Below are 230686 nucleotides of genomic sequence, written 5' to 3' on the forward strand. Positions count from 1 at the left end.
ATGGCACAATTTTTAAAACAGCCTCTTGGTTTCAGCTCATCACTCGAAGATGTTTCTGATATTTTATCGTTATGTATTACTCAAGATAACCATCACTCAGACTATTTACGTCAACAACTCAATGTTGGTGATGAAATTTTGTCTGATTCAGAGCTCTATCTCTATCGTAAACAGCTCTTTGGCCCAGATCAGGAAACCATTCATACCGTTTGTGATTTATTAAGCGATGACATTACGATCTTGCGTAAAGATATCGAATTTAATTACACGACTTTTACTGAAGAACGTACCTCAGAAATCAAGCAGCAATTGGTCAATGTCTGCCATACACTGACTGTTTTGAACCAATCTGATATTAGCCAGCAACTTGCTGATCAGCTCAAACTGCTCAAGACCGCTCAAGATTTCCAAAATGAGCAGTTTACTCAGGCACTCATGAATAGTTTATTGACAGCATTAAATGACTTAGGTTTACTGATTCGTCAATACCGTTCAAATCTGCTGCAATATCCAGTCAACAATGCCAATATTGCACTTGATCGCCTCGATAATGCCTACAAAGTCTTGGTACATGAACTTAAAGCTTTGGTTGATCTTTCAAGTCAAAGCATGATTGCTTATGCGCAGTCCCATGAAAATACATTGCTTGAAAATCTTGCGAGCCAATTTAGAGAAATTGCAGGCGCAGTTTTATTCTTATTGCAGTATGATCCTCTTTATCAGGCATTTATCAATTGTGCTGAGTTTATTGAAGAACAGGTTGAAGCAAATAAAGCGCTCGAAACCACAGAGATTCAACGTATTTTGGATGTCTGTGCCAGTGCGGATATGTTGATTGAAACATTACATCAACACCATCCAATCATGTATCGTATGTTTGATGTTGCCTTTCATAGTAGCCAAAAATTAAAAAGTGTAGCCTAATGTCAAAATTATCACTTGCATATATCTTTCAAAACCAACAGTTGTTAGTCGACCAAAATCTACAGCTTCCAAAAGTTGAGAAATTGGCAAGTGATTTAATATTTCGCTCGGGTGATCAAGTGATTGCCCGAGATTTAAAAGAAGATGAGACGATTCCTGAAGGTTTACAACTTATTCCAATTCGTCAGTTGATTACCCAGTGGTCAACACATGAATTTGAACAGGCAAGCCGTGCCATGCAACTGCTTGAATGGCGCAGAAACCATCGTTTCTGTAGCCACTGTGGCGAAAAAACCCATGCGCATGTGACTGAATACTGTATGGTCTGCCCTGCTTGTGGTTATCATCAATACCCACGTATTCAACCTTGTGTCATCACTATTATTACCAAAGGCACTGACCAGCTTCTACTCGCGAAATCAGTTCGCCAAAAGACCATGTACGGTTTAATTGCAGGTTTTGTTGAGGTCGGTGAGACCTTAGAGCAAGCTGTTGCCCGCGAGACTTTGGAAGAAGTGGGCGTAACTGTCAAAAATGTCCGTTACTTATCGAGTCAGCCTTGGCCATTTCCAAGTAACCTCATGTTGGCCTTTCATGCCGAATATGACAGTGGCGAAATTCAACTCCAAGAAGAAGAAATTCAGGATGCTCAATTTTTCCATTTTGAGCAGCTTCCTGAAATTCCACATGAAGGCAGTATTGCTCACCGTATGATTATGCATATTACCCAAGGGCAAGCACTTTAATTAGTTTGGTGGGAAGAGTTGGTCAAGTTGCTTTAAGATCACCGCTTTGGTTTGAAAATAGCGACTAAACCAACTCGATACCGTTGCAACAATACTAATATGTCCTGTTTTAGGAATCACAAATACTTCACTATGATTGCCGACTTCATTTAAACGGCGATGCATATCATAAGTATTATAATCACCTACCAAATTATCTGCGGCAGCAAGTAATAAAATGTGTCGAACCTGATTGGCTTCAACAAAATAGTATGGCATTACCTCTTGATAAGGGACTTGGATATTAAAGGCAGGTTCTGCATACTGATCACCTTTATAATCAAAATGATATGGCCCTGCTATTCCAACAACAGCACGAATCCCTGATCGACAAGCCAAATCATAAGGTTGTGGTGAATACAACGCAGACATCACATTAAAGCTACCTGCCGAATGCCCCATCAACACGATATTTTGAGTGGAAATGCGTAAACCAACTTGATGCTGATGCAGATAATTGAGTGCCAAGATCAAATCATCAATATAACTTGGAAAAATGTATTCAGGCGCGAGATGATAATTTAAGATCACCACATCAAAGCCTTCTTTAGTAAAGCTTTCTGCCAAAAAAACATAATCTTCTTTACTGCCATGCGCCCAAGAACCACCATGCACAAAAACCACGAGGGGGCGACTTGATCGCGGAGATTTACTCCGATAAACATCCAAGCGCTGGCGCGCTTTTAACCCATACGCCACATGGGAATTCAATTCAAAACTTTTACGTGATGTGCAACGATTCAGCGTTTGACTGGCAATATCATAAAAACGAAAATCAGCCAGTTTTTGCTTACTCTGGCTGATTATTCGTTGCAATATTTCATGGGGTTGAGTATTACGAAACATAAATCAACTATTGGTCTGTATAAGGTGTTGCTGTCGCTGTGGAAGGAGAAACTGTGTTTGAATCTACTGCAACAGGTGTCTGCACCGTTGGTGTTGGATTGGATGGGTCAATATTATCAATTAATGTCACAATTTTGGTCACATCTCCTACACGAGATAATACGCCATTTAAATCAGCAATTTCGCCATTATTTAAACGCCCCATGACATAAAGTACGCCACCTTCAGTATGAACCAAGACCTTACTATCTGAAATAACAGGAGATTTAGCAATTAACCCACGTGTGTTTGCTGTCACAGTTGCATCTTGCATAATTGTGGCATAGCTAATTTGATCACCTACAGTAATATAATTATGCACGGATTTGACATCGCTCATAGCTCTGACATTGTCCTCAGCAAGCTGTCTTAAATGTGCATCGGGCACCTCACCCGTCAGCAAAACACTGCTATGGAAACTCTTAATATTGACACGTGACTGTCGAAAACGAGAGTCTAATTTATAAAGATTAATCAGTGCGGTACGCTCAATTGATTTATCAATTACAATTTGACCTAAAGAACGTGCACCACTTTCGGTTCCCACAGGCGTTGTACCTGTTCCCCCTGAAATAAAACTTGCACAACCTGATAAACTTGCAGCACACAACAATGCCAATACAATACGCTTAGACACTCAGAAAAACTCCTTCGTTGCTATTTTCTTCTATATTTCAATAATCTGCTTCACAATCTCGATACAGCTTAAAGAACTCTCAATCCAAAGTAAATGCACCTTCAATCCAGTCCAAATCATAAGTGAGCTGAGAAAAATCTTGCTGTAGCATTTTTGCAATTTGTTGATGTACTTGGATACAAATCACATCAAAACGACAGGAAAATTGCTGATAAAACTCATGCTGTTGTAAGAAATACATCGCTGTACGAATTAATTTACGCTGTTTGGCTTCAATCACACTTTCAGCAGCACAACCAAAACGATCTGAAGCACGTGCCTTAACTTCAACAAAAATCACTGTATCCTGCTTGACCGCAATCAAATCCAATTCACCATAGCGGCAGCAGTAATTACTTGCCAAGATTTGAAAGCCAGCCATGATGAGATGTGTAGCCGCTTGTTGCTCTGCCCAAATCCCCAAAGCATTACTATTTTTCATACGACATGCTCGACTCGACCTAGCACAGTGACTCAGATTGCATGAAAATCAGGTACACTAGACGCTTTAATTGATTGCCTGTTGGAGAATGAAATGAGTGCTCAGTTATTTGTTGTTGCTACCCCAATTGGACACTTAGATGACATGACCTTTCGTGCAATTCAAGTTCTAAAATCAGTCAGCCTGATTGCTGCTGAAGATACTCGCCAATCGGCACAATTGCTCAAACACTTTAATATTGAGACACCGCTTACTGCCTGTCATGATCATAACGAAGCCAATAAAATTCATCAACTCATTGAAAAACTAAAAAATGGTGAAAACCTTGCGCTGATTAGCGATGCAGGAACGCCACTGATTAGCGATCCAGGGTTTAAATTGGTTCGTGCTGCACAAGAACACGGTATTCGTGTAACGCCTGTGCCTGGAGCTTGCGCAGCAATTGCAGCGCTTAGTGCAGTGGGTTTACCGAGTGACCGTTTTAGCTTTGAAGGTTTTTTACCCTCTAAGTCTTCACAGCGTTTGATTCAGCTTGAAAAACTCAAAGATGAAACACAGACCCTTATTTTTTATGAAGCACCACATCGTATTTTAGAATGCGTTAAAGACATGAGAGATGTATTTGGTGCAGAACGTGCGGTTGGGTTTGCTCGCGAAATTACTAAGACTTTTGAAACTATTAAGAAAATGACGCTGGGTGAATTGGTTGAATTTATTGAACGCGATCATAACCAGCAAAAAGGTGAAATTGTACTGGTGATTGGTGGAGCCGCGACTGAAAAAGATCTAAGCCAAGCCAAACTTGATGAATGGCTGAATCGCTTGCTACAAGACGTTTCGGTCAAAGCCGCTGCACAAATTGTGGCTGATCTGACAGGAATGAAAAAGAAAATTGCCTATCAGCGTGCTTTAGAATTAACTCAAGCACAGGAAAACTAAGCTAGAATAAAGTGCTCACTCCAACCAGTGAGCACTCAACCAGAGTAAAGCAATCAAGACCATCATATGCACAAGTTGAATCGGTACAAATGCCAAAGCATATGCCCGTCCTCCAGCAATCACTGCATTGATACTTTTTGCGATGGCATGTACTGCCAACCCCAACATAAATGCCCACAATAAAATAGTGCCTTGTGCTGAACTGGGTTCAGCTTGCAAAACCACAGCCGCCATCGCAGCATGTATCTCAAATAAAGATGCCAGTAATGTTCCTGCCAATAATCCCGCATGACCAAGCAACAATCCCAAACCATAGACCAGCATTTGAATAAGCGTCAAAACTACAGCAATGAGACTGGCTTGCTTTAAACTAAACATGGGCGAATCATAGGTTTGCTCTTCCTCAAGAGTCTGCTGCTGATCGTGCTTACTGCGATGTAATAACAGCATACTGGCAAACACCAAAACCGCTGTTGCAATCACACAAGGCAATGCAATCCACTTAAACCATGCCCAACTACTATTGGCAACAATTAACATCAGTTGAATGAGAGTCGAAACACAAGACATTAGAGCCGCAGCAGCATGACGACTTGGATGAGCCTGCCCCGCCCGAACCTGCATTCCTAAACTGGCAATTGTGGCAGTACTCGAAACAAATCCAGAAGCCAATGCCGAGAAGATCAAAGCTTGCTGATTGGAAAATAAACGCTTTGCTAAATGTGCCAAGGCTTGAACAGCAAGAATCAATACCAATAGTTTTACAATCAGATACGGGTTCAATACAGGTCCCCATAATGGCTGATTGGGCATGAGTGGCAAGGCAATCAGTGCCAATGCCAATAACAGTAAGCCATCACGCAATTCAGCCTCAGTAACCCACTGACTGGCAAGATCGTGCAGATCTTCTTTCGCCCACAAAATAATGGTTACCGTCACAGAAATACTCGCTGCAATCGCAATATTCCACCAACAAAGTGCGCCAATAAAATAGCTCATACAAAAAGCAAGCGCTGTGGTCACACCACGATCTTCAGTTTGTACCCATAGTGCATAGCCCGCTAAACTGCCAATCAGAACTGCACCCACAACTGCAATTTCTAAACCAAACGCAAAACACAAGACACCCAGTAAGGTACTTAAACAAAATGAACGCAGCCCAACAAATGCCTGCTTTTGCTCTTTAGATTGATGTCGCTCACGCTCTAACCCCATCAGTAAGCCACAACCGAGCGCTGCCGCCAAAACGGCAATCCAATCTTGGAAAGTGACTGTTTCATAAAAAGTATGTATCGTTAGACTCATGGCATATCCATATTATTCTTATTGATAAAATGATTATGATGGATTGCCCAATAAAAAAGCACTAGATCAACTAGTGCTTTTTTTAATTTGCTTTAGTCCTCAGCCGTTTCATCTGGTGGAACTTCTGTGATTCTTCCACCACGCGCAAGGAATGCAGCAACTTCATCTTCTAGTGCTTGGCGTTGCTTTTGTTTCGCCGTTACTGTCAAGGTTTCAGCTTCAGCAAGATCAACATCACTGACATTTTCATCAGCGTCACTTGCGCCTTTCTCTGCGGCTTTCGCTTCATCATCATCGACAATAGCATCATCTGCATCGTCGTAATTATTCATTTCGTCCGTCATGACTAACTCCCCAAATTATGCTCTGCGTAAACTGTCATTGCAGCATTTAACAATTAGGGAGAAATGTATCAATCTATTTTGCAATCGCAAAGAGGGTAAATTAAAAAATTCTCAGTTTTTAGACAAAAAAACATCGGCCAGTCACAAAACTGCATAACGGGTCGATTTTAATGCCCCCAATCCACTGGCTTGCTGCATAAATAAATCTTTCGCAAATTCATGTTTTTGAACTTGTTTTAAACCCCAATTTCTTGCCCAAACCAAAGGTGTTAGCTGAGAGCTTTCAAGCCAGCCAATTGCAGACATGCTATGCATCATGGCTTCATTTTGTCCTTTGCGTAAATGAGCATAACGACGTAGCGTTTGCTCATGTGCCCAGACACCACGGGACAAATCATGAAGGAGTACATCACACAGTACAGCAGCATCTAAACAACCAATATTGACCCCTTGCCCTGCTAACGGATGAATCACATGGGCAGCATCACCGATCAAAGCCAGACCTGCTTTGACATAATGTTCAGCCGAACGTGCTTTGAGTGGAAAACTTGCGCGCGGTGTGACCTCAACGACTTCACCCAACATATGCAAACTGGCTTGATTGAGCAATTGCATAAAGTCTGCATCATCAAGTTTTTGATATTCTTCAGCATAATCATCAGGCAAAGTCCAAACAATCGACTGCCAGTCACCCTGCTCTTCAGGTTTCAGACTGCACATTGGTAAATACGCCAATGGGCCTGTCGGCAAGAAAATCTGACGTGCGACATACTCATGTGGCTGTGTGGTCTTAATCGCACAGCTGATTGCAGCTTGATGGTAATCTAAAATATCCAACCCGATCATGGCTTGGTCACGGACAAATGAATTCGCACCATCTGCCCCAATCACCAGCTTAGCTTGCAACATCTCACCATCTGCCAAAGTGATTTGCCAACCTTGGGGAAGCTGTTGTAGATCTGCCACTCGAACTTGAGTCCGATAATCCTGAATCTGTTGCTGCATTTTTTGCTGAATCGCAAGATTCAAGACACTCGGTTCGACCATTGAGCCGAGCCACTGCTCAGCAATTGGAAAACTTGCGCTGGTCTGACCAAAACTAATTTCGCCATAACCATTTTGATTCCAAACCTGCATACCCGTATAAGGCATATGCCGAGCCAATAATTCCCACACACCAACTTTTTGCAACAAATGCATGGTGGCATGGCTTAGTGCTAAAACACGTGGATTCGGCTCAGCTAAAACTCTGTCTGCATCTAAAATGGGTGCTGCATCAAGGACTGTCGCTTGTACGCCGCCTTGTGCCAGTAACAAAGCTGTTAAGCCACCCACCAAACCGCCACCAATAATCACGACATCATATTGACTCATGCTTTTAACCCCATTGCATAACTAGCCACCAAAGGTTTCACCCCTGGAATCACATCAAATGCAATCAGACCTGCATTACGCAAAACTTTTAGTACAGGATTATTGTTACTAAAACCACGCACAACACTGTCACAGAACTTGATCACGCGTTGCTGATCTTTCAAACGGGATTGCTCATAGGCTTTGAGCATCTCTGCATCACCAATATCGTCGGACACTTCAAGCTGATGGCGGATAAAACGCAATAACACATCGGCATCACGCAGACACAGGTTAAAACCTTGCCCTGCGACAGGATGCAAAGTATGTGCAGCATTGCCCATAATCACCACACGACCTACGGCTTGTTGGTGGGCAAGCACTTGCGATAACGGATAGCAGAAACGCTTGCCTGTTTTCTCAAAACGTCCTGCTCGATCACCATAAGTTTGCTGTAAGGCATCAAGGAAATGCTGATCATTTTCCTCACCCAACCACTCATGCTCTGTGCCTTTTTTCACAGGCCAGACTACTGAACGGCGATATTCACCTGGTAAAGGCAATAATGCCAATGGGCCTAAGGGACTAAAACGCTCAAAACCGACGTGTTGATGCGGTTTAGAGGTTTGTACCGTGGTGACAATCGCAACCTGATCATAATCATGCTCATCAACACCCACACCGAGCGCCTGACGGCATAATGAATCACGACCATCGGCAGCGATCAGTAATTTTGAAGTGAATTTAAGTTCTTCTTCGCCGCGTTTTGCCTGAATCGTGACTTGCTCAGTATTTTGGGTTAATGCAGTCACTTGTATGCCATCAATCAATTCAATCAGAGGCTGCTGACTGACTTGAGTCAGTAAAACTCGTCCAAGCCAAGCATTTTCAATGACCTGTCCGAAGCTCTCGACATTTTCCTGTTCAGCCACCAAACGCGCCTTCCCAAAACTGCCTTGCTCGGTGATATGGACTTGCAGAATAGGCGTCGCATGCTGTTGCAACACATCCCACAACCCCAGTTGCTGATAAATCTGCACACTACGACGTGACAAGGCACTATTTCGCGCATCAAAACTCGAGTGATACGGAATTTCCTGTTGCCCTTCAGCAAATTGAGGATATTGAATCGCCTCAAGTAATTTGACTTCAATCTTGGCTTTCGCCAACATCAATGCCAAACTGAGTCCAACCATACCACCACCAACAATAATCACTTGTTGTTGCATCTTTGAACCTCTATTTAGACAAACGCGCTTCAGCCATTAATTTTTCAATATCTGCGATTTCTTTGACTACATCTGAAGTCAGTACACGTGGACCATGTGTTGTAACCACCACATCATCTTCAATACGGATGCCGATACCACGCCATTTTGCATCCACAGTTTCATCATCTGGTGCAATATAAAGCCCAGGTTCAACCGTCACCACCATGCCAGCTTCATAGGCACGCCATTCACCCGCGGTTTTATATGCACCCACATCATGCACATCCATACCCAGCCAGTGACCTGTACCATGCATATAAAATTGACGATACGCTTCGGTTTCTAAAAGCTCATTCAACTCACCTTTGAGTAAGCCTAAATCCAGCAAACCTTCGGTTAGAATTTTGGTTGCAACCGCATGTGGCTCGCGATATGAATTGCCAATTTTAACGGCATCAATTGCAGCATATTGCGATGCCAGAACCACTTCATACAGCGCTTTTTGTTCTGCGGAGAATTTACCATTGACAGGAAATGTTCGGGTAATGTCTGAGGCATAACATTCATATTCACACGCAGCATCAATCAGAACCAAATCACCATCTTTCAGCACTTGATTGTTCTCGACATAGTGCAAAATACAGCCATTCGCACCACCACCAACAATACTGTTATACGATGGCACACAGCCATACTGTCCAAAAATATAGTTGAGTTCTGCTTCAAGCGCATATTCCATCATGTCAGGATGCACAGCTTGCATGGCACGGGTATGTGCCTTGGCACTAATCTTGGAAGCAATCTGCATCAGTTCGATTTCTTGTGTTGATTTAATCAAACGCATTTCATCGACAATTCGATCTAACTGCACGACTTGTGCTGGAGAACCGTGCCCCTGCCGTTGCTGAGCATCGGCTTTTTTCAGCCATTGGCTGACACGGGCATCAAATTCAGTTTGATGACCAATCCGATAATAAAGACGATCTTTATTCAGTAATTTTTCAAGAATTTCTTCATCAAGTAGATCAATCGCATAAGCTTCATCTGCATCATAATCATCTATCGCGCCATCAATACCTGCCCGATATCCATTCCAGATTTCAAGCTCACGGTTTCGCTCACGGCAAAACAAGCTATAACTATATTCATCACCCGACTCAAATGTTTCAATCACCGCAACGGCTTCTGGCTCAGCAAATCCTGTCAAATAAAAGAAGCTGCTATCAGCACGAAACTTATAGTCTGCATCACGATTACGATAAGCCACAGGACTTGTCGCAATAATCGCAATACTATTTGCACCCATTTTCTGTGCCAGTTGCGCACGGCGCTGTTGAAAATCAATTTGAGTCAATTTCATGATGTTCTTCTTTATCAATCTAATAAGGTGATGTACACATCATCCAATTAACTTGGACGATGTGGAGTAAACATTTCTACAACAGTGCTATTTTTTTGCTGTTTCTTTTGCAGCAATGAACTTTCTGAAACTTCAGTTTTTTTACGTCCAATCGATAAGCTCACAGGAATGAGGCGTACAAATTCATACAATTCCTGATAACTAATTTCACCTTCTTCATCATTGTCCGAATCTTCAAACTCGACCGCAGCAACTTCTTGCAAATGCTCAATCAGTTCCATTTCATCTTGACGTAAATGTCCAGATGCCAAACCAAAACCGAGAACAACACCCGCACACCAATCCGCAAGCGCTTGTACACGTTCTTCAAGTACATGGTCATCATCTGGCAGTAAAGGCAAATAGTCGAGTTCATCCTCTGTTAACGCATGCGCTACATCTTCAGCTTCATCTGCTAAAAGTAGCAGTGCATCTTCGTTTAATGTGAGTACATTTAATGTTTCTAAGATTTGTAACCATTCTTCACGGCTAGGCGGCTGGGTCACACAAACTATACCTGTCAACAAGCCATGTAACTCACTCGGGCTTGAAATTTCTTCGATTGAAGAAAAATTACGTTCCCACTCTGACCAACCAGAAATATCGTCTTGCATTCGTTTATCCAATCTCTATACTTCGTATATATTACCTTTGTTTGCAACACTGTGCGACCACGTTATGTTAGAAGAATTAAAGCGCCTTCAGGCACATATTGCGGTAGTGAAAAACCGTTTAGCGCATTTTGAGCGTGAAAATACTTCTCTGCTTGCCTCGAAACAGCAAAGCGATGAACAACATCATGCACATTTGACGCAGAAAAATAGCATCATTACGCAAAAGCAAGATGAAATTGATACATTGCAAGATAGTTTAGGCAACCTGCAATCTCAATATAAACAACTTAACCAAGATGCAACGACCTTGGCTGATCGTTACAATCGTTTGGAAAAAAGTTGTACCGATCTTAAAAATCGTTTTCAGGAAATTTTGAATGAACGCAATGAATTACGCGTTGTCAAAGAAAAACTGCAAAATGATTCTAAACATGCACAGCAGGAAATTGCGGCATTAAAGCAAGAGCAAGAACGTTTGATTCAAAAAAATGAGCAAGCAAAGTCCAAAGTTGAAGCCATCATTCATCGTCTGTCCGTGCTAGGGACAGAACAAGATCAATACACCCAAGAAATTCAGCAGCTTGCCCATCCTACTGAACAAAATGAGGAAAATTCACATGAGTGAGGCCGTCACTGTCGAGTTACGCATGATTGAGCAGGTTTTTCGCTTAGCCACTACAGTCGAAAAAAAGCCAGATTTAGAAAAAGCGGCTGAACTACTCAATGAAAAATTTCAAGAATTTCGCCGTAATGCACCACGAGTTGAACATAACAAATTGGTCATTATGGTGGCATTAGAATTAATGCAAGAAGTCTTGGCTCTCAACAAATCTCTGCAAGAATATACGCATTGTGAGCGAATCATGAGTAGTTTACTTGCAGAAGTTGAAGAGATGACGAAATAACCGCACAAATCAGCAACACTTGAAAAATAACTTAACAATGCGCTCATCGAAGCGATTTGCATCCTGTTTGTTATTGGTTATACTGTCTATAGTCTCTGAGATGTTCGCCAGCGGGTCGAATTCCCCTGAGCCGATACTTTTACTTTAGGATTGCGTTCTGCGTATTTAGAGCGTATGCCTACCTTGAGTAGGACACCCAGCAAGTATGCGTCGCGTCCACCTTGAACTTTAGGGTTCAAGGGTAACGACATGCAGCGGCATCTTCGGAGTACTCTTTTACTATTGCAGTAAACATAAATAAGCTGAATTTCTCCTATCCAGCTTTCTTTAATTCTTATTCCCAGTCTTTCCAGTTTTGCATCGCCTTCCAGATATGAATCGCGTCAACGGTTGCTTTCACATCATGTGCTCGCACCATGCATGCACCTTGCTGAATAGAAAGCAAATGGGCTGTTACACTCCCAACAGCACGTGCTTTTGCATCTACCTCATCCACAACAGCGCCAATAAAACGTTTCCGAGATAACGCCGACAAAATTGGATAGCCCAACTCATTCAACTTCCATAGCTCATTGAGTAGTTGTAAGTTATGCGCTGTATTTTTAGCAAAGCCAAAGCCTGGATCAATCAGAATATTTTCCGCTGCAATGCCTGCTTGTTGTGCCAAATCAATTTTTTGTCTTAATTCTATGATAACTTCAAGCGTAACATGCTCATAATTTGCCAACTGATTCATTGTGGTTGGCTCACCACGCATATGCATCAAGATCACAGGAACTTGAAGTTCTGCTGCTGTTTCTAATGCTTTTGGACGGGTTAGCGCTCTAACATCATTCCAGATATGAGCGCCTGCATGTACTGCTTGACGCATCACCTCAGGTTGACTGGTGTCAATCGACAAAATCACATCTTGGTCAGATAGTGCTTCAACCACAGGAATGACACGTGCCAACTCTTCTTCAACCGTAACTTCCGCTGCACCTGGACGTGTAGATTCTCCACCAATATCAATCACGGTCGCACCATCAGCGATCATTTGGATGGCATAATCTACAGCTTGTTGTTTGGAATTATGCAAACCACCATCACTAAATGAGTCAGGAGTTACATTCAAAATTCCCATTACATGTGGTTGTGATAAATCTAGAAACTTTGATCCACAGTTGAGTTGACGTCGTGGCAAAGAAACGTATTGCATAACCTGATCCTAAAAAATTTTCATTAGTTTAAAATAAAAAAGAGCCACCGAAGTGACTCTTTTAATGATCAGCTCATCGCAGGTAATGGCGGAGGCGTCGATGGACCATCTTTTGGCGGTTCTAAATCAGAAACAGGATTTTCTGCAACGTAAACTTTTGGTGGACGTGGTTCACGTCCTTCCATAATGTCTAGCACTTGCTCACGATCAATCGTTTCCCATTCCATCAATGCTTTAACCATCACATGAGCTTTTTCTTTATTATTTTCAAGAATATCCCATGCAACTTTATATTGCTCATCAAGAATACGACGAACTTCTGTATCAACTTGTTGTTGTGTTGCCTCAGAAATTGTACGGCTACCAATACTGCCTAAGAATGATTGCTGGCTATCATCTTCATAGACCATAACACCCATTTTGTCAGACATACCGTATTTGGTCACCATAGCCCGTGCAATTTTAGTTGCACGTTCAAAGTCATTTGACGCACCTGTAGACTGCTGGTTAATAAAGATCTCTTCAGCAATACGACCGCCAAACAAAATTGAAATTTCATTAAGCATTTTGTGCTTGTAATTACTGATTTGATCTTGCTCAGGTAACTGCCAAGTGACACCTAATGCCCAACCACGCGGCATAATCGTAACTTTATGCACAGGATCAGTTCCTGGTAGAACTTCTGCCACAATTGCATGACCAGACTCATGATAAGCTGTCGCACGACGCTCTTCATCACGAATGATCATGGATTTACGTTCAGGTCCCATATAAATCTTGTCTTTAGCATCTTCAAAATCGTGCATATCGACCGTATTTTTATTACGGCGCGCTGCAAATAAAGCTGCTTCATTCACAAGGTTTGCCAATTGAGCACCCGAGAATCCTGGTGTACCACGCGCAAGAACTTTTACATCGACACCAGTAACAGATGGCAATTTACGTAAATGCACATTCAGAATTTGTTCGCGACCTTTAATGTCTGGCAAACCAACCATCACCTGACGGTCAAAACGACCTGGACGAAGTAATGCTTTATCAAGAACATCTGCACGGTTTGTCGCCGCAATCACGATAATTCCTTCATTGCCTTCAAAACCATCCATTTCAACCAGCATCTGGTTCAAAGTCTGTTCACGCTCGTCATGACCACCACCTGTACCTGAACCTCGATGGCGACCTACTGCATCAATCTCGTCAATAAAGATGATACATGGCGCATGACGTTTGGCTTGTTCAAACATGTCACGAACACGCGAAGCACCAACACCTACAAACATTTCAACAAAATCAGAACCCGAAATACTGAAGAAAGGGACTTTTGCTTCACCCGCAATCGCCTTGGCAAGTAAAGTTTTACCTGTACCTGGAGGACCAACCATCAAAACGCCTTTAGGAATAGATGCACCTAAACGTTTAAACTTAGCAGGATCTTTCAAGAAATCTACAATTTCAACAACTTCTTGTTTCGCTTCATCACAGCCTGCAACATCGGCAAATGTGACTTTGATTTGATCTTCAGCAAGCATTTTGGCTTTTGACTTACCAAAACTCATTGGTCCGTTTTTACCGCCTGCTCCACCACCCATGTTACGCATAAAGAACATAAATAGCAGAATAATCAAAAGCACTGGGAAACTTGCGATGAGTAGTTGCATCAAAACACCTTGACGTTGTGGTGCAGTACCTTCAACCACAACATTGTTTTTGATCAAACTCGGCATAAGTTCAGGGTCTTGAACCGCAGGGCGAATACTTTCAAAATCTGAACCATTCTTTTTTTCGCCAGTGATTTTTTCGCCATCGATAGTGACTTGTTTAATTTGACCTGCATTTACCGCAGCAACAAACTCTGAATAGTTCATTTCTGACGGTTTCTTGTGATCACCGAGATTGCTGAAAATTAATATCAGTACTCCAAGTATCACCAGCCACAACAAGGCGTTTTTGAAGAGATCGCTCAAAGCTTTATTCCCATATCATCAATCTAATTTAATCATGCCCTATTTCTAGGATGATTTATTCTCAAACAAGCGAGTCGTCACACTCAAGTTACTTCAAATTGTACAACATGCACAATTTTTATCGACTTGGCAAGTCAACTTTATTGCGATGTCTTCTTACGACCCTGCCCAATCAGAAAAACTTCTTTTGAACGTGCGCGAGACGCTGCTGGTTTCGCTGTTTTCAATACATCAAAACTGTCAACAACCTGTTTACGAAACTCATCAAACCCTGTGCCTTGGAAAACTTTTACAACAAATTGCCCTTTAGGTCCTAAAACTTTTTGAGCAAAATCGAGTGCCAATTCACATAAATAGATTTGACGTGGTTGATCAACAGCCCTATTACCTGATGTATTGGGGGCCATATCTGAAATTACAACGTCAACCTGACGCCCATTTAAAATATTTAACAATTTTTCGAAAACTTCCTGCTCTCTGAAGTCACCCTGTAAAAAAGTAACATCTGGGAGCGCATCCATTTCCAAAATATCAGAAGCGATCACTAAACCTTTTCCCCCAACAAGTTGACCTGCAATTTGTGACCAGCTTCCTGGAGCTGCTCCCAAATCAACAACGGTCATGCCGGGTTTAATCAGTTTGTATTTGTCTTGGATTTCAAGAAGCTTATATGCAGCACGCGCACGATAGCCTTCCTTTTGTGCTTTTTTCACAAAGGGATCGTCTAAATGTTCTCTCATCCACGCACGACTACTTTTAGACAGTTTTTGGTTGGTAATGCGTGTTGCCATAATCATCTATATTTAAAAACATCAATCTTGTATTGTACGAAAAAAACGTTGTACTTGCAGTATACATCTGTGCAGAAACACATGAGTTTTTTTGATGCTACTTATCGTTAATTTACCACTTGTTGATTTTTTAAATTGAGCCAAAATAAAAACACTGATCTTCAATTTATGCTGATCAAGCGACTGACACAAACAATCTAACATACTTTTTCAAAAAATTAATCATCAAAAAATATGTATTTATGTGATTATAACTAAGTTTTTTATACGGTTCTGCTTGTGATTTGCTATACTACTGCGCTTTTCAAAAATTAGGTTTATTTCATGGCAACATTATCTATTCAAGAACGCAAACGACTTCGCCAAATTGGTCATGCGCTTAACCCTGTCGTGATGGTGGGTGGTTCTGGCCTTACTGATAGCGTGATTGAAGAAGCCGTTCGCGCTTTAACAGATCACGAACTTATTAAAGTTAAAGTGGCAGGTGAAGACCGTGATGCACGTGCAGAAGTTATCGATGCTTTAGCACAAGCGACCCAAGCAGAAGTTGTACAAAAGATTGGTAAAATTGCTTTGCTTTATAAAAAGGCAGCAAAACAAAATCAAAAACTATCAAACCTTGTTCGTCACGCGCATTTAGCAAACTAAGAGTCCTGTATGGCAAGTTACGAGCTGCAAGCTTTTCAGCGCTTTCATGATATTTCATTGGTTGGCGCTATTGAGTACCAAGCACCTTATACGCTTAACCTTGGTTTTTGGCTGCGTGACCCTTTACAATTGATTCAATGGCCAAGTCTATGTGCAGCACATCCTCGACAAGATTTTCTATGGGAAAAGACCTGTTTTGAGCTGTTTATTGGGGTTAAACATGAAGATTTTTATCGTGAAATAAACCTATCTCCATCCCAAGCTTGGCAAGTTTATCAATTTGAAGAATATCGCTATCCTGAAAGTATGCCTCCACAACTTGCACAAGATATTGAACTGTTAAACTTGCAGCGCACCCATTACGGACTTAATGCAACACTCGATTTGAGTCAATTTATGCAACAGCATCGACTCAAATGGCATGACCTGTTTATGGGAATGACAGCAGTTCTTGATACAACTCAAGGCATGCATTTTTATGCAATGCAACATAGCAGCCCTGAAGCAGACTTTCACAACAAACGTGACTGGCTTCATCATTTCTAAGTATAAAAAAACGGGCAAATTTGCCCGTTTTTTTATAAGTAAAGTGATCTCACTTTACTTCTTCAGTTTCTTTCTCTGGCTTTTCTTCCACCTTTTTGTCTTCTGAATCTTTCACTTTATGCCATGCCTCTACCGCATTGGTTTTGGTACGGTGCAGCGTTTCTGTCACATGTTCTTTGTGTTTTGCAGAAAATTGAGAAACGTCTTCTTTTACTTCTTTACTAATCTTCGAAAATTCTTCAACAATCGAGGCAAATTCGATTTTGACAACTTCTTTGAGTTCAATTAAATCATCTTGCGACAAAGTAAATTTGTCACGAAAATCATTAAAATGAAGTAAGAAATCTTCTTTTAATTTCTTGACTTGCTCTTGAAAAGAAGCGCTTGCATCTTTAGCTTCAGATTGAATTTCAGTCGCCTGTTCCGCAGCCTTTTCTTTCACCTCTTCAAATTTTGCTTCAGCTGCTTCAACTTTCTTTTCAACCTTAGGCTTCACCTCTGTTGCGGCTTGCTCAAGCTGTTCTGTTTTTTCTTGTAGAGTCGTTTTTGTCGCCATGAGTGCGCTCCTTATTTATACAAAATCAATTGCAGTATTGCTGTTACCCAATCTACCAAAGCGATGTTTTTTTAAACATAAAATTGTCGGACAATTAACGAATTCTCACATAATGACATTGCTTTTTTGCAGTTCACTACAAATCCTGAGCACAGTGCTTTTGTCTGATTGATTATTTATAAATAACGTGGACTTTCTTTGCCTATATGCGTACAATACGTTTTTAAGTTACAAGCGAGCAGACCAAAGGAGGGCATGTTTTTAGGCAGCCATCTTTTTTATGTCTACTCGCTTTTTTACAGCTTAAAATTCAGGAGCTTTGGTTTGAGCACCCCCGCCATTTTAGCCCTCGCAGATGGAACTATCTTTAAAGGTACCTCTATCGGCGCTACGGGATGTACGACTGGTGAAGTCGTTTTTAATACTGCCATGACTGGCTATCAAGAAATTCTTACTGACCCAAGTTATGCACAACAACTTGTGACATTAACTTATCCGCATATCGGAAATACAGGTTGTAACGCAGAAGATTCTGAATCAGGTCGTATCCATAAAGTATGGGCGAACGGTTTAATCATCCGCGATCTTCCATTACTTCACAGTAATTTCCGTGCAGAACAATCTTTAGGTGAATATCTTGCACAGCATAATGTTGTTGCAATTGCTGACATTGATACCCGTAAATTGACACGTATTTTACGTGAAAAAGGTGCACAAAACGGCTGTATCCTTGCTGGTGAAAACATCACTGAAGAGCAAGCTTTAGAAAAAGCACGTGAATTTGGCGGTCTCAATGGTTTAGACCTTGCTAAAGAATGTTGCGATCCTGAAGGCTTTGAATGGACTGAAGGTTCATGGGCTTTAGGTCAAGGCTTTGCACAACCTGAATTTAAATATCATGTCGTTGCATATGACTACGGTGTCAAAACCAACATCTTACGTATGCTCGCAGACCGCGGTTGTAAGTTGACTGTTGTACCTGCGCAGACTCCTGCTGAGAAAGTTCTCGCATTAAATCCTGATGGCGTATTTTTGTCGAACGGTCCTGGTGACCCAGCGGCATGTGACTACGCAATTGAAGCTGTAAAAACTATCGTTGAAACTACAACTTTACCTGTATTTGGTATTTGTTTAGGTCATCAAATCCTTGCTCTCGCTTCTGGTGCAAAAACCATCAAAATGAGCCATGGTCACCACGGTGCAAACCATCCTGTACAAAACCTTGAAACAGGTACAGTGATGATTACATCACAAAACCACGGTTTCGCAGTGGATGCAGATACTCTTCCAGCGAACTTAAAAGCAACACATAAATCGTTGTTTGATGGCACGCTACAAGGTATCCACCGCACAGACAAACCAGCGTTTAGCTTCCAAGGTCATCCTGAAGCAAGCCCAGGTCCACATGACTGTGCCCCACTGTTCGATCATTTCATCGAACTTATTGAAGCCGCTAAGAAGTAATTAAGGAGCGAATAATGCCTAAACGTACGGATATTAAAAGCATCTTAATTATTGGTGCTGGTCCTATTGTGATTGGTCAAGCCTGTGAGTTTGACTACTCTGGTGCACAAGCCTGTAAAGCACTTCGTGAAGAAGGCTACCGCGTTATTTTGGTGAACTCTAACCCAGCGACCATTATGACCGACCCTTCAATGGCGGATGCAACTTACATCGAGCCAATCACTTGGCAAACTGTTGCACAAATCATTGAGAAAGAGCGCCCAGATGCCGTTCTTCCTACAATGGGTGGTCAAACAGCATTGAACTGTGCGCTTGCGCTTGATGAACACGGTATTTTAGAAAAATACAATGTTGAATTGATCGGTGCGACCAAAGACGCGATTGAAAAAGCTGAAGACCGTAAACTGTTTGACATCGCCATGCGTAAAATCGGACTTGAATGTCCTCGCGCTGACGTTGCAGAAAGCATGGAACATGCTTTAGAAATTCAAGCACGTTTCGGTTTCCCTGTAATCATTCGTCCATCCTTCACGATGGGTGGTTCAGGCGGTGGTATTGCGTATAACAAAGAAGAATTCATCGAAATTTGTGAACGCGGTTTCGACCTTTCTCCAACCAAACAATTATTGATCGATGAATCTCTAATTGGTTGGAAAGAGTACGAAATGGAAGTTGTTCGTGACAAAAACGACAACTGTATCATTGTTTGTGCGATTGAAAACTTTGACCCAATGGGCGTACATACAGGTGACTCAATCACTGTTGCCCCTGCGCAAACATTGACTGATAAAGAATATCAAATCATGCGTAATGCATCGATTGCTGTTCTTCGTGAGATCGGTGTTGAAACGGGTGGTTCAAACGTTCAGTTCGGTATTAACCCGAAAGATGGTCGTATGGTTGTAATCGAGATGAACCCTCGTGTTTCTCGTTCATCTGCACTTGCATCTAAAGCAACGGGTTTCCCGATTGCAAAAATCGCGGCGAAATTGGCTGTTGGTTATACCCTTGATGAACTTAAAAATGACATCACTGGCGGTGTAACACCTGCGTCATTCGAACCCGCAATCGACTATGTTGTGACCAAAATTCCACGTTTCAACTTTGAGAAATTCCCTCAAGCTGAACCTGTATTGACCACACAGATGAAATCTGTGGGTGAAGTCATGGCGATTGGCCGTAACTTCCAAGAATCAGTACAAAAAGCGCTTCGTGGTCTTGAAGTTGGCGTTTGTGGTTTTGACGAACAAATCGCTGTAGGTACTGAAGGCGCGAAAGATAAGATCTTAAAAGAACTTAAAGTTCCAGGTCCTGAGCGTATTTGGTATGTTGCTGATGCCTTCCGTCACGGCTTTAGCCTTGATGACGTGTTTGAAGCGACTAAGATTGACCGTTGGTTCTTGATTCAAATCGAAGACATCATCAAAACTGAAGCTCAAGTAAAAGCTTTAGGCTTTGGCGACTTGACTGCTGACAATATCCGTTCATTCAAACGTAAAGGTTTATCTGACCTTCGCATTGCGAACTTGATGGGTATTTCACAAAAACAATTCCGTAAGCACCGTTGGAACTTGGGCGTTTACCCAGTTTACAAACGTGTTGATACTTGTGCAGCAGAATTCGAATCTGGCACTGCCTACATGTACTCAACTTACGATGAAGAATGTGAAGCAAATCCTTCAGCGAAAGACAAGATCATGGTGATCGGCGGTGGTCCAAACCGTATCGGCCAAGGTATCGAATTTGACTACTGCTGTGTACACGCTGCGCTTGCAATGCGTGATGACGGTTATGAAACAATCATGGTAAACTGTAACCCTGAAACTGTTTCTACCGACTATGACACTTCAGATCGTTTGTACTTCGAACCAATTACTTTGGAAGATGTCCTTGAAATCGTACGTACTGAAAAGCCAAAAGGCATTATCGTACAGTATGGTGGTCAAACGCCGCTTAAATTGGCTCGTGCTTTAGAAGAAGCAGGTGCACCAATTATTGGTACATCTCCAGATGCGATTGACCGTGCAGAAGACCGTGAACGTTTCCAGCAAATGATTCAACGCCTGCAATTACGTCAGCCAAACAACAGCATCGTAAAATCTGCTGAAGAAGGTATTTCTGAAGCTGCGAAAGTGGGTTATCCGCTCGTTGTTCGTCCATCTTATGTATTGGGTGGTCGTGCAATGGAAATCGTATATAACGAAGATGAGTTAAAACGCTACCTTCGTGAAGCGGTTCAAGCCTCTAACGAAGCGCCTGTACTTCTTGACCATTTCTTGGATTCAGCCATCGAAGTTGACGTTGACTGCGTATCTGACGGTAAAGATGTGGTGATTGGCGGGATCATGCAGCACATCGAACAAGCGGGTATTCACTCTGGTGACTCTGCATGTTCGATTCCTCCATACTCACTTTCTCAAGAAATCCAAGACGAAATGCGCCGTCAAACTGTAGCTATGGCGAAAGAGCTTGGCGTGATCGGTTTGATGAACGTACAGTTTGCGGTTAAAGGCAACGACATTTACATTCTTGAAGTGAACCCACGTGCATCACGTACTGTTCCATTCGTATCGAAGTGTATCGGTGAATCTCTAGCGAAAGTAGCTGCTCGTTGTATGGCTGGTCAGTCTTTAGAATCTCAAGGTTTCACCAAAGAGATTATTCCGACTCACTTTGCTGTCAAAGAAGCAGTATTCCCATTTGCTAAATTCCCTGGTGTTGATCCAATGCTTGGACCTGAGATGAAATCTACAGGCGAAGTAATGGGCGTTGGTAAATCTTTTGGTGAAGCATTCTATAAAGCTGTTTTAGGCTCAAATGAGCGCTTACCAGGCTTACCAACTGAAGGCGAAGTTAAACATGCTTTCTTGTCTGTTCGTGATTCAGACAAAGAACACGTGGTTGATATTGCAAAACGCCTTGCTGAATACGGTTTCAAACTGGTTGCAACCTCTGGTACTCACAAAGTACTGAGCGATGCTGGTCTTGAATGCGAACGCGTGAATAAAGTCACCGAAGGCCGTCCACACATTGTAGACCGCTTGAAAAATGGCGAAATACACCTTATTGTCAATACCACTGAGGGCAAACGTGCTCAATATGACTCAGCCATGATTCGTCGTGCTGCGCTACAAGGTAAAGTGTATTACACCACCACTATTAATGGTGCTGAAGCAGTTTGCCAAGCCTTTGCGATTCAATTACCAATGGATGTATATCGCTTGCAAGACTTGCAAAACTAATTCCTGATCTGATAAGTCCCGTCACCTTATCGGTGGCGGGATTTTTCTTTTTTTTAAACGATATAATCCCATTTCATTTCGAGGGACTAAAATGCAACGTTATCCAATGACGCCTGAGGGCAAAGCAGCTTTAGAGAAAGAATTACAGCAATTAAAAACTGTTGAGCGTCCACGTATTATTCAAGCCATTGCTGAAGCACGTGAACATGGTGACTTAAAAGAGAATGCTGAATATCATGCTGCTCGTGAACAGCAAGGTTTCTGTGAAGGTCGTATTCAGGATATCGAAGGCAAACTTGGTGCATGCCAAGTGATTGATGTCAATGATCTTGAACAGAATGGTCGCGTTGTATTTGGGGTAACAGTAACCATTGAAAACCTTGATACTGAAGAACGCAAAACCTATAAAATTGTAGGTGATGACGAAGCAGATTTTAAAATCAACAAAATTTCGGTCAATTCACCCATTGCACGTGGTCTTTTAGGTAAGAATGAAGGCGATGAAGTCAAAATCGTCACGCCACAAGGTGAAGTTGAATACGAAATCGTAAATGTAGAATATCTATAAAAAATTAAGGAAGTACAATGTACTTCCTTTTTTTAGCTCGCTGCTTCAACTTCAGCATACACTTCATGTGCCGCCTCAAATGTATTCACATGTAATGGGACTAGATCAACCAAAGGCTGATATCCTCCTGCCAAGACAAACATCAAAGGAAGGTTATTTTTTTTTGCTAAAGAAAAAACCAAATGATCTCTCTGTTTAAGCAATTCAGTGGTAAACCAAGCCGAACCAAAGCGATCATGTTGATGGCAATCCATCCCCGCCTGATAAATAATCAGATCTGCTCCCCAAGCAATCGCATTGTTAAAACCTTGCTGAATCGCTTTGGCATACTGCTCAAATGAACCTTCTTGTTTATCAATATGATGGGTTAAGCTACGTTCGTGATAAGCACAACCAAAAGGAATGGCAAAAATACTATAATTAAATAAATTATGTAGTCTTAAAGTAAACTCTGCCGTACCATTTCCACCATGCTGATCACAATCAAGTATAAAGATTTTCTTATGCGGAAAGTGCTGCGCCACCAAGGCTAAGCCATTAAAGGTACAATACGCCAAGCCACGTTCATAAACGGCATGATGAAAACCTTGTGCAATATTGGCAGAAATTCCATATTGAAATGCCAGTTCAGCTGCCTTTAGTTGTCCACCTTGTACACTCAGTACCGCGTCACGCAATTGTTCATTCCACTGTTTAAAGCCTTGAGCACTGGCAAGCGGTTTTTCCCCTTGCACAAAAGCATCAACATAATGTGGATCATGCAATTTTTTTAATAACTGAACATCAATCAGCTCTGGCTCCACCAGTTCAATATAACTTTTCTGTGCAAGCACCTCTGCCACCGCAGCTAGTTTTTCCATGCTGTTGGTGTGAGTATGTGCATAATAACGTGGCGAATAACACACATGGATCACATTGGATTTCATCTAAATTTGCTCGTTTGCAATATCAACCAATTGGGATAGCTTGGTGGTTTCTGGACTAAATAAATGATTATCAACCTGTTGTTTAAAATGGGTCGTAAAAGCTCTTGGACGGTTTTCAGGGCTAATCGCCAAAGTAGTGATACGTAAGAACCAAAATGTAACTGCTTCAACAGGAATGATATAACCCCGAACTTGTTTATTTGGGCGTTTATCTGCGATCTGTTCCAAATCATAATTGAGTGAAAATAAACTCCCCGCAGGTAAACGCACACCATTAATGAGCACAGGAACAAGACTGATACAGGAATGATTATCGCCCATATTCATTTTTTCAAGCAAAATCGGGCGCTGCTGATGATCCACAAAAATATTAATTGAGCCTTGCCTTAAAATACGATGATGTGCAATCTGCAAGAAAAAATCTTCAGCCATAGGACAAGAGCCGACCTTCGGCTTAGCTTGGGAATTCACCAATTCAACATATTGATCAGTCAAGTTCTCAATCGGTAAAATGATATCTGCAATCAACTGACAAATCAGATGACTTTCTTCTAATTTTGCTTGCTCACTGATATGGCGTAAATCGTGCTGGAACTTAACTTCCTGCCGTAATTGATCAATGATTGGGTCACTAGTATTTTGATGTTCTTTTAAAAAATGGATGACTTGAGATGAAATATCCAAATTTCGCCAATCTTCTAACGCTAAACCATACTGTTTCAGCATCGGGAATTTGCTTTTAAGCTGATTGATTTTGTAATCATCAAAAATACGATGATCTTTGTTGTCTTCAGTATTTCGGGGCTGATTAATAAACTCAGCCAGTAATCGGGTTGATTGGGTATAACCACAACCACGACGTTCAGTTTGGTGACTATAATGCTCGTTCAGCATTTCCGTGAGTGTATTTGATAATGGAAGTAAATGTTGCTGAAATAAAGCAACAACTTCATGATTTAGTTCAGCCATAGTTATCATTATTCTCCTTTCTTTATTCTGTTTTACCATAGCTGTTTCAAGCTTGAAAGTCTTTCAATGATTAGTTTTCACACTTAAATTTGCCATTGATATTGGCTTAATTTAACGCGACCTGCAATCACCATAATCCCTTCTTGTTGCAACTTGAGTGCCTGAATATTATTACCTTTTGCATCGAGTTGGCTGAGGCTAATTTTCCCTTGTGCATTGATCACCCGATGCCAAGGAATCTGACTTCCTGACTCTAAGTTCTGTAAAACCTTACCCACCAAACGTGCATGGCGAGGCAGACCTGCCATCTTGGCAACTTGCCCATAAGTTGCAACTTTTCCATCTGGAATTTGTGCAACGACTTCTAAAATTTGGCAATAAAGTTCTATTTGCATTTGAAATATAGCAGTCTGATCATAGGAAAAATACTAGAATAAGCGGCATCGACTTGGTATTGCCAGCCCTTTAGTACAGGATTTCTAACATGAAAACAACACACACTGTAGATGTTTGTATTATTGGTGGTGGGCAGGCAGCTTTGGCTTGTGCCTATTTTTTAAGACGTACAAATCTCTCTTATGTCATTCTTGATCGAGAACAGCATGCAGGTGGTGCGTGGCAACATGCATGGGATTCTTTACAGTTATTTTCACCTGCCAGTTGGAGCTCAATTTCAGGTTGGTTAATGCCGCCCACTCAACATGCTTATCCAACTAAAGCTGAAGTCATCAATTACTTAAGCAACTATGAAATACGCTATCAACTGCCTATTTTGCGCCCGATTGATGTTAAAACTGTCACGCCCCTAGACAATGATTTATTGGTGCAAAGTGCAGAACAAAATTGGCAAGCTAAAGCTGTGATTAGTGCTACAGGCACATGGAGTCATCCCTATATCCCCTATTATTCAGGTTTTGAAAATTTCAAAGGTATGAGTTTACACTCTGCACACTATCAAAATCCTGAGGCATTACAGGGACAGCGTGTGTTAATTGTGGGCGGTGGTAATTCAGCTGCACAGCTTGTTGCTGAAATTTCTCAGGTGGCTACAACGATATGGGTTACACAGACTCCACCACAGTTTTTAGCCGATGATGTCGATGGACGAGTGCTATTTCTGAGAGCAACGGAACGTCTAAAGGCACAACAGGAAGGGCGTAGTATTGAACAGCCACTTGGTGGCTTTGGCGATATTGTCATGGTTGATTCTGTCAAAGATGCTCGAACCCGAGGCGTTTTAGTCAGCCATCCTGCGTTTTCTCACTTTACAGAACACCATGTGGTTTGGGAAAATGGCGAAATGCAAGAGATTGATCGCGTGATCTGGTGTACAGGTTTTCGCCCTGCGCTATCTCACTTAAAAGCATTAAATATTATTGAAGAAAATCAGCGTGTTCTTACTCAAGAATCACGTTCAATCAAACAGCCAAATTTATGGCTTGTGGGTTATGGCGACTGGACGGGCACTGCATCAGGCACATTAATTGGGGTAAACCGCACTGCACGTCATGCTGTTGCTGAAATTAAAGCTTATCTTGATCAAAGAGATGATTTTTCATCTCCTTGATCTCGTTAAAACTTAGAAATTATGTGGATTTTCTAACTGATTGCGTTCAGTCATTTTACTTGGATCATGTAAAGCAGCCACACCATCCTCTGTTTTTACATCGGTAATTTGCTCTGGATTATAGACCGTAATGGTTTCATTCCCATTAGCATCCTCCCCCACAATATACTTAATCCCTTTACGATTCATTTTATGGCACATCCGCTGATACCAACCTTTAAAACCTTCTGTTTCCTCATGCGGGTTGTAGTAGAAAGCATTCATCACCGCAGGCAATCCCAAACCACAGACTACACCTGACAATAAAACCGCAATAAACGTATAGCCAATTAAAATACTACTGTATTGATTTAAAGCAGGATGGTTGGCAACAGCCAAGATCAAAGCAAGTGACAGTCCACCTCGCACACCGCCCCAGCTTAAAATAGCAAGACTACCGTTATAACTCTTTCTTCTAAAACTTGGGAAACAGGCAAAAGAGAGAAAATTCGCTGCAAATCTTGAAATATGTAGCACAATAAATGCCACAATTCCGCCAAAAATCATACTGGCATTCAAATCTAAAATGAATAATTCCAAACCAATCAAGGTAAACAGAAAGGAGTTAATAATTCCTTCAACAGTATGCCAAAAGTGGTTAATTTCGCGGGTTGCAGTATCTGATAAAATCTCTTGCCAACGGTTCCCCACAATCAAACCACCAATCACGCAAGCAATTGGAGCAGACGCATGAGCAAACAATGCCACCAAGTATGAACCACATGCCAATAATGCTGTGGTTAAAATCAAAGATTCTGGCTCATGCTTCCCGCGAAGTAAACGCAGAATACCTTGCCCAAATGCCCAACCAATCAGTACCGCCACCATAATTTCATAGAATAAGGTTTCCAGTGTCCCAATCAGGGTAAAGTTTTTACCTTGAATGACATTCAGTAACGTCATGAATACGGCAATACACATGGCATCATTAAACAGCGATTCGCCTTCAAGCTTAACGATTAAATGATGTGGCGCACGAACTGAACTCAGCACACCTTTAATTCCAATCGGGTCAGTTGCACCTAATGCTGAACCTAAAAGCAATAAAATCGCAATCGGTACAGCGTGCCCAATTAACAACTGAAACCCAAAGAGCATTCCCCCAAAAAAGACAGCACACAGCACCAGTGAAATACTTGCCAAAATACTGATAGGTTTCCAATGGTTACGCAAATCAGAAATTTTAAATTTAAGGGCTGACGAGGTTAAAATAAAGCAAATCACACCATTAATTAAAAAGTCATAAAAATCAATATGACGAACCGCATTTTGAATACTCTGAATATTAATACTGACAAAAGCATTTCCACTCAGCAGGCTAGCGCCCCACTGAAGAATAAAGACAAAAATTGCCGAAACAATAGGCACACCAATGGCTTGTGGAAAACCTAAAACACGCTTATTGAAAATTGTAGTGGCAATAGAGAGGGCAAAAATAACCGTAAAAACCTGTAAAATAAAATAACTACCCATAAGCACCCTACATCATTAAACTCATCTTGTTTTACATAAATAGACTCTGCGACGAAAAAAAAGCCGTCTGAATCATTTTACAGATTTTTAGGCTTTACTGGGGAAAAATGTAACAAATTATTTACATAAAATGAAAATTCTTACGGTGTTTTGAGTCATTCACGAAATAAACATTTCATAAAGCTCAAACAAGCTTCATCAATCAAAAGTCTCATCAGCGATGATGTTGCTTTAAGAAATTCCAAATCGTTTGTGTTGTATCAAACTCATTGGCTTGCTCTGCTTCTAACCATGTATGCCCTGTCAATTTTAGTATATTTACCTGTAAGTCGGCTTGACATACAGTGTATTGCCATATGCTTAAAGTGTTAGAAGTTGATATCAAGTTTTTGTTTTGACAATGATTTGTTTTTTTCCAAATATTCAGAGTTTGATTTAAAGACAAAAATGGCTGGGCTTGCGTACGAGCAACAAATCTCATCTGACTCATGCCACCATCTATCGGTACTACTTGATCTTGCACGCCATGAATCACCAATAAAGGCATAGCAGCCTGAGGCTGTGGCTGCCCTGCAAACATCGCCGCAGAAACAACGGCAGCAGCAGCAAATGGCGTTCGATTTTGCGCAATCAATTGATAGGTCAGCATTCCCCCATTTGAAAACCCAACAATATAAATATGATAGGGATCAATAGAATAATTCTGTTGTGTACTTTTTAGTACCTGCCGAATAAAAGCAGCATCTGCATTTTGTTGCTGCTGACCTTGTCCACAGCATCCTACTGCATTCCATGTGTTTTTTTCAGCATTAGGCGCAACAATAATTAATCCCTCACGCTGTGCTACGCTTTGCCAACGCTTGAGCATTCGTAAACCATTACCACCACCACCATGTAAAACCAGTACTAAAGGTGCTTGTTTCTGTTGATGTGCATCAAAGACAAAGTATTGCCGATCTACCCCTTGTATCTGTAAATGCCGTTCAACTGGCTGTTGTGCCATGATCTCAGATGAACCCAAAAAACCAAAACAGATGAACAGCAAAGTAAGCCAACGCATAAGGGATTACCTCTTATAAGGTATGTTGAAATGTGTCACAGGCTGATAAATCCTGTGCATGTAAGCCCTGCTGAAACCATTTAATCCGTTGCTGACTTGTTCCATGCGTGAAACTGTCAGGAACAATTTGTCCTTGGCTACGCTTTTGTAAATAGTCATCCCCAATTTTTTCAGCAGCATCAATCGCTTCTTCAACATCGCCTTGTTGCAAGAAGTGTGTTCGCTGATTGTTATATTTTGCCCAGATACCCGCAAAACAGTCCGCTTGTAACTCCTGTTTAACTGAAAGCTGATTTGACTGTTTTTGGCTCATTTGCTGACGCTGTGCATAGACTTTTTCAGAAATCCCCAACAGGTTTTGAACATGATGCCCAACCTCATGTGCAATCACATAAGCCATCGCAAAATCTCCTGCTTGATCCTGCCGCGAGAGCTGGGTACTGTTTTTCTCACCAGAAATCCCCAACTGTTGACGCATTTCCACAAAGAAATCTGTATCTAGATAAATGCTCCGATCTGAAGGGCAATAAAAAGGCCCCATCGCAGATTGCCCAGTCCCACAAGCTGTTGGTGTAGACTGACGATAAAGCATCAATTTAGCAGGGGTATATTGTAGACCTTGCTGCTTGAAAATGATTTTCCATGTATCTTCTGTATCCGCAAGAACGGTGGATACAAATTGTTTTGCTTCTTGTTGCTCGGCTGTTGGATTTTGGATGGCTTGAGAAGATGCAGACTGCTGCTGTGTGGTCAGTTGCTTGGTGACCTGATACGCCTGCTGCGGATCTGCACCAAAGAATTTCCATGCCACAAATGCAACTACTAAGCCTAGTATACTGATACCACCCGTTTTTACTGCACCGCCACCACGGCGGTCTTCTACATTGTCACTTTCTCGACGTCCTTTCCATTCCATAGCAACACCTTATTTTTAATTTGCACGACGAAAAATTTTGCTCAATACCATGACCGCTACCAAGACAATTGCACCTGCTAAAATACCTAGACCTAAATTGAGCAGCATTGGGGTAACACTCCCTATAATTTGTCCAACTGTTGGAATTTCCTCAACTTGATGAGTAGCATGTTCAGTTAAATGATGGGCAAAAGGAACCGCATGACTGATAATGCCACCACCCACCAAAAACATGGCAATGGTGCCCACTACTGAAAGTGTTTTCATCAATTGTGGTGCAAAAGCCAAGAGAATATTCCCAAAGCGAGTTTTCCATGCCTGACCTTGTTGTGTTAAATACAGTCCTATGTCATCAATTTTGACAATAAAAGCCACTAAGCCATAAACACCAATTGTCATAGTTAACGCAATTGCACTCATGACAATCACTTTATTCAGCAAAGTTGTGGCTGCAACTGTGCCTAAGGTAATCACCACAATTTCAGCAGAGAGAATAAAATCAGTACGTATTGCGCCTTTAATCTTATCTTTTTCATAAGCCACCATATCTCGTGGAAGCTCAGGAATTTCACTGACATCGGTATGTTTTTTGGTCTGTAACGTATGTAAAACTTTTTCTACGCCTTCATAACATAGAAATAATCCGCCAATCACCAGTAATGGGTTAATTAACCACGCCGCGAAGACACTAATCAGCAGTGCAACAGGCACTAAAATACATTTATTGAGCAAAGAGCCCTTGGCCACCGCCCAAACAACGGGTAGCTCACGCTCTGCTTTTACCCCTACAACTTGTTGTGCATTCAGTGCAAGATCATCCCCTAAAACGCCCGCTGTTTTTTGTGCTGCGGTCTTACTCATTAAGGCAACATCATCTAATAAAGTTGCAATATCATCTAATAAGAGTAATAGGCTACCTGCCATATCAAGTTCCAATCAATATTTTCTAGCATTGTAAAGTGTTTTTATGGCACAAATCTAACAATCTTCAAGAATTGCCTGACTTTGGCATAAGACATCACTTCGCTTATGCCTTACAATAACTGCATTTTTGAAAAACGATCAAAGCACAGCGTTTAGGATATCCCATGACAACAGCAGATCAACGCCCAATTATTTTGACAGGTGACCGCCCAACTGGACAGCTCCATTTAGGTCACTTTGTTGGTTCACTTCGTTCACGTGTTGGTTTACAAGACACGCATCATCAACACATTTTATTAGCCGATGCACAAGCATTGACGGACAATGCCGATAACTTTGAAAAAGTTCGTCGCAATGTCATTGAAGTTGCGACAGATTATCTAGCAGTCGGTATCGACCCGACTAAAACAACGATTTGTGTTCAGTCTCATTTATCTGCTTTAAATGAACTGACCATGCTGTATTTGAACTTTGTGACTGTGGCACGTTTAGAACGTAACCCAACCATCAAATCTGAAATTCAAATGCGTGGTTTTGAGCGTGATATTCCAGCAGGTTTCTTATGCTACCCAGTGGCTCAAGCTGCGGACATTACTGCATTTAAAGCGACAGTTGTCCCTGTGGGTGAAGATCAAATTCCAATGATCGAGCAGACTAATGAGATTGTTCGTCGTGTAAACCGCCAGATTGGCCGTGATTTGCTTCCAGAATGCAAAGCTTTACTCTCAAGTGTTGGTCGTTTACCGGGCTTCGATGGTAAAGCCAAAATGTCAAAATCTTTGGGTAACACCATTGTGTTAAATGCGACAGACAAAGACATTAAAAAAGCAGTCAATGCCATGTACACAGACCCAAATCATCTTCGGATTGAAGATCCAGGTCAAGTCGAAGGCAATGTCGTATTTACTTATTTAGATGCATTTGATCCAAATAAAGAAGAGCTAGAAGACTTGAAAGCACACTATCGTCGTGGTGGTTTGGGTGATGGTACGGTGAAAAAACGTCTTGAAGGTATTCTAAAAGATTTAATCGCTCCAATTCGTGAACGCCGTAACGAGTTATCTAAAGATCCTGACTATATTATGGATGTTTTGAAAGCAGGTACTCAAAAGTGTCAAGTGATTACCCAAAGCACTTTAGATGAAGTCAAAGATGGGCTTGGAATGTTCCGTTTCTAAGCATTATTCTTGCTACAAATAACCAAAAGTGACCATTTTGGGTCACGATACTGAAATCTTGCAACAAAAAGTGTCATTTTTTTACGTTATTTAACACTTAATTGAGCTTAAAGCCTATTATTTTAGTCTGCTTTTTACTATACTGGCTCTATAGCGTTTAGTTGTTACAACTAAATGACATTTCTCCATTTTACGGAACTGTATGCAGTTTTTCGTTGTTCTACGCAGTGGTCACCCCAACCATTGCGTATTTTTTTGCCTAAAAATCCTCAAAAAAAAATCAAGTTCCCACGCTCATGAAAACTTGATTTTTAAACTTTAGAGAAATGACAACTTAAACCAATTTTCTCTGTTTTAATACTTCCAACATGGTCGCGCCAATTTCTGCAGGACTACGTGTATAAGCCATACCTGCGCGCTCAAATGCCATAAATTTCTCTTCCGCAGTCCCTTTACCACCAGAAATAATCGCACCTGCATGCCCCATACGTTTACCTTTTGGTGCTGTTACTCCTGCAATATAACCAACAACAGGTTTAGTCACATTGGACTGGATATATTCAGCAGCTTCTTCCTCAGCCGTTCCACCAATTTCACCAATCATAATAATCGCATCGGTATCTGGATCATCTTGGAAAAGTTTTAAGGCATCAATTTGATTCATACCTGGAATCGGATCTCCTCCAATTCCAATACAAGTCGACTGCCCAAGTCCTAATTTTGTGGTTTGAGACACTGCTTCATAAGTCAAAGTACCTGAGCGTGAGATAATGCCAATCCGCCCAGCTTGATGAATATGACCTGGCATAATCCCAATTTTACATTGGTCAGGGGTAATAATACCTGGACAGTTTGGCCCAATCAGACGGGTATTCTGACCACAGGTTTCCAAATAGCGCTTGGCCTTTAACATATCTAGAGTTGGAACACCTTCCGTAATGACCACGACCAACTCAATTCCTGCATCAATCGCTTCAACAATCGAATCCAAAACATAAGGTGCAGGGACATAAATCACAGAGGCATCTGCCTGTGTTTCACGTACCGCATCTAGCATAGTATTAAATACAGGTAAATCAATATGTGTTTGCCCACCCTTGCCCGGCGTTACACCACCTACCACTTTCGTTCCATAATCTAGTGCTTGCACAGAATGGAATGTGCCATTTTTCCCTGTAAAACCCTGTACTAAAACTTTTGTATCCTTATTGATTAATACGCTCATGCTGACAATCCCTTATTCATTTTCGTTTTGTTGTAATGCTGCAACGACTTTTTGTGCTGCATCAGCCAAGCCATTTGCAGAAATAAGTGTCAATCCAGATTCATCCAGAATTTTTGCACCTAACTCAGCATTATTACCTTCCAAGCGAACCACAACAGGGATTTGTACCGCCACTTCCTGTACAGCTGCAATAATGGCTTCTGCGATCATGTCACAACGTACAATTCCACCAAAAATATTGATTAGAACTGCTTCAACAGAATGATCTGCTAAAATAATTTTAAACGCTTCAATCACACGTTCTTTGGTTGCACCACCACCCACATCGAGGAAATTCGCGGGTTTTCCCCCATAAAGCTGAATAATATCCATGGTCGCCATAGCTAAACCTGCACCATTGACCATACAACCAATATTCCCTTCGAGGGCAACATAGTTAAGATCATGTTCAGAAGCTTTGAGTTCACGCTCATTTTCTTGCGTTTTGTCACGTAAATTTGCAACTTCAGGAATACGATAAAGCGCATTAGAATCAATGCCAATCTTGGCATCAACACATAAAATCTCACCATTTTCACGAATGGACAATGGGTTAATTTCAAACAATGCAAAATCATTTTCAGTAAATGCGCGATAAGCACCCTGCATCAATTTTGTGAAACTCGAAATTTGCTCTTCTGTAAGTTGTAATGCATACCCCACTTGGCGTGCTTGAAATGGTAACAAACCGACTAGAGGGTCAATACTAATTTTAATGATCTTTTCAGGTGTTTCTTCTGCAACTTTTTCAATTTCAACACCGCCTTCGGTCGATGCCATAAACGTCACGCGACGTGATGAACGATCAACAACTGCCCCTAAATACAATTCACGCTGTACAGGATAAACATCCTCGCACACCAAAACACTATTTACAGGTTGACCCAAGGCATCCGTTTGATAGGTCACTAGCCTCGTGCCTAAAATCTCACCCGCATATTCAGCAGCTTCATCTTTGGATTTTACAACTTTTACACCACCCGCCTTACCACGCCCACCTGCATGGACTTGAGCTTTCATGACTGCAAATTTACCAGCCAATTTTTTATAAGCAGCGATGGCTTCATCGGGAGTTGTAGCGAGAATACCTTCTTGAACGGGTAAACCATAACGCTTGAGTAGAGCTTTTGCCTGATATTCGTGTAAATTCATTCTCGTACCTTTATACTTATTACATCCACTTATTTTAAGAGCGAGCTACGACAGCATCATGCTGAAGTCTAATTGTAGTTGTATTAGAAATTTGCTTGAAACTCAACTCATTACTACAAATTAAACATAATTCTCAAAAATATTACAAAATTTGGTATTTTTTATATAAATAAAAACACAGTTTCTTAAGCATTAATATTTATTTATCAATATCTTAAAATAAAAAGAGCGACCAAAATGATCGCTCTTTTTCAATTAAATTATTTAACTAATCTAATTATTTACGCTTACGCTGAATCGCATGAATTGCACGACCATCAACAGCAAGTGCAGCTTCATGTACAACTTCAGAGAATGTTGGGTGACCAAAAGTCATCAACTGTAGATCTTCAACAGAAGATACAAACTCAAGTGCGATCATACCTTGATGCACGATATCAGACGCAGCAGGTCCAATCACGTGCATACCCAATAAGCGGTCAGTTTTTGCATCAGCAACAAACTTCACAAAACCTGCATTTTCACCCGCAGCCATTGCACGACCATTTGCCGCGAAACCAAATTGACCCGTTTTAACTTCATGGCCTTTTTCTTTCGCTTGCTCTTCTGTTAAACCTACCCATGCCGCTTCAGGGTGTGTATAGATGACAGAAATGATAGTGTCATAGTTCACTTGTGCAGCATGACCATGAATACGTTCAACAGCCATGACGCCTTCTTCCATTGCTTTATGTGCAAGCATTGGACCACGTACCAAGTCACCAATTGCATATACACCTTCCACAGAAGTTGCACACCAATCGTTCACTTCAACCAAACCACGTTCAGTGAGTTTAATGCCAGAGTCTTCAGCTAATAAACCTTCTGCATAAGCACGACGACCAACACAAACGATTAATTTATCGAAAGTTTGAGTCTTATCTTCGCCACCTTGCGTGTATTTAACTGTAACTTCACGGCCATTTACTTCAGTGCCAGCGACTTTAGCGCCAACACGAATATCAAGACCTTGTTTAGTTAATACTTTTTGGTATTCTTTAGCCAATGCTTTATCAGCCATTGGTAAGAATGCATCCATTGCTTCAAATACAACAACTTCAGCACCTAGACGACGCCATACTGAACCAAGTTCTAAACCAATTACGCCAGCACCAATAACACCTAAACGCTTAGGAACTTCTTGGAATTCTAAAGCGCCCGTTGAATCAACAATAATGTCTTGATCAACAGGAGCTACAGGAATATTTACAGGCACAGAACCAGATGCAAGGATCACATATTTTGGCTCTAAAACTTGAGTTTCACCTTCATGAGAAACAAACTCAACTTTTTTACCCGCAAGTAATTTACCCGTACCTTTTAACCATTCGATACCGTTACCTTTAAGAAGACCATCGACACCCATTGTTAATTGGTTGACGATTTTATCTTTACGATCCAGCATTTTAGCCAAGTCAAACTGCACTTCACCTGTTGTAATACCATGATCATCTAAATGATGAACTGTATCTTCATAGCGGTGAGATGAGTCAAGCAATGCTTTAGAAGGAATACAACCCACGTTTAAGCAAGTACCACCCAAAGATGGCTTGCCTTTGTGAATACGTTTCTCTATACACGCAACTTTAAAACCCAGCTGAGCAGCACGAATTGCCGCTTCATAACCACCTGGGCCACCACCGATTACAACAAGATCAAATTGTTGAGACATGTTTATCTCCAAATACAGACTTAGAGGATCACTCTAAGCCTGTTATTTTTATTCTATCAATTAAAGGTCAAGGATTAATTTAGCTGGTTCTTCTAACAATTCTTTGATTGTTACCAAGAAACCTACAGCTTCTTTACCATCGATCATACGGTGGTCATAAGAAAGCGCTAAATACATCATTGGCAAGATTTCAACTTGACCATTCACCGCCATTGGACGTTCTTGGATTTTGTGCATACCCAAGATACCTGTTTGCGGTTGGTTCAAAATTGGCGTTGAAAGCAATGAACCGAATGTACCACCGTTAGTAATGGTGAATGTACCGCCAGTCATGTCTTCGATGCCCAATTTGCCATCACGTGCTTTATACGCATAATCACGGATGCCATTTTCAACTTCTGCATAGCTCATACGGTCTGTATCACGAAGTACAGGAACCACTAGACCACGATCAGAAGATACAGCAACACCGATGTCATAGTAACCGTGATAAACGATGTCGTCGCCATCAATTGATGCATTCACTGCTGGGTAGCGTTTTAATGCTTCAGTTGCAGCTTTAACAAAGAAAGACATGAAGCCTAAACGTGCACCGTGACGTTTTTCAAAGATGTCTTTGTATTGCTTACGCATTTCCATAACAGGTTTCATGTTCACTTCGTTAAACGTCGTCAACATTGCAGTTTGTTGAGTTGCTGAAAGCAAACGTTCCGCTACACGTTTACGTAAACGAGTCATTGGAACGCGTTTTTCAATACGTTCACCAACAGCAACGCTTAATGGCGTTACGTTAGCAGCAGCTGGTTTAGTTTGATGATTCACAACATCTTCTTTGGTGATGCGACCACCACGACCTGTACCTGCCACATCAGATGCTGCAATACCCGTTTCGTTTAATGCCTTACGCACAGCAGGAGCTTGGTCTTGAACAGTTTGAGTACGCTCAACCACAGGTGCAGCGCCTGCTTGTGTATTTGCAGCCGCTTGTTCTACTTGTTCTTCGCTTTGAACAGCTTCAGTCGCAGCAGCACCAGAAACAGCACCCGCTTCGAATTGAGCAATCACTTCACTAGAAAGAATAGTTTCGCCTTCACCTTTCACAATTGCAACTAAGCTACCATCAGCAGGTGCAACAACTTCCAATACAACTTTATCAGTTTCAATATCACAGATCACTTCATCACGTGATACTGCTTCGCCCACTTTTTTATGCCAAGTTGCAATTGTTCCGTCTGCTACAGACTCTGGGAATACCGGAGCTTTAATTTCGGTTGCCATTATATTAGTCTCTCCTGATGATTAAGCTTCAATCGCAAGCGCGTCTTGAATTAATTTAGCTTGTTGTTTTGCATGCAAATATGGTGAACCACATGCTGGGGCTGCAGAAGCGTCACGACCTGCGAAGCTAATGCGTACTTGTTTGCCGACATTTGACACAGTGTCATATAAGAATGGGGCAATAAAGTGCCATGCACCTTGGTTTTTCGGCTCTTCCTGACACCAAACAACGTCTTTTGCGTTTGGATATGCATTCAGAACTTCAGCAATACGTTGTTCTGGATATGGATACAATTGTTCTACACGTACAATTGCAACATTTTGCAATTCAGCTTCACGACGTTTTTCAAGCAAGTCGTAATACACCTTACCACCACAGAACACGATGCGATTTACATCTGCTTTGTTGATTTGATCAACTTCATCAATCACAGTTTGGAATTGACCATGTGCCAATTCTTCTAGATTAGATACTGCAAGTTTATGACGAAGCAATGATTTTGGTGACATTACGATCAATGGTTTACGAATTGGGCGTACAGCCTGACGACGTAATGCGTGATAAATCTGTGCAGGTGTAGTTGGTGTGATCACTTGCATATTGTCTTCAGCACAAAGCTGCAAATAACGTTCTAAACGTGCAGATGAGTGCTCAGGACCTTGACCTTCAAAACCGTGTGGTAACAACATGGTTAAACCACAAACACGTTCCCATTTGGTTTCGCCAGATGCGATGAACTGGTCAATCACCACCTGCGCACAGTTTGCGAAGTCACCAAACTGAGCTTCCCAAACGATCAAACTATTTGGCAATGTGGTTGCATAACCATATTCAAATGCCAAAACAGCTTCTTCAGAAAGCAATGAATCCCAAAGTGCAAAACGCGGTTGGTTTTCTTTAATATTACATAGCGGAATATAAACTGCGCCATCTTTTTGACTATGTAGTTTAGCGTGACGGTGTGAGAATGTACCACGACCCACGTCTTCACCACTGATACGAACCAAGAAACCTTCATCTACCAAAGTGGCATAAGCAAGAGTTTCAGCCGCGCCCCAGTTTAGAGGAACTTCACCAGTTTGCATTTTCAAACGTTCGTCAATCACTTTAGAGACTTGACGTTGCATTTCAAAACCTTCTGGAAGTTCACGCATTTTGGTACCTAACGCTTTTAAGCGGTCGATATCAAATGAAGTATCCCAGTTGTCTGTGTAGTCATGACCCAAGTATGGTGTCCAATCCACAAACATTTTTGTATTTGGCTCAAGTACTAGTGCGTTCGCAACATGGTTACCCGCTTCTAAATCAGCACGGTAGTCTTCAACCATTTTGTCCGCTTCAGCGCGATCCAAGATTTTTTGTTGAACCAATTGATCAGCATAAAGCGTACGAGTGGTCGCTTTCTTGTTAATCACTTGATACATCATTGGTTGAGTTGCAGATGGCTCATCCGCTTCGTTGTGACCACGACGACGGTAACAGAACAAGTCAATCACAACATCCTTACGGAATGTATGACGGAAATCATGCGCAAGTTGTGCAACAAATACAACAGCTTCAGGGTCATCACCATTTACATGGAAAATTGGTGCCTGAACCATTTTTGCGATGTCAGTACAGTATTCGGTAGAACGTGCATCACGTGGATCTGAAGTTGTGAAGCCCACTTGGTTGTTCACTACAATGTGAACTGTACCACCAACGGTATAACCGCGGGTTTGTGACATTTGGAATGTTTCCATGTTCACGCCTTGACCTGCAAATGCAGCATCACCGTGAACGATCACTGGTAACACATCGTCACCACCAATGTCTTTACGACGGACTTGGCGTGCACGAACAGAACCTTCAACGACAGGCCCAACGATTTCTAAATGTGATGGGTTAAATGCCAATGCCAAGTGAACTTCGCCACCTGGAGTCATTACATTTGATGAGAAACCTTGGTGATATTTAACGTCACCAGAACCTTTTTTGTTGAGGGCTTTACCTTCAAACTCACCAAAAAGGTCGGCTGGGTTTTTACCCATAATATTTACAAGCAAGTTCAAGCGACCGCGGTGTGGCATACCAATCACCACTTCTTTACAGCTTACTGTACCCGCACGTTGAATCAGCTCATTGACCATTGGAATAAAGGTTTCACCACCTTCCAAACCAAAACGCTTTGCACCAACGTATTTGTTACCTAGAAATTTCTCTAAACCTTCAGCAGCAGTCAAACGTTCTAAGAAATGTTTCTTTTGTTCTGCTGTAAAGTTAAATTGACCACGCGCACCTTCAAGGCGTTGTTGAATCCAGCGTTTTTCTACTGTATCGACGATGTGCATGTATTCTGCACCAATCGACTCACAGTAAATAGATTGCATGGTTTCAACCATTTCACCAAGGGTCGCTTCATCTTTACCAATCGCCAGATTACCTGTATTAAATACAGTGTCTAAATCAGATTTGGTCAACCCATGTGCATTTAATTCTAAATCTGGAACGTCTTCACGCTTTGCTAAACCTAATGGGTCCAACTTCGCTTTTTGGTGTCCACGGTTGCGGTAAGCAGCAATAAGTTGCAAAACACCAATTTGGCGTTTTTCATGCTCAGTACTTACAGTGCTTTGAACAACAGGCTGTACACGGTTTGAATTACGACCCAGTAATAAAAATTGTTCACGCACAGTTCCGTGTGGTTGGTCGCCTTTTGGGAATTTATCGAAATATTGACGCCAGTCTTCGCTGACAGAGGATGGAGAAGTTAGGTACTGCTCGTATAGTTCTTCGATATACGCTGCACTATCAGCGGAAAGTTCAGTATCAAGACGCAATGCGTCAGCAACTTCTTGCATTTGTGGACCCATTTCCTATTGCAAAAATATTACAGATTACTCAGTGAAGTAATCCATGATCGATAATGTCAGATTGGTAAAATGACATCATGCCCAATGACTTTCATCATCGGGAACATTCGCGCTTATAAAGTAGACATAACCTACTTTACAGGCACAATGAATGATAACGCCCATACCTGGCATTATCACTCACTTATACCCGACCAAAAGCCGAGCAATTTTTTGCAAATCGTCTTAGATAAAGATAAATTCACGATTTAGCTTTTCTAAAACGTTTTTAGGCGCCTTTTAAACTCATGCTATTTTCTCACATTATGAAAATAATAGCTCTTTTTTTTCACTATTTTTTTCAATATAGTGACTTGCTAAATGCTAACATGTTCTCCGAAATGATTTAATTTTTTTCCCACATACCCCTCATAACTGATCAAAATATATAAATACAAAACAGGTATATATGTTGATCGATCTATCAGAAATATGCAATTTCAAGTCCAATAAGCTTAACACTCCAACTACAAATAAAAAAAAGCGCACATTGAATAATGTGCGCTTTTTTTGCATAAAATTAGCCCGCTTGGTCTAACAACATGCTACGAATGTGACCAATTGCCTTAGTTGGGTTTAAACCTTTAGGACAAACTGACACACAGTTCATAATACCTTTACAACGGAACAGACTAAATGGATCATCTAAACGCGCTAAACGATCCTGAGTTGCTGTATCACGTGAGTCAATAATGAAACGGTATGCATTCAATAATGCTGAAGGACCCAAGAATTTATCAGGGTTCCACCAGAATGATGGGCATGAAGTTGAACAACATGCACACAAGATACACTCATACAGCCCGTTCAAATGTTCACGCTCTTCTGGAGACTGTAAACGTTCTTTAGGCGGAGCTGGTTGGCTGTTGATCAAGAATGGGTGAATTTTGTTGTATTGATCATAGAACTGATTCATATCAACAACCAAATCTTTGATCACAGGCAAACCCGGTAATGGACGAATCACGATTTTTTCTGGTAAATCGTTCAAATTCCACAAACAAGCCAAACCATTTTTACCGTTGATGTTCACACCATCTGAACCACAAATCCCTTCACGGCAAGAACGACGGAAAGTCAATGTTTCATCTTGCACTTTCAACGCAAGCAAAGCATCAAGCAACATACGGTGCTTATCAGTCAATTCAAGCTTAAAAGTTTGCATGTACGGTGCTTTATCCTTATCAGGATCATAGCGGTAGATTTCGAATGTACGAGTACCTCTACTCATCTTTATACTCCCGATTAGAATGTACGTGGTTTAGGTTCAATCGCTTCGACAGTCAACGGCTTATAGCGTACTGGTTTGTACTCTAAACGGTTATCTGAAGAATACCAAAGGGTATGTTTCATCCACTCATCATCACGGCGACCATATGGATAGTCTTCATGATCTGGCGGTAACTCATAATCCACAACGGTATGCGCACCACGACACTCTTTACGTGCAGCTGCAGAAATTAATGTGGCTTTCGCAACTTCATACAGATTTTCAACCTCAAGTGCTTCAACACGAGCAGTGTTAAATACTTTAGATTTATCTTTCAGATGAATATTGCGCACGCGTGGTTCAATCGCAAGAATTTGTCTTACACCTTCATCAAGCAAAGCCTGAGTACGGAATACACCTGCATGATCTTGCACGATATCACGAATTGCATCAGCAACATCTTGTGCATTTTCGCCTTGAGTTGACTCATCTAAATGACGAACACGTGCTAATGTTTTTTCTAAAACATTGGTTGGTAACGGCGCATAATCATCACCATGATGCTTGGTCACATAATCAATAATATGCTCACCAGCAGCTTTACCAAATACAACCAAATCAAGTAGCGAGTTTGTACCTAAACGGTTTGCACCATGTACAGACACACAAGAACACTCACCAATAGCATAGAAACCTTTTACAGGTTGTGTGTAATCACGTGTTCCTGTATGAGAATATTCTTTCGTCTCTTTATTATAGTGAGTTGTAAATTCACCTTCTTCAACACCTGTTGGAATCACAACCTGACCATGAATATTGGTTGGAATCCCACCCATTTGATAATGGATTGTTGGCACAACAGGAATTGGCTCTTTAGTGATATCTACGTTCGCGAACTTCTTACCGATCTCAAATACAGATGGTAAGCGCTTCATGATCGTATCTGCACCCAAGTGAGTCATATCTAGCAAGATATAATCTCCTTTAGGACCACAACCACGACCTTCTTTAATTTCTTGGTCCATAGAACGAGAAACGAAGTCACGAGGCGCAAGGTCTTTTAATGTCGGTGCATAGCGTTCCATGAACGGTTCGCCATCCTTGTTACGAAGAATCGCACCTTCACCACGACAACCCTCAGTGAGCAAGACACCAGCACCAGCTACACCTGTTGGGTGGAATTGCCAGAACTCCATATCTTGCAATGGGATACCCGCACGAGCAGCCATACCCAAGCCATCACCTGTATTGATATAGGCATTGGTTGATGCACGGTAAGCACGACCTGCTCCACCTGTTGCCAACAATGTGACTTTTGCATGGAATACTGCAATGTTTCCTGTTTCTTGGTCATACGCTGTTACACCAAGAACATCACCTTCTTCATTGCGAATCAAATCAAGTGCGATCCACTCAACAAAGAATTGTGTACCCATTTTCACGTTGCTTTGATAAAGCGTATGCAAAAGTGCGTGACCTGTACGGTCAGCTGCTGCACATGCACGAGGTACTGCTTTTTCACCATAATTTGCAGAGTGACCACCAAACGGACGTTGGTAAATCGTACCATCATTATTACGGTCAAATGGCATACCTAGATGCTCAAGCTCATACACCACTTTTGGTGCTTCACGAGTCATGAACTCACACGCATCTTGGTCACTTAACCAGTCGCCACCTTTAACAGTGTCATAAAAATGGTAGTGCCAGTTATCTTCTTGCATATTTCCAAGAGATGCACCAATACCACCTTGAGCAGCAACTGTATGAGAACGAGTCGGGAATACTTTGGTTAAAACCGCTACCTTCAATCCAGCTTGTGCGAGCTGATAAGAAGCTCGCATACCTGAACCACCACCGCCAACAATAACGGCATCAAAGGTAAGATTTTGAATATTTGAATAATCTTCTTTAGGGGTTATAGCGCCCATGATTTTTTCCTATCAATTCGCCCAGAAAATCTGGATACCCCAGATTGCATATACAAACACAGCAATAATTACTGCACTCGTTAATACTAGGCGCAAACCTTTAGCAGATGGACCCATCTGACGAGTAGTCACATAGTCTGTAAAGACTTGCCACATACCAATCCAAGCGTGCACAACCAATGATAAAATTGAAAGCAATGAAAGAATCTTCATTGGCAAAGTCATCATAAAGCCAGACCATTGTTCATAGCTAAAGCCGCTGTGGAATAAAATCCAACCCAAAATCACGACTGTATAAACAGCTAGAATAACCGCGCTAACACGTTGGAGATACCAATCGCGAGAACCTGAACCCGTTAAACCTGTAGCACTTTTCATTAGAATACAATCCACACAAAGGCTGCGATAATTGCTACCACAGATAGAACCAATGAAATTGTAGCTGCCACTCGACCACTTTGTAGTTCTTCATTAAAACCAAGGTCTGCGAGTAGATGTTTAATACCATTAATAAAATGGAAAATTAAACCTGCTACAAAAACCCAAACAATGAATCGTACTAAGAAATTCCCAAATATTTGTTCTTTTACATAAGTAAAGCCTTCAGGTGAAGACAATGACTTATCTAATATCCATAAAAGTACTGGAACCAACAAAAATACGATGACACCTGATAAACGGTGCAAGATTGATGCAATAGCCACGGGAGAGCGTAAGTTAACCGCTAACACCTGCCCCATGGACAAATTGACAGGTCTGTTGCTTTTCACAGCGGGCATCCTGTAAGTAGAAACTCCAGCTGGAGTTTGTTTGATTAATTCGAAGGAAAGCTGGCATCGTTAGGCGAGCAAATGCCTAAACTTTTAAACGACACTGGATTATAGAACGCAAACTAACAAAATTCAAACAACCTAAATGCATGCATTTTCAATATTTTTCATAAATAAGAATCATTTACATATATTTTTAACTCGAAAATTCACTATTTTTCATAACATTTTTGCGCTATGTTATTATTTTTATAAATTAATTTAATCATTTATTTTAAATTTCATCGTCATCGTGCAAGTTTACCCTTACAACCAAAGACCAATATTATGAAAAATAATAAGGAACATTTATTTAACAAAATACACAACCAACTTTTTGCATACCTTTTCGCCAAATATCACAAAATCCCCTTTCATGGCGATAATTTTTTAAAAGAATTGGTATTTAGAAAATAAATAGTCTTTAAAAATAAACTTTACCAATTTGTCGTATTTAATCATTGTTTTTTCCCATGAGAGTGCCTAATTTCATCTAAATTGAGCTAAATATGTGATATAGCGCAAAGCTTCATGAATTCTGATTATGACTTTTTACCAATAAATGTTTTACTAAATATTTCGAGAGCAAATAACCGTGTTTCATAGGCTTTCATCATTCCAGTGCTTATTTTTTGTTCTTTTTTAAGCTTTTTTGCCTCTTTTTTCACATGATAGTTGCAATATGCACTGTATTTTTAAGCACTGCTTGCTGTACATTTATGTCGGGCAAAAAAACGTACCACCAATTCACCTAGATACAGCATGGATGCGATTAACATAGAGGTTAAAAGTTAATCCATAAGTATTATTGACAATTTTGTGGTAACGAATAATCTTTGTCCATGTTTATCCCCCTGATTGCGTTCATTAAAATACAATTAATACGTATCAGATCAACATTCACCAGGACAGGAGATCTATTGAATGTCTGAAGCAACTGGCAAGAAAGCCGTTTTAAAACTTGACGGAAAAGAAATTGAATTACCAATTTACAGTGGTACATTAGGTCCAGACGTTATTGACGTTAAGGATGTATTGGCTGCTGGGCACTTCACTTTTGACCCTGGTTTTATGGCTACCGCTTCTTGTGAATCTAAAATCACATTTATCGATGGTAACAAAGGGATTTTATTACACCGTGGTTATCCAATCGATCAATTAGCGACTAAAGCTGACTATTTAGAAACTTGCTACTTGCTTTTAAATGGTGAATTACCAACGCCAGAACAAAAAGCAGAATTTGATGCAAAAGTTCGTAACCACACTATGGTGCATGACCAAGTAAGCCGCTTCTATAACGGTTTCCGTCGTGATGCTCACCCTATGGCTATAATGGTTGGCGTTGTTGGTGCTTTATCTGCGTTCTATCACAACAACTTGAACATCGAAGATGTTAATCATCGTGAGATTACTGCAGTTCGCCTGATTGCAAAAATTCCTACACTTGCAGCGTGGAGCTACAAATACACTGTAGGTCAACCGTTCATTTACCCACGTAATGATTTAGGTTATGCAGAAAACTTCTTACACATGATGTTTGCTACACCTGCTGACCGTGATTACAAAGTCAACCCAATTCTTGCTAAAGCAATGGATCGTATCTTTACGCTTCATGCTGACCACGAACAAAATGCATCAACTTCAACTGTTCGTTTAGCTGGTTCTACTGGTGCTAACCCGTATGCATGTATTGCTGCTGGTATTTCTGCACTTTGGGGACCTGCGCACGGTGGTGCAAACGAAGCAGTTCTTAAAATGCTTGACGAAATTGGTAGCGTAGAACACGTTGCTGAATTCATGGAAAAAGTGAAACGCAAAGAAGTTAAATTAATGGGCTTCGGTCACCGCGTTTATAAAAACTTTGACCCTCGTGCTAAAGTAATGAAAGAAACTTGCGACGAAGTGCTTAGTGCGCTTGGTATCAATGATCCTCAACTTGAACTTGCGATGGAACTTGAACGTATTGCATTGTCAGATCAATACTTCATCGACCGTAACTTGTATCCAAACGTAGACTTCTACTCAGGTATCATCTTAAAAGCGATTGGTATCCCAACAGAAATGTTTACCGTAATCTTTGCGCTTGCACGTACTGTTGGTTGGATCAGCCACTGGTTAGAAATGCACAGCGCTGCTTACAAGATTGGTCGCCCTCGTCAGCTTTACACTGGCGAAACTCAACGCGACATCAATCGCTAATTCCTCGCAGGAAAGTAGCAAAACGACAAAAAAGACCGCATTTGCGGTCTTTTTTAATTATTGATCAATCAATATGTAAGATAGCGAACGACAAAGCGCGGATTTTGAATAAAAAGTTTCAATAAGGTCTGCGCTGCACTTGAAGGTTGACGTGTACCTCGCTCCCAACTTTCCAAAGTTCTTACCGAAATGCCCAATACCTGAGCCAGTTGCAATTGGGTAATTTGAACCTGCTTACGTGCTAGCACAATTTGCCGAGCCAGTTTCAAATCTTGTGTTTGATGAATGGATTGGTTTTGGATATACATTCTTTGCATCCCCACCTATTTTTATAATGTGATTAGAAATATCAATAACTATTCATTCTCAACATCACAGGGGGTGCTCGCCCTTGTGGCAATAAAAAGAGGCTATCCCAAAATATTTCAAAAAATCGCCTGACGTTGTTGACCAACATCAGGATTTTGATTTGAATTCCATCCACAACTGCCTGAACACCAAGTCCCAAAGCAATCGGTAGATGTCCATAAACAAAACAATATAAACAATTATGCTGTTTTGAGTTGTCGTGCACAGGTAAATGCTGCATATGAGAATGCTCTGCAACATTCATGACCATCACACATGCAGGTTCTATCTGGAACTTTTTAGGCAATAACGGCTGAGCAAACACTGCGATTTGACACAGAATTGCAAACAGCCCTAAATATGCAAAAGTGAAGCGAAACGTCCCCTTCTTATTGCTGTTTAACCGCGCTTGCTGGCGTATCATGATGCATGTTTGCCATATCTTGCTCACTCATTTTCGACATATCCATATCTTTCATATTGGACATATCATGCTGCATTGAAGATGATGATTCATCTCCCGTTGAGCGCCACTGCTGCGAATAGCGGTTAATATCGTTACTATCTGAGGCAACGCTGTAATACAGAAAGCCTAAAAAAGTAAGCCCCAAGACCACAGCAATAATCACACCACGCCATCCACCTGATGACTTCTTATTTTGCGAATTTTCCATAAAAAAAGACCTTAAATTAAGAGATTAAAAATCTGAGAGCAATTAAAATTTGAAGCTCATGCGTGCCCAATAGTTACGCCCAATACTATCAAATTGTGTATCTGCGGCATAACCAAAAACACTGGCTCCTGCTTTGTTCAGATGCTCGGCATAAGCTTTATTAAAGAGATTGTCTACACCCAAAGACAGATCGATTCCCGAACTCACATGGTAAGTCGCATTCAAGGCAACTGTGGTAAAGGCTTTACTTGGCCCCATGTCATAACCCACAACATTTCCCTCATATAAGCTATAGCGGTTCTGTTGGGCGACTGAACGGATTAACATTCCCAAGGTATAACGATCTTGGATATAACGCACATTCAAACGCGCTTCTAAAGGTGCAATTTGCGGTAATGGCGTATGATCCGTGGTGTTTTGACCCCATGCATACATCAGACTCAGATCAGTCTGAACGTGCGGCGTAAACTGATAACCTACACCTGCTTCAGCTCCTGCGATTGTTGCATCGACATTGCGAACCATTGGATAAGACTGTGAACTACTTGGATTGGCGTATTGCATTAAAATAAAATCTTTCACGACACCCGCATAAGCTGACACCCATGCATTCCACAGCCCCTGTTGCCACTGTGTCCCAAGGTCGAGTTGTAAGGTTTTCTCGGTTTTTACAGCATCCATGTTATTAATGGTATATGCACCCGAGGCTAACGATGTGCTATATAACTCCCAAAAATCTGGAACACGTTCAACATAGCCCAGACCTGCATAATTTTTTAAGCCATAACTCAGCAAATTATTTTCAATCCGAATAAATGCACTGGGTACGGTTTCAGTACGTTCACTTGGATTGGTAATCACATTGGTTTTTGATGTTGTCATCGCAACGTGATCAAAACGTGCGCCTGTCACCAATTGGTTATCTGCACTTAAATGATAAGTGAATTCACTAAAAGCCCCATAAGACTGATATTTCATATTGCGCATATAAGGCTTGTTCATGGTCATCATCGCACTTTGCATTTTCATATCACCGCCATGATTCCAGTGCTGCGAATCGACACCGCTGACAATGCTCCATTTTCCCCATTCAGTGGTGATTGCCAAACGTGAATTTAGCGTTTGACGAGCAAGCTCCATCGAACTTTTAGTCCCTGTATTCACACGGTAACTATAGTTATCCATGACATGATCGTTGTCGGTATAGTCAATTTGCGCTTCAATTTTCTTAATATGTTCAGTCAGGTTTTTCTTTTCAGCATGCAATCCCACGCTCTTACGCTTAAACTGCGCGCCATCCATAGAACGACCCGCATATTCAGAATAACCATCACCCGTGCCTGCATTCAACTCAAGCCATGTATCATCATCAGGTGTCCAACCCATCGCCACATCGGCAGTCCAGCGCTCCCAAGCCGATGGTACTTTGTTCCCATCACCATCTTTATAACTGTTAGATGTAGATCGACTGGTGGTCAGGCGTAAATATTTGGTTTCATCCCCCAAAGTCCCATCAAAGTTCTGATCTAAACGGCCATATGACCCCACCAAAACACTTGCTGTCCCTTGATATGGTTTTTCACTGCTCAATTTGGGTGGAGTACGTTCAAATGAAACTGTCGCTGCTGAACCTGTTGTCGGGTAAAGTACAGTTTCAGGCCCTTTAACAACGGTGATCTTGTCATACGTCTCTGGTGAAATATAAGAAGTTGGTGCATCCATTCGAGCAGGGCACGCACCTAACTTTTCGGTTCCATTGGTCAGCATTTTAATGCGGGAACCAAACATTCCCCGAAATGTAACGTCACCATTGGTTCCACCGCTACTCATCGCATTAAATCCCATAATACTTTTGAGATAATCTGCACCATCGGTTGCAGGCACAGGCTGGATCGGTTGTTTAGGGTCTGCAACAACAACTAAGCCATTCGCCTGATTGCCTTTTTCTGCGGTCACCACAATCGGCGCAAGCTGAATTTCATCGGTTGTTACTGATGATTGAATGGTAGTTTCTTCTGCATGTGTCAAATTTGAAGCAAGTGCAACTGCAACCGCGAGCGACTGTAAAATAAATTTCGGCTGTGACATGAATTTTCTCTTTTATGCCATAAACAAAATCCTTGAGGCTTTACTCAAGAATATAATCGTTGTATTTAAAATTTTGTTTAAGCAAACAGAGGGGGCGCTCGCCCTTGAGGTATGAGAAAAAGTCTTTGTAAAACAAAGTAAATATGTTTAAAGGCTTTTTGAAAAGCAATTAAACGAATCTGTAAGCGTTCAAAAACTTCTTTGATGTCGAGATCAAGAAACGCCACGACATGCCCATACACTTTACAATAAATACATTCATGACTTGGGTCATGTTGATGTTGCTGATCGTGGGACGTGGCATGTGACATGTACATACCCTGCATATGGGACATCTCTGGCATATCCGCCATCGACATATCCATTGGGGCAGTGTTGTTATGAGTGGTTAACGCTAAAGCATCAGAAATAGTGGCACACACCGGAGAAATCTGAAATTTCTCTGGCAGTAGCGCCTGTAAAAATACGGCGATTTGTAACAGCATTGCAGCAAGTGCAACTACAAATCCAGTTCTTTGCAATGAGAGTCTCTACAATCTAATTTAAAGATAGGGCACGTTAGCCTCGGGCAGTCTACTATATTTATTTTGTTTTGAGCCAAAAAATTCAACGTAGAAATTTTAAGCTCACATTTTTGAGGAAATTGAACAGGTTTTTTCAATTGTGTGATATTTTCATAAAAAACTGAGTAAAAATGTTGGTTTTTCTGTATTTCAGCTAGAATTTTTTCATATTTAAGATCAATCTAAGCTGTGTTTCGTATATAGTATGACTACCTAAACGCCACCGTATACCCCTGTTATACTTTGCATTAAGCTGAACAATTAAATTTATAAATCAGCCTGATGTAAGCCCTATAGGAATAGGATTTTATTTGAATGAAAAATTTTAAAATTGCCCTTGCTCAATTCTCTCCACATATTGGCAATATTGAAAACAACACCCAAAAGATGATCGAGCAGGTCAATCAAGCCAAAGAACAACATGCTGATATTATTTTATTTCCTGAGCTCAGCACGATTGGTTACCCTGCAGAAGATTTATTTTTACGCCCAAGCTTAAAAAAACGCACTGAAAATGCCTTAACTGCTCTCAGTGCAGTAAAAGACATTGTAATGGTCTTTGGCTTTGTTCATCATAGTGACGATGGTCAGCGTTTTAACTCAGCTGCTGTCATGAAAGATGGTGAAATTCTAGGAATTTACAACAAACAGAATTTACCCAACTATAGCGTTTTTGATGAAAAACGTTATTTCACCACTGGGCAACAACACCTGATTTTTGAATATCTAGAACATAAATTTGGTGTATTGATTTGTGAAGATATTTGGAGTCTGAACACAGTTCAGCAACTCAGCCAGCTCAATGTTGATACTGTCTTGGTTCTTAACTCATCGCCTTATGAAGTGGGCAAGCCTCAACACCGCTTGAACACCATGGCAAAACTGGCAAAAGAACTGAATCTAAACTTGGTCTACAACAACCAAGTGGGTGGTCAAGATGACCTAATTTTTGATGGCTCAAGCTTTGTAATTAATCGCAATGGTGATGTTGCTTTACGTACTGAAAGCTTTAAAGAAGAAATTTATTATACCGAATTTAATGCTGAAAACGCCGCTTATAAGCAGCAAGAAATTGCACCTGAACTTGATACGATGGCTGAAATCTATCAAGGTTTGGTCATGGGAACACGTGACTATGTTCAACGCTCAGGGTTCCCTGGTGTAATTTTAGGTTTATCAGGTGGGATTGATTCAGCTTTGACTTTAGCGATTGCGGTAGATGCTCTCGGTGCAGATAAAGTTCAAGCAGTGATGATGCCATATACCTATACATCACAAATCAGTGTGGAAGATGCCGCTGAACAAGCAAAACGCTTAGGAATTACCTTTGGTATTGCGGAAATTCACCCAATTGTGAATAGCTTCATGCAAACGCTCTATCCATTCTTTGGTGATCGCCCTGCCGATGCAACTGAAGAGAACCTTCAAGCGCGCGCGCGTGGTACTTTGCTGATGGGCTTGTCCAACAAATTTGGCAACCTTGTCCTTTCAACAGGCAATAAGTCTGAATTAGCTGTAGGTTACTGCACACTGTATGGTGATATGGTTGGTGGCTATGCGGTACTCAAAGATGTCTATAAAACCATTGTGTTTGAATTGGCAAAATATCGTAATAGTATCAGCGAAACTCCTGTGATTCCTGAGCGTGTAATCACACGTCCACCTTCAGCAGAACTTCGCCCAGACCAAAAAGACCAAGACTCTTTACCTGCGTACGAGATTCTTGATGCGATTCTTTATGCTTATATCGAAGAAGATTGTAGCGAAACCGATATTATTGCACGTGGTTTTGAGCAAGAAATTGTTCAAAAAGTCATTCGTTTGGTTGACCGTAATGAATATAAGCGCCGCCAAGGTGCGATTGGCCCACGTATCAGTTCACGCGCATTTAGCCGCGAACGCCGCTACCCAATCATGAATGGCTGGAAACCTGGCATCTAATCTTTAAAATGCTATAAAAGCCCAAACACACGTTTGGGTTTTTTATGATTTCAGTTTTTATTAGGCACAAAAAAAGAAACCATGCAAGGATGCATGGTTTATAAAAATGGTGGCTATGACGAGACTTGAACTTGTGACCCCCGCATTATGAGTGCGGTGCTCTAACCAACTGAGCTACATAGCCGTAAACTGTGGGTGCATTATCTACAGATCTATAATGCACGTCAACTATTTTCCAATCTATCTGATCACCAAATATGCAAAACCTTGTTTTTTGACTATAAATTAGCTTTTCTGCCACTAAATTTCGAATTTTTATCTCATTTAAAAGATGACCTTAAGCCAATATATGAAATTGCCAATTTGCGGATATATGGATATTTCAAAGTAGATGAGTCAAAAACATTTTGCCCAACACTAGGTTGGGCAAAATGATCAAAGAAAAAGTATGTTAAATCCTTATGTCACTGCTCGCTATTTTAAGCATCAGCACACTCAGGTTTTTTTTCACATTCCACTTTAATCAATAACTGCTGCAAATGCTCGACTTCACAGGGCAAACCAACATAATTCTCTGCTAATGTTGCCTGCCCTACCTCTGAACTCAAGACATAGTTCAATTCTGCCTGTTTAAGCTTTTTCTCAAATTCAGAATCCGTTTCAAAGTCATGCAATAGATTGGTCATCCACCAAGAGAAACGCTCCGCTTTCCATACCCGCTGTAGACATTTTTCCGAATACTGTTCAATACCTTGTACTGAACCTTGTCGATAATACTCAATTAAAGCACTTGCCAAATACGCAATATCGGAAGCAGCAAGATTCAAGCCCTTCGCTCCTGTAGGTGGCACGATATGGGCAGCATCTCCTGCCAAGAATAATTTACCAAAACGCATCGGCTCAGTCACAAAGCTACGCAACGGTGCAATACTTTTTTCCAGTGATACGCCTGTTACCAGTTTTTCACGACTTTCAGGATCTAAACGACGTTTCAACTCTTCCCAAAACTGCTCATCTGACCAGTTTTCAACTTTATCGGTCAAAGGCACTTGTAAGTAATAACGACTACGGGTATTTGAACGCATACTGCACAGTGCAAAACCACGTTCCGACTGAACATAAATCAGCTCATTCGCTACAGGTGGGACATCAGCCAACACACCTAACCAGCCAAAAGGATAAACTTTTTCAAAGGTTTGAATTCGATCTTCAGGAATGCTGGCACGTGATACGCCATGATAACCATCGCAACCCGCGATAAATTCACATTCGATTTGATACTGATCACCCTGATAGTCAAATGTGACTTTCGGAGCATTATCAAAGTCATGAATCTGAACATTTTGTGCTTCATAGAATGAGCTGAGCTGTGCCTGTTGGCGTGCCTGCATCAAATCTTTAGTCACTTCAGTTTGACCATAAACCGTGACTTGTTTGCCATGGGTCAGTCCAGACAAATCAATACGATGCTTTGTTCCATGGGTGAGGATTTCAATACCTGAATGCGGCAAGCCATCCCGATTGAGATGCTGATCTACACCCGAAATTTTGAGCAAATCAACAGAAACTTGCTCCAAAATACCTGCACGAATACGGGCTGCAACATAATCTGCGCTACGTTGTTCCAGCAAAATATGCTCGATACCTGCTTTATACAACAATTGTCCAAGTAATAGACCCGCAGGGCCTGAACCAATAATCACAACTTGTGTGCTCAGTTTTTTCATGATGACATCCCTATCAATTTCACATCCTGAGAATAAATTAAGCTGTTTTTTTCACTGGCTCTATGCCTAGAATAGGAAATTGACCGATATACAATCACTTTGTCCGAATATCGGACAAATTCACATTAGGATTAGTTTGCCATGGATCAACAGGCAATTCTCCAATTAGCACATGGAGAACAGATTTCACAAGAAGATTACATTGCAGGATTAGCAAAAGGATTATTGGTACTTGAAGCCTTTGGTGTCGAACGACAACGTCTGAATATCACCCAAATTGCACAACGTACAGGGATTAGCCGTACAGCAGCACGACGTTATGCCAAGACTTTAAAATTTTTAGGTTTTTTAGATACCGATCAACATTATTTCTGGTTAACACCGAGAGTATTACGTTTCTCAAGTGCTTATCTCAGTTCTGCACATTTACCTAAAGTCGCTCAACCGCTGCTGAATTTACTCAGTGTACAAACCAATCAGACCTTCTCTGTGGTGGTGCTCGATGAACAGGAAGTCGTGCCGATTGCGCGTGGTTTTTTACCGCAAGCGGACAGCTTACGGCTCAATCCGTATGGTATGCATTTGGGACATCGTTTGCCTGCACATGCAACATCAACAGGAAAATTACTCTTGGCGCATTTAAGTCCAGATAAGCGGCGTGCATGGGTAGAACGTTATGGCTTAAAACGTTTAACGCCATTTAGCATTACCGATGAAGCGACATTCTTGCAGGAACTCGAGCAGATTGCTCAGCAAGATTATTGTATTTCTCAAGAACAGCACGAGTTAGGCATCATTGCGATTGCTGTGCCGATTTTTGATGCTCAAGGTAAAGTGATTGCTGCACTGAATTGTATTGCACAACAACAGCGAGTCGATGAAGCCTATCTTTTAAAAAGTATTTTGCCATTACTCAGACACTGTGCCCAAGAAATTCGCAATATGATCTAAACAAAAAAAGCCAGTGATGACACTGGCTTTTTCGATGTGATCTTACCAAATATCGGTATCGATCTTTTTCTTGAATTCTGGATGGTTATCTAACTTAAATACAGGCTCTTTCACGCCACGATTGAGCTGTGAACGATAGTCTTTTAGCATCATGCGTAAGAATGGCATCAGCAAAAGAATCGCAATCAAGTTAATGGTTGCCATGATCCCCATCGACAAGTCAGCCATTGACCACACTAATGGAACGCTGGTAATCGCACCAAAGTACACCATAAACAACACCATCAAGCGGAAAATAAACATCACTACACGGCTGTTATTGATGAACTGGACGTTACTTTCTGCGTAAGCATAGTTCCCTAAAATCGCAGAGTAGCAGAACAAGAACAAAATGAATGCAAGGAAGTCACCGCCATAGTGTCCAATCTGGGTTTCTAGTGCATGCTGAGTCAACTCAACACCTTGCAAGCCAGAATTGGTATAAACACCTGAAATCAAGATGATGAGTGCCGTACTGGTACATACCACGAAAGTATCCACAAACACGCCCAGCATTTGAACCAAACCTTGGTTGACAGGATGGTGTACATCCGATGCTGCCGCAGCATTTGGCGCAGAACCCATCCCCGCTTCGTTTGAGAACAAGCCACGTTTAATGCCTTGCATCATCGCCATTGACACCATGCTACCGAAGAAACCACCTGCAGCCGCATCAAACTGGAATGCCTTGCTAAAGATCAGGTAGAAAATGTGAGGAATAATGTCGTAATTGCTGATACAGATATAAAACGCAATTGCTAGGTAAAGACCTGCTTTAAGCGGTACAAACATTTCAGCAAAATGTGCAATACGCTTGATCCCACCAAAAATGGCCATTGCCGTAATGGCAACCAAGGCTAAACCCACCCAAGAAATGGTCAGGTTCAAACCACCCAGTGGTAGCACGATATTGGCTTTGTCCCAGCCCCAAGCATGAGATGAAGCATCAATCATGGCATTGGCTTGTACCGAGTTAAATACAAAACCGTAAGCCAAAATCATTGCCAAGGCAAAAACAATCCCGAACGGCTTGCTCTTTAAACCTTTGGTGATGTAGTACGCAGGCCCACCACGGAACTGTGCGTTGTTTTCATCACGAATTTTAAACAACTGTGCCAAAGAGGACTCAACAAATGCTGAACTCATGCCTACAATTGCAGTGACCCACATCCAAAAAACCGCACCTGGCCCACCAATTGCGATTGCCATTGCAACCCCGCCGATGTTACCCACACCAACACGGCTCGCTAAACCTGTTACAAAAGCCTGAAATGGGGTAATCCCATGTTCATCTTCCCCAGGCTGGCGACTTTCTTTCATCACTCGAATGCTTTGTAAAAACATTCGAACTTGAACACCACCTGTCACAACGGTATAAATCAAGCCGACCGCAAGTAGTAAAATTACCAAGAAATTCCATAATGGGTCATTTAATCTTGAAACCCACTCCATGAGGAATGCATTTAATTCCGAATTCATTCAGACGTCCTTCTAGATTATACGGGATCACTCTTTTGGATAATTCAGCCCGCTTTCGATATGTGTTTGCATGGATTGCTTACAAACACATCTATTTTCCGTGAAAGATCGAACTCAATCTCCCCCACAAAACCTGAGTGATGGTCAACATGACAAGCTGTTTACTTGGCATGAAGCACCGCATCTATACTGTGCTGCACAATAAAATTGCTCAGCCCTCAGCAAAAAAATTTTGACTGGTACAAGTTAGAATCAACAAAAATCTTTAGAAAAGATTAATAATCAAACAGCATGAAGAAATCCCATTCTGCAAAATTGCACCAAAAAAATCTATTGCACTAAAAAAAGACGCAATTATACCCATCTCAACCTTAAATCCAACTTATTTTTTAATTTTTTGCACCATTTTAGTGATTAAATTTCAAACGCTTTTTTATTATTATTTGATCAAAAATTCAGATTATTTAGATTAAATAAACAACATTTTTTCTTTTCCTAGTCTATAAAGTTCCGACTTTTTACTATAACAACAGTTAGTTAAAGTTGACCATTTAGTCTAACAATTCAAAAGACCATGATTAAACAGTCACCCCTATAAATGATTTGTGCTTTTGCTAGCCACTGCCCTGCTCTATCGTTTATAGTGCTAAAAAATCATTAACTGATCAAATTACAGGAGTACTTATGAACTTGGAGCAAGTTCGCCACGTCGATGACGCCATTACTTCACGCCATTCCGTACGTGCTTTTCTAAACACCCCTGTTGACCCACAAATCATCCGTGACATTTTAAGCGTTGCCAGTCGTGCACCTTCTGGGACAAATACACAGCCTTGGAAAGTTTATGTTGTTACAGGCAAAAAACGTGATGCCATGGTTGAGCGTGTCTGTCAGGCTCAACTTGAAGTCAATGAACATCCTGAGCTTGCAGAAAAATATAAAGAAACCTTTGCGTATTATCCTGAAAAATGGATTTCACCATTTATTGACCGTCGCCGTGCCAATGGTTGGGGACTGTATGGCTTGTTGAACATTCAACGCGGTGAAAAAGAAAAAATGGCGGCACAGCAGTTGCGTAACTTCAAACTGTTCGATGCACCTGTCGGTCTGTATTTCACAGTCAATAAAGCGATGGGTATTGGTTCAAAAATGGACATTGCCATGATGATTCAAAATGTAATGGTGGCTGCTAAAGCACGTGGTTTAGACACTTGCCCACAGGCTGCGTGGAATCATTTTCACCCAATCGTACTTGAAGAAATTGGTGCGCCAGAAGATGAAGAATTGGTGTGTACTGTGGCTTTGGGTTATGCAGACCCCGATGACCTTGTAAATACCTTCATCACTCCGCGTGAACCTGTAGAAAGCTTTAGTGTATTTATTGAAGAATAAATACAACATGTTATAAAAGGTCATCGCTTGATGACCTTTTTATTTTAAAGAGAGATCAGTTAAAAACTGGCACTTTGAACTGCGCCTTGAAAATTCAGACAATCCAAGACTCTTTTTTGCTGGACTTCTGTCAGTTGTGAAATCTCAAACCAGCGATATTCAGAATGTTCTTCACTCAGTTGAATTTTTGCCTGCTCAGGTAAAAAACAGCGAAAAATAAAAGCATGTGAATTCACTGCTCTGTGATAATACACGCCACTCAGATAAGCAATCTCGACATCACAGCCCAATTCTTCCTGACATTCTCGAATTAAAGCCTGATGAATGGTTTCTCCGACATCCAAGCCACCACCAGGCAAGCCCCATGCCTGATTGGCATAAGTTGCTTTAAGTAATAACACTTGCTGGCTGTGATTGGTGATGACTGCATGAGAACTCATGCGATATAAGTCATGAAAACCCACTAAGATGCCTGCTGATTTTTTGTCAGACCAAGGTCAATGTCCGTCATTTTCCAATTCCAGCCATCACGAGTAAAAATAAACTGGGTATCAGCACCTTGCAAATGCACCACATGAATGACAAAGTGGTTTAAATCTTGATAACCTGCATGGTACTGTAATTCAGTACTGGAAAGCTCAGACGTTGAGTCCTCGGATGCTGTATGACTCATGTTCGCTTGCATGACATTACTACTATCATCTAGCTTTTGGTGGCTAACCAGTGATTGAGAGAGCTGTTTACCTTGTAACAGTAAAATCATGGTTTTAGGAGTCACTACCGTATCTAAAACCGCATCGGTAATCGGTTCACCAATATATGCACCTAAAAGCTTTTTCCAAGATGGACGCTCTCCCTGATTTAGATCGGTGCCAAACCATTGTGCATTCATTTGTGGCTTCAGGCTTTCTTTGACCGCATCATAGTCAATATATGCTGAAATCCGTTCAGGTTGATTATTTTCGTAAGCTTGTTTCAGTTGGTACATCATCCAATACGGCGATGCCAACCATGCTGACACCAGCATAACCACCATGACACCAAGAGCAACAATGAGTTTTTTCACTGCAACTTTACCCTGCTTTTTAACCACAAACCAAAGTTGCTTAATGTAACCGATTCTCACTTTACATGTTGTAACGCTTTGCTGATTTATGTAGCAATTGCTTTATTACAACGCCGCACACTGGGCTTAAACGCAGAAACATAACAATCAACGGCTGAATTTTTTGGCAAAATCCGCCACAATAGACCGATAGTAAAAAGCCTAATTTTTGAGAAAAAGATGAGTGATTTAGCCTTTATTCAATATCAACTGAGTGGTGTTGATGCACAAAAATTTCTGCAAGGACAAGTGACCTTACATGTTGAGCGTCTTGCCGAACAAACCCCGCGCTATACCGCAATTTGTGATTTAAAAGGTCGTATCCAGTTTGGTTTATGGCTCAATAAATTAGATGCTGAACATTTTGAATTGGTGGTTACACAAGACCAAAGTGATGAATTTGCCAAGCATATTAAAAAATATGGTGCATTTTCTAAAATGACGTTAACTATAGTTGGTGAAGTTTATCCAACACTCACTTCTGACTCGACCAGCTTTGCAGCAGAAGTTACAGATATTTCAGCATGGCAACAACAAGCTATCGCACAGGGTCAAGCCTACATTTGCCAAGCCACGGCACATGAGTTTCAACCACAAGAACTACGTTTACATCAGCGTGAAGGCGTACATTACGATAAAGGCTGTTATATTGGTCAAGAGATCGTGGCACGTTTGTGGTTTAAAGCCAAACCAAAACACTGGCTGCATTTGGTTGAAAGCACTGGCGATGTGCCTGCTGTTGCAAGCAAACCTCATGCTGATGTTGAAGTCGTGAATAGCGTTGAGACTGCAACAGGTTTCCAAGCCTTAGTCGTTGCAAAACCTGCTGCATTGGCAGAACTAGGCTGGATAGTACTCGATTTACCTGAAGCCTTAAATGGGGACATTGCTCGCCCTCAATAATATTCTATTTAACTTTGGGCAAGCTCAAGTTTGCCCAAAGTGCCGTATTCAAAAATCCCACAAATTGCCCTCGTTTTCTTCTCATAATTTCTACAAAATAACCAAAATTTCACAGAACACACTTCGAGTTACTTTATGAAAAAACTGATTGCTGCGCTTGGACTAAGTCTGATGACCATGGGACTGGCACATGCCGATATTGCAACCCTAAAAGCCAACCTGCAAAAAAACTACCCAGATATTACACCACAGTCGATTCAACCCACCCCAATTAAAGATATTTATGAAGTCTATATGGAAGGTGAAGTGGTCTATACCAATGACGAAGCACGTTATTTCTTTATTGGAAATATGGTCGACTTAAAAAACAAAGTCAGTCTAACCGAACAGCGCCTACAAGAACTCAATAAAATTGATGTAAAGACACTGCCACTCAATCAAGCAATTAAGCACGTAAAAGGCAATGGTAAACGTGTGATGTATGTGTTCAGCGACCCCGACTGTCCATACTGCCATGCTTTAGAAGAAGAACTGAAAAAAGTAGATAATGTCACTGTATATTTATTTTTGTATCCATTAAAGAATTTACATCCAAATGCAGAAGCGATGGCACAAAAAATCTGGTGCTCAAAAGACAAATACAGTGCATGGGAAAACTATGTACTTGATCGTAAGCAACCGACAGGCAAAGAAGGTTGTGCTACCCCTGTACAGAAAAACCTAGAATTGGGTGAAAAACTGCATATTGATGGCACACCAACATTCTTCTTAAAAGATGGTCAGCGTATTTCTGGCGCACGTAGTGCCGATGATATTAATCAGTTACTAGATTCAGTTCAGTAATTGGAAGCACCTCCGTCCAATCGGCTGAGGTGCGTTTTTAATGATTATTGATCGTCTAACGATTCATCACGCTGAGCAAAACGGCTCGCCAAAATACCACACACAATCAATTGAATTTGATGGAACAACATCAAAGGCAACAAGATCAGACCAATCGGCTGTCCTGCAAAAATAATCTTGGCCATCGGTACACCACTCGCCAAGGTTTTTTTAGAGCCACAAAACAAAATCGAAATCTGATCTTTCTTTTTAAAGCCCAAAGCACGGCTCGAATAATGAATCAGCAACATCACAATCGCCAATAACACAGCACATACAATAAATAGAGTCAACAAGGTTCCTACTGAAACCTGATGCCAAATCCCTTCAATGACTGCTTCACTAAAAGCCGCATAAACCACCATCAAGATTGAGCCTTGATCAACCACCTTAACCATTGAACCATGCTTTTTAATCACTGGGAAAAGTTTTGAACGACAGATCTGCCCCAAAATAAATGGAACAAGCAACAAAGAAACAATATTCAGGACTGCACTAGATGAACCTGTATCATGCTGAGACAAGGACTGACTAATGAAGATACTGACCAAAAACGGCGTAATAAACATCCCGAAAATATTGGATGCTGAAGCGCTACAAAGTGCTGCTGGTACATTACCTTTGGCAATCGAAGTAAATGCAATTGATGATTGCACCGTAGAAGGCAACAATGCTAAATACAAAACACCCAGATAGAGTTGATGCCCTAACAGCGGCTCAATCAATGGTTTAAGTACAAGACCTAAAATTGGGAACAAAATAAAAGTTGCTGCAAAAATACATAGATGTAAGCGCCAATGGGTTAAACCCTCCATCACGGCTTGGCGTGACAACTTTGCTCCATGTAAAAAAAACAACAGCGCAATTGCACAATTGGTCAATTGTCCAAAAATACTGGCTGCATGACCCTGAATCGGTGCAAGACTGGCAAGTACCACCATGCCAATGATCATCAGGCTAAAATTATCGGGTAAAAAACGTGGTCGAGCCATTTTACATCCTCTTGGTCGGTTCGCCTCGGCTGATCTCTCTGGCTTCATGAGATATTTCAGATGACTTTTCACATATTAAAAGAGCATCATCCAAATGAAAAAAGAGCATTACTATGCCTTATCTTTCTGAATAATTGATTAAAAAATCACTTGCGCGATAGTAAACTGAGTCGCTTCATGGGTCAATCTACCACCAGAAAGTCATTAACATGCTGACTGCAATAAACCCTAGAATCGTACTGAGCATCACAGCTGCAACCGCTCGCTGCTCCAATCCATACACTTGCCCTAAAATTCCAAATACAATTGGCATCGGCAGTGCCGCAATCAAGGTTGCTGCTTGTTGCATTTCCAAAGATGCATTGGGTAAAAATAAAAATAGAGCAAAAATAACACTGGGCATAAGTAGAATTTTTAAGCCAACCAACAGTAAAGTTTGATGGTCAAGTGCTCGCAAGCGAATACCAACTAAACTGCCCCCAATCACCAGTAATGCCAAAGGCGAAGCTGTTTTACCAAGTACAGTCAACAGATTGCTCAAAACCTGTGGCAAGTGTAACTCAAATATAACAGCACACATTGCCAGTAAAATAGCAATAACTAATGGATTTTTTAGCAAATTTTTAACTGCATGATAGAGCATAACAGAAGTGCGATGCTGTGCTTGCAACCCTGCTTCTGCCAACAATAACACCATCGTCATCATTAACAGATTTTCAATCATTAAGGTTAAGGACAAATAAATGACCGCACGATCAGGCAACAATAACGGCAAGATTGCACTACCAATCAAGCCTGTATTCGACATAGATGCACCCATCGACATCACTGCGGCTTGGGTCAACGGATAAGAAAAGTGACTGCGATATAGCCTGTAAGCTAAAGCATAAATTAATAGTGAGCCACCTGCATAGGCGAACAGATAAGGTGGCAACCAAATATCATGCAGATTTTTACTGGCAAGTGAGGATAGAATCAGAGCAGGCAGCGCTATTTTAATGACATAGCCACCTAAGCTCTTAATTTGTTCAGCAGTGAGCAAGCCAAGCTTGACACTGCCATAGCCTGTTCCTATAAGGAGGAAAATTGGCAGTAGAATATTCAGAACCAAATGAAAAAAATCATTTAAGATTCAGAAAAAGCGTGGAATAAGTTTTTAAAACCATGCGGCTGAGAACGTAAATACTGCGGTGCAACCTGAATTGGCTCACCCAAGGAAACTGCGGCATGCCATACCCAGCGTGGGTCATACAAAATTGCACGTGCTAAGGCAATTGCATCAGCTTGATGATGACGTACAATCATTTCTGCCTGTTGAGATTCAGTAATTAAGCCCACTGCAATCACGGGAATATGAACATGTTGCTTAATTTCTGCAGCAAATGGTACTTGATAATTCGGTTCAATATCAATGTGCTGCTTTTCATGTAGACCACCACTAGAAACATGCACATAAGCTGCACCCACTTTTTCAAGTTGCTTGGCAAGTTCAACACTCGATTCAAGTGTCCAACTGGCATCGGCTTGCGATTCCATCCAGTCGGTTGCAGAGATACGCACGCCAACAGGGAAGCCTTGTGGAACAACTTCCAAGACTTCAGCAAGCACTTCAAGAGTCAAACGCATGCGATTTTCCAAGCTGCCGCCATATTGGTCTTGCCGCTGATTCGACAATGGTGACAAGAACTGATGCAACAAATAACCATGTGCGGCATGAAGTTCAATCAAATCAAAACCTGCATCAACCGCTCGCTGTGCCGCTGCGACAAAGTCGTGTTTCACTGCCTGAATTTCTTCAAGTGTTAACGCATGTGGCGCAAGATCTTTTTCAGAAAATGCAACGGCACTCGGTGCAACTGTTTGCCAACCATGTGCATGTTCAGGTGCAAATTGCCCACGACCTAACCAAGGTTTATCAGTTGAAGCTTTACGACCTGCGTGCGCCAATTGCACACCAAACGGCATTGGAGAAAGTGTTTTCACTTTTTGAAGTAATGTCTTAATTTGGTCACGTTGCTGGTCATTCCACAAACCTAAGTCAGCATAACTAATCCGACCTTCAGCCTGCACAGCTGTTGCTTCAACAATACATAGCCCTGCACCAGATAAAGCATAATTTGCCCACTGTTGTTCATGCCAGTAGCTGACTTCGCCTGCTTCTGTTGCCGAATATTGACACATCGGTGCAATAATGACCCGATTATTTAATGTCAGATCAGCAAACTGAATGGTTTCGAATAATTTTGACATCGAACAAAGTTCCCCTGTTTCATTAAAATTGTTTGGTAATACTTAAACCTGCGCTCCAATTGCGCCCTTCTGCGGGTTCAAAATAGCGTCCATTGCCATCATTCACAATCACTGAACCAATATAGTTTCGATCAAATAGATTATCAACACGAGCATAGGTATTGATTGCCCAGTCCTGCATTTTCCACTTATAACCAACATCAATTGCTGTCACGGTATAACTTGGTGCTGCATCAGAGTTTGTATCATTGACATAGATTTTATCCATATAACGCGCTTCAATGCCTGCAAAAGCCCCTGTTTCAGGCTGCCAAGCTAAACGTGCAAAAGCCTGATTTTTTGCAATACCTGGAATTGAATTTCCTTTTTTGACCGTGCCAGATGATGAGGTGAAATCTGCATCAAAGGTTGCATCTAAGTGGCTATAACTGGCCTGTGCTTTTAAATCTCGCCACAGGTTTTTATTCCATGAAAACTCAACACCTTGACGCTGAGTTTGATCAACATTTTGATAGGTTGCCCGACCATTCACCGTTGCATACGACACAATGTCATTTTTAGTGTGAATTTGGAAGGCTGCCAAGGTGAAATATCCCCAAGGATTTTCAGACTTCAAACCCACTTCATAGTTATCACTGCTTGAAGGTTTTAAATTAAAGTTAAACCCTGCTACACCATCTGGTCGATAAGCCATTTCGGTAAACGTTGGGGTTTCAAAACCTTTGGCATAACTGGCATAAGCCAACAATTCAGGTAAAACCTGCCAGCTTAAAGTCGCTGAAGGCAAGGTTTTCGCATATTCCGTTTTACCGCTATCATCACCATTACTTAAATAATGGTCATCTGACTTGTAATGCACATTGCTGTAACGCACACCTGTATCTAAACGCCAAGTCGGTAAAAACTGCCAAGATGCTTGCAAATATGGATCAATATTCCACAAGGTATTGTCTTCATTACGGCGTAAATTACCTTTGACACCATAGTTGCCTGCAGCATCATAGTTTTCATAACCTTTACGGTCTTCATCCATCGCATCAAGTGCAACACCCGCACTAATTCGGGTATTTGGCAACAAATCTTTACCTGTCCAGCGGAAATCAGCACCATAATAATTACGATCAAAATCAATCACACCACCTGCATTATTCACATTGGCTTGAGTAGATTTTGGAATGGATTGGTACTGGGTCACATGACGGTTGCCAACATAAGTCATGGCATACAGTTCATTGTGATCATCTAAGGATTTTGTCCACGTCACCCCTGTTTGAGTTTGCTCAATTTCTTTACGGGTGTTATAGGTGTCCGCACTACTCACGGCTTGTTTTGGGTTTTGCTCCCATAAAGCACGTGTCAGCCCCATCGGGTCATCCGCATTGATTTTAACGTAGTTGGTTACCCAGTTCACTTTACTGCCATCACTCAAATTCCAAGTGAGCTTGGCATTATTTAGTACTTTGTCCGCAGCACTATGATCACGATAACCATCGGTATCAAAATAAGATGAACTAATGACATAACTCGGTTCATTTTCCGCATGTGCGCCACCTTGCAGCACAATCGAACTGTTACTACGTTGATCACTACCACCTGAGTAGCCCATGGTTACTGAGTCTCGACCCTGACCTTCTTTGGTGGTTGCTAAAATCGCCCCACCTGAAGAGTTGCCATATAAAGAGGAAAATGGGCCTGTGAGAACCTCTAAATGATCGAGGCTTTTTAAATCAATATTGGAGGTTTGCCCCTGACCATCGGGCATGGTGGCAGGAATACCATCGACATATAAACGAATGCCACGCACACCAAAAGTCGAACGCGCACCAAAACCTCGCATAGAAAGCTGCAAATCTTGTGCGTAATTTTCACGGTTATTGAGCTGTAAACTTGGAATTCCCTTCACCACTTCGGTCAGGTTCACACCAATGTTGTCTTGCTGCTTTGGCGCGTCTACACGAAAAATCGAAGCTGGCGTTTTTGCATAACTGGTTCCCGTGTGGGTTGCTTCTACTTTAATTGCAGGCAAATCCTGTACTGTCGAATCATCTTCAGCATAAAGACTTTGACAAATACAGGCTGTAAGCAACAACAGTGTGCTTTTTAATGTCACATGAACATGCAGATTACGCATTATTTACATCCTAAATTTTATGGAGGGAGAGCAATGGTGGGCATTGAAAAGTTCAAGCAAAAATAGGCTTGTGGAATGCCAAAGGTCAGTAACCTGACAAATTGATGTTTAAAATCATAAAAATATAGGAGCTATTGTAGTAATGCATTTCACTGAACACAAGTTACAGATATACCTGTTTCAGTGTGCGTGCTAAAGTATGGATTTGATCGTTGTTGTTAATATCCAGTTATGCCTGAATTACCCGAAGTCGAAACCACCAAAAATAGTCTAGCGCCCTTGCTGCATCAAACTGTTCAAGCTGTTCGCGTGCGTCAACCTCAATTACGTTGGGTGATTCCGCAAGATGTAGATAAATTACAAGGTCAAAAACTGATTGGATTACAACGACGTTCCAAATATATACTGGCCGAGTTTGAACACGACACCATGTTATGGCATTTGGGGATGTCGGGCAGTTTTCGGATTTGTAAGGCGCAAGATGAACTGCGTAAACATGATCATTTCATTCTCGATTTCGGGGAACTTCAGCTACGCTATCATGACCCACGCCGCTTCGGTTGCATCGTCTGGCTCAATGCAGATTCACAGCATAAGCTGCTTGACCCGCTTGGGCCTGAGCCACTGACTGACGCATTTAATGCAGCGTACCTGACTGACAAGCTCAAATCCAAACAAGTTGGTATCAAAGTTGCACTGATGGATAATCATATCGTGGTGGGTGTGGGCAATATTTACGCAACCGAAAGCCTGTTTAATTTAGGCATTCATCCTGCCCAGCCTGCTTCGAGCTTAAGCCAACAACAGGTTGAAGCACTGGTTGTTGAAATTAAACGTATTTTAAGTTTTGCTATTGGTCTTGGCGGTTCAACCCTCCGAGACTATACCAATGCGATGGGAGAAAATGGCTACTTTCAACAAACCTTACTCGCCTATGGGCGTGCTGGTGAAATGTGTGTCAACTGTGAAACAACTCTAGAAAATATCAAGCTGGGTCAGCGTGCCAGTGTCTTCTGTCCGCAGTGCCAGCCACTTAAAAAAACACAAAAACAAAACAGTGAATAAGAGGCTAAAACTATGCAAACTGCAATCGTACGACACATTTTGGTGAAAGATAAAACACTGGCTGAACAGCTCAAGAAAAAGATTCAGTCTGGTGCAGATTTTGCCAAAATTGCTAAAGAATACTCCACTTGTAACTCTGCCAAGCGTGGTGATGAGCTGGGTGAAGTCAAAAAAGGGCAGCTTGTGCCTGTCATTGATAAACTGGTCTTTAGCGCAGCCGAAAGAATTTTACACGGGCCAATCAAAAGCCAGTTTGGCTTTCATTTGCTTGAAATTAAGTTCCGTACGGATTTTTAAATAAATCAGATGCCAAAGACAGATTGGCATCTGATTCAGTTTCAACCCTGCTCAGATTTGGCTGTCGGGTGCATTTGGTAAGTCCATGCTTGGACAATATCACCTGACTCCAATTCCACATCCACAATGACGCGCTGATACTGAAAACCTTCAAAATCATCGAGCATCTGCCAATGATGTGCCAATTCATCTGTCGAGAACAATAATCCTTCGACTTGTGCGGCTTGAGCATCAATGACCAACGCGGGTAAGCCTTTATCAGGCCCCCAATCTAACGTATGCACAACCCCGCGCACATAAGCTTTTTGCCACTCGCCATCTAGATCACCCAAAATATGTTGATTGGGTTGTCCTGGACGCAACGTACCATACGCAAATAATCGATTCATGAAAATATCCAATCAAAAAACACGTCAAAAAATAATGCTGATCATCAAATAAAGTTTTTTTGATGCTACCTAGATTTTCCTATGCCCGCCATATTCAGCATACAAAATAGCTTCTATTTTATTCAGGGAAACGCTTACTCTTTAACAAAATCTAAAGTCACTTTATTCAATCAAGATCAATAAAAAATGCGACTCGCTTGAGTACTATTTTTTATTCACAATCAACGACTCCGATACTCTTTAGGGTTCATCGGTCGGCTATGTTTCCACAAACCGCGTTTACGTTTTTTGGCATCATCCTGCAATTCATTCAAGTGTTGTAACCGTTTTGGATGGCGCACATAGTCAGCATAGACCCATGCAATCCCATCTTTAATCAAGGTTTCACTCACACTCTCACGTCCTAAATAAACATCGGCAACCACACGACCATAACGATCCATATCTGCAACATTCAATGTCACAATTCGTCCTTGCAGCATTTTCTTAAGATACTTCTGAGCTTCTTCACCAAACTGCTGCTTAGACTCAGGTGCATCCACATAAGCTAAACGCATTCTTTGAGATTGCCCAAAATAAAATAGACGTCGGCAATCAATTGTATCGCCATCTACAATCGCAAGCACTCGACAGCGATATTTCCGACCTTTTTTAAATGGTCTCAACAATTTTTTTAAGTAGGTATTGAGTTTCGTAATCGCAATCCAAAGCAGCATGCCGCCAATTACTGCCAAAACCCACGGCAACCATTTTATCCAGTGTGCAAAATCAATCATCATCTTCAATATATCAAGGAAACATCTGCCATATTTCGAGTCAATAACACACTCAAATCGGCATAAAAAAAGAGGTAAATATACCTCTTTTCCTTATTAACACAATTATTTCTTTTTCAATTCATCACGAATTTCACGTAACAATTGAATATCTTCTGGCGTTGTTACAGGTTTTGGAGCAGCTTCTGCTTCCTGTTTACGGCGTAATCGATTAATTAATTTAACCATAACAAACACAACCCACGCCAAAATAATAAAATTAATGAAAATGGTGAGGAAGTTACCATAGGTTAAAACATTGATGCCTGCCTTTTGCAATTCTGCTAAAGATTGCAGATTATTTGGATTGTTACCCAACACGATAAATTTCTGGGTAAAGTCGACACCACCTCCCGTGATTGCCGTGATGATCGGCATAATGATGTCTTTGACCAATGAATCAACAATTTTACCAAATGCACCACCGATGATCACACCGACAGCCAAATCAATCATGTTACCCTTTATCGCAAATTCGCGAAACTCTTTTAAAATACTCATGGATGAAGACTCCAATACTCATTTGGTTTGTTATTTATTCGGTGACAATTGACCGAGTGAAATCATGTAATCTGCTATTTAATTTAGCGTTTTTAATTAAAAAATCTTGAATATTCACGGTATTACAACAAAAAACTCCTCTAGGACTAACCACAGATACAAATTCATTTATTCAAAACAATAAAGCCACCCGATCGGGTGGCTTTATCTTTACAACTCAGAGCAATTAGCCACGAGAAGCACGTTTACGTTCATTTTCAGTCAAGAATTTCTTACGAATACGAACTGATTTAGGTGTCACTTCAACTAATTCATCATCTTCAATAAATTCTAAAGCTTGTTCAAGCGTGAATTTAACTGCAGGTGTTAACGTTAATGCTTCATCTGTACCCGATGCACGCATGTTAGTTAATTGTTTTGCTTTAGTTGGGTTTACAACCATGTCGTCTGAACGAGAGTTCATACCCACGATCATACCTTCGTAAACTTCTAACTGTGGTTCAGCAAATAGACGACCACGGTCTTGTAGAGTGAACAAAGCAAATGCCAAGCAAGTACCGTTAACCATAGAGATCAACACACCGTTTTGACGTTTCGCAACTGTACCCTGTTTTGCAGGACCATAATGCGAGAAGCTTGAAGTCATGATCCCTGTACCAGAAGTCATGGTCAAGAATTCAGAACGGAAGCCGATCAAACCACGTGAAGGAACAGTTGCTTCAATACGGATACGACCTTTGCCGTCAACTTCCATATTGGTTAACTCACCTTTACGGTTACCCATTTGTTCCATTACAGAACCTTGATGCTGTTCTTCAACATCAAACGTTACGTTTTCGTACGGTTCTTGGATTTGACCATCAACTTCTTTCATGATCACTTGCGGACGAGAAACACCCATCTCGAAGCCTTCACGACGCATGTTTTCAATTAAAACTGAAAGGTGAAGTTCACCACGACCAGAAACTTTGAAACGGTCTGGACTGTCAGTGTCTTCTACACGAAGTGCTACGTTGTGAATCAATTCACGTTCAAGACGTTCACGGATGTTACGTGAAGTCACGAATTTACCTTCTTTACCAGCAAACGGTGAGTTGTTGACTTGGAATGTCATCGAAACTGTAGGTTCATCTACAGACAATGGCGGTAAAGCTTCAACATTTTTCGGATCACAAATGGTGTCTGAAATGTTTAGTGCGTCGATACCTGTAATACATACGATGTCGCCCGCTGATGCTGAATCAACATCAATACGCTCTAAACCGTGGTAACCCATGATTTTCAAGATACGACCGTTACGTGTGTTGCCTTCTTTGTCAATCACAGTCACAGGTGTATTGGTTTTTACTGAACCACGTTGAATACGACCAACACCGATAACACCCACGAAGCTGTTATAGTCAAGTGAAGAAATCTGCATTTGGAATGGACCATCAACATCAACTGCTGGTGGTTCAACGATGTCAACAATCGTTTCGAACAACGGAGTCATGTCTTCCGCTAATTCTTCTGGTGCAGGACCAGCAACACCGCGTAAGCCTGAAGCATAAACGATTGGGAAGTCTAACTGTTCGTCAGTTGCACCCAAGTTATCAAACAAGTCAAATACTTGGTCGATGACCCAGTCACAACGCGCGCTTGGCTTGTCAACTTTGTTGATAATCACGATTGGCTTCAAACCACGAGCAAACGCTTTTTGCGTTACGAAACGAGTTTGTGGCATTGGGCCTTCTTGTGCATCGACAAGAAGCAATACGCAGTCAACCATAGACAATACACGTTCTACTTCACCACCGAAGTCAGCATGTCCCGGGGTGTCCACGATGTTGATACGGTAAGTTGTATCAGTACGTTTGTCCAACCAAGTGATCGCAGTGTTTTTTGCAAGAATGGTAATACCACGCTCAGATTCAAGCGCATTCGAATCCATTACACGCTCAATCTCGCCCGCGCGATCACCAAGAGCACCTGATTGTTGTAAAAGTTTGTCTACAAGAGTCGTCTTACCATGATCGACGTGCGCAATGATGGCAATGTTACGGAGAGTTTTGATATCTGACATGTAAATTCGATACGCCTAAAGTTTGAGGGCAAATTATACAGAAAAAATATAGATTTTAGTAGTGACAGTTTCTTGACAGCAGCATTTTTTTCATCGGTCAAACCGATTTTTAGTTTGTAAAGGGATGTAACTCGATTAGAATAGCCGCATCTTGCTTAGTATATTCCCCAAAATTCCATGTCGGATTTCGATCACTCACCCCATTCCCACCCTCAACCCGATTTATTGTTAGGGCTTGATGACAAGCCAAAACCGCTGATTGCATTCTTCGCAGCCTTACAACATCTTCTTGCGATTCTTGTCCCGATTTTAACGCCTGGTTTACTGATTTGTGGCGCTTTAAAAGTTCCTGCTCATGAAACCACCATGATTTTATCGATGTCTTTGGTGATCTCAGGGATTGCAACGTTCTTGCAATCGAAAAAGGTCGGCCCATTGGGTGCAGGCTTACTGATTGTTCAAGGTACAAGCTTTAACTTCATTGGCCCGATCATGGCGATTGGCAGCATGATGATTGCCAATGGCACGCCTTATCAGCAGGTGATGGCTGCGATTTTTGGTGTGGTGATTGCGGGTGCATTTATTGAAATGGGCGTATCACGTATTTTGCCGTGGGTGAGAAAACTGATCACTCCACTCGTTACAGGCGTCGTTGTGCTAATGATTGGTCTGACTTTAATTAAAGAAGGTCTGATCAGTATGGGGGGCGGTTATGGTGCGATGGCAAATGGGACATTCGCCAACAGCGATAACCTGATCATGTCGAGTGTGGTGCTTGCAATTATCATCGTGCTCAACCGCATTCCTGTGGTATGGATCAAAAGCTCAGCGATTCTACTGGCTTTGGTGATTGGCTATATTTTGGCGGGTTTTATGGGCCATCTGGATTTCACGGCATTCCAACAAGCCCCCGTTTTTCAGTTACCTACACCGCTGCATTTTGGGATCAGTTTTGACTGGTCACTGTTTTTACCGTTTGCTTTTATTTACTTGGTCACTTCTCTTGAAGCGATTGGTGACATTACGGCAACCAGTAAAATTTCCAAACAGCCCGTGACTGGCGAAACTTGGATGCAACGCATTAAAGGCGGTGTACTGGTGAATGGTTTTAACTCACTGATTGCAGGGATTTTCAACACTTTCCCAAGCTCAGTATTTGCCCAAAATAATGGCGTGATTCAACTGACAGGTGTCGCAAGCCGCTATGTCGGGATTTGGATCGCGGCATTGTTGGTTTTACTCGGTTTATTCCCAAAAATTGCAGGAATTGTACAGGCTGTCCCTGAAGCTGTACTTGGTGGTGCAGTGATGGTGATGTTTGGCGCAGTTGCTGCATCGGGCATTAATATTTTGGCAGGGATTAAACTAGATCGTCGTGCCTTGCTGATTATTGCAATTTCTTTGGCACTTGGTCTTGGCGTTGCACAAGTTCCTGATTTCTTAAAGCACATGCCTGAACTTATGCGAAATATCTTCAGTTCTGGTGTGGCGACAGGTGGTATTGCTGCACTGTTATTGAATTTAATTTTGCCTGAACAGTCAGAGCAGTAATTTTTTAAAACAATGTCCAATCCCTGTTGCGGATTGGACATTTTTATTTTTGTAGGGTGTCATCATGGATCCTCGAAGTGAAGTCGTCTTGCGTCAACAAGACCAACTCAAAGGTCGTGTGTTATTTATTCATGCACCTCAAGATCAATTGCTCACTGAACTCAAAGACAGTGTAGAGGGTTGTATCTGGACATGGAATTTTGCTGATCATCAAGCGCATTTGGCACAAGGTTTAGACAGCCATTTTTCGATTGAATTTCCAGCACAGACTTTTGATCAGGTTGTGATTTTTGTTCCCAAGTCCAAAGAATTGCTGAATTACATTATTCATCAAGTCGCCAGTCATATGCAGCTTGGACAATCGATTTTCTTGGTGGGCGAGAAAAAAGGCGGCGTAGAACGTGCAGCCAAACAGCTACAAGCGTATGGCAAAACACTCAAACTCGACAGCGCTCGTCACTGCCAGTTCTGGCAACTGGTTTTACAACAACAAGAAACGCTGAAACCACTTGAAGCATGGCTAAAAACTTATGACATTCAAGTCGGTGAACAACAACTTAAAATCTGTGCCCTACCTGGGGTGTTTAGTCAAGATCATTTGGATGTCGGAACAGCCGTACTTTTGCCATACCTCAACCAAGTAAAATCGGGTACACTCGCCGACTTTGGCTGCGGTGCAGGCATTATTAGCTGCTATTTGGCAAAGCTGAATCCACTGAATGTGATCCATGCGCTTGATGTCGATGCATTTGCGTTAAAGTCGACAGCATTGACCTGTCAGCATAATGCGATTCCCGAATCACAAGTGCAAACCCATGCGGTCACAGGCATTCAAGATGCTCCGACAGATTTAGATGCTTTAGTGAGTAATCCGCCATTTCATCAGGGTATTCACACGTCTTATACCGTCAGCGAAGATTTGTGCAAACAAACCAAGCGTCACTTGCAAGCGCAAGGTGAGCTCTGGATTGTCGCCAACCGTTTTTTAAATTATCCGACTTTAATTGAGCAGCATTTCGGGCATTGCGACACGAAAGCTGATCAACAAGGCTTTAAGGTGTTATATGCCTGTGCAACTGCAAACAGACAAGGAAACTAGATGAGCGAAATGAATGAACATGCGCACTTACAACGCAGGTTAGGTGCTCGCCATCTGAATATGATCGCGATTGGTGGTTCAATCGGAACAGGGTTGTTTTTAGCTTCAGGCTCAACCATTAGTACCGCGGGGCCTGGTGGTGCGTTACTGGCCTATGTCCTGATCGGGATTATGATTTACTTTTTAATGACCAGTCTCGGTGAACTTGCCACACACAATCCCACTTCAGGTGCATTTTTTACCTATGGTAATAAATACGTTGAAGAAGGTTTTGGTTTTGCTCTCGGCTGGAACTACTGGTACAACTGGGCAATTACTGTAGCTTTTGAACTGGTTGCAGCACAATGGATTATGGCATTCTGGTTCCCTGAAATTCCGGGTTACTGGTGGAGCTTATTGTTCCTGATCATTATTTTTGCGATCAATGCCATGTCCGTAAAAGGTTTTGGTGAAAGTGAATTTGTCTTCTCACTGGTCAAAGTGGTGGCCATCATCATCTTTATTTTGATTGGTCTTGCCACAATTTTAAAAGTGATGCTGACACCCAATGCCCTGCCATTTGCCAACTGGACGCATAAAGATGCGCCATTTGTTGGTGGATTTCAAGCCATGATTGGCGTGGCGATGATTGCAGGTTTCTCATTCCAAGGAACTGAAATGGTTGGGGTTGCTGCAGGTGAATCCAAAGACCCTCAAAAAACGATTCCTTTAGCCATCAAACAGATTTTCTGGCGTATCTTGCTGTTTTACGTGGTGTGTATTTTCATCATTGGAACACTCATCGCTTATGATGATCCACGCCTAATTCAAGCAGCAAGCAGTAACAATATTGCCCTTTCGCCATTCACATTACTGTATGAAAAAGCTGGTTTTGCCTTTGCTGCGGGTCTGATGAATGCCGTGATTTTAACTGCGATTCTTTCCGCAGGTAACTCTGGGATGTACTCATCAACGCGTATGCTGTGGGACATGGCGAAAGAAGGTCGCGCACCTCGTTGGTTTGCACAACTCGATCGTCGTGGCGTACCAATGCGTGCTTTGTATGCAACCACTGCGATTGCTGCATTATCACTGCTCACCAGTTTTATGGGTAAACAGGAAATTTACAACTGGCTCCTGAATATGTCAGGCATGTGTGGTTTTATTGTCTGGCTAGGTATTGCCATTTCACATTACCGTTTCCGTAAAGGCTATATTGCACAAGGCTACAAATTAGAAAATTTAGCATACCGTGCTAAATTCTTCCCTTTTGCGCCTTGGTTTGCTTTTATTCTGTGTTCAATCATTATCTTAGGGCAAAATTATCAAGCTTTGCTTGGAGAGAAAATTGACTGGTTAAGCCTACTTGCAACCTATATTACCTTGCCATTATTTTTGGTGGTTTGGCTCAGTTACAAGTGGATTTACAAGACCAAACTCATCCCTTACGACAAGATGGATGTGAAACCAATGCAAGATGATGATTAATTCTTCGCTTGACATTTAATTTTTTAAGTTTATTATTTCGCCGATATTGAATTTCGGCACTATCCCCGAACGGATAGATTTTATTGAGGAGGACATCATGCCAGTACTAGCGAGCGTAAAACACTAATCGATTTGGCACGATGTCGTCTCACGGACAGGTGTACAAATCTCATCTGTCCGAATGCAAAACCTAGCATTCGCTAGGTTTTTTTATACTTAAAATTCGGACAAAAACAAAAATAACTTGAGAATCATCTAAATGAGCATTCAAAAAATTTTAAATGCTGAGGGGCACTTTGGTGTGCCTGTGAAAATTTTCACCCAAGACATCGATCACGACAGTATCGAACAGCTCAGCAAAATGGCACAACTACAATTTATTCACTCACACATTGCAGTTATGCCCGATGTCCATATAGGCAAAGGTGCAACTGTTGGTAGTGTCATTCCAACCAAACACGCGATTATTCCTGCTGCGGTTGGGGTAGATATTGGCTGTGGCATGAATGCCATTCGCCTGAATCTAAAAGCCCATCAACTACCTGATAATTTATCGCCATTACGCCATGCGATTGAACGTAAAGTGCCTGTTGGTTTTAATATGCATAAGCAAGTGAAGGCGAAGGCATCCACGCTGACGCCGCTTGAGAAACGCTTACAACCCATTTTACTTAAACATTCAGGCTTAGTGCGTATGCTTCGACAGTTTGATGCTACATGGCAAAAACAGCTAGGCACACTCGGTGGCGGCAATCACTTTATTGAGCTATGCCTTGATGAAAATCAGGATGTCTGGATTATGCTGCATTCAGGTAGCCGCGGTTTAGGCAATGTGATCGGCACTTATTTCATTGAACTCGCCAAGAAAGAGGCACAACATCGTTTCGGACATGTGCCAGACAAAGACTTGAGCTATTTTGCAGAAGGTTCGGCCAGTTTTGATGACTATGTTGAAGCGGTGGAATGGGCACAAAGTTATGCCCATGAAAACCGACGTGAGATGATGCGCCTGATTTTAGAAGCCATTCGTCCAATTTTACCGTCATTTCAGATGACCAAAGAAGCGATTAACTGCCATCACAATTATGTTAGTCAGGAAAAGCACTTTGGAGAAAATGTCTTTGTAACACGTAAAGGGGCGATTCGTGCAGGTGAAGATGAACTTGGGATTATCCCGGGTTCAATGGGTGCTCGTTCTTATATTGTTCGAGGTAAAGGTCATCCTGAATCCTTTTGTTCCTGCTCACATGGTGCAGGTCGAAAAATGAGTCGCAGTAAAGCCAAGCTTTTGTTTAATCAGCAAGACCTGATTGCACAAACTCAAGGTATTGAATGTCGTAAAGACAGTGGCGTGATTGATGAAATTCCAAGTGCTTATAAAGATATCGATCAGGTGATTGCTTATCAAAGTGACTTGATTGAAGTGGTACACACCTTAAAACAAATCTTATGTATTAAAGGTTAAATAATGAAACTGAAAAATATGCCCAAAATTAAAGCCCGCAATCCTGTTGCACTCTCACCACTTTTACATAAAAGTGGTCTGCATGACAGTGAAAAACCCAAAGCACAACATCGCCGTGATCGAAAAGCAATGAAATGTGAACTCAAATCTAAAAACTGGCTATAAAAAAAGCGGCTCTGATGAGCCGCTTTTTTTTCACATCAACTCAAATTATTGAGCTGCTGGAGCTGTAGGCTGAGCAATTACAGTACGGCTACCAGTGATCGCTGCAAATACACGACGGTTCATTGCACGACCTTCTTTTGTATTGTTGTCAGCGATCGGTTGATCCCATGCAAAACCTTGAGTAGTCAAACGTGATGCATCTACGTTGTAATCATTTACAAGTGCAGATTTAACAGAGTTTGCACGTGCCAAAGATAAACGTTCGTTTAACTTACGTGGACCAGTGTTGTCTGTGTGACCTTCAATACGTGCTGTTGCATTTGGATACTCAGAAAGTTTCTCTGCAACTTTTGCAATTTCAGGTTTGTATTGTGGTTTGATGTTTGACTTGTTGGTATCAAAGAACACGCGAAGTTCCATGTTCAAGTCTTCAGTCAACTCTTGAGGTTGTGGTTGAGGCTCAACAACAGGTGGCGGTGTTACAGGCTGTACATCAACAACTGGAGCAGCAGGTTTCAAGTGACCACCGATCACAACGTTCAAACCAGCAAGTGCAGTATAGTTCCAGAACTGTTCATCAAAGTTCCATGTTGCACGTGCTTCAGTACGAAGTGACAATGCATCATTTAAACGCCAGAATGCACCTACACCTACGTTTGCAAGCGTACCTTCTTCTGTATTACCACGGTAACGACGGTAGTCTGAAGGGACATCAGTAAACTTATATTTATAATGACCAGCACCAGCTAATACATAAGGCTTGATTTTGCTGTCATAGTTTTTAGTGATCAAATCAGAGGTCGCAATAAAGTTACCATTGATTTGCTGTTGTTTATATTCAGCGCCAGGATAACCTGCAACACCGTCAACATCACCTTTCACTTGAAGATATTCAGCCTCAAAGCTTAACCATGGCGTTAATTCAGCACCCAGTGCTGCACCAACTGCTAAGTCATTTTGTGCTTCGCCTTGACCAAGTTTAGAAGAAAGTAACTGTGACTGACCATTGTTGTGTTTAGTATCTTGGAATGTATAGCCAAGTAACAATGGTGTAACTGTTACACCTGCATGTGCAACAACAAGTGGAGATGCTGCAAGCATAGTAGCAAGCGCAATACGACTCAATTTCATGGATATCCTCCAGATAACAATTGTTTTCAAGCGTAACTTAAATTTTTATTACTTCTGACCGAGATCATTTTATAGCTATCTCAGTTCTTTTAACTCATGAGTACATATAATACAAGCTGATTAATAAAATTAAAACTTTAATAACAATACTATAATATTTTTCAAGAGAATCATGTTGTTTTTTAATATACTCAAATCACGATTCAAAAAAAATAAGCATTTAATTAAAGATAAAAATTTGATTTAATTGAAAAATATTTAATTAAATCAATTTATCTCAAAATAAATCAAATACTTTTATTGCTTATTTTTAATATTTAATTTCATATAAAAAGATATATTTCCAACAATAAATAAAATATAATTATATATTTCAATTATTTAAATAAAAAAGCCAGTGATAATCACTGGCTTTTTAAGACAATACTGACTTACTGGGCAGCAGGTGCTGGTGCAGCTTGATCTGCTGTAGGTTGAGCAACAACAGTACGGCTACCTGTAATTGTTGCAAATACACGACGGTTCATTGCACGACCCTCTTTAGTATTGTTGTCAGCGATCGGTTGATCCCATGCAAAACCTTGAGTAGTCAAACGTGATGCATCTACATTGTAATCACTAACAAGTGCAGATTTAACAGAGTTTGCACGTGCCAAAGATAAACGTTCGTTTAACTTACGTGGACCAGTGTTGTCTGTGTGACCTTCAATACGCGCTGTTGCATTTGGATACTCAGAAAGTTTCTCTGCAACTTTTGCAATTTCAGGTTTGTATTGTGGTTTGATGTTTGACTTGTTGGTATCAAAGAACACACGAAGTTCCATGTTCAAGTCTTCAGTCAACTGTTGTGGCTGAGGCTGTGGCTCAACAACAGGTGGCGGTGTTACAGGCTGTACTTCAGTTACAGGAGCAGCAGGTTTCAAGTGACCACCGATTACAACATTCAAACCAGCCAATGCTGTATAGTTCCAGAAGTCTTCATCAATGTTATAAGTTGCACGTGCTTCAGTACGAAGTGACAATGCATCATTTAAACGCCAAAATGCACCTACACCTGCGTTTGCAAGCGTACCTGCTTCTGAATTACCACGTGTACCACGAGCAACGTCAGTAAAATCATATTTATAATGACCAGCACCAACCAATACATAAGGTTTGATTTTGCTGTCATAGTTTTTAGTGATCAAATCAGAGGTCGCAATAAAGTTACCATTGATTTGTTTTTGTTTGTATTCAGCACCCGGAGCGCCTGTAACACCGTCAACATCACCTTTCACTTGAAGATATTCAGCTTCAAAGCTTAACCATGGTGTTAATTCAACACCCAGTGCTGCGCCGACAGCTAAATCGTCTTGCATTTCGCCTTGACTTGGGCTTGCTTTTGAATCTAATAGATGACTATTACCATTATTATGTTGAGTATCTTGGAATGTATAACCTAACAATAATGGAGTCACTGTTACACCAGCATTTGCTGCAACAAATGGAGAAGCGGCAAGCAATGTAGCGAGCGCAATACGATTTAATTTCATGGATATCCTCCAAAGAAAGCGATTATTTTAAGCTTAGCTTAAAGTTCTTACTGAGCAATCAAGATATATACTATCTTGATGATAAATTTAAACTAATCTTAAACCTTGTCAGCCAAAAATAGCTAACAACCAAATGTATGGACGAATTATTGACAAAATTTCTTACAAATTCCGTTGTAGTTCGGTAACTTTATAGTCAACTTTTATCAAAAAATAACGTATATACATATTAAATTATATTCTAACATTTTTTTACATATTTTAGCAGTCATATAAAACTTAAACCTTAAATATCAAAAATTTAACAATTAAATAAACAATAAATATGGAGTATATCTATGGATAGTAGAAATTTTGGTTTTACGCTGATTGAAATGGTAAGTACTGTGATGATTATTATGATTATCAGCATAATCTTACTTCCGTTTTACCATAATGCTAGAGCACGACAAGAATCTCAATTGATCGCGGTTAAATTACGCATGCATCTACAACAAGCAAAAAATAATGCAGTTTTATATCGTAGCAATGTTGTGATTTGCTCAAGCGAAGATCTAAATAGCTGTAGCGATTCTGCTTGGGAAACAGGCTTCATCTCATTTTTGGATATCAATCAAAATCGTAATTTAGAACAAGATGAACGTATCCTAAGTCGCTATTCTACTCAGCTACGTTATGGGAATTTACGTTGGCAAGGCAGCCTCAATATACCTCGTATTATATTTCGCGGTGACACTGGTTTACCACGAGGCTCTATGGGAAGTTTTTATTATTGCAGTACTCACGATGCACAGCATAATAAAGTCATTTTAGGTTCAACAGGCATCCCACGAAATGAAATCATGACCAGTTGTTAAGACGTGTCTTCATTTGGCTATGCACCAAATAATATATAAACCATAAAAAACCATAAACTGATAAGAAAAGACCACAACAAAACGAGCAGTCCATTCATATTGATCACCATTTGGGTATTTTTCTACATCTGCTCTAAACTCATGCACCATCATCAATTTAAAAATCTAAGAATAAAAAAAGCTGGAACGAATCCAGCTTTTTTTATTTCAGCAATTAAGCCCCAGTTTGATAACCCGATTGCGGAACTGCCGTTGAAATTTGGTACGGGCTGGTAAAGTCTTTCAAGCCAGCCGCAGCTTCTTGAATATCCTTCCCTTCTTTCACGACAAAACTATCGAATCCTGAACGTTTTAAGTAGTTCAAGACATCTTTAAAAATATCACCGACTGCACGCAATTCACCTTGATAACCTTGGCGACGTAACAATGCAGCAAATGAATAACCACGACCATCATTAAAACCAGCAAATTCAACAAAAATTGTGTCGAGCTGATCTAATGGATAGCTATGCGTTTCAGGAGAATCATCGACCGTAATATACAACGCTTTTTTGCCTTGTACTTGATTCAGTTGATCTAACTGCGCTGTGGTCAAAACCACATCACCTTGTGGCACTAAACCATCTTCAGCAATCGCTTGATAACTGTTGTCCTGAATCGTGCCATCTTTAAATAGCACAGGTAAGGCTAAATTAAGCATATGCACGCTCCTTAAATGGTTGAATTCCCACACGGCGGTAAGTTTCAATAAACTCTTCGCCTTCTTGACGTAGGTCAAGGTAAGTATTCAAAATTTCTTCCACAATATCAGGGACAACATCGGCTGCAAATGATGGTCCTAAGATGTCACCAATTGAAGCATCATGGTCTGAGTTACCGCCCAAAGTAATTTGGTAGAACTCTGCACCTTTTTTATCAACACCCAAAATCCCGATATTGCCCACGTGGTGGTGACCACACGCATTCATACAACCTGAAATATTTAAGTCTAAATGACCCAAGTTATAGACTGTATCTAAGTCTTCAAAACGGCGGGTAATCGCTTCTGAAATTGGAATTGATTTTGCATTTGCCAATGAACAGAAATCACCACCTGGACAGCAGATAATATCGGTAATATAACCAATATGTGCGCGTGCCATGTCAGCATTTTCCAACGCTTGCCACAATACAAACAAATCTTTTTGTGGCACGTCAGCGAGAGAAATATTTTGCTCATGCGTCGTACGTAATTCACCAAAGGTATATTGATCAGCTAGATCTGCAATAAAATGCATTTCTTCTGTAGTCATATCACCAGGTGCGACGCCTGCACGTTTCAAGTTAATGGTCACAATACGATAACCTTGCACTTTATGTGCATTGGTATTGACGTTGAACCATTGTTTGAATTTTGGATATTGTGCAAAAATTTCTGTGAAATCTTCATCAGGCAAATCTTGGTAGTCAAATGGTGTAAACACAGCATCCATTTTTGCCAAGAATTCAGGTTGAATTTTCAGTGGCTCACACGTATGCGCAAACTCAGCTTCAACTTTTTCAGCAAAGACTTCAGGCGTCATCGCTTTAACCAAGATTTTGATACGTGCTTTGTATTTGTTGTCACGGCGACCATGCAAGTTATAAACACGAAGTACCGCATCTAAATATGCAATCAAATCTTCACGTGGCAAGAATTCACGAATCACACTACCAATCACAGGTGTACGACCTAAACCACCACCGACTTTGATTTTATAGCCGATTTCGCCTGCTTCATTTTTCACGATATAGACACCAATATCGTGGAATGAAGTTGCAGCACGGTCTTTTTCTTCAAGTGCAGAAACTGCAATTTTGAACTTACGTGGCAAGAATGCAAATTCAGGGTGGAATGTACTCCACTGACGAATCAATTCACAGGTTGGGCGTGGGTCTGTAATTTCCCCAGCCACAACACCCGCATATTGGTCGGTTGTGGTGTTACGAATACAGTTACCCGAAGTCTGGATGGCATGCATTTGAACAGTTGCCAACTCAGTCAAGATATCTGGTACATCAACCAGCGCAGGCCAGTTTAACTGGATATTTTGACGAGTCGATACGTGTGCATAACCACGGTCGTATTCTTTGGCAATCTCTGCGATTTTGCGCAGTTGCTTCGAGTTCATCAGACCATAAGGCACGGCAATACGTAACATTGGCGCATAACGCTGTACGTATAAACCATTTTGCAGACGCAGTGGACGATATTCGTCTTCGGTCAGTTTTCCCGCAAGGTAACGTTCTGTTTGATCACGGAATTGTGCAACTCGTTCATTCACCAGTTGCTGATCGAAATCAGTGTATAAATACATGGCGTTCAGCTAGTAAGTTCAATTTAACTGCCATAGCATAAAGGGCTTTAATTCATCAACAAAATGTTTTTTTTACATATTTAATAGCGGTTTTACTGATAAAGCGTTTTCAGCAATAAAAAAGCTGACCTCAGACGAGATCAGCTCTTTTTACAGCGTGTATTTCAAGGCTGTTTAGAATGGTGCATCAATATCTGCAACACCAACAAGCTTATGATTTACAAATTCTTTAATGCCTAGACCAATCAACTCACGACCATAGCCAGAGTGTGCAACACCACCAAATGGTAAGTCAGCTTTCACCATAGTTGGGTGGTTAATAAACACCATGCCCGTATAGATTTGTTTTGCAACTTCAACACCACGCGCATGGTCTTGGGTAAATACAGAACCACCTAAACCGAATGGTGTGTCGTTGGCAATACGGATTGCATCTGCTTCATCTTTGGCACGGTACAACTGTGTCACTGGGCCAAAAAATTCCCAATGACGCGCTTCATTGTTTTCATGCAAGTTAGTCATCAGAAGTGGCTGGAAGAATGCACCTTGTTCTGGAACTGGCGCACCAATCACTTCAACTTCAGCACCTGCCGCAATCGCTTGCTCAACTTGTTTTTTCAAGTCATCCGCTGCTTTTTGTGAAGACAATGGCGCAAGTGTAGTTTCAGGATCCATTGGATCGCCTGCTTTGAGTTTTGCTACACCTTCTTTATATAAAGCCAAGAACTGGTCATAAATCGCATCAACCACAATCAGACGTTTAGAAGATACACAGACCTGACCTGCGTTCCAGTGACGACCCATCACCGCCCAATCTACAGTTTTTTGTAGGTCAGCATCTTCAAGTACCACAAAGGCATCCGCACCACCCAACTCTAAAGTAGATTTTTTCAGTGCTTTGCCCGCTTCCGCCGCCACGATTGCGCCAGCTGCTTCAGAACCAGTTAACGCCACGCCACAAACACGGCGATCATTAAGAATGACCGCAGTATGTTCATGCGCTAAATATAAGTTTTTAAATGCACCTTGAGGTAAACCTGCTTCAAGCATCAATTCTTCAAACACGTTGGCACTTTGTGGCACATTTGACGCATGTTTTAGCAGAATCGTGTTACCTGCCGATAGTTGTGGCGCAATAATACGTGCGATTTGATAGAACGGGAAATTCCACGGCTCCACCGCAAGCAATACACCTTGTGGTTCATGGTATAGAGTCGCTTCAACGCCTTGTGCATCCGTTGGAAGTTTTTCTGGTGCTAATAATTTTTCGGCATGCTTGGCATAATATTCTAAAATTTCAGCCGACAAGATGGTTTCAAGCTTCGCTTCAGTAAATAGCTTACCCATTTCTAAAGTTAAGTATTTTGCATATTTATCGGTTTCGTTGCGCAAAATACTGGCTGCTTTATTTAAAATTGCAGCACGTTGTTCAAAACTGGTTTCTTTCCAAGCCAAAAAGGTTGTATACGCTTGATCAATCGCGCCAAGCACTTCTTCCTTGCTTGCGGTTGCAAAAGTTTTTAAGGTTTCACCAGTATATGGATTGACTGTAGCATAAGCCATTTGTTACGTCCTTCTATTATGACCCAGCACTTATATTACGTGAGTAATTCAGTGCAGTTATCTGACCTTAAAGATCAAATTTTAGTAAAACATTGATAAATATAAAAATATACTTAAAGCAAGTTCTTCTATTTTTTAACAAATTTAACGGATCAACTTCGCCTACTTTTTCCCTACTTTTTACAAAGGAATCGCTGCAAATACAAAAAATGCCCACCGAAGTGAGCATTTTAAAATCATCATGAATCAGTGATGCTGATTATTTTGTATCAGGTAAGGCATAAGCCACAAGGTAGTCACCCATCTTGGTACCAAATGAGCCATGACCGCCTGCCATAATCACAAGGTATTGTTTACCATTGATTTCATAGGTCATCGGCGTTGCCTGTCCACCTGCAGGTAAACGTGCTTCCCACAGCTTATCTCCGTTACTCACATTGTAAGCACGGATATAGTTGTCTTGAGTTGCAGCAACAAACATCACATTACCCGCAGTTGAAATCGAACCACCTAAACCAGGGACACCAATTTTGAGTGCTGGTAACTGGAACAACTTCGGCAAACTATCACGAATCGTACCAATCCGTTTTTTCCAAACCACTTGATGGGTATTTAAGTCCACACCTGCAACATAACCCCATGAAGGCTGCTTACAAGGTAAACCAATTGGTGACAAGAAGGCTTTGATTTCAACGCCATAAGGCACACCATACATTGGTTGAACACCTTGTTCAGTCCCTGCACCTTTAGCCGTTTCTTTACGGTTTGGATTTTCAGGAATCAGACGGCTGATAAACGGCAGACCAATCGGGTTCATGACCGCAACCTGACGGTCTTGGTTGACAGACATGCCACCCCATTCAAACACACCCAAGTTACCAGGGAATACCAATGTGCCATTCACTGATGGTGGTGTATAAATACCATTGTAATTCAACTTCTTGAATTCAATACGGCACATCAACTGGTCAAACATGGTTGCACCCCACATGTCTTTATCTGTCAATTTCGCTTGTGGCGCTAAATCGAGATCAGAGAATGGTTGGGTAGCAGAATAATGTTCGCCTTGAGTTTGTGGACCATGTTCAACTGACTGAGGTACAGCACGTTCATGAATCGGTACAATCGCTTTACCTGTACGGCGATCCAAGACAAATACATTACCTGTTTTGGTTAATACATAAATCGCTGGAACTGTTTGACCATCTTTGGTTTTCACATCCGCAAGTGATGGCTGAGATGGTACATCCATATCCCACAAATCGTGATGTGTAGTTTGGAAGTGCCAAATTAGTTTACCTGTAGTTGCATTCACAGCCAGCATTGAGTTGGCATAACGCTCTTTCAACTCGTTACGGTCACCACCCCAAATATCTGGCGTACCGACACCTGTTGGAATATAAACAATATCCAGTTTCGCATCATAAGCCAGTGGTGCCCACGCATTTGGTGAGTTATTCACAAAGTTTGTATTTTGACCTGGTAATGCATTTGGATCTTGCGCACCTGTATCAAATGCCCACAACAATTTACCTGTGTTGACATCGTAACCACGAATCACACCTGATGGCTCTTTGTTTGAGTAGTTATCCGTCACAGAACCCGCAATGATAACCGTAGTTCCTGTCACAACTGGCGGAGAAGTTGGGTTATAACCGCCTGCATAAGCGTACGGCATATTGGCTTGAAGATTCACTTCACCATTGTTGCCAAAGTCAGTACAGCGTTGACCGTTGTCTGCATTGATCGCAATTAAACGACCATCGTTGACAGGCAAGAAAACTTTACGAGGACATTGCGTAGAGCTTGATGTTTTATGTTCCAAGCTTGCTGCAAAACCTTGAGTGTTATTTGCATCAAAATAAGACACGCCACGGCAAGTCAAATGCTGAAAGCTTGGATTGGTTTGTAATTTTGGATCGAAGCGCCATTTTTCTTTACCTGTTGCAGGATCAAGTGCGATCAAGAACTGGTGCGTTGTACACATGTACATGTTATTGCCAATTTTGATTGGCGTAACCTGATTGGTGGTTTCACCCGAGTCATTACCCGTTTTCAAATCACCTGTACGGAATGTCCATGCCACTTGTAAATTTTTGACTGTTTTGTCATTAATTTGCGTCAATGGAGAATAACGAACACCACCCTGCGTACGACCATATGCAGGCCAGTCACTTTCAGCAACACCTGAAACTGCTTGTGCTTTCGCAGGTTGCTGATTGGTAATCGTACCGTTAATTTCTTGTGGATCATTAAAGATCGAATACGCCATCACTAAAATGGCAAGCACAAGGGTTGAACCTAATGCAATACGACTCGGTTTTACGGACTGAATACCACGCGTTGCCGCAGGGAACAGCAATAAAATACCGATTACACCTAAGATGTCATAGCGCGGTACCAATGCCCAGAAGTCAGAACCCACTTCCCATAGCCCCCAAATCGTGGTGGCAAGCATAAGAGCGGCATAAACCAGTAATGAAACCGCAGAATTACGTAATAATAAAATTGCAGAAACCAGTAAAACCAGACCTGCAATCACATAGTAAATAGACGCGCCCAAGAACGCAGCATATGCACCGACAACTAGAAGAATTAAACCAATCAGTGCAATCACAATTGCCATAAAGGTTTGAAACCCTGAACGTTGTGAGGGTTGACTCATAAACACACCTCGGAGTTTTTCAAGTCTGCGCCAAAACAAATGCTTTAGAAACACAAAAGCCCAAGGCATTTGCTTTAACCCAGAAACGATGATCTTTTGATTAAACAAGAACACACTGCAATGTAAGTGCAAAGCTCAATTTTGTTCATATTTTGCACAAAATTGAGCGCTTGCAGTGCAATAAAGAATTGAAAAGAAAATTAGAATGCGGTGATAAACTTAATCCCACCCACCCAAGCGTTGTTACCATTATTAAGTGCGCCGACATGGCGAACATATTGAATATTTGGTCGAACAGTCAGCCAGTTGGTTGCATGAATACCATAATACAATTCTGCATCGTATTCATTGTTATAACCTTCCGCACTTTTATGAATGCGACCTAAGCCAACTGCAATTTCATCTTGCGGACGAGCATCCATTAAGCCTTTATAGCTCACTGCAATATTTTGCATATTGGTGACTGCATTGGTGGCATCATCAAAGAATGTTGCATTTGCCCAAGCGGTTAAGCCACGAGTTACATCGCCATGATGTGTGGTGAGCTGTTGTTTCACAGAAACCCAGCCACCTTGTTTATGTGCTGAGGTATTGGCAATATCCGCCGCTTGTGAATCCAGTTTGTTGGCATCTGCTGTGCTATAAAAATAGCCAACACGATATTCACCAGCCAACTGTTCAGTAGTTAGCTTCGGCTGCCACACCAATTCCACAGGAATTAAAGCACCATGTGAACCATTGGTACTTAAATTGAATCCTTTACCACGTTCAAGGTTTTCAGGGTTCACTTCAAATGCCCCAACTTGTGCAAACAAGCTAGGTTGCAATTGATATTTCACACGCGCAGCCCATTGGCTCACTGGCCAGTTATACCACTGATCACCTGCCCAGTTGCCCATTTGTGAGCCACAAAGTGCAAGGTTTTGGAAATCACAATCAAAACTGTTGAAATCTTCAGCTTCGCCAAAACGTCCAACTTTCACATCTAATTTTTGATCTAGGAATTTACGTTTAATCCATAAATCGGTTAAACGCCAAGTTTGTTCGCGCCCCCAGACTTCCTGAGCAGAGCTGAGTTGTCCATTCAGTGCATCAGAAGTATTACTGACATTACGACCATGACGTTCAGTCACTGTGATTTGGGCTTCTGTATCTGTCCAACCTAAAATTTTGTTCAAATCCAGATGAGCGCCCAAACTCACCTGACCTGCATATTCTGTACCGTGACTTGAAGTATTCTTTGAATCAAGTACGTTTGCTAACTCTCCTGTATAGCCCAAAGAGAAGTCATACCCCTGTTCCTTTAAAGCCGTCCGTTGACCATTCCAGTCCCCCAACATATATGGACTGTCTGCGCTAAAAGCATCAGCCGCATGTGACTGAGCTGCAAAAAAAACCATGAGAGAGCACATGGATACTTGTGAAATAAAAGCAAAGCTACGCAACACTTAAACTCTAAGTTGTTAATCAAAGGTGGTAGGATACTATTATTTTTGTAAAAAATGTTGAAGCTTTTGTTATCGCTCTCTAATCATGAGATTATTCAACAAATATTCATAATTTAAATACTTAAAAAATTTAATTATTTTTAAACAACAATAAAAATCAATTGTTTATTTTTTGATAATTATTTTTTGAATTTTCGAAAAAAATAATTACTATAAAATAATGCACTATTTTAGCTCGTATTTATCATATTTAAAAATACCAAACATATTGATCAGGTTTTATGCAAAATATGGTTTTCAATTAGATGTCATGAATCGTGTCCAATCTACAAATTGAGCCAAAAACAATGTCATATTCCGCCATTTCAGCGTTAATTTGCAGCAATTAAAATAAATTTCCCTTTACAGACTATGTAAATTGCCTTAATAATTTTTTATCTTCTTTTAGGTCAATTATTTGTGAATATCAAAGCGATTGAAGGAATCAATGTCAGCCGCGACACGATTAGTATCCATTTCGTGAATGCAGCTTTGACTGGTGTGAAAAGACTGGGCATGGACGTCGAAACTCTCCTTTCACATGTCGGCATCGAAGCTGAATTACTCAAACAACCTAAAGCGCGCGTTTCACCTGAACAGTACACTCGTTTTATTCAAATGCTGTGGATGGTGACCCAAGACGAACATGCCGGTTTCTCAACCGAGCCACGTCGTCTAGGTACGTTTGCCATGATGTGTCAATTGGTCATTCATGCCAAAACTTTAGGACAAGCACTTGAGCTTTCAGAACAGTTCTATCGCTTATTCCGTGATGACTGGTTTATTGCAATTGAGCGCGATAAACATGAAGCCCGTCTTGTTCCTCTCATTCCTCGTGAACTTGACCCTGACCACTTCATGACAGAAAGCATGCTTATGATTTGGCATGGTTTAGCATCTTGGCTAATTGACCGTCGTATTTCTTTGGAACGTGTGAATTTTGAATATCCACGTCCTGAACAAGCCGAAGAGTATGACGCATTATTTTTTGCGCCATTGATGCAATTTAATACATCACGGACTGAAATCACCTTTGCTGCTGATTATCTCGATTTACCGATTCGTCAAGATGAAGCAAGTTTGGAAGAATTCTTAAAAGTTGCACCCGCCCAACTTCTAGTGAAATTTAAAAATATCAATTCATTGACCACACGTATTCGTGATGTGCTAAAAAGTCATATTGGCGAAGAAATGCCAACGCTCAACGATGTGGCTTCTATGCTTTATCTTTCACCACAAACTTTGCGTCGTCGCTTGGCTTCTGAGGGAAAAAGCTATCAGGGCGTCAAAGATGCATTACGTCGCGATGCTGCAATTCACTTGCTGTTACAACCTAGCCTGACGCTTGAAGATGTTGCTCAGCAAGTCGGCTTTAGTGAAACCAGTACTTTCCACCGTGCTTTCAAGAAGTGGACAGGCGTAACACCTGGTTTATATCGTCAGCTTCATGGTTCACTTTAATTTCAGCACTCAATCTCAATATTTGTATTGAGATTGAGTTTCTTAATAAAAATAACGTCTTCTTTAATTATCAAAAATTACTCTAAAAGATTTTTTATTCGACTCAATTTTGGGTAAAATTTACTCAAAATATGAGTATTTTCTTAAAACTGCAATAAATTTAAAAGAATAAGACAATGAACACACTGATTACAGGAAAAATTCGGCGACAGCTTTTTATCGCAATGTTGGTCATTATCTTTACATTGGTTGCGATTGCTGCACCCTTAATTCACTATAGCTATAGAAGCTATACTGATGCAAATGACTCATTACAACATTTGCGCATCTTGCAAGTTTTAGTCGATATGTGCAACCAAATCTCACGAGAACGTGGGCCAAGCAATCTCGCAATGACAACACCTAACAATCTAGAGCACATCAAAGCCCTACAACAATACCGTCAGCGTGTTAATCAACACCTCATCACAACAACAAAAATACTGGAACAAAGTGGCTATTCCAATTTGGCTGAGCACATTCAAAAAAAACTGATGAATCAGTTAAATTTTGCACGTGATAAAATTGATCAATATATACAGCACCCCGACCAACAAACATCACAAGCAATGTATGGTGCAATTATGGCAATGTTTCGTGCATGGGATCAAAGCTATGCTATTTTGAAACAGTTTTATTATCAGACCAATAATGAAGATAAAGAAATTGCCGACTACTTTACTGTCATTTTTCTACTGACCGAATTAAGAGATCAATCAGGACGCATTGCATCCAACATTACCCCTGCAATGTCCTTCTCCGAAGCCATTCCTGAGTTGAACCTTGATCGTTCCCAACAGAATCGACAAAATATTTTATATTTATGGCAAATTATTCAATCTCTTAGCGAACCAAAATTAACATCAACATCTTATCAACGAGTAAAGAACCATGTAGACCAACAATTTATAAGACAGGGGTTAAACCTTATTTCTCAGAGCTGGCTTAACCATACTGCTCGGCAACACTATTCTATTTCCGCCGAACAGTTGACCCTACGCTTTTCAGATAAGCTTAAAATTTTGGTTGAACTACAGAACTATGTGATTCAACACAGTATTGAAAAAGTACTTGAAAATAAGATGAAAGCACAATGGGCATTTATAAGCACAATCGCCATCATCATTTTAAGTCTGAGTATTATTTTATTTATTTTACTTTATATTCATCGGCATATTTTTCAACCTCTGCTTTGTGTTCAAAACAACATTTTAGCTTTAGCTGAAGGTAAAGAGTTTCAGCCATCTATCTCGATCACTTCACAGCAGAATGAATTTTTTGTACTTTTTGAAGCACTTGCAAAACTGCAAGACATGCTACAGCAACGCAAACGCCTCGAAACTGAACTGAGTAAAATGGCAAATACCGATCCATTAACAGGCATCAACAATCGTCTAGCACTCGAACAGTATTTACAACGTGAACTCGATCAAAACCCAAACTTACAACACCTCGCGTTAATTATGATTGATGTTGATAATTTCAAGAAAATCAATGATCAATATGGTCATGATGTCGGTGACAAAGCATTATCTTGGATTGCACAGCAACTTAAGTCTTACAATACCCATCAGGATCTTGTCATTCGTTATGGCGGCGATGAATTTCTGATTGTCTGCAAGAACATGACTACAGAGTCATTATGGCAATTAGCACAACATTTAAAACGACAGATTCAGCAACAACCTCTTATACTCACGACTTCTCAACAATTAACACTTGCAATTAGTATGGGAATTGCCCTTAACCAACACTCTTGGGACATTCTATTTAGCAAAGCAGATCAAGCTTTATTACATGCAAAGCTGCTAGGTAAAAATAAAATTGAACTAATTGCTTGAATTCAAATCAAGAGATCATCATGCTTTTACCCCATGTTTACACCCTGATCATCGAAGGTGGAGGAATGCGGTCAGCCTTTAGTACAGGCGTGATCGATGCGTTTTTAACTGAGAACTTTAATCCATTCCATCACTATGTTGGAGTTTCCTCAGGATCAACTACTCTTGCCAGTTATTTATCCAAACAGAAAGGTCGTAATTTAGAAATCTTTTTAGACCAAACCTTACGCCCCGAATTTATTCAATTCAAACGCTTCTTAAAAGGCGGAGATTTAATGGATGTTAAATGGATGTGGGATGTTCTAGAACAGGAAAATCCTTTAGATCTAGATGCACTCTTTCAAAATCATCCTGAATTTTATATTGTCCTCACGCATGCTCACACAGGTCAGGCACACTACCAACGTGCGCAGCCAGAAACCATCTTGGAAACTTTACGTGCTTCAAGCTCCATACCTTTTCTAACACGACAACCTGTTTGGATTAATGAACAACCTTTTTTTGATGGCGGTGTTGCTGATGCACTTCCTGTGCAGTGGGCTGCACAACAACCTAGAGTTGATGCACTCCTGGTGATTCGCACACGCCCTAAAAACTATGCGAAAGCAGGTAAAAAAGCCGATGCTGTGATTTCACGCTTTGTCAAACATCAAGGGTTTGCACAAAGCCTCAAGCAACGTGCCGAGCGATACAATCAATCCGTTCAGTTCTTACGTGAACAGCAGCCACAGAAAATTTTAGAAATTAATCCGCCACACCACAAAGATATGGCGGATCGTATGTGCCAAGATCCAAAGCGATTACGCTACAGCTATCAGGTCGGTATTGAGGCAGGTTATCGTGCGATGCAAGACTGGAAAATGCTGCTAAATGATTAGCAGCGACAGCCCGCACGATCTTGGTCGACCAACTCATTTTCTAGCAAGCGCTGTAGACTCTGCTGCTGAATACCATACATCTGTTTCAGTGCTTCAATCTGCGCCATGATTTTCGCATCAGGTTCTGTCACTTCTTTATGTCTTACCGCCAAAATCATCTTATTTTTACTGGTGTGCTCTAAGGCAACAAACTCAAAGACTTTGGTTTCATAACCATAGGCTTCGAGCAATAATGCGCGAATGCTATCGGTCAGCATTTCAGATTGCTGTGCCTGATGAATGCCATATTGCAACATCGGTTTTAATACTTCAGGACTTTTGAGTTGTGGGCGCAACTCTTTATGACAACATGGCGCGCACATAATCACTGAGGCGTTCAGGCGAATACCACAATGAATCGCAAAATCAGTCGCAATATCACAGGCATGTAACGCGATCATCATATCTAAATGTTCAGGTTGATAACTACGGACATCTCCCTGAAAAAATTCAAGCTGATCAAAATGATTTTTGTCCGCCACTTTCTGGCAAAACTCGACCAAGTTATCGCGCAGCTCCACCCCTGTAATTTTCGGTTGCAGTCCTTGCTTGAGCAAATAATCATACATCGCAAAGGTCAGATACCCTTTTCCAGAGCCAAAATCAACCACATGCAGCGCACGATCTTGAGGGGTAATCTGCTCAATCGCATTCGAAAAAATTTCAATAAATTTATTAATTTGCTTCCATTTTCTGGCCATGCTTGGCACAAGCTGAGCTTTCTGATCGGTAATACCTAAATCTTGCAAATATGCACCATCTTGATCAATATAGCGCTGTTTTTCTCGGTTATGCGTGTGTTGAGCCGCTGTAGCTTGTTTATTTTGACTGCGCGTTAGAATCACTTTCTTCTTGGTTCTTTTGAGTTGCAGCTCCTCACCGTCGATGAACAAATTGGCTTGTTTACAATTTGAAAGAAGCGATTCAACACAGGCATATGCTTCTGCAAAATCATAATTCTTGGTCACATCTTGCGTTTTATACTGATATACCACACTTAATTTTTGCTGTTGCTGAATCTCGACAACCCGAAAACTGATTTTATCCAACTCGACGATTTCGCCCTGATACTGACTCAATACCAAACGCTGAAACTGATGATCATTAAATGCTGTCTGTAATTGGGCAAGCCATTGTTGTTCCTGTTCAGAACGCTGAGTCAGTGTGGACATAATCACAACCTAAAGAAATTTACAAATCCATTTTAATTGTTCTTACCTTAAATGCAAAATTGAATTAATATACAAGTGTATTTTTAATAAAAGTTCAATTTTAAGCATGCCTCAAATCACCACTTATGATTCCACAGAAGAACGCTTCAATGTTATTACTCATGGAATCGGTGCTGTTATTGCAATGATTGCAAGTGCATTATTGCTCTACAAAAGTTCCTTTCTGGCAGCCAGTGAATGGTTCAGTTTATGGGTTTATGCTTTTAGCCTAATTATGATGCTGGCTTGCTCGACCCTATATCATTGGGCTAAAACTGAAGCAAAACGTCATTGGTATAAAAAGCTCGATCACACTGCCATTTATTATTTAATTGCAGGGACTTACACACCTTTTTTATATTTAAATATTCCGACTGCCAAAGCACATTATTTACTGATCGCATTATGGGTGATTGCCGCGATGGGTACTGTGTTTAAACTTTGTTTTGCACACCGTTTTGCCAAAGTTTCCTTGGCAGCATACTTATTGATGGGATGGTTTGCTGTGCTGATGATGGATGATATGCAACAGTATCTACCACAAGGTTGTCTTCGACTATTAGTCATCGGTGGTCTCGCCTACACGGTAGGTGCATTGTTTTATGCCCTAAAAAAGGTAAGATATACCCATGTTATTTGGCATATTTTTGTACTGATCGGCGCAGGATCACATTTCTTGGCTGTTTATCTGTACGCTTTTTCTTAACACCTGTCTTTTATTCGTAGTAACCCTGCTTAAAAGTGTGGTGTGCTCCGTATTTTTTTAAAAAACTACGCTTTTTTTTAAAAAGATTACGCTGTTAAACATCTCTGTTTTTAGGTCAAGGTTTAATTATGGCGTCATCGAATTCAACAACATTAGAAAATCAGGCTGTACCTGTCAATTCTAAAACTCGTGTGTTACTTGCGAGTCTAGTGGGTACAACCATTGAATTTTTTGATTTTTATATTTATGCAACTGCTGCGGTCATTATCTTTCCTCATCTGTTTTTCCCAACGGGAGATCAAGGCGTAGCGACGATTCAATCACTTGCGACTTTTGCAATTGCCTTTATTGCACGCCCAATTGGTGCAGCCGTCTTTGGGCATTTAGGTGATCGTATTGGGCGAAAAGCCACGCTTGTAGCAGCACTATTAACTATGGGTTTATCGACCGTATGTATTGGGCTACTTCCAACCTATGCGCAAATTGGATTAATTGCTCCCTTATTGCTTGCTTTATGTCGCTTAGGTCAAGGGCTAGGCTTAGGCGGTGAATGGAGTGGTGCGGTTTTACTGGCAACAGAAAATGCGCCTGAAGGCAAACGTGCTTGGTATGGCATGTTCCCACAGCTTGGTGCACCCGTTGGTTTTATTTTAGCGACAGGTGCATTTTTACTGCTGAGTGCCTGTATGTCGAATGAAGCTTTCATGCAGTGGGGCTGGCGGATTCCGTTTATTTCAAGCTCGATTTTAGTAATCGTTGGCTTATACATCCGTCTGAAATTACATGAGACTCCTGCTTTCCAAAAAGTTTTGGACAAGCAAAAAGAAGTCAATATTCCTGTCAAAGAAGTATTTACCAAGCATCTCAAGTCCCTTATTTTAGGAACAATCGCAGCAATTTGTACCTTTGTGGTGTTCTACCTCACTACTGTTTTTGCCTTGCAATGGGGAACAAGCGAGCTTGGCTACTCACGCAATCAATTCCTTGAGATTCAGCTTTTTGCAACACTTTGCTTTGCAGGTACGATTCCACTCTCTGCGATCTTGGCTGAAAAATTCGGACGCAAAACAACATCGATTACTGTTTGTCTTATTGCGGCTGTGTTTGGTATTTTCTTTGCACCATTACTTGCTTCAGGAAGCTTGTTTGCCGTATTCATCTTTTTATGTATCGGTCTAAGCATCATGGGACTCACCTATGGTCCAATTGGAACTGTACTTTCTGAACAGTTTCCAATTTCAGTACGTTATACAGGCTCAGCACTAACGTTCAATTTAGCTGGCATTTTAGGTGCATCATTTGCCCCTCTCATTGCCACTAAGCTAGCTCAAAATTATGGCTTAGCAACAGTAGGTTATTACTTATCTGCCGCGGCTATTCTCTCTTTACTGGCATTTTTATGCATTCGAGAAACCAAAGACCTTGATGTCAACGATCAAGTCTGATCTGTATTCACACCCATAAAAAAACCAGCAACTATGCTGGTTTTTTTAAAATTTCGATTTATAGACCAATCAATAATGTTCTAGCAACTTCACTCATCAACACTTCAGCTACATATAATGCCAAAAATGCTAAAATTGGAGATAAGTCAATCATTCCCATATTGGGTAAAATACGACGGAATGGTGCAAGTAACGGTTCTGCCAACTCATTCACCACTTCAATATAAGGTGAATTAGATTGAGTAAATAAACTCACCCAACCCAAAATAATCGTGGCAAAAATTAAATAACGGCAGAATGTAATTAAATCTTGAATCATGGTAATAAAAGTCAAAACCAGTAGATGCAATGCACCGTGTGGCAATATACCTGCCAAATATGCACTTCCTACAATCTTGAGCAAATATAAAATAACCAATAAAACCAACGCAGCCGAATTTACTCGCCCTTTTGCTAAAGTGGGAAAAATACGACTAAATATATCTACAGCTTTAGTGGCTTTAAACGTAGATAACACTACAGGGTTATATGGCGTTACCATCGCTAATTGCATTAAGAATCTCAAGAATACCAGCAAGATTGCGACATTCATCAAAATACCAAATAGCGTCGAAGTCATTCCCATCGGCTACTTTTCCTACCTTTATTTCTTAATACTGTCACTGAGTTCTTGAGCCAGTTCTTGACTCCGTTTCTGAGCGGCTGCTAAGGCTGCCTGCACATTTTGTGAAATCTGTGCACGATCAAAGACTTCTAGTGCTGCCTGCGTTGTACCATTAGGTGAAGTCACATTTTTACGCAATTCAGCAGGTGTTTTGTCACTACTAATTGCCATTTGTGCTGCGCCTAATGCTGTTTGTAAAGTCAGTGCTGTCGCAACTTTTTCATCTAAGCCCAAGTTTTTACCTGCACGAATCATACTTTCCATCAAATAGAAAAAGTATGCAGGTCCAGAACCAGATACAGCCGTAACCGCATCAATCTGTGCTTCAGTATTCACCCAAAGCCCCAAACCTGTTGCAGCCAAAATCTTTGTGGTGAGATTGCGGTCTTCCTGACTGACGGAAGCATCGGCATACATGCCATGTGCTCCTGTTTGTACCAATGCAGGTGTATTTGGCATCACACGCACAATACGCTGTGTGCCTGTCAAAGCTGCAATCGTATCAATCGTAACACCCGCAACAATCGAAATAATCAGCTTATCTGTAAATAAACCCTGTAATGGTTGCAGTACGCTTGCCAGCACTTGAGGCTTCACTGCCAGAACAACAACATCTGCATTTTCAATCGCTTTTGCATTATCAGTAAAAACACCGATATTTTTTTCCTGTAAAATTGAGCGAATTTGCTCAACAGGATCTGCAACTTGAATTTGACTTTCTGAAAGTCCGCGTGAAATTAGCCCGCCAATCAAGGCTTGAGCCATATTTCCGCCACCAATAAAACTGATATTGCAATTTAAAGCGCTGTTCATGCTCATACTCAACAATGTTTTTAGTGCTCATGAATAAGTTTCGGCTGCCATCCGCCATACTGACAATAACGCGACTGTGCAAGCCAAAACCCTTGAGGGGTAAATACTCCTAGAATAACATCATCTTTTAGCAAAATTTGCACTCGATGACGTAACCAAGGAAAAATTTGTGCATCTTGTAATGCCTTTTTCAGCGGCCATGCACCAATTCGTCCCTGCAAATGTACCTTTTCTCCACCTTGACGCATATGCAGCAAGCAAGTCGTATTCAGCAATTCAGCAGACAAACCATATTCACATTCCGCATACTGATATTGCCCCGAAACAAGCACTATAGGTTGATGTTTATGCAACGTAATTGTTTGCTGCATGGGAAGATGATCAGTTTGCTTACACAAATATTCCCGTGCTGTTAAGCGATAGATCACGTTCTGAAATCGCACATAATAATAAGGCTTGATATACAAACAGGCTTGAGCATCGGCTTTTGACTGAATGACTTCACGTTGCAAACGCTCCACAGCATCCAAACTTGGACGATAAGTCAATTCACCTTTCATCCATACAGATAATAACTGTCGTTGTCGTGCTGCCGTTAATTGCGCTAATACACTCAAGCTTAAATGAGAACCATCCCCACACTTTTTCCAATCCTGCTGAACCACGTCTTGCAAAATATCATCCGCATCTTGCATCAATTGTGCATTACGTGCCAGCGCAGATTGCATTTGAGGGAAGCGTTGTTGCAAGACTTCCCACAGTTCTGTTCGACACCATGCCCGATCATAGTGTGGGTCTGCATTGGTTGGATCAGTCACATAACTCAACTGTAAATCATGTGTCCACTGTTCAATCTGCTCACGAGGGAGATTAAGTAAAGGACGCCAAATGGTCAAATCATCACGAATATCAATTCGGCGCATTGCCGCCAAACCGCCAACACCTGCACCAGACAACAAGCGCAATAAGACCGTTTCAGCCTGATCCTGCTGATGATGAGCCAGTACTAAAACTTCATTCGGTTGTTTATGTTGTAAAAATGCTGCGTAACGCGCATTGCGAGCTTGTTGCTCAAGATTGCCCGAAGCCACATCGACACACTGAACCACACATGCTATATCAAGCTGTCGACAAAAATCTGCCACAACTTTACCCCAAGTTGCACTCGGTTCTTGCAATTGATGGTCAATATAGATAGCGCGAATGCGCTGAGGAAAAAGCGAGTGCAGTAAATATAACAGCAGCATGGAATCCATGCCGCCGCTACATCCGATCAGAAAATTTCGATCTGAAAAATGCTGGTCAGCATCTATTAAGATGCTAGACCTAAGTTGTTGCTGCCAAATTTCATTAAACGTTGATAACGAGCTTCGCATCGTGCTTCAGCATCCATCGATTTTAATTCCGCTAATGCTTCTTTAAGCACTTCACGTAAGTTATCCATGACTTGTTCAGGGTTTAGGTGTGCACCTTCACCTTCATCAACGATATGTTCAACAATACCAATTTTTTGTAGTTTTTCAGCAGTTAATGCTAGAGCTTCACTTGCTTGCTCTGCTTTTTCTGCAGTTTTCCACAAAATAGATGCACAACCTTCAGGTGAAATCACTGAATAGATACTATGTGACAACATGATCACACGGTCAGCAACGCCAATACCCAACGCACCACCAGAACCACCTTCACCCAATACAGTTGCAATCACAGGTACTTTCAAACGAGAAAGTTGTGCAAGGCTTGTTGCAATCGCTTCTGCTTGACCACGCTCTTCAGCGCCTACACCTGGGTATGCACCCATGGTATCGATAAAGGTAAATACAGGTAAGTTAAAACGCTCAGCAAGATCAAGTAAACGCTGTGATTTACGATAACCCTCAGGATTACACATCCCGAAGTTATGCTGTAAACGCTCACGAGTCGTACGACCACGATGTTGACCAACCACCATTACAGGTTGACCTTCAAAGCGCGCCAAACCACCAATCATTGCACCATCGTCACCGAAAACACGGTCACCATGCAACGTATCAAATTCATCAAACAATTCACTTGCATAGTCTAAAAACTGTGGACGCTCAGGATGACGTGCAATTTGTACAGTTTTCCATGCTTTAGATTGAGCAGATTTATTTTTCATAGGTCGAATATTATCCTTGAATTAACCAAATCGAGTTAATCGATAAATTTTTCCGACTGAATGATCAAATCAATGTCCCAATGCTTAAATTGCTCTTGCTCATCGTGCAAATCGGCAACCAGTAATGGCCATTGTTTCGCATCGCCAGAAACAGTTAATTGCCATTGTTGCGCATCCACGACCTCTAATTCAATGGCAGGAAGCATCTGATCACTACGACTATGATTGAGTAAAACTGCCAGTCTCAGCATTAAACAAAGATAGACCAATGACTGCCCACCGACTTTTAAAACATCCATTTTACTTTCATTTCGCAACTTACGGCGATGGTGTGCCACCAGATGAGAGAGATGATTTTGATCGATTTGCGAGAAGCCCGGAATGTCAGAATGTTGCAGTAAATATGCCCCATGGCGATGATAGCCACCGTGACTAATGGCTAAACCAATCTCATGCAAATACGCTGAACGACGAAGTAAGTCACTGTCTTCATTGGTTAATTTTAGTTTATCAACCACAGAATCAAACAAGAACTGTGCTGTTTTTACTACACGTTCTGCCTGTTTTGGATCTGCATTATAACGACCAATTAAAGCTTGTACGCTCCGATCACGGATGTCCTCATGTTTGAAACGACCTAACAGGTCATACATCACACCTTCACGCAATGCACCATCTGAATACATCAAGCGGTCAATGTCCAAAACTTCAAAGACAGCATATAAAATCGCAACCCCAGCTGGCAAAACTGCTCGGCGATCTTCTTTTAGACCTTCAAACTCCATTTCAGAAACATGCTTATATTTAAGCAATTTATCTTTGAGTTTTTCCAAGCCTTCACGCGTAACACTTTCTTGTTCATCGCTCCAGCCCATATTCACCATAATTTGACGACAGGCTTTAATTGTCCCGCTTGAACCTACAACCGTATCCCAACCTTCAGATTTATAGCTGTTTGCAATGGCTGAGAGTTCTTTGCAAGCAGCCACAAAGGCTTTATTGAAATTTTTATAATTAATTTCGCCATCTTCAAAATATTTCTTGGTAAATGCCACACAGCCCATTTGTAAGGACTCTGTATAAAGTGGCTCAAATTCTTCACCAATAATAAATTCAGTCGAACCACCACCAATATCGACCACAAGACGACGCCCACCATTCGCCATGGTATGTGACACACCTAAATAAATTAGGCGAGCTTCTTCACGACCCGCAATAATTTCAATCGGTTTAGGTAAAATTTCAGCAGCTTGCTGAATAAAGTCATGTCCATTTTTGGCTTGGCGTAAAGCATTGGTTGCGACAATTCGCAAACGATTTGGCTGCACCGAACTTAAACGACCAACAAAACGTGCTAGACATGCTAAGCCACGCTGCTGCGCGGCTTCGGTTAAATTCTTATTTTCATCCAATCCAGCAGCAAGCTGTACCTTTTCCGACATTGAAACAACTTTCTTCACTTCACCGTGGTCTACACGGGCAATCGCTAAATGAAAGCTGTTTGACCCCATATCAATTGCAGCGAGCAATTCTTCATCAATCAGAAAATCAGACATTGTGCATTACAAATCAAACTTAATTGTTGCCTAGAGTAATTCACTCATTGCAAATTGAAAAGCGCTTTACTGGCTGAAGCGTGAGTTTTTCTCTAGATTTTCATGATTATTGCCATCGTCGATAAAATCTATCGTGATGTTCCATTAGACAAAAAATCGGCAAGCCTTGAAAATAGCATCATTCATCAGACTATGATGTTGAAAATAGCTGTGTAATACTTATATATCAATATAAATAAAGACAGTGATTGACAACTGATCATATTGGAGCATTTCTATGTCTAACCTTGTTAATACCACAGACGCAGATTTCAAAACTGACGTTCTAGATTCTGAAACCCCTGTACTTGTCGATTTTTGGGCAGGTTGGTGTGGTCCTTGTAAAGCGATTGCTCCTGTTCTAGAAGATTTATCTCGCGAATACGAAGGTAAAGTAAAAGTCGTTAAAGTTGACGTTACGAGCTGTGAAGCAACTGCTGTGAACTACAACATCCGCAACATTCCAGCTTTACTATTGTTTAAAAATGGTGAAGTTGTTGCTCAACAAGTCGGTGCTGTACCTCGTTCACGCCTAGTAGCGTTTATTGACGAAAATATCTAATCGCAAAAATCCGACAAAATACGCAAAAAAAGGCGTATTTTGTTTGGGGAAAATTGACAATTTCTTGGATGTCACTTATATTCTTATTGCTCAAGGAAGGCAAAGCCTTAAGCAAGTCCTTTCTTGCAACACAACACAAAAGATCGCCGCTCGGCACTGCAATTGTTTACTTTGATCTTCGAACAATGAACTAATCAGATCTCTGCGTTTATTGTGCAGTTTTCATTGCATGCGGCTGACTCTTGCATTTATTTCCAAATCGTTACTCTAGATGTTCTTACATCGACACACACTGACCACCTATGAATTTAACTGAACTCAAGAAAAAACCGATTGGCGAACTCATTAAAATTGCTGAGTTTATGGGCCTTGAGGGGATGGCACGTAACCGTAAACAAGACATTATTTTCGCGATTTTAAAACGTCACGCCATGAACGGTGAAGAAATCTTTGGCGATGGTGTTTTAGAAATTTTGTCTGATGGTTTTGGTTTTTTACGTTCAGCAGCAGGCTCTTATCTTGCTGGCCCTGACGATATTTATGTTAGCCCATCTCAAATTCGTCGCTTTAACTTACGTACAGGCGACACAATCGCGGGAACAATTCGCCCACCAAAAGAAGGCGAACGCTATTTTGCATTATTAAAAGTTAATCAAATTAACTACGATACGCCTGAAAACTCGCGTAACAAGATTTTATTCGAGAACTTAACACCATTGTTTCCAACTGAACAATTAATCATGGAACTTGGTAACGGTACAACTGAAGATCTTACAGCTCGTGTTGTTGATTTAATTGCCCCAATCGGTAAAGGTCAACGTTCGATTATCGTCGCGCCGCCAAAAGCGGGTAAAACCATGTTGCTTCAGAACATTGCCCAATCAATTGTTCGTAACAACCCAGAAGTTTTCCTGATTGTCCTTCTGATTGATGAACGCCCTGAAGAAGTAACCGAAATGGAACGCACCGTGCGTGGTGAAGTTGTCGCTTCAACATTTGACGAATCTCCAGCTCGTCACGTTCAAGTTGCTGAAATGGTGATCGAAAAAGCTAAACGTTTAGTTGAGCATAAAAAAGATGTCGTCATTTTGCTCGATTCGATTACACGTTTGGCACGTGCCTATAACACAGTTATTCCATCTTCAGGCAAAGTTTTGACAGGTGGTGTAGATGCTCATGCACTTGAACGTCCAAAACGTTTCTTTGGTGCAGCACGTAACATTGAAGAAGGTGGTTCACTGACTATTATCTCAACTGCATTGATTGAAACAGGCAGTAAGATGGATGACGTGATCTATGAAGAATTCAAAGGTACAGGTAACCAAGAAATTACTCTAGATCGCCGCATTGCCGAAAAACGCGTCTTCCCTGCCATGAACCTGAAAAAATCAGGAACTCGTCGTGAAGAACGCCTAATGAGCGAAGATAATTTACGTAAAGTTTGGATCTTACGTAAACTGCTTCATCCAATGGATGAACTAGCAGCAATGGAATTCTTGTTAGACCGTATGAAAGAAACCAAAACCAATGATGACTTTTTTGAGCAAATGAAGCGCAAACAATAATTCAATCGGTTATTTTCAAGCCATTAACGTTTTTAATGGCTTGAAGTTGACAACTATTACATATTTTCACAATCATTCTGCCAAATTGTTAATTTTTATTTTTAGTCATTTTTTAGACAATTATACACATTCAAAAACTTCTTCATTTTTTCAATAGTTACATCATCATTTATCCAAATCTAATTTCATCTTTTATTGTTATTTTCTGTTAAGAAACTGGTTAAAAATCTCGTTTTTTTTCGTTTTTTTTTCACTCAGCAGTAGTAATTCAATATGCGCAGTGATAGCATATCGGCATGCCAGCAAACTTGCTCCATGCGTTGTTACCTATCGAACGTATAGGGATAATTAAAGCACAAACAAGTTTGCTTCGGTTTTTTTGTCTCTATAATTTATGAGAGTGATGCCATGTTATTCAAGAAAATTGCTATCGCAGCTGCTGTTGCTACAACTTTAGCTTTCGTTGGTTGTGCTAAGAAAACTGAAGAAGCTGCTCCTGCTTCTGCTCCAGCATCTGAAGCTGTTGCTGCTGCTTCTGAAGCTACTACTGCTGCATCTGAAGCTACTGCTGCTGCATCTGAAGCTACTGCTGCTGCATCTGATGCTGCTCCAGTTGCATCTGAAGCTGCTGCTTCTGAAGCTGCTCACTAATTCTTCTGAATTTAGTGAAAAAAGAGAGAGTCTAACGACTCTCTTTTTTTGTGTCCAAATTTTGCTGACTGTTTAATTCAATTGGACAAAGCTGTTGACTCAACACACCTTGTAGCAATCCTTTTAAGCTCTGTAATTGCTGCAACTTATCATCAATCTCTTTTAACTTGCCTTGCAAAGATTCCTGTAATTGCTCAACCGAAAGCTGTTGTTGTAGTGCCAATATTCCAATCAGTTCTGCAATTTCATTGAGTTGAAATCCCAGTGATTTCGCCAACTGAATCAATTCCAAACGAAAAACCATTTGTTCAGTGTAATGTCGATAGCCATTCTCGGCTCTTTGGGACTCGATTAACCCCAATTTTTCATAAAAGCGCAGTGTATCTCGACTTAGACCAACACGTTTACTTAATGCATGAATCAGCATGATTATTCTTCTTGACCTTAGAGTGTACTCCACAGTTTAGGCTAAATCGCAAAACAACCCTACAGGAAAAATTATGGCGATTTTAGTTACAGGCGCAACAGGCTTTTTAGGACGATTCATCGTTTTAAAACTGCTACAACAAAAACAAGATGTCGTTACCCTACTACGCAATCCAGAACAGCAAATGCCAGCTCTATGTGGATGGCTACAAGAGAAAGGCTGTGAAACTGCACATTTAAGCTGTATTCAGGGTGACTTATCACAAACAGATTTGGCAATATCTAGCTTAGATTGGCAGCATTTAGCCCAAGTGGATACCTTAATTCATACGGGTGTTCTATTTGGATGGAATTTAACTACAACACAAGCTCAAAAGACCAATGTTGATGGCAGTTTAGCCCTTATCCAATTGCTAAAAGAACACACACAGCTACAACGCATCATTCTCATTGCTGGTTATATGCTGACATTGAAAGCCCACTTACAAAAATGTGGCGTCAACTTGATAAACCCATTACAAACCAACTGGCAACAGATATACAAAAAACAAGGAAGCTATGAAGCTTCAAAAATTGAGGCGCATTTTCGTAGCCTAGCCCTTGCTCAGCAACTTCAACTTGATTGGACAGTGATTCATCCAGCAACGCTAATTGGTGCATTTGGCACAGGGGAAATTGCAGAGCAGCAAGTATTCACCCAGATTGTTCAACAGATTGCACAAGGCAAAATGCTTGCACTGCCTGGATCAGCCCAACATGTTTTGCCGTGGGTCAGTGTAGATAATGTGGTTGCTTGTATTGCACAATGCCTAAAAGACCCATCCAGTTATCGGCAAGAGTTTTTACTTGTACATCCACAGCATTTATCATTTCACAATGCCGTTAGATTAATTGCTCAGCAGCTTAAGATCCAACCACCTCGCTTTTGCATACCATTGCCGATTCTCGCCACCTTACTCAAATGGCAAGCTCTCGCTCAACGCTTGAATCTATCTCGGGAAATGCTCGATTTCTTACGCACCGAAGCACTGGATCAATCCTATCCTTGCCATACAACACAAACATCATTAGAAGAACAACTGAAACTAAGCACGACTTGGGTACAGCAGCATTATTTATAAAAAAATAAAGGGATGATTAAATCATCCCTTTACTCATTCAAGATTAATTCAATTAATCTTGATCAGATTCATTTCCAACACGTTGACGGAATTTTTGACCCGCACGGAAAGTCACTACACGGCGTGCAGAAATCGGAATTTCTTCGCCAGTTTTCGGATTACGACCAGGGCGTTGACGCTTGTCACGTAGTTCAAAGTTTCCAAACCCCGAAAGTTTTACTTGTTCGCCTGCAATTAATGCTTGGCTAATTTCATCAAAGAATAGCTCAACCATTTGTTTTGCTTCACGACGGTTTAGATTCGTAAGCTCACTCAAATGATCTGCCATTTCTGCTTTTGTTAATGCTGTCATGACGCCCTCAATGTTGCTTGATAAGTGTTTTGCAACACTTCAATGATGTGATCCATACCTGACTTAATTTCAGCATCTTCTAGTGTTCTCGATGGATGTTGCCACAACAGAGCAAATGCCAACGAACGCTTACCATCTTCAACACCTTGTCCAGTGTAGACATCGAACAACCATGTTGAATCAAGCAGCTCTCCACCAGTTTGTTGAATTAACTGCTGAATCTCTTTTACCTCAATCTTATCATCAATTAAAAGCGCAATATCACGTCTAACCGACGGAAAACGTGATAATTCTGTAAAATTAGATACATAAGATTGCAAAACAGCCGTTTGATCGAGTTCAGCCACCCAAGTTATGCCCAAATCCAACTCATTTTCCAATGATGGATGCAAACGACCCAAGTAACCAATTGACTGACCATCCACCACGATTTCAGCAGATTGTCCTGGGTGTAACCACTCACGAGTCGAACGCTGATACTGAACTTTGACGCGTCCAGCCGCAAGAATTTGTTCAACCTCACCCTTCAGATCGAAGAAATCCATTGGCTGAGTTTTCACATGCCACTGTTCTGGCGTACGTGAACCCACCGCAATGAGTGCCAATGTTGGAATTTGTTTTAACTCATCAATATTCGATGCATTTTGATAATCAAAACGTAAGCCAAGCTCAAAGAAACGTACGCGGTTTTGCTGACGGTTCAAGTTGTACTGAACACAAGGAATCAAGCTCGACAACAACGTGCTACGCATCACAGCCAAGTCACTCGAAATTGGGTTTGCCAATGCCAACGGTTGAACATTTGGATTAAGCTGTTTTTCTAACTTCAAGTCAGCAAAGCTAAAGCTGATCGCTTCTTGATAACCCAAAGTCGCCACAGTTTGACGCAATTGAGCCAACTCAAAACGATCTTGGTATTTTGCCAGTTGCACATCAATTTTAGGCAAGCTGATTTGAATGTTGTCATAGCCGTGAATACGTGCCACTTCTTCAATCAAATCTTGGTAAATCGCCATATCATAACGATGCGATGGTGGTACAACTGACCATTCACCCTGTGCTTTCACTGTAACTGCACAGCCTAGACGCGTTAAAGCATCGGTAATAAAGTCACTTGCAACTGAATAACCCAACAATTGATCAACCTGAGCTTGGTTCAATTCAATCGCTTCACGTTTTGGCAATAGTGCTGCTTGCTCAGCCACAGTGACAGGGCCAAATTCACCACCTGCAAGCTGTTGAATCAATTGTGAAGCACGATTCATCGCCAAGATTGGTAATTCAAAGTCTACGCCACGTTCAAAACGCTGAGATGAATCGGTATGTAAACCAAAACGGCGCGCACGTCCTGCAATCGCAAGCGGGCTGAAGAAAGCACTTTCAAGGAAAATATCTTGAGTGTCATCGGTCACGCTTGATGCCAAACCACCCATGATGCCTGCAATTGCCAAAGTTTTTGCATCATCTGCAATGACCATGACATCTTCATTCAACTCAACTTCTTGTTCATTGAGCAATTGAAGTTTTTCTTGAGCCGTAGCTTGACGAACCTGTATCGCACCTTCAAGTTTAGCCAAGTCAAAAGCGTGCATTGGCTGACCCAATTCAAGCAAGACATAGTTAGTGATGTCGACCAAGATGCTATGCGTGCGCACACCTGAACGTGTTAAAGCTTGCTCCATCCATTCTGGAGTTGCAGCTTTCACGTTAACATTTTTAATCACACGACCCAAATAGCGTGGTGCACCTTGAGTAGTGATAACAACTGCTTTTTCATCTGCAATGGTTGCTGCAACAGGCTGAATTTCAGGTTGAGTCACTGCCAACTGGTTAATCACCGCAATTTCACGAGCAATGCCACGAATACTGAAACAGTCACCACGGTTTGGCGTGATTGAAATATCAATGACGTTGTCATCAAGTTTCAAATATTCACGAATGTTAACACCGATTGGCGCATCTTCAGGCAGTTCAAGCAAACCATCAATTTTATCTTCAAGGTCAATTTCTGAAGCACCACACAGCATACCGTGTGATTCAATGCCACGAAGCTTGCCTTTCTTGATTTTAAAATCACCTGGCAAGACTGCACCTACAGTTGCTACAGGCGCTTTCATACCTACACGCACGTTTGGCGCACCACATACGATTTGCAATGGCTCACCCGAACCGATGTTCACGGTAGTGACACGTAAACGATCCGCATCTGGATGTTGTTCTACGGTGAGGACTTCACCAACGACAACACCCGTAAATGCTTTGGCTACAGGTGCAAGTTCATCGACTTCCAGACCCAGCATGGTGAGCTGATCAGACAATGTATCGCTATCAATTGCTGGGTTGACCCACGTACGCAACCAATTTTCGCTAATTTTCATTTCGTAAAAACCTATAAATCTATTTTCAAATCCCTCTCTCACTCTCATTTTACCAACGGAGAGCACCCTATATTTTTCGCTTTTAAAGCCCCTCTCCTTTTAGGAGAGGTTAGGGAGAGGTCTAAATCTGTTTTAAGCAAATTGGCGTAAGAAACGCACATCATTTTGGTAGAACATACGCAAGTCATTGATGCCATAACGCAACATCGCAAAACGCTCTACACCCAAACCAAAGGCAAAACCTTTATATTTTTCAGGATCAATGCCTGCTGCGCTGAGCACATTTGGGTGCACCATGCCACAACCCAACACTTCTAACCAACGACCACGCTCATCCATAATGTCTACTTCGGCACTTGGCTCAGTGAATGGGAAGTAAGATGGACGGAAACGTACTTTCAAATCTTTCTCAAAGAATTCGTTCAGCAAGTTCACCAACAAGCCTTTCAATTCAGCAAAGCTGGTGTTTTCAGCCACATATAAACCTTCGATTTGATGGAACATTGGCGAGTGAGTTTGGTCAGAGTCACAACGATAAACACGACCGGGACACACAATACGAATCGGTGGTTGCGACGTTTCCATGGTACGGATTTGCACACCAGAAGTATGGGTACGTAGCAAATGCGATGCATCAAAATAGAAAGTATCGTGCATGGCACGTGCAGGGTGATGCCCCGGAATGTTCAGTGCTTCAAAGTTATGATAATCGTCTTCAACTTCTGGACCAGTTGCAACTGTAAAACCAGCTTTGGTAAAGAACTGACAAATCCGTTCTTGAACCTGAGTCACAGGATGAAGACTTCCCATGCTTTGACCACGACCCGGCAAGGTAATGTCGATAGTTTCACTGGCCAATTTAGCATTCAGTGCTTGTTGTTGTAATACAGTTTGGCGCTCAGTCAAAGCATTGTTGATTGCTTCACGAACTGCGTGAATTTTTGCACCTTCAACTTTACGTTGTTCAGGATCCATTTTCCCTAAGGATTTTGACTGCTCTGCAAGCTGACTCTTTTTACCTGTAAACTGCACTCGTACTTGGTCAAGTGTAGCAAGATCTTGAGCTGCAGCAATTGCATCCAGCGCTTCAGTGGTCAGGGCTTCCAGTGACATAATTTCTCTCAAAGCATCGATGTTAAAAAATAAATTAAACTTGTCATTCTAACAGCTTTTATGCGTGTTGATGAGACTTACACACGATGAAAATTCTAATACCATCCTGATTTGTAAAAAGTATAAGATATTGTGATCGCAATACTGAGAAACACTATGGCACTCGACCCAATTTGGAAGCAACAACTGACTTTAGTGACTTATGGCAATGAATATCTGAGCCACGGTCTGAGTGTACAGCAATGGCGACAGCTCCCGATTTTCGACCAACATGCTTTTGTATTTCGTGATCTGATGTCACAGCATCTGGTTGCACAGCATTTTCAAATTTGGCTAGAACATCTGAAAAAACAGGGTGCAACTCGTTTGAGTTTACATGCGTCCAGTATGCTGAATGAAGAAAAAAACCCGAATCCAAACATTGAACTACTGCCCTACTCACATTTTATTGTCAGCCACCATGACAAGAAAAAAACCGCTTGGGTGTTTGGCAATGAACTGGCTGAATGGTTGAGTACCGAACAGGAATTTGTGATTCCAGATGCTCAGAAAAGCTCAACTCGCCAAGAAACGTTATGGAATTTTGAACTCAATAGCAAACTCTACAAAAAAATTCAGGCTGATTTACAAGCCCCAGAATGGGAACGTATTCAGCAATATCTGACTCAGGAATTGTTTAACACAACTTATGCGCAAAATGTACTGCAACAACGCTTCATTGAACAACACTACACAGGCTTTAACCTGACTCAACCACAAAAGATTAATCTTGATGCTGAAGCAAAATCCGCGCTCCTTCCTGCACAATATCAAGCAACCCTAAGCAATGAATTATTATTTAAACTTGAAGCGCTTGAACTCGATTTAGCCGAACAGGCTAAAATTCAAAGTGAAGAAAATCAAGCTTTTGCATCTGTCGATGAACAACGTGCATTAAAACATTTCTCGACAAAACTGGATGATTTATTTAGCAAATTTATTGTTAAAACCGCAAATCATTATCAGACCGCACAGCGTAAAATCATCGAACCTGAAACACCATTTGAAATACCTGCAGCGGCACCTCAAGCTCAAAGTTATGCCAATCTAAATTTGAATAAATCTACAGCGACAGAGCCTCACAAGCATCAGATTTCCAATAAAAATGTTGCCGCTTTAGTGATCATCACCGTCTTGATTTGCGCTTTGGCATATTATTTTGGTTTTTAAAATATCAATCCGATGGGAATATCCACAGGATTGACCCATCTTTTTTCATGTATTAACCTCTTTTTAATTTTAAACAATTATAAATATATATTTTCAATGCTTTCTAAGTGGCGATTAAGGATAAAACCATGAAGATCAATCTCCATATTTTAAGCAGTTTGAGCTTAGTGATCGGATTAAGCTTACCCATCGTAAGTTGGGCACAAACTGAACCTGCCAACAATACCCATGAAGTCAATCAACGACTTGACTTCTTGTATGGTGAACATGCGTCTTATCAAAAATTTCTAAAAGATTTTCAAGTCGCTACGCAAGAACGAGAAAAAACCAAAGTCGCAAGCATGATTCATTACCCGATCAAAATTAATTTAGAGGGTAAAAAGATCACTTTTAAATCTGCTCAAGAGCTGCTGAAACGTTATGATGATATTTTCGACCCAATGTTGGTCAATGTGATTCAAGCGCAAAAATATGAAAATGTGTTTGCCAATACACAGGGCATCATGATTGGTGAAAGTGGAGAACTTTGGTTTTCAGGATTTTGCCTAGATAAAAGTTGTAAGAAAGTCAGCATTAAAATTATTGCGATTAATAAATAGATTTGAATGGCGCAGTTACCAAACTGCGCCATTTAATGGATCAGATCGACTGTAAATGTGTTCTTGCCTGCATCAGTGCAAAACCAAGTAGGTTTAAACCCTGCCATTTTTCAGGATACTCAGCTTTTTCATCGTCTTGTGCCAAACCAATTCCCCAAATCTTGTCAACGGGTGATGCTTCAACCAAAACCCGTTCACCTGTTGCCAACAAGAAATCTTTTAGCACAGCGTGCTGAGAGAATTTAGCAATACTTCCCTGCACGACAATCTCAAAACGATGCGCCAACCAAACAGTTTCATCGTAGTCTTTGACCAAACGACCCAGTTTTTTGGCCTGATTCGGGTGTTCCGATGCCAGAATTTTTTCAAAAACTACATCATCTGCAAATAATTTGGCTTTTTGCGCCATCATATAATGCTCTGCGGTTGCATAATAAATACCATCAATCTCAAATGCACTCGGATACCACTGGCTCAAACAGCTTTTATCAACAATCTTTGGATCTTTGGGTGTATGTCCCCAAAAGCAGAGATATTTGAATTTTTTCCCTTGTTGTCGGGATTGTATTAATTGTTCTAAAAAACCATGATCATTCATTTTGTTTATTCTCATTTTAGACCAACCCAAAGAAACTCAGGTTGAACTTATATTCTGATTATTTTAACCAATAAAAAAGACCGCAAAATGCGGCCTTTTTTGAATCTCTAAGCTTATGCAGCTAAAGCACCTTTAGCTTTTTCAGCTAAAGCAGCGAAAGCAACTGCATCATGCATAGCGATGTCAGCTAACACGCGACGGTCGATGATCACTTGAGCTTTTTTCAAGCCATCGATCATGCGGCTGTAAGACAAACCGTTTTGACGAGCACCAGCGTTGATACGCGCAATCCATAGAGCACGGAATTGACGTTTTTTCTGACGACGGTCACGGTAAGCGTATTGACCAGCTTTGATTACCGCTTGGAACGCTACGCGATAAACGCGTGAACGAGCACCATAGTAACCTTTAGCACGAGCGAGAATTTTTTTGTGACGACGATGAGCCACTACACCACGTTTTACACGAGCCATTTATAAATCTCCTTAGATGTATGGGCACATACGACGAACTGAAGCAACGTCACTCACGTGAACCATTACACAGCCGCGCAACTGACGAATACGCTTAGCAGATTTTTTGGTCAAAATGTGGCGTTTGAACGCTTGTTTACGCTTGAAACCGTTAGCAGTCGCTTTGAAACGTTTAGCTGCACCACGGCGAGTTTTTAACTTAGCCATAACAACCTCTTTAAGCACCTGTTCGGCACGTTTGCACCATTGCAATAACGACCTGCAGGTAAGGAAGGCGGTATTTTATAGCAACTCTGCTCAAAACAAAAGCATTTCCCTCGCTAATTTTGTCAATGATCTTGCAATTCTTTCAGCACAAGCGGCCATAGGTTTTGATGGCTTCGTTTAAACCATGCCATGTGTCCAATTTCTTGATGTTTCCATTCTCTTGGCGCCAATTCGATACGCTTCTTTTGAGCATTCGGATATAACCGCAACAGGTCTTCTACATTGGTTTTTGTCGCAATTTCATCATCTATTGCATGGATTGCAGTCATCGGAATTTGAATCTCGTCATGAAAGTCATGAAAAATACTTTTCCCCAACGCATTTTCAATATATCCCGCTTGGCTACAGAACTCTCGCCACTGCCGTGCAACCGCTTTGGGTAGATTTTCACCCATACCAATCCATCGGCTTGCGCCATAACCAAATAACTGGCTTGAAAATGGAAACAATACGTTAAACATCACAGGGGCAAACCATTTTGTTTGACCGCTTAAGCCTTTGACATAACCTGTTGAGCCTGCCACAGCCACAAGCTTTGCCACTCGATGGTAATTGGGTACAACACCGAGCAATTGCCCACCTGCACTATGCCCAATCATCAAAACTTGTGATTTCTGGGTTCGTTGCAGCAAGTACTCAATTGCCGCAGGAATATCCAGCATGCCCCAATCTTGAATACTGGCTTGAGAGTCTTTGAGTTTTCCATGTAAAGATTCCCCGATCCCACGAAAATCAAAACATAAAACATCATAACCCTGCTCAAATAACCAAGTTGCAAACGCTTGATAAAATCCCTGACGAATACCTGTTGCAGGACAGATCAGAATGGGTAAAGTCGGCACAGATGATTGATGTTGATAGAAAGATCCTGTCAAGCAATAACCATCTCGGCAATACAGATGAACTTTTTCAGGTTGGATCATCAGCGTATACTCTATTCATGAAAATTCACTATAAAATATCCAAGCGTCAAATGACTAATTCAAAACTTGTGCCACTCAGTCACCTTATTTTTATGATTAATTTATCTTAAAAATTTATAAGGTTTTACACCATATTCAATAAGTAAAATCTCAAATTACGAGAGTAATATTGATTAAATCTCGCTATACTTGAATTCTTTACTCAACTTACTTTCTAAGATCATGCACACAAAACAGGATGCTTTTGCTGCACTTCGCTATCGTGATTTCACTATTATTACCATAAATCAACTTTGTCTTACGCTTGGCATTCTCATTCAGGAAGTGATTGTCGGGTACAGCCTCTACCAAATTACCAAAGACCCGTTGACCCTCGGGATGATCGGTCTAGCGGAAGCAATCCCATTTATTACCCTGTCTTTATGGGGCGGTTATTTTGCTGACAAATTCAATAAACAGACCATTATGAAAATCTGTTTATTTTTCTCTTTCCCATTACCTTTGGTTTTGTGGACATTATTTTACCGTTTTGATTCAAACCACCTTTCTGTTGAACTACTCAAATGGGGAATCTACAGCGTTATTTTCTGTTTTGGGGTTATTCGTGGTTTTTACTCTCCTGCTGCAACGTCACTCAAACCGTTTCTTATTCCTCGTGAGTTATATACCAATGGTGCAACATGGACGACCATTGGTTGGCAAAGCGGTGTCATCTTAGGCCCAATGCTCGGCGGTTTCATGTTGGCAGGTTTAGGGCGTGAAACCAGTTTACTGAGTGTTGCACTACTGATGTTTATTTGCTTCTGCTTGGTTAATATTCTGCAAAAACGTGAATTTCCTGCCATGGAAAAAGCAGATCTTTGGTCAAGTATGCAAGAAGGTTTCCGCTTTATCTGGAATACCAAAATTGTCCTTTGGGCGATTTCACTGGATTTGGTCTCCGTTTTATTTGGTGGCGTGGTGGCACTCTTACCCATTTTTGCATCCGATATTTTAAAAACAGGACCTGAAGGTTTGGGTTTATTACGTGCTGCGCCATCAATTGGCGCACTCTTCACCATGATTATTTTAACCCGCTTTCCACCAACACAACACGCTTGGCGTAATATGTTGCTGGCTGTTGCAGGATTTGGGGTATTCACCTTAATCTTTGCATTCTCAAATTATATGTGGCTCTCATTATTCGCACTCATGATGACGGGCGCATGTGACAGTATTTCCGTGGTCATTCGCCAAACCATTTTGCAACTCTATCCACCTGAAAATATGCGAGGTCGTGTTGCTGCGGTGAATGGTATGTTTGTATCGAGCAGTAATGAACTCGGTGCTTTTGAATCAGGATTGACTGCAAAATATATGGGAACCATTACTGCCACCATTTTTGGCGGCTGCATGACGCTCGGTGTTGTAGTCTTAAGCTGGATCAAGACCAGTGAGCTTTTTGGTGTCGATATTAATCAAGGGCATGATGAACAAAAAGCCCTTTCAGATGAAGCATAAACCATAAAAAATGACCTCTGATGAGGTCATTTTTTTGATGCTACACCGCTAGATTTATAGTGTAATGGCTAAGGCACGCTGTACCGCAGGTCGGTCATTCATACGCTGCATATACGCTTGAACGTTTGGAAAGTCATCTAATGCAATATCTTGCCATTCATAACGACGCAACCATGGGAAAATTGCCATATCTGCAATTGAATACTCCCCTGCAACATAATCCTGACCAATCAACTGCTTCTCTAACACACCATATAAACGCTTGCTTTCATTGACATAACGATCGATAGCATATGGAATTTTTTCTTTTGCAAAACGATTAAAATGATGATTTTGTCCCAACATTGGGCCTAAGCCCCCCATTTGCCACATGAGCCATTGTTCTACTTCAACCCGTTGCTGCTCATCGCTTGGGTAAAATAAACCTGTTTTTCGACCTAAATATTGCAGAATTGCGCCCGACTCAAATACAGAAATTGGCTCACCCTGTGGGCCATTTTGATCAACAATTGCTGGAATTTTATTATTTGGTGAAATTTTTAAGAAATCTGGCTGAAACTGATCATCTTCTGAGATATTAATTGGGAAAAGTTGATATTCAAGCCCCATTTCTTCTAGTGCAATCGTTATCTTATGCCCATTGGGTGTACCCCAATAATAGAGATCAATCATTTGAATTCCTTTGCCTATTTGAGTAAATCAGTATTCATGCGCTTGTTATAGCATGTTTTAAGCAGCGTTCTAAAACATTTAAACTGATAAAAACCTTCAATTTTTCAAGATAAAAATCAATTTAAAAAATCATATCATGAGAATCTTAAAATTTTATTTTAATCTTAATTCTGTCATTCTATTCATGCGTTCCTTTGCATAAAAAAAGCACCACTCAAATGAGCAGTGCTTTTTTACGTCAAATTAGACAATTACTTTTTCTTTTTCGGTCCAAGTAACATGCCCATTTGGCGACCTTCCATTTTTGGTGCTTGTTCAACGACACCAATCTCAGCAACGTCAGCTTCAATTTTTTGCAATTGAGCTAGACCCAATTGTTGGTGAGCCATTTCACGACCACGGAAACGTAAAGTAATTTTAACTTTGTTCCCTTCTTCCAAGAAACGAATAATCGCACGCAATTTAACTTGATAATCACCTACATCCGTTGCAGGACGTAATTTGATTTCTTTCACTTGCACTTGATGCTGTTTTTTCTTCGCATCTTTCTGCTTTTGCTTCAGATCAAACAAGTGCTTGTTGAAATCCATGATTTTACAAACAGGTGGCTCTGCATTAGCAACGATCTCAACAAGGTCAAGATCAGCATCTTCTGCAGCTCGCAATGCTTCATTTAATGAAACAATTCCTTTTTGTTCACCTTCAGCATCAATAAGCCGTACCTCTTTGGCACGAATCTCAGTGTTCAATGCTGGACGATTGCTTTTACCACCTTGTTGTTGGTTACGATCAGGCTGTTTAATCTTTCTTACTCCACAATGTACCGGCCACGTTCGGCGACGGCAGATTTCACCAAGTCAATGAAAGCATCAATTGACATAGTACCTAAATTTTTTCCTGAGCGGGTACGGACATTGACAGTACCTTCTTCAACTTCACGATCGCCGAGAACCAAAAGGTACGGAATGCGCTCAAGTGTACGCTCACGAATCTTAAAGCCGATTTTCTCATTTCTCAAGTCTGAAATGGCACGTAAACCATTTTCTTTGAGTTTTGCCACAACTTGTTCACACGCTTCTGCTTGAGAATCGGTAATGTTCATGACACATGCCTGAACTGGAGATAACCAAGGTGGCATGAAACCAGCGTAGTGTTCAATAAGTATACCAATAAAACGCTCAAAACTGCCAAGAATTGCACGGTGCAACATCACAGGTTGATCACGTTCATTGTCTTCAGTAACAAAAGAGGCATCGAGACGTTCAGGCAAGTTAAAGTCACATTGAATTGTACCGCACTGCCATACACGACCTAAGCAGTCTCTCAATGAGAATTCAATTTTTGGCCCATAGAATGCGCCTTCGCCTGGTTGTAATTCCCAAGCCAGACCTGCTGCATCCAAAGCATCAGCCAAAGATTTCTCGGCCATGTCCCAAAGTGCATCATCACCCACACGCTTTTCTGGACGAGTTGACAATTTCATTTGCACTTCTTCAAAACCGAAGTCTTTATACACATCTAAAGTCAGTTGAATAAAGTCAGCAACTTCCTGACCAATTTGTTCTTTGGTACAGAAAATATGTGCGTCATCTTGAGTAAAGCCACGTACACGCATAATGCCGTGCAATGAACCCGATGGCTCGTTACGGTGACATGAACCAAACTCCGCTAAACGGATTGGCAAATCACGGTAAGATTTCAAACCTTGGTTAAATACTTGCACGTGACATGGGCAGTTCATTGGTTTTACGGCATAGTTACGACTTTCTGAATGTGTCGTAAACATGTTGTCCGCATAGTTTGCGGCGTGACCTGATTTTTCCCACAAAGTGAAATCGACGATTTGTGGTGTTTTAATCTCAAGATAACCATTGTCTTGCTGAACTTTACGCATGTATTGTTCAAGCACTTGGTAAATGGTCCAGCCGTTTGGATGCCAGAACACCATACCTGGTGCTTCTTCTTGCATATGGAACAAGTCTAACGCTTTACCAATTTTACGGTGGTCACGCTTTTCTGCTTCTTCAATACGTTTCACATAAGCAGCAAGCTGTTTCTTGTCCGCCCAAGCTGTCCCGTAAATACGTTGTAGCTGTTCATTCTTCGCATCACCGCGCCAGTAAGCACCAGAGATTTTAGTGAGCTTGAATGATTTTAAGAATTTTGTGTTTGGAACGTGTGGACCACGGCACATGTCCAAATAGTCTTGATGGTAGTATAAGCCCATTTGTGTTTCGTTTGGCATGTCCGCAATCAAGCGTAATTTGTATTCTTCACCACGTGCAGTAAATTCTGCGATCACTTCATCACGTGGGGTCATTTTTTTGATGACATCATAATCTTGGTCGATGAGCTTTTTCATGCGCTCTTCGATGGCTGCCATATCATCTAAGGTAAATGGACGTGGCATCCAGATGTCATAGTAGAAACCTTCCTCAATGACAGGACCAATCACCATCTTTGCTTCTGGGAAAAGTTGCTTGACTGCATGACCAACCAAGTGCGCGCAGGAGTGACGAATAATTTCAACACCTTCATCATCTTTAGGCGTGATGATTTGCAATGTTGCATCTTCGGTAATTAAATCTGACGCATCAACCAAGCGGTCATTGACACGACCAGCAACAGTATTTTTTGCAAGACCAGGACCAATGCTTAACGCAACGTCCATCACAGATACGGCGTGATCAAACTGTTTTTGATCGCCATTTGGCAAAGTGATAATTGGCATAGATAAATCCTTAAGGAGTGATGCCCCGCACAATAGAGCATGTCACCGCGAGATTAAAATCGAGGAAATCCTCAAAATAAAAACGGTGGGTAAAAAATTCCCCTACGATTCTACACGTCTTGGACTATTTAAGAAACCTTTGTATTTCAATCTGTAATTTTTTTAAATTTGCCATTCTGTCAAGTTCGAAAGTAAGACGCAGAGGTCAAGCGTATTAAGACTAAAGCAGGGCTGATTTTTAGTTTCCAATTCAACTAAGCTGTCTATAAATTAAACAAATCAAATAACAACAACATGACAGGAGTCATTGACATGGCAGTCAGTGCATATGATGAATTACCCAAAAATGCAGCCAATTTTGTTGCATTATCGCCATTACGCTATTTGGAGCGGGCAGCGCATATTTACCCACATCAGGCTGCAATGATTCATGGATCACGGCAGATTACTTGGCGTGAAAAATATACCCGCTGCCGTCAGTTTGCGCATCAGCTTAATCAACTGGGTATTGGCAAAAATGATACGGTTTCCGTGCTGTTACCCAATATTCCCACCATGATTGAAGCGCATTTTGCCGTTCCAATGGCAGGCGCTGTGCTGAATACCTTAAATACTCGTCTTGATGCCAAAACACTGGCTTTTATGCTGGATCATGCTGAAACCAAGCTGTTACTGGTCGATAGTGAATTTTCGGCTCTCGCACAAGAAGCGTTGGCTTTGGTTCAACATCAGATTCAAGTGATTGATGTGCATGATGCTGAATATGAAGGTGCTGTACAGGACATTGGCTTTATTGAATATGAAGCATGGATTGCTCAAGGCGACCCTAATTTTGAATGGCACTTACCTCAAGATGAATGGGATGCAATTAGCTTAAATTACACCTCAGGCACGACAGGCAATCCGAAAGGTGTGGTTTATCATCATCGTGGGGCTTACATTAATGCCGCCAGTAATATCATTGCCAGCGGCATGATTCCGCGTGCCAAATATTTATGGACACTGCCACTCTTTCACTGCAATGGTTGGTGTTTTGCATGGACGATGGCAGCCAATGGCGGAACCAACATTTGTTTACGCAAAGTCGATCCCGAACTGGTATTTAAACTGATTGCCGAGCATAAAGTCGATTATTTCTGTGGCGCACCGATTGTACTATCTCTACTCATCAACACACCAAAAGACAAACAGGCTTATTTTGAGCATCGTGTTGAAGTGATGGTCGCGGGTGCTGCACCGCCTGCTGCGATTATTGAAGGCATGCGTCATCTTGGGATTAATGTCACCCATGTCTATGGCTTGACCGAAACCTATGGCCCTTCTGCGCTCTGTGCATCACAGGCAGGCTGGAGTGAACTCTCCATTCAAGAACAAGCTCAGCTTCACTCTCGTCAAGGTGTTCCCTATCCGCTGCAAGACGGCATGAAAGTGATTGATCCTGAAAGCATGCAACCTGTTCCGCACGATGGTCAGACCATGGGTGAAATTATGTTCCGTGGCAATATTGTGATGAAAGGCTATCTAAAAAATCCAAAAGCCACAGAAGAAGCCTTTGCAGGTGGATGGTTTCACACGGGTGATCTGGCCGTCTGTCAGCCCGATGGCTATGCCAAAATCATGGATCGCTCTAAAGACCTGATTATTTCTGGTGGAGAAAATATTTCATCGCTTGAGATTGAAGAAGTACTGTATCGGCATCCTGCGGTTTTAACAGCAGCAGTCGTGGCTAAACCTGACCCTTACTGGCAAGAAGTTCCTTGTGCTTTTATTGAACTCAAAACAGGCTATGAACTCAGTGCCGAGCAACTGATTGACTACTGCAAACAGCATCTTGCACGTTATAAATTACCCAAAGATATTGTGATGACCGAGATTCCAAAAACCTCTACAGGAAAATTGCAGAAATTTATTTTAAGAGAATGGGCAAAACAGCGTGCTGAACAGCAAACAGGCTAAGTTACACTTAAAAAATAAGCGACCTTGATGGTCGCTTATTTTTATCTTGATTTGCCTTGATCAGACAACAAACCAATTTGTTGGACATAGTTCAACAATTTTTGACGAGAAACTTCAAGCTCCTCTTCGGTTGCTTCAAGTTTTTTATCACGATGAATACGCAAAATATGCTGACGCAACGTATGTTTATCGGTTGCGTTAAACTGTTTGCTAAATTCGTGAATGGCGCTATCACCCTGCTCAATCATACGATCAACCCAGCGTTGCAATTGTGCCTGTTTTTTTGCACCTTGCTGCGGGGTCAAATACGATAAGATCAAACTTTCATCTTCATTACGAAGAAGTTTACCAATACGTTGAAATTGACGGCGGCGCGCTTCAAATGAGCTAATCGCCTGTACATCAAGCAACGCTTCAATTAAACGCTCTTCAACTGGAAGTTGTTGAATTTGCTTAGTTGACAGCGCTGCCAATTGTTCACCCAAAGCAGCCATACGTTGTACGGCTTTCTTTTGTTCAGTTTTACTCGCACGACCTTCTAAAGATTCAAAATCTTCTTCGGTATAGCGTTGTTGCGGTCGTCGTGCCACGTTTAATCTGCCTCATAAAATTTTGCTGCGAAAAGAGCCAGAACTTCGTCCAAGGCTTTCTCTTCATCTGGTCCGTCTACAACAAGTCGTAATGTTGTCCCTTTCCCAGCACCAAGCATCAGCAATGCCATGATGTTCTTTGCATCGATCAGCTTATCACCCTTACCAATTTGAATCGAAGAGCGAAATTTGGTGGTCACTTCAATTAATTTGCCAGAGGCACGTGCATGTAAACCAAGTTTGTTAATTACATCTACTGTCGTGTCAATCATGACCAATGCTTCATTTCTCTATGTAAGACCTGAATAGACCAGTTCGCCTTCAATGCTTTTCTAAGTCTATCCACCATATAAACTGAGCGGTGCTGCCCACCCGTACATCCAATGGAGACGGTAATATAATGTCTATGCCCTTCTGCAAAGGCAGGAAGCCATTTCTCTAAAAATTGATAAATATCATCAAACATGGCATTGGTTTGATCACTTGCGCCTAAAAATCTTTGAATCGGTGCATCAAGACCAGAGAATTTACGCAATTCTAAATCCCAATGCGGGTTTGGCAAGTGCCGTACGTCGAAAACATAGTCCGCATCAAGTGGAATGCCATGTTTATAACCAAATGATTGCAAAATCACAATCATATCTTCTGACTGTCCAAGTTTGGACAACAAGGTATGCTTTAAATCATGCACACTTTTGTCTGTGGTATCAATATTTACCGTTGCCCGAAACTGTATAGGCAACAACAGACTTTTTTCTGCTTCAATACATTCAAGCAGAGTTTTATAGCGCGATGCAAGAGGATGCGGACGACGTGAAGCACTAAAACGAGAAATCAAGCCTTGATCTTGTGTGGTTAAATAAATGACATCGACCACACCATGTTTTTGCAACTGTTCAAAAACATGATCAAATTCTTGGAAATCTGCCTGAGTACTACGCACATCGACACCAAGTGCCAACTGCTCTAGGTTATTTTCATGATCCAGTTTTGCCACAATTTCGGGAAGCAGCGCCAACGGCAAATTATCAATACAGTAATAACCCAGATCTTCTAGCACCTGTAGCGCTGATGATTTTCCTGAACCTGACTGACCTGTGACAATTAAAATACGTTTCATGACACTGCTTTCCTCATTGCGTTTAAACAATGTTATCCAACAAATTTGACAACTAAATTATCAATTAAGCGTGTTGTACCCAGTTTTGCTGCAATAAAAATGACAGTGTCTTGCTGAAAACCCTGAACTGCTTGCAAACTTGGGCTACGTGCTTCTACATAATCCACGACAAAACCTGCGCTTGTCAGTTGAGTTTTGATTTCAGCCAAAACAATCTGTAAATCCACACCATTCAATAAAGCCTGCTCTGCAGTCTTTAAACTTTGGTAAATGGTTGGAGCAACAGCACGTTGTTCAGGTGTCAAATAACCATTACGTGAACTCAGCGCCAAACCATCGGCTGCGCGGGTAATCGGTACACCAATCACTTCGATTGGGAAACTTAAGTCTTGTACGAACTGACGAATCACTGCGAGTTGCTGAAAATCTTTTTGACCAAAAAATGCCAAACTTGGCTGAACAATATTAAATAATTTGCTCACCACAACTGCAACACCATCGAAATGCCCAGGGCGTGATGCACCGCATAAATCTTGTGTAATGCCTGAGACACTAATATTGGTCAAACGCGGCTGTTTGCCATACATTTGCTCAACACTTGGTGCGAAAATAATGTCGCAACCAACATCAGCCAGTAACTGACTGTCTTTATCTAGCGTTCTTGGGTAATTGGCATAATCTTCATTCGGTCCAAACTGAATTGGATTCACAAAAATACTCACTACAACCACGTCACATAGTTTCTTGGCTTCACGAACCAAATTAAGGTGACCTTCGTGCAGATTTCCCATGGTTGGAACAAAACCAACGCGTTTTTTGGCTGTACGTGCTGGACTAAGTGCGGCATTTAGCCCCTGAATTGTCGTTTCAGTTTTCATGATTACAACTCAACTTGGAAAGTATGTTCAATGCTTGGAAAACTCTGATCGAGTACAGCATCATGATATGCTTTTAAGGCATCAACAATGGCATGTTCGCCTGCTTGTTCCACCATAAAGTTACGGACAAATTTGGCAACTTTGCCAAAGGTTAGTCCTAACATATCTTGCACTACAAGGACTTGACCATCTGTGTCTTTTCCTGCTCCAATCCCAATCACAGGAATATGCGGGAACATTTCAGCAACTTCTTGACCCAACTGTGCAGGAACACATTCAAGTAGCAATATTGCAGCACCTGCATCAACCAAAGCTTGGCAATCTTCAATAAGCTGATCGGCAGCATCACGAGTTCTAGCTTGTAATTTATAGCCACCAAAGACATGTACAGATTGAGGCGTTAAACCCAAATGCATACACACAGGAATACCATTGCGGGTTAAATTTTTAACGGTGTCCGCAAGCCAAGCACCACCTTCAATTTTAACCATTTGCGCACCTGCCTGCATCACGGTACGGGCATTTTGCAAGGCATCATTTAAGGTTGCGTAACTCATAAATGGCAAATCAGTCATGATAAAGGCATGCTGATTGGCACGGCGTACTGCCGCTGTATGATATGCCATATCGGCAACAGTCACAGGTAAAGTTGAATCATGACCTTGAATGGTCATCCCCAAAGAGTCACCAATCAAAATGCTATCGATTTGAGCGACTTCCATCGCTTTTGCCATACTTGCATCATAGCAAGTCAGACAAGAAAATCGTTTTCCCTGTGCTTTTCGTTGTCGTAAATCATGGAGACTAATCATCAGCGTCCTCTTGTTCATCCTGACGTTGATTCTGCAAAGCCACATTCACCCAATCCTTGCCAAGCATCGGGGTTAGTCCTGATGACTGAACAAGTTCGAGTTGTTTAAGTGGCTGAGAATCAACTGTTAACTCTACATCTAAGTCTAATAGTGGGATCACCACAAAATCACGCAATAACACCCCTACATGCGGTACAGTGAGGCGTTCATGTTGAATTTTTTCTTGACCATATAATAGCAAGTCCAAATCTAGAGTCCGTTCACCCCAACGGCGTAAACGGACTCGACCTGCTTCTTGTTCAAACTGTTGTAATTGATCAAGCAATGCTAAAGGCGCTAAATCAGTGTTTAATTCAGCAACGGCATTTAAATAATCGGGTTGGTCTTGTGGACCCATCGGGGGCGTACTATAGAGCTGCGAAACTTGGACATCACCCAATGTTGCAAGCTTAGTCACAGCTTCTTGCAGAATGTGCAGCGAATCACCCAAGTTACTCCCTAAGCCAATATAACTTTTGACTGTCATTGTGTCGGCCCAAAAATCACTTGGCTTAAATCACGTTGTACACGTTTACGTTTTAAAATCGGGTGATTGGCATCAATACTGTCACCACTCTGTGCACTGAATGCAACAGCAGGCGAAGTCACAGGTGCAGACGATTTTTGACGTGAACGACGACTACGAGTTGGCGCTTCTGTGACCAGTGGCGCAATGCTACTTGAGTCTACTTCTGGCTCTTCAATGCGGACTTTACTTTGACTACGGCGAGTTTTGGCACGTTGACGATTATATTGCGCAATCGCCACTTCTTTTTCGTCAGTGGTCATGTCCTGATAAGCTTCCCACCACTGCCCCATGCCTTGCGTATTTTCATCGCCAGACTTTTCACGTAACAGCAAGAAGTCAAAGCCCGCACGGAAACGTGCATGCCCTGCCAATACTTCAATTTGCTGAGGTTTGGGGTTCAACAAACGGGTTTGCATTTCCCAGACTTCACGGATAAAAGTTTCAGCAAAACGTGGAATAATCGTCCGTGTTGACTGACGTTTCAGCACATCCAAGCCTGCTTGAGCACGTGCTTCAGCCGCAACCACACCTTTTACAGCATAAAAATCTGTACGTTCTAAAAAGTTACTCCACAACAAAACTGCATAGAAAAATGCAGGGTTGATGGTTTTACCAATTTGAATACGTTGATCGGTATTTCGGGCAGCAAGCGCAATAAATTTGCTGACTTCTGGACGAACTTCAGCAAACAATTGTTTCCACACACCAAAATCAATCAGTAACGACAATACATGTTGCAAATGCCCCATGGTAAAGAGTTTCTGAGACTCGTCATAAAGACGGTGCGGAGAGATATCGCGTAACAGTTGCGTCATTTCAGGCGTAAACACGTCTAAAATTTCGGGTGCAATGCTAAAATTCAGCTTGGCAGCAAAGCGCAATGTCCGCAGCATGCGTACAGGATCTTCTTCAAAACGGGTTTTTGGATCGCCAAGTAAACGCAAGGTTCTGCTTTTTACATCATCAATTGCATTGCAAAAATCTAAAATCACCCCTTGGCGTGGTTGATAGTACATCGCATTAATTGAGAAATCACGGCGGACAAAGTCCTGCTCAATCGTTCCCCAATTGTTGTCACGTAAAATCATGCCCTGTGCACTGGTCACTGCTTTTTTCGGAGGTGCACGGAAAGTGGCAACTTCAATCAGATCACGTCCAATATACACATGAGCCAATTCAAAACGACGCCCAATAATGCGGCAACGACGCCCAAACACTTCTTTAACCTGCGCTGGTGTAGCGTTAGTTACCGCATCGAAATCTTTTGGCTGTAGTCCGAGCATAAGATCTCGAACCCCACCACCAACGATATATGCCTGATAACCTGCTTTGGTGAGAGCATCAATAACTTCTACAATGGAAGAAGGTAATTGTTTGATGGATAAACCATATTTTGACGCGCGTAAGGTATGCAAAAGACGCTTTCTCCTACGTCTGGAGTTAATATTTTCAATCGTTGCTAATCATAGTGCATCAACCTACAAAGGGCAATTTGATTCTGCATCGTTGCTGTAATCTATTTCACGCCAAATATGTCTATTTTTCAAACCCTACAAAGCCAAATTTGACCGATTTTTCTCTAACAGTTTATCGCCAATTCCTTTGACATTTTTTAATTCATCAATGCTTTTGAATTTTCCATTTTTCTCACGATACTCAACAATCGCCTGTGCCTTCTTTTCTCCAATGCCATTGAGTTTATCTTGCAATTCTGTAGCACTGGCTTGGTTTAAGCTGACTTTATTGGTTTTCGATGTCGAGCTTGAACTCTGTGCCTGATTTTGAAAAACAGCATGTTGTTTATTTTTCCACTGTATATAGCGTTGGTCATAATCTTGTGCATTATTTGCCCACACAGGTGTCGCAATAACCAGTCCAATCAATAGTTTGCTGAGTTTTTTTATCATGTTTAAACCTATAATTGTTGTTTTGCTTGCTCCCAAAGTTGATCCATTTCGGTCAGGTTCATATCATCAACTGAGCGACCTTGTTGCCGAGCCTGATCTTCAATAAAAGCAAATCGTGTTCTAAATTTATGAATTGTGGAAAGTAAAGCCTCTTCCCCTGAGAGCTCTAGTTTACGACCAACATTAATTAAAGAGAATAAACAATCACCAAATTCGGCCTGTATTTCATCGGGATTTTGTTGTTGTATTGCCTGTTCTAGTTCAGCAATTTCTTCATGAACCTTTGCCATGGCATCTTGAACATTGGCAAAATCAAAACCGATCTTGGCAGCCTGTTTTTGAATTTGTTCAGCTTGCATAATCGCTGGCCCATGCTTGATCTGATCTAAATAAGATTTGGGCTGTCCCTGTTTTTCTTGTTGCTTAATCTGTTGCCAAAGTTCTGATACCTGCTCAGGGCTTAAGTTGGCATACTGCTCAGCTTGAAACACATGTGGATGACGGCGAATCAATTTTTCGGTAATCGCCTGCACCACATCATCAAAATTAAATGCTTGCTGCTCAGCATACATTTGCGACTGAAACACCACTTGTAAAAGCAAATCTCCAAGCTCATTGCGAATTTCAGCAAGATTCCCCTGACGGATTGCATCTTCCACCTCATAGGCTTCTTCAATTGCATAGCGGGTTAAGCTTTGAGGGGTTTGCGCCTTATCCCACGGACATTGTTCACGCAGTTGTTGCATCACTTCTAGAAGTTGTTGAATAGGCATGATTTTTTCCAAAAATAAAAAATTTAGCAAGAAAAAAGCCAACATCGAAGTTGGCTTTTTTACACAAGATTAATTTTAGCTACCTTGTACCAAACGACGGGCGCTAATAATGCCGGGCTGCTGCTCCAAACGGGCAAGCAAGCGTGAAAGTTGAGCTAAACCTTTGACTTCAATCAACAACTTCATATTTGCAATACCATCGGCTTCTGAAATGGTATTCACTTGGCGAATATTGATTTGATCTGCAAAAATCACTTGAGTGAGGTCACGCAACAAACCACGACGGTCATAAGCTTCAATCACAATTTGCACGCTTTGACCACGAGTAGGTTGCAACTCCCAATCTGCATCGACAGCACGTTCAGGTTCTTGAGTAATCATACGCACATAATCTGGACATTTCACTTTATGAATACTCACACCACGATTCAGCGTGATATAGCCACCAATTGGTTCGCCATGCACAGGCTGACAGCACTGGGCAATATGCAGTTCGACATTGTCTAGACCATCAATCAGAATTCCATGTGCCGATAAAGTATGACTTGCACGTGGATTCAGCGCAGGTTTTAAAACCAGTTCAGGCTCATCCTGATCCAGTTTCATGTGACGATTGACCTGATTCATCAAGGCATGCAGGCTAATGTCACCACTCACCAAACCAATCAGAATGTCATCACCCGACTTGACATTAAAATGACCACAATAGTCATTTAAATCGATACTTTTCGGATGGATCGCCAGACGTTGCAACTCTTTAGTCAGCAACTCACGCCCAACTTCCAAGTTCTTGCTGCGATCTTGCTGTCTAAACCAGTGGCGTAACTTGTCACGTGCACGTGCAGTTTTAATATAACCCAGAGAACTCACCAACCAGTCACGGTTTGGCTCACGGTCTTTCTTGGTTAAAATCTCAACCTGTTCACCTGTTTTCAAGGTGTAGGTTAAAGGTACATAACGCTGATTGACGCGTGCGGCATAGCAGTGGTTCCCCACTTGGGTATGCACATGATAGGCAAAGTCTAAAACGGTTGAACCACGTGGTAACTCTTTAATGTCGCCATCTCGGCTAAAGACATAGATTTTTTCAAAGTCATCAAAGTCTTGTAACTTGTCAAAATCATCTTCATCTTTAGGATGTGCACTGGTTTCGTTACGCTCCTGATAATGCTCAAGTACCGCACGTAACGAATGCAAACGATGATTGAACGAAAAATCGGTATTTTTCGACCCTTCTTTATAGTTAAAATGCGAACACACCCCTAACTCGGCTTCGTTATGCATTTCATGAGTACGAATTTGCACTTCGAGTGATTTATTTTCTGCAATCACTGCGGTATGTAAAGAGCGATAACCATTGGCTTTCGGATTGGTAATATAGTCATCGAACTGATGCGGGATATGCCGCCAAATCTGATGAACAATCCCGAGCACGTGATAACACTCAGGTACATCTTTCACCAATACCCGTAAGGCACGAATATCATATAACTGGTCAAAGCTCAGGTTTTTACTCTTCATTTTACGGTAGATCGAATAAATATGTTTGACCCGACCCGTAATTTCCGCATCAATCCCGTCATTCGCCAATTCAGTCTTGAGCTGATTGATGACTGACTGAATGTACTGCTCACGCTCTAAGCGCTTTTCATTGAGTAAAGTTGCAATTTCTTTATAACGATCTGGCGCCAAAAAGCGAAATGCCAAATCTTCCAATTCCCACTTGAGCTGAGCAATGCCTAAACGATGCGCCAGCGGTGAGTAAATGGTTAAAATCTCGCGGGCAACCCGTTCCTGACGTTCTTTTGGTGATTTTGCCAGTTCACGCAGTTCGTAAGTACGTTCTGCAAGTTTAATCAGCACAACACGAACATCTTCCGTGACCGAAATCAGCATTTTATAAATGCCTGTCAGATGCTCGCGTTGGTTATTATTAAAGTGGTCTTCTAAGCGTTTGTTCTTTTCAATCAGCTCAGACAACTTACCCATCGACAACGTGCCCTTGACCAGACTGAGGACACCTTCACCATAACGCTGCTGTACTTCGTCCAGTGTAGTGACACCTTCACGCACACTTCGATAGAGCAACGCGGCAATGAGTGTATTTTCATCGACATGCAAATGCGCCAAAATGTTTGCCATACCAATACCAGTGGCAAAGGTATTACTGCGGTGACTGACCGTAGTTTCTAATTCTTTTTGTAGCGTTAGCTTTGCGACCTCTTCCAATGTGGTCAATTTCGCCCCATCCAAATGGTGACGTACGCGCTCAAGCCAATCTGCTAAATCGTTTTGCGCTTGTAGGGCATGTTCGACAGTCGTTTCTTCTGACAACTGAGTGAGTCGTTCAGGTAACTGCTCACGTACTGTGACCATACCTATCTCCTATTATCGTGTCATTCATTTTCGTCGTTCATCAATTCTATTTTCTCAAACAAGGTAATCGACTCGACATGACCTGTATGAGTAAACATATCCATGACGCCTGCTTTTTTCAGCTGGTATCCCTGTTGGATAAGAATAGCAGCATCACGGGCAAGCGTGGCAGGATTACAAGAGACATAAACAATGCGTTTCGCATTAAAGTTAGAAATATAATGCATAACTTGCTCTGCCCCCGAACGCGGAGGATCAATCAATAATGCATCAAATCCTTGTTTTGCCCAAGTTTGTTGTGAAAAATCTTTTGTTAAATCATGTGAATAAAAACTTAATTGCATAAGCCCATTATGCAATGCGTTTTCTGTACCACGCTGAACCATGTCATCACTGCCTTCCACAGCGACCACTTGTCCACTCTGACCTACACAACGTGCCAGTGGTAAAGAAAAGTTTCCTAGACCACAAAATAAATCCAGCACGCGCTCACCTTGCTGCAACTTAAGCAATTCACATGCCAATTCTACCATTTGTGCGTTTACCGTGGCATTTACTTGTGTAAAATCTGACGGGGCAAACGCAAAATTGACATCAAAAGCCTCTAAACGATAGTGCAAACGCATTGGCTGTTTGGCATCGACCCGATGAATACTGTCCGTCCCTTCGGGTTGCAGATACAACTGCCAATGATTTTTTTGCGCAAAATCTAAAAGTTTTTGAACATCTGGTTGAATTAAAGCTTTGGTATGACGAAGCAACAAAGCAACTTCATCATCTCCCATTGCCAATTCTATATGACCAATATCTGCTTTGCCTTTTAGACTTTGGAGTAATTTTTTCAGGTCAGGCAACGATTGGTCGAGTTTTTGATCAAGCACAGGACAGTGTTGAATATCAATTAAGCGATTGCTTTGACGCTCTCGAAAGCCCATCACCAATTGCTGTTTTTTGGGAATATAACGCACCCCGATCCGCGCACGGCGACGATAGTCACTACGCTGTGAACGAATTGGTTCAAGCCAAACTTCGGGTTCAATCCCCGCAAAGTGTTGTAAATGTGATGCCAACACCTGTTGCTTGAAACGAATCTGCTCATCGGGATGCATATGCTGCAAATTACAGCCACCACAGTGCTGAAAATGCGGACACATCGGCTGAATACGATGTTCAGACGGTTCTGATAGCAACTCCAGCGTATCGGCTTCTTCTAAGCGTTTCACTTGATGGGTGATTTTTGCCTTGACCTGTTCATTCGGCAAAGCAAACTGAATAAAGACCTTCTTGCCATGCTTGTGTGCGGGGTGTCCTCGTTGCACATCATAATGGGCAATCCCTCGTCCCTCGTGCGATAACGATTCCACATGAAAAGTGTAAACTTCCGAAGAAGCGCTGCGAGTTTGGGCGTGCTGTTTCAAAAACAAAAACCTAATCTTGAACTGGGAAAAAATGAGAACTAAATGGCGTGTATTGAGCAGTTTTCTGCCACTGTGCCAAAAAGTCTTGCTGCTGAGGTTGGGTCGTCAAATACTGAATGGTATTATCAATCAACTGGCGGTGATCTTCTGCCAAAAGCTGCCCTTTGAGTAGCATCCAGCGCAAGTAAATCAACCATGTATTTAATACATCGCCTTCGCAATACTGGGTCAATTCAGCCCATGCCTGCTGACGAATCTGTTCAGGCACCAAATAACCCGCACCTTGACGTTTACCTGGAAAACCAAGCAACTGGGCAATATCATCCAGTTTCTGGAAATTACGCCCATTAAACATCGCCATCACATCCATCAGATCGACATGTTGATGATGGTAGCGGTTTTGATAGTTGTTAAAGCGCTTTTGACTGTCGATTTCGCCCTGATCAAACAAGGCAGGCGCAGACAGACCGTGATACATGGCACGGAATAAAATCACGGGTAAATCAAACTGCGAACCATTCCAACTCACCAAAACAGGATGGCGCTTTTCAAAAATCGAGAGAAACTTTTGCAACATGGTCGCTTCAGAATCATGCTCACGGCTAAATGAAAACAGTTTCAAGCCTTTTTCATCCATCCACAAACCTGAAATACATACGATTTCATGCAATGGAATCCGCTGAAAATCCGTGCCATGTTCCTGACGACGCAATTTATTTAAAGCCTGTTGCAAGTCATCTTGTGACAAATCCTGCAACTGATACAAATGCGCTCCCGCATTTAAATCGGTAATGGTTTCAATATCGAATACTAAAACGGGTAAGCGCATGCCATCTCTCTATTCTTGATCTTCTACAGAAAATAAGCCTGTAGACAGGTAACGGTCGCCACGGTCACAGATAATGCAGACAATCACCGCATCAGGTTGTTCTTCGGCAATCTTCAACGATGCCCACACTGCCCCACCCGATGAAGTTCCTGCACTAATGCCTTCAACACGCGCCAATTTACGCATGGTTTTTTCTGCTTCAATCTGTGGAATATCAATAATGCAGTCAATACGGGATTCATCAAAAATCGTTGGTAAGTATTCTTTCGGCCAGCGACGAATCCCTGCAATGCTCGAACCTTCTTCAGGTTGCAAACCAACAATTTGAATCTCAGGATTTTGTTCTTTTAAATATTTAGACACACCCATAATCGTGCCTGTCGTGCCCATTGCACTGACAAAATGCGTGATTTTTCCAGCAGTTTGTTGCCAGATTTCTGGGCCAGTGGTGAGGTAATGCGCTTCAGGATTATCAAGGTTTCCAAACTGGTTCAGTACCAGACCTTTCCCCTCTTGCTGCATCTGCATTGCCAAATCACGCGCGCCTTCCATGCCTTGCTGCTGCGTCACTTCGATGAGTTCAGCGCCATAAGCCGACATTGCATCTTTACGTTCTTGGCTCATGTTATTTGGCATAATCAGCTTCATTTTGTAGCCACGCATCGCAGCCACCATTGCCAAGGCAATTCCTGTGTTACCACTGGTCGCTTCAATCAGGGTATCGCCTGGCTTAATTTGACCACGTTTTTCAGCCTGCATAATCATATTGTACGCAGGACGATCTTTAACCGAACCCGCTGGGTTATTACCTTCCAATTTCGCAAGTACCGTGGCGTTGGTATGACAGGCTAAACGCTGTAAACGAACCAATGGGGTTTTGCCAACATAATGATCTAACAAGAATTCATCTGCGAAAAAGTCTGGATTGTAATTACTCATGATATGTACCTTGATCGAGGTGGGCATATTGTATGAAAAAATCCTGCTTACTGCACTCATTTCGCTATTTTTTCTGAAAATCATGAAAGCACAAACAGCCAAGTGAAAGCATGCTAATATGCGACGGTTGGGGAATAAATTGCATTGGTTATGGCAAAACTGAAAAAATCTTTATTACAACGGTTACAACTCAATCATGCTTATGGGCAGTTGGTTGCACTTATTTTTATTCCAATTGCCATTATTGCTGCGGTTGGCAGTATTCTCGTTATTCAAGAAACCTCTGCCTCTGCTCGTAGCCAGCAACGCCATGTTGCAATTGCAATTTTATCCCGCTATCAAAAAACAGCAGAACTCCTTGCCTATGCTGTTGAAAAAGAACCCAAGCTACAACCAAAGGTGCGCAACATCCTCATGCGGATGTTGAATGAGCCTTATTTGCAACGTGCAGCATTATTAAAAACCGATCACCAAGTACTGGTAAGTATCGGGTATCAGGCACAGCTTTCTTGGCCAAAGATTTCGAGTAATAGTGGTTTTATTGGTCCGATTCGACTTCATCACAACAGCATTTATGCTGCACGTGTTTCACCCGCAGGTCAGCAACCTGCTTGGCTGATTATTGAACTCGATAATAAGCCTTTAGAAATTGCCCATTATCGGGTGATTACCGTCCTGTTAATTACGGTATTTATCACATTATTATTGCTAATGATGTGTCTAAACTTCTATTCACGGCGCTGGATTGCACCGCTGTACGAAATGCGCATGCTGCTACAGCGTTTAAATGCCGACAATCTTGATCAATTGGTTGCAGTCAACAGTAGTGGTGAGCTTCGTTCATTGCAAAAAGATCTTGCCAATATGCTCAAGCGTCTGCATTACAGTTTTTTAGAGCTGCGCGACCATACCGAACAAACCGAAGATGACTTGCGTCGTACTCTTGACACCCTTGAAGTGCAGAACATTACCTATCGTCAGGCACGTGACCAAGCAGTTTCAGCCAACCAGTCGAAATCGGTCTTTTTGGCCAATATCAGCCATGAACTGCGTACACCGCTTAACAGTATTGATGGCTTTATCCATTTAATGCTGCGTCAAAACAATCTGAGTAATGATCAGAATCTGTATTTACAAACTATTCGTAAATCTTCTGCGCATCTGCTCGCACTGATTAATGACGTCCTCGATTTTTCTAAAATTGATGCAGGCAAACTCGAACTCGAAACCGCACCTTTTGAGATTGAAGATGCCATGTTCGATGTGATGGACATGCTCTCGCCTCTGGCATCGCAAAAAAATATCAATATCGCGTTTTACTTTGCCAACGACTTACCGCGTGAAGTGATTGGTGATGTGCTGCGCTTCAAACAAATTCTAACCAACCTGATTTCCAACGCGATTAAGTTCACCCCAGAAGGCGAAATTATTGTGCGCGCACGCATGGAGCATGATGACTTCGGTGAATGCACCATTCACTTTAGTGTGCAAGACAGCGGGATTGGCGTCAGTGGCAATGACCGTAAAAAACTGTTCGAATCCTTCTCACAAGGCGATGCCTCAGTAACCCGTCAATTTGGCGGTACAGGTTTAGGTCTCGCAATTTCCAAACAGCTTGTGCATTTGATGCATGGTCAAATTGGTTTTGAAGACAACCAAGAACGTGCGCCAACTGAAAAAGGCTCAACGTTTTGGTTTACCGCGAAATTTAAAGTGGATGATGAGCAAGATTCACCGACCATCGACTTTAGCCATGTGCATGTGGTGTCATTTTTATCACACCCTGCGACTGCTAATATTTTCCGTCATTATTTGGAAAATTATCACGCCAACCATACCGAAGCGTTCTCATTGCTGGATTTGTTTAGTCGCTTGCACCACTTACCGACAGACGAATATACATGGGTGGTGGTCGATCATGGTGGCGACACGCACGCTCTACTCAAGGAAATTCGCACTCGTTATCAGGGGCATTTGGCGGTTTATGGCTACCAAATGTCACTTGAGCCAAATATTTTAAGTGAATCTCGTGCAACCCCACTTTATCAGCCCTTGAGCCGTCGTTCATTGCTGCAACTCTTAAACAATCAGATCAATTTTGAAGAAGAAGATAAAGAATCCTTCGATGGACAAGGTTTGCATGTCTTGGCAGTCGATGATCATTTACCAAACCTGATTGTGCTTGAAGCCCTACTCGGTGAACTGAATGTCACCACCACAAAGGCACTCAGTGGGCAAGATGCACTCAACCTGATTCAGCAGCGTTTAGACAAAAAGCAAAAGCCATTTGATCTAATCTTTATGGATATTCAAATGCCTGTGATGTCGGGAATTGATACCACGCGCGCGATTCGCTCTTTAGAATCCACACTTGAAAATGTGCGCTTCCCGATTATTGCTTTGACTGCGCATGCACTTGCAGATGAAAAGCAAAAACTGCTTGCGGTAGGCATGGATGATTATGTTTCAAAACCGATTCAGATTGAACAGCTTATCCAGATTTTAACGCTGTACACTAAACAGCAATTTACTGAAAATACCAACAAGCCTGCACAAAATTCAGCGATTGAGAACCTCGATCCTGAAATTTTAGACTGGCAACAAAGTTTGCAACTTGCAGCCAACAAAGAAGATTTGGCACTCGATCTGTTGCAAATGTTGGTGGATAGCTTTAAGACTGAGCTAAATGAAATGCAACAATTGATTGAGCTAGAGGATTTTCCTCAACTCGAACATGTGCTGCATCGACTCTATGGTGCGACGCGTTATGTAGGTGCGCCTAAACTTCAGAAAGTTTCGGGTGAATTTGAGCAATTTGTCTCTATCTTGCGTAAAGAGCGCCGCGTTGCAGATGATGCTTTCATTCAAGATGTGCTTAAACACTTCGATGAACTCACCTTGGTGATTAGCCAAACTGAGCATGCCGCACAAAGCATTTTACATAAGTGACTGAGCTGTCAATCTGCCGAGTGACTAGCTCTGTTACACTCGGTAGATATTGACCTCAGGATGAAGCTCAACATGTCTTTACTACGCATTGAAAACAACAATAATATCGTCACCGTTTATCTCAACCGTCCAGATAAACGCAACGCCATGAGCTTTGCCTTACTTAAAGAACTTTATGAGACAGCACAGCGCTTGCGTCGTGATCGCCATGTTCGTGCTGTGATTTTGACAGGTGAAGCACAGGTCTTTAGCGCAGGCATTGACCTGAGTGATTTAAACTCTCCCAAACAACGAGCTTTCGCCTTATGGGAACTGGTTAAACCGCAGCAAAGTTTGTTTCAAAAAGCATTTTTGGTCTGGCAACAACTGCCCGTTCCTGTGATTGCCGTACTGGAAGGCTATTGCTTTGGTGCAGGCATGCAACTGGCTTTGGCCGCAGATATCCGCATTAGCCATCCAAATACCCAGTTTTCAATCATGGAAAGCCGCTGGGGTTTAGTACCCGACATGGGACTCACCCAGTCCCTGAAAGGCTTAGTCAGCATTGACCTCGCCAAAGAGCTGACCTTTAGCGCTCGAATTTTTGATGCGCCCTACGCCAAACAGATTGGTTTAGTCAGTCATCTTGATGAATCACCATTGCAACGCGCACAAGCTTTAGCAGAAGAAATTGCGACGCGCTCACCCGATGCTGTCATGGCAGCCAAATCTGTACTCAACAGCATGCTGCATCAACCGCTAAAAATGGCTTTACGCAGTGAAAAGATTTGGCAACTCAAGCTAATTCTTGGTAAAAATAGTCGACTTGCACGACTCAAAGATAAAGCACCCGAAACCACCTATCTAAAACGGCAATTTCAAGATTAAATATAGAGAATGAACAATGACTGGATGTCCACAAAAAATCGCATTTCTGGGAATGGGCTTAATGGGTAGCCGCATGACAAGCCGACTATTGGCAGCAGATTTTGAAGTTGCTGTTTGGAATCGTAGCCCTGCCGCCTGCCAGCCTTTAATCGAACAAGGTGCAAGCCAACTTAACTTGCAGCACATTGCAGATTATCCTGTGATTTTGGTTTGCCTTGCCGATGATACTGCGGTCGAACATGTCTTTGAACAGATTCAACCGTATTTGCAAGCGGGTCAAATCATAGTGGATTTCTCGAGTCTATCGGTCAATAAAACCCTTGAACTGGCAAAACTTGCAGCCGAACAGCAGATTACTTGGATTGACTCGCCTGTTTCAGGCGGAACCGCAGGTGCAGAACAAGGCAGCTTGGTAATTTTTGCAGGTGGCGACGCTGAGATCATTACGCAACTCCAACCGCTTTATGCCGCACTTTCACAACGTGTCACACGCATGGGTGATGTCGGAACAGGTCAGGCCACCAAAATCTGTAACCAACTGATTGTCGCAGCAAATAGCACACTGATTGCCGAGGCTGTTGCGCTGGCAGAACAAGCGGGCGTGGATACTCGACTTCTCGCGCCTGCCTTAGCCAATGGTTTTGCCGACTCCAAACCCTTTCAAATTTTAGCTCTACGTATGGCAACCGCCCAGTATCAACCTGTACAATGGAAAGTACAAACCCTCAGTAAAGACCTACAAAATGCCGTGTCTTTAGCACAGCAATATCAACTGGATATTCCTGTTGCAGAACGTGCATTACAACAACTGAAAAACCACCAGCAACATGGTTATGCTGAACAGGATTTATCCACAATAATTGAGCAGGTCAAGCAACCTGCTACGGCGGAGGAATAAAACATGAATAAACTTGCCGTCAACTTGTCCATGATTTTCACTGAAGTCCCACTGATTGAGCGTTTTGCACTGGCTCGGAAACATGGTTTTGATCATGTGGAAATTCAGTTTCCTTATGAACTCAGTATCGAACAGATTCGACAACAACTTGAACAGCATCAGCTATCATTATGCTTGATTAATGCACCAGTCGGTGACCTCATGCAAGGTGGAAACGGCTTGGCGGGCATTCCTGGGCGTGAACGCGAATTTTACCATGCTGTGCAGCATGCAGTTCGCTATGCGACATTGCTGAATGTTCCGAGTGTTAACCTTTTAGCAGGTAAACAACCCATTGATGCCGACTTACTGCCCTGTTTAGAAATTCTATCGAAAAATCTGAAACTTGCTGCTCATATCTTGACGGATTATCACATTCAACCTGTCTTTGAAATGGTCAATGGTACAGATATGCCGCGCTTTCTGATTCAAAATATTGCCCAAGCTCAAGACATGATGGATGTAGTGAATAACCCTGCGCTAAAAATGCAATATGACTGCTACCACATGGCAATGATGGGTGAAGATGTCCTTGAAGGCTTGCAAGAGAATATTACTCAAATTGGACATATTCAATTTGCAGATTGCCCAAACCGCCACGAACCGAATACGGGTGAAATCGCATTCAATAAAATTTTCTATTGGCTTAAACACAGCAACTATCAGGGTTATGTCGCTGCTGAATATAAACCAAGCAATCACTCAGAACAGAGTTTTGCGTGGAAAACACAATTTTTTGCAAATATATCCTGATCATTTCGTAGCAAAATTTGAATTTTTGGCGCAAAAAGGCTATAGTTCACAGTGAGTAATTGTCAGGACAAACATACCTCTTATGAATTTAGAACCATCGCCCGGCGCTTCTAATTCTCACAACCACGCAGTGGTAGATACACAAACTCAAGATGTGAGCGCTTGCTTGAATGCCATCCGTAATGCCCTTCAAGATGTAAAAGCCAAAGATATTATTGAACTTGATGTCAGCAGCATCAGCAATGTCGCAGATGCGATCGTGATTGCTAGCGGCACATCAACTCGCCACGTAAAAGCCCTTGCAGACAACGTCGCAGAAGAAGCGCGTAAAGCAGGCTTTCGCCCAATCGGTATCGAAGGCGAACGTGATGCTGAGTGGATCTTAATCGATCTCGGTTATGTTGTAGTACACGTGATGCTACCAACCGCACGTAAATTCTATGATTTAGAAAGCTTATGGCGCACTCCAGATGCGTCAGTAGCATAAAAAATTAAAAAAGCGACTCAAATGAGTCGCTTTTTTTACATCTAATACCAAGATCAGAATTTGAAGCTCAAGTTTAAATTAACCTGACGCTCATCCCCCAAGGTCACGACATAATTACTTACACCACCTGCATAGTACTCAGTGTTGAAAATATTTTTTGCATTGACACTCGCTTGCCAGTTACGAGCCTTATAGCCGACTTCAGCATCAAATAATGCATACCCCGGAATGGTGTAGTCATATTTATAGCTGCTTTTCTTCGACTCGCTACGCACACCGCCACCAATAAACCAACCATTCAATGCACCTTGGTTAAATTCATAACGGGTAGACAAGTTGAACATTTGCTTTGAAACATTGTTTAAGCGTTTACCAATATAGCTTGCAATTTCATTATCTATGATACGTGCAGTCGGCAAATAGGTATAGTTGGCACTAACCACCCAATTTGGCAACACGCGTGCAGTTAATTCTGTTTCGATCCCTTGGGTGTTTTCCTCACCTGTCTGGTAATTATCTCCATTTGCATCAGCCGATACCACATTGAAACGAGTGAGATCAAACCACGCTAAACTTGCCTGCAAACGTTGATCCAATGCTTGAAATTTAAAGCCGACTTCATATTGTTTGGCTTTTTCAGGATCAAAGACATTACCATTAACATCCACATCAGTCACAGGTAAGAACGATGTCGAATAACTCACATAAGGCGAAACCCAGTCATTAAAGGTATACAGTCCCGCAATACTTCCTGAAAATGCATGGCTATCTTTACTGTCCTTTGAGCCATCATAATGGCTTTTGGCATCGACTGAAGCCCAGTCATGACGCAAACCTAAATTCACATTAAAGCGATCAGTAACATCAATCTTGTCTCTAAAATACAAGCCCATGGTTTGCAGTGTCGTTTCAACACTATCACTACGCAAGGTTTTGGTCGCGCACCAATCTTTACTGGTATAACTTGGCGAATAAATATTTAAAGAACTAATGGTACAGTTATAGTTCCATACATCACGGGTATCATGCATCGCATCTAGGCCAAGCATAATATGATGCTGCATACCTGCAATCTCAAAAGTATTCGCAACATTGTTGTCGATACTGACATTGAGATCATCATAATGCTGATCACGCCCTTGACGGGTAATGGTGCTACTGGTTGCGGTTGATTTACTAATAAATACCCCTTGACCATCTAAACGTGATTTTTGAACAGCAAAGTTCTGTTTAAATGTCCAGCCATTATCAAACACATGCTTAAAGTTATAGCCAATTCGATAAACATCTGAAATATATGGATCTACACTCGGTTCACCAATAAATAAATGACGATTTACCGAACCATTGCTATTCGACAAAATACTGCCATAGACAGGTAAACCTTGCTGACGAACGTATTCCTTGTGACTATAACTTGCGATTACAGACAGATCAGTTTGATCACCTAGATCAAAATTATAAGATGGCGAGATATAAAAGTTTTTAAAATAAACATAATCTGTCGGATCGTCCTGATCAGAATAGGTCGCATTTAAACGCCATGCAGCCTTGTCAGAACCTTCAATGGTATGGTTGGTGTCGAAACCAACCTGACGCAAGTTATCACTCCCATAACGTACATCAACCTGATTAAAATTATCCTGAACAGGACGTTTTGTGACCAGATTGACGATTCCCCCTGGTGCAGTTTGCCCAAAGTCCATCGAATCTGGCCCTTTCACCACTTCAATACGCTCTAGACCTGTAATATTACTTGCAGAATCAGAAGCTTGCGCCTGACGCAAACCATCGACATAAATTGCATCGGAAGACAGTTGACCACGAATAATAAAATCATCTGAACCACGACGACCCAATGGCGCAGAGATTACACCCGACACCCCTTGAATCGCATCGGTCAAACTCATCGCCTGTTTTTCTTGAATCTGTTCACGCGTCACCACAGAAACCGATTTTGCAGTTTTAAACAGGGGTTGTTCAGATTTCAAACTTTGAGTTGTGGTCGCCACATAACTGTCTTTTACAGTCTTATTTGCAGCAACAGTAATGGTTGGAAGCACATTATCGTCGGCAAAAACAGGCTGTGTGATCGCCATCAGCGCCAAAGCCAAACTGCTTGGCACAAACAAGAAAGGTTTATTCATAAAATCTAAAAAATATCAGCGTAAAATTGTTTGCAAATATTAAACTTATTAATAATCTTTCTCAATAATGAATTTAAAATCTTGTTATATTGGTGCCAAATTCATAAAAATAAATGCAAAAGCAATGATTTAATTAATACTGATAAAAATTAAATCAATTATTTAAAAATATAAACAAATACAGTTGTTTAAAATTTCCATTTAGTAAAAATAAATAATCAATACAAGAAAAATTTAAATTATTCGCCATAGTAAGTTTTGATTGGGTATTTTTTCACTGTCGTTTTCCATTTACCTTGAATCAGTTTTCGCTCAGTCACAATCACTTTCTCACCCATCGTCGACATCGCATCTTCTTCACGCGTATAGACCAGTTTTAAACCTTTGTTTGGTACAACTTGATATTGTTGCCAAAGATGCCAACAACAGCCACTTTTATTCATGACTTCAAGACGTTTGTGCTTTGCATCTACAGAAAACATCCCCAAGTTTTCTTGGGTTAGATCTGAAAGTTCTGCACTCAAAACAAACGCATGGCGTGTCCGATTAAAGACGTAAATATCATAAGTTGGTCCACCATAAGGCCCATCATCACCACTTCGAATCGCCAAATCCTGCTGTCCATCGAAATTAAAATCATCAAATATCAATGCACTTTGCTCACCATACATTTGCACAATATTTGAAGACGGCTTTCCATGCTGATCGAGTTCCATGCTTAAACCATCCGACTCAAAGCGTTGAAAGACCTGCTTTTGACCCTTTTTATATAACTCAATTTTGGCATGCCCTGAGCACTCTTTTTGTTCACAACCCACATCTATTTTTGCATCATAAAACTTAGATGCATTTTTTATTTCGAAGCGTTGTGCCTGTAGCGAAAAGCTCAATAAACATCCTAGAAAGCAAAGTGTTGTTTTTTTCATTTTCAAATCAATTTAATTCTTTAAAGCTGTATTTTAATCAAATTCATACCCAACAAAAAACCACCCGAAGGTGGTTTCTTTGAATGTGAGCGAATTGCGATTAGTGACCTGTACCATTAATGGCTTTGGTCATATCTTCAACCACTTTCTTCGCATCGCCAAATACCATCATGGTTTTTTCATTATAGAACAAGTCATTGTCCAAACCTGCATAACCTGTTGCCATAGAGCGTTTGATCACCAAGATAGTCCGCGCTTTATGTGCTTCCAAAATTGGCATGCCATAGATCGGTGAATTTGGATCATCTTTTGCCGCAGGGTTCACTACATCATTGGCACCAATCACCAACACCACATCGGTTGCAGGAAAGTCTGAGTTAATCTCGTCCATTTCCAAGATGTCTTCATACGGCACATCGGCCTCTGCCAACAATACGTTCATGTGACCCGGCATACGACCTGCCACAGGGTGAATCGCAAAACGAACCTTCACGCCATGCTCTTTAAGCAAGTTTGCCAATTCTTTGACTGCGTTTTGTGCACGACCTTGTGCCATACCATAACCCGGAACAATCACCACGCTATCGGCATTTGACATCAGGAAGCCTGCATCATCTGCTGAACCTGAACGGTAGTTACGTTGTACTTGCTCACCAGATGCTTTTGCACCAGTTGCTGCACCGCCCATCGCTCCACCAAACAACACATTGAGGATGTTACGGTTCATGGCTTTACACATAATGTAAGACAGAATCGCACCTGATGAACCAACCAATGAACCTGCGACGATTAGCATGTTGTTTTCAAGAGTGAAGCCAATTCCTGCTGCCGCCCAACCTGAGAATGAGTTGAGAAGTGATACCACCACTGGCATATCACCACCACCCACAGGGGCAATCCAGACCCAACCGAGTGCAAGTGCAAGTGCGGTCATTGCCCAGAATGCAGGCATGCTACCCGTGCTAAAGAAGTAAAAACCACATGCCAACATCGCAACAAATAAAGTTGCCTGTACAGGTTTGACCCAAGCACCTGCAATGGTTTTTGCCCATTTTTTCGCAGCCAGTTTGCCATAAGCAAAGACTGAAGCTGTAAAGGTAATCGCACCAACAAAACACCCCACAAACAATTCAAATAAATGAACTTTGCTCATGTGTGCATGTTGAACACCTGCGGCAGTTAACGCTGCTTCATTTTGTTCAAATAAAACTGAAAGTTGGTTGTTATGCAAAATGGCTGCCACTGCGATCAACACCGCAGATAAACCCACCAAAGAGTGCATTAACGCCACAGTTTCAGGCATTTGTGTCATTGGAACAGTACGTGCACGAGCAATACCGACCACCGCACCCAACACCATCGCGCCACCAATCATCCAAACCACAGGATGATCTGCAACAAAAAAGGTACTCAATACCGCGATTGCCATCGCGATCATGCCGTAACGGTTACCCTTAATTGCAGTTTTCGGACTCGACAAACCACGTAGCGTTAAAATAAAGAGGACAGCACCGATGAGGTAGAACCAATCTGCATTCGCTCGAATAAATTCCATTTAGCCGCCCTCTTTATTTTTTTGCTTTGGTTTAAACATTTCCAGCATGCGCGCAGTCACCGCAAAGCCACCAAAAATATTAATACTGGCAAGAAACACCGCAATCGCACCCAGCACACTGACCACGTTAATGCTTTGGAATTGCACATTGGCTTCAATACCCAATGCAGGCATACCCACAGTTTGCAACATTGCACCGACCACAATGATCGATGACAACGCATTGGTCACCGCCATCAACGGCGTATGCAAAGCAGGCGTTACCCCCCAAACCACGTAGTAACCGACAAAAATCGCCAACACAAAAATCGTAATGGTTTCAACCATGAGAATTCCCCTTAACCGCGCTTGAACAGCAGTGTGCCGCCATGAGTAACCAATAAGGCTTTTTGAATTTCATCTTCCTGATTAATCAAGAAGTTTTTATCTTTATCAAAAAGTGTTTCAAGGAAATTAAAAACGTTACGGGCATAGAGTGCCGAAGCTTCAGTTGCTACAGTGGCTGGAATATTCGGTACACCCAGAATTTTCACGCCATTTTCAGTGGTCACGGTTTCACCAACTTTTGAACCTTCGACGTTACCACCTGTTTCTACCGCCATGTCCAGAATCACAGAACCTGCTTTCATTTTGGCAACAGTTTCCGCTTTGATTAAACGCGGTGCATTACGCCCTGGCAAAAGTGCTGTGGTAATGACGATGTCTGCATTAGCAACCGCTTTATCGACAATGGCAGCCTGATCTTTAATGTATTGCTCACCCGGTGTCCAGCCATAGCCATTTTTTGCCGCATCCGCAGCACGCTGTTGCTCTTCCTCAGACATTGGCACGTCAAGCCATTTCCCACCTAAAGATTCAACCTGATCTTTAGCAGTTGGACGCAAATCGGTTGCTTCAACCACTGCACCTAAACGCTTTGCGGTCGCAATCGCTTGCAGACCTGCCACACCGACACCCATCACCACCACACGTGCAGGTTTTACGGTACCCGCTGCGGTCATGAGCATAGGGAACATACGCTGATATTCATTGGCAGCAAGTAAAACTGATTTATAACCTGCCAAGTTTGCCTGAGAGGACAAGACGTCCATGTTTTGCGCACGAGATAAGGTTCGAGGCAACAATTCCAATGCAAATGCAGAAATCTGTTGGGTGGCAAACTGTTCAAGTTCCGTATTGCGATACGGGTCAAACATTGCAATAACGGCTGTGTTCGCAGAAATCTTGCTGATTTCATCCGCTTGGGGTGCACGAACTTTCAAAATAATCTGACTGCCTTGATAGGCATCTTCAGCTATTGTTGCGCCAACCTGCGTATAAGCATCATTTAAATATGCGGCTTTAGCACCAGCATCTTTTTCAATGACTACGCGATGACCAGCGCCAACCAACTTCTTTACAGTTTCAGGGGTCGCAGCAACTCGACTCTCTCCAGCAACTGTTTCCATAGGAATTCCGATTTGCATTGAGCATGTTCCTCAGGCTAGTTTCAGTGTTAAAAACATCGCGAACTGCAATGTTTCTCCCATTTTTGATTCGGATTGATTGGATTCTAATCAAACTTTTAAAAAATACCACCCATTATTTATTTAATAAATGAGCATATTTCCATTTAATGCTTATTAATAGTGACTCAAGCGTATAAAATAGTAGAGTTTTGCCTCACTCCATTGAAGATCAATTCTTCACCATATTTCATGCCTATCTCATTCTCACGCAATCAAATTGGCTCTGTTTTTGCGCTCTGTGCTGCATTTTTATTTAGTTCAAAAGCCATTTTTATTAAACAAGCCTACGCCTTGTCATCTCAGGTAGATGCCACTGTCTTGATGGCACTTCGTATGGGCAGCGCACTGCCTTTTTTCTTAATCATCGCATGGTACTTTCGCAAGCAAAGACAAAGACTTGAGGTAAAAGACTGGGGGCTTCTCATCCTCTCAGGCTTACTCGGTTATTACTTTGCCAGTTGGCTCGACTTTATCGGTTTGATGTACATTAGCGCTTCTTTAGAGCGAATCATCTTATTTTTGTACCCCACTTTGACCGTGATCGCATCGAGCCTGATTTACAAACAACCCTTACGACTAAAAGCGTATATTGCCATTTTGCTAAGTTATGGAGGCACGGTGATTGTGATGCTCCAAGAGCAAAATCATGCACCAATGCAGAGCAATTTTTGGTTAGGTGCCAGTTTAGTGTTTGCCAGCGCTATTGCCTTTGCTTGCTACCTACTTCTAACACCTCGACTGATTGAAAAATTTGGTGCTTCAAATTTCACAGGACTCGCGCTCAGCATTGCGTGCATTGGCACACTGGTACATTTTCTACTGGCAACACCACACCCATTGCAGCTTGTCACACAACTTCCGATCGGGGTTTGGGCTTATGGAATTGGACTGGGTTTATTCGTAACGGTACTGCCTACCGTTTTACTGATGCAAAGTATTGCCCGTATTGGTGCATCACAATCCGCCATGATTGCTGCGATTGGGCCAATATTGACCATTTTATTGGCTGTTTTATTTTTAAATGAGCATCTTAATGCATGGCAATGGCTTGGCTGTGGACTCAACATTATTGGAATTATGCTGATCAGTCTAAGTAAGCATCGTCTAAAACATTAGCATCAAGCAATGCCAAAATCTGCTGGAAATGCGCTCCCGCAGATTGCTTTGCCAGATAATCATCTGGATTTCGCAATGGGCATTGATCTAAAGATAAACAACCACATCCAATACACCAATCCAATTGCTGCCTTAACTGTAACAAGGTTTGAATTTTCTCATCGAGTTGAGTTTTCCAGACACTCGACATGTTTTGCCAGTCTTGTTTCGATGCCACCCGATGATCGGGCAACACTGTAAATGCCTGACGGATTTCATCCAAAGAAATTCCAACGGATTGCGCGACTTTAATAATCGCAACTCGACGCAGCATTGCCCGCAAATAACGACGCTGATTGCCATTGGTTCGGGTACTCCAAATCAGTTGTTTTTCTTCATAAAAACGAAGGGTTGCCACACTTACACCACTGCGTTTTGCCAATTCACCAATCGTAATAAAGACTTGAGCAGAGTTTTCTGACATTTTTCTTGACCTCAAGCTAACTTGAGCTTTGATACTAGCATGACCAAAACTAAGTCAGTATCACTCCAATGAAAACTAGCATCTTAAAAAATAACAAGCTTATTCAAATCATCAATCCCGAACAACTCTACAACCCAGAACCATTTGCTTACAGCCATGTCGTCAGTGTGCAAAATTTTAAGCGGATTGTGCATGTTGCAGGGCAAGGCGGCGAAAGCATCGATGGTGAATTATCTCCGATCTTCGCCCAACAAGTCTGGCAAGCCTTTCGCAACCTTGAAACAGCTTTGGCTGCTGCCCATGCAAAATTACATGATATTGCTGTATTGCGGGTGCTGATTGTTGAGCATACTACTGAAAAACATGCTGTTTTAATTGAGATTATGCAGCAATTATGGCGTAATCACGCCTTTCCTGCGTGTACCCTTATTCCTGTTTCGGGACTCGCTTTAAATCGTATGTTGTTTGAAGTTGAAGCAACCGCCTATACTTTTTGATTGCTGAGACAGTGTATGCATGAAATTTCCGATATTAGTCAAAACAAAAAACTGCTGTGGCTGATGGCGTTGGCTTGTGGCTTAACCGCAGGGGCAAATTATTTTAGCCAACCTTTAATTCACTCAATTCAGCAATATTTTCAGGTCGATGCCGCTCAAGCACAGCTCACTGTCACACTCGCTCAACTTTCTTATGCTTTAGGTTTGTTGCTGATTGTGCCGCTCGGCGATATTGCCGATAAACGCAAATTCATTCCAACGCTGATGGGGTTGGCGGGTATAGGCTTATGCCTTTGCGCCTGTGCCATCAATCTACCTATGCTTTGGCTCGGCACCATGATGACAGGATTATTTTCAGTCGCAGCACAGGTTTTAATTCCATTTGCCACCATGACGGTTAAACCTGAAAAAATTGGCGAAGTGGTTGGCTTCCTGATGAGTGGCCTACTGGTTGGCATTTTGCTCTCAACCAGTTTGTCAGGCTTACTGTCCAACTTATTTCACTGGAAACTGATTTATATCATGAGTGCGATTTTGATTTTCGGCTTGGCGTATCAACTCAAACGCGAACTCCCCTACACCATGCGCCAACAGATGCCTTATCGTGAAATCTTCAAGTCGATGGCAACATTGATGATTGAGGAGCGTCGCCTGAATTTTCGTGCCTATGTCGGTGCAGGTGCATTTGCTTCAATGAGTGTAATTTACTCGACGATTGCTGTGTATTTATCGGCAACGCCATTTCATTTAGCTGATTCATTGATTGGAATGGTCAGCTTAGTGGGAGTGTTTGGCGCACTGTCAGCACAGTATGTGGGCAAATATGCTGATCGCGGCTATGGCACGTTATTTACCACGTTGGGCTGTGTACTCCTGCTTTCAAGCTGGCTAATGTTCTACTTCTCTAGCTACAGTATTTGGCTTTACATTGCGGGCTTTGCAACAGCCAACTTAGGACTGGCTTTTGTACACTCTTGCAATCAGAACATTATTTTTCGGATTCGCCCCACTGCAAAATCGCGCCTAAACTCTATTTATATGACACTGTATTTTGCAGGCGCAGCCACAGGTTCAGCACTGGGCACTTATGCATGGAATCATGGTGGCTGGATGTACACTTGTTTAGCAGGTTTAGGGCTGGCCGTATTTTGCAGTAGCTTCGCCCTACTCGACTTCATCTGTTATGGTCGACAAGCCAAAACCGCTCAACACACCTGAACCATCGGATAAAATGGCTTTTCTCGATCTAGTTCATGACCATGTTCAAGAAAAACATGTATAAACTGGGTGAGTAAAGTCATTAATACCTGACTGGCAATTCTAAGATGTCGGCGCATAATCTCACTGTTATAGGCTGAGCCACCATGTACAATTTGATTTCGCAAAGTATAGAGCCGACTAAAAACAATCAGTAATAATTCCACAGTATCATGTTCAGCAAGGGCTTGCTGTACACGTTGTTGATTTAAAATAGAATGTGTTTGCCATGCCTGTTTATCAATTTTTTGATTTTGAAAATCCCACTGCTTCTGATCAAAGTAAGGATGATTTGACCAGTCAATAATACTTCGACTACAGTTTTTCCAGACATAACGCTCAATACGTCGCTCCTGATCTACCCCATATAATCTGAGCAAAAATTGCCTGAGATGCTGCTGATCTTCATCCAAAGTTTCCTGTAGATTTTCAGCATAAACCGCATTAAATGCGATCCACAAACTCACAAACTGTAAATCCACATCCTGATCAAGCTCTTTGGCTTTTCTTAACCAACTGAGTCCCCGTTGCATTCTCAAATTGAACTTTTCCGAATAGAGATGCTTATGGTTTTTAAAAATTTCTTCTAATAAATACATCGCTTAAACCTTGGCTTCGTATTTTATTTCAGCATACGCCGATCAATTTTTAGCAGCAATTATTTCGTATGACTGGTCGTACAATTTATCATCAGCTTAACTGTTTCAACGAATTTACTGAATAAAAACTCCATTTTTCGAGCAGATTTTCCATAAAAAAAGCCCGATGCGAGTATCGGGCTTTTTTCTTAACACTTAATTAACCACGATAATAACGTTGTGCAACAAAAGGCATTTTCACGACTTTCATTGGTACAAGTTTATTACGCACTTTGGCAAACAGCTCAGTGCCTTCAGCAGCATGTGCGATCTCGATATAACCCATGGCAATCGGGCTAGACAAGCTTGGTGCAAAACCACCACTGGTCACTTGACCCAGTAACTGCCCATCCTGATCGACAATTTCAGCACTTTCACGGACTGGCATACGATCAAGAATCTGAAAACCAACACGTTTTTTGGCCACACCTTGCTGCATTTGCGCTTGAATGGTTGCAGCACCTGCATAGCCACCCTCACGCGCACCACCTGCACGACGAACTTTAGAAATCGCCCAAAGGAGGTTTGCTTCAACAGGGGTTGTGGTTTCATTCATGTCATGACCATACAGACATAAACCTGCTTCCAAACGCAATGAATCACGAGCACCCAAACCAATCAAGGCGACTTCAGGCTCAGCAATCAGCGCTTTTGCCAATGCTTCCACATCGGCACTTGCGACTGAAATTTCGTAGCCATCTTCACCTGTATAACCTGTACGGCTGACGATGCATTCAGCACCGTTTAACTGTACACGTTTGATTTGCATGAAGCGCATTTCAGCCACTTCTGGGTTTAAACGTGCCAAGACAGTTGCCGCTTCAGGCCCTTGCAATGCCAACAACGCACGTTCAGCAAATTGCTCGACGATTTCGCATTGATCCGCCAAGTGCGCACGTAGATGTGCCAAGTCTTGCTCTTTACATGCAGCATTCACCACGAGGTACAACTCGTCCTGAGACAGACGTGCCACCATTAAGTCATCCAGAATGCCGCCTTGCGGATTGGTAAACAACGCATAACGCTGCATACCTTCAGGCAAATCGATAATATCGACAGGCACAAGACTTTCTAAAGCACGCGCCGCATTTTCACCACGTAAAAACACCTGACCCATGTGCGAGACATCAAACAGACCTGCGTGTTCACGGGTATGTAAATGTTCTTTCAAGACACCAGCCGCATACTGTACAGGCATGTTGTAGCCTGCAAACGGCACCATTTTTGCGCCTTGCTCAATATGCAGCGCCGCCAATGGCGTATTTTTTAATTCAGACATGCTTAGTCCTCATAGTTGCTGATGCTTGGGCAAGAACAAATCAGGTTACGGTCGCCATAGACGTTGTCGACACGACCAACTGGAGACCAGTATTTGCTTTCAACCAATTCAGGAAGTGGATAGACCGCTTGTTCACGTGAGTATGGATGTGACCACTCACCTGTCAATTCTTGTGCAGTATGTGGTGCATTTTTCAATGGATTGTCTTGTGCATCCAACTCGCCTGTGGTCACTTGCTGAATTTCTTCGGCAATTTTGTTCATGGCATTAATGAAACGCTCAAGCTCATACAAACTTTCACTTTCAGTTGGCTCAACCATGAGCGTACCCGCAACTGGGAATGACATGGTTGGTGCATGGAAACCAAAGTCGATCAGACGTTTTGCCACGTCATCTACCGTAATACCACTGCTGTCTTTCAGACCACGTAAATCCAAAATACATTCGTGCGCAACCAAATCATGGCTACCTGTGTACAACACTGGGTAAGCAGCATTCAAACGTTTTGCCACATAGTTTGCATTCAGAATCGCCATTGCAGATGCCTGACGTAAACCTTTTCCGCCCATCATACGGATGTACATCCAAGTGATTGGTAAAATGCTGGCACTACCAAACGGCGCAGCGCTGACTGCATCGGTTTTACGCTCTAAATGATAGCTGTGACCTGGCATAAATGGTTTCAAGTGTTCTTTGACACCGATTGGACCAACACCTGGTCCACCACCACCATGTGGAATACAGAAGGTTTTATGCAAGTTCAAGTGAGATACATCACCACCAAACTGACCTGGTGCACACAAGCCCACCATCGCATTCATGTTTGCGCCATCGATATACACCTGACCACCATGCGCATGCACGATGTCACAGATTTCACGGACTGCATGTTCAAATACACCGTGTGTTGACGGGTAAGTGATCATTAAGGCTGCAAGGTCTTGGCTGTGTTGATCAGCTTTGCTACGCAAGTCTTCAACATCAACGTTACCGTTTTCATCACACGCCACAACCACAACTTTCATACCTGCCATGCTGGCAGTCGCTGGGTTGGTTCCGTGTGCAGACTGTGGAATTAAGCAGATGTTACGTTGACCTTCGCCACGGCTCGCGTGGTAGGCACGAATTGCCAACAAACCTGCATATTCACCTTGTGAACCTGCGTTTGGCTGAAGTGAAATCGCGTCGTAACCTGTTGCAGCACACAACATTTGCTCAAGCTGTTTCACCATTTCTACATAGCCTTGAGCTTGAGAAATCGGTGCAAACGGATGCAGATTGCCAAATTCAGGCCATGTAATTGGCAACATTTCGCTTGCTGCATTCAATTTCATGGTGCATGAACCCAGTGGAATCATGCTGCGATCAAGTGCCAAGTCTTTATCTGCCAAACGGCGCAGATAACGCATTAACTCGGTTTCGCTGTGATGCGTGTTAAAAATGGCGTGTTGCAAAATCGCGCTTTCCCGAAGCAACGCTGCTGGCAATGCAGACGTATAAGCTGCTGCAACTGCTTCAAATTCAGGTGCAGTTTGACCTTGAGCAAACAATGCCCAAAGCGCAACAACGTGATCTGGTGTCGTGGTTTCATCAAGTGAGATACCCACTTGAGTCGCATCGATTTCGCGCAAGTTAATTTCTTGTGCGCGTGCTGCTGCAAGTACCGCTGCTGTATCAACCTGAGTCAAGGTCAATGTATCGAAGAATGCAGCATTGCTCACGCTCACACCCAACTGTTTTAAACCTTGAGCCAAAATTGCAGTCAGCGCATGGGTACGTTCAGCAATATCTTTCAAGCCTTGTGGACCATGATAAACCGCATACATGCTGGCAATATTGGCAAGCAACACTTGAGCAGTACAGATGTTACTGGTCGCTTTTTCACGGCGGATATGCTGTTCACGGGTTTGCAATGCCAAACGCAGTGCAGGCTTGCCTAAACGGTCAACCGACATCCCCACAACACGACCTGGCATGTCACGTTTGTAGGCATCTTTGGTTGCAAAGTAAGCTGCGTGTGGACCACCAAAGCCCATCGGCACACCAAAACGCTGAGCTGTACCAATCGCAACGTCTGCACCCCATTCACCTGGCGCTTTCAATACGGTTAATGCCAACAAGTCAGCCGATACTGCAACTAAAGCATTGACTGCATGAACTTTTTCAACCAAAGCCGCGTAGTCATACACTTCACCTGTACTTGCAGGGTATTGCAACAACACACCGAAGAATTCAGCAAAGTCAGCAACTTGTTGCTCATCACCGACCACAACTTCGATACCCAGTGGTTCAGCACGAGTACGTAAAACATCTAAAGTTTGTGGATGGCAGTGCAATGATGCAAAGAATTTGTTGGCTTTTTTGTTTTTAGAAACACGCTTACAGAAGGTCATGGCTTCTGCACAAGCAGTTGCTTCATCAAGCAAAGATGCATTTGAAATCGACAAACCAGTCAAATCTGCAATCATGGTCTGGAAGTTTAACAGTGCTTCTAGACGACCTTGAGAAATTTCAGGTTGGTACGGTGTATAAGCGGTGTACCATGCTGGATTTTCCAACAAGTTACGCAAAATTGGTGCAGGCGTATGGGTTGGGTAATAACCCTGACCAATATGGCTACGGAAAATCTGGTTTTTCTGAGCAATGGCTTTGAGTTCTGCCAACGCGTGTTCTTCGCTCACACCGTCTGTGCTTTCTAAAACACTGGTATTTTTGATTGAATCTGGAATTACCGCTGCCATCAATGCGTCAAGGTCGCTATAACCCAGTGCATCGAGCATGTGTTGTTGTTCAGCCGCAGTCGGGCCAATATGGCGTTCAACAAAGCTGTTGATATTGGTAAAATTAATGCTCATGCTGCCCCCTTAAGAATTGATGAACGCTTCATAAGCATCTTGGTCAAACAATTCAGCAAATGCAGCAGCATCATCCGCTTTCATACGGAAGAACCAGCCTGCGCCCATTGCATCTTCATTCACAGTTTCTGGTGCATTGACCAATTCTTCATTGATTTCTAAAACTTCACCAGAGAGTGGCATATCAATGTTACTTGCAGCTTTTACCGACTCGATCACAGCAACTTCTTCACCTTTGCTGTAGGCTTTAAGTTCTGGTAATTCAATATAAACCACATCACCTAAAGCATCTTGTGCATGCTCAGTAATCCCCACGGTAATGCTACCGTCTTCTTCCAAACGTAACCATTCATGCTCAGCGGTAAAACGAATTGTTGACGCCATGACAAATTCCTCAGTCCTTCACCCGAAAAGGCAGTTAATTGCAGAAAATTTACTCATTTCTCAAAAATACACTGTTTAAGGTTTAGGCATGTCAAATTTCAGACAGCATGCAGCTAAACCGCCTTAAAGTTTAAGACAGTGCTTGAGAACCTAATGGGAAAGTTCGGAAGTTGTAACAACTAAGAAAGCTGAACGTGTCAGTTGCGAGATGCGACATATGACCACCCAATTCCATAAGTGAGTAAATATGCCCCATCTGTCTATGTACCTGAGAGCTTCAATATGTAGCAACACTGGTATGGCTACATATTTTCCTCCTTCGGTGAATCACGCAATGCAGGTGATTTCTCTCCAGATTTTTATTGAGATTACAGTCCTTTTGCCTGAGAGTTTCCGGGGTCGTTGCTCCTTCGGCGAGCCTATGGGTGACTTCTCTCCTGTAATGCGCGTATTTAAGCATAAATAATGCCAAACATTCTATATAGACCTAAGTTATATTTGTAGTTTATTCAGAAATCACTAGCACCCGCGTTCCTCACTCTTATACCTTAAAAAGATGTTCCTGACTTAGCGAAATACACCACTTAGAATTTAGATCAAATACAAATAAGCAATTCATTCAATATGTTTCGTTTTACGGATTGCACGCGGTGTCATTCCAAAAAGACGTTTGAACTGCTCTGTAAATCGTGATTGGGATTGATAACCACATTGTTCTGCGATCATGCCAATATGCAGTTGCGTTGTTTGTAACAAATGTAATCCATAACCTAAGCGCGCTCGATGACGAATATCTTGGATATAATACCCTTCACTTTTAAGCTTACGCCTTAATGTTGAAGCGCTCATACATAAATTTGAAGCGATTAAATCTACAGACCAGTCATTAGAAATATCGTTTAAAATCATCGACTGGACTTGAATCGTTAAACTTGGAGGCTTTACAAGATGAGTAATATCCTGATGACCAGAATGATAAATAATCTCGAGTATTTCTCTTTTTCTGAGCCGCATGATTTGCGTAGGTGCGATTAATGCAAATTCCATAAATTGGCATAATGCGCTAGCAAGTATCGGATTTATTTCGCCTTGAACATATTTTTTATAGGGTTCAGGACTTTTAGGAAGCTCAGAAAAATCCTCATTTTCAAAATCAATCAATACTGCAAAATACTCTTGTTGCATGGGGACATTGCGTATATTAATTTGATCACTATTTGATAAAAATACAAAACTGCCTGCTGAACACGCTATCGATCTCGAATGCCCTAATTGTTTACTTCCACTGAGGATAAAAATAAGTAATGGTTTGAGAATCGGAACATTGCTAATTTTCTGTTCTTTATAAGAGGAATAAACTGAAAAAGGTAATCCTGAGCGATTTTTAATGACCTTTTTAGCAACACCAATCAGATGATCCATAAGTCAAACATATAAAAAATAGAGGGTTATACCCTCAAGGTTAGCAAAAACTCTTGAGCCATTGGTTCAATGACTCAGAAATAATGGGGATATTTTATCTTTTATAGTGTGCTTCTATCGTACTTGATGCTAAGGCATTCACCTTCACCATATAACCCGTCAACGCACCTGATGCATCTACTGGCAATTCCAGTTTTTTGGAAAGAGCATACACCGTAAATTGATAGCGATGCACACCATGACCTTGGGGTGGACATGCTCCACCAAAGCCCTGCTGACCATAGTCATTCCTGACATTAATCACACCTTGCGCTTTAATTTTGCCATCGCCCGATGGAACTGAAGTGACTTCAACAGGAATATTCACCACTTGCCAATGCCACCATCCACTCCCCGTTGGCGCATCTGGATCATAAGCCATAATTGCATAAGCCTGTGTTCCTTTTGGTGCACCACTCCAAGAAAGCTGTGGAGATTTGTTTGCACCTGAACAGCCAAAACCGTTAAATTCAAAGGTATCTTTCATCAATACACCTTGAGAAATATCGGTACTTTTTAATTTAAATTCATTGGCATATGTACATCCAGCAGTCAATCCAATAAGCGCTAGCATGATTTTTAAAATAGATTGATACATTGAGATCTCTGCTTAAAAAAGACATGTTGATCTTAATCTTTTGAATTGATTTTAATTCTCTTTAAACTGCCATGTTTTCGCCTAAATCAATCAATCTTCCCCTAAAATGAGGATCATTTGGATTGTTTGATCTCATTCAATCGTCGTTATCGTCCAACCTATTTAAATGATCGTGAATAGCCAAACTCAACAATGATGAATATTCCAAAAGGCTGCTTGAAACGATCAATTCATTCAAATGTGCTGATCTCATTTTTATGCTAATATAACGCGCTCTTTTTTAGAGCCTGACACGCTGTGCAAGTGCTCAACCCATCACGGTCTTTGGAGTTATTTAAATGACTGATATTTCAAAAAATTCAAGCAACTTAATAACTCCCCGCATCAGTGTCGCCCCGATGATGGACTGGACGACCAAAGACTACCGCTATTTTGCACGTCTGTTTAACCCAAATGTTGTGCTCTACACCGAGATGGTGACCACGGGCGCAATCATTCATGGCGATGCACTACGTCATTTGAATTTCAATCAGCAAGAACACCCGATCGTGCTGCAACTGGGTGGTTCAGATCCTAAAGACCTAGCAACCTGTAGCAAAATGGCACAAGACTGGGGGTATGACGAAGTCAACCTGAATGTCGGCTGCCCAAGTGACCGTGTACAGAACAATAAAATCGGGGCATGCCTGATGGCAGAGCCTGAGTTAGTGGCTGAATGTATTGCATCTATGCAAAATGCTGTGCAAATTCCTGTGCATGTCAAACACCGTATCGGGATTGACGACATGCAGTCTTATGAAGAAATGCTGAACTTTGTCGATACCGTGGCAAAAACGGGCTGTACCCATTTTGTGGTGCATGCGCGTATTGCACTCCTCAAAGGCTTATCTCCAAAAGAAAACCGTGAAGTTCCACCTTTACGCTACGAAGATGTGTATCGCTTAAAACAAGATCGCCCGCATCTGTTTATTGAAATCAATGGCGGCATCAAAACGGCTGCTGAAACCAAGCAACATTTGCAACATGTCGATGGTGTAATGATTGGTCGCGAAGCCTATCATAACCCTTACCTATTGGCTGAGTTAGGCGAACTTTGGAATCTGGAAATGCCTGATCGTTTTGAAATCATGCAACAGATGTTGCCGTATATTCAGCAGCGTATGGCTGAAGGTGCGCCATTATCCATCATTACCCGCCATATTTTAGGTTTATTCCAAAATTTACCCGGCGCACGTAAATGGCGTCAGGCACTCAGTGGTGGCAATGCCAAAACCTTTGCTGATGTTGAACAAGCGATTGATAATATTCAGGCAGCAATGAAACGTACTGAAGACTATCTACGTGAAGCACAGCTTTAAATATTGATATCAGCGGTATTCAACAGATTGAATACTGCTGATGAGCTTGTTTAACCCAAATAAATTTTTAAACGCTTTAACGAATACAGCGGAATAAACGGAATCAGAATCGGGACTTGCTGTACATAGGCTTGAAACTCCGCATTTTCAGCATAACGTTGTTCCTGTTTAAACTCCAAACGGCGTGCTGAACCCAGCATAATCAACTCGATACATAACCAGCCAATCAGTGCCAAAAGTAGCGTTGCAACGCCCGACATGACTTGCAGCGCACAAATCAGATTGCCTGTCCAAAACAGCATTTCCCCAAAATAATTGGGACAACGACTGAAACGATACAGCCCTTGCTGCATAAACTGGTCAGGATTGACCGCCTTAAACGCCGTTTTTTGATCATCCGCCAGCATCTCAATCACCACACCCAGCGCCATAAGGGTCACACCCAAATACTGACTGACTTGTGTCGGCTGATGTGCATGTAACACCCATGCCGCAGGTGCTGCCATCGCTACATACAGGACAGCAACGGTCAGCCAAATCACGATCTTCAAGAAGCCTTGTAAATGCTGACTTCGCTGTTTAGATGCCTGTAATTCTTTAGCATAACTTGGTTTACTTTCGCGAGAAATCAGGTAACTCGCCAGCCGAATTCCATAAAAAGTCAGTAAACTCAATTGAATCGCACTGAGTACGGTCAGATGATCCCACCAAATTATTTCAAATAAAATCGCCAAGCCTGTCATCGACAGTCCATAGCCAATACTGATAAACCAGTCTGAACGAATAAATCCCAATGCTGAAATGACAAGGCTTAACGCCAGTGCCCAGCCCATCTGTATTACAGGAAAATCATGAAAAAATTGTGCGGACATTGTCCCTTTCCTTGTTCAATTTTAGGCTGAGTATGCATGTGCATTATCGAGCTAAAATTGAGAAGGATTTTAATTTTTGTAACTTTTCAACCAATTACATCATCAAGCTGTATATGCACTAAATCGAAATGCCTGCTGTGGCAATCCCATAGATGGCAATGCTGATCAGCAACACACCACAGGTTGCCAAAATTTTGTGGTAAATCGAACTTTTAGAAATCAGATTAAATACATGATAAACAATAGATAATGTCAGAAAATCCAGAATAATCCACGTCACAATCAGAATCAGCAAGCTGATATTAATATTGTCATGCACATGAATAAATTGCGGAAAGAAGGATGAAAAAAAGATGATGTCCTTGGGATTAGATAAACCGACCATCAAGCCTTTTTTAAAGCCGCCATCGACGGGTTTGAGTTGCTGCATGGTCTCATCCTGACCACGATACAGATCTCTTAAAATCTCATAACCCAAATAGGCAATATACGCACATCCCGCGATTTTAATGCTTAAAAAAATCCACGGTTCGATGCTGAGCAAACCTTTTAAAATCAGAACCGATAAAGCAATCAAAATCAGTGATGCAAAGTTTGTCCCGAAAATGGTTCTGAGTGCCGCAGCATAACCGCCTTTTAAACCTGCACTTGCCACCAGTAACATCACAGGGCCAGGAATAGCGATCATCACAATGACCGTTGTGGCATATAAAATCAGTTCAAGAAAATGCATCGAAGTTTTCCTATATTTTTAAAGTGGCTTGGTTTTAGGCTTCTTGAATCAATAATTTTGAAGCTCGATATTTTTGATTTTTTAAAGCAGGCTCTAGATGGGAAGAATAGAGCAAAAGATCATCTTGTTTTATATAGCACTGCATACACCGCCGACAACGATGTATGCAAAAAATGTGAAAATTAAACTGATTTTTTACGCAAAGCTTCGAGTTTTTTCAACACTTCCGCCACAGCAATCATCGCGAAACTGGAGGTGACCACTACTGCCGAACCATAACCGCCACAACGTAGACCTGCACTTGGGCAAACGTCAGCACTAGAAAACGGATTATCAATTGAGTACACACAGGTAATGCCAAATTTTTCTTTCGGCTTTTTACAAATGCCTTTGCTGCGTAACTGGGTGCGTAATTTTGCTAGCATCGGATCTTGCTCTGTTTTAGACAAATCAGCCACACGAATTTTCAGCGGATCGAGTTTGCCGCCTGCACCACCTGACACAATTAATGGAATCTTGTTAAAACGGCAGTGCAACATCAAGGCAAGTTTGGCTTTGACATCATCAATACAGTCCAGAATCACATCAGGTGCATCCACCAAAATTTCTTTGACATTTTCAGGGCTGAGATAATCATCAATCACCTTGACCTGCATGCGTGGATTGATCTGACGACAACGCTCCGCCATGACCGCAACTTTGTCATGCCCCAGTGTCGAGCTCATCGCAGGTAACTGGCGATTGATATTCGATGCAGCAACTACATCCATATCAACAAGGGTCAAGCGTCCAATGCCTGTACGTGCCAAAGCTTCAACCGCCCAGCTACCGACACCACCTATCCCGATTACCATGACATGGCTGTGTTCAAACTGGTTAAAATTCGGCTCACCATAAATTTTGGCAACACCTGCAAAACGGCGGTCATATTCATCATGAGCAAGATCGGTCATAGCGCTAACATTTTAGGAATTGAAAGACAGGGCGGCTATTTTACTGCTTTTTTCCAGTAAGGGGGAATGAAAAAAGCGCCAAGTCTCACTTAGCGCTTTTTTCTAGAACATCAACTAACTTCTTGTATCAATCCCTTTTTTCTCTGCTTCTTGGAGAAACATGAAGCGATTGAAAATCATCATGAAAGACGTCCAACATTAGGACGCAATCAGATGACGCAGTACATAATGCAAGATGCCGCCCGCTTTAAAGTATTCCACCTCATTTAAAGTATCGATTCGGCATAACACTTCAAACTGATCACGCGAACCATCGGGACGTTTCACATGAACCTGCAAGGTTTGATGCGGCTGCAAGGTATCGGACAGTCCTGAAATAGACAGAATCTCTTGCCCTGTCAGATTCAGACTTTGACGGGTTTGCCCACCCACAAACTGTAATGGCAACACCCCCATTCCCACCAAGTTTGAACGGTGAATCCGTTCAAAACTTTCCGCAATCACCGCTTTCACGCCAAGCAGATTAGTGCCTTTAGCTGCCCAGTCCCGTGATGAGCCTGTGCCATACTCTTTCCCTGCAACAATGACCAGCGGTGTGTGTGCTTCCTGATAACGCATGGCTGCATCATAAATTGCCAGTTTCTCGCCTGTTGGAATGTAAATGGTATTACCGCCCTCTTCTCCACCCAGCATTTCATTTTTAATGCGGATATTGGCAAATGTACCGCGCATCATGACTTCATGGTTACCACGGCGTGAGCCATAAGAATTAAAGTCTTTCGGTTCAACGCCATTTTCCTGTAAATAACGTCCCGCAGGGCTGTCTTTTTTAATATTTCCCGCAGGTGAAATATGATCCGTCGTGACTGAATCACCCAATACTGCCAAAATTCGGGCATTGACAATATTGTCAATCGGAACAGGTGGTTGATCAATCCCTGCAAAAAATGGCGGATGCTGAATATACGTCGAGGTGTCATCCCATGCATAGGTTTGACTTTCAGGAATCTGAATCGCTTTCCAGCTGGCATCGCCCTCAAACACTTGCGCATATTCTCGGTGGAACATGGCAGTATTCACTTGCTGTAATGCGGTTTTAATTTCCTCTGTCGTTGGCCAAATATCTTTGAGATAAATCGGTTTACCCTGATTGTTGATTGCCAATGGCTCAGTGGTTAAGTCTATACGAATGGTGCCTGCCAAACCGAAAGCAATCACCAGTGGCGGCGAAGCTAACCAGTTGGTTTTCACCAGTGGATGCACCCGTCCTTCAAAGTTCCGATTCCCCGAGAGCACCGATGCCACATTCAGATCATGACATTGAATCGTTTCTTCAATCACTTCAGGCAATGGCCCTGAGTTCCCAATACAGGTGGTACAACCATAGCCCACCAATTGATAACCCAACTGATTCAAATAGGGAGTGAGTCCTGCCGCTTCCAGATAATCAGTCACGACTTTAGAACCTGGTGCAAGAGAACTTTTCACCCAAGGTTTGCGCTGCAAGCCTTGCTCAATGGCTTTTTTCGCAAGTAAGCCTGCTGCCAGCATGACACTCGGGTTGGAGGTATTGGTACATGAGGTAATCGCTGAAATCACCACATCACCATGTTTTAGTTCAAAGTGTTCACCATTCAAGGTACAACTTGGTGCTTCGTTTTGCACAGCGGCAGTTTGTGCGGCAACGGCTGTACCGCCGCCTTCGTTTTCAAGTTTTTCTTTGTCTTGTTTGGCAGGTTTCATGCTGAGTTCGAGCACTTCATCGAAAGTTTTCGACACATCTGAAAGCAGTACCCGATCTTGTGGGCGTTTTGGCCCTGCCAAACTGGCTTCAACACTGGACATGTCCAGACTCAAGCTGTCGGTAAACTCAGGTTCATCTCCCGCATAACGCCATAAACCCTGTGCCTGACTATACGCTTCAACCAAGGCAATCCGCTCAGGCTTACGCCCTGTCAAACGCAAATATTCCAAAGTCACTTCATCTATCGGGAAAAAACCACAGGTTGCACCATATTCAGGCGCCATATTGGCAATGGTGGCACGATCTGCCAATGGCAAGTCCGCCAAGCCATCACCATAAAATTCGACAAATTTTCCGACCACGCCTTTTTTACGCAGCATTTGGGTAATGGTCAGTACCAAATCGGTGGCGGTAATGCCTTCACGCAATTTACCTGTCAGTTTAAAACCAATGACTTCAGGAATCAGCATGGAAATTGGCTGTCCAAGCATGGCGGCTTCGGCTTCAATCCCGCCCACACCCCAACCGAGGACACCTAAACCATTGATCATGGTGGTATGTGAGTCAGTACCGACCAAGGTGTCGGGAAAGGCAAAGGTTTTACCTTCATCGTCTGCTGTCCAGACGGCTTGTGCCAGATATTCCAGATTGACCTGATGGCAAATCCCTGTGCCAGGCGGTACCACGCTAAAGTTGTTAAATGCTGACTGCCCCCAACGCAAGAACTGATAGCGTTCGGCATTACGTTGCATTTCAATTTCGACATTTTCCTGAAATGCATGACTACTGGCAAAATGATCAACCATCACCGAGTGGTCAATTACCAAGTCAACAGGTGACAACGGATTAATCTTTTCAGGGTCTTTACCTGCTTTGGCCACCGCTGCGCGCATGGCTGCCAAGTCCACCACCGCAGGCACACCTGTGAAATCCTGCATCAAAACCCGTGCAGGGCGATACTGGATTTCCTGTTCACTGGTTTTTTGTTTGAGCCAGTCGACAATGGCATGAATATGCGCGGCTGTGACCGTTTGGTTATCTTCAAAGCGCAGTAGATTTTCCAGCAGCACTTTCAGAGATTTTGGTAGTTTGCTTAAATCACCGAGATGTTCAGCGGCTTTGGCTAAACTAAAATATTGGTAGCTGCATTCATCGACTTTGAGCGTTTGTAATGCATGTAAGCTATTGATGTGACTATACTTAGCCATACGGGTAACCTCCGATTCGGCATTTTATTTTTTGCTGTCCTTTCTTTATTTACTGTATGCCGATTTCAGCGTGGAAGTGTTCTGTTTTGGTTAGAGCATGTTGGTCTTTGCAAGTGGCAAAACGTCCAATGTATTTTGCCAAAGCTGTTCAGCGAGTGAGTCACTTTTCATATTTAGACACGCAGCCAGCCCATCAAGCACATAAGGTAAATTGGCAGGCGTATTGCGTGTGCGTTGTTCAATGGATGTCTGGCAACACAGCGGCGTCATATCTGGGCAATCGGTTTCTAAAACCAGATGCTCCGCCCCAACCGCTTGCACCACCTGAATAAGTTTTTTCGCGTTCGGATTGGTGATCTGTCCTGTAATGCCTAATTTAAAACCAAGTTGAATAAAGGCTTTGGCTTCTTCGATTCCACCACTAAACGCATGGGCAATGCCGCCGCGCTGAAAGCGTTGCTTTTTGAGGAGTGCCAATACATCGGCATGACTTTTGCGGATATGCAATAACACAGGCAAATCAAACTGCTGTGCCAGTTCTAACTGTGCCGTGAAATAATTTTTTTGCTGTTGTAAAACCTCAGCCTGTTTATGCTGCTTGAGGAAAGTATCTAAACCAATTTCCCCTACAGCAAGGCATTGTTGTTGCTTGAGTAAGCTTTCTAAAGCCAGTAAATCTTCAGGCTGATGCTGCTCGATATAAAACGGATGCAAACCTGGAGCTAAATAGCTGCGCGGAGCTGTATGAAAGCTCTGTAATTGTTGATGTGTTCTGAGCAAATCATCAAAACGAGAAGCCACAAAACCGATCAATACCAGCGCATCGACCCCAAACTGTTTGGCAGCACAGGCCAACTGCTCACGATCATGATCAAACTCAGGCACATCAAAATGCGTGTGCGTATCGAACAGCCGCATTTTAAGCTGTGCCTTTAACTGCACTGGCTGTGGTTGCAGCAACAGTATCGGGCTTTGGTAAATACTCTGATTTTACGATGCCTTTAAGTTTTTCGTAAGGAATGGTAAAACTTGGCATACCCACCACATACGGTCCAATTTCATATTCAGCATATTGTAAGACTAAGCCATCCGCGCTTAGATAGAAATTCTGACTTAATTTAAATGGCCACGCATCTTCGTATTCTTTGATGTTTGTTGCCAATTTTTGCGCAATGACCCAATCTTCAAATTGTTGATGCAACAATTTGGTCAACTGATTTTTTTGATTGGGTAATAGAAGATCACTCAGTTTAAGCTGCTGTTTCTGTTTTAGATCAAAGACCAAATACTGCTGTGCCTCAGTACCATGTGCGCCACCCAAGAAACTATCCGAATTAATTTGTACCGTCACCAAGTGATCTTGTTTACGTAAAATTTTGGGTTGAATATGAACACTGATCTGTGGGTTGGCATTCATATTTTTCAGCTCTTGATCTAATGCTAAAAATGCTTTGGCATACTGCTGCACTTGCTGATTTAAATCACTTGGTTCAGGTTCAGAAGCAAACACCTCAGAAGCTGCTGGATTAATCGCAGCCAAATCCAAATTATCTCGCAAAGCAGCCAAAATTGCCGCATCCACCTGCGTATCAATAAAATCATAATTGGTCTTTAAGCGCTGTACCTGAAACTCAGGGCAGTTATTCCCCTCACATGCAGGTAACGAAACTGCAAGATTTTCAACATCTGCATTCAGTTCAAAAGGATGAGTAATTTTTTTGATCGAGGTTTGCTGCTGCACTGAAGCCGTTTTTTCACTATCATCATTTTGTTTTTGACAAGCGCTCAACAATAAACTCATGCTAAGCACTGATACAGAGAATGTGATTGAGAGAATTTTATGCAACATGCAGCCGCCTTTATTGTCATGTTTATCGTTAAGTTAACCTGAATTCAGCCTGTCGCCTGTAAGTTTTTTAAAACATTTTGTGAAAAACATCAGGTTTTAACAATTGCTGAGTTTGTTGTTTATTCAAGAAAATTTCTAATTGTTTTGCATCTTTGACAATTTCATTGGCACGATAATGTAAACCTACGCCTTCACCATCAAAGAACCAATCCGCTTGTCCCCAGTACAGTTTTTTCGGGGCAAGTTGCTGCACAGCATGACTCTGCTGCTTTAACCATTTTTGATAAGCTTGTTGAACAAGCTGATCCAATGCCACCTGATGATGAGCTTCAATCACATCCAAAATCGTTAATCCTTTTTTCAGCTGTCGATCAGCCACAAAAAAGTATTGTCGTTCTTTAATCTCAACTTCAGCCTGCTGGCTACTGACCTGTAATTGTAACAATACATACTGATTACGTTGAGAAGCAATACGGGTTTGAATGTGCAAACGATACGGTCGATTTGCAGTAAATTCCTGCTGCCAAGCATCTGATTTTTTTATGTAAGCATTAATCGCCTGCTGCAAACTCAAATTCTGTTTTAAATCAATTTGTGCTTGGACAACTTTGCTCAGATTTGTGGTCAACCATGTATTTAACCATGGATCAGCAGTTTTCAGCGTTTGAATGTCGATATCAATGCAGTTTTTCTTTTCACAAAAAGGCAAGGCATATTCAGCACGCTGGGTTTGTATTGCCAAATAAGGCAGTACATCTGGATTACTGGCTTGTGTATTGCTCGCGGTTTGTTCTTGTTGTGGTGCAGGTTGTTGTTTATGACATGCACTCAGTAACAATGTGCTCGACAAAATTGCCATTATTACTGTTGGCTGTTGTTTCATTCGGAATCATCCATCTTGCATCTGGAAGAAACAGCTCCCCCGAAAGAAGCTGTTTTTTTAAATCGCTTAAATTAATGCTCGCGTGTATTGCGGAACTGAATATCAGGATAACGTTCCTGCATAATCTGCAAGTTCACACGACTTGGTGCGAGGTAAGTCAAGTGCCCGCCACCATCAACAGACAGTTGATCGTGTGCTTTCTTCTTAAATTCGTTGAATTTCTTCTCATCATCACAAGAAACCCAACGTACCGTATTGATGCTTACTGGCTCATAAATACAATCGACTTTGTATTCTTCTTTCAAGCGGAATGCCACCACTTCAAACTGAAGTACACCGACTGCACCCACAATCAGGTCATTGCTGTTTTGCGGCATAAAGACCTGAGTTGCTCCTTCTTCTGACAACTCTTTGAGACCTTTTTGCAACTGTTTAGATTTCAAAGGATCTTTTAAACGCACACGGCGGAACATTTCAGGGGCAAAGTGCGGAATTCCCGTGAATTGCAGTTTTTCGCCAGAGGTAAAAGTATCACCAATTTGAATGGTACCGTGGTTATGTAAACCAATGATGTCGCCTGGCCATGCTTCTTCCAAGTGCTCGCGCTCACCTGCAAGGAAGGTCAATGCATCACTGATACGGATTTCTTTACCAATCCGTACATGATTCATTTTCAAGCCTTTTTCATATTTGCCTGAACAAATACGCATAAAGGCAATACGGTCACGGTGTTTCGGATCCATGTTGGCTTGAATCTTAAAGACAAAGCCCGTGAAACCTTCTTCAGTCGCTTCAACCTTACGGTCTTGAGTCGGGTGTGCCTTTGGCTCTGGTGCATAACTGCTAAAGGCATCAAGCACATGGTCGACTCCAAAGTTACCTAGTGCTGTACCAAACAACACAGGCGTTTGACGACCCGCCAAAAACTCTTCACGGTCTAAAGGCTCATTCGCCATTTGTACCAGTTCTAAAGACTCTTCAAATGCCGCCCAAGCCAATTCACCGACTTTTTCACGTAGGTCAGCATGGTCATAACCATCACGAATTTCAATCTCGGTAATGGTTGAGCCGAAACCTGCTTTATACACATAGAATTTTTCTTCGATCAGGTTAAATACACCTGCGAAGTCACGACCTGAACCAAGCGGCCAAGTGATTGGAACACATTTAATTTTGAGGACGTTTTCAATTTCATCCAGCAACTCTAAAGGCTCACGAATTTCACGGTCCATTTTGTTGACGAAAGAAATAATTGGTGTGTCGCGCATACGACAGACTTCCATCAATTTGATGGTTCGGTCTTCGACACCTTTTGCACCGTCAATTACCATCAGTGCAGAGTCAACCGCAGTTAAGGTACGATAGGTATCTTCCGAAAAGTCCTCATGCCCTGGAGTATCGAGCAAGTTAATCACATAATTTTTATAAGGGAACTGCATGACTGACGTGGTAATCGAAATCCCACGCTCTTTCTCCATTTCCATCCAGTCGGAAGTTGCTGCACGATCAGACTTACGGCTTTTGACCATACCCGCCACCTGAATGGCTTTACCCCATAATAACAGTTTTTCTGTCATGGTGGTTTTACCCGCATCGGGGTGGGAAATGATGGCAAAAGTACGGCGTTGGGCGACTTGCGTCGCCAATTCATCTTTAAAACTCATGAAAAATACCTACTGCAGAACGCAGTGCAAGGATCAATATAATTGAAAAAATTGGCGGTATTGTAGCAGAACAGAGATTTTTTTAAATCTGCTCACACAACCCGATCATCGACATATCATTCAATTACATTGGCTCAGACTCAACTGGTATGGGTGGCAAATTTATGTTCTAGGACTTCTTTTGGTAAAGGCTTACCGAGTAAGAAACCTTGGAATTGCTGACATCCCAAGCGATTCAGAATTTCAAGTTGTTCTTCAGTTTCAATACCTTCAGCGGTAATCGTCAATCCTAAATTACGTGTTAACTGAATTAAACTTGCCAAAATCAGTTCATCTTTTGAACCATGATGTAGGTCTTTAATAAAGGCACGGTCAATTTTCAGTTCGTTTACAGGCAGATCTTTTAAATACAAGAAACTCGAGTGACCTGTACCAAAGTCATCAATAGAGAGTTTAACGCCCAAATTACGGATTTTCTGAAAAATTTCAATGCTTGAATCAATATGATGCATTGCTGTACTTTCAGTAATTTCAATAATTAAATGGTCAGTATTAATTTGATATTTCTGAAGATAATCCTGAAGTGTCGGTATCAATAACTTATGTTCAACCTGCACAGCAGAAAGATTAATTGAAATCGGATAAAAGCCTTTCGCTTGCTGTTCCCAAATTTGAATCTGTTTACATGCCTGTTCCATCACCCAATATCCCAAAGGAGTGATCAGACCTGTTTTTTCAGCCAGTGGAATAAACATGTTTGGCCCAAGCAAGCCTAATTTTGGATGCTGCCAACGAATAAGTGCTTCAACACCACAAATCTTACGGTATTTATTAAATTTAGGTTGATAAAACAGGACAAACTGATCTTCATCAATGGCTTTAAATAAATCATTGATTAGTTTAGATTGATGACGTTCTTCATACTGATCAATATTATAGCTAAATACACTATATGTATTACGTCCCTGTTCTTTCGATGCCAACATTGCAATATCAGCATGCATAAGCAATTCTTGTAAATTTTCACCATGCTCAGGATACATCGCAATACCAATACTGGCTGTAATATTGATGCTGCGTCCTGCAATTAAAAAACCTTGCTGAATCGCACTGAGAATTTTTTGAGCGAGTTGCTCGGCTTGCTCAACAGTTGCATGTTCAGCAATCAATAAAAATTCATCACCACTAATGCGTAAAAGTGTCTGACGCTCAGCAAGTTGCTCACTGATTCGGTTTGCAAATTGCACCAGTAATTGATCACCTACAGGATGACCAAAAGCATCATTGATTGATTTAAAGCGATCTAAATCAATATACACCACCGCAATTTGCTGACGATGCAAACGGTGTTCTGCCAAAATGACTTTGACAAAATCATTTAAATAAGAACGGTTTGGTAACTGAGTCAAAGTATCATGCATACTTAAATGCGCTAACTCTTTATTGACCTCTGTCAGTTGACGATTCCGTTCAGCCAACCGTAATTCTAGCAATGCCACAAAAAATGCAGCTATCAGAATTAAGCAAGCGACAATTACTATACCTAGTATCACAGCATGACCTGATGTTGCAGTTTGAAATAAATGGCTACTTTTATATTAAAAATATGCCGCGAATGTGCTCATCTCGTACCTGTCTACAATACTAAAAGCAACCATCAAAGCGACAGACATTTTTAAAATAAAAACATTTTTTTGTACGTTTTTCAATCCAAATACCAACAATAACGATGACTGTGATATTCAAATCATGATACATACCTAAAAACAAGAGAAATCACCGCGATCATAATTTTGATAAGAGCATCTTCAAAACGATTCTGTTGCTTTCTCACAAGCCCCCAAACCAAAGCTATTACACAAGACTTATTCATATCTACTCTTGTTTATGTATCACAATAAAATAGCTGCCTACATGTATTCATGCTTTCAGTTCTACCTTTTTACATATACAAATGTGTTTTCATTTACTCTATTATGTTGATTTATATCATAAAAAACAAAAAATAGAGCAGAAATACGAATACTTTTAATTATTAAGAAAAACTAAGCTTAAATCTTGGGAATAACATGTCATTATCCATTTCTAGATAAAACACATGGCTTTATACTAATACTTTTCTGTTAAAAAAGACACATTTTAACCCATTTATTGTGAAATAAATCAAAAAATTCATGTTTTCTGAATACAAATTAAAAGTGATTTAACAATATCATTGAGTTAAAAAAAGCCCAGTCGTAACTGGGCTTGTTTAACTCAATGTATATCCAGATCAATGTTGTGCTTGATGTTGCAACTTTGCATAATCAAGCAAGACATTTGCAGCTTCGGTCACAAATGCCTCATCTTCTGGTAGTGCAGGACGAGCATTTGCTTTCATTTTTGCGCGTGTTTCGCTGAGCGCATCTAAAGATGCCTGATAACTACTCCAATTGGCGTATGGCTTCAAACCTGTTTCCTGACGACGTAAGTTTTCTGCATCCAAAGTTTGATTTTCAAGTGTATCCAACTCTTTCTTACGTTGATCCAAATCCAAACTTAAACGCTTTTCGTCATCTGTTTTTTTAGCCAGAGCTCGACGGGTTTCCAAATAGGTAAACTGCGGGTCTTGCTTGACACGCTGAGTAGACAGTTTTTCTAGATCAGGTAAATATGGCTTGATTACACCTTCACGCTTAAATGGTGCAGTCTGAATGGTATCCCACTTCAGTGCATTTTTTGCCTTACGCTCACCAAACTGGTCATTCCAGATATCGACCAGTTTAATATCTGGAATCACACCTTTATTTTGGGTACTGCCACCTGTAATACGATAAAATTTGCGTTGAGTCAGCGTTGCCTGACCATAGGCTAAAGAATCCAGTTGCACTTGTGCTGTTCCTTTTCCTGTGGTCGTACTTCCAATAATAATGCCGCGACCATAATCCTGAATCGCTGCTGAATAAATTTCACTGGCTGAAGCAGATGCTAAATTCACCAGTACAGCTAACGGCCCTGCATAGGTTTGCTGACCTGCATCACTGTCTTCAAAGACATTGACGTTCCCATTTCCATCACGAATTTGCACCACTGGACCTGATTTAATGACCTGACCAATCATCCGTGATACTTCTTCAAGTGAGCCGCCTGGGTTATTACGCAGGTCGATAATAATTCCTTCAACTTTTTGCGCTGAAAGTGCTTTTAAAGCATCATTGGTATCTTTAGAAACAGAACGATAATCTGCCCCATCACGGCGAGCGCGATAGTTTAGATAAAATGATGGAATTTCAATCACACCAAAAGTATGCTGTTTACCATCACGGGTTAATTTAACGACACGAGACTGTACACCTTGGTCATCTTCTTTAATGACATCTCGTACCAAAGTCACTGTACGTGCCTGACTCATTGGAGCGCCTGCACCCAGTAACTTTAATGTGACATTTGTACCACGCTTACCACGAATCAGACCCACAATTTCCTGACTTGACCAGCCGATTACATCGACCATTTTGTCGCCACCTTGAGCAACGCCAATAATACGATCACCTGCTTTGACTTGACCTGACTTGCTCGCTGGCCCACCATCCACAATAGTTTCAATTTTGGTGTAATCTTCATTGCCACGTTCTGGGCGAATAGATACCCCAATGCCTTCAAGCTGTAAAGTCGTCTGACGATTGAGTTCCATCGCATCTACAGGTGGGAAGTAATTACTATGCGGATCGTAAGTCAACGTCATTGAGTTCAAGATTTTATCGAGAACATCGTCACTTTTGGTACGCCCAATCCGTTCTAACTGACGATTATAACGTTTGGTTAAAGTCTGTTCTGGTGTTAAATCCTCAGAACTTAAATCCTGCCCTTGAGCTAATGCAGGATCAGCCTTAATCACCTTCTGCTTAGCCTGCTCTTCTTGCTTACTCATTGTCAAATTGATGAGTTGTGACACCAACATCTTATGCCAGTATTCACGCTGTTCAAGTTCGGTTTTAAAATATGCTGCTTTTTCCCGATCAGTTTCAATATAGTTATTTTTTTGCTCTAAATCTTGAGGCTTTTTCAACTCGGTCAGCATGTAACCATAAAAGTCTTTTAAGCGCTGACGATATTGCGCATGAATTGCATAAGGTGCTGTTAAATCACCTGCTTTAAGTGCTGCGCCTAAAGTCGCGCCATATTTCTGCTTATAAGATGCGATATCGGATGCCAAGAAAATCGTATGATCTGGATCTAGACTATCGAGGTACATATCTAAAATACGATTTGAAGTATTGGCATCTAAACGCATATTGAGATAGTGTTGGCGATCAATCAAGGTTGCAAGTTGACGCGTCACCAATTTCTGAGCTTGAGTTGGTTGTATCGACGCTACAACAGACTCGGCATTGGTCGCAGCAGTTGCATCATTAATCACATGAGTAAAAAATAGACCACCCGTTGCCAGTGCAACTGCGCAAGCGATTGTTTGAAGTTTCATATATTAATCGTGCTTCCTTGGATTTCACCAAAAATTACATGGCAATAATATTTAATTAGACTTGAATATTCATGATCTTAATCAAAGTCTTTGTACCATGTCGTGTAGTTTTATCATATTCTGTGCTGACAAAATGTAGCAAATCATTGCAAAATTCAATCTCTATTTGCAATTCACCCAGTAACGGAAGCTCTTATGATTGGCGCGTTGATGCTTGACATCGCAGGAACCACCCTGACCGAAGAAGATATTGAATTACTGAAAAACCCTCAAGTTGGCGGTTTAATTCTATTTGGACGAAATATCGAGTCCCCTCAACAAGTCCGTGCCTTAACTGATCATATTCGCAGTGTTCGTCCTGAAATCCTGATTGCAGTTGATCAAGAAGGTGGTCGAGTACAGCGTTTAAAACAAGGCTTTACCCTGCTTCCTGCGATGGGTCGATTTGGTGAACTTTACCAAGAACAACCTGATAAAGCGGTTGAACTGGCACAGCAATGCGGCTGGCTCATGGCAACTGAGGTTTTAGCGGTTGGTATCGACTTTAGTTTTGCGCCTGTCCTTGATTTAAATGACATTAGCGATGTGATTGGTGATCGGGCTTTTGCCAAAAATATCGCAGACATTGTTCCACTCGCACGCGCCTTTATGCAGGGCATGCATGTGTCAGGCATGGCAACGACAGGCAAACACTTCCCAGGTCACGGCTCTGTCAAAGCCGATTCACATGTGGCTGCTGCAATCGACCCACGCAGTTATACTGAAATCTACGCACAAGACATGCAAACCTTTATTCAGCTTATGCCTGATTTAAATGCGCTGATGCCTGCTCATGTGATTTACCCTGAAGTTGATGCTCACCCTGCAGGCTTTTCTCAGCACTGGATTCAGAATGTATTACGCCAACAACTCAAATTTGATGGTGTACTTTTCTCAGATGATTTAAGCATGCAAGCCGCCTGCGTTGCTGGCGGCGCAGATGCCCGTATTCAAGCAGCATTAAATGCGGGCTGTGATATGGGACTTGTCTGCAATGACCGTACCGCAGCGGCAGTTGCACTCGAAAGCATTCAAAACTTTGCCTTACCAAATCAGCAACGCTTGGAACGTATGCGCGGTCAAATTCCAACACTTCAAATCACTGAGCATTTAAGTCTTGGTGAAAACTGGCAACACGTGAAACAGCGCATTGAAGACTTTAAAAACAATACGCTTTGCGTCTAAATTTCGTCAAAACGCCTACATCATCAGGCGTTTTATTTTTTAAACAACACTGTTACTATCAGTGATGATTTTTTAAGTGATCTTAATATTATGCAACAGTCTATTGCGGAGTACATGCAGACCGTCGGTCAACAAGCTCGCCAAGCCTCGCAAACCTTAGCCAGCGCTTCGACGAAAATTAAAAACCAAGCACTTATGGCGATTCATGATGCTTTGGTACAACAACAAGCTGAAGTTTTGGCTGCCAACCAGATTGATATGGAAAATGGCCGTGCCAATCAACTTGATAGCGCCCTGCTTGACCGTCTAGAACTGAACCCCGCACGCTTTGCAGCAATGTTACAAGGTCTAAAAGATGTCGCTCAATTGACTGACCCGATTGGTGAAATTACCGATTTAGCTTACCGTCCATCGGGCATCCAGATTGGTAAAATGCGTGTGCCTTTAGGCGTGGTCGGCATGATTTATGAATCACGCCCGAACGTGACACTTGAAGCTGCTTCTTTAGCCCTTAAATCAGGCAATGCCATTATCTTACGTGGTGGTTCTGAAGCACTGCAATCCAACAAAGCGATTGCGCTAGCCATTCAACTAGGGTTACAACAATCAGGTCTACCTGAAGCAGCTGTACAAGTAGTTGAAACTTCAGATCGCGAAGCAGTCGGTCACCTGATTACCATGACCGAATTTGTCGATGTGATTGTACCACGTGGCGGTAAAGGGCTGATTGAACGGATTAGCCGTGAAGCACGGATTCCTGTCATTAAACATTTAGATGGTAACTGCCATGTTTATGTCGATTCACAGGCTGATCTCGACAAAGCGCTTGCGATTGCCTTCAATGCCAAAACGCACCGTTATGGCGTGTGTAATGCTATGGAGAGCCTGTTGGTTCATCAAGACGTTGCAGAACAGTTCTTGCCTGCTATTGCTGCCAAATATGCTGAAAAACAAGTTGAACTGCGTGGCTGTGAACACACTCAGAAAATTTTAGGTCAGCAAGTGATTGCTGCAACCGAAGAAGACTGGTACACCGAGTACCTTGCACCAGTACTTGCGATTAAAGTCATGGACAGCATGGATAACGCCATCGCGCATATCAACAAATATGGTTCACACCATACCGATGCGATTGTCACTGAAAACTATAGCTTAGCGCGTCAATTCCTTGCACGTGTCGATTCAAGTTCGGTGATCATCAACGCTTCAACCCGTTTTGCTGATGGTTTTGAATATGGTTTAGGCGCAGAAATTGGCATTTCAACCGATAAAATCCATACTCGTGGCCCTGTGGGTCTAGAAGGACTGACTTCACAGAAGTGGATTGTATTGGGTGATGGTCAAATCCGCCAATAATTAGACCAAACACATTCTCAAGATCGTTTTGACTGTCTTGAGAATGTAATATTTTTTTAATAAATACTGATAATTTTTATAAAAAATTTACAATAAACATTTGATCTATATAGCTTTACGTATAAAAACCACTACAATAATTCTAAAGTCGTATCGGCTAAAGTCTAGCTTGGACGAAAAAATAACCCATGTTAAAAATAATGTATTCGATCAGTCAGGTTCTTCCTAGCACAGATCATCAACAGGAATATGATTTCAATTAAATTGGGAATAATGACGTGTCTACATCTGTTTTAGTGATTAATTGCGGTTCTTCTTCCATCAAATATGCATTGGTATCAGAACGCCGCGAAGATCGTATCTACGGGCTAGCAGAAAATCTTGGCTCAGAAAACGCGCGTATCAAAGGAATTACTGTCGGTGGTCAACCTCTTGAATTGGCGATTCCAAACGCAAATCATGAACAAGCGCTAGAAACTCTGCTCGAACGCCTTTCTCATTATAATCCACAAGCCATTGGTCACCGCGTGGTACACGGCGGTACATTGACTAAAGCACATTTATTAACTCCAGAGATTATTCAACGTATTCGTGAAGCAACTCCGCTTGCACCTTTACACAACCCTGCACATTTGGTGGGAATTGAAGCAACCATGCGTTTGTTCCCAGATCTTCCACAAGTTGCTGTGTTTGATACTGCATTCCACCAAACCATGCCAGAACATGCGTATCGTTACGCAGTGCCTAAATTCTTATTTACCGATCATAACGTGCGCCGTTATGGTTTCCACGGTACAAGCCATGCGTATGTTTCAGAACGCGGTTCAGAACTGGCTGGCAGCTTAAAACAAGGTGGCTGGCTGACGGCTCACCTTGGTAACGGTAGCTCAACCTGTGCGATTTGGAATGGTCAAAGTGTGGATACTTCTATGGGTCTGACACCACTTGAAGGCGTGGTTATGGGAACACGTAGTGGTGATGTTGATCCAAGTATTCACAGCTTCTTGGCAAGCAACTTGGGTTGGGACATCTTCAAAATCGACAAGATGCTCAACAAAGAAAGCGGTTTACTCGGTTTATCTGATAACTTATCAAACGACATGCGCACCTTGATTGAGGCCTCAGAACAAGGCAATGAAGATGCAGCTTTAGCGATTGAAGTATTCTGCTACCGCTTGGCAAAATCTTTGGCAGCACTCAGCTGTGGTTTACCGCGTATTGACGGTTTGTTCTTTACGGGTGGTATCGGTGAAAACTCGGCATATATCCGTGAAAAAACCATGGCCTATTTGCCACACTTTGGTTTCAACCTAGACAAAGAGAAAAATAACACCTTAAAACGTGGTACTGAAGGACGCATTGATACAGGCACTGGCCCTCAAGTTTGGGTAATTCCAACCGATGAGGAAGGTCGTATCGCGAAAGAAACCGAGCATGTCGTAGAACAGCTTAGCCGTGAGGCAAACGCAGCGATTGCTTAATCTATAAAATTAAAATCAGGTGTTTTTATGAATACCCTTCTTCTTATTCCAACCGAGGAAAGCGCAGGTCTCACCTCCGCTTGCCTCGGCATGATTTACGCACTGGATTGTAGTGGCATTAAAGCAGGTTTTGTTAAACCGTTTTGTCAGGAACAAGACCAAAACCATAACCGTACCGCAGCGCTCTATGCTCAGCTTTTCCAAGCTCAAGCCACTGCATCGATTACCCATCAGCAAATTTTAAATGCAATGAATTCTGGTGAAGTCGATGAGTTGCTTGAAGATGCGGTTCGACTCCATCGTGAAGTTGCAAAAAAACATCAAGTGATTATTGTTGAAGGTTTATTGGCAACAGCAGAAGATTATTTTGCCAATGAACTGAATGCACAGCTTGCCAAAGCACTCGATGCCAAAGTCGTTTTGGTCAGCAAAGCGGATTTAAACCAACCACGTCAAACCGCAGAAAAAATTGAAGCGAGTTTACGTCATTTTGGCGGACTCGAAAGCAAGCGGACTGCAGGCATCTTGTTCATGCGCACTAAAGGTTTGGCTGAAAATGCAGCGCAAATTCCTGTCGCGCTTGACACCTCATTACGCCTTGAAAAAGAAATTTCTGAATTCACGACAGCGCTGCAAAAGTTCAATCGTCATATTGGTACAGCAGCATTGCCAATTGTCGGTCTCGTACCATTTAGCAATACACTCAGCGTGCCTCGTACACTTGACATCGCAAGCAGCATTAATGCGACTTGGGTCAATGAAGGAACTGCCGCGCAGCGCCGCGTACTTCACACTAGCCTAATCGCATCAAGCATTGAACATGAACTGAATAAATTTGTGGCTGGCGAACTGATTATCAGTGCCTCAGAACGCATTGATGTCATCTTGGCTGCAAGTCTTGCCACTCAAAATGGTGTGCCGCTTTCAGGTCTGATTCTGACTGAGCGTGAAGCGCCAAATGCACAGGTTCTAGAATTCTGTAAAACAGCAATTCAACAAGGTTTACCTGTACTCCATACCTCATTAAATACCTTAGAAACTGCTCAACGCTTGGCAACGCTCAGCAACGAAGTTCCAACCAATGATTTGGAACGTGCAGAGCAAGTCACTCGCTTTGTTTCTAGCCATATCGATCCAAACTGGTTAAGCCAGCATAGTGAGGCTGCTGCTCAGCCACGTCTATCGCCTTCAGCTTTCCGTTATGAATTGGTTCAAAAATCGATTGCTGCGAAAAAACGCATCGTCCTTCCTGAAGGTGATGAACCACGTACCGTTGAAGCAGCAGCGATCTGTCAATCTCGTGGTCTAGCACACTGTATTTTACTGGCTAAACCAGAACAGGTTTTAGAAGTTGCCAAAGCACGTAATATTGAACTGCCGAGCGATCTTGAAATTGTCGATCCTGACAGTATTCGTGCGCAATATATTGAGCCAATGGTTCAGTTGCGTAAAGGCAAGCTTGATGCAGCTCAAGCAGAAGAACAACTGCAAGATACGGTTGTTTTAGGCACCATGATGCTTGCACTTGATCAAGTCGATGGTTTGGTTTCAGGCGCAGTGCATACCACAGCCAATACCGTTCGCCCTGCGTTTCAGTTAATCAAAACTGCACCTGAATATTCTCTGGTATCTTCTGTGTTCTTCATGCTGTTGCCAGACGAAGTTTATGTGTACGGTGACTGTGCGATTAACCCAGATCCAACAGCAGAACAGTTAGCAGAAATCGCGATTCAGTCAGCAGACTCAGCCAAAGCTTTTGGTATTGAGCCACGTATTGCCATGATCAGCTACTCAACAGGTACATCGGGTGCAGGTGCAGATGTTGAAAAAGTGGCTCAGGCAACTGAGATTGCTCAACAACGTCGCCCAGACTTACTGATTGATGGCCCGCTACAATACGATGCCGCTTCGGTTGAAAGTGTAGGTCGCTCTAAAGCACCAAATTCACCCGTTGCAGGTCGTGCCAATGTATTTATTTTCCCTGACCTCAACACAGGTAACACCACTTATAAAGCAGTACAACGTTCTGCAAATGTCGTCAGTGTTGGCCCGATGTTGCAAGGTTTGAATAAACCTGTAAACGACTTGTCTCGTGGTGCTTTGGTTGATGACATCGTGTTTACGATAGCTTTAACTGCCATTCAGGCGGAACAACAAGCTGAAGCGAAAACTGCTGCAGCGGAAGCATCATAATTCATTGCAAAAAATGACATAGAAAAGCCACTCCATCATTTGAGTGGCTTTTTTCTATTTACAATTCAAATGAAGATGGTAAATCCCGTCCTCAATCACAAAACCCAATTTTTGATAAAGCTTTTGTGCCCGTAGATTATCCATCCCTGTTTCTAAAGCGATATAGACAGCATCATGAGCTTTTGCAAATGCGATTCCTTGCTGCATTAAAGCCTGTCCGATAGACTTTCCACGATGATCGGCTTGAATAAATAAATCATTAATCACCCAAACCCGTCCCATCTCTAAAGATGACCACAATGGATAAAGCTGAATAAATCCCACCAGTTGCTCTGAAATTTGAGCAACAAAAATCTGAGATCTGGCTTGATTCAAATGTGCCGATAAAAATGCCGCTGCGCCAAGATGATCAGGTGCTTTTCCGTAAAATTCACGGTACTGGTTAAATAACTTCGCTAAAACATCCATATCCGCCAATGTTGCCTCGCGAACGGTACACACTGATTTAGACATAAAATCCTCTTATTTTTTCAATTGATTGAATCAGTCAAAGGATTATGGCTAAATCAAAACATATCTAAAAATACTTAATTTTTTGTTCTTCATTCATTTTTGATATAGATTTTTATTATGTTTCATTATCGTCACATCGAAATTTTTCAAGCCATTATGAAAACGGGCAGCATTACGGGCGCTGCTCATCTGTTATTTACTTCGCAACCCACCATTAGCCGTGAAATTGCACGGTTCGAAACGCTATGTGGTTTTCCTTTATTTGACCGTCGAAATGCAAAAATATATCCAACCGAAGCAGCATTCATCCTGTACGAAGAAATACTTCAATCCAATATTGGACTGGAACGTGTGTTTAATACCGCACAACAAATCAAGAATCATCAAATTGGGGAACTTCAATTGTGTTGTTTGCCATTTTTAGCTTCAACACTCTTACCGACTGTAATTGCAAAATTTAAATCGCATACACAGCACACCCAGATTTGCATCACTCCGCTTGAATCTCCATTCATTGAAACTCAGTTGTCTTCACAGCAATTTCATCTCGGTCTAATTGAGCACCAATCAATACCACTGGGGACAACTTTGCAATTTCAGTTTAAAAGTAATGAAGTCTGTATTCTGCCTGACACTCATCCCTTATTGGATAAAGCTGAGTTACAACCTGAAGATTTCACAGCTCATGAATTTATTTCTCTAGCCAAACAAGATCCTTACCGACAGCAGATTGATCAGGTTTTTCATCAGCATCATATTCAACGCCAGCTCAGCATTGAAACTCATAGTGCCCACTCGATTTGTACAATGGTTCAAAAAGGTCTGGGTGTCTCAATTGTTAATCCACTGATCATGCTGGATTATCTTGGCTCAGGTTTGCAATGGAGACCGATCACTTTCTCTATTCCTTTTACCCTGAGTTTGGTTCGTCCAGATTACAGACCTGTTTCTAGGCTAGCGGATCTATTTATAGCGGATTTAATCGCTGTATTAAGCGATGCACAGCAGTTACTTGAACAACATCATGTTGCAAATTCATTGATCAAGTTCAGCTCAGCCTCCCAATAATTTACGCTCCAATAGATTGAGCTAGCCAAACAGTATGCCCAGTACAGTCAACATCTTCAGCAAGCATGTGAATCAGTTGGAAACCATGCTGATGTAACAAGGAACGATATTCTTCGGGCGCTAAACTGGCATGATAGAGCGGCTTCCCAAACATTTCTCCAATAGACTCACCATTGGCAGGCCCACTGCTAAACATCAGTACTGTACCTGTTTGAGAGCACTGTTCAAATCGGGTAAACATGTCACGCTGATCTGATCGGGTTAAATGAAAGAAACTGTCCCAAGCTAAAATTCCCTGAAATCGCTGTGCAGGACTAAAACTTCGCATATCGGCCTGAATCCACTGCTGCTCAGGAAAATGAATCTGTGCCATCTCCAACATCACCTCAGCACTATCCACGCCCGTAATCTGACAGCCTTGTTGAATAAGATACTCGGCAATTGGCTGACCTGAACCACAGCCCAAATCTAAAACATGGGCAGGTTGAGCAAGTAAAGCAAGAAAACGATCTAACCACTGTTTTTCATATAAATAGGTACCGCGCAACTTCGTCCATTGATGACCATACTGACGGTATATCTCGATAATATTTTCTGCGAGGTTTTCTTGGGTCATCATCTTCCCTCTTAATCACAAATATCTTGTTAGATCGCATAATCTAAACTTGGCTCAAAATCTCAGCAAAACTGCCCACAGACCTGTCATTTTGTCATATAATTTAGCCCGCTAGCTAACAGCCCGCTCAAGAGACTTTTGATATGACAACCATTATCAAACAAGATGACTTGATCACTTCGGTCAAGGATGCCTTACAGTTTATTTCATACTATCATCCACAAGATTTTATTCAGGCAATGAGCCGTGCGTATGATCGTGAAGAAAACCAAGCAGCCAAGGATGCAATCGCACAAATTCTAATTAACTCGCGTATGTGTGCAGAAGGTCATCGCCCAATCTGCCAAGATACCGGGATTGTCAACGTGTTTGTTGATGTGGGCTTAGACGTTAAATTTGATTTAACCTTGAGTCTTGATGATGCAATCAACGAAGGTGTACGCCAAGGTTACTTAGAAAATACCAACGTACTTCGTGCATCTGTTTTAGCAGATCCTGCATTTGGCCGTAAGAACACCAAAGACAATACGCCTGCCGTGATTCATTATAAGCTCGTACCTGGCAACAAAGTTGATATTACCGTTGCAGCAAAAGGCGGCGGTTCAGAAAATAAATCTAAACTTGCAATGTTAAACCCGTCTGACTCGATTGTGGACTGGGTACTTAAAACTGTTCCAACAATGGGTGCAGGCTGGTGTCCACCAGGGATGCTCGGTATCGGGATCGGTGGTACTGCTGAAAAAGCCATGATGCTTGCAAAAGAAGCACTCATGGAAGAAATCAACATGGACGAACTGCTTCGTCGTGGTCCTCAAAGCAAAATGGAAGAGCTTCGTATCGAAATCTTCGAAAAAGTAAATGCTTTGGGGATTGGTGCACAAGGTCTTGGCGGTTTAACCACTGTTCTTGATATTAAAATCAAAGATTACCCTTGTCACGCTGCAGGCAAACCAGTGGGTATGATTCCAAACTGTGCAGCAACTCGCCATGCACATTTCCAACTTGATGGTTCAGGTCCTGCACATATTCAAGCACCTAAACTTGAAGATTACCCTCAAGTGGCTTGGGATGCATCGAAGTCTAAGCGTGTAAACCTTGACACCATCACTCAAGAAGAAATGAACGCTTGGAAACCAGGTGATACGCTTCTTCTAAACGGTACAATCTACACAGGTCGTGACGCTGCCCATAAACGTATGGTTGACATGCTGAATAACGGTGAAGAACTTCCTGTAGACCTTAAAGGTAAGTTCATTTACTACGTTGGGCCTGTTGATCCAGTAGGTGATGAAGTGGTTGGTCCTGCGGGTCCTACAACTGCAACGCGTATGGACAAGTTCACTCGCCAAGTCTTAGAAGCGACTGGCATGTTTGGTATGATTGGTAAAGCAGACCGTGGTCCTGCTGCAGTTGAAGCAATCAAAGACAACAAAGCAACGTATTTAATGGCTGTTGGTGGCGCTGCATACCTCGTATCTAAAGCAGTTCGTCAAGCAGAAGTGGTTGCTTTTGCTGACTTAGGTATGGAAGCCATCTACAAATTTGTCGTTGAAGATATGCCTGTTTCTGTTGCTGTCGATGTGAATGGTACGTCAATCCATGCGATTGCACCAAAAATCTGGCAAGAAAAAATCGGTAAAATTCCAGTTGTAGATGCAACAGCGGGTTAACCGAAATACATCAAAAAACACGCCTCAGGGCGTGTTTTTTTATTTAAATTATTACGCTACAACGAATGCGATAAGGTCGTTCCTCATGCAACTCAAGAGTATTAGTCAGATCATCACTTTACTTGGAGGCTTGTTTTTATTTGACCTGAGTCATGCACAACCTGCATCTCAAGGCTCCATCGATCAACTCTTTGATATTTTAAAGATTAAACAAAACACTCAAGCAATCGTTCAGCCCCAACAGCTACAAATGCTTGGTTTAAACCAAGAACAATTTTGGCAAGATGTAGAACCTGAACTCAAACAACTCTATCAAAAAAATCTATCTGAACAAGAAGTTCAAGCACTTAACCGTTTTTACCAAACCCCTGAGGGTCAATCACTTGCAGCACAAATGCCTTCTTTAAGCCAAGAAACATATGACCATATTATACATAGCATGCTCAATAACAGCATGATAGACCTTAGCCGACTCCAGACTCTAGGACTTATTGATCATACCTGATTCCTTTTTGTGTAATGCATCATCAAATTTGATTATGCATTACCGCATTTAATAAAGAAAATATAGTTTAAGATTTTATATAATTTATTTATCATATGGTTACTTAAATACCTATATTCAAAAACATAATGTTAAAAAAAATTGCCCTTTCGCCTCTCATTATCGCCTGTTTTTGTAGCTATACGATCAGCAAAAATACATTTGCAACCCCTGCCCAATCTTCTTCTGTAAATGAAATGATGAACCTTATCAATGCAGAACAATTATTCAAGGCAACCATAAATTCATCTCAACCTCGTTTTCAGCAACTTTCTGAGAAAATGATTAAAGACTATACTGGACATCAAACCTTTACAGAACAAGACCAAATAGCAGTAAAAAAACTCTCCAATCTTCTTACCAACACTGTGGAAAACTCTATACAACAAGCTAAACCCATTGAAATTATTAAAAATATTTACATGGAGCAGTTCTCTGAAGAAGAAATTCAAGCCTATATTCGTTTTCTGAAATCTCCTGAAGGACAATCGATTAACCAAAAGATGCCTATCATTTTACAAACAACAATACAAGAAATGGATCAGATGGGAACAAAAATTTTCAAAGATCCGAAGCTAAAACAGCAAATAACTCAGCAAATTGTTGATATCCTCAAACCCTTACCCAGACAATCAATACAAAATAAATAAACATAAAAAAACGCGCACATAGCGCGTTTTTTTATATGTGAGTTTTAAGCAGATTTTGAATCAATGATTTTCAAATCTGTTTTCTCTACAGCCACTTGCTGACTTTTATGAATTCGCTCAGCTTTTACTTCAGGCTCAGCTTGATCATTAATCACAGCATCATTAATGATGACTGTACCAACATCTGTACGACTTGGTAAATCATACATGGTATCGAGCAAAACATTTTCCAGAATTGAACGCAAACCACGTGCACCAGTATTACGCTCTAGCGCTTTTTTGGCAACAGCGTGTAATGCAGACTCTTCAAAAACTAAATCAACATTTTCCATATCAAACAAATGTTGATACTGACGTGTTAATGCATTTTTAGGTTCAGTCAAGATCTGAATTAAAGCATGTTCATCAAGTTCATCGAGCGTTGCAATTACAGGTAAACGACCGATAAATTCAGGAATCAGACCAAATTTCACTAGGTCTGTCGCTTCAACCTGACGGAATAACTCAGAGACTTTTTTATTGTCATCTTTATTCTTCACTTCAGCATTGAAACCAATTCCACCTTTTTCCTGACGCTGCTGAACGATTTTTTCGAGTCCAGAGAATGCACCACCACAAATAAACAAGATATTCGATGTATCAATCTGAATAAATTCTTGTTGTGGGTGTTTACGTCCGCCTTGTGGTGGAATTGAAGCGACTGTACCTTCAATCATTTTCAGCAAGGCTTGTTGTACACCTTCGCCTGAAACATCACGCGTAATAGATGGATTTTCAGATTTACGCGTAATTTTGTCGATTTCGTCGATATAGATAATGCCTTTTTGTGCTTTCTCTACATCATACTCTGCTTTCTGTAAAAGCTTCTGTACGATGTTTTCAACATCTTCACCCACATAACCTGCTTCGGTCAGTGTAGTGGCATCTGCCATTGCAAATGGGACATCTAGCAAACGAGCTAAAGTTTGCGCAAGCAAAGTCTTACCTGAACCTGTCGGCCCAACCAGCAAGATATTACTTTTGGCAATCTCGATGTCATCATGCTTATGACCAGTTTGCGATACTTTAAGACGTTTATAATGATTATAAACGGCAACCGATAAGGTTTTTTTCGCAATATCCTGACCAATCACATACTGATCTAGCGCCGCACGAATTTCATGTGGCTTTGGCAAAGGACGACTTGCCCAGTCACCTGAGTCGACTTGTTGACTGGTTTGTACCAAGTCAAGACATACGTCCACACACTCGTTACAAATGTATGCGTCCTCACCTGCAATCAGTTTCCCGACTTCAGACTGCGTTTTACCGCAAAATGAACAATGTTTTTGTCCTTGAGGATGGTTGGACATATTTTCTCCAATAAATAATCTTTTACATTATGGGCGTTTAGTTAATACAGCATCAACTAAGCCATACTCTTTGGCAGCTTGTGCAGTCATGAAATTATCACGATCCGTATCACGTGCAACAGTTTCATAATCTTGACCGCTATGTTCTGCCATTAAGCGATTTAAGCGCTCTTTAATAAACAGAATTTCACGTGCGTGAATTTCAATGTCCGATGCCTGACCACGGAAACCACCAAGTGGTTGGTGAATCATGACACGCGCATTTTCCAAGCAATAGCGTTTGCCTTTTGCGCCTGCATTGAGCAAGAATGCACCCATAGATGCTGCCTGCCCCATACAGATCGTCGATACATCTGGTTTAATAAACTGCATGGTATCGTAAATCGCCATACCAGCCGTTACTGAACCGCCTGGTGAATTAATATAAAGGTGTATATCTTTATCTGGGTTTTCTGCTTCTAAAAACAACATCTGAGCAACAATTAAATTTGCCATGTTGTCTTCAACTTCACCCGTCAGAAAAATGACACGCTCACGCAATAAGCGTGAAAAGATATCAAATGAACGTTCACCACGAGAAGACTGTTCAACGACAACTGGAACTAAAGCATTTTCTATATTTGGAACATACATACGTTTATTTATTCCTAAATTTTTATGACTTAAACCATAACAACAATATGCGGGATAAACGTTAAAATTGCAAAACTATTCCTTATCTAAATAACAGATAACTAATGGTATTAACAATTTTTCTACAGCATAAAAAAAGGCGCAGTAAGCGCGCCTTTTTTTATGTACAAGGATTAACCTTGCTGACGAGCTTGTTGTTCTTTCAACAACTCTTCATAGCTTACAGCTGTATCAGTCACTTTAGCAGAAGCCAAAATAAAATCTACAACTTGATCTTCAAGCACAACCGCTTCGATTTGCTGACGTTGTTTTGCATCGTTTTTGAAGTATTCAACAACTTCTGTTGGATCTTCGTAAGAAGAAGCCATATCTTCGATATAAGCATCAACACGTGATTGATCTACTTCAAGTTTTGCATCTGCCAATACTTTGCTCACCAACACGCCAAGTTTTACAGATTTTTCAGCTTGTTCTTTGAACAATTCATCTGGAAGCAAGTTTGAATCAAATGCTTTCGCACCTTCTGCACCAAACTGTTGAGTGAACTGTTGGATCATTTGTTGACGTTGACGGTCAATTTCTTGAGCAACCATTGCATTTGGAACTTCGATTTCGTTTGCAGCAACCAATGCATCAAATGCAGCCGCTTTAACTTGGTTACGAAGACCATTTTTCACTTCACGTTCCATGTTTTTGCGAACGTCAGCTTTCAATTTTTCAATGCCTTCTTCTTCAGTCAAACCGAAGATTTTCAAGAATTCAGCATCAACTTCTGGAAGTTTTGGCTTTTCAACTTGTTTTACAGTGATTTTGAACTGAGCTTGTTTACCAGCAAGGTTTTCAGCTTGGTAATCTTCAGGGAAAGTAACGTCAATCACTTTCTCTTCACCCGCTTTCATGCCAACGATGCCATCTTCAAAGCCAGGGATCATACGACCAGAACCTAAAACAAGTTTAAAGTCTTCTGATGAACCGCCTTCAAATTTTTCACCATCAATTGAACCTTCAAAATCGAAAGTCACTTGCATGTCTTTTTTCGCCATACCCTTGGTTACAGCCCAAGTTTGACGTTGTTTTTGCAAGTTTTCGATCATGACATCAACGTCTTTATCGTTGATTTCAGTTGTTTTACGTTCAACTTCTAGCGCATCAAACGCATTGACTTCAACTTCTGGGTAAACTTCAACAGTCGCTTCAAAAACTAAAGCATCATCTTTGTTTTCAACTTTCTCAATGTTAGGCATGCCTACAGCATTGATTTTTTCTTGTTGAATTGCTTCAAATACTGTATCGCGAATGATGTCATTTACAACTTCTTGATAAATGCCTGCACCATATTCACGGCGTACGACATTTACAGGTACTTTACCTGGACGGAAGCCGTTGATTTTCGCAGTTTTGGCAGTGCGTTTTAAGCGAGCTTCGAATTGCTCGTTAACACGGCTCGTCGGTACAGATACATTTAAACGACGGGCAACGCCCGAAACCGCTTCAGTCGTTACTTGCATGGCTTCCTCAATATTTAGTTAGTAGTAACAATTTTTCAAAGTCAAACATTATATGCCATCACGGCAGGATATACAAAACTTTGCGGAAATATTCTACTGAACAGATCAGATCATGCCAATTTTTAAATTTAATTAGGATTTTTTTATTCAGCTTATCGGATGCCAATCATTGTATTTTTTGTAGTGGATGAAGAGATATACCTATGAGCCTCACTCGTAAATCTATAAAAACACTTAAAATTATAAAATCAATTAAAATAATAGATTATTAATAAAATCAATAACTTACTTCATGATGTAATTTTATGTATCTGTTTTTTCATATTCTACACTATTTTTTTATAGCAAAATCCAATTAAAAAAGACTATTCTTACAAACAATAATCATTATTATTTTGCATATTCTTTACAAATAGCTACATTTATCAACATGTCATTCATTCGCACCCGCAAAAAATTGGTCTCCTCTGCGATTGTGTCATCACTTTCGCTTGTTGCAACAACTGCCGCTATCGCAGCTGATGATGCGACTGAATTACCAACCATTTATAGCCATGCTTCTGCAAGCAATAGTTTAAAAGTTGATAAATCAGCCAACAAAAAATATGTTGCGCCTTTACTGGATACGCCAAAATCAGTTGCCGTAGTATCACAAAAGCTATTGCAAGAAACGAATACCAATTCACTTACGCAAGCACTGCAAAATGTCCCAGGCATTACCTTAGGTGCAGGTGAAGGTGGTACACCTTTTACCGATATGCCCTATATTCGTGGGTATAGCAGTCAAAGCTCTATTTTTGTTGATGGCATTCGTAATTCAACTTCACAAAACCGAGATATGTTTGCTGTTGAACAAGTTGAAGTCACCAAAGGCTCAAGTTCAACGATTGCTGGTGGTGGTGGTGTTGGTGGTAGCATTAATTTAATTACCAAAGTTGCCCATCAGGGTGATAAATATCAAGGCTCAATCCAAGGTGGTACAGACAACTACCGTCATATTATGCTTGATGCCAATAAAGACTTTGGCAATGGTGTTGCAGGTCGTGTCGTGGTCATGGGACACCAAAATGATAAACCAGGTTCAATTGACGGTGCTGAATACAACCGTGTCGGGATTGCACCAAGTCTGGCATGGGGTTTAGGCACAGCAACTCGCGGGACTTTAAGTTACTATTACCTACAAAGTTATGATGAACCTGATGCAGGTATTCCATTTGCAACAACAGGTGGTAAACCAATCTATGTGAAGCAAGGCACATACTATGGTTGGAAAAACCGTGATTTTGACAAGCGTGAAAACCACATCGGCACCTTAAAACTTGAGCATGATTTCAATGATAATTTGACCCTTTCAAATACAGCATCATACACCAAATCAAAATCTGATTATGTCTATACCAATGCAGATGACTCAAAGGGTAATGTTGCTGCATACGGTACAATTTCTCGTCGTGCTTTAACTCGTATTGTAGATACCGATGCAATCAGTGATCAATTGGCTTTAACTGGGAAGTTTAATACAGGTCGCTTAAAACACTCATTTAATGTCGGCACTGAGTGGAGCTATCAGGCTTCAGAGCAAGGCGTGCATACCTTTACCAATAGTCAGGGTACAACATCAACCGTCCATAGCACCAACTGTAACCCTGCAACCACAACCAATATTGGTGGCTGGTGTACCTCTGTAGCCAATCCAACCAATGGTTTATATACAGATACACTGGGTACAATTAAAAACCAGTACACGACTCGTAGTACCACAGCTTCTGTGTATGCCTTAGATAGCATTGAATTTACACCACAATGGTTACTTAACCTTGGTGTACGTTGGGACAAATTTGATACTCAGCGTAAATATTATAAAAACGTGACCAGTGGCACCACAACAACACCTGCGGGTACAGTCATTGAAAGTAATTCGGACTTCTTCTCGTACCAAGCAGGCTTAGTCTTTAAACCTACAGAAAATGGCAGTATCTATGCAAGCTTTGCAACTTCTGCAAACCCAGTGGGAATGGATCAAGGCGATGGTGCAGACTCTATTTCTGCAACATACAAAGATTTAGAACCAGAAAAAGCTCGTACTTTTGAAATTGGAACCAAATGGGATTTGTTTAACAACCGTGCTAACTTGACGGCTGCCGTATTCCGTACTGAAAAGCAAAACACTCGTGTCTTAACCGATGCCAACACCTATTCAAATGTAGGTAGCAGTCGTGTTGATGGTTTTGAAATTGGTTTAAATGGAAAAATTACAGATAAATTAGAAGTTTCTACTGGCTATAGTTATTTAGACAGTGAATTGACTAAATCTGCATATAATGCGACTGCAACAGTAGGTCGCCCACTGCCATTTGTTGCGAAAAACAGTGCAACACTTTGGACAACCTATAAGGTACTACCAAAGTTGACGATTGGTGCTGGTGCGCAATATAAAGACCAAGTATATGCCAACATTACAAGTAACAAATACTTGCCTGCATATACCATTTATAATGCAATGGCAAAATACGATGTCAATCGTAATGTTAACATCCAGTTAAATGTCAACAACATCAGCAATAAACGTTACTTTACCTCAGCTCAAGCATCACACTTTGCCATTGAAGGTGATGGTCGTAATGCAGTTCTTGCGATTAACTTTAAATACTAATTTAGACATGTAAGTTCAGACCATTTCTTGTGTACACTGGAAATGGTCTTTTTTTATTTTTGAACAACGTATCGAGTTATTATGATTCATCATATTCCAAACGTCCTATCAAAAGAAGAAGTCGCAGAATTTCGTCGCCTGATGGAAGCTGCCAACTGGGTGGGTGGTAAAGTGACTGCGGGTACGCTATCCGCATCCGTTAAACAAAATCAGCAACTTTCAGAACAAGATCCACTGACACATGCTTTAAGTGAACGCGTCATTCAAGCGATTTGGAAAAACCCGATTTTCCAGTCAGCAGCTCTTCCACACCAGATTATTCCGCCTCTGTTTAACCGTTATGATGAAAGTGAAACCTTTGGCTTTCATGTCGATAATTCAATTCGCTTGATTCGTGGCACCAGTCAGCAAATTCGCACGGATTTGTCTTGCACACTGTTTTTGAGTGAACCTGAAGAATATGACGGTGGCGATCTGGTGATCGAAGACACCTATGGTTATCACGAAGTTAAGTTACCCGCAGGCGATGTCGTGCTTTATCCGTCAACCAGTTTGCACGAAGTCAGCACCATTAGCCGAGGCACACGCTTTGCTTCATTTTTTTGGGTGCAAAGTCTGATTCGCGAAGACAGCAAACGTCATTTATTGTTTAACTTGGATGAAAGTATTCGTAATCTGCGTGCTGCACATGGCGACGCTTACCCAGAGGTGATGAAGCTGACAAATACCTATCACAACCTGATTCGCATGTGGGCAGAACTATAAAACCATTCTACTAATTTCCCGAAAATATCTTCGGATCACTTTGGGAAATTAGTTTTTATTTGCATTTTAAGACCAATAAATAGAAAAAATTTCCAAACCTTGTGCAAAAAATGCAAAAAACGAAAAATATTTTTTATTGTGCAGGATTATAATAATCTTATTGAGTAATGTACCCGAGGTATTATGCCAATGTTATTTGCGATAGCATCTGCCCTGTGGTTTGAACTGCGCGTTGCGCGCACATAAATTTTATTTGCTCATTCAGTGCAAAAACTGAAACACAGTTGAATTCACTTCGTTTAGACACAAAATAATATAGTAGATTGCCCAATTACCCCTCGGCACTGCTGCTATGCAAGGAGCTATCCCCATGATGTTGGCTGACCCAAGCAAAAAATACCGTCGTATGTACCAACGCGTCGATTTACCCGATCGCCAATGGCCAAATAAGGAAATTACCCAAGCGCCTATTTGGATGAGTACCGACCTTCGTGACGGTAACCAAGCGATTTTTGAGCCAATGGATATGGAGCAGAAATTTAAAATGTTCCAGATGTTGGTGAAAATTGGCTTCAAACATATTGAAATCGGCTTCCCGTCTGCATCGCAAATTGACTTCGACTTCACCCGTAAATTGATTGAAGAAGGTCATATTCCTGAAGATGTCTATATTGAAGTTTTAGTTCAAGCACGTGACCATTTGATTCAGCGTACTTTTGAAGCACTTGAAGGTGCAAAACGTGCAATCGTACATATTTACAATTCAAACTCGCCAACATTCCGCAGCAAAGTTTTAAATGTGGATATTGCTGGTGCAAAACAACTTGCCATCAATGCTGCTGAAAAAGTCAAAGAATATGCAGCAAAACAACCAGAAACTCAGTGGATCTTCCAGTACAGTCCAGAATGCTTCTCTGCAACAGAATTGGAAGTTGCAAAAGATGTCTGTGACGCTGTGACTAAAATTTGGGAAGCAAGCCCAGAAAATAAAGTGATTTTAAACTTACCTGCAACCGTTGAAGTGTCTACACCAAATGTCTATGCAGACCAAATTGAATGGATGCATCGCAACATTGCGCGTCGTGATGGCGTATTAATTTCAGTTCACTGTCACAATGACCGTGGCTGCGGTATTGCGGCATCTGAACTTGCGATTATGGCAGGTGCTGACCGTGTTGAAGGTTGTGTATTTGGTAATGGTGAACGTACAGGGAATGTCGATGTCGCTGCAATGGCATTGAACATGTACACCCAAGGCGTTGCACCAAACTTAGATTTCTCCAACATCAATGAAATTATTGCAACTGTTGAAGAATGTACAGGTTTGCCAATTCACCCGCGCCATCCGTACGCAGGCGACTTAGTGTTCACTGCATTCTCTGGTTCACACCAAGATGCAATTAAGAAAGGCTTTGAATACCAGAAAAATGCTGAAATTTGGGATATGCCTTACTTACCAATCGATCCAAAAGACTTGGGTCGTGACTATGATGCCGTAATTCGTGTCAACAGCCAGTCGGGTAAAGGTGGGATCGCATACTTACTTGAATCTAACTACAACGTGGTTTTACCGCGCCGCTTGCAAATTGAATTTAGCCAAGTTGTACAACAACATACCGATGCCACGGCTAAAGAAATTTCAGCAACTGAAATCTGGACATTGTTCAAAGATACTTATGTTGCAATTAAAGACAAAAACTATAGTGCGAAAAACTATAAATTGTCTGATGAAAATGGCAACCAAATCGTTGAACTTGAAATCGAAATTGATGGTGAAACCCAACACTTGCGCGGTGAAGGCAACGGTCCAATTTCTGCCATTTTGAATGCCCTTCAGTTACCAATTGATGTTTTAAACTATGAAGAGCGCAGTATCGGTTCTGGTGCCAATGCCAAAGCGTTAGCCTTAGTTGAACTTCAAGTCAAAGGCACAGGCAAGAGCGCGTTTGGTGCAGGTATGCATGACAATATCGTCACCTCTTCAATTGAAGCGATTATTGCATGTACCAATCGCTTAATTGAACAAGACTTGTTAAGCACAACAGATATCATTTCTGAAGCCGTTTAACCTTAAAAAGATATTTTAAAAGGATACCCAAGTTGGTATCCTTTTCTTTTTAGAATTCCAAAATATAAGGCGATTTCTACTCGTGTCTTTTTCAGCTGACTCCGTGGGTTTGGTCGTCCCGCAAAAGTACCAATTCGAACAACCACTTGAACTGGAATGTGGTCGAGTTTTACCGCGTTTTGACCTCATGGTTGAAACTTATGGCACATTAAATGCCGAAAAATCCAATGCAATTTTGATTTGTCATGCGCTTTCTGGGCATCATCATGCAGCTGGCTATCATCATGAAGACGATAAAAAAGCAGGTTGGTGGGATGCCTGTATTGGTCCAAATAAAGCCATCGACACCAACAAATTTTTTGTGGTTGCATTAAACAATATTGGCGGCTGTAGTGGTTCAACAGGTCCTATATCGCCTAACCCAGAAAATGATAATTTGCCTTATGGTCCAGATTTTCCTCTCGTCACTGTTCGAGATTGGGTCAAAACTCAAGCCATGCTTTCAGATCGTTTAGAGATCAATACATGGTATGCCATTATTGGTGGTTCTTTGGGGGGAATGCAGGCTTTACAATGGTCTGTTGATTATCCTGATCGCCTCAAAAACTGCGTGATTATTGCCAGTGCACCCAAGCTTTCGGCACAAAATATTGCCTTCAACGAAGTTGCCCGTCAGTCAATTTTATCCGATCCAGATTTTCATCATGGTCGCTATTTAGAACATGATAGTTATCCAAAACGCGGTTTGATTTTGGCACGCATGGTGGGTCATATCACCTATCTGTCCGAAGAAGCCATGAAACAAAAATTTGGGCGCGATCTCAAATCAGGTAAATTCATGTATGGTTTCGATGTGGAGTTTCAGGTTGAAAGTTACCTACGCTACCAAGGTGAACAATTTAGCCGTAACTTCGATGCCAACACGTATTTGATTATGACCAAAGCCTTGGATTATTTCGATCCTTCTCGTGAATATGAGTTATCACTCACCAAAGCCATGGCAAATACCCAATGCCGTTTCTTGGTCGTCTCATTTACCACAGACTGGCGTTTTAGTCCTGAACGCTCACAAGAAATTGTCAATGCGTTGATTAGTAACCATAAACCTGTCAGTTATCTTGATATTGAAGCTGAGCAAGGTCACGATTCTTTCTTATTCCCAATTCCACTCTATGTCAAAACTCTCCGAGCATTCTTGGGCGGTGAAGACCATCTGGCAACGACACCCAAGGAGATTGTGTAATGCGTTTAGATCAACAACTCTCAGAAAAGTGGATTAAACCAGGTTCTAGTGTTTTAGATTTAGGTTGTGGCGATGGTGAACTTCTTGCCCACATGAGTAAAAAACATCAAATTCGTGCCTATGGACTGGAAATTGATCAAGAAAAGATTGCAATTGCGATCAGTCGAGGGTTAAATATTATCCAACAAGACCTCAACTTGGGGTTACATCGCTTTGCAGACCAGTCATTTGACTCTGTGGTCATGGCACAGGCGTTGCAAGCCGTTGATGCACCTGATGTTTTACTGAGAGACATGGTGCGTGTGGGGAAACAGGCGATTATTACCTTTCCAAACTTTGCACATTGGAAAACCCGTTCTTTTCTTGCATTGAAAGGAATGATGCCCGTTTCAGAAACATTACCCTATATGTGGTATAACACACCCAATATTCATTTATGTACTTTTCGTGATTTTGAAGCATTGTGTGCGGAAAATCAGATCCGAATTATTAATCGACTCGCCGTAAATGGGAATCAACAAGACAGTTTACTCAGTAAACATATTCCGAATTTATTTGGCGAGGTCGCTATTTATCGAGTAAGCGCCCTATGAAAAAAGTATTCTTTAGCACCATTCTGTTTGGTATTTTAAGTACTCAGGTTCATGCTGATTACCTGCCATCTCAGCAATCGACCTCCGCACAGGCTGCGCGTTACTCGACTATGGGCTTCAATGATTTATTGAGTGAAGCCAAAGCAGGTCAACCTGCTGCACAATTTTATGTTGCGACACGTTACCAAGCAGGTCGTGAAGTGTCTAAAGACCCGAATCAGGCATTTTTTTGGTATAAAAAAGCAGCCGATCAAGGTATTTCCGCAGCTCAGCTTAATGTTGGACGAATGTTGGTTGAAGGCATTGGTACTGGCAAAAATGAAAAATTAGGGCGTCAATACTTGGAAAAAGCAGCGAGTCACGGCGATAACCGTGCCAGCTTTAACCTTGCGTTAATTGAAGAGCACAATAAAAATTATATGAATGCATACCAGTGGTATGAGCTTTCAACACGTGATGGCATGTTGGACAACAAAGTGATTGATATGTCTCAAACCAAAAAAACGGCTTTGGCAGCTAACTTAACGCCTGAACAAATTCGTCAAGCCGTTGACCGTGCTGATAAATGGATTCAAGCGCAGTAATTTTTGCTCAAGCTCACAAGGGAAATCACATATTTCCCTTGTGAGAGCATTGAAAGTTTTCCCTCTATCTTCTCTCTTCAAACATCACACATTCTTTTTGTTTTTCATCACTAAACTCGGCATAATTCTGCCCATGTTTTTCTAATTTTGATGATAATTATGTCTACTCCTTCATGGCTGAATGCAGGTCAACTGGTTCTTGCCAGTAACAATAAAGGCAAAGTTGCCGAATTCGAAACCCTATTTCAACAGCTGAATTTACCGATCGAAATTATTCCTCAAGGTCGTTTAAACATTGAAGATGCTGTCGAAGATGGTTTAAGTTTTGTGGAAAATGCGATCATTAAAGCACGTCATGCTTCTAAAATTTCGGGTAAACCCGCTTTAGCTGATGACTCAGGTATCTGTGTTCCAGTTCTTGGTGGCGCACCAGGGATTTACTCTGCTCGTTATGCGGGTGAGCATGGTAATGATGCTGCCAACAATCAAAAATTACTCGAAGACTTACAAGCATTTCGTAAAGATAACCAAGCGATTGAAGGCATGTTTGTTTGCGTATTGGCTTTGGTTGAACATGCAGAAGACCCATTACCTAAAATTTTTCAAGGCATCTGGACAGGTGAAATTCTAGAAGCGGCTCGCGGTGAAAACGGCTTTGGTTATGACCCGCTATTTTGGCTGCCTGAACTGGGCAAAAGTAGTGCTGAACTCAGCAAAGCGGAGAAAAATCAGATCAGTCACCGTGGTCAAGCCATGCAACTGTTCCGTCAAAGCCTGACTCACGCTTAAGCAACGACTTCTCAAGGGTTAAATTATTTAGCCCTTGAGTACATGCCACACCAATCCAAAAATTAAAATGACCACAATACTGACGATCGTCCCTGCCGCAATATAACGCGCTGAATAACCTGTCCCCTGATAATGGGTTTCCAATGCCACAATATTCGCCGCAGGTGGCAAGCAAAATAAAAACAACATCAAACCGATATAATCTTTAAACGTATCGATTGGAATACAGAAATAGCTCACACTACAAATAATTGCTCCAAAGAGTAACTTGGGTAACATGACACGCACACTATGCCAAAGATCGGCTTTTTCAACTTTGGTGTGGCGTAGCCACATGCCCAGTACGCACATACCTGTAAACACCATACCCACTTTGGCAAACTGATACAGATGTAGTACCCAGCTCGGTTCCTGAAAGTTTTGCACCTGTAATAAACGCAGAATTGCCGAAATAATCAGGGCAATCACAGGTGGTGAAAGCAAGACTTTCTTGGCTAAACTCAAAGTATCTTGGGGAGCTGAACTCACCGCTGAAACAGCCCAAATATTGCCAAATAACGATCCACCAATATACAGTGCGATCATTGCGGAACTGATCTGATGCCCAAAAATTGCCAAAGCGAATGGGAAACCGAGCCATGCCAAATTGACATAACTGGCACAGAGTGCAATTAGCCGATCTTTAAAGAAATAAACAAAGCCAAGATAGACCAAAAAGGCTGAAGTGAAGCTAAATAACATCAGGCTTAAGCTACCTGACTGGTAGTAAACCATGTTGTAAATGATGACAAAGGGAATAAAAAACCGCGCCAAGATGCGTGAACAAAAGACTTTGAGTGTTTCAGCAGATTTCCATATTGCAGTGAGCCAGCCAAATATAAATGCCAATGTTGGTAAAACTAAACTCACCCTGATCTCCTTATACTGTATGTTTTATAGCTTAATCACGATAAAACAGCCTTATGAAATTACTTGAAATTTCAAATAAAATCAAATCACAGCCCGTGAATCTATCCATTTAGATGGGTGATGAATGATCAGCATGTTTTAAACGCTGTGCTGCAAAAATCAACAGCAAAATACCACTCAATACCATGACCGTTGCCAACAGCATACGTAAACTAAATGCTTCATTTAAAAATACGACGCCTGCCAGTAAAGCCAGACATGGCACACTGAGCTGCACAGTACTTGCAGTGAGAGAATCAATTTTTTTCAGGACTTTATACCACAGCACATACGCCAAGGCAGAGGTTAATGTTCCTGAAATCACAGCAAAAACCACACCTAACCCATGCAGTTTGACTTGATCAAAATGCCCCACACTAAGCAGTAGGCAGATCGGAATTGCCCACAAGAAATTTTGATAGGTTATCAGCACAGGTGATGCACTAGACATTCCTAAAATGCTATATGCTGCCCAGCTCAAACCTGCAATCACCATCATCAGCACATAAAAAACAGGTGGTGCATGACTGGTTGGCAAGAATAATATTAAAATCCCAGAAAATGCTAGAAGCAGCCCGAATGCTTTTGCCCATGTCATTTTCTCTCCAATATATAGCGCATACAGTGCCATGCTGATTTGTACTGTGCCAAACAGCAACAGAGCGCCCAAGCCTGCATCTAGCCGTACATATGCCACAGAAAACGCCAAAATATACCCTGTTAAATACACGCCCCCTTTCCAATGTAGACGGTTGGGCTTGAGTTGCTGTGTTGATCTAAGTAACAAAGCCAACATCAAAGCACCACTGAGCATCCTAATCAGGCTAAAGCTGTATGGGTCAATCATTTGCTGGGTGAGTGCCAAACGACAAAAGATTGAATTTGCCGCAAATGCACTCATGGTCAATGCAATCCTGCTCCACATGATCTGCAATATCCTTATTGACATCGTTTTAAGTATATATAGAATAAATCTACCTACCAATAGGTAGGTAGATTTATTTACAATAAAAAGGTGATGCAATCATGCAACAAGAATGGACCAATAAACTCAATACCCTCATCCATGGCGCAGGTAACTTTGCAAAAATTAATCCGCCTGTTTCTCAAGCTTTTCATCAACTTGAAGCAGCAACACGACAAAAACGCCTGCTTGATGATAAAACCCATGAACTGATTTCACTGGCAGTTGCAGTAACGACACGTTGTGATGGCTGTATTTCCGCCCATGTTGCCGCAGCAAAACAGGCGGGTGCAAGCAAAGAAGAAATTGCCGAAGCTTTGGGTACAGCGATTGCCCTGAATGCAGGTGCCGCATTTGTCTATTCAACCCGTGTGCTAGATGCCTTTGAAGAAATGTCAAATTAGGAAATGATGGAGCAAATCTAGCGATTTGCTCTTTTATTGCAGAAATAAGCATATGCAGCCTGAATTTATTGCATACACTATAGCAGTGTGTTTCTCTGCATGTAGATGTATATGTCCCAAGATACCAAACAGAAAATTATTGAAATCTCAATTCCACTTTTACGCTCAAAAGGCTATGCCAATTTTAGTTATTCCGATTTGGAAAAAGTGATTCAAATTCGTAAAGCCAGTATTCATTATCATTTTCCGAGCAAGGAAGATTTGGGACGGGAAATCATTGAACAATCCATTCAGCAGACACAAGCACATCTACAACAGATCGAAGACTTACATGACGATGTGATTGCACGACTGAAAACCTTTGCTGAAGTTTTTATTCAATCCCAACAAGAACAACTATTACCCCTATGTGGAGCGTTGGCAGCACAAATGAGCGTGCTGCCTGAAACCTTGCAAGCCTTAACACGACAGTATTTTCAGTTACAACTGCGCTGGTTGGAAAAAATACTTCTAACAGGGATGCAACAGCAGCACATTGCATCAGGCAATGCAGCACACCAAGCCCGACTGTTTTTCAGCTTTCTTGAAGGCATTAGTCTGGTGACTTGGGCAACCTCTGATCTTGAATATGCTGCCCATATTAAACAGGGAGTGGATGATTTATGTCGTTCTTTCCAAGCTTAAACATTTAGTCTGTATAGCTAAACTCAATGGTTTGAACCGCTCCCTGTTGCTGACCATGTTGGGTTTTCTCTAGCCATTGTGCATACTGCTGAAAACCACGTAAAAAATTGGAACAGCGCGTCCCATAGTTTGGACTGACAATAAAGGTTGATGATAGAAGTTGTTCTAATTCTAGAGAAATGCCTGTCTGTGGCAACTGCTCAGGCAAACGCTGACGCTGGTCTTCTAAAATATCCCAAGCCACCTGTTGCAGCTCAGACTCAGTAACATCGGGCAATGCCAATAATGGTAAAAGTTCCTGCACAAACCGCTGACGCAAATGCTGAGTTTTTGCCCAGTGTTCCGACATCAAACCATTTGATACCACATACACCCCATTCGCCAAAACTTGCGGCGCTTCACCGCGATTGCTCATATAGACAGCTTGCTGTCGATCTCCCACAATCAGGTTAAAGCCTGCATAATCTTGCTGATGCTGTTCGAGTTGCTGCGCGAAACGAACTGGCGGCAATTCTGAAGCCAGATAATCCGCCACAATGTCACCACGCGAAGTTGGATAGGTTCGCTGATCTGAAGCATCGCGATAGTTGGTAATCACCGCCCAACGCCCCACCTCAGTCATTCCCATCCATGTTCCCCCCGAATGCAAGTCCTGCCCTGCAATAATCGGGCTATTTTCCCAATGCTTTAAAGCTTGGGTTGGACGTGCGTAGAACTCGTCCCGATTGGACAATAAACACAGAGGCAAGCCTTCAATCACCTGCCAAGCCAGCACCACAATACACATCACAATTCCTTTGTATCTTTAAACATTGAATGTACAACAATTTTAAGGTTTATCGGCTAGAATCTTGCCAAACATACAGAAATGAAAGGAATAGTCATGCTGACCTATCCCAACATCAATCCAATTGCGATTGAGCTTGGTCCGCTCAAAGTACACTGGTATGGGTTAATGTACCTCTTGGCATTTTTATGTGCATGGGGACTTGCCAACTATCGTGCTAAACAACGCACCGACTGGACAGCCGAAATGGTCTCCGATTTGGTCTTTTATGGAGCTTTAGGCGTTGTACTCGGTGGTCGGGTTGGCTATGTGCTTTTCTATGAATTCGATAAATTTCTTGCCAATCCACTCTGGTTGTTTCAAGTCTGGACAGGTGGCATGAGTTTTCATGGCGGCTTTATCGGCGTCATGGTTGCCATGCTGTTATGGTGCAAGAAATATCAAAAGACATGGTTTCAGACCATGGACTTTGTCGCACCTTGCGTACCCACAGGCTTAATGTTTGGGCGTATTGGGAACTTTATTGGTGGAGAATTGTATGGTCGTCCTGTGACCGATCCTAACTATCCATTTGGGATGATCTTCCCAACCGATCCGTTGCATTTAGTTCGCCACCCATCACAAATTTACCAAGCGCTATGTGAAGGTTTATTGCTGTTTATCATTCTATGGTGGTTTAGCAGCAAACCTCGCCCACGCATGGCAGTTTCAGCTTTATTTTTAATTGGTTATGGTTTATCACGTTTCTTTATGGAATTTTTCCGCGAACCCGATGCAGATCAGGGCTTTATCCTGTTTGGTTGGGTCACGAAAGGTCAAATGCTATCTTTCCCAATGATTGTTGCAGGTTTACTGTTAATGGCATTTGCCTACCAGCGTAAAATTTATGACTGGACACTGCATAAATAAAAGCAAAAATACAGCAGAGAATGAGGGGCGAAAGCCCCTTTTTTTATGCTAAAGTGCCACACTGCTTCCATCATGTTATTGAGATAAGATGCTCGAATTTTGGTTTGAATCGAATACAACACTTGCCAAGAAAATCCTGATTTTGCTGATCACGGTTGCCATCGCTGCGGGGCTGTATCTCTATAAACCACTTCCTGCTTCGGTCATCCTGATGTTTACAGGCACAGGTTTGGTGTTTTTAATTTGCCGTTATGCACGTTTACAAATTGCCAAAAATGATCCAAGCCGCTTTTTATTCCGCGTATTTACATGGATACCCCTCGCCCTGATCTTGGCTTTATTGTTTATGAAAACCATGAATGACTTACTGATTTTAGGGGTTCAGGGACTCGCCTTTATGGCGCTGAGTGTTTTTATTTTTTCTCCACTGGCACATTTGTCAAAACCCACTTCTTCTGAATCTTAATTATGTTGCAATTTTGGTACTCTGAACGTTGTAATCGCAACGTAAAACTCACCATCACCATCGCTATTTGTGTCATTACCATGCTACTGTCAAAGGTATCAGCTCTCCCCTCTCTTTGGGTGGGAATCTGTGTCGTGATTGGCGTGTTTATGCATCTCATTTATCAATATGGCGCACGCTATCCTTATACAAAAATTCTAGTTTGGATTTTGCCTGTGGGTGGGCTGATTGCCCTCGGCTTACAGCCCAACAATGCGCTATGGGCGTGGTTGGGGCAAGGGCTCGGTTTTATTATTTTGGGTCTTTTTGTGATGTCTATTTATCAAAACCGAGCCAAACGCTAACAGGGGTTATGCACAATCCCAGTTATAAAGTACTTTAGAAAAATCACGATTTTTCAGATCATCGGGGTGTATAAAAAAGTTGCCCACACCGCAATCACCCCACATGATGTCTACCCCATTGTCGGTATCCGAATCAATCTGTAGCAACAGCACATAATCCTGAATGGTCGGATTAAACTCGCGCGGATCAGATTGGGTAAAGAATGGATAACCGCCAATTCGATGCCCATTGGCAGGGCACAAATCTGCATACGGCTCATAGCATTCTTCATAAAAATCCTCACCCTCGAATTGTTCCTCGAAGTCAAAGACCTGATCGACTGCTAAAACTTGTCGTCCGAAATGCGTATCTTCAATACTGATATACTGCTCGGTTGGGGTAAATGTCAGCGCGTATTGTCCTGTGAGTGGAGAATAAACCTCATCAGCATTTGACGAAGATGGAAACACTTGATGCAATTGCGCCAAATCTTGTGTCACCTGCTCAAAATACTGTACTCGAAAGTCTTGCTGTAAACGTGGCTCATCAAAATCTGCACCGTACAAATCATCTGTACCAATAAAAAACTGCAAGATTCCTGTACTTGGAAAATCGGGATGGGCAGGCATTTCAGAAAAATTAAGCTGAGCCAGCAACTTCAGTGGTTGACCTTCACGATCAACAGGATAAGTGGCTGTTAAAGGTAAGTAAGGTTCTCCACCGACTTTACTTTGCCACAAATTTAAATCTTCAGATGGGCTCAATTGCATTTCGATGCTCGGTTTTGCCGAAGCCAAAATCTGATTTTTATAGGCCTGCAACGCTGCGGGCAACTGCTGTAGATCAATGGTCATTTTTGCTAATTAAATATTATTGGGCTTTGATGGCGATTAGTATAAACTTCTCAGACTGACAAATCTTGGCGTAAACGCCATAGTGCGACAACTAACGTCGTAACATTTCAGCTCTATAGGAATTTTATGAAAACGTATCTTGATCTACTACAGCACATTCTGGACAACGGTGGCGATAAGGGCGACCGTACAGGGACAGGGACACGTTCTGTATTTGGTCATCAAATGCGTTTTGACCTGAACCAAGGCTTTCCCTTACTCACCACCAAAAAAGTTCATTTTCGCTCGATTGCAATTGAGCTGTTGTGGTTCTTAAAAGGTGATACCAACGTTCAATATTTACAAGACCATAAAGTCACCATTTGGGATGAATGGGCAACCGCAGAACAAACCGCGCGTTTCGGCCGCCCTGAGGGTGAGCTTGGCCCTGTCTATGGTCACCAATGGCGCAACTTTGGCGCAACTCAAAATGCCGATGGCAGTTATCAAAAAGATGGTTTTGATCAGATTCAATGGTTAATTAATGAAATCAAAACCAATCCAAATTCACGCCGTTTAATCGTTTCAGGCTGGAACCCTCAAGAAGCTGGGCAAGTGGCTTTACCACCCTGTCATACGCTGTTCCAGTTCTTCGTTCAAGACGGTAAATTGTCTTGCCAGTTGTATCAGCGTAGTGCCGATGTATTCTTGGGCGTGCCGTTTAATATTGCCAGTTATGCCCTACTCACCCATATGATTGCGCAAGTCTGTGGTCTAGGTGTTGGCGACTTTGTTTGGACAGGCGGCGACACGCATCTATATGCCAACCACTTTGAGCAAGCCCGTTTACAATTAACACGTGAGCCTTTGCCACTGTGTCAGCTTCAACTGAATCCTGAAATTCAAGATATTTTCGAGTTTAAGTTTGAAGATATCGAAATCGTCAATTACCAATCACATTCTGCAATTAAAGCACCGGTGGCTGTATGAGTTTTCAAGGAATCGAAGTCGTCCATGTTGTCGCGATGGATCAACAACGCTGTATTGGTAAAGGCAACGCCCTACCTTGGCATATTTCTGCAGATTTAAAACACTTTAAAGCCATCACGCAAGGTGGTGTGGTGGTGATGGGACGTAAAACCCTTGAATCTATGGGACGTGCTTTACCTAAACGAGTCAATTGGGTGATTACCCGTGATCCATCATGGTCTTTTGACAAGGTTAAAGTCGCACATAGTATTGAAGATGCATTGGCTCAAGCGCTCACTGATGTTGCTGCTAGCGAAAAACCTGAAAGTATTTTTGTGATTGGTGGTGGGGAAATTTTCAAACAAACGCTACCGATTGCAGATCGTTTAGAATTAACTCATGTTGAGCTTGATGTACAAGGCGATGCTTACTATCCTGAAATTCCAAGTGACTTTCATAAGATAAGTAGTGAAAAGCAGGTTGATGAGCAATCAGGCATTGCTTTTGAGTTTGCAAGCTATCGTAAGTAATCATCCCCCACCAAAATGAGTATTTTTTCAGCAAAAAGATACTCATTTTTTTCATAAAAACATCATATCTTTATCTTTTGTTGCACGTTTTGCAAAGCATAACAAAATCTTCGTTTTAAAATGACAGTCATACCCGAAAAATAAACATATATTGGTTTTAATTAATTATAAAATAAATAAGGATAAGCCCATGACCTTAAAACAGCTGATCTTCTCAATGGTTTTTGTCGGTTTAGGTGTGATTGCAGCCTGTTCAAATTTACCGAATCAGCCTTCTGCACAAATTTTGCAGCAACAACAGCAATTGCAAAAGCCACATACAGTTTGGAAAGTGACTCAGATTCAGGGGCATCTGCTCACCGCAAATGAATTGAATCATCAACCGTCTTTGACATTTGATATTGAGAACAAACGTGTCAGCGGTAGTGATGGATGTAACCGAATTTTCGGCAGCTATCAATTACAAGGCAATGTGCTACATCTTAGCCCTCTGGCATCCACAAAAATGATGTGTTTGGACAGCGTACAAATGAATGATCAATTCCATTTAGCATTGGCGCAAGTTGAAAGCTTCAGTGTGGAAAAACAGGTTTTGAAATTAAAGGATCAATCCAATCATGTTATTATGGAACTAAGTCCTCAAACTCCCTAAACTTTTTTGATTTTATTGAAGGATAAAAATATGCAACAGGCTTTATTTGGTGGTGGCTGCTTTTGGTGTGTAGAAGCTGTCTTTTTACAGTTACGTGGAGTTACTCATGTAACAAGTGGTTATGCAGGTGGTCATAGCACTGCGCCAAGTTATGAAGCTGTTTGTAGTGGCAATACAGGTCATGCAGAAGTTGTTCGTGTTGATTTTGATGAAACACAAATCAGCTATCATGACTTACTTACTGTTCTTTTTGCTATTCACGATCCAACCACCTTAAACCGTCAAGGCAATGATATCGGGACACAATACCGCTCAGTGATTTACTATTATAATGACGAGCAAAAACAGCAAGCTGAAGCCTTCATCAATCAGCTTAAATCAGAAGGTATTGATGTTGTGACTGAACTGACTGATGAACCTGTATTTTATACAGCGGAAGAATATCATCAAAATTACTTTGAAAAGAACCCAACTCAAGGCTATTGTAACTTTGCCATTCCACCAAAACTAGACAAACTCCGTAGTAAATTCTATCGTTTACTGAAGGCATAAAATAAAAAAGCGACCGATAATGGTCGCTTTTTTTACTTCAAAATTGCTGATTAGTTTTCACTTACAAAAGCAATATCACTCAGCCCGGCTTCGCTTGCACGTGACATTACTTGAGCAACCATATCATAACGTGACTCTTTATCAGCACGCAGTTGCACAGTTGGTTTTTGAGCTTGTTGACCCGCAGCATTAAAGCGCTGAGCCAAATCATCTAAACTAATAATTTGGTCATTCCATGCCACTTCACCTTTAGCATTGATACTAATCGTGATCGCTTCTGGCGGCGGTGTTGTAATTTCCGCTGTGGTTTTGGGTAAAGTCAACGGAATCGATGGATTTGCAACCGTTGCTGTCACCAAGAAAATGATCATCAACACTAACATAATATCGATGAGTGGAATGAGGTTCATCTCATTCATACCAGCATCGTGATCTTCACCCAATTGAAAAGCCATTATGCCTGACCTCCAGCATAATTTTGTTGTGCTGTTTTCGCAGTATTTGCTGGATTGCTTTGTGTCATTGATTCTTGTTGCAACATGGTATCAATCAATAAAGTATGTGCTTTGTCTTGTAATGCATGTGCTAAGGCACGATTTGCACGTACGCAGATGTTATAAGCCAGTACCGCAGGAATCGCAACACCCAAACCTAAACCTGTCATGATCAACGCTTCACCGACTGGCGTTGCAACTTGAGCCAGACCTGCTTGTCCACTACGACCTACTGCAACCAATGCATGGAAGATACCCCACACGGTGCCAAACAAACCAACAAACGGTGCAATAGAAGCAATTGTACCCAGTACAGCAACACCCTTTTCTGCTGACGTTTTTTCTTCAGAGATTTGACGTAGCAATGCTTGTTCTGCAACTGCTTTACGCTGATCAAATGCAAGCGGTGCCAGTTTTGCCTTAAGCTTGGTCAATGCTTGTTCGAGTTGAGCATATGCTTGTTGCTTAAGTTGACGTGTACCCATCAAACGCAGTGCGAAGATCGTCCACGTTGTGATCGACATTGCAATAAGTACAAAATACAGTGTTTTACTTACTGCATCGGCACTTTGCCAGTAGACTGAAAAGTTCATGCTCGAACTCCTGATTTCATAAATTAGCCGTAAATTATGGTGTTAAATCAAATGGTTGTTTCGCTCTAATTGGATACGCCACACCATTTTCTTTATAAGGTTTAAATTTTGCGCTACGCACTGCTCGAAGAACTTTCTCATCCAATGCAGCTATACCACTACCTTTTACAAGTGTAACTTTAGTCACTTTGCCTTTTTCATCGGCCTCGATTAACACAACAACAGTTCGTGTTGCACCTTGCAACTCACTACCATCATAAGAAATACGAGGTGAGCGACTCCACTGCACTCCCGATCCACCAATACTCACTGTTTTTGGAGATGGATCTGCCGCAGGTGCGCTGGGTTGTGGTGTAACAGGTTGTGGTACAGGCTGCGGTGTTGATTTCGGTACAACAGAAGTTGTGGTTGTCACGACAGGTGCAGGTGGGGCTTTTACAACAGGCTGTTCGACTGCTTGTTTAGGTGCCTGAGTTTTAACTTGCTGAATTTTTTCCACTTTTTTAGGTGGCGGAGGCAACTGTTTCTCAACAACCTTAACCTCTTTAACTTCCTTAGGTTTTTCCTTAGGTTTTGGCTTTTCCTTAGGCTTTGGAGGCAAAGGTTTTGGAGGTTGCTGAATTTTAACAAAATGGACTTGCAACGGATCTTTATGAACTGGTTTTAAGTCCTGAATTTTCATTTGACCTAATGCCCATAACACCCCGACATGTCCAATTACAACAGCAGTGACTGCAGCAAGGATTTTCTTTTTCATGCGATCACTTGAGTGAGGATCTAAATTCAATGCGGGAGAGTGACTCATAACACAACAATAACCTGTGATACATGATTTATTTTCTAAAAATAAATCACAACTTTTGAGTTGGACGATTAAGCCTGAATATAATAAATGAGAAGTGTTTTCATTTGCAACCTCTTTTTCATAATTTCTTCATACATAAGCTTTTATATCAGAAAGCCCCAAAGATATTATGAAAAATAAGAATTAAAATGATATAACATAACAATAAAATTTCCAACAAAATCTATGTAACAGGCGACCACCGATACCTTACATTTCATTGATCACTTAGAAAAATTATCAATTTTTCAATTGTTATGTTATACTTTAAAAACCATTATGGGGATGTTATTGGCTTCGACGCTGGTGATGAAACTCATAGATGCATGCCGAGAGCGCATTTCCTCTCGTAAATCAAATTTGCATTTTTATAGTCGCAAACGACGAAACTTACGCTCTAGCTGCCTAAGGGCCGCTTGTCCGCTTCACTGAATACTTGTGGTCAGTGAAGCCGACCGAAGCGAACGCACACAAGTCCGTATAAAGTCAAGCCTCGGGGCTTTATACCAAACTAAGAGGATCGCGTTTTGTACCCTGTTCGTCGGGTCACTTAATGTTAAAACAATAGACGATATCTAAGCATGTAGTATTCTCGAGCGTAATGCTGGCGGACGCGGGTTCAACTCCCGCCATCTCCACCAAATACTTAAATTTATATGCCCGAATATGGGGATATATAAGACGAAAAGGCTTAAATCTAAAGGGTTTAAGCCTTTTTTCTTGCCTGTATATAACGAATCATAACTGTATATACCATTGCTTGCCGTGTATCACTCCTTGTATCATTGGGTTTTTATTGAAACCGCAGTGATACAAGAAAAATGAAAAGAAGCCAAATTAAGAAACGCCCAATGTCCGATACCACTCTATCTAATCTTGAATCAGAGGATAAGGACTATCGAAAGCTAGACGGCAATGGCTTATATTTCTTTGTCCAAAAGAACGGTAATAAGTCATGGCAACTCAGATACAAGAAACCCAATGGTAAATGGGCATGGCTAGGCTTAGGTGGTTATCCTCAAATAGGTGGGGAATTAGCACGTAAGAAAGCACAAGAGTTAATTGCCGATATTGGCAAAGGTGAAAATCCAACCATCACCAAGCAAGAACGTAAAGCCAAAGAACTCGAAGAAAATAACGCTACGTTTGAGGCACTGGCAAGAGAATGGATAGACACCAAAAAAAATACATGGGTTGCCGATACCATGACCCGAAACAGAGGCGCATTAGAAAAGCATATCTACCCTATTTTCGGTAAACGGCTTTTTGTGTCCATTCGCCCGATTGAATGGATGGAGCATTTAAAAGGCATCCAACAAGAGCAAAAAATCTATGAACAAGTGAAACGTATTCGCACCATGTGCCGAGATATTTACGACTATGCCAAAGTCACTGGACGGATTGACTACAACCCACTTGAGGGACTAAATAAATTTTTAGAGTCGGGCAAAAAAGAGAATATGGCGCATGTTGATAAAAAAGAGTTACCGCCATTATTAAGGGCTATAAATAACTACCCTACAACTGATATTCGTATCGGCTTAAAACTGCTTACGATGTTGTTTTGTCGCCCCAGTGAATTAAGGGAAGCTCAATGGCATGAATTTGATCTTGATGAGGGGCTTTGGAATATCCCCGAAGAACGTATGAAGAAACGCCGTGAACATATCATTCCATTACCGACTCAAGCGGTTCATTTGCTCAATGAATTAAAGTCTATTCGTGGCGAATCTGAATACCTCTTTCCGAGCCGATCTAATCCAAATAAGCCCAAATCAGATACGGTTTTCATTATGGCGTTACGGCGCTTAGGTTATGAGGGAAGACAAACCCCTCATGGCTTTAGACATATTGCCAGTACATTGCTCAATAACAAAGGCTTTGATGAACGGCACATTGAGACAGCCCTAGCCCACGTTAAAGACGGCGTGGCAGGCGTATATAACAAAGCCCAGTATCTCAATGACCGTAAGCATTTAATGCAATGGTACGCCGATCATTTAGAGCAATTGGCAGATGATAAAGTGATTCAATTTAAGAAAGCATAGCAGCAATATGGAGTTGCACTTCAATGCTAATCTCAGATTTATAGAAGCCTAATCTGACCCATTTTAGATCAGATCGAAGACCATTGATTGGATTATTTAGCAGGTGCACCCCACTGATTTTTTTCCTGCTTGGTTTCAGTGACCGTCCAAATAAATAAAGGAATTAAACCAATAATGGTAAATGCTATCAACCACCACCACCCCGAACGACCAACATCATGCAAACGGCGCACACTAACAGCCAAGGCAGGTAAAAATAAAGCTAAATTGATGAGTCCAGAAAAAATATCAATTGTGTCTTCACTAAAACCAGTCGCACCTAAAATAATCCCTAAGATCACTCCAATCAGAGTTTGGAATAAATAAAAAAACCAATATTCCTTACGGCGAGCACGGCCAGAAAAATTCACATAGTTTTTCAAACACTTGATAGACCAATCCCAAAAACCATACTGCTCTTCTTCTGCCAATAACGCATGATTACTTGAAAAATGCGTATCCCATGGCGATGGCTGACTAATTACATAAATTGCAACTGCTTGTCCTAAATGGTTCACTGAAAAATCAACTTCTTGACCACGCTGTGGAGTAAAGTTTTCTTTCCATTCAGCCCCGATAAAACTGTAGCGTTGATTATCGTCACTCAAAATAATGCCTTCATCATATTGGGCACTAAAATCTAGCAATCTGCCTTTCATTGAAATACTCTCTATTTACATTATTATTTAAGCAATTTGATGTTAAAACATCAGTTTTTATTTCGATTTGATAAAAATCAAATCCTATAAAATCTAAAAATTTATTATACAAAAAAATGGAATGTTACCGAAATAAATTCCTCATCATTCCATAACTTACTCGCAAAGACATTGTTTAGAGCTGTTCTGATTAGGGAGTGCGATTTATTACTATACAGTGCAAGACATGTCCATATTTAGAAAAATTTAGACATTTTATTTGCATTAATTTACATTTTCTTTATGAAAAATTCTTCGAGATTTGTTTCAATCGCCAACATCATTTTAAGTTTGGGTAATCTATGATGAAAAAGCTCTTTCCAAAAAGTCAGGACACATTTTTAAAAGTCGGACTGGTCAGTATGATTATCTTAACAATTGGCACGGTAATCTTCTTGAAAGATCATTATGAACGTAGTTTTATCGGTTTTTTAATCCTGATGGTCTTGCCATTTTTATATATGAAATGCGTGACGAGTGTTGCCAATAAAATCTATGAATCAGACCCGTTAAGCTCTATTCACTAACGTTTTGAAGACCTGTAGCCAACCCAACTACAGGTCACAACATCTGAGTTTAACCTTTCGCCAAAACTAACAAGCAACCAAAAATCAGCGCCAATCCCATCCAGCCGATCAGCGCCAAATGCTCTCCCACCAAGGTCATGGCAAAAATCGCGGCGATAAACGGTTCAAATAAAGTTAAGGTTACTGCCTGACTGGCAGGCACCGTTTTCAAACCAAAACCGAACAGCAAATAGCCCAAAAACATCGGTATCAGGGTCATATACGCCGCCACATAAATATTGATCGATTCATGCAGTAAATTGCCGCCTGTAAAATACAGCGTCGGTAATAGCAGCAACGCTCCCAAACCAAAAATCATGCCCATAGATGCTTTGGATTCAATACCCCGTTGCATCAGTTTTTGCGCGCACCATGAGTACAATGAATAGGTGAAGCCTGCAACACAGCCTAGCACAATGCCCAGTAATTTATGGGTTTCCTCTGCTGACACATGCGTGACTTTTGACTCCCCAAGTGACAAAAAGACAATCCCAATCACACCAAGTACAAAGCTGATCAGCCAGCGCTGGGACAACTCTCGCCGATCGACCATTCGTTCCAGTAAGGCGGTAAATAAGGGCGCTGTCCCAATCGACACCACTGTGCCAATGGTCACCCCTGCATAATGCATGGATGAATAAAACGTCAGTGGATAGATTCCAACGCCCAAACCACCGAGCAGTAAAATCGTGTGCTGCTGACGCAATTTCGACAAATTACGCTGAATGTATTTGATGGCAAGTAAGGCTTGCAGCAAACCACCGCCGCCCATAGCAATTGCACCAATCGCCAAAGGGCTTAAGGTCGGTGCAAAGGATGCCGCCGTGCCTGTCGTCCCCCATAAAAAAGAGGCAATCAGGACTGCAAAAATTCCCCATTGTGTCTGATTTTGCGTTTGGGTAGATGATGCTGTGCGATTCATGTGACAAGTTCCCGATCCAGCAACTGCGCTGCCATGTCTTTGGCGAGTTGCATTTTCTGACTAGACCCTTCCAGACCTGCACGCATGATTGCACCTTCAAGCAAGAACGAGAGCAAACTTGCCAAATATTCAACATGTGCAGAATCAGTCAACAGTTGCTGTAACTGTTCCCGCAAGATCTGCTCGATCTGTTCTTTATGCTGTTTAACGGCTAAACGCTCAGGGCTATTGGCAGGAAATTCTGCGGCTGCATTGAGTAAGCCACAACCACGAAAACCGCTTTCATAGGCACATTCGGCATGATCCTGATAGGCGGCAAACACTGCAAGAATCGCATCACGCGGCGAATTTGCCTGTGCCAAACGTTTGGCATACAAGTCCAACCATTCCTGATGCCGTGCCTGAATATATGCCGCCACCAAATCCGATTTGGCAGGAAAATTGTTATAGAGCGACATTTTGGCGACTTGTGCCTTGTCGGTAATGCTGTTAATGCCTGTACTGGCAATGCCGTGGTTATAAAACAGCACCGAAGCCGCATCCAAGATTTTCTCTTTTGCTGTTTTCTGTGTCATGTCAAAATAAATTAAGTAGACCGATCTACCTAATACTATCTAAACATGCATCTAATGTGAATCTTTTTTAAGCGAAATTTCGAAAACTTGAATGGGGAAAAATTATTCGCCACAGGTTTCCCAAATTAAAGTCCGTAACCACTGCTGGATCGGGTCATGATGATTACGTTCATGCCATGCCATCACCTTGGTATAACCCTGTACAGGCACAGGTGGTTCAAGCACCACAATGCCTTGAATGTTTTGTACCAGATGTGCAGGTACCACCGCGATTAAATCACTTTTACGCAAAAGATCGGGCAATAACAAAAAGCTGGTGACAGACAGCGCCACGTTGCGCTGACGTCCAACTTTGGCAAGGGCTTCATCGGTTGCGCCAAAAAACTGCCCACCTTCATAAGAAGCCAGTGCATGTTCCAGTTCACAAAACCGATCTAAGGTCAGTGCCTGCTGACTCGCTGCGGGGTGCCCTTCTCGCATAATGCAAACATAACGTTCCTGATACAGCACACGGGTATGAGATTCGGCGGGTGCATTGACAGGGTCAAGGAAAATCAAATCCAGTTCACCCCGTTCCAGCATGCCCTGAATGTCTAAACGGTGAATGGAGAGAAAAGCCACTTTGACATGAGGCGCTTGCTGTTTGAGTGCCAAAATAAACGGCAAACCAATCGCCTGCATGTCGTTATCATTGGCGGCAATATTCAAGGTCAGGTGCAACTGTTTCGGGTCAAATTCCACTGGCTGCATCAAGGCATCAATATCCGCCAAAATCTGCTTCACGGGTTTTGCCAACGCCAAAGCACGGTTGGTCGGGGTCATTCCATGCGATGCCCGTACAAACAGCGGATCAGAAAATTTCACACGTAAACGGTTGAGCATACTACTGACCGCAGGCTGGGTCAGCGCCAGTTTTTCTGCGGCACGGGTGACATTGCGTTCATCCAGCAAAGCATCCAGTGCTTTAAGCAAATTAAGATCCAGCGACCTGATATTATCCATATTTATAGCATTTATATAATTTCATGATTGGATTTATATCTAATTCATTCTTACCATGCAAGACATTCTCCCTTCTTATCACAGGCAAATTTCATGGCAAAGTTGCATGATTTATATACGCCCTTTTCGGTCAAAAACCTTAACCTCAAAAATCGTGTGGTCATGCCACCGATGTGCCAGTATCAAGCCACTGATGGCTTGGTCAATGACTGGCATCTGGTACATTACGCATCACGTGCAGTGGGTGGTGTCGGTCTGATTATTGTGGAAATGACCAACGTCATGCCCAATGGTCGCATTACCCCAAACTGTTTGGGGCTGTGGAATGATCAGCAGCGTGACGAACTGAAAAAAATTGTCGATGTAGTACATGCGCGTGGCAGCAAAATTGCGATTCAGATTGCCCATGCAGGACGTAAAGCGCTCGGCTGTGATGATGTGGTTTCAGCATCAGCACTACGTTATGACGGTGCCAATGAAGGCAACAACAGCGCATGGGATTATCAGCAACCGCGTGAACTCAGCAAGGCTGAAATCCAAGAAATGGTGCAAGCCTTTCAGGATGCGGTGAAACGTGCAGTCGATGCAGGCTTCGATGCAATTGAACTCCACGCAGCACATGGTTATCTGATTCATCAGTTTTACTCCGCCAAAACCAACCAGCGTCAGGACGAATACGGTCAGGACAAAATGCTGTTTGGTGAACAGGTGATTCGTGCTGCTAAAGCCGTGATGCCTGCGGATATGCCATTGTTGGTGCGTATTTCTGCGCAGGAATATAGCGAAAACGGTTTTGACTTGGCGTATGGCTGTGAAGTGGCACAACGTTTTACAGCAGCAGGTGCCGATGTATTGGATGTCAGCGGTGGTGGCGATGGTGCGTTACACCCTGCACACACCCCAAATTTCCAAGCGGGCTATCAGGTGTATTTGGCGACTGCGGTAAAACAGGCAACTCAACTTCCTGTGATTGCGGTGGGTATGCTGGAAGATGCCGAAGTGGCGGATTATGTACTAGGAACACAACAGGTGGACTTGGTGGCTGTAGGTCGTGGTTTACTGCGTAATCCTTACTGGTTATTGCATGCGGAGCAACAGCATAAAACCCGTGATGGTGAACAACATTTTGTTCCTGAGTCTTATGCAGCCAGTTTTTAACGCCGTTTAAAAACCTGATCGACTGATCGATGTAGAGCCTGTCTCTACATCGATATCCCTCAATTATTTAGAAAACTCTCCTACATTTTTACTGTTCAACACATTGGCATTTTGATTTTTTAGCCACGGTTTTTGTACCTGACGATTACGGGTCACAAAGAAACTGGCGATCAGCATAATGGTGGTCACACCGACGGACATCAGCGTTTCATAACGGTATGCAGGTGAAATAAACATATAGCCCAACACCGCCAAAATCGTCAGAATCACAAACCAAGTCACATACGGGAAGCACCACATTTTAAAGCTGAGCTGAACGCCTGCACGCTCAACGCTATAACGCATTCTGAGTTGCGATACCGCAATGACCAAATACACAATTAAGGCAATCGCACCTGTGGTTGACAGCAGGAAGCTGAACACTTGACCTGGAAAGACATAGTTGGCAAAACCACCTGCAAAACCCGCAACACTTGATGCCAACACTGCCACTTTCGGTACACTTTGCCCTGTAACTGTCGCTGTTGATTTTGGTGCATCACCACGTTTACCGAGGGAAAACAGCATGCGTGATGCAATATATAAGCCTGAGTTCATACAGCTACACACCGCCACGAACACCACGGTATCAATGATCAGTTTAGTACCTGGAACATTTAAAGTTGAGAGTACATATTGGAAAGTTCCCATTTCTTTGAGCGCAGGGTCATTCCAACTCACCAACGACACCACCAGAAAAATCGACAATACATAGAAAATCGCAATACGGTAAATTACCAGATTGGTGGCTTTACGGATTTTCTCTTGTGGATTTTTCGACTCTGCCGCAGCAATTGACACCACTTCTGCCCCAAAGAACGAGAAAATCGTGATCAGTACACCGCCCAACACTGTACCAAAACCATTCGGCATAAAGCCGCCTTGAGAGTACAAATGGCTGAAACCACTGACTGGCGATAATGGCCAAAAACCAAGAACTGCCATACCCGCAATAATAATAAAGCCAATAATCGCAATGACTTTAATCAGCGCGAACCAAAACTCGAACTCACCAAAGTTCTTCACATTCAATAAATTACTGGTGGTTAAAATCAGCATAATGCCAATTGCATACGCCCAAGAAGGTAATACTGGAAACCAAGCATGAATAATATCTGCACCCGCAATCGCTTCTACAGGAATCACCAGTACCCAAAACCACCAGTACAACCAGCCAATGGTAAAGCCTGCCCAAGGCCCTATCGCATTGGCCGCATAGGTTGAAAAAGATCCTGTATCAGGCTGCATCACCGCCATTTCGCCCAACATACGCATCACCAGAAACACCAGTAATCCCGTCAATGCATAGGAGATAATAATGGCAGGGCCTGCTGTGGCAATTGCCGAAGAAGACCCAATGAATAACCCCGCCCCAATAATGCCGCCAATGGTGATCATGGTCACCTGACGACTTTTCAAGCCTTCGCCCAAAACTTGATTTGTCATATATCGTCCCTTAATTCAATACATCGTATTTTTCGGTAGACCCAAGCGAGATCTTTGCGGTGTACAACACTGACACATGCACAAAGCCACAAAAAATCTTGCATTAGATGTGGGTTGATGCAGTTTTCGATAGTCAGTTTTCTGCTAAATAGTTCTCGAAAACTGCATAAGCCTTGCTTCGAGTATCTTTTTGCGGGGGCGCTTTCACAAACGAAAAAAATGAATCCCGACACAACTTATTTTCGTTCATAAATTATGCAGAATTTACTGTTTTTTGGCGCAGGGATTGCTTTAATAGAACGTGTTTTTTGTGAGATAAATCCATCTCAATATTCTTATTTTTATTTTAAATTCATTGATTTATTTTTAAGTGAATTTAACGTTTCAAGATGACATGACGATGACAATGCTCAAATTCACTCACCTATTTTTTATGGCGCAGATGTCTTCGCACCAAAGCCAGTCATGCCTTATTTTACCCATTCAATATTGCGCCAAAATGACCCGTTTAAAAACCATTTTTGCAGTTAAAATGCACCACCTATACTCACCTCATCGCTTTCAACCCATAATCTGCACCACAATCTGCATTTTTCGACAAAAATCTTCACAACTCCCACAGAATCAATGGTATAAAATTTGCTTAAGTAAATGGATTTTTAAAAATATGCATTCTCGGAGGTTCGATAATGCAAAAACTCACCTCTAGGACATATCCCTCGACCATGTCCTTGCGATGTTTTGAAGCATCTGCCCGATTTTTAAGTTTTACCAAAGCTGCACAAGTGTTGTACATGACACAAAGTGCCGTCAGTAAGCAAGTTGCTCATCTGGAAGACAGTCTCAATACCGCGCTGTTTGAACGCACACTGAAAGGTCTGAACCTAACCCCTGCGGGTAAATTATTTCTCAGCCAAACCCAATATATTCTCAGTCAGATTGAAATGTCGGTGCTGAATATGCTGGCACATGGCAGTGAAGCGGAAACCCTCAATATTGCGGTGCATCCGACCTTGTGCGCACGCTGGCTGATTCCTGTTTTAAAAGGCTTTAGCAAGCTCAATCCGCATATTCATCTGGATATTCAGGAACAGATCAACTCCTCGGAAATTGAGAATCATCAAACCGATGTGGCCTTTTTATATGGCGATGGGGTCTGGCGTGACATGACCAGCGTCAAGCTGTTCGAAGAGCATTCGATTGCGGTCTGTTCCCCTGATTTGCTGAGCGAACCATTCTCTTGTCTGGACGATTTTCAAGGACATGTCTTACTACAATCGCGCTCACGTCCACGCGCTTGGGATGAGTATTTCCAGCTACAAGACTTCGTCAATGAACAGCCGTTTATCGGGCCACGTTTTGACACCTTTTACTCCTGTATTCATGCCGCCATGACTGGCTGTGGCATTGCGCTGATTCCCAAGTTTCTGGTGGAAAAAGAGCTTTCAACAGGTGAACTCATTCAGGCATGGCCGTATGAAATGGGCAGCTCGCAAGCCTATTACATGACTTATCCGACTTCGATGGCCAAGACGCCGAAAGTGGCCTGCATTTCTCAATGGGTACAGACCTATCTTGCAAGCAGCAGCGCTGCCTAAATACAACAGAGCCACTCCAATGAGTGGCTCAATTTTAAATCAGGTAATAATTTTCATGCATTGTCCCGCATGATACAGCGCAATACTGCAATCATAGAACATGGCACGGGCATTGCGATAAGAGACTTTGCATTCTTCAATTTCGTTGAATGGCAATGGTAAATTATCACGCTGATCATCCTGCAAATATTGGGCAAATGCCTTGCCAATCAATGTTCCTGTGGTGATTCCGCGTCCGTTATACGCTGTTGCCGCCAGAATTCCTGGTGCAGGTTCAAAAATCCGCATGATGTGATCGGAAGTAAAACCGAACTGCCCCGTCCACTGGTATTGCCAGTTGACCTGACCAAGATCAGGGAAATATTTTTTGCTCATGGTATTCGCCCATGACAGATAAATCGACTCTTTGCCCTCATAACTGCCGACGGTTCCAAGCAGTAAACGTCCGTCTTTATCACGGCGGATGCTCGACAAAGCTAAACGGGTATCCCAAGAGCCATTTTTATGCGGCAAAATTCGATCTGCAACATCACCTGTCAACGGTTCAGACGCGATCTGATAATACTTCACGAAATAAATGGTTTTTAAAATTTCTGTCCACTCACCTTGAGTATAGGCGTTAGTGGCTAAAATCACTTTGTCCGCCGTGACTGAACCTTGCGCGGTCTGAACACACCACTGGGTATTGCTTTTCACCACCACATTCACGGCGGTATTTTCAAAAATCTTCACCCCTAAACGCTGTGCCGCTTTTGCCAAACCTGTGACATAGGCATACGGGTTGACTGTGCCTGCACGCTTATCCAGCAAGGCTTTATTAATCGAGGTTGTGCCGCAGTATTCATGGCATTTTTGCCCTGTCAGCACTTCAACATCTGCACCACGTCGACTGAGCTGTGCATAACGACTATCGACATCGGCTTCGCCTTCGGCATTGTGTCCCATGTGCAAATTGCCTGTACGCGTGTCTTGTGCATCAATACCTAAACGGTCAATGGTATCGAACACCAGTTTCGGCGCACCGCCTAAAGCTGTGGTGAGTTTTTCGCCCGCCTGTTCGCCTAAATATTTATTCAAATCATCTGGCTGCGCCCATGTTCCTGCATTGACCAGTCCAACATTTCGACCTGAGCCACCTGCGCCAATCTGAGCACTTTCTAACAATACCACCCGATAACCCGCTTCTGCCAAATGAATGGCTGACGATAAACCTGTAAAACCGCCGCCAATGACACAGACATCTGCGTTTACATCGCCCTGCAAACCCGTAAAACTGGGTACGTTATCGACGAGTGTTGACCATAAGATTTTATTTTTTAACATGTTTATTGCCCCAGCCTATAGCAATAAAATAACAACGGCGGATTGATATTATTGCGCCAGTCCTTCCCGCTTTTTTTCAGTTTATTTTGCGGTTGTTGGCAGGTTCATAATAAGAATCTTGGTATTACTTCATCGAAAAACAAATAAAAGAAGATGCAATCAACTTCTTTTATGTACATCAAACGCCTCTTTATTTTTTACCCGAGCCTATTGAAATAATTTCAATTCAACACAAGAGAAATAAAAGAGTGCATAAAAGAAGTCGAGTAATTCAAGGTAAATGCAGCCTCAAGACCACATTCACCAAGTACAACTGATCATTAACCGAAGTTAATGCCTTGTGCCAATGGCAACTCACGCGAATAGTTCACGGTGTTGGTTTGACGACGCATGTAGTTTCTCCATGCATCTGAACCTGACTCGCGACCACCGCCCGTTTCTTTTTCACCGCCAAATGCGCCACCAATTTCTGCACCGCTGGTGCCAATATTCACGTTGGCAATACCGCAGTCACTGCCTTCTGCGCTCAGGAATTTTTCAGCTTCACGTAGGTCATTGGAGAAAATGCAAGATGACAAGCCTTGTGGCACATCATTTTGTAATTCAATGGCATCTTCGAAATCTTCATAACCCATCACATACAGAATTGGTGCGAAGGTTTCCGTTTTAACAATGTCATTTTGCTCAGCAATTTCCACAATCGCAGGCTGAACGTAGTAGGCATTCGGGTACTGTTCTTCAAGGACACGCACACCACCAAATACCTCTGCACCCGCTTCTTTGGCACGCGTCAACATGCTTTGCATTTGATTAAAAATTTGTGCATCAATCAGTGGCCCAACCAAGTTGCCTTCTAGCGGATTCCCAATAGAGACCGATGCGTAGGCTTTTTTTAGTTTCTCAACCACTTCCGCTTGGATTGATTTGTGTACGATGAGACGGCGTAGTGTTGTACAACGCTGACCTGCTGTACCGACTGCCGAGAACAGGATGCCGCGAATCGCAAGTTCCAAATCAGCGGTTGGCGCAAGAATCATGGCGTTGTTACCGCCAAGTTCTAAAATACATTTACCAAAACGCTCCGCGACTTTCGGCGCAACAATTTTACCCATGCGGGTACTGCCTGTTGCACTGATCAACGCAACACGCTCATCCGTCACCAGTTTGTCACCAATCGCCACATCACCAATCAACAGCTGTGCAATATTCGCAGGTGCATCTGTACCAAACTGCTCCAGTGCTTTTTCAAATAACGCCTGACAAGCCAAAGCGGTCAAAGGTGTTTTTTCAGAGGGCTTCCAGATCACGGCATTCCCGCAAATGAGCGCCAATGTGGTGTTCCATGCCCAAACAGCGACAGGGAAGTTGAATGCAGAAATCACCCCCACCACACCCAACGGATGCCAAGTTTCACGCATGTGATGACCAGGACGTTCTGAAGCAATGGTTAGACCGTACAACTGACGCGACAAACCGACTGCAAAGTCACAAATATCAATCATTTCTTGGACTTCGCCCAAGCCTTCCTGCGTGATTTTGCCCGCTTCCCAAGACACCAATGCGCCGAGTTCAGTTTTGTATTCACGTAAAATCTGACCGAATAAACGTACCAACTCACCACGGCGTGGCGCAGGAATTTTGCGCCATTGTTTGAACGCTACTCGTGCTTGCTGAATTTGAGTTTCAGTTTGTTCTAAATCGTGAACCACAACCTGACCAATCACGCTGCCATCAATCGGTGTTTTGACCTGTAGCGTCCCGTTTTGATACAACTCAGGTGCAACGCCTAAACTGTTTAATAGATCCTGAATCATATAATTCCCTTCAAATCCGACATTTAAATTAGTCATTTATGCACCTGCAAAACTGTGGTTATTCAATTGTTGTAAACATGTCTCGATCGATTGTTGCTGGGTTTCGCGATAAAGCTGCATTTCATCGCAAACTTTGCTGCCCAAACACTGTTCAAAGATGTCCTGATTAGACATTGCGGCATAATGCCCTTGTCCGTCTTCACCCAAATTTGACTGGAAAATTCCTGCCGCCGATACAGGCAGAAAATCTTCATAAACAATCGGTTCAATCTGAACCTGATCTGTTTTAACCAGATCCAGTAAATCCTGTTGCGTCCATAAACGCTCGCTTGGTTCTACGGTATTGCCTTGAGCAAAATAGTAGAAATAAGCCAAATCTTGTTGTGCCAGTTCCAAATAACTATCTGGAAAGGCTTGGAACGTGTCCTGCAAAATCTGCATATAGCGTTCAGCATTGTTTTCATTTGGGCTTTCACCTAAACGCTCACGTGCTTCTGCCAAAAGCTGATCGTAGAGCGCACGACCTTTCGGAGTAAGTGCCACGCCGCGCTGTTCAATTTCACCAAAACGCGCAGTGTGACTGCCCTGATGATCGGTAAATGTCACTTGCTCCTGCAACGCTTTAAAGCTGGTTTGACGCAGTAAAATTGGGCAGTGACGGCGTGGTGGGCCTTCAACCACGGCTTTGGGTGGAATACCACGTTCAGCCATACCTGTTTGCACCGCATCAATATCCAGAGTTCGTGGCGTCAGATGGTTAATGTGTGGGCCTTTAAATGCCACCACATCGGCAATCAAACGGTGTTGATCATGCAATGCCTGATACAACTCTTTACTGACAGGTGCAGCGGTATGCCAACGGAAAGTTTCTAAAACTTGTTGCACAAACTGCTCAGCATCATTGGCATCCAAACCGCCCTGCTGTTCAAATTTAGCGGTCAGTGCCAATGCTTGCTCCGTAAAGATTTGACGCTTCGCCAAAACCTCTTCTGCCAGTTGACGCAGCTCAGCATTGTCGATCAGTTCCAAACGTAGCAATGAAGTAAAAATACGGAATGGACTGCGATTCAACGCGTCGGCATCAATCGCACGAAACGCGGTTGAATGCACAGGGACACCCGCAGGCACAAGATCGTAGTAACCCACTGGATACATGCCCATGACTGCAAACACGCGGCGCATATTCGCGAGTTCTTCAGGTTTACCCAAACGGATTGCACCATGACGCTCTTGCGATAACCGTGGCAATTCACCTGTTTGTTCTAACTGTGCATATAACTGTGGTTGTTTCACCAAGCTGATCTGATTAACATCATTGACCAACTCCAACAAGTCACCATACAGTGGCACTTCCGTTTGATACATCTCGGACATACACTGTGAAAATTGCGCCCGAATCGCATCGCTACTGACCCAAGTTGTCATGATTTTTTCCCCTATGCTCCAGCCATGACTGGCATCTGTTGCTGTGCCGTTGCTGCAAGCACATGTTCCAAAATATCCAAACCTTCTTCTAAGATTTCAGGCTGAATGGTCAGCGGTGTCAGCAAGCGAATAATATTTTTCGCCTGACCACTTGGCATCAGCAATAATCCCTGTTCACGTGCCTGACGCAGCACTTCAGCTAAAACGGCTGTGCCTGCACCGAATTCAGGATGACGTAATTCAATCCCGCGCATTGCACCCACACCTGTCAAACGACCCAACCACGGCGTTAGACCCTGTTCTTTCCAGCGGGCATAACGTGCTTCAAGCGTTTGGATATAATGCTCAACCCCTGCCTGATATTCAGCAGAGCGCATCACTTCTAGCGTTGCCAGACCTGCGGCACATGCCATTGGATTGCCCGAATAAGTTCCACCTAACGCACCTTTAATTGGGTGATTCATATATTCAGCACGACCCACCACAGCACCTAAAGGCATGCCGCCTGCAATGCTTTTACCAAGCAGTAATAAGTCAGGCTGAATACCCAAATGGCTAAATGCAAAAGCTGTTCCTGTACGACCAAAACCTGACTGAATTTCATCCACAATCATTAAAATGCCGTGTTCCTGACAGAACTGCTGTAAATACTGGGCGAAGTCAGGATTCATCATCTGAAAGCCACCTTCACCAAGCACTGGCTCAAAAATGATCGCAGAGATATTTTCAATATCGACTTCGACTTGGAACAATCGCGCCAAGGCTTTTTTCGCATCTTGCGTGGTGATGCCATTGTCCTGACTTGGATAAGGAATGTGATACACCGAACTGGATAAATTACCCAAACCTTGTTTATACGGTGCAACTTTGCCGTTCAGATTCACAGTGGCCAGTGTACGTCCATGAAAGCCGCCATCAAATGCAATCACGCCAGTACGACCTGTCACGATACGCGCCACTTTCAAGGCATTTTCCGCAGCTTCGGCACCGCTGTTGGTGAGCATGCCTGCCAATGGATATTCCACAGGAATAAAGTCCAGTAACTGCTGCATAAATTCGAGATAAGGACGGTGCTGTGCTGCATTAAATGCATAATGGGTCATCGTCGCAGCTTGCTGCTGAATCGCCTCGGCAATTTTTGGATGGCAATGCCCCAAATTCAGCACACCAATGCCCCCAATAAAATCGATATAACGCTGACCGTGTTCATCCCAAACTTCGGCATTACATCCTTTGTCTAAAACGACAGGATGAATCAGCCCTAATGCGCTTGAAACTCCTTGATTCTGACTCACTGTGCATCTCGTTAGAATTGTGGTTGATGAATTTATTTAAGCGCTGCACAGGTCGCTTCTCAAGCGAAGAAAATTTGCTTTAGCATTCCTTTTTTTCTTAGGGTTAAATTGTGCGACTTTTTTCTTATTCACTTTCTAATTCAATAGATTATTATTGCCCGCAATTTTAAGCAGTTAAAATATTTGCGCCCTAGTCTGCCAGACATTGAGAATAGGTCAAAAAATAGGATAGTGTGTCATAAAAATATGGCTTTATTGATGGTGCAAGCTTTCTATAATCACTGCGCTTGTGTGTTTTTTAACACCTTGCTCGACATGAATCCAGCGCAAAAAAGTTCATGCCAAAGCTCACTTTTTACAGTGAGCTTTTCTCTATCTAGACATGGGCGATTTGTAGCTGATAATAACTTGCTGCCCCTGCCGCCAGACGTACCTGTTGCGGTGCAATTTGCCCCACTTCTACACAGACAAAACGCTGCCAGTCGCCTGCAACAATATCTCCCAGACGCTCAGATTTTGCTTGCCAAGGATTCCACACCACCACACTGTCACACTCAGGTGCGCGAATGCTGATGGTCTGTGCATCTGCTTGTTCAATCCGATAATGCCCCAAAGCTTTTGGATAAATACGATCGGTTTCCTGTTGGAAAGTCACCGCCTGATCTTCAACATCCCGTTGATGATGATTGAGCTGATCCATAAATTCAGCCTGTTGCAAGCCTTGAATTTTGGTATGCTGAATTTGCTTGACCTGAAAATAACTGTGCCATGCGAAACTAAAATCAAAAGCTTTCTGCCCTGTATTTTCAACTTGCAAATATAAATTCAGGGTTTGACCGCAGGAAATCCGTAGTTTTAAACGAAAAGCGTGTGCCCAAATTTGTCGTGTTGCGGGAGAATCTTGTAAAGTAAAATCAACATGATGGGTTGCCTGCTCTGCATCGTAACTGACTTCTTGCAACGTCCAAAGCTGATTACGGGCAAAGCCATGTGCAGGTTGCAGACCTTGTGGATGTGAACCAAACCATGGAAAACACAGTGGAATGCCACCACGTAAAGCTTTGCCTCTTTTACCTGAGTTGGCAGAAGACAACCACAACAGCGGCTGTGCTGACTGTTTGGGCTGAAACTGTAAAATTTGTGCACCTTGCAAAGCAATTTTTGCTGTACAAGACGGATTATCGATTTCTAAAACCTCAAGTTCACTGAGTCGTTGATTAAAAGCTAAAGTTCGAATTGAATGCATATAATATGGATATAGATCTGTTGTTTTAACTTGGAGATTAATAGATCTTCGCCTTTTTGCAAACATCATTCACATATCTTTCTGAACTTGATTGGGCTAGTATTTTTGACAATCTGCCACTGTGATGGTTTTGTTATGAGTTATTTACTGGCACTCGATCAAGGAACGACATCGAGCCGTGCGATTATTTTTAATGAACAAGGACAGATTCACGCCATCGCACAGCGTGAAATTTCCATTCAAACGCCCCACTCAGGTTGGGTCGAACAAGACGCCAATGAAATCTGGTCAACCCAAATTGCTGTGGTGCAGCAAGCTTTGGCTTCTGCAGGTATTTTGGCTCGAGATATTAAAGCCTTAGGCGTAACCAATCAGCGTGAAACCACTGTGGTTTGGGACAAGCGCACAGGCAAACCGCTTGCCCCTGCGTTGGTCTGGCAAGACCGTCGTGCAGCCGCATGGTGTCATCAATTTTCAGAGCCACAATTACTGGAAAAAATTCAGAAAAGCACAGGACTTTTAGTCGACCCTTATTTCAGTGCTGGCAAGTTGGTCTGGTTATTTGAAAATGTTGAAGGTTTACGTGAACTGGCACAGCAAGGACATGTGGCTTTTGGCACGATTGATAGTTGGCTGGTGTGGAACCTGACCCAAGGCGCTGAACATGTGATTGAAGTCAGCAATGCCTCACGTACCATGCTCATGAATCTGAGCAGCCAAACATGGGATGAGGAACTGCTCGAACTGTTTAACATTCCTGCCAGTGTCTTGCCCAAAATCATCCATTCCGATGCCTATATTGCCGATACTGCACAAGGTTTACTGGGCAGCAATATTCCGATTGCAGGCATTTTGGGGGATCAACAAGCCGCGCTGTTTGGGCAGTCCTGTTTTGAAGCAGGCATGGCTAAAAATACCTATGGTACAGGCTGCTTTATGCTGTTCAATACGGGTGAACAACTGCAATACAGCCAAAATAAACTGCTCACCACTCTGGCATGGAACTGTCAAAATCGTAGCCATTACGCTCTCGAAGGCAGCGTGTTTATGGCGGGTGCGATTGTGCAATGGCTGAGAGATGGCTTGGGCATTATTAAAAGCAGTCAAGAAGTAGAGAAACTGGCCTGTCAGGTCAAAGATACTGACGGCGTGGTACTGGTTCCCGCCTTTACAGGTTTAGGCGCGCCCTATTGGGATAGCGATGCGCGGGCTTTGCTGTGTGGCATGTCACGCGGTACCACCAAAGCACATATTGCACGTGCAGCCTTAGAAGCAATTGCCTTTCAAGTTTCAGATGTCTTAACCGCCATGCAATCCGATGTGACTCAACCCCTCAAAGAACTGCGAGTCGATGGGGGTGCCAGTCAAAATGACATGCTGATGCAATTTCAAGCCGACCTTCTCAATGTACCTGTGATGCGCCCCAAAATGCGCGAATCAACGGCATGGGGGGCAGCAGCCATGGCAGGCATGAAAATCGGGGTGTTTTCGCATGTCGATGAAATTGCCCAGTCATGGCAACTTGACCACTGTTTTGAACCTCGTATTTCATCTGATCAAAGCCAAAGTCAGCTTGCACAATGGCATCAAGCCTTAAAACGTGCCCGCTCAGATTTAGTCTAAACCTGCAAACAATAAAGCCAGTCATCTGACTGGCTTTATTGTTTTTTCATGACTGCTAGTGAGCATGTCCTCCACCAACAGCACCTTTAGAGCGTGGGCTGAACCAAATCAACACTGCACCCACCAAGAAAATCAGGGTAAAGATCAGAAATACATGATTGACTGAAATCGTCAATGCTTCTTTATCGACCAAATCAGAAATTGTCCCAAGAATCGTTGACTGACTCATGCCATTGGCTTCAAGCACACGAACGGTGGCATCGGTATGTAAATTAGACACCATTTCACTACGAGCCACTTTACTGTGGTCATCCCACAAGGTCACTGCCAACGATGTTCCAATTGCCCCTGCCATGGTTCGCACAAAGTTCATTAAACCCGCAGCGGATGCAATTTCATGTGGCAAAACTGAACCTAAAGCCAAATTGGACAGTGGAATAAAGAAGAATGGCACTGCAAAACCCTGAATAATCTGAGGTAATGCCAACGCCATAAAGTCTGCTTCATTGTTCCAGAATGCACGTAACAAGGTCACACCACTCATCAGCACAAAACCAAAGGAGGCCAAGAGTCGCTCATCCACCTTACTGGCCAGTTTTGCGACAATTGGGGACATGGTCAGACTACCAAAGCCCATCATCGCAGTCAGATAACCTGCCCATGTCGCGTTGTAACTCATATTGGTCTGTAGCCACTGTGGAATAATCACAATACTGCCGAAGAACGCAGCAAAGCCAAATGCCAGTGTCAGTACCGAAATTGAGAACCCGCGATGCCTGAAAATCCGAATGTCCACCACAGGATGCTTTTCGGTATATTCCCAAATCAGGAATACGATAAAACCAATCACTGCAATCAATCCCAGCGTAACAATCATGCCGTTATTGAACCAGTCACGGTCATGCCCAAGGTCGAGCATCAACTGCAAAGCACCAATCCAAAGTACAAGAAGACCTAAACCCATACCATCAATTTTTAACTGTGTCGTTGGCGTTTCAGCAGGCATCAAAATACGTAAGGCAGCAAAGGCACAAATAATTCCGACTGGAATATTAATAAAGAAAATCCAGTGCCATGTCAGGTTATCACTGATCCAACCACCCAAAATTGGCCCCAAAATTGGCCCGACAACAGTGGTCATTGCCCATAAACCCATCGCCTGAGCATGCTTTTCAGGTGGGAAAATCCGCATCAGCAAGGCTTGGCTAATCGGCATCAACGGGCCACCAAACAGCCCTTGTCCTATTCGGCAAAACACTAGCATTTCAAGACTGGTCGATAAACCACACAACAGTGAAAATACAGTAAAGCCAAACAGGCAGGTGACAAAGACACGAACGGAGCCAAAGCGTCCAGCCAGCCAACCTGTGAGCGGGACACAAATCGCTTCTGCAACGGCATACGAGGTAATCACCCATGTGCCTTGCGAGGTAGAAATTGCCAAGTCACCACTAATATGGGTAACGGATACATTGGCAATGGTGGTGTCAAGCACCACCATGAAGTTGGACAGCGCGATTACAAATGCTGCCAGCAGTAATCGCCCTCCTGTCAACTCAGCAAAAGGAGTGGCATTTTTCATAGGCTGTTACTTCGCACTGAGGTCGACATCAGCATCCATCGACAAACCAACACGAAGCGGATGCGCTGCCAATTCTTTTGGATCAAGCGCAATACGTACAGGTAAACGCTGTACCACTTTAATCCAGTTGCCTGTGGCATTTTGCGCAGGAATCAAGGCAAATGCCGAACCCGTACCGCCTGAGAAACCCATCACTTTGCCGTGATAGACCACACTTTTTCCATACAAATCAGAGGTTAATGTTGCACTCTGCCCTACACGTACTTTCGCTAACTGGCTTTCTTTAAAGTTGGCATCGACATAGAGTTGTGAAATTGGTACAACACTCATCAGCACAGAACCTGGTGCAACACGTTGACCCACCTGAATATTACGACTGGTCACCACACCATCTACAGGTGCACGAATCACGGTACGTTCCAAATCCAGTAAAGCTTGTTGAACCTGTGCTTGTGCTGACAACACATCAGGTGCTGTCAAGTCATTTGCACCAGCAATCAGCGCTTCATTGGCAGCCAAGTTGCTTTGCGCTGCTTTACGGTTCGATTCCGCTTGTGAAACAGCAGCTTTGGCAACATTCAATGCCGCCAAAGCTGTTTTCGCCGCACTTTGTGACGAGGTCAATTCTTCTTTAGAAATTGCCCCAGTTTGTGCCAATGCCTGACGACGCGCCAACTCTTGTTGTGCATTTTCATAGTCGGCTTGGGCTTTGACCACCTGTGCTTGAGCACTGGTAATACTGTCACTGCTGACAAAGATCTGAGAGTTTAAAGAACTACTGTTAGCTTGAGTTTGCTTGTACTGGCGTTTAGCTTTTGCTAATGCCGCTTCTGCTTGCGCTAAGGCAATTTTGGCATCACGCGGGTCGACTTCAACCAGAACATCACCTTTATGGACTTGTTGCGTATCTTGCACCAGCACTTTAGCCACTTGCCCTGTGACCATTGAAGTGACTTCGGCAGTGTCCGCACCAACATAAGCATTGTCAGTATTGACGGTATTGTTAAAAAAGATCGCCCAAATTGCATATAAAATCGCGGCTATAATTAAGATCAGCGCCAAAAAACTCAACAGTTTTTTACGCTTCGCTTTCATGGCTGAGTCAGAATTAAGCTCAGGCTGTTGTGGAGCGGGTGTATCATTGGAGACATCAGTCATCACATATTCCTAAATTAACTCAAACTGTGATCAGAACACCTCAAATACATCTCACAACAACGGGCTACACCCCTGAGAAAATGGATTTGAACTGTACCCAGTCTTGATTTTTGAATCAGTTGTTTCGTTATATCGGCTAAAAATCACATTTTGAGCATAAAAACACAAGATTGTTTTTTTCTTAAAAACGTGTACAAAGTAGTGTAAAAAAGTCTATTTTTTAAGGTTTAATGGTCTATTTAATAGAATTAAAAACTTTACTATTCATCTATTTAATAGACATAAGATGCAATCGCCACTGCAATATTGACTGCACAGTCATTTTGCATCGATATTCTCATTGTACAACTTTTTTTGCCCATTCTGAGCACTTCTGCATGTGCAATAAAATATTGACCACGCCCCGCAGTCAAATAATCAACTCTCAGATCAAGCGTTGCCAGACGTTCAATCTGTTTTAAAACCTGTGCCCGATGATGCTCATCAGCACGTTTATACAGTTCAGCCATTGCCACAACACCCCCTAAACTGTCGAGCAAAGTTGCCGCCACCCCACCATGTAAAATTTCATAGGCGACATTGCCAATCAGGTTAGGGTGCATATTGAGATGCCCTTGAATCTGATCATCGACCACGCGCATTTCAATGCCATTATGTTGCAAAAAAGGAGAATGATTAAAGGCATCGCACAACTGCTGCAAAATATCGGTCAGCGATGTTTCAGCTTGGATCTTGAGTTGCCCTGTCCATGTTGTTTTTATGTGACTCATGCCGAGTTCTTCCTTGATGAATAAGATGTTCTTGTACAAACACATCATTATAGGTCTACAATAGCCCCCAAGTTAAATACTGGACATCGAGATTGTTATGACTTATACGTTCAATCGCCCTGCATTTCCTGCGACCCGTATGCGCCGAATCCGTAAAAATGATCAACTCCGCGCGATGGTCAGTGAGACTCAAATTACCGCACATCACCTGATTTATCCTGTCTTTGTTCTCCCTGGGCAAAATCAGCGTGAAGACATTGCAAGCATGCCAAATATTCAGCGTTTGTCGGCTGATCTTTTATTAAAAAAAGCGGAAAGCCTGCTTGAACTTGGCGTTTCTAAACTTGCGCTGTTTCCTGTGACACCACAAGAAGACAAAAGTCTGACCGCAGAAGCCGCTTGGCGTGAAGATGGCTTAGTACAAAACACCTGCCGTTTATTGAAAAAAGAATTACCCGAAATGGTGCTGATCACTGACGGCGCACTTGACCCTTATACTACACATGGTCAAGACGGTATTATTGATGACACAGGTTATGTGCTGAATGATGAAACGGTTGAATGTTTGATTAAACAGGCGCTTAGTCATGCTGAAGCGGGTGCAGATGTGATTGCACCAAGTGACATGATGGACGGTCGTATTGGCGCGATTCGTCAAGTCCTTGAGCAAAATGGTTTTATCGACACCAGTATCATGGCATATTCAGCCAAATATGCATCAAGCTTTTATGGCCCATTCCGTGATGCCGTGGGTTCATCAAGCAACTTAAAAGGTGGTAACAAATACACGTACCAAATGGATGTAGGCAACCGTGCTGAAGCTTTGCATGAAATTGCACTGGACTTACAAGAAGGTGCGGACATGGTGATTGTCAAACCGGGTCTGCCATATCTGGATGTAGTTCGTGAAGTCAAAGACACCTTTGGCGTGCCAACCTTTGTGTATCAGGTCAGTGGTGAATATGCGATGCTCGCTGGTGCAATTCAAAATGGCTGGCTGAGTGAAAGTGTGATTCTAGAATCTTTACTGTGCTGCCGCCGCGCAGGTGCAGACGGGATCTGGACATACTTTGCCGATGTCGCTGCCCAAAAACTCAAAGAAATGCAATAAATTCATTTTCCCTAGATAGATCGAGCGCACGATGCAGATTGCCATTATTGGGGCGGGTGTAAGTGGTTTACTCTCAGCCCTAGAACTGATTCAACAGGGCTGTTCAGTCACGATTTTTGACCAGCAACATGCAGGCAAAGCCGCTTCATGGGCAGGTGGTGGCATTTTGTCGCCCATGTATCCGTGGCGCTACCCTGCTGCGGTGAATCAGCTCGCCCAATATGGCAAGGCGCTCTATCAGGAATACAATGAACGACTATTTCCAGTCACCAAAATTGATTTTCAGATTCAGCATACAGGTATGCTGATTTTTGACCCTGAAGATTTCGCCATTGGTCAAAGCTACGCACAGCGTCATCAAGAACCGATGCAATATGCCGAATTACTTCAGGGGCAACAGCTACATCACATTAACCCGCAAATTTCTGAACAATTTCAGCAAGCGCTATTTTTTCCGCATTTGTCCAATATACGCAATCCACGTGTGTTGCAGTCCTTGATTGCCTATTTAAAACAGCAACCACAAGTCAAATTTGTGGAACATTGCGCGATTCGTAAATTACACATTCAAAATCAAAAAGTCACTGCCGTTCACACGGAAAATGGTGAAAAATTTGCTGCCGATCAGGTGGTGCTCGCCACAGGTGCTTGGAGTCAGGCATGGGCTGAACCGCTCGACTTAAACATTCCTGTCAAACCTGTGCACGGGCAAATGGCACTGTTTAAAACACCTGAAAACTGGCTACCCACCATGTGTATGAATAAAGTCATGTACCTGATTCCACGGCGTGACGGGCATATTGTCTGTGGTTCGAGCATGAATGATTTTGGTTTTGACAACACGCCGAAAGCCGATATTCAGCAAAATATTTTCGATGCTGTATTGGAAATGGTGCCTGCACTGGCGCAATTTCCACTGGTCGATCAATGGGCGGGTCTACGTCCAAGCTCTCCAAATGGCGTGCCCTATATCGGAAAAATTCCTGAAGTAGACAACTTGTGGGCGAACTTTGGACATTTCCGTAATGGTTTATGCATGGGTCCTGCGGCAGCGCGTTTACTGCGTCAACTGATGCTCAAGCAAGGTACCTTGGTCGATCCAACTGCCTATTCACCTGAACGCCTACTGCATCCTGAAATGGTTTAAATTTAGGCTAAAATCTGCTGCAAAGCCTGATCCAATGTTGGGTAATGGAAATGATAGCCTGCATTCAGTAGGGCTTTAGGCTGGACAAACTGACCATTTAAAATCAGTTGTGATTGCTCACCCATCAAGCATTTAAAAGCCATACTTGGCGCAGTGAGTAGCGGTCGAACCTGTAAGCAATGTGCAGCACACTCTACAAACTGCTGTTGTGTGATCTGCTCAGGCGATACGACATTGAAAATCTGTGCGGCAGGTCGATGACGCATCAAAAACTCAATCGTTCCGAGCACATCAGCAATATGCACCCACGTCACAGGCTGGCGACCATGTCCAATTTTTCCCGCCAGTCGCCATTTGATTGGCTGTAACATCTGCGGCAAGATACCCCCTTTCTTCGCAAAAACAACCCCTAAACGAATGATCTTAATGGGGTACTGCTCTTTATAAGCCAATGCTGCCTGCTCCCATTGCTGACAAAGCTCTGACATAAAAATCGCTTGAGGTGCAGCTGTTTCATCACAAATTTTTGTCCATCGTTCAGATTCGTCTATACCATAATAGCCAATCGCTGAACCTGAAATAATCAGTTGAGGTTGTTGTCGTTGCTGTTGTAGCCAGTGGAAGAGCTGCCTACTGGTCTGGACTCGGCTATCAATCAACTGCTGCTTACGGCGAGCTGTCCAACGCCCCTTACCAATACTCTCTCCAGCCAAATTAATTACATAATCAATCACTTCACCATTGGCTTGCTGTAAATCTTGAATCCAATGCAGATTGGCTTGATGTGAAACCCGTTGATGACGACTCAAAGCAATCACACGATACTGACGTTCAAGCAAATCAGGTAATAAATAGCTACCAATAAAACCAGATGCACCTGTAACCAAAACCGTCGGAGTGAGCATATCTTCTTCTCCCGATACAATTTATATTTTTCT

Annotated in this window: 211 protein-coding genes, 1 tRNA gene, 2 other RNA genes and 1 riboswitch (1 of these 215 running past the window's edge); of the genes, 82 read left to right on the top strand and 132 right to left on the bottom strand. The window is 42.0% G+C overall.

The window, feature by feature from the left end:
- Positions 1 to 924 carry the 3' portion of a chemotaxis protein gene (locus LVY74_RS05530; RefSeq protein WP_237814193.1) on the top strand. Its footprint begins 723 nt before the window's first position, so 924 of the gene's 1647 nt are visible here — the last part of the coding sequence; its start codon lies off the left edge, out of view; its stop codon occupies positions 922 to 924.
- Positions 924 to 1670, top strand: a complete 747-nt coding sequence (gene nudC, locus LVY74_RS05535; protein ID WP_237814194.1) for an NAD(+) diphosphatase — start codon at positions 924 to 926, stop codon at positions 1668 to 1670. The genes LVY74_RS05530 and nudC overlap by 1 nt, the downstream gene beginning before the upstream one ends.
- On the opposite strand, the gene LVY74_RS05540 is transcribed toward nudC, so the two are convergent.
- The 3 genes from LVY74_RS05540 to LVY74_RS05550 form a co-directional block, all read right to left on the bottom strand.
- Positions 1671 to 2555, bottom strand: coding sequence for an alpha/beta hydrolase (locus LVY74_RS05540; RefSeq protein ID WP_237814195.1), 885 nt, complete (start codon positions 2553 to 2555; stop codon positions 1671 to 1673).
- A 7-nt stretch (positions 2556 to 2562) separates the two neighbouring features.
- Entirely contained in the window at positions 2563 to 3231 is a 669-nt protein-coding gene (locus LVY74_RS05545) for a BON domain-containing protein (RefSeq protein WP_151777921.1), read from the bottom strand.
- A 79-nt stretch (positions 3232 to 3310) separates the two neighbouring features.
- Positions 3311 to 3712 carry a YraN family protein gene (locus LVY74_RS05550; protein ID WP_151708757.1) on the bottom strand — a complete coding sequence of 134 codons (402 nt, stop codon included), beginning with the start codon at positions 3710 to 3712 and terminating at the stop codon, positions 3311 to 3313.
- Between the two features lie 93 nt (positions 3713 to 3805).
- Here LVY74_RS05550 and rsmI point away from each other — a divergent pair, with 93 nt between their 5' ends.
- On the top strand, positions 3806 to 4651 hold the full coding sequence (gene rsmI / locus LVY74_RS05555) for a 16S rRNA (cytidine(1402)-2'-O)-methyltransferase (RefSeq protein WP_237814196.1): 846 nt from the start codon (positions 3806 to 3808) through the stop codon (positions 4649 to 4651).
- 15 nt (positions 4652 to 4666) lie between these two features.
- Here the strand turns inward: rsmI and LVY74_RS05560 are convergent, their stop codons facing one another.
- The 6 genes from LVY74_RS05560 to LVY74_RS05585 form a co-directional block, all read right to left on the bottom strand.
- Positions 4667 to 5956 carry an MgtC/SapB family protein gene (locus LVY74_RS05560; protein ID WP_237814197.1) on the bottom strand — a complete coding sequence of 430 codons (1290 nt, stop codon included), beginning with the start codon at positions 5954 to 5956 and terminating at the stop codon, positions 4667 to 4669.
- A gap of 92 nt (positions 5957 to 6048) precedes the next feature.
- Positions 6049 to 6300, bottom strand: a complete 252-nt coding sequence (locus LVY74_RS05565; protein ID WP_237814198.1) for a hypothetical protein — start codon at positions 6298 to 6300, stop codon at positions 6049 to 6051.
- Positions 6301 to 6441: 141 nt separating this feature from the next.
- The gene (locus LVY74_RS05570; RefSeq protein ID WP_237814199.1) at positions 6442 to 7674 is read right to left on the bottom strand and encodes an FAD-dependent monooxygenase; all 1233 of its coding nucleotides are present in this window, start codon (positions 7672 to 7674) and stop codon (positions 6442 to 6444) included.
- Positions 7671 to 8882, bottom strand: coding sequence for a 2-octaprenyl-6-methoxyphenyl hydroxylase (gene ubiH, locus LVY74_RS05575; protein ID WP_237814200.1), 1212 nt, complete (start codon positions 8880 to 8882; stop codon positions 7671 to 7673). Before ubiH ends, LVY74_RS05570 begins: the two co-directional genes overlap by 4 nt.
- Positions 8883 to 8892: 10 nt before the next feature.
- A complete protein-coding gene (gene pepP / locus LVY74_RS05580) occupies positions 8893 to 10224 on the bottom strand; it encodes a Xaa-Pro aminopeptidase (protein ID WP_237814201.1) in 1332 nt (443 codons plus the stop codon).
- A 47-nt stretch (positions 10225 to 10271) separates the two neighbouring features.
- Positions 10272 to 10877: a UPF0149 family protein gene (locus tag LVY74_RS05585; RefSeq protein WP_237814202.1), complete on the bottom strand. Its 606-nt coding sequence runs from the start codon at positions 10875 to 10877 to the stop codon at positions 10272 to 10274.
- Positions 10878 to 10941: 64 nt separating this feature from the next.
- Between LVY74_RS05585 and LVY74_RS05590 the strand changes: the two genes are divergently transcribed.
- The 3 genes from LVY74_RS05590 (at position 10942) to ssrS (ending at position 12056) form a co-directional block, all read left to right on the top strand.
- Positions 10942 to 11502 (top strand): hypothetical protein, encoded by a 561-nt coding sequence (locus tag LVY74_RS05590; protein ID WP_151777926.1) that lies wholly within the window; start codon positions 10942 to 10944, stop codon positions 11500 to 11502.
- Complete coding sequence (zapA, locus tag LVY74_RS05595) at positions 11495 to 11782, top strand: cell division protein ZapA (protein ID WP_151708749.1); 288 nt, start codon at positions 11495 to 11497, stop codon at positions 11780 to 11782. The genes LVY74_RS05590 and zapA overlap by 8 nt, the downstream gene beginning before the upstream one ends.
- An 89-nt stretch (positions 11783 to 11871) precedes the next feature.
- A non-coding RNA gene (ssrS, locus tag LVY74_RS05600) (6S RNA) lies at positions 11872 to 12056 on the top strand.
- A gap of 60 nt (positions 12057 to 12116) precedes the next feature.
- Here ssrS and folP read toward each other — a convergent pair.
- The 3 genes from folP to rlmE form a co-directional block, all read right to left on the bottom strand.
- Positions 12117 to 12980 (bottom strand): dihydropteroate synthase, encoded by an 864-nt coding sequence (folP, locus tag LVY74_RS05605; RefSeq protein WP_237814203.1) that lies wholly within the window; start codon positions 12978 to 12980, stop codon positions 12117 to 12119.
- A 68-nt stretch (positions 12981 to 13048) separates the two neighbouring features.
- Entirely contained in the window at positions 13049 to 14944 is a 1896-nt protein-coding gene (gene ftsH / locus LVY74_RS05610; protein WP_151778508.1) for an ATP-dependent zinc metalloprotease FtsH, read from the bottom strand.
- Between the two features lie 140 nt (positions 14945 to 15084).
- Positions 15085 to 15735, bottom strand: a complete 651-nt coding sequence (gene rlmE / locus LVY74_RS05615; protein WP_237814204.1) for a 23S rRNA (uridine(2552)-2'-O)-methyltransferase RlmE — start codon at positions 15733 to 15735, stop codon at positions 15085 to 15087.
- A 324-nt stretch (positions 15736 to 16059) separates the two neighbouring features.
- On the opposite strand from rlmE, the gene yhbY reads away from it, so the two are divergent.
- Positions 16060 to 16383, top strand: a complete 324-nt coding sequence (yhbY, locus tag LVY74_RS05620) for a ribosome assembly RNA-binding protein YhbY (RefSeq protein ID WP_237814205.1) — start codon at positions 16060 to 16062, stop codon at positions 16381 to 16383.
- 9 nt (positions 16384 to 16392) lie between these two features.
- Positions 16393 to 16929: a DOMON-like domain-containing protein gene (locus LVY74_RS05625; RefSeq protein ID WP_151777402.1), complete on the top strand. Its 537-nt coding sequence runs from the start codon at positions 16393 to 16395 to the stop codon at positions 16927 to 16929.
- A 49-nt stretch (positions 16930 to 16978) separates the two neighbouring features.
- Here the strand turns inward: LVY74_RS05625 and LVY74_RS05630 are convergent, their stop codons facing one another.
- The gene (locus LVY74_RS05630) at positions 16979 to 17485 is read right to left on the bottom strand and encodes a hypothetical protein (RefSeq protein WP_237814206.1); all 507 of its coding nucleotides are present in this window, start codon (positions 17483 to 17485) and stop codon (positions 16979 to 16981) included.
- Between the two features lie 324 nt (positions 17486 to 17809).
- Between LVY74_RS05630 and carA the strand changes: the two genes are divergently transcribed.
- The 3 genes from carA (at position 17810) to greA (ending at position 22759) form a co-directional block, all read left to right on the top strand.
- Positions 17810 to 18949 carry a glutamine-hydrolyzing carbamoyl-phosphate synthase small subunit gene (carA, locus tag LVY74_RS05635; protein ID WP_151708742.1) on the top strand — a complete coding sequence of 380 codons (1140 nt, stop codon included), beginning with the start codon at positions 17810 to 17812 and terminating at the stop codon, positions 18947 to 18949.
- A 14-nt stretch (positions 18950 to 18963) separates the two neighbouring features.
- Positions 18964 to 22191 carry a carbamoyl-phosphate synthase large subunit gene (gene carB, locus LVY74_RS05640; protein WP_237814207.1) on the top strand — a complete coding sequence of 1076 codons (3228 nt, stop codon included), beginning with the start codon at positions 18964 to 18966 and terminating at the stop codon, positions 22189 to 22191.
- 91 nt (positions 22192 to 22282) lie between these two features.
- Entirely contained in the window at positions 22283 to 22759 is a 477-nt protein-coding gene (gene greA, locus LVY74_RS05645) for a transcription elongation factor GreA (protein WP_151708740.1), read from the top strand.
- 32 nt (positions 22760 to 22791) lie between these two features.
- Here the strand turns inward: greA and LVY74_RS05650 are convergent, their stop codons facing one another.
- The 3 genes from LVY74_RS05650 to LVY74_RS05660 form a co-directional block, all read right to left on the bottom strand.
- Positions 22792 to 23673, bottom strand: a complete 882-nt coding sequence (locus LVY74_RS05650) for a histone deacetylase (RefSeq protein ID WP_237814480.1) — start codon at positions 23671 to 23673, stop codon at positions 22792 to 22794.
- Between the two features lie 12 nt (positions 23674 to 23685).
- Positions 23686 to 24654, bottom strand: a complete 969-nt coding sequence (locus LVY74_RS05655; protein ID WP_237814208.1) for a hypothetical protein — start codon at positions 24652 to 24654, stop codon at positions 23686 to 23688.
- 83 nt (positions 24655 to 24737) lie between these two features.
- The gene (locus LVY74_RS05660; RefSeq protein ID WP_237814209.1) at positions 24738 to 25049 is read right to left on the bottom strand and encodes an MGMT family protein; all 312 of its coding nucleotides are present in this window, start codon (positions 25047 to 25049) and stop codon (positions 24738 to 24740) included.
- An 89-nt stretch (positions 25050 to 25138) separates the two neighbouring features.
- Between LVY74_RS05660 and LVY74_RS05665 the strand changes: the two genes are divergently transcribed.
- A complete protein-coding gene (locus tag LVY74_RS05665; RefSeq protein WP_237814210.1) occupies positions 25139 to 26221 on the top strand; it encodes an ArsO family NAD(P)H-dependent flavin-containing monooxygenase in 1083 nt (360 codons plus the stop codon).
- Between the two features lie 12 nt (positions 26222 to 26233).
- Here LVY74_RS05665 and LVY74_RS05670 read toward each other — a convergent pair whose 3' ends face one another.
- The 4 genes from LVY74_RS05670 to LVY74_RS05685 all read right to left on the bottom strand — a co-directional run bounded on the left by LVY74_RS05670 (position 26234) and on the right by LVY74_RS05685 (position 30633).
- Positions 26234 to 27733, bottom strand: coding sequence for a cation:proton antiporter (locus LVY74_RS05670; protein ID WP_237814211.1), 1500 nt, complete (start codon positions 27731 to 27733; stop codon positions 26234 to 26236).
- Between the two features lie 214 nt (positions 27734 to 27947).
- Positions 27948 to 28793 carry an alpha/beta hydrolase family esterase gene (locus tag LVY74_RS05675; RefSeq protein ID WP_237814212.1) on the bottom strand — a complete coding sequence of 282 codons (846 nt, stop codon included), beginning with the start codon at positions 28791 to 28793 and terminating at the stop codon, positions 27948 to 27950.
- 13 nt (positions 28794 to 28806) lie between these two features.
- The gene (gene ypfJ / locus LVY74_RS05680) at positions 28807 to 29709 is read right to left on the bottom strand and encodes a KPN_02809 family neutral zinc metallopeptidase (RefSeq protein ID WP_237814213.1); all 903 of its coding nucleotides are present in this window, start codon (positions 29707 to 29709) and stop codon (positions 28807 to 28809) included.
- A 15-nt stretch (positions 29710 to 29724) separates the two neighbouring features.
- Entirely contained in the window at positions 29725 to 30633 is a 909-nt protein-coding gene (locus LVY74_RS05685; RefSeq protein ID WP_237814214.1) for a DUF808 domain-containing protein, read from the bottom strand.
- Positions 30634 to 30797: 164 nt separating this feature from the next.
- Here LVY74_RS05685 and trpS point away from each other — a divergent pair, with 164 nt between their 5' ends.
- The gene (gene trpS / locus LVY74_RS05690; protein ID WP_237814215.1) at positions 30798 to 31811 is read left to right on the top strand and encodes a tryptophan--tRNA ligase; all 1014 of its coding nucleotides are present in this window, start codon (positions 30798 to 30800) and stop codon (positions 31809 to 31811) included.
- A gap of 334 nt (positions 31812 to 32145) precedes the next feature.
- Here the strand turns inward: trpS and sucD are convergent, their stop codons facing one another.
- The 9 genes from sucD to sdhC all read right to left on the bottom strand — a co-directional run bounded on the left by sucD (position 32146) and on the right by sdhC (position 44028).
- Positions 32146 to 33036 carry a succinate--CoA ligase subunit alpha gene (sucD, locus tag LVY74_RS05695; protein ID WP_237814216.1) on the bottom strand — a complete coding sequence of 297 codons (891 nt, stop codon included), beginning with the start codon at positions 33034 to 33036 and terminating at the stop codon, positions 32146 to 32148.
- Positions 33037 to 33048: 12 nt separating this feature from the next.
- A complete protein-coding gene (gene sucC / locus LVY74_RS05700) occupies positions 33049 to 34227 on the bottom strand; it encodes an ADP-forming succinate--CoA ligase subunit beta (RefSeq protein WP_237814217.1) in 1179 nt (392 codons plus the stop codon).
- Between the two features lie 277 nt (positions 34228 to 34504).
- Entirely contained in the window at positions 34505 to 35938 is a 1434-nt protein-coding gene (gene lpdA / locus LVY74_RS05705; protein WP_237814218.1) for a dihydrolipoyl dehydrogenase, read from the bottom strand.
- A gap of 60 nt (positions 35939 to 35998) precedes the next feature.
- Positions 35999 to 37216, bottom strand: a complete 1218-nt coding sequence (odhB, locus tag LVY74_RS05710; RefSeq protein WP_237814219.1) for a 2-oxoglutarate dehydrogenase complex dihydrolipoyllysine-residue succinyltransferase — start codon at positions 37214 to 37216, stop codon at positions 35999 to 36001.
- Positions 37217 to 37237: 21 nt separating this feature from the next.
- Positions 37238 to 40057, bottom strand: a complete 2820-nt coding sequence (locus tag LVY74_RS05715; protein WP_237814220.1) for a 2-oxoglutarate dehydrogenase E1 component — start codon at positions 40055 to 40057, stop codon at positions 37238 to 37240.
- A 571-nt stretch (positions 40058 to 40628) separates the two neighbouring features.
- Complete coding sequence (locus tag LVY74_RS05720) at positions 40629 to 41339, bottom strand: succinate dehydrogenase iron-sulfur subunit (protein ID WP_151708727.1); 711 nt, start codon at positions 41337 to 41339, stop codon at positions 40629 to 40631.
- A 14-nt stretch (positions 41340 to 41353) separates the two neighbouring features.
- A complete protein-coding gene (locus tag LVY74_RS05725) occupies positions 41354 to 43249 on the bottom strand; it encodes an FAD-binding protein (RefSeq protein WP_237814221.1) in 1896 nt (631 codons plus the stop codon).
- A 12-nt stretch (positions 43250 to 43261) separates the two neighbouring features.
- Positions 43262 to 43627 carry a succinate dehydrogenase, hydrophobic membrane anchor protein gene (gene sdhD / locus LVY74_RS05730; protein ID WP_151708725.1) on the bottom strand — a complete coding sequence of 122 codons (366 nt, stop codon included), beginning with the start codon at positions 43625 to 43627 and terminating at the stop codon, positions 43262 to 43264.
- The gene (sdhC, locus tag LVY74_RS05735; protein ID WP_151708724.1) at positions 43627 to 44028 is read right to left on the bottom strand and encodes a succinate dehydrogenase, cytochrome b556 subunit; all 402 of its coding nucleotides are present in this window, start codon (positions 44026 to 44028) and stop codon (positions 43627 to 43629) included. Before sdhC ends, sdhD begins: the two co-directional genes overlap by 1 nt.
- A gap of 954 nt (positions 44029 to 44982) precedes the next feature.
- On the opposite strand from sdhC, the gene gltA reads away from it, so the two are divergent.
- Complete coding sequence (gltA, locus tag LVY74_RS05740) at positions 44983 to 46257, top strand: citrate synthase (protein ID WP_111892993.1); 1275 nt, start codon at positions 44983 to 44985, stop codon at positions 46255 to 46257.
- A gap of 68 nt (positions 46258 to 46325) precedes the next feature.
- On the opposite strand, the gene LVY74_RS05745 is transcribed toward gltA, so the two are convergent.
- The 5 genes from LVY74_RS05745 to LVY74_RS05765 form a co-directional block, all read right to left on the bottom strand.
- Positions 46326 to 46565 carry a helix-turn-helix domain-containing protein gene (locus LVY74_RS05745; protein ID WP_151708722.1) on the bottom strand — a complete coding sequence of 80 codons (240 nt, stop codon included), beginning with the start codon at positions 46563 to 46565 and terminating at the stop codon, positions 46326 to 46328.
- Positions 46566 to 46606: 41 nt separating this feature from the next.
- Positions 46607 to 47029: a DUF2946 domain-containing protein gene (locus tag LVY74_RS05750; protein ID WP_237814222.1), complete on the bottom strand. Its 423-nt coding sequence runs from the start codon at positions 47027 to 47029 to the stop codon at positions 46607 to 46609.
- Positions 46995 to 47279 carry a hypothetical protein gene (locus LVY74_RS05755; RefSeq protein WP_151708720.1) on the bottom strand — a complete coding sequence of 95 codons (285 nt, stop codon included), beginning with the start codon at positions 47277 to 47279 and terminating at the stop codon, positions 46995 to 46997. The genes LVY74_RS05750 and LVY74_RS05755 overlap by 35 nt, the downstream gene beginning before the upstream one ends.
- A 42-nt stretch (positions 47280 to 47321) precedes the next feature.
- A complete protein-coding gene (locus LVY74_RS05760; protein WP_237814223.1) occupies positions 47322 to 49367 on the bottom strand; it encodes a TonB-dependent copper receptor in 2046 nt (681 codons plus the stop codon).
- Positions 49368 to 49444: 77 nt separating this feature from the next.
- The gene (locus LVY74_RS05765; RefSeq protein ID WP_237814481.1) at positions 49445 to 49852 is read right to left on the bottom strand and encodes a DUF2946 family protein; all 408 of its coding nucleotides are present in this window, start codon (positions 49850 to 49852) and stop codon (positions 49445 to 49447) included.
- 393 nt (positions 49853 to 50245) lie between these two features.
- On the opposite strand from LVY74_RS05765, the gene LVY74_RS05770 reads away from it, so the two are divergent.
- Positions 50246 to 51871 carry an NAD+ synthase gene (locus LVY74_RS05770; protein ID WP_237814224.1) on the top strand — a complete coding sequence of 542 codons (1626 nt, stop codon included), beginning with the start codon at positions 50246 to 50248 and terminating at the stop codon, positions 51869 to 51871.
- A gap of 107 nt (positions 51872 to 51978) precedes the next feature.
- Here LVY74_RS05770 and LVY74_RS05775 read toward each other — a convergent pair.
- Both LVY74_RS05775 and pobA read right to left on the bottom strand, forming a co-directional pair.
- Positions 51979 to 52055: transfer RNA gene (locus LVY74_RS05775), tRNA-Met, on the bottom strand.
- Between the two features lie 295 nt (positions 52056 to 52350).
- The gene (gene pobA, locus LVY74_RS05780) at positions 52351 to 53598 is read right to left on the bottom strand and encodes a 4-hydroxybenzoate 3-monooxygenase (RefSeq protein ID WP_237814225.1); all 1248 of its coding nucleotides are present in this window, start codon (positions 53596 to 53598) and stop codon (positions 52351 to 52353) included.
- A gap of 141 nt (positions 53599 to 53739) precedes the next feature.
- Here pobA and LVY74_RS05785 point away from each other — a divergent pair, with 141 nt between their 5' ends.
- On the top strand, positions 53740 to 54549 hold the full coding sequence (locus tag LVY74_RS05785; RefSeq protein WP_237814226.1) for an IclR family transcriptional regulator domain-containing protein: 810 nt from the start codon (positions 53740 to 53742) through the stop codon (positions 54547 to 54549).
- A 42-nt stretch (positions 54550 to 54591) separates the two neighbouring features.
- Here the strand turns inward: LVY74_RS05785 and LVY74_RS05790 are convergent, their stop codons facing one another.
- Positions 54592 to 56067: an alanine/glycine:cation symporter family protein gene (locus LVY74_RS05790; RefSeq protein ID WP_237814227.1), complete on the bottom strand. Its 1476-nt coding sequence runs from the start codon at positions 56065 to 56067 to the stop codon at positions 54592 to 54594.
- Positions 56068 to 56137: 70 nt separating this feature from the next.
- Between LVY74_RS05790 and LVY74_RS17755 the strand changes: the two genes are divergently transcribed.
- Together LVY74_RS17755 and LVY74_RS05795 are read left to right on the top strand one after the other, a co-directional pair.
- A complete protein-coding gene (locus tag LVY74_RS17755; protein ID WP_269090939.1) occupies positions 56138 to 56272 on the top strand; it encodes a hypothetical protein in 135 nt (44 codons plus the stop codon).
- A 479-nt stretch (positions 56273 to 56751) separates the two neighbouring features.
- Positions 56752 to 57459 (top strand): nitroreductase, encoded by a 708-nt coding sequence (locus LVY74_RS05795; RefSeq protein ID WP_237814228.1) that lies wholly within the window; start codon positions 56752 to 56754, stop codon positions 57457 to 57459.
- A gap of 59 nt (positions 57460 to 57518) precedes the next feature.
- Here LVY74_RS05795 and LVY74_RS05800 read toward each other — a convergent pair whose 3' ends face one another.
- Entirely contained in the window at positions 57519 to 57923 is a 405-nt protein-coding gene (locus LVY74_RS05800) for an NUDIX hydrolase (RefSeq protein ID WP_237814229.1), read from the bottom strand.
- Positions 57923 to 58525, bottom strand: coding sequence for a DUF2939 domain-containing protein (locus tag LVY74_RS05805; protein WP_237814230.1), 603 nt, complete (start codon positions 58523 to 58525; stop codon positions 57923 to 57925). Before LVY74_RS05805 ends, LVY74_RS05800 begins: the two co-directional genes overlap by 1 nt.
- 219 nt (positions 58526 to 58744) lie before the next feature.
- Here LVY74_RS05805 and ygfZ point away from each other — a divergent pair, with 219 nt between their 5' ends.
- Positions 58745 to 59467, top strand: coding sequence for a CAF17-like 4Fe-4S cluster assembly/insertion protein YgfZ (gene ygfZ / locus LVY74_RS05810; RefSeq protein WP_237814231.1), 723 nt, complete (start codon positions 58745 to 58747; stop codon positions 59465 to 59467).
- Between the two features lie 135 nt (positions 59468 to 59602).
- On the top strand, positions 59603 to 60310 hold the full coding sequence (locus LVY74_RS05815; protein ID WP_237814232.1) for a DsbC family protein: 708 nt from the start codon (positions 59603 to 59605) through the stop codon (positions 60308 to 60310).
- A gap of 44 nt (positions 60311 to 60354) precedes the next feature.
- On the opposite strand, the gene LVY74_RS05820 is transcribed toward LVY74_RS05815, so the two are convergent.
- From LVY74_RS05820 to LVY74_RS05835, 4 genes are all read right to left on the bottom strand, one after another.
- Complete coding sequence (locus LVY74_RS05820) at positions 60355 to 61341, bottom strand: bile acid:sodium symporter family protein (RefSeq protein WP_237814233.1); 987 nt, start codon at positions 61339 to 61341, stop codon at positions 60355 to 60357.
- 187 nt (positions 61342 to 61528) lie between these two features.
- Positions 61529 to 62452 carry an AEC family transporter gene (locus tag LVY74_RS05825; RefSeq protein ID WP_237814234.1) on the bottom strand — a complete coding sequence of 308 codons (924 nt, stop codon included), beginning with the start codon at positions 62450 to 62452 and terminating at the stop codon, positions 61529 to 61531.
- A 14-nt stretch (positions 62453 to 62466) separates the two neighbouring features.
- A complete protein-coding gene (locus tag LVY74_RS05830; RefSeq protein WP_237814235.1) occupies positions 62467 to 63591 on the bottom strand; it encodes an NADH:flavin oxidoreductase/NADH oxidase in 1125 nt (374 codons plus the stop codon).
- Between the two features lie 22 nt (positions 63592 to 63613).
- On the bottom strand, positions 63614 to 65722 hold the full coding sequence (locus tag LVY74_RS05835) for a TonB-dependent receptor (RefSeq protein WP_237814236.1): 2109 nt from the start codon (positions 65720 to 65722) through the stop codon (positions 63614 to 63616).
- Between the two features lie 231 nt (positions 65723 to 65953).
- Between LVY74_RS05835 and mutM the strand changes: the two genes are divergently transcribed.
- On the top strand, positions 65954 to 66787 hold the full coding sequence (gene mutM, locus LVY74_RS05840; RefSeq protein WP_237814237.1) for a bifunctional DNA-formamidopyrimidine glycosylase/DNA-(apurinic or apyrimidinic site) lyase: 834 nt from the start codon (positions 65954 to 65956) through the stop codon (positions 66785 to 66787).
- A 12-nt stretch (positions 66788 to 66799) separates the two neighbouring features.
- Positions 66800 to 67084 carry a peptidylprolyl isomerase gene (locus tag LVY74_RS05845; protein ID WP_237814238.1) on the top strand — a complete coding sequence of 95 codons (285 nt, stop codon included), beginning with the start codon at positions 66800 to 66802 and terminating at the stop codon, positions 67082 to 67084.
- Positions 67085 to 67125: 41 nt separating this feature from the next.
- Here the strand turns inward: LVY74_RS05845 and LVY74_RS05850 are convergent, their stop codons facing one another.
- The 4 genes from LVY74_RS05850 to typA all read right to left on the bottom strand — a co-directional run bounded on the left by LVY74_RS05850 (position 67126) and on the right by typA (position 70851).
- Positions 67126 to 67473 (bottom strand): gamma-glutamylcyclotransferase family protein, encoded by a 348-nt coding sequence (locus tag LVY74_RS05850; RefSeq protein ID WP_237814239.1) that lies wholly within the window; start codon positions 67471 to 67473, stop codon positions 67126 to 67128.
- Positions 67474 to 67694: 221 nt separating this feature from the next.
- A complete protein-coding gene (locus LVY74_RS05855) occupies positions 67695 to 68252 on the bottom strand; it encodes a thermonuclease family protein (RefSeq protein WP_237814240.1) in 558 nt (185 codons plus the stop codon).
- 102 nt (positions 68253 to 68354) lie between these two features.
- The gene (mscL, locus tag LVY74_RS05860) at positions 68355 to 68789 is read right to left on the bottom strand and encodes a large conductance mechanosensitive channel protein MscL (RefSeq protein WP_151710098.1); all 435 of its coding nucleotides are present in this window, start codon (positions 68787 to 68789) and stop codon (positions 68355 to 68357) included.
- A 226-nt stretch (positions 68790 to 69015) separates the two neighbouring features.
- Positions 69016 to 70851: a translational GTPase TypA gene (gene typA, locus LVY74_RS05865; protein WP_151710099.1), complete on the bottom strand. Its 1836-nt coding sequence runs from the start codon at positions 70849 to 70851 to the stop codon at positions 69016 to 69018.
- A 177-nt stretch (positions 70852 to 71028) separates the two neighbouring features.
- On the opposite strand from typA, the gene LVY74_RS05870 reads away from it, so the two are divergent.
- The 5 genes from LVY74_RS05870 to LVY74_RS05890 all read left to right on the top strand — a co-directional run bounded on the left by LVY74_RS05870 (position 71029) and on the right by LVY74_RS05890 (position 76598).
- Complete coding sequence (locus tag LVY74_RS05870) at positions 71029 to 72402, top strand: uracil-xanthine permease family protein (RefSeq protein WP_237814241.1); 1374 nt, start codon at positions 71029 to 71031, stop codon at positions 72400 to 72402.
- 64 nt (positions 72403 to 72466) lie between these two features.
- Complete coding sequence (locus LVY74_RS05875; protein WP_237814242.1) at positions 72467 to 73501, top strand: methyltransferase; 1035 nt, start codon at positions 72467 to 72469, stop codon at positions 73499 to 73501.
- Positions 73502 to 74968 (top strand): amino acid permease, encoded by a 1467-nt coding sequence (locus tag LVY74_RS05880; protein ID WP_237814243.1) that lies wholly within the window; start codon positions 73502 to 73504, stop codon positions 74966 to 74968.
- Positions 74969 to 75227: 259 nt separating this feature from the next.
- Positions 75228 to 76433: an RtcB family protein gene (locus tag LVY74_RS05885; protein WP_237814244.1), complete on the top strand. Its 1206-nt coding sequence runs from the start codon at positions 75228 to 75230 to the stop codon at positions 76431 to 76433.
- Positions 76434 to 76436: 3 nt separating this feature from the next.
- Positions 76437 to 76598 carry a hypothetical protein gene (locus LVY74_RS05890; protein ID WP_171492602.1) on the top strand — a complete coding sequence of 54 codons (162 nt, stop codon included), beginning with the start codon at positions 76437 to 76439 and terminating at the stop codon, positions 76596 to 76598.
- A 45-nt stretch (positions 76599 to 76643) separates the two neighbouring features.
- Here LVY74_RS05890 and omp38 (LVY74_RS05895) read toward each other — a convergent pair whose 3' ends face one another.
- Together omp38 (LVY74_RS05895) and omp38 (LVY74_RS05900) are read right to left on the bottom strand one after the other, a co-directional pair.
- Positions 76644 to 77729 carry an outer membrane protein Omp38 gene (gene omp38 / locus LVY74_RS05895; protein ID WP_237814245.1) on the bottom strand — a complete coding sequence of 362 codons (1086 nt, stop codon included), beginning with the start codon at positions 77727 to 77729 and terminating at the stop codon, positions 76644 to 76646.
- 431 nt (positions 77730 to 78160) lie between these two features.
- Positions 78161 to 79261: an outer membrane protein Omp38 gene (omp38, locus tag LVY74_RS05900; protein ID WP_237814246.1), complete on the bottom strand. Its 1101-nt coding sequence runs from the start codon at positions 79259 to 79261 to the stop codon at positions 78161 to 78163.
- A 338-nt stretch (positions 79262 to 79599) separates the two neighbouring features.
- Here omp38 (LVY74_RS05900) and LVY74_RS05905 point away from each other — a divergent pair, with 338 nt between their 5' ends.
- Complete coding sequence (locus LVY74_RS05905; protein ID WP_237814247.1) at positions 79600 to 80118, top strand: GspH/FimT family protein; 519 nt, start codon at positions 79600 to 79602, stop codon at positions 80116 to 80118.
- A gap of 214 nt (positions 80119 to 80332) precedes the next feature.
- Here LVY74_RS05905 and LVY74_RS05910 read toward each other — a convergent pair whose 3' ends face one another.
- The 5 genes from LVY74_RS05910 to LVY74_RS05930 form a co-directional block, all read right to left on the bottom strand.
- Positions 80333 to 80818, bottom strand: coding sequence for a DUF934 domain-containing protein (locus tag LVY74_RS05910; RefSeq protein WP_237814248.1), 486 nt, complete (start codon positions 80816 to 80818; stop codon positions 80333 to 80335).
- Positions 80811 to 82454, bottom strand: coding sequence for a nitrite/sulfite reductase (locus LVY74_RS05915; protein ID WP_237814249.1), 1644 nt, complete (start codon positions 82452 to 82454; stop codon positions 80811 to 80813). The genes LVY74_RS05910 and LVY74_RS05915 overlap by 8 nt, the downstream gene beginning before the upstream one ends.
- Positions 82455 to 82628: 174 nt before the next feature.
- Entirely contained in the window at positions 82629 to 84017 is a 1389-nt protein-coding gene (locus LVY74_RS05920) for an NAD-dependent succinate-semialdehyde dehydrogenase (RefSeq protein WP_237814250.1), read from the bottom strand.
- Between the two features lie 259 nt (positions 84018 to 84276).
- Positions 84277 to 86682 (bottom strand): glucose/quinate/shikimate family membrane-bound PQQ-dependent dehydrogenase, encoded by a 2406-nt coding sequence (locus LVY74_RS05925; RefSeq protein WP_237814251.1) that lies wholly within the window; start codon positions 86680 to 86682, stop codon positions 84277 to 84279.
- 200 nt (positions 86683 to 86882) lie between these two features.
- Complete coding sequence (locus LVY74_RS05930) at positions 86883 to 88082, bottom strand: carbohydrate porin (RefSeq protein ID WP_237814252.1); 1200 nt, start codon at positions 88080 to 88082, stop codon at positions 86883 to 86885.
- Positions 88083 to 88613: 531 nt separating this feature from the next.
- Between LVY74_RS05930 and LVY74_RS05935 the strand changes: the two genes are divergently transcribed.
- From LVY74_RS05935 to LVY74_RS05945, 3 genes are all read left to right on the top strand, one after another.
- Positions 88614 to 89630, top strand: coding sequence for an AraC family transcriptional regulator (locus LVY74_RS05935; protein WP_237814482.1), 1017 nt, complete (start codon positions 88614 to 88616; stop codon positions 89628 to 89630).
- Positions 89631 to 89806: 176 nt separating this feature from the next.
- Positions 89807 to 91510, top strand: a complete 1704-nt coding sequence (locus LVY74_RS05940) for a GGDEF domain-containing protein (protein WP_237814253.1) — start codon at positions 89807 to 89809, stop codon at positions 91508 to 91510.
- 20 nt (positions 91511 to 91530) lie between these two features.
- The gene (locus LVY74_RS05945) at positions 91531 to 92388 is read left to right on the top strand and encodes a patatin-like phospholipase family protein (RefSeq protein ID WP_237814254.1); all 858 of its coding nucleotides are present in this window, start codon (positions 91531 to 91533) and stop codon (positions 92386 to 92388) included.
- On the opposite strand, the gene LVY74_RS05950 is transcribed toward LVY74_RS05945, so the two are convergent.
- Positions 92385 to 93599 (bottom strand): class I SAM-dependent methyltransferase, encoded by a 1215-nt coding sequence (locus LVY74_RS05950; RefSeq protein ID WP_237814255.1) that lies wholly within the window; start codon positions 93597 to 93599, stop codon positions 92385 to 92387. The genes LVY74_RS05945 and LVY74_RS05950 overlap by 4 nt on opposite strands.
- A gap of 106 nt (positions 93600 to 93705) precedes the next feature.
- Between LVY74_RS05950 and trhA the strand changes: the two genes are divergently transcribed.
- Both trhA and LVY74_RS05960 read left to right on the top strand, forming a co-directional pair.
- On the top strand, positions 93706 to 94344 hold the full coding sequence (trhA, locus tag LVY74_RS05955) for a PAQR family membrane homeostasis protein TrhA (RefSeq protein ID WP_237814256.1): 639 nt from the start codon (positions 93706 to 93708) through the stop codon (positions 94342 to 94344).
- A 128-nt stretch (positions 94345 to 94472) separates the two neighbouring features.
- Positions 94473 to 95789, top strand: a complete 1317-nt coding sequence (locus LVY74_RS05960) for an MFS transporter (protein ID WP_237814257.1) — start codon at positions 94473 to 94475, stop codon at positions 95787 to 95789.
- Positions 95790 to 95847: 58 nt separating this feature from the next.
- Here LVY74_RS05960 and LVY74_RS05965 read toward each other — a convergent pair whose 3' ends face one another.
- Genes LVY74_RS05965 through ppx form a run of 5 tightly spaced genes read right to left on the bottom strand, consistent with a single transcriptional unit; the run spans position 95848 to position 100959 of the window.
- A complete protein-coding gene (locus LVY74_RS05965) occupies positions 95848 to 96414 on the bottom strand; it encodes a YggT family protein (RefSeq protein ID WP_237814258.1) in 567 nt (188 codons plus the stop codon).
- Positions 96415 to 96432: 18 nt separating this feature from the next.
- Positions 96433 to 97272 (bottom strand): pyrroline-5-carboxylate reductase, encoded by an 840-nt coding sequence (proC, locus tag LVY74_RS05970; protein ID WP_171492603.1) that lies wholly within the window; start codon positions 97270 to 97272, stop codon positions 96433 to 96435.
- Between the two features lie 14 nt (positions 97273 to 97286).
- The gene (gene tilS / locus LVY74_RS05975) at positions 97287 to 98642 is read right to left on the bottom strand and encodes a tRNA lysidine(34) synthetase TilS (RefSeq protein WP_237814259.1); all 1356 of its coding nucleotides are present in this window, start codon (positions 98640 to 98642) and stop codon (positions 97287 to 97289) included.
- Positions 98579 to 99403: an acetyl-CoA carboxylase carboxyltransferase subunit alpha gene (locus LVY74_RS05980; RefSeq protein ID WP_237814260.1), complete on the bottom strand. Its 825-nt coding sequence runs from the start codon at positions 99401 to 99403 to the stop codon at positions 98579 to 98581. Before LVY74_RS05980 ends, tilS begins: the two co-directional genes overlap by 64 nt.
- A gap of 35 nt (positions 99404 to 99438) precedes the next feature.
- On the bottom strand, positions 99439 to 100959 hold the full coding sequence (ppx, locus tag LVY74_RS05985; RefSeq protein ID WP_237814262.1) for an exopolyphosphatase: 1521 nt from the start codon (positions 100957 to 100959) through the stop codon (positions 99439 to 99441).
- A gap of 277 nt (positions 100960 to 101236) precedes the next feature.
- Here ppx and trxA point away from each other — a divergent pair, with 277 nt between their 5' ends.
- From trxA to LVY74_RS06000, 3 genes are all read left to right on the top strand, one after another.
- Complete coding sequence (trxA, locus tag LVY74_RS05990; protein ID WP_151710120.1) at positions 101237 to 101560, top strand: thioredoxin; 324 nt, start codon at positions 101237 to 101239, stop codon at positions 101558 to 101560.
- Positions 101561 to 101862: 302 nt separating this feature from the next.
- A complete protein-coding gene (rho, locus tag LVY74_RS05995; RefSeq protein ID WP_111893146.1) occupies positions 101863 to 103125 on the top strand; it encodes a transcription termination factor Rho in 1263 nt (420 codons plus the stop codon).
- Between the two features lie 408 nt (positions 103126 to 103533).
- Positions 103534 to 103776 carry a hypothetical protein gene (locus LVY74_RS06000; RefSeq protein ID WP_237814264.1) on the top strand — a complete coding sequence of 81 codons (243 nt, stop codon included), beginning with the start codon at positions 103534 to 103536 and terminating at the stop codon, positions 103774 to 103776.
- Positions 103777 to 103807: 31 nt separating this feature from the next.
- Here LVY74_RS06000 and LVY74_RS06005 read toward each other — a convergent pair whose 3' ends face one another.
- A complete protein-coding gene (locus LVY74_RS06005; RefSeq protein ID WP_237814266.1) occupies positions 103808 to 104203 on the bottom strand; it encodes a MerR family transcriptional regulator in 396 nt (131 codons plus the stop codon).
- Between the two features lie 73 nt (positions 104204 to 104276).
- Here LVY74_RS06005 and LVY74_RS06010 point away from each other — a divergent pair, with 73 nt between their 5' ends.
- Positions 104277 to 105323, top strand: a complete 1047-nt coding sequence (locus LVY74_RS06010; protein WP_237814267.1) for an SDR family oxidoreductase — start codon at positions 104277 to 104279, stop codon at positions 105321 to 105323.
- A 52-nt stretch (positions 105324 to 105375) separates the two neighbouring features.
- Here LVY74_RS06010 and LVY74_RS06015 read toward each other — a convergent pair whose 3' ends face one another.
- The 3 genes from LVY74_RS06015 to pheS form a co-directional block, all read right to left on the bottom strand.
- Positions 105376 to 105675 carry an integration host factor subunit alpha gene (locus LVY74_RS06015; RefSeq protein WP_151710908.1) on the bottom strand — a complete coding sequence of 100 codons (300 nt, stop codon included), beginning with the start codon at positions 105673 to 105675 and terminating at the stop codon, positions 105376 to 105378.
- On the bottom strand, positions 105672 to 108053 hold the full coding sequence (pheT, locus tag LVY74_RS06020) for a phenylalanine--tRNA ligase subunit beta (protein WP_237814268.1): 2382 nt from the start codon (positions 108051 to 108053) through the stop codon (positions 105672 to 105674). Before pheT ends, LVY74_RS06015 begins: the two co-directional genes overlap by 4 nt.
- 132 nt (positions 108054 to 108185) lie before the next feature.
- Positions 108186 to 109166 (bottom strand): phenylalanine--tRNA ligase subunit alpha, encoded by a 981-nt coding sequence (pheS, locus tag LVY74_RS06025; RefSeq protein ID WP_111893152.1) that lies wholly within the window; start codon positions 109164 to 109166, stop codon positions 108186 to 108188.
- A gap of 156 nt (positions 109167 to 109322) precedes the next feature.
- Between pheS and LVY74_RS06030 the strand changes: the two genes are divergently transcribed.
- The gene (locus tag LVY74_RS06030; RefSeq protein ID WP_237814270.1) at positions 109323 to 110375 is read left to right on the top strand and encodes a hypothetical protein; all 1053 of its coding nucleotides are present in this window, start codon (positions 109323 to 109325) and stop codon (positions 110373 to 110375) included.
- Positions 110376 to 110503: 128 nt separating this feature from the next.
- Positions 110504 to 110974 carry a hypothetical protein gene (locus LVY74_RS06035; protein WP_237814271.1) on the top strand — a complete coding sequence of 157 codons (471 nt, stop codon included), beginning with the start codon at positions 110504 to 110506 and terminating at the stop codon, positions 110972 to 110974.
- Positions 110975 to 111014: 40 nt separating this feature from the next.
- On the opposite strand, the gene LVY74_RS06040 is transcribed toward LVY74_RS06035, so the two are convergent.
- The 4 genes from LVY74_RS06040 to LVY74_RS06055 form a co-directional block, all read right to left on the bottom strand.
- Positions 111015 to 111572, bottom strand: a complete 558-nt coding sequence (locus LVY74_RS06040; protein WP_237814273.1) for an NADAR family protein — start codon at positions 111570 to 111572, stop codon at positions 111015 to 111017.
- 113 nt (positions 111573 to 111685) lie between these two features.
- Positions 111686 to 112045 (bottom strand): 50S ribosomal protein L20, encoded by a 360-nt coding sequence (rplT, locus tag LVY74_RS06045; RefSeq protein WP_000124858.1) that lies wholly within the window; start codon positions 112043 to 112045, stop codon positions 111686 to 111688.
- Positions 112046 to 112057: 12 nt separating this feature from the next.
- Complete coding sequence (rpmI, locus tag LVY74_RS06050; protein ID WP_001096359.1) at positions 112058 to 112252, bottom strand: 50S ribosomal protein L35; 195 nt, start codon at positions 112250 to 112252, stop codon at positions 112058 to 112060.
- A gap of 122 nt (positions 112253 to 112374) precedes the next feature.
- Positions 112375 to 113235: an alpha/beta hydrolase family protein gene (locus tag LVY74_RS06055; protein WP_237814275.1), complete on the bottom strand. Its 861-nt coding sequence runs from the start codon at positions 113233 to 113235 to the stop codon at positions 112375 to 112377.
- A 222-nt stretch (positions 113236 to 113457) separates the two neighbouring features.
- On the opposite strand from LVY74_RS06055, the gene LVY74_RS06060 reads away from it, so the two are divergent.
- Positions 113458 to 114735: an MFS transporter gene (locus tag LVY74_RS06060; RefSeq protein WP_237814276.1), complete on the top strand. Its 1278-nt coding sequence runs from the start codon at positions 113458 to 113460 to the stop codon at positions 114733 to 114735.
- 54 nt (positions 114736 to 114789) lie between these two features.
- On the opposite strand, the gene LVY74_RS06065 is transcribed toward LVY74_RS06060, so the two are convergent.
- The 3 genes from LVY74_RS06065 to thrS all read right to left on the bottom strand — a co-directional run bounded on the left by LVY74_RS06065 (position 114790) and on the right by thrS (position 118138).
- The gene (locus LVY74_RS06065; protein WP_151710746.1) at positions 114790 to 115407 is read right to left on the bottom strand and encodes a glutathione S-transferase family protein; all 618 of its coding nucleotides are present in this window, start codon (positions 115405 to 115407) and stop codon (positions 114790 to 114792) included.
- A gap of 251 nt (positions 115408 to 115658) precedes the next feature.
- On the bottom strand, positions 115659 to 116210 hold the full coding sequence (gene infC / locus LVY74_RS06070; protein ID WP_111893163.1) for a translation initiation factor IF-3: 552 nt from the start codon (positions 116208 to 116210) through the stop codon (positions 115659 to 115661).
- A 5-nt stretch (positions 116211 to 116215) separates the two neighbouring features.
- Positions 116216 to 118138, bottom strand: a complete 1923-nt coding sequence (gene thrS / locus LVY74_RS06075; RefSeq protein WP_237814278.1) for a threonine--tRNA ligase — start codon at positions 118136 to 118138, stop codon at positions 116216 to 116218.
- 312 nt (positions 118139 to 118450) lie between these two features.
- On the opposite strand from thrS, the gene LVY74_RS06080 reads away from it, so the two are divergent.
- Positions 118451 to 120094, top strand: a complete 1644-nt coding sequence (locus tag LVY74_RS06080) for an acyl-CoA synthetase (RefSeq protein ID WP_237814280.1) — start codon at positions 118451 to 118453, stop codon at positions 120092 to 120094.
- A 41-nt stretch (positions 120095 to 120135) separates the two neighbouring features.
- Here the strand turns inward: LVY74_RS06080 and yjgA are convergent, their stop codons facing one another.
- The 13 genes from yjgA to cysM all read right to left on the bottom strand — a co-directional run bounded on the left by yjgA (position 120136) and on the right by cysM (position 132304).
- Positions 120136 to 120684 carry a ribosome biogenesis factor YjgA gene (gene yjgA, locus LVY74_RS06085; protein ID WP_111893166.1) on the bottom strand — a complete coding sequence of 183 codons (549 nt, stop codon included), beginning with the start codon at positions 120682 to 120684 and terminating at the stop codon, positions 120136 to 120138.
- Between the two features lie 2 nt (positions 120685 to 120686).
- On the bottom strand, positions 120687 to 120956 hold the full coding sequence (locus LVY74_RS06090; protein ID WP_151710749.1) for an HPr family phosphocarrier protein: 270 nt from the start codon (positions 120954 to 120956) through the stop codon (positions 120687 to 120689).
- Positions 120953 to 121804, bottom strand: a complete 852-nt coding sequence (gene rapZ / locus LVY74_RS06095; protein WP_151710750.1) for an RNase adapter RapZ — start codon at positions 121802 to 121804, stop codon at positions 120953 to 120955. Before rapZ ends, LVY74_RS06090 begins: the two co-directional genes overlap by 4 nt.
- A 32-nt stretch (positions 121805 to 121836) precedes the next feature.
- Positions 121837 to 122682 carry a pantoate--beta-alanine ligase gene (gene panC / locus LVY74_RS06100; RefSeq protein WP_237814282.1) on the bottom strand — a complete coding sequence of 282 codons (846 nt, stop codon included), beginning with the start codon at positions 122680 to 122682 and terminating at the stop codon, positions 121837 to 121839.
- A 2-nt stretch (positions 122683 to 122684) separates the two neighbouring features.
- Positions 122685 to 123494 (bottom strand): 3-methyl-2-oxobutanoate hydroxymethyltransferase, encoded by an 810-nt coding sequence (panB, locus tag LVY74_RS06105; protein WP_151710752.1) that lies wholly within the window; start codon positions 123492 to 123494, stop codon positions 122685 to 122687.
- The gene (gene folK, locus LVY74_RS06110) at positions 123487 to 124020 is read right to left on the bottom strand and encodes a 2-amino-4-hydroxy-6-hydroxymethyldihydropteridine diphosphokinase (RefSeq protein WP_237814284.1); all 534 of its coding nucleotides are present in this window, start codon (positions 124018 to 124020) and stop codon (positions 123487 to 123489) included. Before folK ends, panB begins: the two co-directional genes overlap by 8 nt.
- On the bottom strand, positions 124017 to 125477 hold the full coding sequence (gene pcnB, locus LVY74_RS06115; protein WP_237814286.1) for a polynucleotide adenylyltransferase PcnB: 1461 nt from the start codon (positions 125475 to 125477) through the stop codon (positions 124017 to 124019). The genes folK and pcnB overlap by 4 nt, the downstream gene beginning before the upstream one ends.
- A 135-nt stretch (positions 125478 to 125612) precedes the next feature.
- Entirely contained in the window at positions 125613 to 125969 is a 357-nt protein-coding gene (locus LVY74_RS06120) for a ComEA family DNA-binding protein (RefSeq protein WP_151710755.1), read from the bottom strand.
- An 8-nt stretch (positions 125970 to 125977) separates the two neighbouring features.
- Complete coding sequence (gene mazG / locus LVY74_RS06125) at positions 125978 to 126742, bottom strand: nucleoside triphosphate pyrophosphohydrolase (RefSeq protein ID WP_269090965.1); 765 nt, start codon at positions 126740 to 126742, stop codon at positions 125978 to 125980.
- A 75-nt stretch (positions 126743 to 126817) separates the two neighbouring features.
- Entirely contained in the window at positions 126818 to 129118 is a 2301-nt protein-coding gene (locus LVY74_RS06130; RefSeq protein WP_237814288.1) for a RelA/SpoT family protein, read from the bottom strand.
- A gap of 20 nt (positions 129119 to 129138) precedes the next feature.
- A complete protein-coding gene (gene rlmD / locus LVY74_RS06135; protein WP_237814290.1) occupies positions 129139 to 130536 on the bottom strand; it encodes a 23S rRNA (uracil(1939)-C(5))-methyltransferase RlmD in 1398 nt (465 codons plus the stop codon).
- A 10-nt stretch (positions 130537 to 130546) separates the two neighbouring features.
- Positions 130547 to 131365, bottom strand: coding sequence for a 3'-5' exonuclease (locus LVY74_RS06140; protein WP_151709348.1), 819 nt, complete (start codon positions 131363 to 131365; stop codon positions 130547 to 130549).
- Between the two features lie 9 nt (positions 131366 to 131374).
- On the bottom strand, positions 131375 to 132304 hold the full coding sequence (cysM, locus tag LVY74_RS06145; protein ID WP_237814291.1) for a cysteine synthase CysM: 930 nt from the start codon (positions 132302 to 132304) through the stop codon (positions 131375 to 131377).
- Positions 132305 to 132454: 150 nt separating this feature from the next.
- Between cysM and LVY74_RS06150 the strand changes: the two genes are divergently transcribed.
- The 5 genes from LVY74_RS06150 to rsfS all read left to right on the top strand — a co-directional run bounded on the left by LVY74_RS06150 (position 132455) and on the right by rsfS (position 138297).
- Positions 132455 to 135253: a GacS-like sensor histidine kinase gene (locus LVY74_RS06150; protein WP_237814292.1), complete on the top strand. Its 2799-nt coding sequence runs from the start codon at positions 132455 to 132457 to the stop codon at positions 135251 to 135253.
- 72 nt (positions 135254 to 135325) lie between these two features.
- A complete protein-coding gene (locus LVY74_RS06155) occupies positions 135326 to 136120 on the top strand; it encodes a crotonase/enoyl-CoA hydratase family protein (RefSeq protein ID WP_237814294.1) in 795 nt (264 codons plus the stop codon).
- Between the two features lie 16 nt (positions 136121 to 136136).
- Positions 136137 to 137018, top strand: coding sequence for an NAD(P)-dependent oxidoreductase (locus LVY74_RS06160; protein WP_237814295.1), 882 nt, complete (start codon positions 136137 to 136139; stop codon positions 137016 to 137018).
- Between the two features lie 3 nt (positions 137019 to 137021).
- Complete coding sequence (locus LVY74_RS06165; RefSeq protein WP_237814297.1) at positions 137022 to 137810, top strand: hydroxypyruvate isomerase family protein; 789 nt, start codon at positions 137022 to 137024, stop codon at positions 137808 to 137810.
- 82 nt (positions 137811 to 137892) lie between these two features.
- On the top strand, positions 137893 to 138297 hold the full coding sequence (rsfS, locus tag LVY74_RS06170; protein ID WP_151709354.1) for a ribosome silencing factor: 405 nt from the start codon (positions 137893 to 137895) through the stop codon (positions 138295 to 138297).
- Between the two features lie 53 nt (positions 138298 to 138350).
- Here the strand turns inward: rsfS and LVY74_RS06175 are convergent, their stop codons facing one another.
- The 5 genes from LVY74_RS06175 to LVY74_RS06195 form a co-directional block, all read right to left on the bottom strand.
- Positions 138351 to 140444 carry a TonB-dependent siderophore receptor gene (locus LVY74_RS06175; protein ID WP_237814298.1) on the bottom strand — a complete coding sequence of 698 codons (2094 nt, stop codon included), beginning with the start codon at positions 140442 to 140444 and terminating at the stop codon, positions 138351 to 138353.
- A gap of 239 nt (positions 140445 to 140683) precedes the next feature.
- Complete coding sequence (locus LVY74_RS06180) at positions 140684 to 141370, bottom strand: XAC2610-related protein (protein ID WP_237814300.1); 687 nt, start codon at positions 141368 to 141370, stop codon at positions 140684 to 140686.
- 100 nt (positions 141371 to 141470) lie between these two features.
- Positions 141471 to 142925 carry an NAD(P)(+) transhydrogenase (Re/Si-specific) subunit beta gene (locus LVY74_RS06185; protein ID WP_237814302.1) on the bottom strand — a complete coding sequence of 485 codons (1455 nt, stop codon included), beginning with the start codon at positions 142923 to 142925 and terminating at the stop codon, positions 141471 to 141473.
- Positions 142926 to 143252 (bottom strand): proton-translocating transhydrogenase family protein, encoded by a 327-nt coding sequence (locus LVY74_RS06190; RefSeq protein ID WP_151709358.1) that lies wholly within the window; start codon positions 143250 to 143252, stop codon positions 142926 to 142928. It lies immediately after the preceding gene.
- A gap of 11 nt (positions 143253 to 143263) precedes the next feature.
- Positions 143264 to 144391 carry a Re/Si-specific NAD(P)(+) transhydrogenase subunit alpha gene (locus LVY74_RS06195; protein WP_151709359.1) on the bottom strand — a complete coding sequence of 376 codons (1128 nt, stop codon included), beginning with the start codon at positions 144389 to 144391 and terminating at the stop codon, positions 143264 to 143266.
- A gap of 231 nt (positions 144392 to 144622) precedes the next feature.
- Here LVY74_RS06195 and LVY74_RS06200 point away from each other — a divergent pair, with 231 nt between their 5' ends.
- A complete protein-coding gene (locus tag LVY74_RS06200) occupies positions 144623 to 145549 on the top strand; it encodes a DMT family transporter (protein WP_237814303.1) in 927 nt (308 codons plus the stop codon).
- Here the strand turns inward: LVY74_RS06200 and soxR are convergent.
- Positions 145518 to 146012: a redox-sensitive transcriptional activator SoxR gene (soxR, locus tag LVY74_RS06205; protein ID WP_237814304.1), complete on the bottom strand. Its 495-nt coding sequence runs from the start codon at positions 146010 to 146012 to the stop codon at positions 145518 to 145520. The two genes, LVY74_RS06200 and soxR, sit on opposite strands and share 32 nt — an antisense overlap.
- A 68-nt stretch (positions 146013 to 146080) precedes the next feature.
- Between soxR and LVY74_RS06210 the strand changes: the two genes are divergently transcribed.
- Positions 146081 to 146509, top strand: a complete 429-nt coding sequence (locus tag LVY74_RS06210; protein ID WP_237814306.1) for a RidA family protein — start codon at positions 146081 to 146083, stop codon at positions 146507 to 146509.
- Between the two features lie 15 nt (positions 146510 to 146524).
- The gene (locus LVY74_RS06215) at positions 146525 to 147727 is read left to right on the top strand and encodes an MFS transporter (protein ID WP_237814307.1); all 1203 of its coding nucleotides are present in this window, start codon (positions 146525 to 146527) and stop codon (positions 147725 to 147727) included.
- Here the strand turns inward: LVY74_RS06215 and LVY74_RS06220 are convergent.
- The 6 genes from LVY74_RS06220 to LVY74_RS06245 form a co-directional block, all read right to left on the bottom strand.
- The gene (locus LVY74_RS06220) at positions 147715 to 148365 is read right to left on the bottom strand and encodes a HEPN domain-containing protein (RefSeq protein ID WP_237814309.1); all 651 of its coding nucleotides are present in this window, start codon (positions 148363 to 148365) and stop codon (positions 147715 to 147717) included. The two genes, LVY74_RS06215 and LVY74_RS06220, sit on opposite strands and share 13 nt — an antisense overlap.
- 199 nt (positions 148366 to 148564) lie before the next feature.
- Positions 148565 to 149683, bottom strand: coding sequence for a glycine cleavage system aminomethyltransferase GcvT (gene gcvT, locus LVY74_RS06225; protein WP_237814310.1), 1119 nt, complete (start codon positions 149681 to 149683; stop codon positions 148565 to 148567).
- A gap of 2 nt (positions 149684 to 149685) precedes the next feature.
- The gene (gene gcvP, locus LVY74_RS06230; protein WP_237814312.1) at positions 149686 to 152538 is read right to left on the bottom strand and encodes an aminomethyl-transferring glycine dehydrogenase; all 2853 of its coding nucleotides are present in this window, start codon (positions 152536 to 152538) and stop codon (positions 149686 to 149688) included.
- Positions 152539 to 152547: 9 nt separating this feature from the next.
- On the bottom strand, positions 152548 to 152922 hold the full coding sequence (gcvH, locus tag LVY74_RS06235) for a glycine cleavage system protein GcvH (RefSeq protein WP_151709365.1): 375 nt from the start codon (positions 152920 to 152922) through the stop codon (positions 152548 to 152550).
- Between the two features lie 361 nt (positions 152923 to 153283).
- A riboswitch (glycine riboswitch) is annotated at positions 153284 to 153372 on the bottom strand.
- A 165-nt stretch (positions 153373 to 153537) separates the two neighbouring features.
- Positions 153538 to 154344, bottom strand: a complete 807-nt coding sequence (locus LVY74_RS06240; RefSeq protein ID WP_237814313.1) for a helix-turn-helix transcriptional regulator — start codon at positions 154342 to 154344, stop codon at positions 153538 to 153540.
- Positions 154345 to 154438: 94 nt separating this feature from the next.
- Entirely contained in the window at positions 154439 to 154981 is a 543-nt protein-coding gene (locus LVY74_RS06245) for a YbhB/YbcL family Raf kinase inhibitor-like protein (RefSeq protein ID WP_237814315.1), read from the bottom strand.
- 338 nt (positions 154982 to 155319) lie between these two features.
- Here LVY74_RS06245 and dusA point away from each other — a divergent pair, with 338 nt between their 5' ends.
- Positions 155320 to 156339, top strand: a complete 1020-nt coding sequence (gene dusA, locus LVY74_RS06250) for a tRNA dihydrouridine(20/20a) synthase DusA (protein WP_237814317.1) — start codon at positions 155320 to 155322, stop codon at positions 156337 to 156339.
- A gap of 50 nt (positions 156340 to 156389) precedes the next feature.
- Here dusA and LVY74_RS06255 read toward each other — a convergent pair whose 3' ends face one another.
- From LVY74_RS06255 to LVY74_RS06300, 10 genes are all read right to left on the bottom strand, one after another.
- On the bottom strand, positions 156390 to 157211 hold the full coding sequence (locus LVY74_RS06255; RefSeq protein WP_237814319.1) for a DUF1295 domain-containing protein: 822 nt from the start codon (positions 157209 to 157211) through the stop codon (positions 156390 to 156392).
- Positions 157212 to 157329: 118 nt separating this feature from the next.
- The gene (locus LVY74_RS06260; protein ID WP_237814321.1) at positions 157330 to 157944 is read right to left on the bottom strand and encodes a LysE family translocator; all 615 of its coding nucleotides are present in this window, start codon (positions 157942 to 157944) and stop codon (positions 157330 to 157332) included.
- A 182-nt stretch (positions 157945 to 158126) separates the two neighbouring features.
- Complete coding sequence (locus LVY74_RS06265) at positions 158127 to 158897, bottom strand: tRNA threonylcarbamoyladenosine dehydratase (RefSeq protein ID WP_237814323.1); 771 nt, start codon at positions 158895 to 158897, stop codon at positions 158127 to 158129.
- Between the two features lie 198 nt (positions 158898 to 159095).
- Positions 159096 to 161849: an aconitate hydratase AcnA gene (gene acnA, locus LVY74_RS06270; protein ID WP_237814325.1), complete on the bottom strand. Its 2754-nt coding sequence runs from the start codon at positions 161847 to 161849 to the stop codon at positions 159096 to 159098.
- A gap of 90 nt (positions 161850 to 161939) precedes the next feature.
- Positions 161940 to 162767: a TatD family hydrolase gene (locus tag LVY74_RS06275; RefSeq protein WP_237814327.1), complete on the bottom strand. Its 828-nt coding sequence runs from the start codon at positions 162765 to 162767 to the stop codon at positions 161940 to 161942.
- Between the two features lies 1 nt (position 162768).
- Positions 162769 to 163698: an RsiV family protein gene (locus LVY74_RS06280; RefSeq protein WP_237814329.1), complete on the bottom strand. Its 930-nt coding sequence runs from the start codon at positions 163696 to 163698 to the stop codon at positions 162769 to 162771.
- Positions 163699 to 163765: 67 nt separating this feature from the next.
- Positions 163766 to 164581 (bottom strand): hypothetical protein, encoded by an 816-nt coding sequence (locus tag LVY74_RS06285; protein ID WP_237814331.1) that lies wholly within the window; start codon positions 164579 to 164581, stop codon positions 163766 to 163768.
- 71 nt (positions 164582 to 164652) lie between these two features.
- Complete coding sequence (locus tag LVY74_RS06290) at positions 164653 to 166245, bottom strand: peptide chain release factor 3 (protein WP_237814332.1); 1593 nt, start codon at positions 166243 to 166245, stop codon at positions 164653 to 164655.
- A 140-nt stretch (positions 166246 to 166385) separates the two neighbouring features.
- On the bottom strand, positions 166386 to 167744 hold the full coding sequence (locus LVY74_RS06295) for a putative bifunctional diguanylate cyclase/phosphodiesterase (RefSeq protein ID WP_442862775.1): 1359 nt from the start codon (positions 167742 to 167744) through the stop codon (positions 166386 to 166388).
- 773 nt (positions 167745 to 168517) lie between these two features.
- Entirely contained in the window at positions 168518 to 170707 is a 2190-nt protein-coding gene (locus LVY74_RS06300; RefSeq protein WP_237814334.1) for a carboxy terminal-processing peptidase, read from the bottom strand.
- A 195-nt stretch (positions 170708 to 170902) separates the two neighbouring features.
- Here LVY74_RS06300 and nagZ point away from each other — a divergent pair, with 195 nt between their 5' ends.
- The 4 genes from nagZ to pta all read left to right on the top strand — a co-directional run bounded on the left by nagZ (position 170903) and on the right by pta (position 176961).
- Positions 170903 to 171931, top strand: a complete 1029-nt coding sequence (gene nagZ, locus LVY74_RS06305) for a beta-N-acetylhexosaminidase (RefSeq protein WP_237814335.1) — start codon at positions 170903 to 170905, stop codon at positions 171929 to 171931.
- 90 nt (positions 171932 to 172021) lie between these two features.
- Positions 172022 to 173287, top strand: coding sequence for a glutamate-5-semialdehyde dehydrogenase (locus tag LVY74_RS06310; protein ID WP_237814337.1), 1266 nt, complete (start codon positions 172022 to 172024; stop codon positions 173285 to 173287).
- Between the two features lie 278 nt (positions 173288 to 173565).
- Entirely contained in the window at positions 173566 to 174768 is a 1203-nt protein-coding gene (locus LVY74_RS06315) for an acetate/propionate family kinase (RefSeq protein ID WP_151710155.1), read from the top strand.
- 27 nt (positions 174769 to 174795) lie between these two features.
- Positions 174796 to 176961, top strand: a complete 2166-nt coding sequence (pta, locus tag LVY74_RS06320) for a phosphate acetyltransferase (RefSeq protein ID WP_237814340.1) — start codon at positions 174796 to 174798, stop codon at positions 176959 to 176961.
- Between the two features lie 54 nt (positions 176962 to 177015).
- Here pta and LVY74_RS06325 read toward each other — a convergent pair whose 3' ends face one another.
- Positions 177016 to 177474, bottom strand: a complete 459-nt coding sequence (locus tag LVY74_RS06325; protein ID WP_237814341.1) for a GNAT family N-acetyltransferase — start codon at positions 177472 to 177474, stop codon at positions 177016 to 177018.
- A gap of 117 nt (positions 177475 to 177591) precedes the next feature.
- On the opposite strand from LVY74_RS06325, the gene LVY74_RS06330 reads away from it, so the two are divergent.
- A complete protein-coding gene (locus tag LVY74_RS06330; protein ID WP_237814343.1) occupies positions 177592 to 178542 on the top strand; it encodes a LysR family transcriptional regulator in 951 nt (316 codons plus the stop codon).
- A gap of 1 nt (position 178543) precedes the next feature.
- Here the strand turns inward: LVY74_RS06330 and LVY74_RS06335 are convergent, their stop codons facing one another.
- Positions 178544 to 179158: a class I SAM-dependent DNA methyltransferase gene (locus tag LVY74_RS06335; protein WP_237814485.1), complete on the bottom strand. Its 615-nt coding sequence runs from the start codon at positions 179156 to 179158 to the stop codon at positions 178544 to 178546.
- A gap of 143 nt (positions 179159 to 179301) precedes the next feature.
- Here LVY74_RS06335 and LVY74_RS06340 point away from each other — a divergent pair, with 143 nt between their 5' ends.
- The 3 genes from LVY74_RS06340 to LVY74_RS06350 all read left to right on the top strand — a co-directional run bounded on the left by LVY74_RS06340 (position 179302) and on the right by LVY74_RS06350 (position 182022).
- Entirely contained in the window at positions 179302 to 180828 is a 1527-nt protein-coding gene (locus LVY74_RS06340; protein WP_237814344.1) for a fumarate hydratase, read from the top strand.
- Between the two features lie 85 nt (positions 180829 to 180913).
- Positions 180914 to 181333, top strand: coding sequence for a DUF2059 domain-containing protein (locus tag LVY74_RS06345; RefSeq protein ID WP_237814347.1), 420 nt, complete (start codon positions 180914 to 180916; stop codon positions 181331 to 181333).
- A gap of 128 nt (positions 181334 to 181461) precedes the next feature.
- Positions 181462 to 182022 (top strand): DUF2059 domain-containing protein, encoded by a 561-nt coding sequence (locus tag LVY74_RS06350; protein WP_237814349.1) that lies wholly within the window; start codon positions 181462 to 181464, stop codon positions 182020 to 182022.
- Positions 182023 to 182066: 44 nt separating this feature from the next.
- Here the strand turns inward: LVY74_RS06350 and clpX are convergent, their stop codons facing one another.
- The 3 genes from clpX to tig all read right to left on the bottom strand — a co-directional run bounded on the left by clpX (position 182067) and on the right by tig (position 185515).
- The gene (gene clpX / locus LVY74_RS06355; protein WP_237814351.1) at positions 182067 to 183374 is read right to left on the bottom strand and encodes an ATP-dependent protease ATP-binding subunit ClpX; all 1308 of its coding nucleotides are present in this window, start codon (positions 183372 to 183374) and stop codon (positions 182067 to 182069) included.
- A gap of 27 nt (positions 183375 to 183401) precedes the next feature.
- Positions 183402 to 184007, bottom strand: a complete 606-nt coding sequence (gene clpP, locus LVY74_RS06360; protein ID WP_004753838.1) for an ATP-dependent Clp endopeptidase proteolytic subunit ClpP — start codon at positions 184005 to 184007, stop codon at positions 183402 to 183404.
- A 173-nt stretch (positions 184008 to 184180) separates the two neighbouring features.
- Positions 184181 to 185515: a trigger factor gene (gene tig, locus LVY74_RS06365; protein ID WP_237814353.1), complete on the bottom strand. Its 1335-nt coding sequence runs from the start codon at positions 185513 to 185515 to the stop codon at positions 184181 to 184183.
- 430 nt (positions 185516 to 185945) lie between these two features.
- On the opposite strand from tig, the gene LVY74_RS06370 reads away from it, so the two are divergent.
- From LVY74_RS06370 to rdgB, 7 genes are all read left to right on the top strand, one after another.
- Positions 185946 to 188168, top strand: coding sequence for a TonB-dependent receptor (locus LVY74_RS06370; RefSeq protein WP_237814355.1), 2223 nt, complete (start codon positions 185946 to 185948; stop codon positions 188166 to 188168).
- A gap of 81 nt (positions 188169 to 188249) precedes the next feature.
- Positions 188250 to 188933 (top strand): Fe2+-dependent dioxygenase, encoded by a 684-nt coding sequence (locus LVY74_RS06375; RefSeq protein WP_237814357.1) that lies wholly within the window; start codon positions 188250 to 188252, stop codon positions 188931 to 188933.
- A gap of 370 nt (positions 188934 to 189303) precedes the next feature.
- Positions 189304 to 191001 carry a 2-isopropylmalate synthase gene (gene leuA / locus LVY74_RS06380; RefSeq protein WP_237814359.1) on the top strand — a complete coding sequence of 566 codons (1698 nt, stop codon included), beginning with the start codon at positions 189304 to 189306 and terminating at the stop codon, positions 190999 to 191001.
- 82 nt (positions 191002 to 191083) lie between these two features.
- The gene (metX, locus tag LVY74_RS06385; protein ID WP_237814360.1) at positions 191084 to 192244 is read left to right on the top strand and encodes a homoserine O-succinyltransferase MetX; all 1161 of its coding nucleotides are present in this window, start codon (positions 191084 to 191086) and stop codon (positions 192242 to 192244) included.
- Positions 192244 to 192837: a methionine biosynthesis protein MetW gene (gene metW / locus LVY74_RS06390; RefSeq protein ID WP_151710286.1), complete on the top strand. Its 594-nt coding sequence runs from the start codon at positions 192244 to 192246 to the stop codon at positions 192835 to 192837. The genes metX and metW overlap by 1 nt, the downstream gene beginning before the upstream one ends.
- Positions 192834 to 193421, top strand: a complete 588-nt coding sequence (locus tag LVY74_RS06395; RefSeq protein ID WP_151710287.1) for a tetratricopeptide repeat protein — start codon at positions 192834 to 192836, stop codon at positions 193419 to 193421. Before metW ends, LVY74_RS06395 begins: the two co-directional genes overlap by 4 nt.
- A 159-nt stretch (positions 193422 to 193580) precedes the next feature.
- Complete coding sequence (rdgB, locus tag LVY74_RS06400) at positions 193581 to 194210, top strand: RdgB/HAM1 family non-canonical purine NTP pyrophosphatase (protein WP_237814362.1); 630 nt, start codon at positions 193581 to 193583, stop codon at positions 194208 to 194210.
- A gap of 27 nt (positions 194211 to 194237) precedes the next feature.
- Here rdgB and LVY74_RS06405 read toward each other — a convergent pair whose 3' ends face one another.
- Positions 194238 to 195119 carry a permease gene (locus LVY74_RS06405; protein ID WP_237814364.1) on the bottom strand — a complete coding sequence of 294 codons (882 nt, stop codon included), beginning with the start codon at positions 195117 to 195119 and terminating at the stop codon, positions 194238 to 194240.
- A 109-nt stretch (positions 195120 to 195228) separates the two neighbouring features.
- Positions 195229 to 196083 carry a DMT family transporter gene (locus LVY74_RS06410; RefSeq protein WP_237814366.1) on the bottom strand — a complete coding sequence of 285 codons (855 nt, stop codon included), beginning with the start codon at positions 196081 to 196083 and terminating at the stop codon, positions 195229 to 195231.
- A 101-nt stretch (positions 196084 to 196184) separates the two neighbouring features.
- Here LVY74_RS06410 and LVY74_RS06415 point away from each other — a divergent pair, with 101 nt between their 5' ends.
- Positions 196185 to 196526: a carboxymuconolactone decarboxylase family protein gene (locus LVY74_RS06415; RefSeq protein WP_237814368.1), complete on the top strand. Its 342-nt coding sequence runs from the start codon at positions 196185 to 196187 to the stop codon at positions 196524 to 196526.
- A gap of 111 nt (positions 196527 to 196637) precedes the next feature.
- Positions 196638 to 197210 (top strand): TetR/AcrR family transcriptional regulator, encoded by a 573-nt coding sequence (locus LVY74_RS06420; RefSeq protein ID WP_237814370.1) that lies wholly within the window; start codon positions 196638 to 196640, stop codon positions 197208 to 197210.
- Positions 197211 to 197214: 4 nt separating this feature from the next.
- Here the strand turns inward: LVY74_RS06420 and LVY74_RS06425 are convergent, their stop codons facing one another.
- Positions 197215 to 197997 (bottom strand): NRDE family protein, encoded by a 783-nt coding sequence (locus LVY74_RS06425; RefSeq protein WP_237814372.1) that lies wholly within the window; start codon positions 197995 to 197997, stop codon positions 197215 to 197217.
- 96 nt (positions 197998 to 198093) lie between these two features.
- Here LVY74_RS06425 and lgt point away from each other — a divergent pair, with 96 nt between their 5' ends.
- The 3 genes from lgt to LVY74_RS06440 all read left to right on the top strand — a co-directional run bounded on the left by lgt (position 198094) and on the right by LVY74_RS06440 (position 199716).
- Positions 198094 to 198906, top strand: a complete 813-nt coding sequence (lgt, locus tag LVY74_RS06430) for a prolipoprotein diacylglyceryl transferase (protein WP_237814373.1) — start codon at positions 198094 to 198096, stop codon at positions 198904 to 198906.
- A gap of 88 nt (positions 198907 to 198994) precedes the next feature.
- Complete coding sequence (locus LVY74_RS06435) at positions 198995 to 199372, top strand: hypothetical protein (protein ID WP_151777285.1); 378 nt, start codon at positions 198995 to 198997, stop codon at positions 199370 to 199372.
- Positions 199373 to 199374: 2 nt separating this feature from the next.
- Entirely contained in the window at positions 199375 to 199716 is a 342-nt protein-coding gene (locus LVY74_RS06440) for a hypothetical protein (protein WP_237814375.1), read from the top strand.
- Positions 199717 to 199722: 6 nt separating this feature from the next.
- On the opposite strand, the gene LVY74_RS06445 is transcribed toward LVY74_RS06440, so the two are convergent.
- Positions 199723 to 200550, bottom strand: coding sequence for a YwqG family protein (locus LVY74_RS06445; protein ID WP_237814376.1), 828 nt, complete (start codon positions 200548 to 200550; stop codon positions 199723 to 199725).
- A gap of 126 nt (positions 200551 to 200676) precedes the next feature.
- Here LVY74_RS06445 and thyA point away from each other — a divergent pair, with 126 nt between their 5' ends.
- The 4 genes from thyA (at position 200677) to msrA (ending at position 203232) form a co-directional block, all read left to right on the top strand.
- Positions 200677 to 201519 carry a thymidylate synthase gene (thyA, locus tag LVY74_RS06450; protein ID WP_237814377.1) on the top strand — a complete coding sequence of 281 codons (843 nt, stop codon included), beginning with the start codon at positions 200677 to 200679 and terminating at the stop codon, positions 201517 to 201519.
- Positions 201516 to 202028, top strand: coding sequence for a dihydrofolate reductase (locus LVY74_RS06455; protein WP_237814378.1), 513 nt, complete (start codon positions 201516 to 201518; stop codon positions 202026 to 202028). Before thyA ends, LVY74_RS06455 begins: the two co-directional genes overlap by 4 nt.
- A gap of 190 nt (positions 202029 to 202218) precedes the next feature.
- Complete coding sequence (locus tag LVY74_RS06460; RefSeq protein WP_237814381.1) at positions 202219 to 202680, top strand: META domain-containing protein; 462 nt, start codon at positions 202219 to 202221, stop codon at positions 202678 to 202680.
- Positions 202681 to 202710: 30 nt separating this feature from the next.
- The gene (msrA, locus tag LVY74_RS06465) at positions 202711 to 203232 is read left to right on the top strand and encodes a peptide-methionine (S)-S-oxide reductase MsrA (RefSeq protein WP_237814383.1); all 522 of its coding nucleotides are present in this window, start codon (positions 202711 to 202713) and stop codon (positions 203230 to 203232) included.
- A gap of 50 nt (positions 203233 to 203282) precedes the next feature.
- Here the strand turns inward: msrA and LVY74_RS06470 are convergent, their stop codons facing one another.
- The 3 genes from LVY74_RS06470 to LVY74_RS06480 are packed head-to-tail and all read right to left on the bottom strand — an operon-like array spanning position 203283 to position 205124.
- On the bottom strand, positions 203283 to 203687 hold the full coding sequence (locus tag LVY74_RS06470; RefSeq protein WP_151710053.1) for an ExbD/TolR family protein: 405 nt from the start codon (positions 203685 to 203687) through the stop codon (positions 203283 to 203285).
- Entirely contained in the window at positions 203687 to 204319 is a 633-nt protein-coding gene (locus tag LVY74_RS06475) for a MotA/TolQ/ExbB proton channel family protein (RefSeq protein ID WP_151710054.1), read from the bottom strand. Before LVY74_RS06475 ends, LVY74_RS06470 begins: the two co-directional genes overlap by 1 nt.
- A gap of 34 nt (positions 204320 to 204353) precedes the next feature.
- Complete coding sequence (locus LVY74_RS06480; RefSeq protein WP_237814384.1) at positions 204354 to 205124, bottom strand: energy transducer TonB; 771 nt, start codon at positions 205122 to 205124, stop codon at positions 204354 to 204356.
- A gap of 320 nt (positions 205125 to 205444) precedes the next feature.
- Between LVY74_RS06480 and ssrA the strand changes: the two genes are divergently transcribed.
- Positions 205445 to 205804: a transfer-messenger RNA gene (gene ssrA, locus LVY74_RS06485) on the top strand.
- A 180-nt stretch (positions 205805 to 205984) separates the two neighbouring features.
- Entirely contained in the window at positions 205985 to 207211 is a 1227-nt protein-coding gene (locus LVY74_RS06490; RefSeq protein WP_237814386.1) for a tyrosine-type recombinase/integrase, read from the top strand.
- 92 nt (positions 207212 to 207303) lie between these two features.
- On the opposite strand, the gene LVY74_RS06495 is transcribed toward LVY74_RS06490, so the two are convergent.
- Complete coding sequence (locus LVY74_RS06495) at positions 207304 to 207909, bottom strand: DUF805 domain-containing protein (protein ID WP_237814389.1); 606 nt, start codon at positions 207907 to 207909, stop codon at positions 207304 to 207306.
- Positions 207910 to 208250: 341 nt separating this feature from the next.
- Here LVY74_RS06495 and LVY74_RS06500 point away from each other — a divergent pair, with 341 nt between their 5' ends.
- Positions 208251 to 208475, top strand: coding sequence for a hypothetical protein (locus tag LVY74_RS06500; protein ID WP_237814390.1), 225 nt, complete (start codon positions 208251 to 208253; stop codon positions 208473 to 208475).
- 49 nt (positions 208476 to 208524) lie between these two features.
- On the opposite strand, the gene LVY74_RS06505 is transcribed toward LVY74_RS06500, so the two are convergent.
- The 3 genes from LVY74_RS06505 to LVY74_RS06515 all read right to left on the bottom strand — a co-directional run bounded on the left by LVY74_RS06505 (position 208525) and on the right by LVY74_RS06515 (position 211013).
- Positions 208525 to 209436: a DMT family transporter gene (locus LVY74_RS06505; protein WP_237814392.1), complete on the bottom strand. Its 912-nt coding sequence runs from the start codon at positions 209434 to 209436 to the stop codon at positions 208525 to 208527.
- On the bottom strand, positions 209433 to 210011 hold the full coding sequence (locus LVY74_RS06510; RefSeq protein WP_237814395.1) for a TetR/AcrR family transcriptional regulator: 579 nt from the start codon (positions 210009 to 210011) through the stop codon (positions 209433 to 209435). Before LVY74_RS06510 ends, LVY74_RS06505 begins: the two co-directional genes overlap by 4 nt.
- Before the next feature lie 102 nt (positions 210012 to 210113).
- Positions 210114 to 211013, bottom strand: coding sequence for a LysR family transcriptional regulator (locus tag LVY74_RS06515; protein ID WP_237814397.1), 900 nt, complete (start codon positions 211011 to 211013; stop codon positions 210114 to 210116).
- Positions 211014 to 211106: 93 nt separating this feature from the next.
- Between LVY74_RS06515 and LVY74_RS06520 the strand changes: the two genes are divergently transcribed.
- On the top strand, positions 211107 to 212171 hold the full coding sequence (locus tag LVY74_RS06520; protein ID WP_237814398.1) for an NADH:flavin oxidoreductase/NADH oxidase: 1065 nt from the start codon (positions 211107 to 211109) through the stop codon (positions 212169 to 212171).
- 63 nt (positions 212172 to 212234) lie between these two features.
- Here LVY74_RS06520 and LVY74_RS06525 read toward each other — a convergent pair whose 3' ends face one another.
- On the bottom strand, positions 212235 to 213656 hold the full coding sequence (locus tag LVY74_RS06525) for an amino acid permease (RefSeq protein WP_237814399.1): 1422 nt from the start codon (positions 213654 to 213656) through the stop codon (positions 212235 to 212237).
- 725 nt (positions 213657 to 214381) lie between these two features.
- Between LVY74_RS06525 and LVY74_RS06530 the strand changes: the two genes are divergently transcribed.
- Entirely contained in the window at positions 214382 to 215254 is an 873-nt protein-coding gene (locus LVY74_RS06530) for a LysR substrate-binding domain-containing protein (protein ID WP_237814400.1), read from the top strand.
- Between the two features lie 39 nt (positions 215255 to 215293).
- Here LVY74_RS06530 and amaA read toward each other — a convergent pair whose 3' ends face one another.
- The 5 genes from amaA to LVY74_RS06555 all read right to left on the bottom strand — a co-directional run bounded on the left by amaA (position 215294) and on the right by LVY74_RS06555 (position 222357).
- Complete coding sequence (gene amaA, locus LVY74_RS06535) at positions 215294 to 216577, bottom strand: L-pipecolate oxidase (protein WP_237814401.1); 1284 nt, start codon at positions 216575 to 216577, stop codon at positions 215294 to 215296.
- Between the two features lie 320 nt (positions 216578 to 216897).
- On the bottom strand, positions 216898 to 218391 hold the full coding sequence (gene amaB / locus LVY74_RS06540) for an L-piperidine-6-carboxylate dehydrogenase (protein WP_330847894.1): 1494 nt from the start codon (positions 218389 to 218391) through the stop codon (positions 216898 to 216900).
- Positions 218392 to 218427: 36 nt separating this feature from the next.
- A complete protein-coding gene (hglS, locus tag LVY74_RS06545; protein ID WP_237814403.1) occupies positions 218428 to 219816 on the bottom strand; it encodes a 2-oxoadipate dioxygenase/decarboxylase HglS in 1389 nt (462 codons plus the stop codon).
- 11 nt (positions 219817 to 219827) lie between these two features.
- A complete protein-coding gene (locus tag LVY74_RS06550; protein WP_237814404.1) occupies positions 219828 to 221111 on the bottom strand; it encodes a 2-aminoadipate transaminase in 1284 nt (427 codons plus the stop codon).
- 376 nt (positions 221112 to 221487) lie between these two features.
- Positions 221488 to 222357 (bottom strand): D-hexose-6-phosphate mutarotase, encoded by an 870-nt coding sequence (locus LVY74_RS06555; protein WP_237814405.1) that lies wholly within the window; start codon positions 222355 to 222357, stop codon positions 221488 to 221490.
- 135 nt (positions 222358 to 222492) lie between these two features.
- Between LVY74_RS06555 and glpK the strand changes: the two genes are divergently transcribed.
- Positions 222493 to 223980: a glycerol kinase GlpK gene (glpK, locus tag LVY74_RS06560; RefSeq protein ID WP_237814406.1), complete on the top strand. Its 1488-nt coding sequence runs from the start codon at positions 222493 to 222495 to the stop codon at positions 223978 to 223980.
- Positions 223981 to 224035: 55 nt separating this feature from the next.
- Here glpK and LVY74_RS06565 read toward each other — a convergent pair whose 3' ends face one another.
- From LVY74_RS06565 to LVY74_RS06575, 3 genes are all read right to left on the bottom strand, one after another.
- Positions 224036 to 225562, bottom strand: a complete 1527-nt coding sequence (locus LVY74_RS06565) for a DHA2 family efflux MFS transporter permease subunit (protein ID WP_237814407.1) — start codon at positions 225560 to 225562, stop codon at positions 224036 to 224038.
- Between the two features lie 6 nt (positions 225563 to 225568).
- The gene (locus tag LVY74_RS06570) at positions 225569 to 226657 is read right to left on the bottom strand and encodes an HlyD family efflux transporter periplasmic adaptor subunit (RefSeq protein WP_237814486.1); all 1089 of its coding nucleotides are present in this window, start codon (positions 226655 to 226657) and stop codon (positions 225569 to 225571) included.
- A gap of 335 nt (positions 226658 to 226992) precedes the next feature.
- On the bottom strand, positions 226993 to 227490 hold the full coding sequence (locus LVY74_RS06575; protein ID WP_237814408.1) for a thioesterase family protein: 498 nt from the start codon (positions 227488 to 227490) through the stop codon (positions 226993 to 226995).
- A gap of 97 nt (positions 227491 to 227587) precedes the next feature.
- Here LVY74_RS06575 and hemB point away from each other — a divergent pair, with 97 nt between their 5' ends.
- Positions 227588 to 228601 carry a porphobilinogen synthase gene (gene hemB, locus LVY74_RS06580; protein ID WP_237814409.1) on the top strand — a complete coding sequence of 338 codons (1014 nt, stop codon included), beginning with the start codon at positions 227588 to 227590 and terminating at the stop codon, positions 228599 to 228601.
- A 31-nt stretch (positions 228602 to 228632) separates the two neighbouring features.
- Complete coding sequence (thiO, locus tag LVY74_RS06585; RefSeq protein ID WP_237814410.1) at positions 228633 to 229748, top strand: glycine oxidase ThiO; 1116 nt, start codon at positions 228633 to 228635, stop codon at positions 229746 to 229748.
- A 2-nt stretch (positions 229749 to 229750) separates the two neighbouring features.
- Here thiO and LVY74_RS06590 read toward each other — a convergent pair whose 3' ends face one another.
- Positions 229751 to 230653, bottom strand: a complete 903-nt coding sequence (locus LVY74_RS06590) for a TIGR01777 family oxidoreductase (RefSeq protein WP_237814411.1) — start codon at positions 230651 to 230653, stop codon at positions 229751 to 229753.
- Between the last annotated feature and the right edge of the window lie 33 nt (positions 230654 to 230686).

Source organism: Acinetobacter sp. ME22 (genome assembly GCF_022012315.1).
GTDB classification, from domain to species: Bacteria; Pseudomonadota; Gammaproteobacteria; order Pseudomonadales; family Moraxellaceae; genus Acinetobacter; species Acinetobacter brisouii_A.

What these genes read in the sequence shown, in the direction of transcription:
- LVY74_RS06335 (WP_237814485.1), bottom strand. Translation starts at nt 179,158, where the DNA reads ATGACCCAAGAAAACCTCGCAGAAAATATTATCGAGATATACCGTCAG.
- LVY74_RS06055 (WP_237814275.1), bottom strand. Translation starts at nt 113,235, where the DNA reads ATGATCCAACCTGAAAAAGTTCATCTGTATTGCCGAGATGGTTATTGC.
- acnA (WP_237814325.1), bottom strand. Translation starts at nt 161,849, where the DNA reads ATGGCTAAGTATAGTCACATCAATAGCTTACATGCATTACAAACGCTC.
- LVY74_RS05720 (WP_151708727.1), bottom strand. Translation starts at nt 41,339, where the DNA reads ATGAGTAGAGGTACTCGTACATTCGAAATCTACCGCTATGATCCTGAT.
- ppx (WP_237814262.1), bottom strand. Translation starts at nt 100,959, where the DNA reads ATGTCTGATTTTCTGATTGATGAAGAATTGCTCGCTGCAATTGATATG.
- greA (WP_151708740.1), top strand. Translation starts at nt 22,283, where the DNA reads ATGCAACGTTATCCAATGACGCCTGAGGGCAAAGCAGCTTTAGAGAAA.
- pepP (WP_237814201.1), bottom strand. Translation starts at nt 10,224, where the DNA reads ATGAAATTGACTCAAATTGATTTTCAACAGCGCCGTGCGCAACTGGCA.
- LVY74_RS05630 (WP_237814206.1), bottom strand. Translation starts at nt 17,485, where the DNA reads ATGGCGACAAAAACGACTCTACAAGAAAAAACAGAACAGCTTGAGCAA.
- lgt (WP_237814373.1), top strand. Translation starts at nt 198,094, where the DNA reads ATGCTGACCTATCCCAACATCAATCCAATTGCGATTGAGCTTGGTCCG.
- pheS (WP_111893152.1), bottom strand. Translation starts at nt 109,166, where the DNA reads ATGTCACTGGAAGCCCTGACCACTGAAGCGCTGGATGCAATTGCTGCA.
- LVY74_RS06395 (WP_151710287.1), top strand. Translation starts at nt 192,834, where the DNA reads ATGAAAAAAGTATTCTTTAGCACCATTCTGTTTGGTATTTTAAGTACT.
- soxR (WP_237814304.1), bottom strand. Translation starts at nt 146,012, where the DNA reads ATGTCAGAAAACTCTGCTCAAGTCTTTATTACGATTGGTGAATTGGCA.
- LVY74_RS05765 (WP_237814481.1), bottom strand. Translation starts at nt 49,852, where the DNA reads ATGCTGTTACAAATCGCCGTATTTTTACAGGCGCTACTGCCAGAGAAA.
- rdgB (WP_237814362.1), top strand. Translation starts at nt 193,581, where the DNA reads ATGTCTACTCCTTCATGGCTGAATGCAGGTCAACTGGTTCTTGCCAGT.
- LVY74_RS06030 (WP_237814270.1), top strand. Translation starts at nt 109,323, where the DNA reads ATGGCACTCGACCCAATTTGGAAGCAACAACTGACTTTAGTGACTTAT.
- LVY74_RS06575 (WP_237814408.1), bottom strand. Translation starts at nt 227,490, where the DNA reads ATGAGTCACATAAAAACAACATGGACAGGGCAACTCAAGATCCAAGCT.
- LVY74_RS05795 (WP_237814228.1), top strand. Translation starts at nt 56,752, where the DNA reads ATGAACTTGGAGCAAGTTCGCCACGTCGATGACGCCATTACTTCACGC.
- LVY74_RS06495 (WP_237814389.1), bottom strand. Translation starts at nt 207,909, where the DNA reads ATGAAAGGCAGATTGCTAGATTTTAGTGCCCAATATGATGAAGGCATT.
- rplT (WP_000124858.1), bottom strand. Translation starts at nt 112,045, where the DNA reads ATGGCTCGTGTAAAACGTGGTGTAGTGGCTCATCGTCGTCACAAAAAA.
- LVY74_RS06215 (WP_237814307.1), top strand. Translation starts at nt 146,525, where the DNA reads ATGCATGAAATTTCCGATATTAGTCAAAACAAAAAACTGCTGTGGCTG.
- LVY74_RS06590 (WP_237814411.1), bottom strand. Translation starts at nt 230,653, where the DNA reads ATGCTCACTCCGACGGTTTTGGTTACAGGTGCATCTGGTTTTATTGGT.
- LVY74_RS05950 (WP_237814255.1), bottom strand. Translation starts at nt 93,599, where the DNA reads ATGTCCACACTGACTCAGCGTTCTGAACAGGAACAACAATGGCTTGCC.
- LVY74_RS05660 (WP_237814209.1), bottom strand. Translation starts at nt 25,049, where the DNA reads ATGCAAATAGAACTTTATTGCCAAATTTTAGAAGTCGTTGCACAAATT.
- LVY74_RS06210 (WP_237814306.1), top strand. Translation starts at nt 146,081, where the DNA reads ATGAAAACTAGCATCTTAAAAAATAACAAGCTTATTCAAATCATCAAT.
- LVY74_RS05655 (WP_237814208.1), bottom strand. Translation starts at nt 24,654, where the DNA reads ATGGCTGAACTAAATCATGAAGTTGTTGCTTTATTTCAGCAACATTTA.
- LVY74_RS06175 (WP_237814298.1), bottom strand. Translation starts at nt 140,444, where the DNA reads ATGAATAAACCTTTCTTGTTTGTGCCAAGCAGTTTGGCTTTGGCGCTG.
- LVY74_RS05945 (WP_237814254.1), top strand. Translation starts at nt 91,531, where the DNA reads ATGCTTTTACCCCATGTTTACACCCTGATCATCGAAGGTGGAGGAATG.
- LVY74_RS17755 (WP_269090939.1), top strand. Translation starts at nt 56,138, where the DNA reads ATGGATTGCTTACAAACACATCTATTTTCCGTGAAAGATCGAACTCAA.
- omp38 (WP_237814245.1), bottom strand. Translation starts at nt 77,729, where the DNA reads ATGAAATTGAGTCGTATTGCGCTTGCTACTATGCTTGCAGCATCTCCA.
- LVY74_RS05880 (WP_237814243.1), top strand. Translation starts at nt 73,502, where the DNA reads ATGAGCGAAATGAATGAACATGCGCACTTACAACGCAGGTTAGGTGCT.
- rpmI (WP_001096359.1), bottom strand. Translation starts at nt 112,252, where the DNA reads ATGGCTAAGTTAAAAACTCGCCGTGGTGCAGCTAAACGTTTCAAAGCG.
- yhbY (WP_237814205.1), top strand. Translation starts at nt 16,060, where the DNA reads ATGGCAACATTATCTATTCAAGAACGCAAACGACTTCGCCAAATTGGT.
- LVY74_RS05845 (WP_237814238.1), top strand. Translation starts at nt 66,800, where the DNA reads ATGCAAACTGCAATCGTACGACACATTTTGGTGAAAGATAAAACACTG.
- LVY74_RS06470 (WP_151710053.1), bottom strand. Translation starts at nt 203,687, where the DNA reads ATGGCTTTTCAATTGGGTGAAGATCACGATGCTGGTATGAATGAGATG.
- amaB (WP_330847894.1), bottom strand. Translation starts at nt 218,391, where the DNA reads ATGATTCAGGATCTATTAAACAGTTTAGGCGTTGCACCTGAGTTGTAT.
- typA (WP_151710099.1), bottom strand. Translation starts at nt 70,851, where the DNA reads ATGTCAGATATCAAAACTCTCCGTAACATTGCCATCATTGCGCACGTC.
- sucC (WP_237814217.1), bottom strand. Translation starts at nt 34,227, where the DNA reads ATGAATTTACACGAATATCAGGCAAAAGCTCTACTCAAGCGTTATGGT.
- LVY74_RS05855 (WP_237814240.1), bottom strand. Translation starts at nt 68,252, where the DNA reads ATGATGATTGATTTTGCACACTGGATAAAATGGTTGCCGTGGGTTTTG.
- rsfS (WP_151709354.1), top strand. Translation starts at nt 137,893, where the DNA reads ATGAATTTAGAACCATCGCCCGGCGCTTCTAATTCTCACAACCACGCA.
- LVY74_RS06500 (WP_237814390.1), top strand. Translation starts at nt 208,251, where the DNA reads ATGATGAAAAAGCTCTTTCCAAAAAGTCAGGACACATTTTTAAAAGTC.
- LVY74_RS06425 (WP_237814372.1), bottom strand. Translation starts at nt 197,997, where the DNA reads ATGTGTATTGTGGTGCTGGCTTGGCAGGTGATTGAAGGCTTGCCTCTG.
- LVY74_RS05785 (WP_237814226.1), top strand. Translation starts at nt 53,740, where the DNA reads ATGGATCAACAGGCAATTCTCCAATTAGCACATGGAGAACAGATTTCA.
- LVY74_RS06275 (WP_237814327.1), bottom strand. Translation starts at nt 162,767, where the DNA reads ATGCGGCTGTTCGATACGCACACGCATTTTGATGTGCCTGAGTTTGAT.
- LVY74_RS06440 (WP_237814375.1), top strand. Translation starts at nt 199,375, where the DNA reads ATGTTGCAATTTTGGTACTCTGAACGTTGTAATCGCAACGTAAAACTC.
- gcvP (WP_237814312.1), bottom strand. Translation starts at nt 152,538, where the DNA reads ATGAGCATTAATTTTACCAATATCAACAGCTTTGTTGAACGCCATATT.
- LVY74_RS06325 (WP_237814341.1), bottom strand. Translation starts at nt 177,474, where the DNA reads ATGTCTAAATCAGTGTGTACCGTTCGCGAGGCAACATTGGCGGATATG.
- LVY74_RS06220 (WP_237814309.1), bottom strand. Translation starts at nt 148,365, where the DNA reads ATGTATTTATTAGAAGAAATTTTTAAAAACCATAAGCATCTCTATTCG.
- mutM (WP_237814237.1), top strand. Translation starts at nt 65,954, where the DNA reads ATGCCTGAATTACCCGAAGTCGAAACCACCAAAAATAGTCTAGCGCCC.
- LVY74_RS06525 (WP_237814399.1), bottom strand. Translation starts at nt 213,656, where the DNA reads ATGACAAATCAAGTTTTGGGCGAAGGCTTGAAAAGTCGTCAGGTGACC.
- LVY74_RS05875 (WP_237814242.1), top strand. Translation starts at nt 72,467, where the DNA reads ATGGATCCTCGAAGTGAAGTCGTCTTGCGTCAACAAGACCAACTCAAA.
- LVY74_RS06455 (WP_237814378.1), top strand. Translation starts at nt 201,516, where the DNA reads ATGAGTTTTCAAGGAATCGAAGTCGTCCATGTTGTCGCGATGGATCAA.
- LVY74_RS06420 (WP_237814370.1), top strand. Translation starts at nt 196,638, where the DNA reads ATGTCCCAAGATACCAAACAGAAAATTATTGAAATCTCAATTCCACTT.
- pta (WP_237814340.1), top strand. Translation starts at nt 174,796, where the DNA reads ATGAATACCCTTCTTCTTATTCCAACCGAGGAAAGCGCAGGTCTCACC.
- proC (WP_171492603.1), bottom strand. Translation starts at nt 97,272, where the DNA reads ATGAGCATGAACAGCGCTTTAAATTGCAATATCAGTTTTATTGGTGGC.
- LVY74_RS06460 (WP_237814381.1), top strand. Translation starts at nt 202,219, where the DNA reads ATGACCTTAAAACAGCTGATCTTCTCAATGGTTTTTGTCGGTTTAGGT.
- LVY74_RS06150 (WP_237814292.1), top strand. Translation starts at nt 132,455, where the DNA reads ATGGCAAAACTGAAAAAATCTTTATTACAACGGTTACAACTCAATCAT.
- ypfJ (WP_237814213.1), bottom strand. Translation starts at nt 29,709, where the DNA reads ATGGAATGGAAAGGACGTCGAGAAAGTGACAATGTAGAAGACCGCCGT.
- folP (WP_237814203.1), bottom strand. Translation starts at nt 12,980, where the DNA reads ATGCAATACGTTTCTTTGCCACGACGTCAACTCAACTGTGGATCAAAG.
- LVY74_RS05770 (WP_237814224.1), top strand. Translation starts at nt 50,246, where the DNA reads ATGAAAAATTTTAAAATTGCCCTTGCTCAATTCTCTCCACATATTGGC.
- LVY74_RS05980 (WP_237814260.1), bottom strand. Translation starts at nt 99,403, where the DNA reads ATGAAAAATAAATCTGCTCAATCTAAAGCATGGAAAACTGTACAAATT.
- sdhD (WP_151708725.1), bottom strand. Translation starts at nt 43,627, where the DNA reads ATGAAAAGTGCTACAGGTTTAACGGGTTCAGGTTCTCGCGATTGGTAT.
- LVY74_RS05905 (WP_237814247.1), top strand. Translation starts at nt 79,600, where the DNA reads ATGGATAGTAGAAATTTTGGTTTTACGCTGATTGAAATGGTAAGTACT.
- panC (WP_237814282.1), bottom strand. Translation starts at nt 122,682, where the DNA reads ATGAAAACTGAAACGACAATTCAGGGGCTAAATGCCGCACTTAGTCCA.
- LVY74_RS06240 (WP_237814313.1), bottom strand. Translation starts at nt 154,344, where the DNA reads ATGGATCATCTGATTGGTGTTGCTAAAAAGGTCATTAAAAATCGCTCA.
- LVY74_RS05890 (WP_171492602.1), top strand. Translation starts at nt 76,437, where the DNA reads ATGAAACTGAAAAATATGCCCAAAATTAAAGCCCGCAATCCTGTTGCA.
- leuA (WP_237814359.1), top strand. Translation starts at nt 189,304, where the DNA reads ATGATGTTGGCTGACCCAAGCAAAAAATACCGTCGTATGTACCAACGC.
- msrA (WP_237814383.1), top strand. Translation starts at nt 202,711, where the DNA reads ATGCAACAGGCTTTATTTGGTGGTGGCTGCTTTTGGTGTGTAGAAGCT.
- pheT (WP_237814268.1), bottom strand. Translation starts at nt 108,053, where the DNA reads ATGAAAATTAGCGAAAATTGGTTGCGTACGTGGGTCAACCCAGCAATT.
- LVY74_RS06370 (WP_237814355.1), top strand. Translation starts at nt 185,946, where the DNA reads ATGTCATTCATTCGCACCCGCAAAAAATTGGTCTCCTCTGCGATTGTG.
- clpX (WP_237814351.1), bottom strand. Translation starts at nt 183,374, where the DNA reads ATGTCCAACCATCCTCAAGGACAAAAACATTGTTCATTTTGCGGTAAA.
- LVY74_RS05745 (WP_151708722.1), bottom strand. Translation starts at nt 46,565, where the DNA reads ATGTATATCCAAAACCAATCCATTCATCAAACACAAGATTTGAAACTG.
- trpS (WP_237814215.1), top strand. Translation starts at nt 30,798, where the DNA reads ATGACAACAGCAGATCAACGCCCAATTATTTTGACAGGTGACCGCCCA.
- gcvH (WP_151709365.1), bottom strand. Translation starts at nt 152,922, where the DNA reads ATGGCGTCAACAATTCGTTTTACCGCTGAGCATGAATGGTTACGTTTG.
- LVY74_RS05830 (WP_237814235.1), bottom strand. Translation starts at nt 63,591, where the DNA reads ATGTCAAAATTATTCGAAACCATTCAGTTTGCTGATCTGACATTAAAT.
- LVY74_RS05930 (WP_237814252.1), bottom strand. Translation starts at nt 88,082, where the DNA reads ATGGTTTTTTTTGCAGCTCAGTCACATGCGGCTGATGCTTTTAGCGCA.
- LVY74_RS06265 (WP_237814323.1), bottom strand. Translation starts at nt 158,897, where the DNA reads ATGACCGATCTTGCTCATGATGAATATGACCGCCGTTTTGCAGGTGTT.
- cysM (WP_237814291.1), bottom strand. Translation starts at nt 132,304, where the DNA reads ATGAGTAATTACAATCCAGACTTTTTCGCAGATGAATTCTTGTTAGAT.
- thiO (WP_237814410.1), top strand. Translation starts at nt 228,633, where the DNA reads ATGCAGATTGCCATTATTGGGGCGGGTGTAAGTGGTTTACTCTCAGCC.
- LVY74_RS06340 (WP_237814344.1), top strand. Translation starts at nt 179,302, where the DNA reads ATGACAACCATTATCAAACAAGATGACTTGATCACTTCGGTCAAGGAT.
- LVY74_RS06310 (WP_237814337.1), top strand. Translation starts at nt 172,022, where the DNA reads ATGCAACAGTCTATTGCGGAGTACATGCAGACCGTCGGTCAACAAGCT.
- LVY74_RS05670 (WP_237814211.1), bottom strand. Translation starts at nt 27,733, where the DNA reads ATGGGTAGTTATTTTATTTTACAGGTTTTTACGGTTATTTTTGCCCTC.
- LVY74_RS06375 (WP_237814357.1), top strand. Translation starts at nt 188,250, where the DNA reads ATGATTCATCATATTCCAAACGTCCTATCAAAAGAAGAAGTCGCAGAA.
- LVY74_RS06090 (WP_151710749.1), bottom strand. Translation starts at nt 120,956, where the DNA reads ATGATTGACACGACAGTAGATGTAATTAACAAACTTGGTTTACATGCA.
- LVY74_RS06445 (WP_237814376.1), bottom strand. Translation starts at nt 200,550, where the DNA reads ATGACCATTGATCTACAGCAGTTGCCCGCAGCGTTGCAGGCCTATAAA.
- LVY74_RS05820 (WP_237814233.1), bottom strand. Translation starts at nt 61,341, where the DNA reads ATGGCTCGACCACGTTTTTTACCCGATAATTTTAGCCTGATGATCATT.
- LVY74_RS05570 (WP_237814199.1), bottom strand. Translation starts at nt 7,674, where the DNA reads ATGAGTCAATATGATGTCGTGATTATTGGTGGCGGTTTGGTGGGTGGC.
- LVY74_RS06185 (WP_237814302.1), bottom strand. Translation starts at nt 142,925, where the DNA reads ATGGAATTTATTCGAGCGAATGCAGATTGGTTCTACCTCATCGGTGCT.
- LVY74_RS06080 (WP_237814280.1), top strand. Translation starts at nt 118,451, where the DNA reads ATGGCAGTCAGTGCATATGATGAATTACCCAAAAATGCAGCCAATTTT.
- LVY74_RS06260 (WP_237814321.1), bottom strand. Translation starts at nt 157,944, where the DNA reads ATGCATTTTCTTGAACTGATTTTATATGCCACAACGGTCATTGTGATG.
- LVY74_RS05550 (WP_151708757.1), bottom strand. Translation starts at nt 3,712, where the DNA reads ATGAAAAATAGTAATGCTTTGGGGATTTGGGCAGAGCAACAAGCGGCT.
- LVY74_RS05590 (WP_151777926.1), top strand. Translation starts at nt 10,942, where the DNA reads ATGTTAGAAGAATTAAAGCGCCTTCAGGCACATATTGCGGTAGTGAAA.
- dusA (WP_237814317.1), top strand. Translation starts at nt 155,320, where the DNA reads ATGACTGATATTTCAAAAAATTCAAGCAACTTAATAACTCCCCGCATC.
- carB (WP_237814207.1), top strand. Translation starts at nt 18,964, where the DNA reads ATGCCTAAACGTACGGATATTAAAAGCATCTTAATTATTGGTGCTGGT.
- panB (WP_151710752.1), bottom strand. Translation starts at nt 123,494, where the DNA reads ATGATTAGTCTCCATGATTTACGACAACGAAAAGCACAGGGAAAACGA.
- rapZ (WP_151710750.1), bottom strand. Translation starts at nt 121,804, where the DNA reads ATGAAACGTATTTTAATTGTCACAGGTCAGTCAGGTTCAGGAAAATCA.
- LVY74_RS05715 (WP_237814220.1), bottom strand. Translation starts at nt 40,057, where the DNA reads ATGCAAGAAGTTGCTGACGCATTGCGTCTTGATACTGAACTTTCCGCT.
- LVY74_RS06180 (WP_237814300.1), bottom strand. Translation starts at nt 141,370, where the DNA reads ATGAAAAAAACAACACTTTGCTTTCTAGGATGTTTATTGAGCTTTTCG.
- LVY74_RS06280 (WP_237814329.1), bottom strand. Translation starts at nt 163,698, where the DNA reads ATGTTGCATAAAATTCTCTCAATCACATTCTCTGTATCAGTGCTTAGC.
- LVY74_RS06060 (WP_237814276.1), top strand. Translation starts at nt 113,458, where the DNA reads ATGCACACAAAACAGGATGCTTTTGCTGCACTTCGCTATCGTGATTTC.
- LVY74_RS05965 (WP_237814258.1), bottom strand. Translation starts at nt 96,414, where the DNA reads ATGGGAATGACTTCGACGCTATTTGGTATTTTGATGAATGTCGCAATC.
- trxA (WP_151710120.1), top strand. Translation starts at nt 101,237, where the DNA reads ATGTCTAACCTTGTTAATACCACAGACGCAGATTTCAAAACTGACGTT.
- LVY74_RS06350 (WP_237814349.1), top strand. Translation starts at nt 181,462, where the DNA reads ATGTTAAAAAAAATTGCCCTTTCGCCTCTCATTATCGCCTGTTTTTGT.
- pobA (WP_237814225.1), bottom strand. Translation starts at nt 53,598, where the DNA reads ATGAAAAAACTGAGCACACAAGTTGTGATTATTGGTTCAGGCCCTGCG.
- LVY74_RS06490 (WP_237814386.1), top strand. Translation starts at nt 205,985, where the DNA reads ATGAAAAGAAGCCAAATTAAGAAACGCCCAATGTCCGATACCACTCTA.
- LVY74_RS06565 (WP_237814407.1), bottom strand. Translation starts at nt 225,562, where the DNA reads ATGAAAAATGCCACTCCTTTTGCTGAGTTGACAGGAGGGCGATTACTG.
- LVY74_RS06415 (WP_237814368.1), top strand. Translation starts at nt 196,185, where the DNA reads ATGCAACAAGAATGGACCAATAAACTCAATACCCTCATCCATGGCGCA.
- mscL (WP_151710098.1), bottom strand. Translation starts at nt 68,789, where the DNA reads ATGAGTATTTTAAAAGAGTTTCGCGAATTTGCGATAAAGGGTAACATG.
- omp38 (WP_237814246.1), bottom strand. Translation starts at nt 79,261, where the DNA reads ATGAAATTAAATCGTATTGCGCTCGCTACATTGCTTGCCGCTTCTCCA.
- trhA (WP_237814256.1), top strand. Translation starts at nt 93,706, where the DNA reads ATGCCTCAAATCACCACTTATGATTCCACAGAAGAACGCTTCAATGTT.
- LVY74_RS05665 (WP_237814210.1), top strand. Translation starts at nt 25,139, where the DNA reads ATGAAAACAACACACACTGTAGATGTTTGTATTATTGGTGGTGGGCAG.
- gltA (WP_111892993.1), top strand. Translation starts at nt 44,983, where the DNA reads ATGTCTGAAGCAACTGGCAAGAAAGCCGTTTTAAAACTTGACGGAAAA.
- sdhC (WP_151708724.1), bottom strand. Translation starts at nt 44,028, where the DNA reads ATGCCCGCTGTGAAAAGCAACAGACCTGTCAATTTGTCCATGGGGCAG.
- LVY74_RS06475 (WP_151710054.1), bottom strand. Translation starts at nt 204,319, where the DNA reads ATGAACTTTTCAGTCTACTGGCAAAGTGCCGATGCAGTAAGTAAAACA.
- folK (WP_237814284.1), bottom strand. Translation starts at nt 124,020, where the DNA reads ATGACAGTCAAAAGTTATATTGGCTTAGGGAGTAACTTGGGTGATTCG.
- LVY74_RS05625 (WP_151777402.1), top strand. Translation starts at nt 16,393, where the DNA reads ATGGCAAGTTACGAGCTGCAAGCTTTTCAGCGCTTTCATGATATTTCA.
- LVY74_RS05675 (WP_237814212.1), bottom strand. Translation starts at nt 28,793, where the DNA reads ATGCGTTGGCTTACTTTGCTGTTCATCTGTTTTGGTTTTTTGGGTTCA.
- odhB (WP_237814219.1), bottom strand. Translation starts at nt 37,216, where the DNA reads ATGGCAACCGAAATTAAAGCTCCGGTATTCCCAGAGTCTGTAGCAGAC.
- LVY74_RS05750 (WP_237814222.1), bottom strand. Translation starts at nt 47,029, where the DNA reads ATGATACGCCAGCAAGCGCGGTTAAACAGCAATAAGAAGGGGACGTTT.
- nudC (WP_237814194.1), top strand. Translation starts at nt 924, where the DNA reads ATGTCAAAATTATCACTTGCATATATCTTTCAAAACCAACAGTTGTTA.
- LVY74_RS05835 (WP_237814236.1), bottom strand. Translation starts at nt 65,722, where the DNA reads ATGCGTAATCTGCATGTTCATGTGACATTAAAAAGCACACTGTTGTTG.
- LVY74_RS06410 (WP_237814366.1), bottom strand. Translation starts at nt 196,083, where the DNA reads ATGTGGAGCAGGATTGCATTGACCATGAGTGCATTTGCGGCAAATTCA.
- mazG (WP_269090965.1), bottom strand. Translation starts at nt 126,742, where the DNA reads ATGCCTATTCAACAACTTCTAGAAGTGATGCAACAACTGCGTGAACAA.
- LVY74_RS06000 (WP_237814264.1), top strand. Translation starts at nt 103,534, where the DNA reads ATGTTATTCAAGAAAATTGCTATCGCAGCTGCTGTTGCTACAACTTTA.
- rsmI (WP_237814196.1), top strand. Translation starts at nt 3,806, where the DNA reads ATGAGTGCTCAGTTATTTGTTGTTGCTACCCCAATTGGACACTTAGAT.
- LVY74_RS05815 (WP_237814232.1), top strand. Translation starts at nt 59,603, where the DNA reads ATGAAAAAACTGATTGCTGCGCTTGGACTAAGTCTGATGACCATGGGA.
- LVY74_RS05755 (WP_151708720.1), bottom strand. Translation starts at nt 47,279, where the DNA reads ATGGAAAATTCGCAAAATAAGAAGTCATCAGGTGGATGGCGTGGTGTG.
- LVY74_RS06570 (WP_237814486.1), bottom strand. Translation starts at nt 226,657, where the DNA reads ATGAAAGCGAAGCGTAAAAAACTGTTGAGTTTTTTGGCGCTGATCTTA.
- LVY74_RS05725 (WP_237814221.1), bottom strand. Translation starts at nt 43,249, where the DNA reads ATGGGCGCTATAACCCCTAAAGAAGATTATTCAAATATTCAAAATCTT.
- LVY74_RS06330 (WP_237814343.1), top strand. Translation starts at nt 177,592, where the DNA reads ATGTTTCATTATCGTCACATCGAAATTTTTCAAGCCATTATGAAAACG.
- LVY74_RS06005 (WP_237814266.1), bottom strand. Translation starts at nt 104,203, where the DNA reads ATGCTGATTCATGCATTAAGTAAACGTGTTGGTCTAAGTCGAGATACA.
- hglS (WP_237814403.1), bottom strand. Translation starts at nt 219,816, where the DNA reads ATGACAACTTGGGTCAGTAGCGATGCGATTCGGGCGCAATTTTCACAG.
- LVY74_RS06130 (WP_237814288.1), bottom strand. Translation starts at nt 129,118, where the DNA reads ATGGTCACAGTACGTGAGCAGTTACCTGAACGACTCACTCAGTTGTCA.
- LVY74_RS06195 (WP_151709359.1), bottom strand. Translation starts at nt 144,391, where the DNA reads ATGCAAATCGGAATTCCTATGGAAACAGTTGCTGGAGAGAGTCGAGTT.
- lpdA (WP_237814218.1), bottom strand. Translation starts at nt 35,938, where the DNA reads ATGTCTCAACAATTTGATCTTGTTGTAATCGGTGGTGGCCCAGGTGGT.
- LVY74_RS05885 (WP_237814244.1), top strand. Translation starts at nt 75,228, where the DNA reads ATGAGCATTCAAAAAATTTTAAATGCTGAGGGGCACTTTGGTGTGCCT.
- LVY74_RS05960 (WP_237814257.1), top strand. Translation starts at nt 94,473, where the DNA reads ATGGCGTCATCGAATTCAACAACATTAGAAAATCAGGCTGTACCTGTC.
- hemB (WP_237814409.1), top strand. Translation starts at nt 227,588, where the DNA reads ATGACTTATACGTTCAATCGCCCTGCATTTCCTGCGACCCGTATGCGC.
- LVY74_RS05910 (WP_237814248.1), bottom strand. Translation starts at nt 80,818, where the DNA reads ATGCTTAATTTAGCCTTACCTGTGCTATTTAAAGATGGCACGATTCAG.
- LVY74_RS06555 (WP_237814405.1), bottom strand. Translation starts at nt 222,357, where the DNA reads ATGCATTCAATTCGAACTTTAGCTTTTAATCAACGACTCAGTGAACTT.
- sucD (WP_237814216.1), bottom strand. Translation starts at nt 33,036, where the DNA reads ATGAGCGTATTAATCAATAAGGATACAAAAGTTTTAGTACAGGGTTTT.
- LVY74_RS06515 (WP_237814397.1), bottom strand. Translation starts at nt 211,013, where the DNA reads ATGGATAATATCAGGTCGCTGGATCTTAATTTGCTTAAAGCACTGGAT.
- clpP (WP_004753838.1), bottom strand. Translation starts at nt 184,007, where the DNA reads ATGTATGTTCCAAATATAGAAAATGCTTTAGTTCCAGTTGTCGTTGAA.
- LVY74_RS05790 (WP_237814227.1), bottom strand. Translation starts at nt 56,067, where the DNA reads ATGAATTCGGAATTAAATGCATTCCTCATGGAGTGGGTTTCAAGATTA.
- LVY74_RS06160 (WP_237814295.1), top strand. Translation starts at nt 136,137, where the DNA reads ATGACTGGATGTCCACAAAAAATCGCATTTCTGGGAATGGGCTTAATG.
- glpK (WP_237814406.1), top strand. Translation starts at nt 222,493, where the DNA reads ATGAGTTATTTACTGGCACTCGATCAAGGAACGACATCGAGCCGTGCG.
- LVY74_RS06010 (WP_237814267.1), top strand. Translation starts at nt 104,277, where the DNA reads ATGGCGATTTTAGTTACAGGCGCAACAGGCTTTTTAGGACGATTCATC.
- zapA (WP_151708749.1), top strand. Translation starts at nt 11,495, where the DNA reads ATGAGTGAGGCCGTCACTGTCGAGTTACGCATGATTGAGCAGGTTTTT.
- LVY74_RS06480 (WP_237814384.1), bottom strand. Translation starts at nt 205,124, where the DNA reads ATGAGTCACTCTCCCGCATTGAATTTAGATCCTCACTCAAGTGATCGC.
- LVY74_RS05850 (WP_237814239.1), bottom strand. Translation starts at nt 67,473, where the DNA reads ATGAATCGATTATTTGCGTATGGTACGTTGCGTCCAGGACAACCCAAT.
- thrS (WP_237814278.1), bottom strand. Translation starts at nt 118,138, where the DNA reads ATGCCAATTATCACTTTGCCAAATGGCGATCAAAAACAGTTTGATCAC.
- metW (WP_151710286.1), top strand. Translation starts at nt 192,244, where the DNA reads ATGCGTTTAGATCAACAACTCTCAGAAAAGTGGATTAAACCAGGTTCT.
- LVY74_RS06300 (WP_237814334.1), bottom strand. Translation starts at nt 170,707, where the DNA reads ATGAAACTTCAAACAATCGCTTGCGCAGTTGCACTGGCAACGGGTGGT.
- LVY74_RS05685 (WP_237814214.1), bottom strand. Translation starts at nt 30,633, where the DNA reads ATGGCAGGTAGCCTATTACTCTTATTAGATGATATTGCAACTTTATTA.
- nagZ (WP_237814335.1), top strand. Translation starts at nt 170,903, where the DNA reads ATGATTGGCGCGTTGATGCTTGACATCGCAGGAACCACCCTGACCGAA.
- rho (WP_111893146.1), top strand. Translation starts at nt 101,863, where the DNA reads ATGAATTTAACTGAACTCAAGAAAAAACCGATTGGCGAACTCATTAAA.
- LVY74_RS05540 (WP_237814195.1), bottom strand. Translation starts at nt 2,555, where the DNA reads ATGTTTCGTAATACTCAACCCCATGAAATATTGCAACGAATAATCAGC.
- LVY74_RS06435 (WP_151777285.1), top strand. Translation starts at nt 198,995, where the DNA reads ATGCTCGAATTTTGGTTTGAATCGAATACAACACTTGCCAAGAAAATC.
- LVY74_RS05870 (WP_237814241.1), top strand. Translation starts at nt 71,029, where the DNA reads ATGTCGGATTTCGATCACTCACCCCATTCCCACCCTCAACCCGATTTA.
- LVY74_RS06520 (WP_237814398.1), top strand. Translation starts at nt 211,107, where the DNA reads ATGGCAAAGTTGCATGATTTATATACGCCCTTTTCGGTCAAAAACCTT.
- LVY74_RS06200 (WP_237814303.1), top strand. Translation starts at nt 144,623, where the DNA reads ATGCCTATCTCATTCTCACGCAATCAAATTGGCTCTGTTTTTGCGCTC.
- LVY74_RS06190 (WP_151709358.1), bottom strand. Translation starts at nt 143,252, where the DNA reads ATGGTTGAAACCATTACGATTTTTGTGTTGGCGATTTTTGTCGGTTAC.
- LVY74_RS05565 (WP_237814198.1), bottom strand. Translation starts at nt 6,300, where the DNA reads ATGACGGACGAAATGAATAATTACGACGATGCAGATGATGCTATTGTC.
- ygfZ (WP_237814231.1), top strand. Translation starts at nt 58,745, where the DNA reads ATGAGTGATTTAGCCTTTATTCAATATCAACTGAGTGGTGTTGATGCA.
- LVY74_RS06285 (WP_237814331.1), bottom strand. Translation starts at nt 164,581, where the DNA reads ATGAAACAACAGCCAACAGTAATAATGGCAATTTTGTCGAGCACATTG.
- amaA (WP_237814401.1), bottom strand. Translation starts at nt 216,577, where the DNA reads ATGTTAAAAAATAAAATCTTATGGTCAACACTCGTCGATAACGTACCC.
- LVY74_RS06530 (WP_237814400.1), top strand. Translation starts at nt 214,382, where the DNA reads ATGTCCTTGCGATGTTTTGAAGCATCTGCCCGATTTTTAAGTTTTACC.
- LVY74_RS05925 (WP_237814251.1), bottom strand. Translation starts at nt 86,682, where the DNA reads ATGAGTCAACCCTCACAACGTTCAGGGTTTCAAACCTTTATGGCAATT.
- LVY74_RS06255 (WP_237814319.1), bottom strand. Translation starts at nt 157,211, where the DNA reads ATGTCCGCACAATTTTTTCATGATTTTCCTGTAATACAGATGGGCTGG.
- LVY74_RS05760 (WP_237814223.1), bottom strand. Translation starts at nt 49,367, where the DNA reads ATGTCACAGCCGAAATTTATTTTACAGTCGCTCGCGGTTGCAGTTGCA.
- gcvT (WP_237814310.1), bottom strand. Translation starts at nt 149,683, where the DNA reads ATGTCTGAATTAAAAAATACGCCATTGGCGGCGCTGCATATTGAGCAA.
- LVY74_RS06035 (WP_237814271.1), top strand. Translation starts at nt 110,504, where the DNA reads ATGAAGATCAATCTCCATATTTTAAGCAGTTTGAGCTTAGTGATCGGA.
- LVY74_RS06040 (WP_237814273.1), bottom strand. Translation starts at nt 111,572, where the DNA reads ATGAATGATCATGGTTTTTTAGAACAATTAATACAATCCCGACAACAA.
- LVY74_RS06510 (WP_237814395.1), bottom strand. Translation starts at nt 210,011, where the DNA reads ATGACACAGAAAACAGCAAAAGAGAAAATCTTGGATGCGGCTTCGGTG.
- LVY74_RS06120 (WP_151710755.1), bottom strand. Translation starts at nt 125,969, where the DNA reads ATGATAAAAAAACTCAGCAAACTATTGATTGGACTGGTTATTGCGACA.
- LVY74_RS06140 (WP_151709348.1), bottom strand. Translation starts at nt 131,365, where the DNA reads ATGCGCTTACCCGTTTTAGTATTCGATATTGAAACCATTACCGATTTA.
- LVY74_RS06065 (WP_151710746.1), bottom strand. Translation starts at nt 115,407, where the DNA reads ATGATTGATCTCTATTATTGGGGTACACCCAATGGGCATAAGATAACG.
- LVY74_RS05940 (WP_237814253.1), top strand. Translation starts at nt 89,807, where the DNA reads ATGAACACACTGATTACAGGAAAAATTCGGCGACAGCTTTTTATCGCA.
- LVY74_RS06345 (WP_237814347.1), top strand. Translation starts at nt 180,914, where the DNA reads ATGCAACTCAAGAGTATTAGTCAGATCATCACTTTACTTGGAGGCTTG.
- LVY74_RS05585 (WP_237814202.1), bottom strand. Translation starts at nt 10,877, where the DNA reads ATGCAAGACGATATTTCTGGTTGGTCAGAGTGGGAACGTAATTTTTCT.
- LVY74_RS06505 (WP_237814392.1), bottom strand. Translation starts at nt 209,436, where the DNA reads ATGAATCGCACAGCATCATCTACCCAAACGCAAAATCAGACACAATGG.
- ubiH (WP_237814200.1), bottom strand. Translation starts at nt 8,882, where the DNA reads ATGCAACAACAAGTGATTATTGTTGGTGGTGGTATGGTTGGACTCAGT.
- rlmE (WP_237814204.1), bottom strand. Translation starts at nt 15,735, where the DNA reads ATGGCAACACGCATTACCAACCAAAAACTGTCTAAAAGTAGTCGTGCG.
- LVY74_RS05560 (WP_237814197.1), bottom strand. Translation starts at nt 5,956, where the DNA reads ATGAGTCTAACGATACATACTTTTTATGAAACAGTCACTTTCCAAGAT.
- LVY74_RS05920 (WP_237814250.1), bottom strand. Translation starts at nt 84,017, where the DNA reads ATGGCTTATGCTACAGTCAATCCATATACTGGTGAAACCTTAAAAACT.
- tilS (WP_237814259.1), bottom strand. Translation starts at nt 98,642, where the DNA reads ATGCGAAGCTCGTTATCAACGTTTAATGAAATTTGGCAGCAACAACTT.
- LVY74_RS06155 (WP_237814294.1), top strand. Translation starts at nt 135,326, where the DNA reads ATGTCTTTACTACGCATTGAAAACAACAATAATATCGTCACCGTTTAT.
- LVY74_RS05915 (WP_237814249.1), bottom strand. Translation starts at nt 82,454, where the DNA reads ATGTATTTATACACTGATTTCGATCAGCAACTGGTGAATGAACGAGTT.
- LVY74_RS06165 (WP_237814297.1), top strand. Translation starts at nt 137,022, where the DNA reads ATGAATAAACTTGCCGTCAACTTGTCCATGATTTTCACTGAAGTCCCA.
- LVY74_RS06245 (WP_237814315.1), bottom strand. Translation starts at nt 154,981, where the DNA reads ATGTATCAATCTATTTTAAAAATCATGCTAGCGCTTATTGGATTGACT.
- LVY74_RS06015 (WP_151710908.1), bottom strand. Translation starts at nt 105,675, where the DNA reads ATGACAGCATTAACAAAAGCAGAAATGGCAGATCATTTGAGTGAGCTT.
- LVY74_RS06290 (WP_237814332.1), bottom strand. Translation starts at nt 166,245, where the DNA reads ATGAGTTTTAAAGATGAATTGGCGACGCAAGTCGCCCAACGCCGTACT.
- thyA (WP_237814377.1), top strand. Translation starts at nt 200,677, where the DNA reads ATGAAAACGTATCTTGATCTACTACAGCACATTCTGGACAACGGTGGC.
- tig (WP_237814353.1), bottom strand. Translation starts at nt 185,515, where the DNA reads ATGCAAGTAACGACTGAAGCGGTTTCGGGCGTTGCCCGTCGTTTAAAT.